Genomic DNA, 222,159 nt, shown 5'->3' with positions numbered 1-222,159 from the left:
ATGGTACTTCGTCTCAAGACGCGGGAGAGTAGGTCGCCGCCAGGTCTGCTAAACACATCAAAATCTTCTTTAAAACAGTCATGCAGAACATAATTTATTCCAATTAAAACGCCGCCCTTCGGGGCGGCGTTTTGCGTTTGGCGCAAGGTGATGAAATTGTCTCATGTTTGAAAAGGCCCGGTAACCAGATGCAGTTACCGGGCTTTTCATGAGGCTGGAGAGAAAAAACCTATAAAACGACGACCTTTGAGCCGGTGCGGACGCGCTGATAGAGGTCGATGACATCTATATTGAGCATCCGAATACAACCAGCAGAAACCGCCTTGCCAATACTGCCTGGCTGGTTTGTGCCGTGAATGCGGTAATAGGTGTCTTTGCCATCTTGGAACAGATAAAGAGCACGTGCACCCAGCGGATTTTGAGGACCGCCCTCAACGCCGTTTTCAAATTTCTTATATTGTTCAGGTGAACGCGCAATCATGGAATCTGTGGGGCGCCAACGTGGCCATTCCTGTTTCCAGGCAAGATCGGCTATGCCGCTGAAGCTGCGTCCTGCTGCACCGACCGCAACGCCATAACGCAGCGCCTTGCCATTGGGTTGAACAAGATAAAGGAAGCGGCTGGCCGGATCGACAATGATGGTTCCGGTTGGATATTCGCTTTGATAATTCACCATCTGGCGATGGAATTTTTCCGGTATTTGGGAAATATCCTGATCCGGCAGCGGGAAGCGCTCATTAGGGCGCGGGCCATGGCGCGGTGGTGTCACCAGTGCTTGTGACTGATTTTGGGCAGCCGCGGCGGGTTCAACAGGTGACAAGCCCGGTGGTGTTGGGGTCGTCTTAGTTGTCGAACAGGCAGTTAATCCTGCACAGGCAAGCAGTGCGAGTGCGCTGAATGCGCCTTGCAAAGAGCGGCGTTTTGCATTGCAGGTGATGTCGGTCATCAGCCATGAAGTCCTTTTGTCGATATGCCACCGCGCATGTTCGCAATCGGACTGGCAGAATTTTCTCTTTAAGGCAGCTTCGGAGATGAAAGAAAAGCCCACCACGCCTTAATAATTCGACTGTTGCAGATCGGCACAGCATTTTGCAGGTAAATGTGCAATCGGTTTGCATGAAAAAAGCCCGGCGTCATGACCGGGCTTTGAGTTTTTCATATAAGTGATTTTTTAGGCTTTAAGCCTTTATTTTTTACGCATGTCTTTATCTCGAAACTGGTCTCCAGTTCGAGAGACAGGTTTTAATGTGCGGAATGGTCTTTGTGATCATGAGCAGGGTCGTCGCCCATTGCATTGACCACAAACTCAACCTCGATCTCGCCAGACTTTTCAAAACTGAGCGTTGCAGCAAAGGGCTCGCCCTGCTTTGGCTGTGTTTTCAGGTCCATAAACATGAGGTGGTAGGAGCCGGGTTTCAGTTCCACCTTTTCACCCGGAGCAATTTCCAGACCGTTTGCCAGTTGGCGCATGGTCATCACGTCATTAGTGACAGCCATTTCATGGATTTCGCCTTTTTCTGAAATGTCTGATGAAACAGCAATCAGCCTGTCGGCTTCAGTTCCGTGATTGGTGATGGTGAGATAGCCGCCTGCCACCTTTGCACCGGCAGGTGTTTCACGCGACCATGGATGGCCGATTTCAAGTTCACCAAGCTTATAGCCATGGGCGCTGGCAGTTGAGGTTAACAGGCTGAAAGGCAACATGGCGGCAAGGGTAAAAGCGGCAAAGCCACGGCGGGTTAAAAGAATGGACATGAATTGTCTCCAGAAAAATTACGTAAAGAGCGTGGAAAGGGCTGACTGATCGTCAGCCCTCTTTCAGGCCATTACGGGTGGCGCGCGTGGAATGGCAGGCGAACGCTCACGCATGAAAGACAGATGATCTGGAGCGGAAGCTTTAAAACTCTGGTTTATGAAGCTGAGTGGGGCTTGCAGCGGAACAGGCGAGGGCAGGCCAGCAGGCAAGGGCGTTGCCGGAGTGCAGCCAAGCACACAGCAATGGTGCTGCATAGCGGGTGTGTGCCCCTCAGAAGGTTCGCTGATGCCTTGATGGGTGCAAATGACATTGCCAAAGGCATCGAGCTGCATGGTTTGTGGCCAGGCAGCAAGTGCGAAAGCGCCAGATACAGACTGCAGAATCAGGAACCATGCAGCGGCCAGGGCCACGGCGTTATTCCAGAGTCTTTTGCGTTTTGCCTGCATCAGGGTCAGGACCTGTTGATTTGTTTGAAAAAGCCCAGCTTTGGCCAGTCCGGGTCAAACTAACATATTGAGAGAGGCCGACAAGCAACCACTTTGTCACTGGCAGGACAGTTTTGTTGCTTTCAAACCCTCGTTTGGCTGCGGGTGCGGCCTCAGATAATTCCATCTGAGGACAAAATGCCTTAAGAGGAAGCATGACCCATATTCCTGCTCCCGACCGTTATGAAAAAATGGCCTATAACAGGTGCGGACATTCCGGCCTGAAACTGCCCGTGATTTCACTGGGCCTATGGCAGAATTTTGGTGAGACAACACCACATGCGATACGCCGGGCGCTGGTGTGTCAGGCTTTTGATCTTGGCATTACCCATTTTGATCTGGCCAATAATTACGGGCCACCCAAGGGGCAAGCTGAAACGGTTTTTGGCGAAATATTACGCACCGACCTTGCCCATCATCGTGATGAGCTCATCATCTCGACCAAGGCAGGCTACAATATGTGGCCGGGGCCTTATGGCGAATGGGGCAGCCGCAAATATCTGCTGTCCAGCCTTGACCAGAGCCTGAAACGGCTGGGGCTGGATTATGTCGATATTTTTTATTCACATCGCTTTGATCCTGAAACACCTTTGGAAGAAACCTGTGCAGCACTTGACCATGCGGTGCGCTCAGGCAAGGCGCTTTATGCGGCTATTTCCTCTTATAATGCGCAGCGCACCCGTGAAGCTGCTGCAATCCTGAAGCGCTTGGGCACACCCTGCCTGATCCATCAGCCCAGCTATTCGATGCTCAATCGCTGGGTGGAAGAGGACGGGCTTCTTGATGTGCTGGATGAACTGGGGATTGGCTCCATCGTGTTTTCCCCGTTGGCGCAGGGCATGTTGACAAGCAAATATCTGTCTGGTGTTCCTGATGACAGCCGGGTCAAAAAAGGCGGACCGCTGCGTGAATCCTTTATCACGCAAGAGACACAGGCCAATATCCGCGCCCTGAACGCCATTGCCAAGCGGCGCGGACAGACGCTGGCGCAGATGGCGCTGGCATGGGTGTTGCGGGGCGGGCGCGTCACCTCTGCCCTGATTGGGGCAAGCCGGGTTGAGCAGATCAAGGATTGTGTCGGTGCGCTTGAAAACTCGGCTTTTTCAGATGAAGAGCTGACTGAGATCGACCTTTATGCGCAAGATGCCAATATCAATTTATGGGCCGCATCTGCTGAACGGGACGGGCCGTCGCGTCAATAGGCCGTGGTGGTGAATATGTCTCATCGTCACTACATAAGAAGCAGCGCCAAGCTGTGTTCTTGGCGGGAAGATAGGGCAGGGCCATGACGACAAGAAGCAATCTGACCAAAAATCAGCGCTGGGTCTTTGAAAAGCTGGAGGCTGCCAGCGGGCCGCTCAGCGCCTATACGCTGCTGGATCAGTTGCGCGAAAAAGGGTTTCGTGCACCCTTACAGGTCTATCGGGCGCTTGATATGCTGATGAAGGAGGGGCTTGTCCACCGGCTGGAAAGCCTCAATGCCTTCGTTGCCTGTGCCGGTTCCCATGACCACAGCCATTCCATGACTGCTTTTGCCATTTGCGACACCTGCGGACAGGTGGCCGAATTATGCGATGATGCTGTCGGTCACCGGCTGGAGGAATGGGTGCAATCGACAGGCTTTGCACCCAAACATGCGGTGATTGAATTTCGTGGCCTGTGCGAAGGCTGCCGGACAAATGCAGCATGAGCCGACAGCCTGCAAGCTTTTGTTTTAACCGCATTTGTGCGACGCCAGATGGTGCCATCTGACAGCAAAATGCTTTAATGCGCCTCATCCCAATTGTGGGCAGCGCGAGCATCCACTTTCAGCGGCACAGATAAAGTGCGTGCCGGCATCGGTGCATTTTCCATCACGTTGCAAATCACCGGAATGGTGGCCTCGACCTCGTCTTCGGCCACTTCAAAGATCAGTTCGTCATGCACTTGCAAAAGCATCCGGGCAGAAAGTCCAGCTTTTTCCAGTGCCGGTTCGATGCGCACCATGGCGCGGCGGATGATGTCGGCAGCCGTGCCTTGCAGGCGCGCATTGATTGAGGCGCGTTCGTTGAAGGCGCGCACGGCAGCATTGGGAGCACGGATTTCCGGGTAGTGAATGCGCCGTCCAAAGACGGTTTCGACATAGCCGAGTTCACGCGCGGTGGCTTTGGTTTCTTCGATATAATCGCGAATACCGGGGAAGCGCTCAAAATATTTCTTGATATAGGCTCCGGCTTCTTCCCGTGAAATGGAAAGCTGGTTGGCCAGGCCAAAGGCCGAAATGCCATAGATGATGCCGAAATTGATGGCCTTGGCGCGGCGGCGTGTCTCTGAAGGCATGTTTTCTACCGGCACGCCGAACATTTCAGAAGCGGTAATGGCGTGAATATCTGCGCCTTCAGCAAAAGCCTGTTTAAGCTGGGCAATATCGGCCACATGGGCCAGCACCCGCAATTCGATCTGGCTATAGTCCGCCGAAATCAGCTTGTGGCCCTTGTCGGCGATGAAGGCGGTTCTGATCTTGCGCCCTTCAGCATTGCGCACCGGGATGTTTTGCAGATTGGGATCGGAAGAGGAAAGCCGCCCGGTGGTGGTTGCGGCCATGGCAAAATTGGTGTGAACGCGCCCGGTTTCAGGGTGAATAAAACCGGGCAAGGCATCGGTATAGGTTGATTTCAGCTTGGCAAGCTGGCGCCAGTCAACGATCTTGCGGGGCAGTTCATGGCCTTCTGCGGCCAGATCTTCGAGTAACTGGGCAGAGGTTGACCATTGGCCGGTCTTGGTCTTGCTGCCGCCGGGCAGGCCCATGCGGCCAAATAAAATGTCGCCAAGCTGCTTGGGCGAGCCGATATTGATACGCTCGCCGATCAGGGCGTAAATCTCTTCCTCGATTGCTGCTGCATTCTGGGCCAGTTCGCCTGAAAGGCGCGACAGGATTTGCCGGTCAACCAGAATGCCGCGCTGTTCCATCCTGGCCAGCACCGGAGCCAGCGGGCGTTCAAGCCGCTCATAAACAGAAACCAGCCCAGTGGCGGCCAGGCGGGGTTTTAAAACCTGCCACAGGCGCAAGGTTACATCTGCATCTTCGCCCGCATAATGCGTGGCCTTGTCGATGGCGACATTTTCAAAGCCGATGAATTTTTTGCCGGTGCCTGCCACGTCACCAAAGGCAATGGGTTTGTGACCAAGCCATTTTTCAGACAGAAAATCCATGCCATGGCCGCGCGCCGCACCACCATCGAGCACATAAGAAAGCAGCATCGTGTCGTCATAGGGCGCAATGTCGATGCCATGGCGGTTCATCACCACCAGATCATATTTCAGATTTTGCGCCACCTTGAGCACCGAGGGCGCTTCCATCAGCCGCTTTAATTGCGCCAGCACCTCGCGCATGGGCAATTGCCCTTCAACCAGCCCGCCACCCAGCAGGTCGCCTGCACCTTGCCTGTGACCAAGCGGCACATAGGCAGCCCGCCCCGGCCGTGTGGCCAGCGAAAAGCCGACCAGTTCGGCCTGCATCGGGTCCAGTGAGGTGGTTTCGGTATCGAAGGCGACAATGCCTGTTTCAAATGCCTCATCAATCCAGTCTTTCAGGGTCTGGAGATCGGTAATGGTAATGTAGGCTTCGACATCGATTTTTTCTGTGGCTGCGGCCCTGGCTCTTTGTGCCGCCAGCCGGGCAGGGGTGTCACCCTCATCCTTTTCATCTGTGTCTTGCTTTTCTGGCGTGTCTTGAACCTTGTCATCTGTTTGAGAAGAGACAATTTCCATATCCGGGCCATGCGCACTGGCACCATGTTCAACGGGAATAAAAGCAGCTTCAACTTGTGCTGCATCCGTGCCGGTTGCCTCGGCAACGCGGCGGGTCAAAGTGGTAAATTCCATGGCCTTCAAAAAGGCGACCAGTTTTGGACCATTGGAAGGTTCAAGCAAAAAATCATCCGGTGTTTCGGTAATGGGCACATCGCGCTTGAGCGTCACCAACTGACGCGAAAGACGAACCTTGTCGGTGTTTTCAAGGATCGATTGACGCCGCTTGGGCTGTTTGATTTCACCGGCGCGGGCAAGCAGCGTATCCAGATCGCCGAACTGCTCTAAAAGCAGGGCTGCTGTTTTGGGCCCGATACCGGGAACGCCGGGAATATTATCGACAGAATCGCCGGTCAGCGCCTGAAGATCGATCATTTTTTCAGGCGGCACACCCCATCTTTCAACCACCTCGGGCACGCCGATCTGGTGGTCTTTCATCGGGTCATACATGGACACAGAAGGGCTGACGAGTTGCATCAGATCCTTGTCGGAGGAAATGATGGTGGCGTCCGCACCTGCTTCTTCAGCCATATGGCAATAGGTGGCGATCAGATCGTCAGCCTCATAGCCTTCCATTTCCACGCAGGGCAGGTTGAAGGCGTGGGTGGCGTGGCGGATCAGCCCGAATTGGGGAACCAGATCTTCGGGCGGGGCCGAGCGATTGGCCTTGTATTCAGGGTAGAGATCGTTGCGGAAGGTTTTTGAGGAATAGTCGAAAATGACGGCAAAATGGGTTGCGGGATGGCCGACATCCGTGTTGCGCGCATCGCGCATCAGTTTCCACACCATATTGCAAAAACCCAGCACTGCATTGGTGGGCAGCCCGTCCGACTTGCGGGCCAGTGGTGGCAATGCGTGATAGGCGCGGAAAATATAGCCCGAGCCGTCGACAAGAAAGAGATGATCACCTTTTTTCATGGCAAAGGGATAGCGTGACTGCCCGCCGGGGTCCATCACAAAGGCATTTTATTCCGGTGGTTTTGAAAATGAGAGGCGCATCACATCTATGTTACAAAGATGTAATCCTGGTGCCCTTGAATCGCCATGTTCCAGGTTACAGATATCAGTCATCGGCAGCATTGGCCGAGATCCGGAACAGCAAGGCCCGTCCCCCGCCTTTTTCCGGATAAACGCGGCAGCCTCTCCCCCCTCTCCGGGCTGCCGCGCCGTTTGAAGCAAAGCCGCCGTGGTTCTTCCCCTCCGCCACGGCGGCGCTTCTTTATGGTTTTTCCCTTTTTTCAGGTGTGGCTGCGTCAACATTGGCCTTCCGGTTTTTGCCTGACCGCCTTAAGCTTGTGGCCTGAATCAAAAGGTCAAAATTTCATGTCCAGACTCTCTTCCGTTCTCGATCAAATCGACCAGTCACTTGATGACAGTCTTGAGCGGCTGTTTTCGCTGCTGCGTATCCGCTCGATCTCGACCGATCCTGAATTTGCCGCTGAATGCCGCAAGGGGGCGCAATGGCTGGTCGAAGACCTCAAGACAATCGGTTTTGAGGCTTCTATGCGTGACACGCCCGGCCATCCGATGGTCGTTGCCCATCATGAAGGGCCGGAAAACAGCCCGCATGTGCTGTTTTACGGTCATTATGATGTGCAGCCGGTGGACCCGCTGGACTTATGGGAGGATGATCCTTTTGCTCCGGCGCTGAAAGAAGTTGAGCCGGGCCGCAAGATCATTACCGGGCGCGGCACAGCCGATGACAAGGGGCAGTTGATGACCTTTGTGGAAGCCTGCCGTTCATGGAAGGCGGTTCATGGGGCTTTGCCCTGCCGCATCACCTTGCTGTTTGAAGGGGAGGAAGAAAGCGGCTCACCCTCGCTCAAGCCGTTTCTTGAAGCCAATGCGCAAGAGTTGAAAGCCGATTTTGCGCTGGTTTGTGACACGGGCATGTGGGACCGCGACACACCGGCCATTTCCACGGCGCTGCGTGGGCTGGTGGGAGAGGAAATAACCATTCACGCTGCGGACCGTGATCTGCATTCGGGTGAATTTGGCGGTGCGGCCGCCAATCCGATCCGCATTCTGGCGCGTATACTTGCCGATATTCATGATGAAAATGGCCGCGTGACCATTCCTGATTTTTATGAAGGTGTTGAAGAAACACCCTCTCAAGTGCTGAAATCATGGGAAACACTGGGCCAGACAGCCGAAAATTTTCTTGGGGCTGTCGGCCTTTCCATTCCCTCAGGCGAAAAGGGGCGCTCGGTTCTGGAACTGGTGTGGGCGCGCCCGACAGCCGAGTTCAATGGCATTATCGGCGGCTATACCGGCAAGGGCTTCAAGACGGTGATTGCATCGCAAGCCTCGGCCAAGGTGTCGTTTCGTCTGGTGCACAAGCAGGACCCGGCAAAAATTCGCGCCGCTTTCCGCAAATTTGTTGAAGAGCGCATTCCCGCAGATTGTTCTGTCGAGTTTCATGAACATGGTGGCTCGCCCGGTATTCAATTGTCGTATGATTCACCGTTTCTGACCAAGGCCAAGGAGGCGCTGTCGGATGAATGGCCAAAGCCTGCCGTGATGATCGCCATGGGTGGCTCCATTCCCATCGTTGGCGACTTCCAGACCTATCTGGGCATGGAATCGCTGCTGGTCGGCTTTGGCCTTTCCGATGACCGCATCCATTCACCCAATGAAAAATATGAGCTGTCTTCCTTCCACAAGGGCCAGCGCTCCTGGGCGCGTATTCTCGATGCGCTGACGAAGTGAGACCTGTATCCATGAGCACAATTCGTTTTCACAAGGGCGATCTGCCTGATCTGGCCCATTATAATGTCGATGCCGTGGCCATCGACACCGAAACGCTCGGCCTTAATCCGCATCGCGACCGGCTTTGCGTGGTGCAGATTTCACCCGGTGACGGCAGTGCCGACGTGATTCAGATTGCAGCCGGTCAGAAAGAAGCGCCAAACCTTGTTGCGCTGTTGCGCAATGAGGCGATCACAAAGCTGTTTCATTTTGCGCGTTTTGATCTGGCGGTTCTCTACAAGTCCTTTGGTGTCATGGCCGGGCCCGCATTCTGCACCAAGATCGCTTCGCGGCTGACCCGTACCTATACCGACCGGCATGGATTGAAGGATATTTGCAATGAGTTGCTGGGGGTCAGCATCTCCAAGCAACAGCAATCTTCAGACTGGGCCGCAGAAAATCTGACGCCGGAGCAGCTCGAATATGCGGCGTCCGATGTTTTATATCTGCACCAGTTGCACGATGTGCTGGCAGGCCGCCTTGCACGTGAAAACCGGGTTGATGAGGCAAACGCCTGTTTTCGCTTTTTGCCGACACGGGCAAAGCTTGACCTGATGGGCTGGGATGAAACAGATATTTTTGCCCATAGCTGAGATAACAGTCAGGTGTAGCCGATTGGTTGAATGAAAAAGGGGAAAAACATGGCTGAGCGTGAACCGATTTCCACTGCCCCCAAAGATGGCTCGCGCGTGACCGTTTACTGGACGGACAGTGACGGGGTGATGAATGAATCTCTGGCCCGCTGGGATGCAGATGATCAGGCATGGTGGGCTTATACGGATTCACGGACCCAGAAAAAGATCGAGCCTGCCACATGGCGTCCGCAAGCCGATGAGGATGAGTTTGAGGCGGGTGAGGATAGATAGTTTGCCAGCCTTTGAGGCTCTGCCTGTTTGTTTTATCCGCTTTTGTGCTTGCGTTAGATGGTTTTGTCTGTATCCACAAAATGCTCTCATGTAACGTCTGGCGGGGCCGGGCATATTCCCATACGTTGCTTGTGTTGAAACCCGCGGTTGATTCGGGACGAACGCACGTCTGTGTACCCGCATATGTGTGCAGATTTTTCTGGGTCAGCCCTTTCTCACGGAGGAAATGACGTGGCTGCTTCAGGACTTATCATCTTTTTGATTGTTGGCGCCATTGCAGGCTGGCTCGCCGGTCTGATCGTCAAGGGCTATGGCTTTGGCCTGCTTGGAAATATCGTTGTCGGTATTGTTGGTGCGTTTATTGCAGGCTGGTTATTGCCGCGTGTCGGGATTTATATTGGCGGGGATATTATCGCCAGCATCATCAATGCGGTGATTGGCGCGGTGATCCTGTTGCTTTTGATCCGGCTTGTGAAATCAGCCTGAGCAGGAACTGTCATGAACAGAAACATGCTCTATATACTCATCGGTGCGCTGATCGTCATTGTGATCGGTCTTGGCACCTATGTGGTCAGGCAAGAAACCAAGCCCAGCGGTATTGAATTAAAGATCGATGAAGGTGGCGTTTCCATCGAGCAGAACTGATATTGATGTCGTCCGCCAGAGCGGACGACATTTTTCTGGTGCCGGTCAGCCTGCTGGCGGGCGTAATGGCCAATGTCGGCCTGGCATCCGCGGCGAGGGTCCTTGATCGACCAGCAGCCGGGTGATGCGGGCAAAACCGATAAAGGATTTGCGCGCTTCTTCCGCATTCATCTGATCAGCCAGTGCCGCCATGCAGCAATTCAGGGCGCAATGATAGACGGGGCCGCGCCGAACAACCGGCCATTGATGCAGGAAGGCCAGCGCCTCGGTGACATTTTCAATATCGTGCACTGGCTGCCCCTTTCCAAGCGAGACGCGGACAGGCGAAAAGAACTGTAGACGATCCATCGCAACCTCCCTCTTGAAAGACGGATTTACAGATAATTAACTATAATGCACGAAGTCCCGTCTGGTTCCCTGTTGCGAGCTTTTGGTGTAAATATTTGCGGGAAAGTAAAGTGATTGACCTGTATCAAGGCCGTGCCAGCCCTGACCCTGGGCAAAACAGTTTTTCAGGGATACTTGCAGGTCTTGTGCAGTTCTGGTTTCTTGCTCAGGCATAATGAGAGGTTCAGCCATGTATACCCATATTCTGATTGCGACTGACGGATCGGAACTTGCCCAAAAAGGTGTTGATCACGGCCTCTCGCTGGCCAAGGCGCTTGGCGCCAAAGTGACTTTCGTGACTGTGACGGAGCCTTTTCCCATGACGGCAGGTGCTTCGGCGGCGGGCTGGGTGGCTGGCACAAATGATATTGCCCGCTATGAGCAGGGGCAGGAAGAATTTGCGACCGGCCTTCTGGCAAAAGCGCGGGCTGTTGCGGAAGGCATGGGCATTGAGACCGAAACTGTCCATGTGCCGGATCGCTGGCCTGCCGATGCGCTGGTCGAGATTGCAAATGAACGCAGCGCAAATCTGGTCGTCATGGCCTCGCATGGTCGGCGCGGTTTTCGCCGCCTGCTGCTGGGAAGCCAGACGGTTGAAGTGCTGACCCACTCAAATGTACCGGTTCTGGTTGTTCGTTAAAGCATTTTGTGAGCACAGACGATTACGTCTGACCTGATGCTCGCAGCGGGTTGTTTTGCGAGGTTAACCAGCCTTTAAATTGCCCTGACTAAACTCCACCACATCGCCATTGGTTGGGGCAGTTACGGCATCACGCATGGTGAACCGCAAAAACAGACGTATAGAACCGAGCTTTGACGAACCTGCGCGCAACAGCTCGATCGGGGGCTTTTCGCTGCGTGAGGAAGATCGTGTCGTTCCCGCACAGCGCAAGCGCAAGGCAAGTCCAAAATCCTCTTCCCGACGTCCGCCCAGAGCACGATCCGGCTCAAGGACCAGAAAAAGCAAAGCGCGCAGGCGGGGCGGCCTGTTCAGCCTTTTGGGGCGGCTGGTCTATTGGGGTTTTGTGCTGGCGATCTGGGGTGGCATCGCGGCTGCGGGACTGGTGGTTTATTATGGGGCCAGAATGCCTGCGGCCACCACATGGTCAATTCCTGACCGGGCGCCCAATATCAAGATTGTTTCGGTGGATGGGCGCCTGATTGCCAATCGTGGCATGAGCGGCGGCGAGGCTGTGCATCTGTCGGATATGTCGGCCTATATTCCAAAGGCGGTGATTGCTATTGAGGATCGCCGTTTTTATTCGCATTTTGGCATCGATCCAGTCGGGCTTGCCCGCGCCATGGCGACCAATCTCATGCAGGGCCGCTTCTCGCAAGGCGGGTCAACGATTACCCAGCAGCTTGCCAAAAATCTGTTCTTGACCCCCGACCGCACGCTGGAACGCAAGGTGCAGGAGGTGTTGCTAGCGCTGTGGCTGGAGCACAAGCACACCAAGAACGAAATTCTGGCCATGTATCTGAACCGGGTTTATTTCGGCTCGGGCGCTTATGGGGTGGAGGCTGCCTCGCGGCGCTATTTTGCCAAGAGTGCACGCGATGTGAACCTGTCTGAGGCGGCCCTTCTGGCCGGTCTGCTCAAGGCGCCTTCACGGCTGTCGCCTGCGCGCGACCCCAGGGCGGCTGAAGAGCGCTCGCAACTGGTTCTGGCGGCCATGCAGGAGGAAGGGCTGGTCAGTTCGCGCGAGATGACGCAGGCCATGAGTGCGCCAGCAGCGCGCGTGCCTTCCTATTGGACCGGTTCGGAAAATTATGTCGCCGATACAATCATGGAAGAATTGCCAACCCTGATCGGCGAGGTTCAGGGTGATATTGTGGTTGATACCACCATCGACCTTGACCTTCAAAAACAGGCTGAAAAATCAATCCGTCGACTGATTGGCGAAAATGGCAAGACGCTTGATGTCAGTCAGGGTGCGCTGGTGTCGATCGACAATTCCGGTGCGGTGCGGGCCATGGTGGGCGGCTATGACTATTCCACCAGCCAGTTTGACCGGGCCTCCGAAGCGCGCCGCCAGCCGGGTTCTGCCTTCAAGCCGTTTGTGTATGTGGCGGCATTGGAAGCAGGCCGCACACCTGACAGCGTGCGCAATGATGCGCCAATCCAGATCGGCAAATGGAAGCCGGTCAATTATGGCGGCAAATATTATGGCAAGGTTACGCTGGCGACAGCGCTTGCCCGGTCGCTGAATTCGGTTGCTGCTCAACTGACCATGGAAGTGGGGCCGGAAGCGGTGATTGAGGTTGCCAACCGTCTTGGTGTGCGCTCGCAATTGCAAAAAAATGTGTCGATTGCGCTTGGCACTTCGGAAGTGACCCCGCTGGAACTGACGGCTGCTTTTGTGCCCTTTGCCAATGGAGGGTATCGGCCACAGGTGCATTTTGTGCGCCGGGTGGCAACCGCCAAAGGCAAGGTCTTGTATGATTATGCCGGTGGTGGCGCACCGCGTGTGCTCAAGCCGGAAATTGTGGGCATGATGAATTCGATGATGGCGGGAACGGTGGAAAGTGGCACAGCGCGCAAGGCGGCCTTTGCCTGGCCATCCGCGGGCAAGACCGGTACCAGCCAGAATTCGCGTGATGCGTGGTTTGTGGGCTATACGGCCAACCTGACCACCGGTGTGTGGTTTGGCAATGATGATGCAAGGCCGATGAAGAATGTGACGGGTGGCGCGCTGCCTGCACAAGCCTGGCATGAATTTATGGTGGCGGCCCATGAAGGGGTGCCTGTTGCGCGACTGCCGGGTGAGCGGTGGATGCCGGGCGCAGTCCCACAACAGCCGTCTGTAGCAATCGGCAACCCGGAAAAGCCGAAAAATCCGGTCAATTCGACGGGGCCGTCATCGGTCGTATCGCCCCGGCCTTCTGCGCCTGTGGCCAGTGGCGGACAACAAAATGCTGCACGCCCTGTCATGCCCTCGGATCGGGGGACAACGGCTTCGGTCAGACGCCCCGTACCGCCCGGTGATGTTGGGGGGCCGATGAAGAAGGGGCCCGCCTCCATTCTGGACATATTGACTGGAGGGTGAGATAGCTACCTATTGCAGGTTCCAGAACTTGCAGTGTATTTCCTTTGAACGGACCGGATTTTTCATGACCGAGATCGATACCAGAAAAATCATTGTTTTAACGGGCGCCAGCCGCGGTATCGGCCATGCAACGGTAAAACGCTTTTCTTCGGAGGGCTGGCGCGTCATCACCTGTTCGCGGCAGGATTTTTCCGACAATTGCCCCTGGCCTGCCGGGCCTGAAGATCACATCAAGGTTGATCTGGCGGACCCCGAAGATGTTGGCATTGCGGTTGCTGAAATTCGGCATCGGCTGGAAAAACATGACGGCAAGCTGCATGCGCTGGTCAATAATGCCGGTATTTCGCCCAAATTGCCCGGAGCCAAACGCATGAACTCGCTTGAGACGCCGATGCATGTGTGGCGAGATGTTTTTCAGGTGAATTTTTTTGCCCCCATCATGCTGGCGCGTGGCCTGTTCAAGGAACTGGTGGCAGCGCAAGGCTCGGTGGTCAATGTTTCGTCCATTGCCGGGACACGGGTGCATCCTTTTGCCGGAACCGCCTATGCTACCTCAAAGGCTGCCCTTGGCTCCCTGACACGTGAGATGGCCCATGATTTTGGGCCGCATGGCATTCGTGTCAATGCCATTGCGCCGGGTGAAATCGACACATCGATCCTGTCTCCGGGCACGGAAAAGCTGATTGAGACCATTCCGTTGCGACGGCTTGGGACAATGGAGGAAGTGGCCGATATTATCTACTTCCTGTGCTCGACCCAATCTTCTTATGTGACCGGTTCTGAAATCCACATCAATGGCGGCCAGCACGTCTGACGTCGCGCATGCGGCTAAAGCATTTTGCAGCCAGATGGAATCATCTGGCGTCGCATAAATGCGGCTAAAACAAGAGATTACTGCATTTCACGCTTTTCCAGCCTGTCCAGAAGCTTTTGCAGATGTTGCGGGATCTCTTTTGTCACCTTGAAAGAGGGCATGGAAAGCAAAAGGCCATGTGTTGCAGGGCTGCGTATCTGCTTTTGGATTGTTGTTGCCAGCTTTTGGCGTGCTGCTATTTCGCCTTTTCGGGTCATCGTTCTAAAATCCTGTTGGTTTGAGAACTCCCTGCAAGCGGCTCTGGTTCCTTGTTGAAATCCTGCCTGTGCTCAAGTTCAGGTCAACAAGGTAAAGTTTGCGTTAAATGAAGCTGGCAACATGCCTGTTGCAGGGTTGCCAGCCCTTGATTTTTGGTTGTCGAAGCTCGATATCGGGCGCAACCATGCTGTTTGAAGAAATGGAAACTTGACCATGAATGACCAGGCCGAAGATGCACACGTGCCCGAAGAGCTTGAAAATGTCGAAGCCCATGAAGAAGGTCCTGCTGAAGTTGCGGCAGATGATTATGAAGCGCTCATGCGGCTGATGCAGGAAAATGAAGAACTGAAGGACAAGGCGCTTCGCGCGGCTGCCGAGGTGGAAAACATGCGCCGCCGTGCCGCGCGCGATGTGCAGGATGCGCGTGCTTATTCCATCGCCAATTTTGCCCGCGATATGCTCACTGTCGCCGATGATCTTCAAAGGGCGCTGGACGCCATTCCTGAAGAGGCGAAGGCTTCGGGTGATGCCGGCTTCAAGGCCCTGATCGACGGCGTTGACATCACCGCGCGTGGCTTGCTGACAACTCTGGAGCGTCACGGTGTCAAAAAGCTGGCGCCGGAAGGCGAGAAATTTGATCCGAACTTCCATGAAGCCCTGTTTGAGATTCCTGATCCGCAAGTTGTGGCCGGGACGGTGTTGCAGGTTGTCCAGACTGGCTATTCGATAGGCGATCGTGTTCTTCGTCCGGCCAAGGTCGGTGTTTCCAAGGATGGGCCCAAGGCCGTCAAGCCGGACAATGAAGACACGCAAGGCTGAGGGTGCTTATCAGAGCGCCCTGCATTCTGCTGGACGCATAAAGGGCGCTCTCAACTATTTGTTTTAACCGTATTTGTGCTTGCGTCAGGCGTAACCGCCTGACGCAAAATACTAAAGAAAGATGTGTTTACACCCTGTTTGCTGGAGCAGATAGAGGCAATGGATCCCGTTCTTTTTCTTGATTATTGCGGTGTTGCCGTGTTTGCGGCAGCCGGCGCGCTGGCGGCCTCACGCAAGCAGATGGATATTATCGGTTTCCTTTTCCTTGCGGGCGCAACCGGGGTGGGCGGCGGTACATTTCGCGATCTTATTATGGGCGTACCGGTTTTCTGGATGGTCAATCATGACTATGTGCTGATCTGGACTGCCACGGCCATTCTGGTTTTCTTTACCGCCCACCGGGTTGAATCCCGTTACAAGCTTTTATTGTGGCTGGATGCTCTGGGACTTGCCGCTTTTGCAGTGATGGGGGCGGCAAAGGGCCTGTCTGTGACCGGCTCGCCGATCATTGCCATTATCATGGGCGTGCTGACCGCTACTTTTGGCGGCATATTGCGCGATCTTCTGGCCGGAGAACCTTCTGTGCTCTTGCGCCCGGAAGTCTATATAACGGCGGCAGTGGGCGGAGCCAGTGTCTATACGCTGGGTGAACTGGCTGGCATGCCGTTGTTGTTTTGCCAGCTTGGCGGCTTTTTGGTTGCTTTTGTGATCAGGGGAGGGGCGATCCGCTTTGGCTGGCGCATTCCCCGCTATAAAAGCCGTCCCGGCCGTCGCCCTGAAGATATTCCTTAAAGCCTGATCTTATCCGAAAAGTCTGCAACTTTTCTAAGATGATGTTCTAATTTCATGCGGTGGCGCAAGGCTGGTTGGTGCCGCCATAATAGCTGATATAGCGGGCGGCAATTTCCTTCACCGGCATGACAATAAAAATATCCACGGTTGCGAAATCATGATCAATGACGCAGCCATTGCCCACCCGTGCACCAACGCGCAGATAGGCCTTCACCAATGGCGGCATGGCGGCAATTGCCGTTTTTGCAGTCACAGCCTCGATGGGGATCAACTTCATGGGCTGGTAGCGTCCGGCGACAGCGCGCACATCCCATTCATGCGAGGCGCGGCAATGATGCGCCAGATAGGTCAGCGCCTCGGCATGGGCGGAAGGATCGGTGCCCGAAAAGGACGCACACCCTACCATCACATCAATATTATAGTGGTTGAGATAGGCCCAGATGCCTTGCCATAAGGCCTCGATGCTGCGCCGGGAGCGATATTCGGGCAGGACGCAGGAACGGCCAAGTTCGAGAAAACGCTGCTGTGGATGGCGGGCGGTAAGGCGGTTCAACTCAAACTCGCCTTCTGAATAAAAGCCACCGGCAGCTTGCGCCATATCCTGGCGCAGCAGGCGGTATGTGGCGACGATGCGCTGATGGTCGGGGCCGCCCAGTTCATGGTCAAGCACCAGAAGATGATCGCAAAGCGGATCAAAGCGGTCGCTGTCATAGCGGTTGATATGCTGCAAGCCCGGCCGTGCGCCAAGTTCATCATAAAAGATACGATACCGGATTTTTTGCGCGGCTCTGATCTCGGCTGGATTACGGGCCAGCCGTACTTCAAGCGAACCGATCCGGCCTAAAGTGCCGGTCAGGGCGGAGATTTTACATCCGATTGCGGGGCCGGAAACATGGTCAAGGCCAGTGTGACCTTGTGATAGCCTGACTGTCTGCACGGGCTTTCTCCTACGTGCCATCCCTTATGGCGCGGGATACGATGATGGTGCAACAAGATTGTGACAGAAGTGTCATTTGGCAAAAGCCTGCTTGTGCACAAGCGTGGCAAGTTCTTCAGGATCAAGCGGTTTGGTCAGAAAGCCGGTCGCGCCATGGGCAAGCACGGCATGGCGTGTTGTTTCCTGATTGTCGGCCGACAGCACCAGAATCGGTATGTGCGACAGGCCATATTCTGCTTCATGGCGTCTGATATGGGCAATTGCCTCCATCCCATCCATCACCGGCATGTGAAGGTCCATCAGCACCACATCATAAGGCTGCTGGTCCCTTGACGCATGAAATGCCTCGACGGCTTCCGTGCCCGAGCGCACGAGCCTGATGCTGTGTCCATATCTGGCAAGGCCGGCACGAACCAGCAGGGCGTTGATTTCATTGTCCTCGGCAATCAGGATGTTCAGGTGTTTCTCCCCTTCACCGGGGCGGGTGACATATTCGCGGGGATCGGGTTTTGATGTGGTGGCGGGGTCACTGGTCAGCAGCACCCGCAAAAGAGTTTCACTCCGCACCGGGCGGGCAAGGAAATTTTCGTAACCGCGGCTGCGATAGTTGACAAGCCGGCCGCGATCATCGGGAGCAATCAGCGTGATGGCCCGGCTTGTGGCCAGACCGTTTTTGCGCAGCCTGTGCAGCAAGCCGCTGTCTTGTTTTTCAAGCCCGGCATCGATCAGCAGCGTATCACAGCCTTGCGCCAGGGCTGTTGCTTTTGCCCATGTGTCAGCAATTTCGACTTGCCCTGCCTGCATCTGAATGAAGCGGGCGATAAGTTCTGCCTCAACCTTGTGGGGGGAGAGGATCAAGATCTTGCGTTGTGCAAGCATGTCGGTGCTGCTGTGCAAAGGAGGACCGGCATTGGCAATGGGAAGCTCAAAGGTAAATGTGCTGCCTTTGCCTTGTGTGCTGGAGACGCGCAATGTGCCGCCCATGGCCTGAGCAAGACGGCGCGAAATGGCCAGCCCCAGTCCTGTGCTGTCATATTTGTGGGTTGGGGTGCTGTTGCTCCGTTCAAAATCGTCGAAGATGCGTTCCAGATCGCTGTGCGGTATGCCCGGTCCGGTGTCACAGACGGTAAAGCAGATGCGGTCGTCAGCCTCATGTTGCTGACGGGTGATGACCAGTGCAACACCGCCCTTTTCGGTAAATTTGATCGCATTGCCAAGCAGATTGAGCAAAATCTGGCGTACACGGCCCGGGTCGGCAATGATTGTTTCGGGCATATCGGCCGCAACAAGGCAGCCAATGCCGATATTGCGCGCATAGGCGCGCGGCGCCAGCAGTTCCACGATCGTGTCGGCCAGTTCGCGCAGCAAGACGGGCTGTGGTTCAGGATCAAACCGTCCGGCTTCGATTTTGGTATAGTCGAGCAGATCGTCAATCAGGGCCAGCAGGGCCGCCGCCGAGGTTGAAACGGCATTGACATAGGTTTGTTGCTCCGGCGACAGTCTGGTGTCGGAAAGCAATCTGGCCATGCCCATAATGCCATTCATGGGCGTACGAATTTCATGGCTTACGGTTGCCAGAAAACGGGATTTGGCCTGATTGGCCAATTCGGCCTGCTCACGGGCAAAAACCAGTGCGGCTTTTGCTTTGGTTTTCTGGTGAAGCCAAATAATGCCAAGCCCCACCACAGCTATGCTCAGGCCAAGATAGCCCGGTGCGCCCGCCAGATAGACCAGTCCGGCAGAGAGAAGAATGATGAGGCTGGCTGCAAGGGGCAGGCCATTGACCGGCCATGAGGAGGGGGTGCCGGTAAATCTGTATGCCCGTGATGCTGCGCTTGCGCACGCGCGGCTTAAGGTGGCGGGCTTTTTTGCCTTTTTTGTTTCTTCGGCTTGTTTTTCAGCAGGCTCCGCCATCATGCGCTTCAATGGTACTTGCTAAAATGTCGGAGGGGGTGGCTGGCGTCGCCAGGTGATGAATTCTTCAAGCACGACCATTGCCGCACCCACACTGATAAAGGCATCAGCCAGATTAAACACCGCAAATGACCAGCTTTGTGTGTGAAACAGAATGTAATCGACAACATGGCCATAGAGGACACGGTCAATCACATTGCCTATTGCGCCGCCAAGAATGAGCGCAAAGCCAAGGCGGGCAAAAATCTGGTGAGGTTCGCTGCGAATGGCCATATAGACGATGAAGGCGCTGACGGCGAGGGAGAGGACAATCAGACCGGTGTCGCCAAAGGATGACAGCATGGAAAAGGCAATGCCGGTATTAAAAGTGCGAAACAGCGCCAGAAACGGCAAGATGTCGATCTTTTCCTGAAAGGGAAGGCTGGTTTCCACCCCATATTTGATCCACTGGTCGAGCACGATGGCAAGAAGGGCCAGCACGGCATAAAAAGCCAGTGATTTTCCTGCACCCGGGTTTTTTGATGCTGCATTTTTATTCACTGTGCAGCCTCCTCCAAAGCCAGCGCATGGCGGCGGATTTCAAACAGCATCACCCCGGTGGCAACGGCCAGATTGAGCGAATCGGCGCGGCCTGCCTGTGGAATGCGCAGCAGTCTGTCGCAGCTTTGCGTCAGATTGCCAGGCAGGCCCTGTTGTTCATTGCCCATCATGAGCAGGACCGGCTTGCCTGAAAAATCGACTGAACGATAATCAACCGCCCCTTTCAGATGGGTGCCTGCGACAAGGCCGGAAAAACTCTTGCGCCAGCCAAGAAAAGCCTCGACGCTGGTTTTGGCAATTGGCACGGCAAAGATTGAGCCCATGGTGGCGCGCACCGTTTCCAGTGAAAAGGGATCGGTGGTGTCGCCAACAAGGATGACGCCTTTTGCGCCAACAGCATCGATTGTGCGGATAATTGTGCCCAGATTGCCGGGATCGCGTACCCGGTCCAGCGCTACCCACACATCGCCATTGGCAGGGAAAATGTCTTTGAGCGGCACAAGGCGCTGGGTAAATACCCCCACCACCATCTGCGGATTGTCGCGTCGGGTGATGGAGGCGAGGATTTTTTCTGAAACCTCCAGAATATCGCCACCGGCGGCAACGGTGCGCGCCGCTATTGTTTCGATGGCCGTATTGCCGCGTCCTGTTTTGGCAAAGATCAGCGTGCGGATTTCCCAGCCAAGATCGAGTGCGTCGATGACCAGCTTGAGCCCTTCGGCCATGAAGGCGTTGTTTTGATCGCGGAATTTTTTCTGCGCCAGTGCCTTGATGTCTTTTACCAGCGGATTGGAAAGGCTGGTGACTTGCTTGACCCGGCCAACCGGGCGGCGTTTTTCATATTCGCTCATTTGGCGACCCATCTGGAAAAGAGCGAGGTGGAAAGCGCCCGATCTGCCGATTTTTCGCGGATGATCAACTCGCCGGATTCTACAGTCCCGCCCTTGCCTGCAAAAGTATCGCGCATGAGGGTGTGAATGGCAAAAAAGGAGGCGCGGATCGAGTAGGCCGTCAGCACGACGGCCAGTGGCTTCGGTGTCAGGATCGAGCGGCAGATATCGGCAAGCGCGGGCAAATGCTCAAAGAGTTGCCAGACCTCGCCCTTGGGGCCACGGCCATAGGCGGGCGGGTCAAACAGGATGATGTCATAGCGGCTGCCGCGCCGCTCTTCGCGCTCGGCAAATTTCATGGCGTCTTCGACAATCCAGCGGATCGGCTTGTCGGCAAGGCGGGCGACTTCCTGATTTTCGCGAGCCCAGCCAATGGCTTTTTTCGAGGCATCGACATGGGTGACTTCAGCCCCTGCACGTGCTGCAACCAGAGAGGCCAGTCCCGTATAGCCAAACAGATTGAGCACTTTAACGGGTCGCCGGGCATTTTCGATCAGGCCCGCCATATGGTCCCAGTGCGACCCTTGCTCGGGAAACACGCCAACATGGCGAAACGAGGTGAAGCGGCCAAGATAATCGATGCCGTCATGTTTCATGGGCCATGTTTCGCCCAGTAGATTGCGTGGAAAGTGCCAGCGCCCCATGCCTTCTTCGTCCGTATTGCCGGTGAAAACGGCATCAGCGCACTGCCATTCCCTGTCGGGCAGGGCCGGGCGCCAGATTGCCTGCCCTTCAGGGCGCACGATGCGGTAGGGACCATATTGTTCCAGCTTGCGGCCATCACCACTGTCAAGAAGCGCATAGTCGGCACCGGGTGTGACCTCTAAAATGACCGGCAGATTTTCCGCAGGCAGCAAGCCTTCCCGGCGCTTGGGCTGACGCCTGGGCGTAGCAGAGCTGTCGCGCTCCCGCTCCCGCTCCATGCGCGGTCCTGCCTCTTTGCTTTTGTTGCGGGTGGCTTTCAAGCGGATGCTCCGGTCAAATATGTTGCGCTTTTGCCGCTGCCCGCAACATGCTGAGCCTGGTGTTCGGAGCTTTGCAGGCTCAGTTCGACCGATGCGGAAGGGCTGTGGTGTTTATGGCAGAAGCGGGGCTTTTGGCAGCCTGTTTCAGGCTTTCGGCCTCGATGGTGCGCTGGCGGGCCAGTTTACGATAGCGGCCCTGTTTCCACCAAGTTGCAAGACTGCCGATCACCATGCCAAGGGCGATTGCGATAAACAGATAGACAAAAAACGGCAGCGTATAGGTCAGCGCCGGATTGCCGGGATTGAATGGATCAACCGTAAAGGCGACCGGCGCACGATTGGCGACAGCCAGTGCAATCAGTACAATGGCTAGCGGCACAAAAACAAGGACAAGAGTGATGCGATTGAACATCTTCTATGCCTGTTCATTAAGCCTTTCACGCAATTCCTTGCCGGTCTTGAAGAATGGGACCCATTTTTCCTCAACCTCGACAGTCTCGCCGGTGCGTGGATTGCGTCCGGTGCGGGCAGGTCGGTTCTTCACCGAAAAGGCACCAAATCCACGCAGTTCCACACGGTTGCCCTCGGCGAGCGCATCGGTGATTTCGTCAAAAACGGCGCTGACGATATTTTCGACATCGCGTAAGAACAGATGCGGGTTGCGTGAAGCGATGATTTGCACGAGTTCGGATTTGATCATGCGGCTGGTTCCCTTGAAAGTATCCGGTCAAATATGCAAATGATTTTATTTGGTTTTTTCATTCAGCACTCAAACTGTCAAGGGTGCCATTGCGACACCAGCCCGTCAAGGAATAGTCGTTCCATCCCCGTTTCGCGGCCTATTTCGTGAATGAGATCGCTGTTTTGTTCCGGCAGGCCAAGAAAACGCGCCACCATGCGGCCCAGCGCCTTGGACCATAACAGGCTTCTGGCGCCTTCCGGAGGCTTCCATTCAATGACCTTCAGATCAGCGGCGATGCCCTGGTTTTCCAGCCAGGCTACGGCTTCCTCTTCGCCGCCCAGCGCATCGACCAGATGGTTTTCAAGCCCTTGCCTGCCGGTGAAAATGGAGCCGTCCGCCAGTGCCAGCACCTGTTGCCGCGGCATGGCGCGGCGCTCGGTCACCAGATCGACAAACCAGTCATAGCTGTCCATGATAAGAGCGCGGATCATGGCGCGCTCGCTCTCATTGGTAGGCTTGAAAGGCGAGGGCGCGGCCTTGAGAGGTGAGGATTTGATCTCTTCGAGCTTGATGCCGATCTTGTCCATCAGGCCGCTCATATCCGGATATTGCATCAAGACACCGATCGAGCCGACAATCGAGGACTGGCGTGCAACAATATGATCGGCAGCGGCGGCAATCATATAGCCGGCTGATGCCGCCAATGTGTCTACTTGCGCCACCACCGGCTTTTTGGCGGCAATTTTGCGGATGGCCTCATAGATTGATTCGCCCCCGGTCGTGGTGCCGCCCGGGGAATTGATCTGGACAATGAGAGCTGCCACGCGTGGGGATTGGCGAATATCATTGAGCCGCTCCAGCAGCTTGTCGTCCACAGTAATGGTGCCTTCGATCTTGACCTTGGCGATATGAGGGCCGGTCCCTGGCCCGTCATTGCGCAGCCACAGGCCAAGAGCGGTAAACCCCAGCGCAATGGCGATGACAAAAAGTGCGCGCCAGAAGGTCAGCTTTCGCCGCAATCTGCGCCGGTCGATCAAGTCATCGGCTCTATATGCCATGCTGGTGTCCAGTTCTGTAAGAAATATGGTTCCTGTTTAGAGCATTTTTCTGTCAGATGGAATTATCTGGCGTCGCACAAATGCGCTCTTGGGCTCTTGCCGTGCGTTTGTGTCATCATGTATCCTTACGCTGGCCATATTTCTGAAGTTTTGGTCCCCTTGGACTTGTTTGTGAAGCTTTGCATCCCGAATTACGGGGTATTGGAAGCTGGCCTGTTTGTGGAAAGCCGTGAATTTGTCATATGGGACCAAACTGATGGGCATGGATGACATGCCGCCAAGACCTGCTGTCGATGCTGAAACGGGTGCGGGCATTCATAGCGGCGCTTTTGGTCGGGAAGCAGCCTTTGGCCGCGCCCGCCAGCATTCGCGCCGGGTGCGCAGGCTGAAATTCATTGTTCCTGCCCTTGCCATTGCCCTGGCTGTCGCCTTTCCGCTTTATTCTTATATCGCCTCGCCAGAAATTGTTAAGGTTGAGACGCAAAGCAGTGCATTTTCCGATGGCAAGCTGGTGATGTCCAATCCCAAGCTGGAAGGTTTTACCAAATCCTTGCTGCCTTATGCGATGACGGCGGTGCGTGCGATTCAGGAAGCTGGTGCTGAAGGGGTTATCGAACTGGAAGGCATTGATGCCCGCTTGCCGGTCAGCGCCGACAATACGGTTCGGGTGGATGCCGCAAAAGGCACATATGACCGCACTGCCAATACACTTACAATCGACAGCGAGATCACTCTCACCACAAGCGATGGAATGACTGCAAAGTTGAAATCAGCCTTTCTCGATATTGATAAAGGCAATATGAAGACAGTTGAGCCAGTTGACATCAGTCGGCCGGGCACCCGCATTACGTCTGACAGGCTGTCGGTGGAGGACCATGGCAAGGTCATGATTTTTGAGCATCGGGTGCGCATGAATATCGATCCTGCCGCTGGCCGGGGGGAGCAGCAGAGGGACGAAGATAACAATGCGACACAATAATTTGGCGAGGCTTAAAACCCTTGTATCGGCCTTTTTCCTTGTCATGGCCGGACAGGTCATGGCCGGGCAAGTCATGGTGGGTCAGGCCCTTGCCCAGACCGGCGGAGCAAGCTCCATGCCCGGCCTGAAACTGTCCGGTGACCAGCCGATCCAGATCGAGAGTGACAAGCTGGAAGTGCGTGAAAACGAAAGCCTGGCGATTTTCACCGGCAATGTGCAGGTGGTTCAGGGGGCAACCCTTTTGAAAGCAGGCGCCATGAAGGTTTATTATGCCAGGGATCAGGCCGATCAGGCGTCCGGGTCTGCAACCACGGGCACTGCCAATATCGACCGGCTGGAAGTGTCGGACAAAATCTACATCAAGTCTGACACGCAGATTGCAACTGGCGATCGCGGGACTTTCGATATGGCAAGCGAAGTTCTGGTGCTGTCGGGTGACAAGGTCGTACTGTCGGATGGTGACAATGTGCTGACCGGCTGCAAGCTGACAGTGCAGATGAAGACCGGCCTTGCGCAGGTCGATTCCTGTGGCAAGCGTGTTCAGATGTCGATCACGCCGGGTTCGCAAAAGAAACCATAGGAACCTTATGCGTTCATTTTCCATCCCGGGTCTGTCGAAAGACAAGACCGGTCCACAAACCAATGACAGCAAGGTGACAGCGGGCCTCAAAGGCACGCTGATTGCGCGCGGCCTGACCAAAAGCTACAAGGGCCGCCGGGTCGTCAATGGCGTGTCGCTGGGCGTGCGTGCCGGTGAGGCCGTGGGGCTGCTTGGGCCCAATGGTGCAGGCAAGACCACCTGTTTTTACATGGTGACCGGCCTTGTCCCGGTCGATGAGGGCACCATCGAGATCGATGGCTATGATGTTACTTCCATGCCCATGTATCGTCGCGCCCGGCTTGGCATCGGCTATCTGCCACAGGAAACCTCGATCTTTCGCGGCCTGAGCGTTGAGCAGAATATTCGGGCCGTGCTGGAAGTGGTCGAAAAAAGCCGCAAGCAGCGCGACAAGGATCTTGATGAACTGCTTGAGGAATTTCATATCAGCCATTTGCGTCATGCGCCTTCCATGGCGCTGTCGGGGGGCGAGCGGCGGCGTCTTGAAATTGCGCGCGCTCTCGCCAGCAGGCCCGCCTATATGCTGCTCGATGAGCCGTTTGCGGGTATCGACCCGATTGCTGTGGCCGATATTCAACAATTGGTCCGCCATTTGACCCGGCGTGGCATCGGTGTTTTGATCACCGACCATAATGTGCGTGAAACGCTGGGCCTGATCGACCGCGCCTATATTATTCATGCAGGTGAAGTGCTGACCCATGGCCGGGCCGAGGAGGTGGTAGCCAATCCTGATGTGCGCCGCCTCTATCTGGGTGAAGGTTTTACCCTGTAATGCCCGTCTGTCTGGTGAAAGACATATGCCAGTCTGATTTTCGGGCTTTAGAGCGCCGTGCGTCCAATCGGACGCACAAAGGACGCTCTAACACTTTGAATAAGCATCGGAATAATCCGAAAACCGATTCCACTTTTCGGTCCGATGCTTTAAAGCGTGTCGTGATCTTTCAGATTCACGAGCTTGCTTTAAATTTTTGTTTTTACGCATGTCTTTATCCCGAAACTGGTTCCTGGTTCGGGAGACAGGCTTTGGTGTTGCAAATGGAGCCGGAGGGTCTGGTGTCGAATCACCCGGTTGCGTGGTTTCGTTGACAAGCTGTGCCGAAGTGTCTAGAAGCCCGCCCGCATATGGACACTACAGGTGCTGATGTCAGGCTGTCGGGTGTTTGACCGCAAAGTTCAGAACAAATTAGGCAGATAGGTCGCTGTGCGGCTTGTACGAACAAACTACGGGTATAAACTCGAAACTGGTTCGAAGCAGTACAGGAAAGGTCACTAGTCAAATGACATTACGGATTGCGGGAAAGCATATGGATGTCGGCGATGCGCTTCGTGAGCGCATTACAGACAAGGTCACCGACATTATCCAGAAATATTTTGATCGTGGGTTTTCCGGTCAGATCACGATGATCAAGTCGGGTGCGCGCTTTACTTCGGATTGCATCGTTCGCCTCGATTCAGGCGCTTCCTTGCAGGCAGCCGGGGAATCTCACGATCCGATCCAGGCATTCGAGGCTGCGGCTGAACGGCTGGAAAAGCGCCTGCGCCGCTACAAGCGCCGTCTCAAATCGCATTATCCGGTCAATGCCAGCACGGATGGCGTCAACATCGCCTATGCGGTGGTTGAGGGGCTGGATGAAGATGACGAGGACGACATTCCAGAAGATTTTGCGCCCACCATCGTGGCCGAATCAACTCTGGCATTGAAAACCATGTCGGTGGCTTCCGCCGTCATTGAACTGGACACGATGGGTAGCCCGGTTCTGGTGTTCCGCAATGGTGGCACTGAACAACTTAACATCGTTTACCGTCGGCCTGATGGGAATATCGGCTGGATAGACCCGGCCACGGTTAAAACCGCGTAAGGGTTGGTATAAGGCGAGGTCCGTGACAGCGGACCCGCCACGGCAGGCGAAGCAGAGGAATTTCAAAAATGGCTCTGAAGGATCTTGTCGACGTTCCGGCAATCATGCCGGCGTTGAAGGCGACCTCAAAAAAACAGGTTCTCCAGCTTCTGGCGGAGCGGGCTTCTGCTTTGTCGGGAATTGCTGAGCGCGACATTTTTGAAACGATCATGCAGCGCGAAAAATTGGGTTCAACCGGTGTTGGCAATGGCATTGCCATTCCGCATGGCAAGCTGGCTGGTGTGAAGGGAATTACCGGCGTGTTTGCGCGGCTGGAAACGCCTGTTGATTTTGAAGCGCTCGACGATCAGCCTGTCGATCTGGTCTTTCTGCTGCTGGCTCCGGAAGCGGCAGGGGCCGATCATCTCAAAGCCCTGTCGCGGATTGCGCGCATGTTGCGTGACACAGAGACTGTGGCCAAAATCCGCGGTGCAGGTGACGCGCAAGCCATCCATGCGCTGCTGTCAGAAACACCGGCATCTTATGCTGCCTAAATCTTGCCTCCCGAAACTGGTTCTTAAGTTCGGGAGACAGGCTTTAGAGCATTTCTTGTTTTCACGAAAACGGATGAAATGCTCTAAGCTCTTGTTTTAGCCGCATTTGTGCGACGTCAGATGATTCCATCTGACTGCAAAATGCTCTAGGAAAACAACCAAGGGCCGCCTTCATGTGCGGCCCTTTTTGTATGGTGGGAAAATCAGTGGGTTGCCACTGTGGTCAGGTCGTTTTCCATGGCGCCAGCCAAAGCACGGTCGCGCTCATCGGCAAGCAGTATGGGCTGGCCATTGGCGGCAAACAGCGCCCAAAGCTCTAAACCTGGCGTGATCTGGGCAAGGCCGGGAAAGCGGCCCCGCAAATCGTCGCTCGACATTTTGCGCAAATAAGCGACGCTGCCTTCGCCAAGATGGGCCAGTTCGCTCGTGCTCATCACCGGATTTTCGACAGTGGTGGTATCAACGGTTCTGGTCATGTTTCCAGGCCTCCTGTTATCGGCACAGATCAGTCTTTCACCGATATGTTTATTTTTCGCACCAGCCGCTCGGCTTCAGGTCGGTCAAGATCAATCGACAGCAGCCCGTTTTTCAACTCGGCGCCGATCACGCGCATTCCTTCCGCCAGCACAAAGAAGCGCTGGAATTGCCGGGCGGCAATGCCCCGATGAAGAAATTCGCGCTCGCAATCGTCGGTTTGGCGGCCACGCACCACAAGCTGGTTTTCTTCCGTGCTCACCTCCAGATCGCTTTCGGCAAAACCTGCGACCGCCAGCGTGATGCGCAGTTTTTCGGTTGTGCCGTCCGCACCGCGAAGCCGTTCGATATTATAGGGGGGATAGCCGTCGCCTGACTTGGCCAGACGTTCCAGTGTCTTTTCCATGGCGTCAAAGCCAAGCAGGAGCGGGCTGGAAAAAGGCGTCATTCTGCTCATTGCGTCTTGTCCTCTTGAGAGCGACATCAGATGAAGGAACCCGAACGGCATTCCTTCTGTCACAGATATGGTTGTGCCGGGCATCAAGTTCAAGATTTTTGGTTATCGCCGCACACGAAAGACTCTAAGCCGCCAAAACCTGCCCTTGTTCCCAGCCCAGCATGGCGCGCTTGCGGGTCAGCCCCCAATGATAGCCGGTCAGCGCACCGGATTTGGCCAGCGCCCTGTGGCAGGGCACGACAAAAGAAACCGGATTGGCGCCACAGGCGGCCCCCACGGCGCGTGAGGCTTTGGGCTGTCCGATCTGTCCGGCAAGCGCAGAATAGGTGCGGGCCTGTCCCATGGGGATGGATAAAAGTGCCTCCCACACCCTGATCTGAAAATCAGAGCCGATCATGACGACGCGCAATGGCTGGTCTGCCCGCCATTGCAAGGGGTCAAATATGCGAGCGGCATAGGCAGATGTGGCGGCATGATCCTCGACATAACTGGCATTTGGCCAGCGGCTGGACATATCGCAAAATGCAGCCTGTTCCTCACCCGGATCGTTGAAGGAAAGACCGGCCAGCCCCCTGTCGGTGATCATGATGAGCGCCATGCCAAAGGGGGAGGCGTGATAGCCGTAGAAAATGGTCAGCCCTTCGCCCCGGTTTTTATAAGCTCCCGGTGACATGGCTTCATGCGTAACAAACAGATCATGCAGGCGGCCGGGACCGGACATGCCAACCTCCAGCGATGTTTCCAGAAGCGGCAAGCCACCCTCCAGCAGCCGACGGGCATGATCAAGGGTTACCGCCTGCAAAAAGGCTTTTGGCGACAGCCCGGCCCAGCGCAGAAACAGTTTTTGTAAAGCAGTGGGGGTTTCGCCAACCGCTTTGGCCAATTCATCCAGCGAGGGCTGGTCGCGATAGTCGAGGCTGATTTTTTCAATCACCCGGCGCACAATTTGATAATCGCTGCCTTGTGGTGTGATGTCTTTTTCAAGGATGGGAACGGGGCTTGTCGGGCTGCGGGCATTCATGGGATTTCTCGCAAATTTTTATCAGTACAGAAAACCATCGCCTGAATGGCGTGTCTTGCCCACCCGTTTCCTGCCACCTGTGCTGCTTAGAGTATTTCTTGTTTTCATGAAAACATGGCGAAATACTCTAAGCTCTTGTTTTAGCCGCATTTGTGCGACGTCAGATGATTCCATCTGTACTCACAAAATGCTCTAGCCTCTTTTGGCGGTTGCCAAAGCCCGGGAAAAGGCGGTGGCAAAACTTTCCCGATCGTCTGGATTGAGAAAACTGCCGATCGGGATGATCTTTTCGCTGGTTTCAATGGCCATGCGGGTGATACCGATTTCCGTGTGACGGGCGATGGAAAACCGCGTCCAGAACGGGTTGACGCGATAGTTTTCCGATTTTCCTGAAGGCGAAATCTTGCGGATGCACAATTGGGTGCGTGATAGCGACACTTCCTCGCGGGCGCGGGCGGCGCGATAATTGATACGAAATGCGATATAGAGCGCAATCACATCCAGTCCGAAAAAACCGAAAACCGGCCATGCGCCATGGCTTAGAAAAATGGCGCCAATTATCATCCATGTAAACAGCAATGCACCGAACAGAATGGTAAATCCGGTTCGGCCTAACGATCGGTGCGGTTTCAGCAGCGCCTCAAAGAAAGGCTCATCCGCAGCAAACTCGGCATTTGTCTCGCTCATTTGTTGATACTATAGGGTGATCATGACCAGCCCCAAGCAAAAAAAATCAAACCTGCCCGAAAACAAGGCCCAAAAGACACAAATGCCGCAGCCCGCCAAACGTGTGGCCACTGTCAGGCGCATCCAGCGCTCCCGCTACAAGCCAGATGAAGTGCATGAGATTTTTCGGCGTTTTTCGGTGCAGCGGCCGGAGCCCAAAGGCGAACTGGAACATGTCAACGCCTTCACGCTTCTGGTGGCGGTGGTATTGTCGGCACAGGCAACCGATATTGGCGTCAACAAGGCAACGCGCGCCTTGTTTGAAAGGGCCGATACGCCTGAAAAAATGCTGGCTCTGGGCGAAGACCAGGTTGGCGAATATATTCGCACTATTGGCCTGTGGCGCAGCAAAGCCAAAAACGTGATTGCGCTTTCACTGATGCTGATTGAGGATTATGGCAGCGAAGTGCCGGGCGAGCGCGATGAGCTGATTAAATTACCGGGGGTCGGTCGCAAGACGGCCAATGTCGTGCTCAATATGGCTTTCGGGCAACATACCATGGCGGTCGATACCCATATCATGCGCATTGGCAATCGCATCGGTCTGGCGCCGGGCAAGACACCAGAACAGGTTGAGGCTGAACTGGTGCGCATTATCCCTGACGAGTTCATGCGTCATGCCCATCACTGGCTGATCTTGCATGGGCGTTATGTGTGCAAGGCGCGCAAACCTGAATGTGAGGCCTGCGTGATTGCCGATATTTGCAAATCGCCGGAAAAGACCACCTCCATTCCTGCCCCGCTGGTGGAACTGGAGCCACAGGATATTGCGCAATCCTTATAAGCGGGCCTTATAAAAAAAAGAAAAAGAGCGATTATGTGCTTTCTTGCAAGGCAGAGACTTCAAGATTGCGCACCAGCGTGGCCAGTTCCGGCTCGTCGATCAAAGTTGCGGCCTGTTGTGGGCGCAACCAGGCGCGTTTGCGGCTTTTGGCTTCCGGCCAATGGTTCAGTTGCCGGGTAACGTTCAGGAGATAGACGGTGACATTGACCCGCACAAAGGCTGAAGGCAGGCGCTTCCAGTAGGAATAGGCGCCGGCAGGAACAGGCAGGGTTTTGCCCTCGACCCCGGCTTCTTCCAATGCCTCAATGGCTGCGGTCTTGCGCCCGCTCTTGCCTTTCATCGGCCAGCCCTTGGGTAGAATAAAACGCTGTGTTTCGCGTGAGGTGACAAGCATCACCTCCAATTCTCCCGCTGCTGTGATGCGAAAGGGAATTGCCGCCACCTGGCGAATTTTCTCGCCTCTTCTGGCTTTGCGCAGTGCCTGTTTTTTTGGTTTCGCCATTCTGTGCCGATTCGATCTGTGCAAACACAGTAGTCGGCCCCTGAAGTCAGGCAAGCAGTGATCCGTGACAATACAAAAAAAGGCTGCCCGAAGACAGCCTTTCCGTATGATGAAACAAGCGGATGTTTTAAGAATCAGGGGTGACAGCACCCTCATTTGCTGCATCCAGCTTACCAGACACCGTAGTAAAAGTCGCGCTGATGCTTGTGCCAAGTGCGGTGGCGGCAACAATAATGCCGACAGCGATCAAAGCTGCAATCAGGCCATATTCAATGGCGGTGGCGCCGGACTCGTCTTTAACGAAACGTGCAAAAATCTTGGTCATGACAGTATTCCTTGTTGCCCAGGTTGTAATTTCTTCTTGGCGGTTTCTTGCTGAACCGTGATTGCACTATCGCCGACGCCACTTTCAGTTGTGTTAAATACAATGGTAAATGAAGTATGTCGAATAAATGTGCTTAACAAAGACAGAATAATTTGCGTTGCTTTGTCGAGAAGGTTGGGCCTCTATGGGAACAAAAGGCCTGAACCGCTTGTTTGGATTTGTGAGCCTAGAATATCTGGTCAATGAGACTCAGCAATTATTCTAATGTCGGGTGCCAGTTCTTGCTGGTGGTCAGGCTCAAGAACCTTACGGGTGCATGCAAGAGCCACGACAAGCAGAGCGATACCGCCTGGAATGTCGACCAGATGATGGCCACCATGCACGAGAACACCAGGTATGACTGCAAGGTTGATAAGTATATAGGCGGGAAACAGCCAGCGAATGCTGCGAGAATGGAGAGTCGCGGTGCCGGCCAGAACGATATGCATGGACGGGAACGCAATCATTCCGCGAAATTCGTCCGGGCTTAGAAGAGAAATACCATTGTTGAGATGGGACAATATTTCAGCGCCGTAGGTAGAGGACACGACCGGTCGACTGCGTTGCAAGACGTCAGCCGACAACTCGAAATAGGCGCTTGGCCCGAGACTTGGGAGAAAGGTCCAGAAAATAACGGCCATGAGGCTTGCGATCGCTACACTTACCATGAGCGAGTGAAGTTCCCTTATTCGATTACTCAAAGCCAGGATGATGACCAGAAGGACAATTTGTGGAAGCGTTGAGATATAAGCGAAACGCATGACCTGATTGAACCAGGGATATTGCCCCGCCCAGGCTACGATTGTCGGCCAGTCATAGCCAAGCATCGTGTCGAGGCGCATCAGCCAGTAATCAATGGTCGGACGTGGGTTTGGGGTGAGTAAATAGTTAAGTAGGGACAGTAAGCCGGTAAACAGTATGAATATCCCGGCTGCTGTTGTTACGCTGCCCAATTCTGCACTGCGGCCGGACTGGCGGTAAAAAAAACCCAGTGACAGTAGAATAAGGACCAGGCCGCTTAGGATTGAATAGGCAGGCCAGTCTATTGCGGCTTGGTGAAAAGTGATCAGAAATGCGTCAACTGCAAGTAAGGCAAGTGTGACCCTGAAAAGGAATTTCTCCGCGACTTCATAACAAGCAGGTGTTTTGATCATGAATGGATTGTGTCACAACATAGCTTACAAATTGCTAAAATGATCCGCGCAGATTGCATGACAGGCCCGCAAATCATATTTATTGACCTGGAAAGGTGCATGAATGTTCCGTTTTCTATTTCGACTTGCGGCAATGGTCTCATTATCGGTGGCCGTCATCATGGCGGTTTTGGATGCCACGCGCATGGTGGCCGTATCCGCGCTGGTCATGACGCCGTTAAAAACGAGCTGGAACAGGGTGTCGCCCGAGACTTTGGGCGCTGCGGAAATGTTTGTGCGTGAAAAATTCAATCCGCTTGTATGGGATGTGGCGGTTAACTGGGTTCTGGCGCTGCCCGGATTTGTGGTGTTTTTAGTGCTTGCGTTTTTACTTTATGCTATCGGCTACAGGCGTGCGCGCCCTCAAGCCCGGCATGTGGCAGGTTAGGCCGCAAAAAAGTCGAGGAAAACAACATGTTGTTCCAAAGCACTATTTTACATCAGAAGATTACCATGCCTGCTGCAGAAAATGCGCTGCCGGGGCGGGTGTTGCCCATTCCCACTGCGGCCACGCATTTTGTCACTGGCCATGATTTGAAGGGGCCTTACCCTGAAGGGTTTGAAAAAGCCTTGTTTGGCATGGGCTGTTTCTGGGGTGTGGAGCGGCTTTTCTGGCAGGTGCCGGGGGTGTGGCTCACCGCATCCGGCTATGCGGGCGGGGTCACGCCCAATCCGACCTATCCCGAGACCTGCACCGGCCTGACCGGCCATGCCGAGGTGGTTCTGATCGTTTATGATCCCAAAATTGTTTCCTATGCCGATCTCCTGAAACTGTTTTGGGAAAACCATGACCCGACGCAAGGGATGCGTCAGGGCAATGATATTGGCACCACCTATCGCTCCGTAATCTACAGTTTTTCTGAAGAGCAGCAAAAGCAGGCGCAAGCCTCATCTGCAGCCTATGAAGCCCGGTTGCAGGCAGCAGGGCGAGGCCGGATCACCACCGAAATCAAGTCTGCGCCTCAATTTTATTTTGCCGAGGCCGAGCATCAGCAATATCTGGCAAAAAACCCGAATGGCTATTGTGGCTTGCGGGGCACGGGCGTGTCCTGCCCCATCCCCACGGGTGTTTTGACCTAAAGCCTGTCGCCCGAACTTAAAGCCTGTCTCTCGAGACTTGAGAACCAGTTTCGAGATAAAGACATGCGTAAAATAAAAATTTAAAGCAGGTTGCGTGAATCTGAAAGAAAAGCGACCCGCTTTAAAAGGGCAGCGACGGCTTACCAATGTGGCGGCTTGGTTATGCCGATTTCAGGTGCAGCCTGCTCTTCCAGTTCCAGAAAGCGCTCCGTCAGCACATCGAGCTTCTTTTGCAGCCGGTCGATGATCTTCCACTGTTCGGCAATCTGGCCGGACAGTTCCTCAATGGTCTTTTCCTGCTCGGCAGCGCGAATTTCCAGCGTAATCAGCCTGTCATCATTGGCCATGATGGTTCATTTCGTTCCATACAGGCGGTCGCCCGCATCGCCGAAGCCGGGCATGATATAGCCTCTTTCATTCAACTGCCGGTCGATGGAAGCTGTATAGACCGGCACATCAGGATGGGCGCTTGTAAAGCGTTCAATGCCTTGAGGTACTGCCAGCAGGCATAAAAAGCGGATATTGGTGGCCCCGCGCGCTTTGAGCAGATCAATTGCAGCAATGGCAGAATTGGCTGTCGCCAGCATCGGGTCAACCACGATCACCAGCCGGTCGGCCAGATCACTGGGAGCCTTGAAGAAATATTCGATGGCCTCCAGCGTATCATGATCGCGATAAAGCCCGATATGGGCGACGCGCGCGGCTGGCACCAGATCAAGCAACCCTTCCAGCAGGCCGTTTCCGGCGCGCAAAATGGAGGCAAAGACCAGTTTCTTGCCTTCCAGAACCGGCGCTTCCGTTTTTTCGATCGGGGTTTGGATCTGTGTGGTGGTCAGTTGCAGGTCGCGCGTCACCTCATAGCCGAGCAGCAGCGAGATTTCCCGCAACAGGCGGCGAAACCCGGCAGTGGACGTGTTTTTATCGCGCATGATGGTCAGCTTGTGCTGCACCAGCGGATGATCAATAATGGTAACGCCCTTCATGATTTTCTCCGGCCAGAACATTTTGCGGCTGGATTGAAAAAACCTCCGGCATCGCACAAATGCGTTTTCAAACAATTTTTCAGGGTCCGTCCGGTTTTGGTGGAAACAAACCTTTGACCCTCTAAATCTTATTGTGAAGGCTGGCGGGCAAATAGAAAAGACCTGTGCAACGGACAAATTGCAAAGTCCACAGGGCCTGCGACCATTTCTGCGGATAAATGAAAGGCCATGGCGCGGTCAAAACCCTTCCTGTATGGTGCGTCGCATATAAAAGCGGAATACAGGCATGTCAGTTGAAAGAACCACCGCCGATGGCGGCATGGAAACTTCCTATGGTTTCAAACAGGTCGGGACGGGCGAAAAGCAGCCGCTGGTCAACGAGGTGTTTCACAAGGTCGCCAGCCGTTATGATCTGATGAATGATCTGATGTCGGCAGGCCTGCACCGCGTGTGGAAAGACGCCATGATTGCATGGCTCAATCCACCAAAGCGCCCCGGTTTCAAGAGCCTGGATGTGGCTGGCGGCACCGGGGATATTGCTTTTCGTATCGTTGAGGCAAGCGAGCGCAATGCGCATACCACGGTTCTCGACATTAACGGCTCGATGCTGGGCGTTGGCCGCGAGCGGGCGCAAAAGAAGGGGCTGGCGCCTTATCTTGATTTTGTTGAGGCCAATGCGGAAGAACTGCCTTTTTCCGATGGGGTTTTTGACGCCTATACGATTGCTTTTGGCATCCGCAATGTGCCGCGTATTGATGTGGCGCTTGCAGAAGCTTTCCGGGTGCTGAAACCGGGTGGACGCTTTTTGTGCCTTGAATTTTCCGATGTCGATATGCCGTTTCTGGACCGCATCTATGATGCGTGGTCGTTCAACGCCATTCCAAAAATCGGCCGCATGGTGACAGGCGATGGCGAGCCTTATGCCTATCTGGTGGAATCGATCCGTAAATTTCCTGACCAGAATAATTTTGCCCGCATGATTGGCGATGCCGGGTTTGAACGGGTCAGTTTCCGCAATTATTCGGGCGGCATAGCGGCCCTGCATTCCGGCTGGAAGCTGTGATGGTAAAAGCTGTGATGGTCTTGGGCGCATGAGCAGTTTGAGTGCAGGTTTTCGGCTCGTCAGGGCTGGCTGGGTTCTGGTGCGTGAAGGCGTTGTTTCCGCCTTGCCGGGCGATCAGCTTTCGGGCCTGCCAAAATTCGGCTGGCGCATGGCCACCATCTTTGCCCGCCGCCGGGCCTTGAAGCAGGAGCGCAGCGACCGGCTGGCGCATGCGGTGGCCCGTCTTGGTCCTTCTTATGTCAAGCTTGGCCAGTTTCTGGCTACCCGTCCCGATGTGGTGGGCAATGATATTGCCATTGATCTGGCGCTCTTGCAGGACAAGATGCAGACCTTTCCCAAAGCGGAAGCACAAGCCAGTGTGGAAGCCTCACTGGGACGCAAGCTGGATGAGCTTTATTGTGAATTCGGCGATGCGGTGGCCGCAGCCTCTATTGCGCAGGTGCACCCAGCACAGATTGATGACCCGCAAGGGCAGCGCAAGGTCGCGGTCAAGGTCATCCGGCCCGGTGTGCGCCGCCGCTTCCTTCAGGATCTGGAAAGCTATTTTTTAGCAGCCCGTTTGCAGGAGCGCTGGATTCCATCCAGCCGCAGGCTGCGCCCGGTGCAGGTCACCGAAACCCTGGCCCAGACCACCCGCATTGAAATGGATTTGCGGCTGGAAGGGGCTGCCCTTTCCGAACTTGGCGAAAACATCAAGGGTGATCCGGGTTTCCGGGTTCCAGCCGTTGATTGGGAGCGCACGGGGCGTGATGTTTTGACCATGGAATGGGTCGATGGCATCAAGATGAATGATGTGGCAGCCCTTGCTGGCGCGGGTCACGATCTGAAAGCCATTGCGGCCAATCTCATCCAGTCTTTCCTGCGCCACACGCTGCGCGACGGTTTTTTCCATGCCGATATGCATCCGGGCAATCTGTTTGTGGAAGCTGATGGCACGATTGTTGCCGTGGACCTTGGCATTGCCGGTCGGCTGGGCAAGAAGGAGCGGCGTTTTCTGGCTGAAATCCTTTATGGTTTCATCACGCGCGATTATCTGCGGGTGGCGCAAGTGCATTTCGAGGCGGGCTATGTGCCGCAAAAACATGATGTTGCAGCTTTTGCACAGGCCATTCGGGCCATTGGTGAGCCAATTCACGGCCAGCCGGCCGAAACCATTTCCATGGCCAAGCTGCTGACGCTTTTGTTTGAAGTGACAGAGTTGTTCGACATGGAAACGCGGCCGGAACTGATTTTGCTGCAAAAAACCATGGTGGTGGTGGAAGGTGTGGCGCGTACCCTCGATCCGGCATTCAACATGTGGAAATCGGCGGAGCCGGTGGTCGGCGACTGGATTCGCAACAATCTGGGACCACCTGGTCTGCTGGCGGATGCGCGTGACGGATTTCACGCCCTGTCGACATTGGCGCGCCAATTGCCTGAATTTACCCGGCGCACCGAGCATTTGTCGCGCGAGGTGGAGCGTATGGCTGAAACCGGCTTGCGTTTTGATGAAAAAACCGCGCAGGCTATTGGCAAGGCTGAAGCCCGCTATACGCGCTCGGGCAGGCTGGCGCTGTGGGTTATTGCTTTGACCTTGCTGTTTATAGCATGGAAGCTTGTTTGACCCTTGTTCCGGGTCTGATCAGGGTGGGTTTACGTAGGCAATCAATGTCATGATAAAAAGCCTTTCCGAAAAACGCATCCTGCTGATCATCGGCGGTGGAATTGCGGCCTATAAGACGCTTGATCTGATCCGACGCCTGCGTGAGCGCGGGGCTTTGGTTCGCCCGGTGATGACAGAAGCCGCTCAGCAGTTCATTACGCCGCTGGCGGTGGGTGCACTGGCGGCCGATCATGTGTTTACCGATCTGTTTGACCGGCAAGACGAGCAGGATGTGGGTCATATCCGTCTGGCCCGTGAAGCTGATCTGGTGGTGGTGGCGCCTGCCACTGCCGATCTGATGGCAAAACACGCTCATGGTCTTGCCAATGATCTGGCCAGTGCTGTGCTTCTGGCAACTGACGGGCCGGTTTTGTTGGCGCCCGCCATGAACCCCAAAATGTGGGCGCATCCGGCCACGCGCCGTAATCACAAGGTGCTGGTCAATGACGGTATTGCCTTCATCGGGCCGATGCGGGGGGAAATGGCCGAAAGCGGTGAGGCAGGCGAGGGCCGCATGGCTGAGCCGCTGGAGATCGTGGCAGCAATCGAGGCCCTTTTGGCGCCGGTAGAAAAGCCGCTTGCCGGGCGGCGTATTATTGTCACTTCCGGGCCAACGCATGAGCCGATAGATCCGGTGCGCTATATTGCCAATCGCTCATCGGGCAAGCAGGGCCATGCCATTGCTGCTGCCCTTGCCCGGTTGGGCGCAGATGTGCAGCTTGTGTCCGGGCCGGTGGCGATTGCCGATCCGGCAGGGGTTTTGACCACGCATGTGGAAACCGCCCGACAGATGCAGGCGGTGGTAGAAAACTTGCTTCCGGCAGATGCGGCCATTTTTGTGGCGGCCGTTGCCGACTGGCGCATGGCGGATGCCGCAGATAAAAAAATCAAGAAGGTGGCAGGCAAGGGGCCGCCAGCGCTGCAGATGGTTGAAAATCCCGATATATTGGCCGGTATTGGCCACCATGCCCAGCGGCCCTTGCTGGTTATCGGCTTTGCTGCAGAAACGCAGGATTTAATCAAGAATGCGCAAGCCAAGCTGGAAAGGAAAGGTGCCGATCTGATCGTCGCCAATGATGTGTCACATGATAGTGGCATAGGCTCTGGCGGAGTGTTGGGGGGAGTAATGGGAGGCGATCGCAACCGGGTGTGTATCGTTACCAGGCAAGGCGCACAGGAATGGCCGGAGTTAAGTAAGCAGGAGGTTGCGCAGCGACTGGCCGAACTGGTTGCTGAACGGCTGAAGGAGCATCAAAAAAACTGATGCTCCTGCCTTATGCTGGTGGTTGCCAGTCCGGCAAGGCTTTTTACTTCAGTGAATGCACCAGTTCGAGCGATTGCACGGCAACGGCGAGGTTGAGGCCGGTCTGCGCCTGCACACTCAGGGGCTGGAGCGTATAGGAACGCTGAAAACCGCCAAGCAGCAGATTGGCGCCACCGCCGGTGATGATGCTGGCTTCCGCATTCACGCCAAAATAATTTCCAGCCAGCCTGCCGCTGTCATAATTGCGGCTGGCAGCCAGAACAGCCCAGGAAAGATTGCCTTGCTGGGTTTTACCCAGATCAACACCCAGCTTGGAAATCATGCCGCTGTAATATTCCGGGGCGCGCCCGCTGGAGGGTGTGAAGGTGCAGGCCAGCCCCTTGTTTGAGGTGATGAGATAGCCGGTGCCACCGTCGATCTGGCAATTGAGCACGCCAAGTTCGAATTGTCCTGTCGCATTGGCAGCCCCCATGGATAAAAGGCCGAAAGTGGCGGCAGCAACAAGTTTCTTGATCATAGGAAAACTCCTGAATTTGGTCGTATGGCAACACATCGCCATGTCAGATAATGTCTGACATGGCGATGTGTTGCGTCGAAAGACGGCATGAAAATGGCGCAATATTTTATTGTGTGCGTGAAAGCCCGTCTTTTGCCGGCTGATAGGATGGCTTGAGCTGGATTGCCTTGCGATAGGATCTGGAGGCGCGTGCCTTGTCGCCGCGCCGTTCAAAAATCAGCGCCTGATTGGTCCAGGCTTCGGCATTTTTTGCATCCAGCTTGATTGCCATGTTGAAATCGGCGAATGCATTATCTTCCTGGTTAAGAGCCAGATAGGAAAGCCCGCGTCCATTATAAGGCTCGGACGCATCCGGGGCGAGTGAAACAGAGGTTGAGAAATCCTCGATCGCATAGCTGTGCTGACCTTGCCCCTGATAGATCAGGCCGCGATTGTGGTAAGCGCGAGGGTCGGTGGTGTCGAGCTGGATTGCTTTCTCAAAATCGTTGAAGGCTTCTTGTGTGCGGTTGGCTTGCCGGTAGACATTGCCGCGCCCGATATAGGCTACATCATAGTTCGGATTGATCTGGAGGGCGCGGTTGTAATCGATGATGGCCTTGCCATTGTCACCCATGAAGCGATGGATCAAGGCCCGGTTGGAATAGGCCTGATAAAAATTCGGATTGAGCGAGATGGCGGTATCGAAATCCTTCAGCGCCTGCGCATAGCGCCCGCCCCGCCCATAGGCCGAGCCACGCACATTATAGCCTTCGGCATCGCGCGGATTGGCGTTAATGACCTGTGTCAGCGAAGAAATATTCTCGCTGGAGGCTTGTGTCGTGTCGACATTGCTTAAATCCAGCATCGGGCCTGACTGGCAGGCGGCAAGCAATAGACCGCTCAAAAGCACGCCAGCCATGGAAAATGTGTAACGGGCATTATGCCGTTCATGTGCTGTTTCCATGGCTGAATATCCTTGAGTTATTTCACTTTTAGAGCGCCGTGCGTCCTATCGGACGCACAAAGGACGCTCTAATTCTTTGAATGAGCATCGGAATTATCCAAAAACCGATTCCACTTTTTGGTCCGATGCTCTAGCCTACAGCATGTTTTTCAGAAGTGGGAATCGGTTTCCCAAAGACATGTGTAAAAGCTACAAAAAACATGTATTCAAACAAAAATGGCGCGACCGGGGTCGCGCCATTTTTTTTATTCATATGCCTGTCTTTATCCCGAAACGGGTTCCCGGTTTGAGAGACGGGCTTTAAATGAAGGGAATAAAACAGACTGCAATCAGCGGGAAGCGGTCATGGTGCGCGGTGCTGCGCCTGGTAGCAGACCTTCGCGCTGGGCGCGCTTGCGGGCCAGCTTGCGCGCACGACGTACGGCTTCAGCCTTTTCACGAGCCTTCTTTTCCGAAGGCTTTTCAAAATGGCCACGCATTTTCATTTCACGGAAAATGCCTTCGCGCTGCATCTTCTTCTTGAGTGCGCGAAGCGCCTGATCAACATTATTGTCGCGGACGAGTACCTGCACGGGCGTTCCTGTCTGTCGTGTTAGAATCTTGAGGTAACGACCGCAGCCGTCCCCTTTTCGTGACAGATCGCATCACGAATTTGCGGGGGCTAATATCAGAGCTGTCGTTCCTTGTCCAGACAGGAAAACAGCGCTTTGTCCGGGCGGGATCTGTGTGGGCAGGGCAGACGGCTTTTTTATTTGGCCATTGCAGAAAAAGGCGCTGCCTCATCTGCCGCATCGGGATCTCCCGGCGCCGTCTCGCAGCCAAGATCAGGAAAGGCGACAATGCGTTTATTGTGGAAATCGGTACGGATGACGATGAGGTCGCGTTCTTCAAAATAAGTCAAAAGACGCCTTGCACGGCGTGTCGAATGGGTGCCGTAAGCCCGCGCCAATGTTGCGTCAGATGGGCAGGGCGCATGGGTGACAGCAGCTTGTGCCACCATTAAGAACATGCCCTGAACATCATCTGGCAGGCTTTCGGAAAGCTGAAGTGCGAGCGGCCATGTTTCACCATCTGCGGTCTTGTGATCAACGCCTGCGCGGGCAACGGCCAGCCGACGGCGAAACCCTGCCATTTGCAGCGGTTCGCCCGCAACACGGCGGATGCGGCAGCGCACCAGAAAATCCTGATATAAAATGGCGTCGGTGCGAAACCCGGCGTCGGGGTCTTCAAGAATTTCCTTAAGCACCATATCGATTGCGGCTTCGCGTTCGGCCTCATCGATTTCTGGAAACAGCTTCTCCTGCTCTTGCGGCTTGGGTGCAGGCTGTGGGCGACTTAACTGTGCCATCAGGTCAGTGGTGGGAATGGGCTGGGGCGCGGTTTTGCGTACAGCCATGCGGGCCTCATCCGGCCCGGGCGAAAAGACGAGATCGGTCACGTCCTCAGGTGTGTCGGGCAAGGGCATCAGCTTCGGGCTGACCGAGCGGGCCGCAGTTTCCACCGCGCCGATGGTGATGGGTTTGGGACGGCGCGCCATGGCAGGGCCCAGCGCCACAAAACTGCCGCGGGCCAGATCGCGGAACATTTCAGCCTGCCGCCGCTCCATGCCCAAAAGATCGGCAGCACGGGCCATATCAATATCAAGAAATGTGCGGCCCATGAGGAAATTGGAGGCTTCGGCCGCCACATTCTTGGCCAGCTTGGCCAGGCGCTGGGTGGCGATGACTCCGGCCAGCCCGCGCTTGCGGCCCCGGCACATCAGATTGGTCATGGCGGCAAGTGAAATGCGCCTTGCTTCGTCGGAAACCTCTCCGGCAGCGGCGGGCGCAAAAAGCTGCGCCTCATCAACCACGACCAGAACCGGATACCAGTAATCGCGCTCGGCATCGAACATGCCGCCCAGAAAAGCAGCCGCAGCGCGCATCTGCTGATCGACCTCCAACCCTTCCAGATCAAGCACGGTGGACACCCGGTGCTGGCGGATACGCCCGGCAATGCGGGTCAGCTCGGCCTCGGTGCGCCGGGCATCAACCACCACATGGCCGAATTTGTCGGTCAGAGTGACAAAATCGCCTTCCGGGTCGATGATGCATTGCTGCACCCAGGGGGCGCTTTGCTCCAGCAGGCGGCGCAGAAGATGCGACTTTCCCGATCCCGAATTGCCTTGCACAAGCAGTCGGGTGGCCAGTAATTCTTCAAGATCGATCATGGCGGGCTTCCCGGAGGAGGCCGTTCCCATGTCAATTTCGACTTTCATTGCAGATCCTTTTAATCAAGGGTGCTTTTACAGTTGTGTGCATGACTTGCGAAGCGGTGCGCAAGCAATACCCACAGGCGCTTCGCCGCAGACGAGGCGGGCAGTTGAGCTTGCAGTGGCCGGGGGTCTATTGCGGCTTGAGCTGTCGCAAACAGTGCATGGCTAGCGGGACGCTTTGGCTAGTGATACAAGAAAACATCTGCGACAGAAATGTTGCCATTTGCATTTGCGAGGCGCGAGGATTTGAAGAAATATTCATTATTCGCCATTGCGCGCGAAGCCATGCGCGGCCACAGGGGCTGGGAAAAGCAATGGGTCTCACCCGAGCCGAAGGCAGGCTATGATGTCATCATCATCGGGGCAGGCGGGCATGGGCTGGGGGCAGCCTATTATCTGGCCAAGGAACACGGCATCACCAATGTGGCGGTGCTGGAAAAGGGGTGGCTGGGGGGCGGCAATACCGGCCGCAACACCACGATCATCCGCTCCAACTATCTTTATGATGAATCCGCCGGTATTTATGACCATGCGCTGAAATTATGGGACGGGTTGTCGCAAGACCTCAACTATAATGTGATGTTTTCGCCGCGTGGCGTGATGATGCTGGCCCATAATGTGGGCGATATTCAGTCGCTCAAGCGCCATGTTCATGCCAACCGTCTCAATGGTGTGGACAATGAATGGCTGACGCCGGAGCAGGCGAAAGAATTTTGCCCGCCGCTCAATATCTCACGCAATGCGCGCTATCCGGTGATGGGTGCGACCTTGCAGCGGCGTGGCGGCACGGCGCGTCATGATGCGGTGGCGTGGGGCTATGCGCGGGGTGCTTCTGCGCGCGGGGTGGATATTATTCAAAATTGCGAAGTCACCGGCATCCGCCGCGGGCCCGATGGCGCGGTGACAGGTGTGGAGACCTCGCGTGGTTTTATTGGCGCCAAAAAGATTGGCGTGGTGGCTGCCGGCAACACCTCTGTGGTGATGAGCATGGCGGATGTGCGTATGCCGCTGGAAAGCTATCCGTTGCAGGCGCTGGTGTCCGAGCCGATCAAGCCGGTCGTTCCCTGCGTTGTCATGTCGAATACGGTTCACGCCTATATTTCCCAGTCCGACAAGGGTGAACTGGTGATCGGCGCTGGCACGGACCAGTATTACTCCTATTCTCAGGCTGGCGCCTTGCACAATCTGGAGCATACAGTTGATGCGATTTGCGAAATGTTCCCGATCTTCACGCGCATGAAGATGCTGCGTTCCTGGGGCGGTGTGGTTGACGTGACGCCCGACCGCTCGCCCATTCTGGCCAAAACGCCGGTGCCGGGGCTTTATGTCAATTGCGGCTGGGGTACAGGTGGTTTCAAGGCAACGCCGGGTTCTGCGCATGTCTTTGCCCATACCATCGCCCGCGACGAGCCACATCCGATCAATGCCCCTTTCTCGCTGGAACGGTTCCGCACGGGGCGGCTGATCGATGAGGCGGCAGCGGCTGCCGTGGCGCATTAAGGAGCCATCCAGATGCTGTTGATCCATTGTCCATATTGTGAGGAAGAGCGCCCTGAAATCGAGTTTCGCCATGCCGGTGAAGCCCATGTCATGCGTCCGACCGATATTGCCTCCATCAGCGATGAGGAATTTGAAGCGTTTTTCTTCATTCGCTCCAACACACGAGGCACGGTTTATGAGCGCTGGCGGCATGTGCATGGCTGTGCACGCTTTTTCAATGCCGTGCGCGATTCGGTGAGCGACCGATTCCTCATGACCTACAAGGCCGGTGAGCCAAAACCGGCAAAATTGCCAGAGGTGGAATAAATGACGGGAACTTTCCGCCTGCCGGGCAAGGGGCGTCTGGCACAGGCCAAAACCGCGCGCTTTACCTTTGACGGCAAGGGATATACCGGCGTTGCCGGTGACACGCTGGCCTCGGCCCTGCTGGCCAATGGTGTGCACCTTGTGGGCCGCTCATTTAAATATCACCGGCCCCGCGGCATTCTTTCAGCAGGAGCCGAAGAGCCGAATGCGCTGGTAGGCATTCATCGTGACGCCTCACGCAAGACGCCGAATGTGCGTGCAACAGTGCAGGAACTTTATGACGGGTTGAGCGCGGTTTCACAAAACCGCTGGCCCTCGCTTGGCTTTGATATTGGCGCGGTCAATGATCTGGCCTCGCCGTTCTTCTCAGCCGGTTTTTACTACAAGACCTTCATGTGGCCAAAGGCGGCGTGGAAATCGGTCTATGAGCCTTTCATCCGCTCGGCTGCCGGTCTTGGCGTGGCGCCCGACCAGCCGGACCCGGATCATTATGCAGCGCGCTTTGCCCATTGCGAGGTGCTGGTGCTGGGTGGCGGTGCAGCCGGTCTGGCGGCGGCTCTGGCTGCGGCTGAAACGGGTGTGCGGGTTATCATCTGTGATGAACAGGCTGAACTGGGCGGCTCGCTACGCTTTGAATCGGGCGCCAGAATCGACGGGCAAAATGGCTGGGAGTGGGCGCAGGCTGCGGTAGCCAAACTGACTGCGATGGACAATGTAAGGGTGCTTAGCCGCACCACGGCCTTTGGCTATTATCTCCAGAATTTCATCGGCCTGGCCGAGCGGGTCAGCGATCATCTGGCAAACCCTGCTGATCTGGCCCGTGAGCGGTTGTGGCAGGTGCGCGCCCGGCGCGTCATACTGGCGACCGGCTCTATCGAGCGCCATATGGTGTTTGCCGACAATGACCGGCCGGGCATCATGCTGGCGTCGGCGGCGCGCACCTATCTCAACCATTATGGAGTCGCGGTGGGCAAGAATGTCGGCATCTATACGGCCAATGACAGCGCCTATGCGGCTGCCATCGACCTGAAGAAGGCCGGTGTTGAAATTGCCGCCATTGTCGATTTGCGCGACAATCCTGTCGGCCCGCTGATCGACGAGGCGCGCGCCCTTGGCATCGCCATTCATGGCGGGCGTGGCGTTGTGCGTGTGGGCGGACGGCTGCGCATCAATTCCATGACGGTCAAGTCACGCAGCGGGGGTGATGGTGAGCGCACCATTCCTGTTGATGCGCTTTTGATGTCGGCTGGCTGGACCCCTTCGGTTCATCTGTTTTCGCAGTCGCGCGGCAAGGTCGCCTTCAATGAGGAGGTCAAGCGCTTCTTGCCGGGAACCTATGTGCAGGATTGCATCTCGGTTGGCGCCTGCAATGGCACGGATGGTCTTGCCGCCACGCTTGATGAAGCCTATGCGGCAGGTCTCAAATCCGCCAGGGAAGCCGGTGGCAAAGCGGTCAGGGGTGGCAAGCCCAAGGTTGAGGCCAGTGAAAGCTGGTCACGCGGCATGTTGGGGGCCGGCCCCGGCGCGGAAGCTGGAACCACGGTCAAGGCTTTTGTCGATTTCCAGAATGATGTGACGGCAAAAGACATCCGGCAGGCGGTGCATGAGGGCATGCACTCGATCGAGCATGTGAAGCGCTTCACCACCAATGGCATGGCGACCGATCAGGGCAAGACGTCCAACATGCACGGTCTGGCCATTGCCGCTGAGGAGCTTGGACGCCCGATCCCGCAAGTGGGGCTGACCACGTTCCGCGCACCCTATACGCCGGTTACGTTTGGCACAATTGTCGGCCATGCGCGTGGAAAACTGTTTGATCCGACGCGCCGTACCGCCACCCATGGCTGGGCGGAAGAGCATGGCGCGGTGTTTGAAGATGTCGGCCACTGGAAACGGGCCTGGTATTTTCCAAAGGCTGGCGAAGACATGCAGGCGGCCGTCAATCGCGAATGCGCAACCGTTCGCCAGACTGCGGGTCTGTTTGATGCCTCGACGCTCGGCAAGATCGAGGTTGTGGGGCCTGATGCGGCTGCTTTCATGGAATTGCTATATACCAATCCATGGCAAAAGCTCGGGGTAGGCCGGTGCCGTTATGGCGTGATGCTGCGCGAAGACGGCTTCATCTATGATGATGGTGTGGTCGGGCGTCTGGCCGAGGACCGCTTTCATGTGACGACGACGACCGGTGGGGCTGCCAAGGTCATGAACCACATGGAAGATTATCTGCAGACGGAATTTCCGCATCTGAAAGTCTATCTGACCTCGACTTCCGAGCAATGGGCGGTGATCGCCGTGCAGGGACCGAAAAGTCGCGACATTATAGCACCTTTTGTCGAGGGCATCGATTTGTCGGATGAGGCGTTGCCGCATATGTCGGTGCGCGAAGGCAGGATTTGCGGGGTGCCGACGCGGCTGTTTCGCATGTCATTTTCCGGTGAGCGCGGCTTTGAGGTCAATGTGCCTGCCGATTATGGTGCAGCGGTGTGGGAAGCGCTTTGGGCGGAGGGCCAAAAACATGGCGCCTGCGCCTATGGCACCGAGACCATGCACGTCCTGCGCGCCGAAAAAGGCTATATCATCGTCGGTCAGGATACGGATGGCACAGTGACCCCGGATGATGCCGGGCTTGACTGGGCGGTGGGCAAGAAGAAAACCGACTTCGTCGGCATACGCGGGCTGATGCGGCCTGATCTGGTGGCGGAAGGGCGCAAGCAGCTTGTCGGCCTGAAAACCCGTGATCCTTCCATCGTTCTGGAAGAGGGCGCCCAGATTGTCGCCGATCCGGGCCAGCCGGTGCCGATGAAGATGATCGGCCATGTCACCTCCAGCTACTGGTCGCAAAATTGCAGAAGCTCGATTGCGCTGGCGCTGGTTGCGGGCGGGCGCAGCCGTATGGGGGAAACGCTTTACGTTCCCATGGCAGACACCACCATAGAGGTGGAAGTCACAGGCACGGTGTTCTTCGATGAAAAGGGAGAGCGTCTCAATGGCTAGGAATTTGACGGTCGAAAGGCGCCCGGCTCTGGCTGGTCAGGACATATCTGTCGGTGGCGTAAAAGTTCTTGTGCTGCCCCCGGCAGGCAGGGTGTCGTTGCGGGTGCCTGAAGACGCGATTGGCTCGCTGTCGCGGGCGATCAAGGTGACATTGCCGCAAAAACCCAAAACGTCTGCCGTCAAGGATGGGCGTATGGTTTTCTGGCTGGGGCCGGATGAGTGGTTCGTGATTGACGAACAGGGTGGTGAGGCAATCATGGCCGATTGCGCCAAGGCGAAGGGCCTGCATTCAGCCGTTGATGTTTCGCATCGCAATGTGGCTTTTGCGGTCACCGGGCCGCTGGCGGCAGAAATGCTGGCTGCCGGTTGTCCGCAGGATCTTTCTCTATCCGAATTTCCAGTCGGCGCGTGTTCGCGCACTGTCTTTGGCAAGGCTGAAATCATGCTTTACCGGGTGAGCGAGCAGGAATTCAGGGTCGAGTGCTGGCGTTCTTTTTCTGATTATATTTTTGCGCATCTGGCAGCGGCTGCGCGCGATACGGCTGCATGACGCCATTTTTCCCAAACTGGAACCAGTTTGGGGTTGCCTGCGTTTTTTATGGGATTGGCGTAAAGCCGGGAACATCTTGAAGGAGAAACGCAAATGGCAGGCAAGGTCAGGAAAACAGACGAAAACTCGCCCAAGACGGCTGCGGTCAAGTCGCTTGAGCATGAGCAAGAGCTTCATGAGGAGACGGATGAACTGGACGAGGGGCTGGAAGATACGTTTCCTGCCAGCGATCCGGTTTCGGTGGTGACGTCAACCATACCCGGTGCACCGAAGAAAGAAACATCTGGTGCTCCAAAAAAGTCGGGGCGCTGAAACTTCTTGAGCACTTTGCAGCCGGATGGCACCATCTGGCGTCGCACAAATGCGGCTAAACAAGAGCTTGGAGCATTTCATCCGTTTCCATGGAAACAAGAAATGCTCTAAAATAGAGGTTTCAGGCTTCCGGCTCGATAAAAGTCAGGGTCAGCCAGCGTGCGGTCAGGGCAGGCTTTTTTGAACCTTCAATCTCGATCGTGACATCATGTGTCACCTGTATCCAGCCGGATGGTCTGGCCTTCACATCGGCCAGCAGGAAGCGGGCGCGGATGCGTGAGCCGGTCTTGACCGGAGCCAGAAAGCGGATGGTGTCAAAGCCGTGATTGACGCCCATCTGGGCTTTTTCCAGAGATGGCAATGTTTCAAATGTCATGGCTGACAGCAGGGAAAGTAATAAGAAACCATGGGCGATGGTGCCGCCAAAAGGGGTTTCTTGCGCTGCGCGTTCGGGATCGCAATGAATGAACTGGTGGTCATCGGTTGCATCGGCAAACTGGTCGATGATTGTTTGTGTCACTGTGCGCCAGGGGGAGACGCCAACTTCAGTGCCAACACTGGCCAGAAGCTGCTCAAGGCTGATCGGTTGCATGGTGGCCGCTCTCCTGATGCTTGAAACATGACGGGATACCCCGGGCAGCAGCCATACATGCCAAGAACGGCCCTGTCACCCGGGGGTCATGCACGCAAGCCATAAAAGGTCAGCTATTCAGCAGGCTCCACATTGACATAGGCTGCTTCTTCCAACTCGCGGCGCAGCCTGCTTTCCTCTTCCACTTTTGGTGTGACGAAGCGCCCGAGCAGCAGATAGGCAACGGGGGTCAAAAACAGGGTGGAGATTGTGGCAAGGCCCAGGCCTCCGACAATGACCCAGCCCAGCGCAATGCGCGCTTCAGCGCCTGCTCCGCTGGCGAGAACCAGCGGCAGGCCGCCAAGCACAGTGCAGATCATGGTCATTAAAACAGGGCGCAGACGCACATTGGCGGCTTCTTCAATGGCCTGACGCACATCAAGCCCGCGGTCGCGCATCTGATTGGCAAATTCCACGATCAAAATGCCGTTCTTGGCCATGACGCCGACCAAAAGCACAAGCCCGATCTGGCTGTAGGCGTTGAGACTGGTTCCGGTCAGCACCAGTGCAAAGATGGCGCAGGCCAGCCCCAGCGGCACGGTTGCCATGATGATGATGGCTGAGACGAAACTTTCAAATTGTGCGGCCAGAACCAGTAAAATGATGATCAGTGCAAAGCCGAAGACGGTCAACATGCCGGTGTTGGTTTCGCCAAGTGTGGCGGCTTCGGCAAGGGGCAGCAGACGCGCACTGGCGGGCATGAATTCGGCTGCAATCGTCTGCACCCGGGCATAGGCGTCACCCAGTGCAAAGTCGCCGCGCAAGCCGGTGGTGATGGCTACGGAAACCTGCCGCTGTTCGCGCGTCAGGGTCGGTGGCACAGCCTTTTCAGCCAGCGTGGTGATGGTGGACATGGGCACAAAACGGCCATCGCCGGTCTGAAGGAAGATGTTTTCCAGATCGGTCGGATCGTTAATAGGTGTGGTGGTTGACATCAGCTTCACGCCGAAGGCGCGGTCGCCAATATAAACATCGCCAATATCATTGCCGTCGAGCATGGCTTGCAGCGTATTGGCAAGGCCGGTGATGTCGATGCCCAGATCAGAAGCGCGTTCGCGGTCAATGGCCACAGAAAGCTGCGGCTGGGTCGGGTCGATCGACAGGCGTGGCAGCTCAAAGCGCGGGTCCTGCTCCAGAATGGCGATGATGTTGTCGGCAGCTTCGCCAAGTTTTTCCCGGTCATTGCCGACAAGGGCAAATTGCAGGCCGCTGCCGGCACCGCGAATGCCCAGACTGTTTGGTTGCACGGGAAAGATGCGCACGGCTGGCATCTGCCGGGTCTTGGTGTTGAGTTCTTCCCAGATTTCCTGCTGCGAGCGGCTGCGCTGATCCCATGGGGCAAGGGTGATCACCATGAAGCCGCTATTATAATTGCCATTGTTACCGGCAAATTGAAAAGTGCTTTCAACCTCGCCGGAGCGGCGCAGCGGCTCGATCAGATCTTCGATCACGCGCATTTGTGTTGCCGTATAGTCAAGGCTGACACCTTGCGGGGCGCTGACACGCAGCAACACGGTCGAGCGGTCTTCCAAAGGGGTCAGTTCCTGCCGGATGGTGCCAAATAAAATGACGGCCAGCCCGGCAAACAGGACAGCAACGAGAACAACCAGCCATGGGGCGTTGAGACAGGCGTTCAGGCAGCTTTTGTAAAGCCCGCCAAGTTTTGTGCCGACGCGCGAACCAATTCCGCGCGGCTTTTCCAGTTCCTGTGGAGCGGCTGTGAGCATTCGTGAAGCCAGCATTGGACACAGTGTCAGCGCCACCACACCCGATAGCAGCACGGCGATGGCCAGCACGAAGCCGAATTCACGAAACAGTCCGCCGGTCTGACCGGGCATGAAGGAAATGGGTACAAAAACCGCAACCAGCGTGGCGGTTGTCGCCACCACGGCAAAAAACACTTCCTGAGTGCCCAAAACGGCAGCCGCGCGCGGCCCCAACCCTTGATTGCGGCGACGCACAATGTTTTCCAGCACCACAATGGCATCATCCACGACAAGGCCGGTGGCCAGAACCAGCGCCAGAAGCGTGAGAATATTGATGGAAAACCCGACCAGATAAACGGCTGCAATCGTGCCGATCATGGCGACCGGCATAGAAAGGCCCGGAATAAGTGTGGCGCGCCAGTCGAGCAAAAAGACATAGATGACAAGCAGCACGATGGAGACGGCCAGCACCAGCGCGATCTGAACCTCATGAACCGCGCCATTGACGAAAACGGCATCATCGGAGGTGATCTTGATGGTCATGCCTTGCGGCAGGTTTTGCTGGATCGTGTCAACGACGGCTTTCACGCCTTCGGAAATATCAAGCGTGTTGGATTCCGCAGCGCGCACAATGCCGATGCCGATGCCCGCCTTGCCATCGGAGCGCAACATGCTTTGCCCGATGTCCGGCCCAAGGGTCACCGTCGCCACATCACCGATGCGGGTGGTGTCATCAATATAAAGCTGCTCAAAGGCTTCCGGGGTGCTGACATCGGCAGTGGTGCGCACGATCAGGTTCTGGTTGCCGGTGGTGATGGAACCCGCCGGTTTGTCAAAGGCGACAGAGGCAAGCGTGCGGCGCAGATCTGCAACCGTAAAACCCAGACTGGCAAGGCGTGCCTGATTGACATCGATGCGGAAAATCTTTTCGCGGTTGCCATAGACCTGCACATCTGCAACGCCCGATACTGCGGCCAGCGCATCCTCGATCTGGTCTTCGACAATGACGGTCATGTCTTCGACGGTCATATTATCGGAGGTGACGGCCAGCCGCATGACGGCATCGGCATTGGCATCGGCTTTGACGATACGCGGAGCATCTGCCTCATCGGGCAGACGGTTGGCAACACGTGAGACCGCATCGCGCACATCAGAGGCTGCGACATTGAGATCGACGCCATCGTTGAATTCGATGGTGACGCGGCTGGAGCCATAGGACGAGCGTGAGGAAATCGACTTGACGCCCGAGACACGCGCCACCGCACTTTCAATGACATCGGTCATTTCGCGGTCAACGGTTTCGGCCGCAGCCCCGGTAAAAGTGGTGTTGACGGAGATGACGGCACGGTCAACGTCGGGCAATTCGCGCACTTCAACGCCGTAGAAGGCAGCAATACCGGCCACGGCAATCAAGACATTCAAAACAAAAGCCAGAACGGGTCGGCGGATGAAAAGGGCGGTCAGGCTGTTTTGGCCGCTGGTGCTCTTGTCACTCATGGCTAGCCGTCTGCATCAATGGTTGCGACTGAGCCATCGGCAATACGCACACCGCCGCCTTCACGCAGGCTTTGCACGCCTTCCGTGACAATGATGCTGCCGGGGGGAAGCGGTGCGTCAACCAGAACGGATTCGGTATTGCGCTGGACAATGCGCACGCCCACACGTTTGGCCTTGCCATCCTCGACCAGCCAGATGAAGGCCCCGTCAGATCCCCATTGCACGGCCAGCGGGCTGACGGCTGGATAGGACTGGCCGGGAAATTTCATGACAATTTGAAAAGACATGCCGGCGCGCAAGAAATCGGCAGGGTTGGCAATGGTGGCCTGAACCCAGAGGGTGCGGCTTTTTTCATCGATCCGGTTGTCAATGGCGCTGACGGTTCCGACATATTCCTGATTTGGATTGGCCAGCGGGGTGGCGGTGATGGCTGCGCCAATCTCGATCATTGCAGCAAAACGCTCGGGCACATGAAAATCCACCAGAATGGCCGAGCGGTCATCAATGGTGGCAATTGAAGTCTGGCTGGTGACGTAATTGCCAGCCTCGATCGGCAGGATGCCGACAATGCCGGAAATGGGCGAGGTGACCGAGCGGCGCTCCAGCGCAACTTCAGCATCATGCAGACCAAGATCGGCATTGCGCAAACCCAGCTCGGCGTCGGTCAGTTGCACCTGTGTTGCGGCATTGGAGCTGCGAAGCTGGCGCATGCGCTCAACCTTGGCAGCGGCATCGTCACGGGCGGCGCGGGCGCGGTCAACGGCGATTTCTTCTGTGGCCGAATCAAGGCGGGCAATGATTTCGCCTTTTTGCACACGCGCGCCCGACTGGAGAAGCAACTCTTCAAGGCGGCCAGAACCATAAGGCATGACCGAAACCGTTGCTCTGGCGCGACCCGTGCCAATGGCGTTGAGGCGGTCATTGATTGTTGCCGTGCTCACAGGAGCCGTGATGACGGAGGCAATGGGCGCGTCACCGTCTCCCCATCTGCCTGAAGAATCGGAAGCTGCGGCCGGAGTTTCTGCCGACCCGATGCCAAGACGGGCCAGCACGGAGGCAGCACCCGGCACAAACATATAGCCGATAATGGCAGCGGCTGCGAGGATCGCTATTGCGAGGAAAGTCTGCTTCCAGGCTGACATTTGTGCTCCGGTTTTTGCGCCTGCTTGTGTTTTGAAAGCAGACGCAGGGCGTTATAAAATACGCAGTACCGGGCCTTTATGGCAATTCTGCCTGGGTAACGCACATTAAATCTGCGTAAGGTTTTTTAGCGCAGGCTTTCTATTTCACGAATGCGCTTGGCGCTTTCGGTCTCCAGCCGCCTTGTCAGCGCATCGATCAGCGATTCGGCAATGGTGAACTGGGCAACCGAAGAATCCCACGCAGAAGGCATGGCGGTGCGGCCCGCAACCACATGGCGGGCCAGGCGGGCGATGGGTGACAACCATTGATCGGTAATCAGCACGATGGTGACGCCGCGTTGATGGGCTTTTTCAGCCAGTTGCAACAGATTGTCCTGATAGCGCCTGATGTCGAAGATCAGGATGACATCATGCTTGCCCATGTCGATGAGCCGGTCACGCCACATGCTTTCCTGGCCTGCCAGATGAAAGACATTGGGACGGATAATGGCCAGATGGGCGGCCATATAGCGGGCCAGCGGATCGGTAAAACGCCCGCCGATCAGGAACATATGGCCGCGCGGTTCGGCAAGGCAGGCAGCGATATTGTCTATTTGCCGATCAGAAATATGGCGAAAGGTTTCACGCAAATTGTCAAGGGTTGCTTCCAGAACCGGCGAGGCGGCTTCCTTGCCAAGGCTGCCCGGCTCATAGGTGCGCAAGGCCGGTGACTGGAGCTGGGCGGCCAGTTCGTCTTGCAGGGCCGCCTGAAATTCAGCATAATTATGAAAGCTGAGGCGGGCGACAAACCGCAAAATCGTAGGCGAAGATACACCGGCCTGCTGTGAGAATTCGGCAACCGTTTTCAATCCGATCAGCGGATAATTGGCAATCAGCGTTTGTGCAGCCCGCCGCTCTCCTGCGGGCATGGTGTCGAGACGTTCGGCAATCAGTTCAGCGACATTGGACTTCATATTTTCCCCAGTCTGGCCTTGCTGATGCACAGCATATCAAATCGGATTTGACAAAGACAGAAAATATGTATCAAATCATTCATAAGGGCTAAATCAATAACAATAAGTAACATATGATACGCCCTTTGGGAAATGGGCTGGGAAATGGGAGCGACATGGCCAACGAGCCTTCAGCAAGAAAAGCAGTGCGGGTTACGAATCCTGAAGGGACCAGTCCCTATGTGTTCACCTGCGATCATGCCTCGAATTACATGCCGGCTGAACTTGGGCTGCTTGGTCTGTCTGAGGAAGATTTTTTGGGCCACATTGCCTGGGATCCGGGTGCATTGCCGGTTGCCGCCATGCTGGCGCAGGCGCTTGACGCCACATTGATTGAAACCTGTGTGTCGCGGTTGGTCATTGACTGTAACCGGCCGCTGGATGCGCATAATCTGATTACGCAAGTCAGTGAGACGACGACGGTTCCGGGCAATGCAAATCTGACGCCGGAGCAAAAGCAGGCCCGCATCGACCTTGTCTGGCAGCCGTTTCACGATACGATTGCCGCCGTACTGGACGAGCGGCAGGCGCAGGGGCGTGAAACGCGGCTTGTGTCCGTACATTCTTATACGCCGGTTTTTTTCGGCAAGCAGCGCCCCTGGCATATTGGCATCATTCATGATGAGGATGAGCGGTTGGCGGCACCTTTGCTGCGGGCGCTCAATGGTGTTGCCGGGATTAAGGTTGGGGCCAATGAGCCTTATTCACCGGCTGATCTGGTTTATTTCACATTGGAGCGCCATGCGCGTTCACGCGGTCTTGCCTGCGCCATGATAGAGATTCGCAATGATGAGATTGCCAATGATGCAGGTCAGCGCAAATGGGCTGGTTTGCTTGGTCCGCTATTGAGCAATATCCGTGTGGAGGGTGACCGCGGAATGGGTGGAGGAAATCGTCATGCCTGAACCAGTCAGGCTTTACGTGCGCTATGTGGATGCGGTTGGCTATTGGGTCGGCCGCTTTGCCATGTATCTGATTTTTCCGATGGGTGCGATCCTGCTCTATTCGACAGTGATGCGTGTCTTTTTCGGCTATCCGATCAACTGGGTGATGGAGATGTCGCAGTTCATGCTGTCGGCTTATTATCTGCTCGGCGGCGCCTATTCTCTCCAGATCAACGCGCATGTGCGCATGGATTTGTTCTACGGCATGATGTCGCCGCGCCGGCGCGCCATGACGGATGCCTTCACCATTGTGTTTGTTATCTTTTATCTGGCGGTTCTGTTCCGGGCGGGGGTCTCGTCCACTGAATATGCCATCACCTATGCGCAGAAGAATTACACTGCCTGGGCGCCGCCCATGTGGCCGATCAAGATGATCATGACCTTCGGCATCTTCTTGATGCTGCTGCAATCCATTTCCACCTTTTTCAAGAATGTGGCTGAAGCACGCGGGAAGTCGCTGGCATGAGTTCGGAACTTATCACCCTGTTTATGTTTGCCTCGATGCTGTTGCTGATGGCGACGGGGCAGCGCGTATTTGGCGTTATCGGTGCGGTGGGTGCGGGGGCTGCGCTGTGGCTGTGGGGCAATGGCTCGGCGGAAATGCCTTTCAACGCCGCCTTTCAGGTGCTCAACTGGTATCCGCTGATTACCGTGCCGTTTTTCGTTTTCATGGGCTATATGCTCTCCGAATCCGGCATTGCCAATAATCTCTACCGCATGTTCCATGTCTGGTTTGGATCGGTGCGCGGTGGTCTGGCCATGGGCACGATGGGGCTGATGGTCATCATCTCCATGGTCAATGGCCTGTCGGTTGCCGGCATGGCGATTGGCGCAACGGTGGCGCTGCCCGAGCTTTTGCGCCGCGGCTATGACAAGACCATGATTACCGGCGTCATTCAGGGAGGCTCGTCACTGGGCATCATGGGGCCGCCTTCGGTGGTGCTGATCCTTTATGCGATGATTGCCCGCCAGCCGGTGCTGCAATTGTGGCTGGCCGGGATTGGTCCCTTCATCCTGATGGCGATCATTTTTACCGCCTATATCTATATTCGCTGCCGCTTGCAGCCGGAAATGGGCCCGGCGCTCGCTCCGGAGGAACTGGCGCAGATCACGATGCGTGAAAAGCTCGTCCTGCTGCGCGAGGGGCTGCTGCCTTTTGGACTGTTCGCCACCATTATGAGCCTGTTTTTGACCGGCACTACCAGCCTTGTCGAAACCTCGATGGTGGGGGCGCTTCTGGCGCTTCTGGCCGCATTGTTTACCGGGCGGTTGACCAAGAGCGTGCTGGAAGAAACCACACGCAACACGCTGGGTGTGTCGGCGATGTTTTTGTGGATCATCCTTGGTGCGCTGTGTTTCAGTGCCGTCTATGATGGTCTGGGCGCCATCAAGGCGATCGAAAATCTTTTGCTGCATACCTGGGAATTGAGCCCATGGGGCGTGCTGTCGATGATGCTGTTTTCCTTCATCATTCTTGGCATGTTCCTCGATGACACCGCCATGCTGGTCATCGTGGCTCCGCTTTATATTCCGCTGGTGAAGCTGCTTGGCTTTGATCTGATCTGGTTCGGCATTCTTTATACGATCACCTGTCAGATTGCCTATATCGTGCCGCCTTTCGGCTATAATCTGTTCCTGATGCGCGCCATGGCTCCGCCGGAAATCACCATTGTCGACATTTACAAGTCGATCATTCCATTCTTCTTCATGATGGTTCTGACGATGATCATCGTCATGATCTTTCCTGACATCGCGATGTGGCTGCCTGAAGTCTATATGGGCAAGCGGTAAGGGTGATGCTGTAATGCGAGGGAAGGGTTTTTGATATTGGAAATGCGGCAGCTAAAGCCATAGGCTGATGCTTGTCCGTGCAGAAGCATCCCCGTGGGGGAAGCGTTGACAGCTTGGGATAATTCAAAGGGAGAAAAACATGACTGACAGCAAGAAAACCATCAGCAAGCGCGACTTTTTGCGCAAATCGGTTCTGACCGGTGCTGGTGCGGTTGGCGCGACTGCGCTGGCTGCGCCTTATGTCAAGGCACAGGCGCCGATCAGGTGGCGTCTGCAAACCTATGCCGGCCCGGCACTGGCCGAGCATGTGTGCAAGCCTGCCATTGACGCTTTCAACAAGGCGGCCAATGGCGAGATGGTTATTGAAATGTACACGTCTGACCAGCTTGTGCCGCAAGGCGAGCTGTTCCGCGCCGTGCAGAGCGGTACGCTGGATGCAGCCCAGAGTGATGATGACTCGATGGCTTCTCCGGTTGATGTGGCGGTGTTTGGGGCCTATTTCCCCTTCGCTTCACGCTACAGCCTTGACGTTCCGGTGCTGTGGAACTGGTATGGCCTGAAGGAAATCTGGGAAGAGGCTTATAATGAAGTCCCCGGCGTGACCTGGCTGAGTGCCGGCGCCTGGGATCCGTGCAACTTTGCCACCACCAAGCCGATCCGCTCGGTGGAAGATCTGAAGGGTCTGCGCGTTTACACCTTCCCGACCGGTGGCCAGTTCATTTCACGCCTTGGCGTGGTGCCGGTGACACTGCCATGGGAAGACATCGAGGTCGCGCTCCAGACGGGTGAGATCGATGGTATTGCCTGGTGCGGTGCCACCGAAACCTACACGGTGGGTTGGGCTGATGTGACCAAATACTACCTCACCAACAATATCTCGGGTGCATGGTCAGGGTCGTTCTTTGCCAATAGCGACAAGTGGAACGAAGTGCCGGATCATCTCAAGACCCTGTTCCAGCTTGCGATGGATTCCTCGCATTACTATCGCCAGCATTGGTACTGGTGGGGTGAAGCCCACTACCGCACCACCGGCGGCAAGCTGGAACTGACCACTATTCCTGAAGAGGAGTGGCAGCAGGTCGAAAACATGGCGATGGATTTCTGGGATGAAATCGCCGCCAAGAGCGACCGTAACAAGCGCGTTGTCGAAATCCTGAAGAAGTATCAGGAAACGATGCGTGGTGCTGGCGCTCCTTATCGCTACGGCTGATAATTGCCTTTACCCGGCCGCTCCGGCGGCCGGGCCTTTTCAATTGTGACCTCCACTAGAGCATTTCTTGTTTTCACGAAAAACAGATGAAATGCTCTAATCTGTTGTTTAACCGCATTTGTGCGACGTCAGATGTAACCATCTGTACTCACAAAATGCTCTAAAAATCTATTGAGCCTGTGCGCCTTCGGAGAAAAATATGGCCGGAAAACTTTCTTTCGCTCAGTTGAAGAGCGCTGTCGCCGCAGGCGAATTTGATACTGTTCTTGTTGCAGGCGTTGATATGCAGGGACGCCTGATCGGCAAGCGTTTCCTCGCTCAGTTCTTTGTCGATTCCGGCTATGAAGAAACCCATGGCTGCAACTATCTGATGGCTGACGACATCGATATGGAGCCGGTGCCTGGCTATAAGGCGGCAAGCTGGTCGCGCGGCTATGGCGATTTTCTGATGAAGCCGGATCTGGAGACCATCCGCCCCGTGCCATGGCTGGAAAAGACGGCGCTGGTGTTGTGCGACATCAAGGACCCGCGCAATCATGATGATTTGCCGCATTCACCGCGTGGTATCTTGCGCCGACAACTCAAGCGGCTGGAAGAGCGCGGCTATCTTGCCTATTTTGCGTCGGAGCTGGAGTTTTTCCTGCTGTCGGAAACCTATGATTCAGCGCGTGAAAAGAACTGGCGCAATCTGAAAAGCGCCTCACCTTATATTGGCGACTATCTCATCGACATTACCACCAAGGAAGAAGATTTCATGCGCCGTCTGCGCAATGAGATGAATGCATCGGGCATTCCGGTGGAATGTTCCAAGGGTGAATGGGGTCCGGGTCAGGAAGAAATCAATGTGCGCTATGCCGAGGCGCTGGAAATGGCTGACCGGCATGTGTTCTTGAAGAACGGGGCCAAGGAAATTGCCCATCAGCAAGGCAAGGCCATCACCTTCATGGCCAAATATAATTATGATCTGGCTGGCAGTTCCAGCCACGTCCACAATTCCTTGTGGAGCATGGATGGCAAGACGCCTTTGTTCTTCGACAAGGATGCGCCCTGGACCCTTTCTGAACTTGGCCGTCAATGGTGTGCCGGGCAGATCAAATATGCCAAGGATTACACCTATTTCCTGGCCCCCTATATCAACTCCTACAAGCGTTTCCAGGCTGGCACTTTTGCGCCGACCAAGGTCATGTGGTCAGAAGATAATCGCACTGCAGGCTTCCGTCTGTGCGGCGAAGGCACCAAGGCCATCCGCATGGAGTGCCGCATTGGTGGCGCAGATCTTAATCCCTATCTGGCCTTTGCTGCGCTGATTGCTTCAGGTCTTGCCGGGATTGATGAAAAGCTGGAACTGGAAAAGCCGTTTGTTGGCGATGCCTATCAGGCCGCACGCCTGCCCGAAATTCCAAAGACGCTGCGGGATGCAACCGAGACGCTGGCCAAGTCAAAAATGCTAAAAGCCTCTCTTGGTGAAGAGGTGGTCGATCATTATGTGCATACGGCGCGCTGGGAGCAGATGGAATATGACCGGCGCATCACCGATTGGGAACTGCATCGCGGCTTCGAGCGCTATTAGGGCATTTGCAGCCTGACCTTTACAGCCAGGCCATTGTGTCTGGCTGTAAAGGGATGCAATCGAAAAAAACATGGATGAAAAACGGCTTTTTCAGCCGTCCTAACCGACGAAGGACGAACCATCATGGCCGATACGGTCAAGCTCATTTCTCCTATTGACGGCTCGGTCTATGCCGAGCGGTCGATTGCCGAAGATCAGGCGGTTAATGCTGCGGTTGAGCGTGCAAGGGCGGCGCAAGCCGGCTGGGCTGAAACTTCAATTGCTGCCCGTGGCAAATATATGCTTGCCATGCTGGAAGCGCTCGATTCCATGAATGATGAGATCGTGCCGGAAATTGCCTGGCAGATGGGCCGTCCCACGCGCTATGGCGGTGAGGCTGGCGGTGTGCGTGATCGCGCCTCTTACATGGTGGAAATTGCCGAACAGGCGCTTAAAGCGGTGCCTGCCGCCAATCCCAAGGATGGTTTTCGCCGATACGTCAAGAAAGAACCGCTTGGCGTGGTGATGGTCATTGCACCGTGGAATTATCCTTACCTGACCGCCATCAACACCATTGTGCCCGCATTGATGGCGGGGTCCACCGTCATTTTGAAACATGCGGCGCAAACATTGCTGGTTGGTGAGCGTTTTGCAAAAGCCTTTGAAATGGCTGGCCTGCCAAAAGGCGTGTTCCAGAATCTGGTACTGAACCACGGCCAGACGGAAAAGCTGCTGGCGTCGGGCAAGATCGATCATGTCAATTTCACCGGCTCGGTTGGTGGCGGGCGCGCCATCGAGAAGGCGGCTGCGGGCACTTTCATGACGATCGGTCTTGAACTGGGCGGCAAGGACCCGGCCTATGTGTTGCCGGATGTCAAAATGGACCATGCGGTCGCCAGTCTGGTCGATGGCGCTTTCTTCAATACCGGGCAGTGCTGCTGCGGTATTGAGCGCATCTATGTTCATGAAAAGGTCTATGACGAATTTGTCGAAGGCTTTATTGCCGAGACCAAAAATTATGTTGTTGGCAATCCGCTTGATCCGGCCACGACCATGGGGCCGATGGCGCAGGCACGCTTTGCCGATCTGGTTCGCGAACAGAAAGCCGAAGCCCTGCGCAAGGGCGCAACTGCCCATGTCAACATGAAGGTTGAGCGTGACGTTGCCGGGTCGCCTTATATTGGGCCGGAAGTGCTGACCAATGTCGATCACCAGATGAGCGTCATGCGCGAAGAAAATTTTGGGCCTCTGGTTGGCATCATGAAGGTGCGCAATGATGAGGAAGCTATTGCGCTGATGAATGACAGCCCCTTCGGGTTGACCGCCTCGATCTGGACCACCGATACCGACCATGCGGTTGCCATTGGCGACCGGGTTGATACCGGCACCATTTTCATGAACCGCTGCGACTATCTCGATCCGGCGCTGGTGTGGACCGGCGTCAAGGATACCGGCAAGGGGGCTGCCTTGTCCGCCATTGGCTATGACAGCCTGACAAGGCCAAAAAGCTATCATCTGCGTGAAGAAATCTGACACTCAAGAAGAGCCGACATGACCAATCCGATCTCCAAATGGAACTACCCCACAACCGTATTGTTCGGCGTGGGCCGCATCAAGGAACTGCCGGCCTCGCTGGCGGATAATGCTATCAAGAACCCACTTTTCGTCACCGATCCGGGGCTGGCGAAGCTGCCGGTGGTCGATTCGACGCTTGCGATTCTGAAGGATGCCGGAATACCGTATGGCGTGTTTTCAGACGTCAAGCCAAACCCGGTTGAAAGCAATTTGACCGCAGGCATCGAGGTTTTCAACAAGGGCGGCCATGATGGTGTGATCGCCTTTGGTGGTGGCTCGGCGCTGGACCTTGGCAAGCTGATTGCTTTCCAGGCACGGCAAACCCGCCCGGTCTGGGATTTTGAGGATATTGGTGACTGGTGGACCCGCGCCAGTGCCGACAGCATCGTGCCGATCATTGCTGTGCCGACTACGGCCGGTACCGGTTCGGAAGTTGGCCGCGCCGGTGTCATCACCCATGAAGCCACGCGCACCAAAAAGGTCATCTTCCATCCAAAGATGATGCCAGCCATTGTCATTGCCGACCCGGAACTGACATCTGGCATGCCACCCTTCATCACAGCCGGGACCGGCATGGATGCGCTGGCCCATTGCCTGGAAGCCTATTGTGCGCCGGGGTATCACCCGATGGCCGATGGTATCGGGGTTGAAGGGGTGCGCCTTGTTCTGGAAAACCTGCCCAAAGCCTTCCGTGACGGGTCAGACCTGATTGCACGGGCCAATATGATGAGTGCAGCGGCCATGGGCGCTACCGCCTTCCAGAAGGGTCTGGGGGCTATCCACTCGATGTCGCATCCGATCGGCTCGCTTTACGACACGCATCATGGCATGACCAATGCCGTATTCATGCCTTATGTGCTGGCGTTTAACCGTGAAGCCATTGAAGAGCGCATCGAGCGCCTTGCTGCCTATTGCGGCATTGACGGTGGCTTTGATGGTTTTGTCGCCAAAATCGTCAGCCTGCGTGAAGAGCTGAACGTGCCCAACACCTTGCATGGGCTGGTCAAGGATCTTGATATGGATGCAGAGCGCAAGGGGCTGATTGCCGATATGGCAATTGTCGATCCGACCGCTGGCGGCAATCCGATCAAGCTGACCAGGGAAGGTGCGCTGAAACTGCTTGAGAGCGCGCTGACCGGCACTGTCTAAAGCATGATCTAAAGCCTGTCTCCCGAACCGGGAGGCAGGCTTTAAAGTCATGCTTTAACGTATCCTCGGCAGTGAGGAAAACTGGTGGACAGGCGGCGGTGACGACAGCGTCCATTCCAGCGTGGTCGCGCCTTCTCCCCATGGATTGGCGCCGGCCTTACGTTTGCGGGCAAAGGCTTCTGCCACTGCAATGAAAAACACCAGCAACCCCACAGCGGAAATATAAGAGCCGATCGAGGATACGAAATTCCAGCCTGCCATGGCGTCGGGATAATCCGCATAGCGGCGCGGCATGCCCGACAGGCCAAGGAAGTGCTGCGGGAAAAACACCAGATTGACACCAATGAACATCAGCCAGAAATGCAGGCGGCCCAGCGTCTCGCTCATCATATAGCCGCTCATTTTCGGGAACCAGTAATAGAACCCGGCAAAGATGGCGAAGGCTGCGCCCAGTGACAGAACATAGTGGAAATGGGCAACCACATAATAAGTGTCATGCATCAGCCGGTCGACGCCGGGATTGGCGATCTGCACGCCGGTAACGCCGCCAATGGTGAAGAGCAGGACAAAACCTGTTGCCCACAACATCGGTGTCTTGAAGGTGATTGACCCGCCCCACATGGTGGCAAGCCATGAAAAAACCTTGATACCGGTGGGCACGGCAATCACCATTGAGGCAAAGGCGAAATAGCGCTGTGACTGCACCGTAAGGCCGGATGTAAACATATGGTGCGCCCAGACGATGAAGCCGATCAGGCCAATGGCCACCATGGCATAGGCCATGCCGATATAGCCAAAGATCGGCTTTCTGGAGAAGGTCGAGATGACATGGCTGATGATGCCAAAGCCGGGCAGGATCATGATGTAAACTTCCGGGTGTCCGAAGAACCAGAACAGATGCTGGTAAAGCACCGGATCACCGCCCGCAGAAGGCACGAAAAAGGCTGTGTCGAAATTGCGGTCGGTAAGCACCATGGTGATGGCGCCAGCCAGCACCGGCAAGGATAAAAGCAGCATGAAGGCTGTGACCAGCATGGACCAGGCAAAGAGCGGCATTTTATGCATGGTCATGCCGGGGGCGCGCATGTTGAAAATGGTGGTGATGATGTTGATGGCGCCCAAAATGGAAGATGCGCCCGACAGGTGAATGGACAAAATGACCAGATCGACTGCTGGTCCGGGCTGCCCGACATTGCTGGAGTAGGGGGGATACATGGTCCAGCCGCCACCATGGCCGTTCACACCCGGTGCACCGGGTGTGAATAAGGACATGATGAACAGGACCAGTGAGACCACCAGCAGCCAGAACGAGATATTGTTGAGGCGCGGGAATGCCATGTCGGGCGCGCCGATCATGAGCGGAATGAACCAGTTGCCGAAACCGCCAATCAGGGCTGGCATGATGACAAAGAAAATCATCACCAGCCCATGAGCGGTGACAATGACATTATAAACGTTTGGATCGCCAAAAATCTGGAGGCCCGGTTCCTGAAGCTCCATGCGCAGTGCAACCGAAAGCCCGGTGCCCAGAATGCTGCACACCATCGACAGGATCAGATAGAGTGTTCCTATGTCCTTGTGATTGGTGGAGAAAAGCCATCTGGTGACAAAACCCCGCTTGTGGGGGCCTGCATCATGGGTGGTGTCTGTCATGTCTTTTCTCCTTCCTGTCTGCATCCTGCCAGTGGCAAGGAAACTGTCTTGGAAGGGGCGGCGCTTTAGAGCATCGGACCGAAAAGTGGAATCGGTTTTCGGATTATTCCGATGCTCATTCAAAGTGTTAGAGCGTCCTTTGTGCGTCCGATTGAATGCACGGCGCTCTAGCCGTCGCGGTCAAAAACAGGGCTTGCCTGTGCCGGAGATGATCAATCCGTGACGATCACATCCATGGGAATGTCATGTGCTTGCGGGTAGATGGTCTTGATCCTTCCTTGTGTGTAACCAACGCCAATCACCAGCGGCTTGCGGGGCATGGCTGCCAATGTCCGGTCAAAAAATCCACCGCCATAGCCCAGCCGGTATTTTTCCTCATCGACACCGACGATTGGTGAAATGACAATGTCGGGCTGGACGGCTGGTCCGCGGGCAGGCACCAATATGTTCCATACGCCGCGTTCCAGCGGGTCACCCGGCGCCCAGATGCGGTATTCCAGCGGCCAGCCTTTCTGGATGACGACCGGCAAAGCCAGCCGCCCGCCACGCTTGATGATGTCGAGACCCCAATTGCGCAAATCCGGCTCGCCGCGAAACGGCCAGTAAGACCCGATAATGCGCCCGGAAGGCTTTTCAACGATGGCATCGAGCTTGTCGGCAATGCGCAGTGAACCTTGATGGCGATGCTCCTGTTTAAGAGCCATGCGCTCTGCAATCAGCCGCTCACGCTCGGCCTTGCGCCAATGCATGATCTGGCTCCAGCCTTCGGGGTCCTGTGCCTCCGCTTGCCGGGCTTTTAGCTGGATTTCGGGATCACCGCTCATCGATTGCGCTCAAACCTGCTTGCTTAGCCCTAGAGTGCCTGTCTTGAAAAGGGAAGGCAAACGGAATTAACTGCGCTATCAGTGCAAAATAATTGCATCAATAATGTGTATGCAGCACTTTAGACAGAACTTGGGGGAGGCTGCGGACATGGATATCGACCGGGCTTTGACTTTTCTGGAAATCATTCACACCGGCTCTTTCCTGAAAGCGGCTGATCGCCTGCATGTTTCCCAGACGACGGTGAGTGCGCGTATCCGCATGCTGGAAGAGGAACTCGGTCGTCAATTGTTCGTGCGCAACCGCAATGGCGCGACATTGACCCCGGCAGGACGCGAGTTTGAGCGCTTTGCGCAATCCATGGTGCAGATCTGGGAGCGGGCGCGCCAGCAACTGACCGTGCCGCCGGGACGCAGCAGTGTGGTGGCGCTTGGCGGCGAGTTGAGCTTATGGAACCCGCTCTTGCTGAACTGGCTGGTGTGGATGAAGCGCAAGCAGCCCCAAATCGCCATCCATGCGCATGTCGGTGTGCCGGATCAGTTGCTGGAGCAGTTGCGCACCGGCGTGCTTGATATGGCGGTGCTTTATACGCCCAAACTGCTGCCGGGTTTCAAGATTGAACTGATTGAGGAAGAACAGCTTGTTTTAGTGCGCACGCCTGGAAAAAATCAGCCGCTGGATTATGTGCATGTTGACTGGGGCGAGAGCTTTGCGGCCCAGCGCAGCTTTGGGCAGAAATTTGGCGAGCCGGGTCTCATGGTCGGGCTTGGTCCGCTGGGGCTGAGCTATATTTTGCGGGCAGGCGGTGTTGGCTATTTCCGCAAAGGCGTAACCACTCCTTATATTGCAAGCGGCGAACTTGAGCGCGTCGAGGGCGCACCGGAATTTACCTATCCCGCCTATGCCATCTATCCGGAAGCGGCAGAAGCGCGTGACGATGTGCAAGAAGCCCTGCGGGGCCTGAAGGAAGTGGTTGCTGAACCCTGATCAACTTGGTGGCGACAGGTTTTATGGTTTCGTATCGTCGCCTGGTTTGTCGGCGTCATCATCCATCAGCACGCGATAGGCCGCGCCATCAAGATCGTCATACTGGCCACTGCGCAGCGTCCATAAAAAGGTAATAAGGCTGGCTGTGCCAAAAATCAGCGCTGCCGGAATAAGATAAATCAGGACACTCATGCTGTTACCGGTTCTGCGGCGACGGGCAGTTGCGCAGCCTGTGTCGTCTTGCCGGTGCGCATGAGGCGCAGCGCATTGAAAATGACGATGATCGATGAGCCTGACATGGCGATGGCGGCAATCAGCGGTGTTACATAGCCTGCAATGGCGATTGGAATGGCAATGAAATTATAGACAACAGCAATGCCGATATTCTGGCGGATCAACTGGTTGGCACGTTTTGCCACTTCGATTGCCGTGGTGACGGCCGACATGTCTTCACGCAAGAACACGAAATCGGCAGCGTTGCGGCCAATATCGGCAGCAGTGGCGGGCGCGATGGAAACATGGGCAGCACTGAGTGCAGGGGCATCATTGAGCCCGTCTCCCACCATCAGCACCTTGCGGCCCTGATTGCTCAACTCCTCAATGCGCTCCACCTTTTGTGCGGGCAATAATGCGGCGCGCCATGTGTCGATGCCAAGCGTTGCCGCAACACGGCGGCAAGCATTTTCCGTATCGCCAGACAGCATCTCGACCGGGCCGGTTCTGGCCTTGAGGGCGGCAATGGCGGCCCGTGCACCGGGGCGCACCTCATCTTCAAAGGTGAAGCGGGCGACGATTTCACCATCCCGCGAAAGCACTGTGCCGCTTTCTTCCTTTGTATTGGCAGCCCAACTGGCGCGCCCCAGCCGCCAGAGCGTTTTGCCCTCTGTTGCTTCCATGCCAAAGCCGGGATGTTCCTTGACCTCGTCAAAAGCGGGAAGAAGAGTGTGGCTGGCTTGTGCGGCAATGGCCTGTGAAAGCGGGTGGCGGGAATGGGTGGCAAGGGCTGCCGCAATCTCTAACAGTTTCGGCTCTGTCTCATGCACATTGGTCAGGCGCGGCTGGCCAAGGGTCAGCGTGCCGGTCTTGTCGAATATGACGGTGTCAGCCTGTGCCAGTCGTTCCATGGCGGCGCCATCCTTGACCATGATGCCGTTCTCAAACAAACGCCGCGCCGCCACCACCTGCACGATGGGAACGGCAAGGCCGAGCGCACAGGGGCAGGTGATGATGAGCACGGCAATGGCAATGGTGGCGGCCTGATGCCAGTCGGAACCGCTCAACATCCAGACGATGAAGGTGATGAGCGCTGTCAGATGCAGGACTGGTGCGTAGAGCGATGCAACACGGTCGGCAATACGGCGATAAAGGGCGCGTCCACCTTCGGCAGCCTCCATCAGCCGCATCATTTCAGCAAGGAAAGACGAGGTGGCGGGACGCAGCACTTCCAGCGTGAGCGGCCCGGTCAGATTGAGGGTTCCTGCCTGAATCTCATTGCCGGTTGATACCGGAAGAGGCGTACTTTCACCACTGACCAGCGCGCAATCCAGATCGGATGCGCCCTGCAGGATCCTTGCATCGACTGGAATGCGCTCGCCTGCCGCCACCAGGAGCCGCATTCCGGGTCTGACTTCACCGATGGGGCGATAGTCGCGGCTGCCATCGTCAAACAACACCAGAGCGCCACGCGGGCTGAGCCGGGCAAGACCGGTAACAGCGGCGCGCGCCTTGCTGCGCATGACATGATCAAGGGTGCGTCCGATGAGCAGGAAAAACAACAGCGTTACCGACGCATCGAAATAGGCGTGCTGGCCTGAATGCCATGTGTCATAGATGCTGAGCGCATAGGCCATGGTGATGCCAACGGCGATTGGCACATCCATATTCATATAGCCATGGCGCAGCGCGCTCCATGCCGAGCGATAAAAGATGCCACCGCCCATCACCAGAGCCGGAATTGCAATCAGTGCTGAAATCCAGTGGAACAGGTCGCGTGTCGCACCATCAGCCCCCGACCAGACCCCGACGGACAAGAGCATGACATTGCTGGCGGCAAAGCCGCAAACCGCCAGCGCCCGCAGCAATTGCGAAAGCACCGGATCGCGCCCGTCTTGTGTGTCGTCAAACAGATTTGGCGTATAGCCAAGCTCATCAAGCGTCTGCACAAAAGGAGGCGGTTCATCGCCACGCCAGCGCACGCTGACGCGTTTGGTTGACAGGTTGACCCGTGCGCGCTCGACATGGTCGAGTTTGTGAAGCGCACTTTCAACCGTATGGATGCAGGCGCCGCAATGAACGCGGGGCACCGAAAGCTCTATCTGGTGCGTCCCGTCGCCCATATCATGGGCTGCAAAGACCAGTTCCTCGTCAGAGGGCAGGGCACCGCTTATTCTGGCAAGGTCTTCACTTCCAGGTGCGCAACAACTCATTTGATCACCCCGTTTTTGACGGTGATGCGGTGAATTTCATGCCAGGGCACATCGCGCCCGGCATCCGCCTCGATTTCAACATTCCATATACCATCGCCCAGCGCAAATGGGGCATCCAGCGCACCATTGGGGACAGGCGTCAGCGCAATCATCGTGTCTTGCGTATCGCCGATCGGACGGCGAAATATGGCCATGCCGCTTTTCAATTCCACTGGCCTGCCTTCAGCATCTGTCAGCGCAAAGCGGAAGATACCGTCTGCACCCTCCAGAGTGGTTTGCCAGCCCAGCGCAACCTGGTCTTGATGCTCGCGTGACTTCCGGTTGAATTCCAGCCCGGCAATATGTGCATTACGCACCACAAAGCCTGTCCAGCTTGAATAGGCAAAATAGGCCATGGCGAGGTTGACAGTGATGATGACGCTGAAAAACGCAATCATGATCAGCAGAAAATGACGCCCGGTAAATTGCTGGGTCATGGATAAATTACTCCGGTGTCTCAAAGCTGGCCACATAGTCGGCCCTGTCGAGGCTTGACTTGTCCTCGACACGAAAAACGAATGGCTGTGCATCGCCCGGTTTTTTTGCCTCACCGCGTGGCTGGCGCACAAAAACCTTGAGTGAATGGCTCCGGTCCGGCTCCAGCGCCACCGTAATGGTTGTGCCTTCTTCCTGATCAAGGCCAAGGGCATTCATGGTTGCGCCCGGCAGATTGTCAATCGAGATGGTCACGGTGCGCTGTTCAGGAATTTTATTGAGCAGCTTGATCGTATAGCCATTGCGGATCGACCCGTCGGACAGCACGACATATTGCGGATTGCGGTCATGCAGGACATTCATTTCCAGTCGCTCGCGCGACACCAGACCGTAGAGCAGCAACAGGCCGATCAGGACCCAGCCGCCGAAATAGACAAATGTGCGGGGCCGAAACAGTTTGCGGATGTGGAATTTTGATACCGCTTCCGTGAGTTTGCCTGCACTGTCATGTACCAATGAGGGGCGGATTTCATGGCTGCCATCGCCGGTGGCCAGCAGCATATTGGCGTTATAATCGGCCAGCGTTGCATAGGAAATCAGGCCGCGCTCGCGGCCAAGCTTGCCCATCACATCATCGCAGGCGTCAATGCACAGCGCACAGGTGATGCATTCAAGCTGCTGGCCATCGCGAATGTCGATGCCCATCGGGCAGACCACCACACAGGCATTGCAATCGACGCAATCACCTGCCTCCACACCTTGCGCCAGGGCTTTCTTGGTGCCGCGGGTGCGGGGTTCTCCGCGCCAGTCATTATAGGTGACGGTCAGCGAATGCTCGTCCAGCATGGCTGCCTGAATGCGCGGCCAGGGACACATATAGGTGCAGACCTGCTCGCGCATCAGCCCGCCAAATACATAGGTGGTGATGGTCAGGATGGCGACGGTCATATAGGCAATCGGGGCAGCCGTTCCGGTGACAAAATCAACCAGCAGGGTGGGGGCATCGGCAAAGTAGAAAATCCATGCGCCGCCTGTCGCCACGGCAATCGCAATCCAGATGGAATGTTTTAAGGTGCGCAGGCCGATCTTGCGGGCTGTCCATGGTCCCTGATCGAGCCGCATACGGGCATTGCGGTCGCCCTCGACGGCACGCTCCACAACAAGAAACAAATCAACCCAGACGGTTTGCGGGCAGGTATAGCCGCACCAGGCGCGCCCCACCGTGGAGGTGATGAGAAACAGGCCAAGTCCGGCCATGATCAACAGGCCGGCAACGAGAAAAAACTCCTGCGGCCAGATTTCGATGAAAAAGAAATAGAAGCGGCGATTGGCGATATCGACCAGCACGGCCTGATCGGGCGCGTGCGGGCCACGGTCCCAGCGAATCCACGGCGTCAGATAATAGATGCCGAGCGTAACAACCATGACCAGCCATTTGAAATTCCGAAATGAGCCTTTGGCCCGCTTTGGGAAAATCTTTTTACGCGCGGCGTAGAGCGGCTGACGCAGCTTGGCAGAGTTGACCGCCTCAGCATCGTGGCGTTCAAACTCGACAGTGCCAGACATGAGCTTCTTCTCCTGATCAACACGGATCATAAAAGAGACACATGGGGCTTCGCAATGGAAAGTGCTTGATTTAAATCAAGATAAGGGTGCGTCACAGTGACGTTGCGTGGATTGACAGACCAAAAAGGCCGGTGTGAATACCGGCCTTTTTGCTTTGATCAGGCTAGAGCATCGGACCAAAAAGTGGAATCGATTTTGGATAATTCCGATGCTCATTCAAAGAGTTAGAGCGTCCTTTGTGCGTCCGACAGGACGCACGGCGCTCTAAAATCCGTATCATTGGCCGCCGCCCAGAGAATGGACATAGACGGCCAGTTCCTTGACCGTGGTGTCACCAAGGCGGGCCTGCCAGGCTGGCATCACGCCATGGCGTGGCTGGCGTACCTGAGCGGTAATTTCCGCAGGGCTGGAACCATAAAGCCAGATGGCGTCGGTCAGGTCAGGCGCGCCAAACTCAATGTCGCCCTTGCCGGTCTCGCCATGACAGGCGGCGCAATTGTCGGCAAAGATTTCAGCGCCGGGGCCAGACAAATCGCCGCCGCTGGACAAGGCCACCACATGTTGCACCACGTCGTTGATTTCCTCACGGGTGAAAATCTCGCCATAGGCCGGCATTTCAGAAATATGGGTGTCATCATCACCGGCAAAACGAATGCCATGGGCAATGGTGGTATAGATTTCTTCCGGACTTCCCCCCCACAGCCATTCGTCGTCATTGAGGTTTGGATAGCCGGGAGAGCCTGCTGCACCCGAACCATGGCACTGCACGCAATTGACCCTGAAAGCAGCACCCCCTGCGGAAATGGCAAACTGGCGCAGCGTGTCATCGGCAAGGATTTCTTCAACCGTGGCATTGGTGATAGCTGCGGTATAGTCACCCTTGGCAGCTTCAGCCGCTACCATTTCGGCGCGCAGATCGCCGCGGCTAGACCAGTTCAGCAAGCCGGTTGTGGAATTGCTGATCAATGGCCAGGCCGGATAGGCGATGACATAGGCCAGTGACCATACAATGGTGGCGTAATAGGTCCACAGCCACCAGCGTGGCATGGGATTGTCGAGTTCCTTGATGCCATCCCATTCATGACCGGTCGTGGCAACGCCACTGATCTCGTCGATTTCCTTCTGGCTCATGTCAATCATCGTCCTTAAACGGAATGCGAGAAGCGTCCTCGGCTTTTTTGCGGCTGCCGGGGCGGAAGAAGACAAAGAGTATGGCGCCGATGAAAAACAGCACCATGAGCAGCAACACCCATGAATCGGCAAATTGGCGCAGGAAAGTGTAGGTCTCCATCAAGACCTCCTAACGCAGATTTGCCGGCTCGTCATAGCTGGTGAAGTCAACCAGCGTGCCGAGCATCTGGAGATAGGCGACCAATGCGTCCATCTCCGTCAGGCGGTTGGGATTGCCGTCAAAATCACCGAGCTTGACCTTTGGATAGCGTTCCTCAAGGCCGGATGTATCGGCGTCGGGATCAGCCTGAGCCCTCAGGTCGGCGACAGCATTTTCGATCATCTCATCCGTGTAGGGCACGCCCACGCGCCGGTTGGCGATCAGATGGGTCTCGAAATTGCGGATCTGAAGGTCCCTGTCTTTCAGGAAGCCATAGCGCGGCATCACGGATTCAGGCACCACAGAGCGCGGTTCGATCAGATGCTGGACATGCCATTCATTGGAATAGCGGTCGCCGACGCGGGCAAGATCCGGTCCGGTGCGTTTTGAGCCCCACTGGAAGGGGTGATCATACATGGATTCCGCCGCCAGGCTGTAATGGCCATAGCGTTCCACCTCGTCGCGGAAAGGGCGGATCTGCTGCGAGTGGCAGGTGTAGCAGCCCTCGCGGATATAGATGTCGCGCCCTGCCAGTTCCAGCGGTGAGTAAGGTCGCATCCCGTCAACCTTCTCAACCGTGTTCTGAAGATAGAACAGGGGTGCGATTTCAACCAGACCGCCAACCGTCACCACCGCCAGCGAGGCGATCAGCAACAAGGTGGCGTTGCGCTCAAGTTTGGAATGCTTGCTCAAAATGGACATGGATGCACTCCTTATCGGGCAACTTGTGCGGCAGGTGCGCTACCGGCCTTGACGATACCGGTCATCGGCGACTCGTCGCGGAGATGGCCGCGAATGGTCTGGTAAAGATTCCAGGCCATGACGAAGCCGCCAGCCAGATAGAACAGGCCACCGATCACGCGTATCACATAATAGGGATACATGGCTGCGACGGTCTCGACGAAGGAATAGACCAGGAAACCCTGACTGTCATATTCGCGCCACATCAGACCCTGCATGATGCCCGACACCCACATGGCGGAGGCGTACAGCACGATGCCGATGGTGGCCAGCCAGAAGTGCCAGTTGACCATGCGGATCGAGTAGAGCCGTTCGCGGTTCCACAGTTTTGGCGCCAGATAATAGACGGCGGCAAATGAGATCATGCCGTTCCAGCCCAGCGCACCGGCGTGAACATGGGCGATGGTCCAGTCCGTATAGTGCGAAAGCGAGTTGACCGCCTTGATCGACAGCATCGGGCCTTCAAAGGTGGCCATGCCGTAAAAGGCGATAGCTGCCACCATCAGGCGCACGATCGGGTCGGTGCGAATCTTGTCCCATGCGCCCGACAGCGTCATCAACCCGTTGATCATGCCGCCCCATGAGGGCATCCACAGCATGATGGAAAACACCATGCCCAGCGTCTGCGCCCAGTCAGGCACGGATGTGTAGTGCAGATGGTGGGGACCTGCCCAGATATAGAGGAAGATGATCGACCAGAAGTGAACGATGGACAGGCGATAGGAATAGATCGGCCGGTTCACCTGCTTGGGGACGAAATAATACATCATCGCCAGGAAGGGGATGGTCAGGAAGAAGGCCACCGCATTATGGCCATACCACCACTGGGTCACCGCATCTTGCACGCCGGCAAAGGCAGAATAGCTCTTGGAGCCGAAGATGGAGACCGGAATGGCCAGATTGTTGATCACATGCAGCATGGCAATTGTGATGATGAAGGACAGGTAGAACCAGTTGGCCACATAGATATGCGGTTCCTTGCGGCGCAAGATGGTGCCCATGAAGACGATCAGATAGGCGACCCACACAATGGTCAGCAGCAGATCGACATACCATTCCGGTTCGGCATATTCGCGGCTTTGGGTGATGCCGAGCAAATAGCCGGTGGCGGCCATGACGATGAAAAGCTGATAGCCCCAGAACACGAACCAGGCCAGATCACCACCAAAAAGACGGGCGCGGCAGGTGCGCTGCACGACATAAAACGAACTGGCGATCAGGATGTTGCCGCCAAAGGCGAAAACCACGCCGGAGGTATGCAGCGGCCGCAGACGCCCAAAATTCAGCCATGGCTCCAGATTGAGATCGGGAAAGGCCAGTTGGGCTGCGATAATAACACCAACCAGAAAGCCGACGACACCCCAGAATACGGTGGCGATAACGCCGTAGCGAATCGGCTCATCCATATAGGCGCTCGGGTCAGGGGCTTTTACCGGCGCAAATTGCGTGCGGCGTATCAATACGAAAATGGAACCGACAAGTATGAAAAACAGCAGCCACATGTGCTGCGCAAAAGGCTGGTCGACTGCAAAGCCCGCACCGATAAGGGCGATGAATGCAAACAGCCCCAAACCGACAATATATGATCCGTTGGTCATCCAGAGTCCCCGAATGTGTTCTGTCGAGCCTTAAAGCCCGTCATGGTCTCTCATCGCCTGCTTACATCACCGCTGCATTGATCCATGTCAACGCCAGAGGGGAGGGCTGCGGCCATTATGCATAGCACAAAAATTAAATACAGGCTGGAGGGGCGGTTCAGGCAGAATGAAAATCGTGCAGATGAATTCTGGCGCAAAGGGCGCAGAAGAGGTGGCACAACAGTCCTGCCGGACCAGCATATTGGCCATTGTCGAACTGGCGCATACGCAGATATTGCGACTTTGTGACCTGCTTGAAGAGGTGGCCGATTCATTGCCCTATCATGTGGATCGCCATAAGTGCCTGACCATTGCCAGTGAGCTGGAGCCGCTGTTGCGCGGTATTCATCGCTTTGAGGAGGAGGCGTTGCTGCCAGCCTATGGACAGGTTCTGGAGCAGCAGGGCAGGGGAGCCGCCTCAGTGGAGCGGCTGCTTGCCGAACATGTCGAGGATGAATCTTTTGCCGCAGAGCTGACAGAGGCGCTGCTTGTGCTCGGCCGCACCGGTGCGGTTGAAAATCCTGAGGCGCTGGGTTTCATGCTGCGCGGTTTTTTTGAAGCCAAACGCCGCCATGTTGCTTTTGAGCGCGAACATGTCTTGCCTGAAATTGTCAGTCCTGAAACGGGTTCTTGAGTTCACGATAAAGACAGGCAGGAAAAAAGAATGTCAATTGCCAGCCCGTGTCGCCAGCCGTTCCAGATTGGGCACGGTGATGCAGCGATTGTTTTTTATGCTGATGATCTTGTCGGTGCGCAGCCGTGTCAACTGGCGGCTGACCGTTTCAATGGTCAGGCCCAGAAAATCAGCGATGTCGGCGCGGGTCAGCGGCAGGTCAAAGGTGATTGAAGCGCATTCCGCATCGCTGTCGGGGTCAATATTGCGGGCAATCAGCAGCAAGAAGGATGCAACTTTCTCAGAAGCCGTCTTGCGTCCCAGCGTGACCATCCAGTCGCGGGCCTCATCCAGATCGTTGAGGACCTGCCGGTAAAGCTGACGTTCCAGTTCAGGTGTTTCCTGTATCATGCGCTCAAGAGCGGCAGTGGGAAAGGTGCACAAGACAACATCGGTGGCCGCTTCGGCATTGAGGTGACTTTCCTTGCGGAACGGCCGACCGAGAAAATCCGGTGCAAATTGAAGGCCGACAATCTGCTGGCGACCGTCGGACAGGGTCTTGGTCAGTTTGACCACGCCTGAAAGCACATTGGCATAGACATCGGCCTGCTCAGCTTCGGCCAGAAGCTCTGCGCCGCTTTTGGCTTCGCGCTTATGTGCAATTCTTGCCAGAATTGCGAGTTGCTCTACCTGAAGCGCCCCACACATACCCTTATGCCGGGATTCGCAGGCCTCGCACAGCTTGGGGACCTCATCAGGAATGGCACTCATGCTCTTTCCACCTTTCAACCCCCGATAGCATCTTAGTGCAATTGAAGCGCCGTGTCAGTTTGTCTTGGACCCTGTGTAAAAGTGTCCTGTCTGCACATGCGTCAATATATTTCCAGCATGTTTCCAGCCGCCGATAGCCGTCCCAGATTATACAAATTATCCAGCTTATCCAGCGCTGCCACATTTTCATGCAGGGCAGGTAAAGACATGCTCTGTCAATCTCTTGCGGATTTGCACCATCAGGGGATTGTCTTTGCCGTTAAGAACGGTTTTTATCCCTTTAAGACACATGAACAGGAAATTCGCTTATTACGGGAGTGGAGCATGACCATGGGGAAATTCAATTTGCGCTTTCAGCCGCTGCTTGCAGGGGCCGCTTTATCGCTGCTGCTCGTTTCAGGCGGCATGGCGCCTGCCTTTGCCGCAACGCCTGCCGATACGCTGGTTCAGGCCTGGGCCTTTGATGACACGATCACGCTTGATCCGGCTGAATCTTTTGAACTGAGCCCGGCTGAATTTATCGGTAATTCCTATGACATGCTGGTGCGCCTCGATATTGACGACACCACGCAGGTCAAACCGGGGGCTGCCGAAAGCTGGGAAATTTCCGATGACGGCCTCACCTATACCTTCAAGCTGGCGCCCGGCCTCAAATTCGCGTCTGGAAATCCACTGACGGCTGAAGATGTCGCCTGGTCGTTCGAGCGGGCTGTCAAGCTTGATAAAAGCCCGGCCTTCATCCTGACCCAGTTTGGCCTTACCGGTGATAATGTTGCTGAAAAGGCAAAGGCGGTGGATGAGACGACCTTCGTCTTTACCGTTGACAAGCCTTATGCGCCAAGCTTTGTGCTCAACTGTCTGACGGCGACCGTCGGAGCCATTCTCGACAAGAAGCTGGTGATGGAACATGCCGAGGCGCGGACGCCGGATGCTGACAATAAGTATGATACTGATTTCGGCTATGCTTGGATGAAGACCAATTATGCCGGGTCGGGTCCGTTCAAGATTCGTGACTGGCGCGCCAATGAAATTCTGGTGCTGGAGCGCAATGACAATTATCATGGTGAAAAACCGGCCCTGAACCGCGTCATCTACCGTCATGTCAAGGAAAGCGCCACGCAGCGTCTGATGCTTGAGGCAGGCGATGTCGATGTTGCCCGCAATCTGGAGCCGGGTGATCTGGAGGCTGTTCAGAGCAACCCCGATCTGATCTCGACCAGCGCCCCTAAAGGCACGGTCTATTATATCAGCCTCAATCAGAAGAATGAAAACCTTGCCAAGCCCGAGGTTCGCGAGGCTTTCAAATATCTGGTCGATTATGATGCCATTGGCGCCACTTTGCTTAAAGGTATTGGTGAAATTCACCAGACCTATCAGGTCAAGGGCGTGCTGGGGTCACTTGATTCCAACCCCTATACTTTCGACGTGGACAAGGCCAAGGAACTGCTGGAAAAAGCAGGCTTGAAGGATGGGTTTTCCGTTACCTTTGATGTGCGCAATACCCAGCCGGTGACCGGAATTGCCGAATCCTTCCAGCAGACTGCCGGACAGGCGGGCGTGAAGATCGAGATCATTCCCGGCGATGGCAAGCAAACGCTGACCAAGTACCGTGCCCGCAATCATGACCTGTATATCGGCCAGTGGGGCATGGATTATTGGGACCCCAACACCAATGCGGATGCTTTCACCTCCAATCCTGACAATGGCGATGACGCCGCGGTCAAATCGCTGGCCTGGCGCAATGCCTGGGATATTCCGGAACTGACCCAGCAGGTTCAGGACGCACTTCTGGAGCGTGACAATGACAAACGCGCCGGCATGTATCAGGAGCTTCAGCAGGAGGCGCTGGAAACCAGTCCCTTTGTGATGATCTTCCAGCAGATCGAGGTTGCTGGTGTGCGCAACAATGTCAAAGACTACCGGCTTGGGCCAAGCTTTGATTCCAACCCGCTTGCACCTGTCAGCAAGAACTGATCGGGCCGGATAGATTTTGTGAGCACAACTGACACATCCATAAAGCCAAGGCGCACCAACCGGCGCGCCCTGGCCTTCTTCAAATCGGCAGCAGGCTTTGTGGTGATTGTTTTGACCACCTATCTTGGCCTGCTGGCGGTTACCTTTTTTATTGGCCGTGTCGTGCCGATCGACCCGGTGCTGGCTATTGTCGGCGACCGTGCGCCCGCGCATGTGGTGGAGCGTGTGCGGCAGGAAATGGGGCTCAATCTGCCCTATTACCAACAGTTCATTCTTTATGTGAAAGGGGTGCTGCAAGGCGATTTCGGCACCTCGGTGCTGACCACCAATCCGGTCATGACCGATATTCGCCGCGTTTTTCCAGCAACCATGGAACTGGCGACAGTTGGCACGATCATCGGGGCGGTTTTCGGCATTCCGCTGGGGGTATTGGCAGCCGTCAAGCGCGGCAGCCTGACCGACCAGATCGTGCGCGTCATTGGTCTGGTCGGTTATTCGGTGCCGATTTTCTGGCTGGGTTTGCTCGGTCTTCTGGTCTTTTATGCAAAGCTTGGCTGGACGGGCGGGCCGGGGCGCATGGATGTGGTGTTTGAATATACATTCACGCCTGTCACCGGCTTTTACCTGATCGACGCTGTCATCAACCGCGACTGGGCTGCGTTCCGCGATATTTTTTCGCATATTATTTTGCCGGGTGCGCTGCTGGGCTATTTTTCGCTGGCCTATATCAGCCGCATGACACGGTCCTTCATGCTCAATGAGCTCAGTCAGGAATATATTGTGGCGGCGCGCGCCAAGGGCCTGTCGGAAACGCGCATCATCTGGGGGCATGCATTGCGCAATGCGGCGGTGCCGCTGGTTACCGTGATTGCCTTGTCTTATGCTGGTCTTCTGGAAGGTTCGGTGTTGACCGAAACCGTTTTTGCCTGGCCGGGGCTTGGCCTTTACATCACCAATTCGCTCCAGAATGCCGATATGAATGCCGTGCTTGGCGGCACCATCATCATCGGTTCGGTGTTTATCGCCATCAACCTGTTGTCTGACGTGCTGTATCGCATTCTCGACCCCCGCACGAGGAACTGAGGCGCATGAGCAACACCATCATGACCCGCCGCGAATGGCTTTTGACCGATCGGCCGCAATCGCGCCTTCAGGCCCGCCTTGGCCGCGCCTATGTCACATGGCGGCGTTTCAGCGCCAACAAGCTGGCCGTCATCGGCATGTTTTTGATTATCGCCCTGGTGCTGGTGGCGCTTTTTGCGCCTGCTCTGGCGCCATATTCACCCTATACGGGCGATCTTGCCACCAAACGACTTTTGCCGCCGGGAACCGAAGGGCACTGGCTGGGCACCGATGATCAGGGCCGTGATATTCTGTCCCGGCTGATCTATGGCTCGCGGCTGACCTTGCAAGTGGTGGGGCTGGTCGCAATCATTGCCGCCCCGATCGGTCTTTTGGTCGGCACGGTTGCCGGTTATGCTGGCGGTTGGGTGGATGCGGTCTTGATGCGCATCACCGATATTTTCCTTGCCTTTCCCAAGCTGGTGCTGGCGCTGGCCTTTGTGGCGGCGCTTGGCCCCGGCATCGGCAACGCCATTATCGCCATTGCCATCACCTCATGGCCACCTTATGCGCGTATTGCGCGCGCCGAAACACTGACGGTGCGCAATTCCGACTATATATCGGCGGTGCGGCTGATGGGGGCCTCACCCTGGCGCATTGTGCTGCGCCACATTATGCCGCTTTGCATTTCCTCGCTGATTGTGCGGGTCACACTTGATATGGCGGGTATTATTCTGACCGCTGCCGGGCTTGGCTTTCTCGGTCTTGGCGCACAGCCGCCTTTACCCGAATGGGGGGCAATGATTGCTTCGGGCCGCCGTTTTATTCTCGATCAGTGGTGGGTGGCGGCAATGCCGGGCTTTGCCATTTTGATTGTCAGCCTCGGCTTCAATCTGCTGGGTGACGGGCTGCGCGATGCGCTTGACCCGCGGGGCAGCGGCCAATGACAGCATTGCTTGAGGTTGAAAACTTGCGTGTTTCTTTTCCCACCCGCACCGGGGTGGTGGAGGCCGTGCGTGGTGTTTCCTTCACGCTGGGGCGCGAGCGGCTGGGCATTGTCGGCGAATCCGGTTCCGGCAAGTCGCAGACCGGGCGCGCTATTATGGGGCTGACGCCTGAACATGGACAGATCAGCGCCCGGAAGCTGGAATTCAACGGCATTGATTTGTTGAAAAGCTCGCAAGCAGAGCGGCGGGCACTGCGTGGCGGGCGTATCGCCATGGTTTTGCAGGACCCGAAATACTCACTCAATCCGGTGATGACCATCGGCCGCCAGATTGTTGAGACGTTGCGCACACATGAAAAAGTGTCGGGCCGTGAGGCGCGCAAGCGGGCGCTCGACATGCTGGAGGCGGTGCAGATCCGCAATCCTGAGCGCGTATTTGATCTTTATCCGCATGAGGTGTCAGGCGGCATGGGGCAGCGCGCCATGATTGCCATGATGCTGGTGGCAGGGCCTGAACTGCTGATTGCCGATGAGCCGACCTCGGCGCTTGATGTGACTGTGCAGCTTGAAGTGCTGGGTATTTTGGACCAATTGGTGGTGGAGCGCGGCATGGGGCTGATCTTCATCAGCCATGATTTGCGGCTGGTTTCTTCCTTCTGCGACCGCATTATCGTCATGTATGCAGGCCGCATCGTTGAAGAATTGCGGGCGGGGGAACTGGCGAATGCGAAGCATCCCTACACACAAGGGCTGCTTGATTGTATGCCGCGCATTGGCAAGGATCGTCATCCGCTGCCTGTTCTCGACCGTAAGCCGGAGTGGGCGCTATGATTCCGGCGCTGGAAATTGATGGCTTGCGCGTTACTTTTGAAGATTTCGTGGCGCTGAACTCTGTCAGCCTGACTGTCGCGCCAGGTGAATCTTTCGGGCTGGTGGGCGAATCCGGTTCAGGGAAATCCACGCTGCTGCGCGCCGTTGCCGGTCTTGCCCCTGTCAGTGCCGGCAGTATCAAGGTCAATGGCAAGCTGCTTGACCACAGGCGCAGCAAGGAATTTTATCGTCAGGTGCAGATGGTGTTTCAAGACCCGTACGGGTCGCTGCATCCGCGCCAGACGGTTGACCGGCTTTTGCTTGAGCCGCTGGCGATCCATGGTTTTGACGATACGGAAAACCGCATTGTCCGGGCACTGGATGAAGTGGGGCTGGGATCTGGTTTCCGCTTTCGCTATTCGCACCAGCTTTCCGGCGGTCAGCGCCAGCGGGTGGCGATTGCGCGGGCGCTCATTCTTGAGCCGTCCATTCTGCTGCTCGATGAACCCACCTCGGCGCTTGATGCCTCGGTGCAGGCAGAAGTGCTGAACCTTCTGGAAGAGGTGCGCGCGGCGCGCAATCTGACCTTTATCATGGTCAGCCATGACCTTGCCGTCGTCACCCATATGTGTGACCGGCTGATGGTCATGCAAAATGGCGCTGAAGTTGAACTTTTAAGTGCTGCTGATCTTGTCGGCGGAACTGTCAGTCAGGATTATACACGCAATCTTCTGGTGGCCAGTGAAGGGTTCCGGCGTGATTGAGGGTGCTGCAAAACCTGTTTGTAACGTGCTAGACTGACCCTATGAACCAGACCAGTTGGAGTGATCTGACAGAAGAAGAGCGCACGGCTTTGAAGCGCATGAACCGTGGCCCTTATCCGCAATTGACGCCTGAGTTGGCCCAGCGTTTGATTGAGCGTGGATTGGCTGTCCAGCGAGAAAATGGCGTTGGCATCAGCCGCGAGGGGCGCGAACTGGTCATCAATATGCTGCTTGGCCAAAGAGAGCAGTAAGGGTTTTAGCCTGGAGCATTTTGCAGCCAAATGGAAACATTTGGCGTCCGCGACAATTCGTAAAAACAAGAATTTAGAGCATTTTGTGAGTACAGATGGCGACCATCTGGCGTCGCACAGAAAGTGCTGTCGTCAATACCTGAATAAAGTATTCATAAACAATAATAAATTCATGGTTTTGAAGTGGTTGGATGGTGGGCGTACCAAGGATTGAACTTGGGACCCCTTCGATGTCAACGAAGTGCTCTCCCGCTGAGCTATACGCCCATCCAATGGCAGGCTTACACCATTTTTGTTTCAGCCCGTCAATAGCGTGTTGCAGAAAATTTGACCGCTATGCTGCCTGAAGCATTTTTTCCACCTCATTGACGAGGTCGCGCAGATGAAAGGGCTTTGACAGCACTTTGGCATCACGTGGCGTATTGGAATCGGGGTTGAGCGCCACTGCTGCAAAGCCGGTAATGAACATGACTTTCAGGTCGGGGTCGATCTCGGTGGCGCGCCGCGCCAGTTCGATCCCGTCCATTTCCGGCATGACAATATCTGTCAGGAGAAGCGAGAAAGGCTCTTCGCGCAGGCGCTCATAAGCACTTGCGCCATTGTCAAAGTCGCTGACCTGATAGCCAGCCCGTTCCAGCGCCTTGACCAGAAAGCGGCGCATGTCATCATCATCTTCTGCCAGCAGAATGCTTGCCATAATGTCCCGTCCGAATCACTTAATCGGCCAGCTACTGCCAAGCCTGTTCCTGTGATTGTATATGAGTTAGCCATGGTAAAGATCAAGTAAAGACAGCATACAGGCTCTTATGGGGCAGGCTAAATATAGAGCTGTCATCTTGCAGTGCTGGACTTGCAAGGCCATGGGTGGCAGTTTCCGGGAACTGAAAATGGAACCAGAGCATTTTTCTGACTTGCTGAAAACGGGTGAAATGCTCCAGGCTCTTGTTTTAGCCGCATTTTGCTTGTGTTAGACGGTACTGTCTGTGCTCACAAAATGCTGTAGCGGGGAATTGTTGAAAGTGACGAGTGCAGCCGAGGATTTTTCGGTTATTTCCGCTTTTGAGCTGCAATGTGCGGCTGAGCAGCGTGTGCCATTCGTGTTCAGTTCCCCTCATAGCGGGCGCCATTACCCTGAGCGCTTTCTGGCCATGAGCCGGCTGGATGCCCATCAGGTGCGCCGTTCCGAAGATTGCTATGTCGATGAGCTGTTTGGCGGCTGTGTCGGCCTGGGCGCACCGCTTCTGGCGGCCAATTTTCCTCGCGCTTATCTGGATGCCAATCGTGAGCCGTGGGAACTTGATCCACGCATGTTTGTCGAGCGATTGCCGCCTTATTGCAATATCGGCTCGGCCCGTGTTGCTGGCGGTCTTGGCACGGTGCCGAAGCTGGTGGGAGAAGGGCAGAATATCTATTCCGGGCGGCTGCCGCTGGAGGAAGCGGTCCTGCGCATTGAACATGCCTATAAACCCTATCATGACATGTTGCGGCATCTGATTTTTCAGACCTTTGCCAAATTCAATTTTGCCGTGCTGATCGATTGCCATTCCATGCCGGCAGGTGTTCAGTCGGGCGGTGGCGGGCTGCGACCGGATTTCATCATTGGCGATTGTTTTGGAAGATCGGCCATGCCGGAACTGACCAATATTGCCATCACTTTGCTTTCGGCCATGGGCTATACGGTTGCGTATAACAAACCTTATGCGGGTGGTTTTATCACCGAACATTACGGGCAGCCCATGCGCGGGGTTCATGCCTTGCAGATTGAAATCAATCGCAGCCTTTATATGAACGAACACAGTCTGGAAAAGACGGATGGCTTTTGTGCCCTGGCGGCTGACTTGACGCAATTTTGCGCCGATCTCATGGCCCTGAGCGACCATCATTTCCGGGCATTGCCTCTGGCTGCGGAATAGAGCCTGTAATCATCGTGACTTTGGCAGATGTTTTGATATGAGAAAGGCAGTTCAACGGATCTGCCGTTCGGCGCATTGCCCAGGAGAAGAAATTGCACGTTTCATCTGATTTTTTTCGGCAGATCGCCTCGGTTGCTGCCGCTGAGACCCTGCCGCGCTTCCGGACGCGAGGTGCGGTCGATAACAAGGAGGCTGAGGGTTTTGATCCGGTAACGGAAGCTGATCAGCAGGCCGAACTTGCAATTCGCCGCCTGATCAATGCGGAATTTCCCGGCCATGGCATTTTGGGCGAAGAACATGGCAGCGAGAATTTGTCCAGCAGCCATGTCTGGGTGATCGACCCGATCGATGGCACACGCTCCTTTATTTCGGGTCTGCCGGTGTGGGGCACGCTGGTCGGACTGACAATTGATGGTGATGCGGTGGCGGGTATGATGTCGCAGCCCTTTACCGGCGAACTGTTTTATGCCGATGGGGCAGGCGCGCATTATGACGGACCGAGTGGCTCGCGCCAGCTTGAGGTTCGCAAGACGGTCAATCTTGCCGATGCCATTTCCTTTACGACGACGCCGTCCCTGTTCAAGGGAAAGATGCGCCAGCGTTATGATGATTTTGAGAAAAAAATACGTCTCGCCCGCTATGGGACCGATTGCTACGCCTTTGCCATGCTGGCGGCAGGCACGGTTGATATTGTCATGGACCCCGGATTGCAGCCTTATGATATTGTGGCGCTTATCCCGATCATCGAACAGGCCGGCGGGGTTATTACGACTTTTGAAGGCGGGCCTGCCGAAAATGGCGGTGACATATTGGCCGCCACCACCCCGCAATTGCACGAGGCTGCCATGGCGGCATTGCGTGGGTAAAGCATGATCCTGAAAAGTTGCAGACTTTTCAGATAAGATCATGCGTATAAACAAAAGCTTGGAGCATGATGACGTTTCAAGAAAAACATCATGCTCTAAAACAAGTAATGAACGGGTTTGTGCGCTCGACAGGACACATGGGCGCTCTATCGCTCAGGCGGCAAGGTTGTCATGGCATTCCTCGCTGCCCGGCACAAAGGCATCGAATGCGGCCAGAAACTGCTCGCGGTAGAAATCGGCTTCCTGAAGAAGTTCGTGACGGGCGCCATCGATGGTCAGCAGCGATGACAGCCGCAAATGGCGGGAGAAATGGACAATGGCGCGGGTGGAGACAATCTGGTCGGCACCTGCTGCAACAATCAGCGTCGGGATATGCATCCGGGCCATGAAATTCGGGTCGCTGATCTTCAGGATTGCCTTGCAAGCTTGCTTTAGCCAACGCACGGTTGGGCCTTTGAGCCGCAGATGCGGATGGTCATCATGAATTTGGCTGTTGCGGTGAAAGCGGAGCGGATCTGACGTGAGCAGATTTGTTTCAAAGTCTTTTTTGTGGCGGCGTGTGATGCAAATGCGCCCCAGCCCGGCAAGCTGGAGTGCTGTTGCCATCCGCTGGATTGTCTTGATTGAATAGCGTTCATCGGGAATGCCAAGGAAAGGTGTCAGCAGCACCATGCGCTCAATGCGGTTGACCAGTTGTGGTGCAGCCAGCAGGGCGATCAGCGCGCCGGTGGAATGGGCGAGAATATAGTAAGGCCCGCGACAATCGGGCAGCACGATCTGCTTGAAAAACGTTCCAAGATCATCAGCATAATCGTGAAAACTCTTCACATAGCCGTAGTTTTGATTGCGGATCAGCCGATCGGAAGCGCCCTGACCCCGCAAGTCAAAAATGGCCGTGCCTAGGCCGCGTGCTGACAGGTCGGCAATGGTTTCAAAATATTTTTCAATGGTTTCATTGCGGCCTTGCAGCACGATGACCGTGCCTTTGGCCGGTCGCGCGGTTGGCGAAAACCGGGCATAGCGAAGCTGCTTGCCATCACGCGCCGAAAAATAGCCGCCGACGCCATTGTCGGGGAGCGGATTGTCGCTGCTGTGAAAAAAGTGGTCTGTCATACAGCGGCTGGCCTGTGCTGTCTGTTATGCCACGGTGATAGGAATGTGCAGCCCATATTGCAAGAAAATCAGTCAAAATGTCCGTTGCAAAGGCACAAGGTTTGAAAAACCGGAAGCCACCATGGCGGCTTCCGGTCCAGGAGCGGTGCAGGGGAAGGGACGTTGCTCCTGCACCGGCTGTGGATGGCCTTTCGGGGATGAACCGGGTGCCTGTCCATTGCAGATGAAAGGAATAAGGCATCTTGTCTGAACCGGCTTTGAGTGCGCCATTCATCCGGTGTTCATCTGTGCCGCATTCATAGCAGGGGTATAGCCGGGTATGTATGGCGGGGCTTGAAAGGTGACTTCAGCGCTCCCAAATATGGAATGCGGTCGCCGATGTCGGGGCCGCTGGCCCGGAAAGTGCCCTTGAAGGGGTTTTCTTGAAGGTCACAACGCAAACCTTGTTGCTCAACAGGAGAACACATCATGCGTCACGTCGATTTTTCCCCTCTCTATCGCTCTACGGTTGGATTTGACCGCCTGTTCACCATGCTGGATACACTTGGCCAGCCGGAAGTTGGTCAGACCTATCCGCCCTATAATATCGAGAAAACCGGTGAAGATGCCTATCGCATTTCCATGGCTGTTGCCGGATTTTCAGAAGACGAGATTTTTATTGAAGCCCACCGCAATGTGCTGACTATCAAGGGTGAGCGCAAGGATACGGATGAAAACAAGGCTTCCGAATTGCTGTATCGCGGCATTGCCTCGCGCGCTTTTGAGCGTCGTTTCCAGCTTGCCGATCATGTTGATGTTGTGGGGGCAGCCCTTAAAAACGGCCTCCTGCATATCGACCTGCAGCGCAACATTCCAGAAGAGATGAAGCCGCGAAAAATCGCCATCTTATCCAATGGTGCGGATGCAACGACCCAGATCGAGGCCCGGACGGTCAACTGATTTTATTGGGCAAAACAAGGCGGCGCAGGCTCATCCTGTGCCGCCTTTTTTGTTTTTTTAATTATCAGCCAAGCAGGGTTGCAAAACGCTCAATATCGCCCGCTGTCGTGGCAAAGCTGGTGACAAAACGATAAAGCTGCTCGTCCTTGCCCAAGGGCTTTGAAAAATCTTCTGGTACCGGCCAGTCATAGAAGGCAGCACCAGCCTCTTGCAAGGCGTCAGCTTGCTGGCGGGATAAAACAGCAAAAACCTCATTGGCCTGTGGTTCCCAACCCAGCCGGGCATTGGGCGCTGCCTTGATCATGTCCGCCAGGCGCCGGGCCATGGCATTGGAATGGCGCGCATTTTCAAGCCACAGATCATTTTCAAAATAGGCATCGAACTGGGCTGCGATAAAGCGTGACTTGGAAAAAAGCTGTCCGGCGCGCTTGCGCAGGAAACTGAGTTCACGCGCCAGATCAGCATCAAACAGCACAATTGCCTCAGCGCACCAGCAGCCATTCTTGGTCCCGCCGAAAGAGACGATGTCAACGCCGCGTTTCCAGGTCATTTCGGCCGGTGTGGTTTCAAGGGCAACCAGCGCATTGGCAAAACGGGCCCCATCCATATGCAGGGGCAGGCTGTGTTTCTTGGTAATGGTGGAGATTGTGGCAATATCTTCAAGTGAATAGACGGTGCCGATTTCGGTGGATTGGGTGATGGAGACAGTAGTCGGGCGCCCGGCATGAACAAATTCCGGGACATGTTTGTCCAAGGCATGGTCCAGTCTGTCCGGATCAATGCGGCCAAGTGCGCCGCCAAGACCGTGCAGACGCCCGCCACCTGAAAGATATTCGATGGCGCCACATTCATCTTCAATGACATGGGCCTGCTGATGACAGAAGGAAATTCCACCCGGCTTGCCATAAAGGGTCAGCGAAAGCGCATTGGCGGCTGTGCCAGTTGCTACAAAAAAAACGGCCACGTCACGTTCAAAAATTTCGCTGAATTTTTCTTCAACTGCTTTATCCAGATCACCATCGCCATAGGCGACTGAAAAACCTGTGGCCGTATCTGATAGGCGCGCCGCAATGGCAGGATGGGCGCCAGCCCAATTGTCGGAAGCGAAGAACATTTTATGGCTCCGTTCTGGATGTTTTCCGCTGTGGAATTGCCCTTTTCATCGGCTGAATGCAAGGTGCTGAAGGCAGAATGTACAGGCACATATTCATGCTGCGGCAGATGCAGCGGTCTGCCTTGCAAGCTATTTGAGAAAGGTTGGGTATGATGTCTCACGCCCACGCCTACGCGCTCGTGATCTGGGCCTGCCTTTTCCAGGTGTGCCCGGGCCTTTGAATGCAATCACTGACATTCCCGGCCTGACAGTAGGGTTTTGCACATTGACAGACCCTCGCGCAGAAAATGCGCACCGGCGTGACCGCTATCTTGCCACACCCGGAGCGTGAGGCGATGCCTGTCTGGGCGGGTCAGTTTACCCTGATCGACCCGCTTTATCTGGCTGCTGTCGAGGCCGTGGAGGAAGCGGTCGTCAATGCAATAGTTGCCGGTGAGGATGTGGTCAGCGTCAAGCTTGAGGGAAAGATATGTCGTACCATCGACACCAAACGCCTGGCTGAAATATTTGCAGAATGAAATTAGCAGGTCCTGCCCCCAAAGCCTGTTTCGGGATACAGATTTCAGGCACCGATGACTGTTGACCACAGGCGCGCAGCTCGCCCGGCCAGCGTCAACGGTTCGCGAACCAGGCGAATGCCGAGATTGTCCGGCGCCAGACCGGCAGCGCAGCCACCGCTTTTACCGTCGCGGATGAAGTGAGACATGTAGCTGCGATGGCGGCCACCCAGCACCCGTACGCCGCAATTTTCGATGCTGCGTGTGATCTTGTCATTGCCATCCACCGTGGCCCGCAAATAGCAACTTGTCGTCCAGTCCCAGACATTGCCGGCAATATCGGCGATCCCCTTGCTGTTTTCACCAAAGTGGCCACGTGGCTTTGGTTCGGGATCGCGTGGCTCACTGCCGGTTTCGGCGTTATAGCGTGCCAGCCACCGCGTTGCCGGGTTGTCTGTCGCCTCTTCCGGCAGGCCCAGCGCATCATCCTGAAGCCGTTCGGCAGCAGCAAACGCCCATTCCTCATTGGTTGGCAGACGCCAGTTTTCACCGGTCTTTTCTGACAGCCACGCCGCATAGGCGGTGGCGTCACGATAGTTGATGCCGGTGACGGGTCTGTCTGCATTTGTGTTTGCAGCCTCAGGGGCCTGGCAAGCGCCATCCTTAACACAAGCGTCATAGTCGGCAATGCCGACCTGATATTTCATGATCTCAAAGCCACGATTGAAGGTGACTTTCCGCTTTGGCGCATCGACCGGCCAGTCGGCCTTGAGATATTCGCCGGGCAGCCGGAAATCGAAAGAACCGGGCTGCAGGACCACCATTTCCACAGGCGCTGTGGACTTCTTTGGTGCGGTGTCAAGGTTCAAGCCGATGGCCACCAGAGATGTTGTGGCGATAGCTGCGCCCACGAGTATCGGGATCATCAGTCGCATGGCATTTGTTTCCCTTAGAGCATTTTGCAGCCAGATGGAATCATCTGGCGTCGCACAAATGCGGCTAAAACAAGAATTTAGAGCATTTCATGCGTTTCCATGAAAACAAGAAATGCTCTAAAGCACTGTGCAGTCAGATGTTTTTATCCGGTGACAAGATGCTTTCACAAAAAAGCGGCCCGCCGAATTTTTGACGGGCCGCTATTTACGCATTTACAGGTATCAGCCCGTCAGAGGATGGCGATCGGGCCGGGAGGGCTGATCTGCGCCATCAGGTCGTTGTCCCATTCACCTTCCACCATCACATGTGCGGTGGCGCCCAGTTCGGCCGCCTCGATGAGATTGTGGTTGACATAGGCGTAAACGCCCGGCTGCTTGAAAGTATAGAGTGCTGCCCCGGCAGAACCGCCACGGATGAACCAGGTCTCCAGATCTTTGGCAGGCGTATCATTGAACTTGCCAAGCTCCCAGACATAGTCACCATGTCCGCCGATCAGATGCGGACGGGTGTCGCGGTTGGCCTGTGCGTGAACAAACAGCACCGTTTCACCGACATTGGCCTTGAGCGCATTGTCGCCGGTCAAAGCCCCGACCTTGCCGTTGAAGACCACATGGCTGGGGATGAGCCCGCGCATGACCTCCAGCGTCTCGCTATAGCTGTCGCCGAGCGATTCAAAGTTCTTGAACTTCCCGTTTTCATCGCGCGGAATATAGAAATCATTCTCGCCGATATAGAAGATCTTGTCATAGTGCAGCGGCTGGCCGTTCTCGTCCTTCAGCCCCTCACGCGGCAGCACCATGACGGTGCCGCTCATGCCCGTCACGACGTGCCATGGGATCATGCCTTCCGGCGCGCAGTGATAGACGAAGGTTCCGGCTCTGTCTGCCTTGAAACGCAAGGTTGCCTGCTCGCCGGGATTGACATGGGTAAGGGCTGCACCGCCTAAAGCTCCCGTTGCCGCATGGAAGTCAACATTATGCGGCATTTCGTTGCTTTCAGGGTTGATCAGCGTCAGTTCGATATAGTCGCCTTCATGCACCACCATCATCGGGGCTGGGATCGAGCCATTATAGGTCATCGCCTGCATGACGGTTCCTTCATCGTCGATGACCATCGGCTGTTCTTTCACAACCAGTTGGAACTCGACGATTTTGGGGCCGCCGGTTGCAACCTGCTGGTGCGCATGCACGAAGGGCGGCTTGACCAGCTCGACCCGCTCACGTGACAGGGAGTTGACGTCCACTGCCGGGGCGCGGGCCTTGGCCGGCGTTGCGGTGACCGCCGTCATGAGGGCGGCGGTGGCTGCTCCGGTCATCGTGCCAAACAGGGCTTCGCGTCTCGTCAGCATTTTCACTCTCCTTCATGGCTTGTTGTTGACAACAGTCATAAAGGGGTGGCCGGCAAAAACTTTGCTGCGGGGCAAGGTTTTGATCTTTTGTTCAGGTGCGACGGCCTGCCGCGGGAGTAAGTGATAACAAGCGCTAACAAGGGTAATAAGCAGGCAGTTCTTTGTCAGGCTCCAAAACAGCTACGAGGCTTCATTCTCGATCTGCTTCAGGAAATCAGGTTGATGGATGACGATGTAGCGATGTGAACTCGATACGATCCCGTCCTTTTCCCAGGCGCTGAGTGTTCTGCTGACGGTATGGAGCGATGTTCCAGCCAGTTCGGCAAAATCCTGACGTGACAGCGGAAAGCAGATTTCAATTCCCATTGCGGTTCGCCGCCCGGCCTGTTTTGCCAGTCGGGTCAGCGTATGGGCAATGCGTCGCTCCACGGTTTCGGTGGAAAGCTCGCGCAACCGCGTCTGGGTTTCCTGATAGCGTGATCCAAGAACGGCAAGGGCGTTGATGGCAATCTGCGCATATTTGCCCATCAGGTCGCGGATGACTGGAGTGGGCCAGGAAAACAGATGGGTGTCTTCAACAGCACTTACCGTGCCGGGATAGGTGGCCAGTCCGGCCAGCGCGGCATAGCCTGCCATTTCGCCGGGGCCGAGATAGCGCAAGGCCACCTGGCTGCCGTCGGGGGCAATCTGGATGGCGCGCAGACGACCGACAATGACGATATGGAAGCTGTCGGCGCTGTCGCCTTGATGATAGAGCGCTTCTCTTCGGGACAGGCGTTTGCGCACAGCCAGACGCCGTGCCTCATCGATGATCTCCATCGGCAGGGAACGGAAAATTTCGGTACCCGCCAATACGTTCAGGTCCGTATCCCTGTCCGCCATCACCAGTGTTTCCGATCCCCTGTTCACCCCGATGCGGCCGTTATAAGACAGCTTGCCCTGCAAGGGTCGTGCAATTTTGCCAGCATCGCCCGTTTTATTGTAAAACGGGATATGCCCGGATATGCAAGGACCAGATGCTGCTGTTTTTACCGGGCTGCACCTTAACAGAATGTGCAACCGGTTTTGCTATTGGTCTTTGCGCGAAGTTGATCTGCTTATAATATGAAAGATGCCATAGGATGATGCTGTAAGCCATGCTGACCATCGACAAGACAGATCTGTCGCGCCACCATGTACCCCGTTTGCTCGCCGACCGGATTGCTTACCGCCTGGTCGGCATGGTCCAGTTCTGTGCCGGGGCGCTGTTTGGCAGGCGCTACCGCCATCGCACCATCGTTTTAGAAACAATTGCCGCTGTCCCCGGCATGGTTGCGGCAACGCTGCTGCATTTGAGATGCCTGCGGCTGATGATCGATGATCGCGGCTGGATCCGCGTCCTGATGAATGAGGCTGAAACGCAGCGGGTGCACTTGATGGTGTTTGTTGCGGTCGATCGGCCCAGCCTGTTTGAGCGGCTCATCGTTCTGCTGGCGCAAGGGTTTTTTTACAATGCCTATTTTCTGATTTATCTGATTTCGCCGCGCACCGGCCACCGTATCTCCGGCTATTTTGCCGAAAATGCGGTGCGTGGATATGGCCACTATCTCGACAGCATCGGTGAGGGCCAGCAGGAAAATCCGCCAGCGCCTGAATTGGCGATTGCCTACTGGAATCTGGCGCCAGACGCCCGTCTGAGCGATGTCATTGCTGCAATCCGTGAGGACGAGGCCCTGCACCGCGACATCAATCATGGCTTTGCCGATGCGCTGGAAAAAGGCGAGGATTTTCCCGGACCACCCCGTATCGGATTTTAGAGCATTTTGTGAGCACAGATGGTTACATCTGGCGTCGCACAAATGCTCTAAGTCCTTATCTCTACGCATGATCTTATCTGAAAAGTCTGCAACTTTTCTAAGATCATGCTCTAAGTTATTTGGGATTTTTGAAGCGTTTCAGGGCAAAGGCTTCCAGCGCATGTGCCGGTTTTTGCTCTTCGACCAGATCGGCTGTCACCTTGCCCATGCCGGGGCCGATGCCAAAACCGTGCCCGCTCATGCCTGTTGCAATTGTCAAGCCACTGATATGTGCATGATCTACAACCGGCAAAATATCGGGCATGGTGTCGATCATCCCGCCCCAGGAGTTCTGGATTTTGGGGCGGCCAATCTTGGGAAACGCTTTGGAAAAAAGCGCCAAAACCCGCTCCAGCGTCTTCCGGCTGGGTTTCGGATTAAGGATTCTGCAATTTTCAAACGGGGTTTTTTCATCCGCATGCCAGCGCCGTGGGGTTTGCCAGGCATCGGGATAGTTTTGTGGTGCTGCCAGTCTGAAATGGGTGCTGGAAAATTCCTGTCTCAGGGTCGGCAGATAGGCGAAAAAATTGCGGAACGCATCAGGGCCGATGAAAAAGTCATGCTCTTCCCATGGGGAGAGTGTGTAGCCTCCATCCGCCCGGTGGCGAAACGCGAAGCGACCATCGCCTGCTGCGGCATTGAAAAATTCTGCAACAGGTTCGGTCTGCATCACCGAGGATAAAACCGAAAGCTGTGGAAGCTGAATATTGTGGGGCTTGAGAAACAGTGAACTCCACGCACCGGCTGCAACAACCACCCGATCACATTTGACATGGCCTTTTTCGGTTATCACACCCTGCAACCGGCCATTGGTGATTTCAAGCGCTCTTGCGGCGCAATTTTCACGGATCATGACCCCGTCTTGGGAGGCCGCCCTGGCCAGTGCCGGCACCGCCAGGAAGGGTTCCGCCATGGCGTCGGAAGGTGTTGTCATGGCACCCACCCAGCCCCCCGCTGCATTGGGCAGCATGGCTTGTGTTTCACGCATGGAAAGCATGCGTGTATCGACCCCGTAAGCGCGGGCGCCATCAAGCCAGGTTTCATATGCACGCAGTTTTTCAGCATTTCTGGCCAGATAGGTGATGCCCCGCTGGCGAAAACCGATCTCTTCGCGCAGCTTGCTGTTTAAGCCGTTCCAGATCTGCAGGGATTCCATCATGATCGGCAGTTCCGCATAATCGCGGTCCTGTTGACGGATCCATCCCCAGTTGCGGCTGGACTGTTCGGCGGCAACCCGACCTTTTTCGCAGATCAGAACCTTGCGCCCCCGTCGGGCCAGTTCCCATGCGGTCATGACACCAATGATGCCACCGCCAATAATGGTCACGTCAACCATGTCTGGCAGCGGGCCGTCGAATTGACAGGGAGTGCTGAGATTGATTGGAAACATGGTGTTGAAATCTCAAAGGATGGTCTGGTTGGCTTTTTGATAAAGCGGGGCTGCCTGAAGCCTTGCCTAGAGCATTTTGTGAGTACAGATGAAATCATCTGACACAAGCACAATGCGACTAAAACAAGAAACGTTCTGAATGAGCAAAATGTCAATATTGAAGGATTTTGCTCAGAAAATCGCGTGTACGCTCATTTTGTGGATTGTTGAAGAAGCTTTCAGGTTCGCCGCTTTCGATGATCATGCCCTGATCCATAAACACCACACGATCGGCAACCTTGCGGGCAAAGCCCATTTCATGGGTGACGACGATCATGGTCATGCCTTCTTTGGCAAGCCCTACCATGACATCGAGCACCTCATTGATCATCTCAGGATCAAGGGCGGAAGTGGGTTCATCAAACAGCATCACCCTTGGCTGCATGCACAGTGACCGGGCAATGGCGACGCGCTGCTGCTGGCCGCCTGAAAGCTGGCCTGGATAGTTCTGCATACGGTCGGCCAGCCCGACCTTGGTGAGAATTTCTCTGCCGCGCGCATCTGCCTCGGCTTTTGACAGGCCGCGCACATGAATGGGGGCCAGCGTTACGTTTTCCAGGGCCGTCTTGTGCGGATACAGATTGAACTGCTGGAAAACGAAACCGATTTCCATGCGCAGTTTTCGTAAAAGTGATGGCTTGCCGCCAAGGTCGAACCCGTCAACCAGCAGCTTTCCCGACTGGAATGGCTCCAGCCCGTTTACACAGCGGATCAGCGTGCTTTTGCCAGAGCCGGAGGGACCGCATACGACGACGACCTCTCCTTTCTCGACATGCAGATTGATGTCATTGAGCACATGCAGCGCGCTGCCAAACCATTTATTCAGACCTTGAAAATCAATCATTGGACCGCCCGGCTAGAGAATGGGAGATTGTGTGCCGCGTTCCATCCGGCGCGACAGATAGATCATTGGATAACAGACGATCAGATATCCAAGCCCGACCACGCCAAATACCAGCAGGCCGTTTGGAATGTTCTGCACGATCATCCAGCCCGAGCGGGTCAGGTCCATGATGCCGATTGCCGAGACGACCGACGAATCCTTGACCAGCAAAATGAACTGCCCGACCAGTGTGGGGCGCATGATCTGAAGGGCTTGCGGCAGGATGATCAGCCGAAGCTTTTGCCAATGGGTGAAGCCTGAGGCAATGGCGGCTTCATCCTGTCCCTTTGGAACTGCCTCGATACCGGCAGCAACGATCTCGCCAATGAAGCAGGCCGCCATATTGGAAAGGGCAAGCACCCCGGCGCTGAAGGCGGAAAGCTCGATGCCGACAGCCGGCAGGATGAAAAAGCAGATAAAGACCTGCACCAGAAACGGCGTTCCGCGAAACAGGTCGATATAAAGCCCACAAACCCCTGAAAGCCAGCGGTTGCGGCTGGTTCGGGCAAGACCAAACAGCAGCCCGACAATCATGCCTGCCACAAGCGACAGCAGTGACAGCGAGATTGTCATCCCAAGCCCCTTCATCAGAATGGGCCAGTAGTTCCACAGCCGCTCGATTTGAAACCAGAGCATGTCACTCTCCCTTTCTTACGAGCCAGCGCGGTTGAAACGTGCCCAGGAGGCAGCCAGCGCCTTGAGCAGATAATAGATCAGCAGAAAACCGACTGCCGTGGCCACCAGTCCCTCAACCGGCATGAAGCGATCCAGCGCGATCTTCTGGCCGACACGGGTCAGTTCAACCACTGAAATCAGTGACAGGAGTGATGAATCCTTGACCAGCACGATGGCTTGCCCGATCATCGGGGAGATGGTGGGCCGCACCGCCTGCGGCAGGATGATCAGCCGCATGCGTTGCAGATAGGAAAAGCCTGAACTGAGCGCTGCCTCGAATTGTCCGCGCGGAATGGACAATATGCCCGAACGAATGATTTCAGCCATGTAAGCGCCTGAATTCAGCGCCAGTGCAATAATGCCGATGGTAAATTCAGGCAGCAATATCCCCAGACGCGGCAAGCCGAAATAAAGAAAATATAGTTGCACCAAAAGCGGTGTTGAGCGGATCAGATCAATATAGGCAATGCCCACAGCTTGCAGCCAGCGCAGCGGCTGTATGCTGATCGCGCAGGCAATGATTCCGATAATGAAAGCTCCGGTAAAGCCGGCTGCCGAAAGCATCAGCGTGTTGAGAAACCCCACCCAAAGATCGGGCAGATATTCCAGGATTACACGTGTATTCAGATTGCCAAGCATGGTGTGCCAATCATGTCCGGATAAAATGAGCGGGCGCAAGCGCTATGCTGAGACGCTCATATGTGCCTTGAAAGTGCGAGGCCTGACCTTGGAGCACTTTGTGAGCACAGATGGTGCCATCTGACGCAAACGCAATGCAGCTAAAACAAAGCTTAGAGCATCGGACCGAAAAGTGGAATCGGTTTTCGGATTATTCCGATGCTCATTCAAAGTGTTAGAGCGTCCTTTGTGCGTCCGTTTGGACGCACGGCGCTCTAAAAGCGCAGGAAACAAATCCGAAAGATCATGATGCGCTCTAAAACTTTAAAGTGAGCATCGGAACACTCCGATGCTCACAGCTCTTGTTTTCGTCGCCTGTCTTTGCCCTGAAGCTGACTTTCATCTTCAGGAGACAGGTTTAGTGGTCATCCTGCCATTTGCTGGAATTTACCCAGTAATCGAGGTTCTGCTTCAGGCGACCGTCCAGTGCGATCGTGTCGATGAAGAGATTGCTCCAGATGAGCAGGTCCTGCGAGTCATAGCGCACGGCATAGGCCAGCGGTTCGGCGGTCAACATCTCGTCAAAGACCGTGAAGGTGTTTTCGGGATAGTTGAGGATTTGAGCGGCAACAGCGGTGTTGTCATTGACGCCGCACTGAGCCTGACCTGACGATACGGCATCCAGCACAATGGTGCCGCCGCCCTTATAGGCCTTGACCTCGGCTTCCGGGAAAAAGTTGGGAACGCTTTTTTCTGCGGTTGAGCCAAGAAGAACCGCAATCGTCGTCCCCGGCTTCTTGCAGTCCTCAAGGCTTGCAAACTCTCCGCCGGTCTTGGTGAAGGCAACAGCACCGACATGGATCCATGGCTTGGTGAAGGCAACCTTGGTGGCGCGCGCCAGCGTTGCGGTCATATCGGCCGCCAGAATATCTGCCTTGCCCGAAAGCAGGGCAGGGATCAGGCCATCCCAGTCGAAATCAAGATAGGTGATCTTGACCCCCATCTCCTTGGCCATCAATTCAGTCAGTTCAATGGCGCTGCCGGTTCTTGTGCCGTTCTTGTCCATGAACGAGAACGGAGGGCCCTGTGTCTGGACGGCGACACGCAGTTCGCCGCGCGCCACAATGTCATCAAGCGTTCCGGCTTCAGCGCTGACCGGACTTGCCACATAAGCTGCAAGCGCCAGAAACAATGCTGACCCCAAAAGCGCCTTTACCTTGCTCAACATTTTGATTCTCCTCCTTTTGAACAAAATTGTAATATTTTATATTTGAAAGAAACTACTTTGAACTTCTTATCTGTTTTGCGCATGTCTTTATCCCGAAACTGGTTCTTAAGTTCGGGAGACAGGTTTTAGCGATCACTCTCCCATACACCACGGGGCAGGCTGAGCCACTTGTTATGCGCCTTCATGACAACAAAGGTCTCACTTCCCCGGATAACGCCGGGTTCTGCAAGATTGGGCAGCAACTCGCTGGTCACCCGGTAAAGCTCTTCCATGTCTCCTTCAAATAAAACTTCGCAAATCAGGTCGTAGCGTCCGGTAACAATACTGACAGATGTCACAAATGGAAGCTCGGACATTTTTTTGGCAACTTCGTCCAAACGGCCTTGCCCGTTTGCATGAATGCCGAGAATGGCGACGATCAATTCAGGCCGCTCCGTCACATTGACGACGCCGGAGAGCCGAAAAAGCCTGTTGTCAAAAAGTGCTTTCAGACGGGTGCGGACCGTTGGCGGACTCAGATCCAGCCGTTCGGCAATCTGATTGGTTCCTGCCCGTGCATCATCCGACAAAAGCCTGACCAGCTTCCGGTCGACCTTATCCAGCAAGGCGCGCATCGCCAGTTCCCATTGCCCATCCCCATTTTTATATCTGAACAGTATTTTCAGTATGGGTTGATAGTCAACCTAATTTTTTTCTTATGAAAATTTTCAGATTATAATTTATTCTTTATAGAAAAATTCTCCGCACCTCTGAACTTGCGCCATGATTGCGATGGATTTCATGAGGCTTTGTCTGTGTCATGGATATGACCAGCCATCATGCTCCACTCTGAATATGCGCAAGGGAGCACCTGGTTTTGTCGTATCGGCGCGCAGGTAAAATATGGCGCGTTGCTGCTGGCCGAAATTTGTGAAATCGACATTGATGGTGATCATGCCCCGAAACATGGGCTGGTCAGGGTCGGGTGTCGGCTCTCCAATTGCGCCATCGAAATCCTGGGCGCCATAGAGCGGGTGGGCGCCAGCATTTCCTGAGGCAAGCCAGGCAACGATATCGCTGGTAAAGTAGCTGTCTGCCACCGATGGATCAAAGGGGCCAGGGATGTTGCCGCTCTCGGACAGGAACTCACGTTCATAGACTTCGCGCACGAGGTCCTGCGCCTGAGCAACCGGATCAATATTTGCCGCTGGCGCATAAGGTTCGACTTTCGACTGCCCCGATGCGCGGCTTGAGGCCATTTCGGCGCTTGCGTCCCCTTCGTCTTCAGGCGCAATGAACCGTTGTGCAACCCATCCGGCCTTGCTCAACTCGGCGTTGCGCATCAAACACCAGCGCGCCGGCAGGGCAGCAATCTGGGCTTGGGTCATGCGCTCATAATGGGCAGGCGTATAGAATGGCACGCAGGTGACCTGCTGCATGCGGCGCTCATTATGGGCAAATGTCTCGATCACCGGAAAGTTGGTGCCCGGCCCCATGCGCGCATTGAGCCTGTCATCTGGCGAGACGCCGGTCACCCGCCACGCATCGGGACCATGACCGTCGATCTCGGCCCGGCCCGGTGTGGCGGCAATGGCCATGGTGATGGCGACAGTGACTGCCAGCATGGCGGTTTGAGGAGGCATTCGTCTCATGGCTGTACCTCTACGATTGAACGGCCAAGCACCGAGCGGGCATTTATGTCGAGGAACCGCACTTCATATGTGCCGGGTGCATCTGGAAGCGTCATTTCCAGACTGTTGCGGCCGATGGCGCTTTCCGCATGAATCCAGACAAAATCAGCCTGATCGGCGCGCGCAAGCGTGACCCTCTGATCGGCGCTGTCGGCACCGCCGGTCCAGGTCACCGTGATCGTCTCGCCCGGCTTCCCGGTTGCGGGCACCACCAGCCCTGCGCCGTCATCCATGGGCGCATCGGCAGCCAGCACCTCAAGCGGGGCACGAGCCATGACCCGGTTTGAACCCTCCAGATGATAGCGAATCTCATAAAGTCCGGTCTCGGCAGGCGCTTTCATCTTGCCTTCGGTGGCGCTTTCAACGCGGATGTAACCAGCATATTGCCCATCCTCGGCCCCGGCGGGCACGATGGTGATATAGTCACGTGAATAGATGGCCCCGGTCCAGCCAAGCGCCACTTCTGTTCCGGCGCGCACCCGGTTTGGCCCGCTGACGGTGACATTGCCTTCCAGCACCTCGACCGGGGTTGTCGCCAGCACACGGCCGCTTCCCTCCATCTGAAGCCGCACTTCATAAAGACCCGGCTCGGCAGGTGCGCGCAGCTGCCCTTCAGTCTTGCCTTCCATGCGATCATAATTGGTGTAGCTGCCGTCCTTGGCGCCAGCAGGAACGATGGTGACATAGTCGCGGGGATGCAGACCTTCAGCGGCCCACGTTACTGCAAATTGCGAACCGACCAGAACCTCGGCGGGAGCCGATACGGTGACGTCCACATCTGTGACCTCAATCGGGGTTGTCGCCAGCACACGGCCGCTTCCCTCCATCTGAAGCCGCACCTCGTAAAGACCCGGCTCGGCAGGTGCGCGCAGCCGCCCTTCTGTCTTGCCTTCCATGCGATAGTAATTGGTATAGGCGCCGTCCTTGGCGCCAGCGGGAACGATGGTGACATAGTCGCGGGGATGTAGGCCCTCAGCCACCCAACTGACGGGGAAGACTGAGCCCACAACCACCTTGGCAGGGGCGCTGACCGTGACGTCCACATCCACCACCTCTACGGGGGTGATCGCCAGAACCCGGCTATCGCCCTCGGTTTGAAGCCGCACCTCGTAAAGGCCCGGTTCGGCAGGCGCGCGCAAACTGGCCTCGGCCTTGTCTTTTACGCGGTCGTAATTGGTGTAGCTGCCGTCCTTGGCGCCAGCGGGAACAATGGTGACATAGTCGCGGGGATTGAGCCCTTCGGCTTCCCATGTAACTGCAAAAGCGGAGCCGACGACGATCTGTGCGGGAGCACTGACCGTGGCCTGGGCAGGATCTGGCTGCGGGTCATCCAGAACCATGCTGACCGGTGCGGCAACGACCTGTTGCAGCGCCTCAGAAAGTTCCTGAGCGTTGTCGGCGGTGAGAAAGCGCCCGCCGGTTTCTCCGGCAAGACATTGCATCTGCAACAGCGCCTCAGGCTCATCTTGCACATCGAAACCAATAACATGCGCTGTAAAGTCGATGCCTGCCTGCTCCAGTGTGCGGGCCGCGGCGCATGGGTCGGGGTTGCAGGTTTCGATCCCGTCCGAGACCAGAATGACCGTGGCGGGCTGTTCGGTGTGGCGCAGTGCTTGTGCCGCAGCAATGACGGCATCGGTCATCGGCGTCATGCCGCGCGGGGTCAGTTCGTTGACAATCTCGATGATTTCGGACGCGGTGCCGGGAGCAGGCTCGATGATGGTCTGGATGTCTGAACACTGGCCGCGCTCACGATGACCATAGGTAACGAAGCCAAGATTCTGATCTTTTGGAAAATCGGCGAGAATGTCTGCAACCACCTCACGAGCGATGGCAATCTTGTTTACCCCGTCGATCTGGCCCCACATCGAGCCGGAGGCGTCGAGTACGAGGATTGTGCCGGGTTGTGCCTGCGCAATGGCGGGCAGGGCCGTTGCGCCAAGGGTGAGCGCAGCAATGGTTGCTTTCAGAAAGGATTTCATGCTGATGCTCCATCGCGGGCGGTTTGCGGGGCAGCACCGCCGGTAATGCGGGCCTTGAGTTTGCGGAAGTGCGACGACATCTGCTCAAGCCGCGCCTCCCATTCCGGGTTAGGCTGCTGGCCTTCGATGGTCTTGAAATAGACCTGCATCAGGCAGGCAATGGCGAAAGGCTCTAAAAGCGCGGCCTTGATGCTCCACGCAAACAGCAGAGCAAAGACGAAGCCGCCAGCTGCCCATGCGCCGGGCATCAGATAGACGACGAGAGCTGCCGGGGCCAGCATGAGGAGAAAGACGATGAAGCTCAGGAGATAGACGATGATGGCCAGCCAGGCGGCATTCTTGAGCATCACCTTGTAGTTCTGGCCGTAAAGAACCAGCGCGTCGCTGGCCGAGGCCCAGGGGTCGGTGGAGCGGGTGCGGATGGCATGGGCGAGGATGACTTCGTCGATGAAGCCAACCGCAACCCGCAGGAAGGCATGCAGGATACCGGAGATCTGGCGCGCGCCAGGCAGCGGCAGGATCGACAGAATACCGCGCACCAGACCGGTGATTGCGCCGATCACACCCTTGATGAGCTGGTCAACGGCAAACAGCACGCTGGCTTGCGCAAAACGTTCCTTTACCACTGTTGTCGCGTAGGTGACCTGCGATTTGCCCTCCGGTAACGGCTTGCCATCGATCAGTTCGACCAGAACGGCGATGTGTCCAGCCTTGACGATATAGAGGATATATTCGCGAGCCCAGTACATCACCGCGCCAAAGACCCCAAAGCCGATCATTCCGCCCCAGAGGGTCGAATTGGCCTGGAACCCGTCATCGCCGAAACCGCCAACGCCATAGCCGATACCGGCCCCCGTTCCCGTCACAAGAACATAGCCGACGGCAATGCCAAAATAGATTGCCATGCGCAGCACGATAAAGGGCATGGTGCGTCCCATCATGCCGAGCGCATTGCCGATGTTGAAATCCCACATATATCCCTCCGTAATATCCCGGCCTGGCGAGCCTAGCATGGCGAAGGTATTTGCACCCCGTTCGTTTGAATAGGGACATGGTCATAAACAGTGCTTATAAGTAGCTGAACGGTCGCCCGCAGATTAAAGAATGAAAATACCAGCGGTCGACATGGTGCCGGGTCGGGCAAGATTGGGGAGCCAGACTGATTTGCAGGGATGTTTTGCCGTTGTTCTGACGATGATGTCGATATGCTTTTCGATTTCAGCGCAGGCGTATGACCTGACGGTTTTGCCGCCGCCGCAGGGGGAAACCGTGCTGGAAGTCCGGGGCGCGCTTTCAAAACTCAATCGCGACGATGCTGCTCATTTCGATATGGAGATGCTGAAGGCATTGCCTGCCACCCGGCTGGAAACGACAACTGCCGTTACCGACGGGGTGCGCAGCTTCGACGGCTTCCTGATGCGGGATCTGCTCGACCATGTCGGCGCCCAGGGTTCCATGGTTACGGCCAGCGCCCTCAATGACTACGCCATCGATATTGCGATCGACGAATTCGACAGGTTCGATGTGCTCGTTGCCTATGAGATGGATGGCAAGCCGCTTCTGCCCAGCGACAAGGGACCGCTGTGGATTGTCTACCCGCGCGATCAGCATGCCGAGCTTCAGGATATTCGATACGACTATCGCTGGGTCTGGCAGTTGACAGGGCTCGACATCAAATGAGCGGTCAAATGCGTGCATTGCTGGGCGTTGCCCTGCCGATATTGACGATCGCGACCTTTGTCATTCTGCTGGCGTTTTCGCTGACCCGCCTGTCCGAAGTCGAACGGGATATGCGCATTGAAGCAACGCAGAACATGTTGTGGGTAATTTCGCGTGCGCATGTCTCGAGCCTGCAACTGGGCGAAGCCGCCGCAAGACACGCGATTGGCGAGATTGACCAGTCAGAGCTTGAACTGCGCTACAATGTCTTTCTAAGCCGTCTTGCGCTGCTGGATGATGGTCCGCAGCGCCGCCATATGGATGCTCTTGGCTTTGGCGCAGTGCTGGATGATCTGCTGCAAAAACTGCCGGAACTCGGTTCTGTGATTGCCGATCTTGAGCCAGATGACCGCCAGCTTGTGCGGGTGCTGCTTGAACCCTACAGCACCATGCTCAATCAGGCTGCCAACAAGGCCATGGTGGCTGAATGGGACGATCTCGGGGTCAAGCTCGACACGTCGCGCAATCAACTTGGGCAGATCATCGTCTCATTGATCGGCATTTCCCTGGCAGGGGCTGTCCTTTGCGGCCATTTCGTTCTGGCAATCCGCGATGCGCGGCGACGCGCGCGGTTGCTTGACAAAGAAAAAGCGTTTTCCGAACTTCTCATCGGGTCCAGCGGGGAAGGTATCGTCGCTGTCGATCTCCAGCGCCATTGCACTGTGTGGAACGAGGCCGCCGAGCGGCTGTTTGGCCTGCCCGCATCCGGCGCGATCGGCAACATATTGGGTGATGTATCCGGCTTTTTCCAGATTGACAGGATTGCAAACGCAGTCGGCGATGCCTTCGATGGCCGCTCCGTTGCATTGTTTGACCAGCCATTTTTCCCGCCCGGTCAGGTCGAGCCGCTTTATGTCGATCTGCGTTGCTTTTCGTTGCGCGCTGGCGACCATATTGTCGGCGCGATCCTGCTGGTGACGGATGTTACCGAAAGGCGTGCGGCACAACGGGAGATTGCCGATCATCGCGACCATCTCGAACAATTGGTGCAGGCCCGCACACAGGAACTCGACGCCGCCTTGACACGGGAGCGCGCAACGGCCGAACTCTACCGCAATTTTGGCACGATGATCTCACATCAGTTTCGCACACCGCTTGCCATTGTCGATTCTGCCTTGCAGCGCTTGATGCGACGCAGCGACAGACTGGAACCGGCAGAAGTGCTGGAACGTGGCGGCAATGCCCGCCACGCCATTGCACGCCTGACCAGACTGGTTGGAAGCACGCTTGATGCCGCCCGTCTCGATGCCGGGCAGATCGACATCTGCAGCCAGCCTTGTGACCTTGGCTCACTTGCTGCCGATATCTGTGTGGGGCAGAGTAAACAAACGCCGGAGTGGGAAATTACGGTCGATATCCCGAACGGGAGGCCGGTTATGGCCTGTTGCGACCCTGTTCATGCCGAAAATATTCTCGTCAACCTTTTGTCAAATGCCGTGAAATATTCACAGAAGGGGACAGCAATCACTGTTGCGGTTGCGACGGCAGGCGCTCAGGCCGAATGCAGAATCAGCAATTACGGCACCATTGGCTGCCCAACTGAGCGCGACGCCTTGTTTGAACGCTATGTTCGCGGGAGTAACGCGGAGGGACAACCAGGTATCGGCATCGGCCTCTACATGGCCCGGACCCTGGCGCGGATGCAAGGTGGCGATGTGCAACTCGATGCCGATAATGGCGACCGGATCACATTTACGCTCAGCCTCCCATTGGCAAACGCTCCAATGGGGAAAAACGACGCCTTATCCAAACTGTCGGAGACCGCATGACTGACGAGTTCAACGTTGGAAAGGCGCGTCATCTGGTTCTTTGCGTGGAAGATGAACAGACCCTGCGCCGCGATATCGCGGATGAGCTAAGTGAAGCCGGTTATGCGGTGCTTGAGGCAAGCAATGGCAGGCAGGCGCTTGATCTGTTGAGAAACGCGCGCCCTGACCTCATTCTGTGCGACATCTCCATGCCCGATCTCAACGGTTATGACCTGCTGAAGGCCGTCCATGCCAAGGGAGCGGACTATGCCGGCATTCCATTCGTGTTTTTATCAGCACTTGGCGATCCGCGTGAGATCGTTGAGGGTAAACGCCTTGGGGCCGATGATTATCTTGTTAAACCGATTGATTATGATCTGCTCCTGGCCACGGTTCATGCGCGGTTGCGTCAGGTTGCACGTATCCGCTCGGCACAAAGGGCTGAAGGTACAGACACCGATATGGCGACATTGTCTACCTCCTATGGCCTCACTCCAGCCGAAGCCCGCATTGCCGTGGCGCTGCTGGAAGGCAGGCAACTGGCGCAGATCGCCACCGATTTTGAAATATCACGTACCACCGTGGCATTTCATATGCGCAACATTTTTCAGAAGACGCGAACCAGCCGTCAGGCGGAACTGGTCGCGCTGCTGTTGCGTCGATAGGCATAGGCGGCGACGCAATTATCATTGGGTGTTTGATTAATAGCGCATTTGGGGGTGCAAAAAGACAGTGGCGGAGAAGGAGGGATTCGAACCCCCGATGGGCTTGCACCCATGCCGCATTTCGAGTGCGGTGCATTCAACCACTCTGCCACTTCTCCGCAAATAGTCGTTGACCGTTACCGGCGGCGCCTAGATAGCGGCAGTCGCTTCCCGATACAAGGCCAAACATGAGCATTGTGTTGCGAAATTGCATCCCGGTTTTCAAAGAGATGTAGCAGGGGCCCACCAAAGGCATAGAATAGTATTCAGCGCCTGTTTAATTAAGGGCGGCTTTTCTTGACTTTTACACCTTGTCCGGCTAGGAACGGCCCGCAATCGGCGCAAGATGCACTCTTTGTGCCTGTTGCATATTGAACCCGCAGACTGAAAAAAAAGACGGCCGATCCACTTTATCCTGCTCCTAAAATACAGGCGTCGGGAAACTTTGGGATCACAAGGCCGACCGAACAGCGAAAGGCAAAAAATGTTCGCAGTCATCAAAACGGGCGGCAAGCAATATCGCGTGGCCGCCAACGACGTATTGAAAATCGAAAAAATTGCCGGTGAAGCCGGTGATATTGTCCAGATCGCGCAGGTTCTGGCTCATGGCGAAGGCGACAATGTCGTCATTGGTGCGCCCTTCGTGGAAGGGGCAACCGTTGCTGCCGAGATCGTGGAGCAGGGCAAGGCCCGCACCGTCATCGCGTTCAAGAAGCGTCGTCGCCAGAATTCACGTCGCAAGATCGGCCATCGCCAGCTTCTGACCACGGTTCGCATTTCCGAGATTCTGACCGATGGCGCCAAGCCGTCGAAAAAGGCTGCCGCCAAGGCTCCGGCCAAGAAGGCAGAGGACAAGGCTTCAGCGCCCCTGTTCAAGGCCCCCAAGGGCGAGCCGGATGATTTGACCGTCATCAAGGGTATTGGCCCTGTTGCCGCAGAGCAGCTCAAGGAGCAGGGCATCACCACCTTTGCCCAGATCGCCAAGCTCTCCGATGCCGACATTGAAAAGGTCGATGCAGCCATGCCGTTCAGTGCCGAGCAGATCGGTGACTGGCGCGAGCAGGCCAAGGAACTGGCAAAGAAGTAACAGATTTTTTTATCTGTAACGACTTGAAACGGACGCATTGCGCGTCCATAAGGATTGCAGGCGCCTGAAACGGCGCAAAGGAGCATTGAAATGGCACACAAGAAAGCTGGCGGTTCGTCGCGTAACGGTCGCGATTCGGAGTCGAAGCGCCTTGGCGTGAAGAAATTCGGCGGGGAAGCTGTCGTTCCCGGCAACATCATCATTCGTCAACGTGGCACCCAATGGCATCCCGGCACCAATGTCGGCATGGGCAAGGATCACACCCTGTTTGCGCTTGAAGCGGGTGCTGTCACATTTGCTAAAAAAGCCAATGGCCGAACCTATGTATCGGTAAACCCGATGCCTCAAGCTGCGGAGTAGCCGGTTCCGCACCATAACACCGGCCCCCATCTCGGGAACCGGTGTCTGGACAGGCCAGAAAAGGATCAGGGGAGATGGGTTGTCATCTCCCCTTTTTCATTCTGGAGGACCGGCTCATGGTCGCTGCCAAGGAAAATATCAAAGATTATGGTGATGACAGAATCGATTGCCCGATTCTGGTAACCGAGCGTCTGGTGATGCGCCCGCCTCATGAGGTGGATGTCGATGATCTGGTTGATCTGGCCAATAATCGCCGCATCGCCGAGATGCTTGGTCAGGTGCCGCACCCTTATGGGCAGGCAGATGCACGGGCTTTCATCGCCAACAGCAAGGTGATGGCGCGCAGCGGTGTAACCTATGCGTTGACGCTGGCTGACAATGGCGCGCTCTTGGGCTGTGCGGGTCTGACCCGCAATGAGCGCGGGCTGGAACTGGGCTACTGGATTGGCGAACCGCACTGGGGCAAGGGCTATGCGACAGAAGCTGCCCATGCGCTGGTTGATCTTGCTTTCCGGGCAAGTGACATCAACACGCTTCATGCGTCCTGCCGCATCATCAATCCGGCTTCGCGGCGTGTCATCCATAAATGCGGTTTTCAATATGCAGGGCAGGGCGTGCTGGATTCGCTGGTGGTTGGAAAAGTACCGGTTGAGCGCTATCGTCTCGACCGGCGCACATGGTCCAGCCTGCGCTCTTGGGCGCGGGTTTGAGCTATGAATGTGACGATCGACCTGTCTGAAGTATGAGCGCCCTCGCGCTTTGTCGTCTCATGGGGTAGTGAAGACGCTCTCATAAAGCCAACAGCAGCAAAAGCAGCATAATTCGATGAAGTTTCTTGATCAGGCCAAGGTTCATATACGCTCCGGTGCTGGCGGCTCCGGCGCGGTCTCGTTTCGCCGTGAAAAATTCATCGAATTTGGCGGCCCTGACGGGGGCGATGGCGGCCGTGGCGGCGATGTCTGGGTTGAGGTGGTGGATGGCCTCAACACGCTGATTGACTATCGCTATCAGCAGCATTTCAGGGCGCAGACAGGCATCCATGGCATGGGGCGCAATCGCACCGGGGCAAAGGGGGCGGATGTTGTGCTGCGTGTGCCTGCCGGAACGCAAATTTTTGAAGATGACAATGAGACGCTGATTTGTGATCTGACCGAATCCGGCCAGCGCTACCTGCTTGCCAAAGGTGGCAATGGCGGCTTTGGCAATCAGCATTTCAAGACCTCGACCAATCAGGCCCCGCGCCGTGCCAATCCGGGTCTGGAAGGCGTGGAGAAAAGCATCTGGCTGCGGCTGAAGCTGATTGCTGATGCCGGGCTGGTGGGGCTGCCCAATGCTGGCAAATCCACTTTTCTGGCCACGGTTACTGCAGCAAAGCCAAAGATTGCCGATTATCCCTTCACCACGCTGCATCCGGGGCTGGGGGTCGCCCGTATTGATGCGCGTGAATTTGTGATTGCCGATATTCCGGGTCTGATTGAAGGCGCGCATGAGGGGGTGGGGATCGGAGATCGTTTTCTGGGCCATGTGGAGCGCACGCGCGTGCTTTTGCATCTGGTTTCAGCACAGGAAGAAAATCCCGGTGAAGCCTATAAAACGGTGCGCGGCGAGTTGGAAGCCTATGGCAATGGCCTTGCCAGCAAGCCAGAGATTTTGGCCCTTGCGCAAGCTGATACGGTCGATGCAGATGAGCGTAAGGCAAAGCTTGCCGAATTGAAGGAAGCCTCCGGCAAAACACCGCTTTTATTATCAGCGGCAACCGGTGAGGGTGTAGAAACGACGCTGCGTGCGCTTATTGCTGTGGTTGAGGAAGCCCGCAAGGCGGAAGCACCGACAGATGATGATGTTGACGATCGCTGGAAGCTCTGATTGCATGAATGCTTTATCGCTGAAAAACTATCGGCGCATCACGGTCAAGATCGGCTCAGCCTTGCTGGTTGACCGCAAGACAGGATTGAAGCGCGACTGGCTGGCCTCGCTGGCGGATGATATTGGCGCATTGGCGGCAAATGGCGCAGAAATTCTGGTGGTCTCGTCAGGCGCGATTGCACTTGGTCGCACCATGCTGGGGCTGGAGCGCAAGGCCTTGAAGCTGGAGGAAAGTCAGGCTGCCGCCGCCGTTGGCCAGATCGCGCTTGCCGGAGCCTGGGCGCAGGCTCTGGGGCAGCATAGACTGACTTCGGGGCAGATTTTGCTCACCCTTGGCGATACCGAGGAGCGGCGGCGCTATCTGAACGCCCGCGCCACCATCTCGACCTTGCTCAAGATGAAGGCGGTGCCGGTCATCAATGAAAATGATACGGTTGCCACATCTGAAATCCGCTATGGCGATAATGACCGGCTGGCGGCGCGGGTTGCGACCATGATGGGCGCAGATCTTCTGGTGCTGCTGTCTGATATAGACGGGCTTTATACGGCGCCACCGGTACAGGACCCGAAGGCGAAATTCATTCCCGTGGTTGAACGCATTACCCCCGATATTGAAGCCATGGCAGGAGCAGCCGCTTCAGAACTGTCGCGGGGCGGGATGCGCACCAAACTTGATGCAGGTAAAATTGCAACGGGGGCGGGGGCAGCCATGATTATTACGGACGGCACCCGTCAGTCGCCCTTGCTGGCCATTGAGCGCGGCGAGCGCGCCACCTTGTTTTTGCCCGGCAGACATCCGGTCAAGGGTTACAAGACGTGGATTGCCGGGCAGCTTGAGCCTGCGGGGCAGTTGAGCGTTGATGAGGGGGCAGTCAAGGCACTGCTATCGGGAAAATCGCTGCTGCCAGCCGGTGTGCGGCAAGTGACCGGCAATTTTTCACGCGGTGATACGGTAGCCATTCTGGCGCCCGGCAATCGCGAGATTGCGCGTGGTCTGGTTGCTTATGACGCTGCCGATGCCGTAAGAATTGCAGGGCTGAAGACGACAGAGATCGAAGCCGTGCTTGGCTATGAGGCCCGTTCTGCCATGATCCACCGTGATGATCTGGTGGTGAATGGCAATGGTATCGAAATTTAACCGGCTCTGGTGGAGTTGCGGATATGCTGAATGAGAATAAAAACACCGGGCAGGATACGGTTTTGCTGATGAGCGAAATCGGTGGTAAAGCGCGCAAGGCTGCAAGGCCACTGGCTGTTGCCAGTGCTGAGCGCAAACATGCCGCGCTGGTGGCCATGGCTTCTGCCATTACCCGGCGCGAACAGGAAATTCTGATCGCCAATGCGCTTGATATGGTCAATGGCGAGGAGGCAGGCCTGTCTGCGGCCATGCTTGACCGGCTCAAACTTGATACGCAGCGCATCCGTGCCATTGCCGATGGTATCCGTGCCATTGCCGATTTGCGCGATCCGGTGGGCGATGTGATCGCCGAATGGGACCGCCCCAATGGGCTGCATATCGAGCGGGTGCGCACGCCGCTTGGCGTTATCGGCGTCATTTATGAAAGCCGGCCAAATGTAACCGCTGATGCCGGTGCGCTTTGCCTCAAGGCAGGCAATGCGGTAATTTTGCGTGGTGGCTCGGATTCACTTAATTCCTCCCGCGCAATTCATGCCTGCCTGGTGGAGGGGCTGGAGGCGGCAGGCCTGCCGCGTGACGCCATTCAACTGGTTCCGGTCAGTGACCGCGCAGCCGTTGGTGAAATGCTCAAAGGGCTTGGTGGCAATGTTGATGTGATTATTCCGCGTGGTGGCCGCAGTCTGGTTGAGCGCGTGCAAACAGAAGCGCGGGTGCCTGTCTTTGCCCATCTGGAAGGCATTTGTCATCTTTATGTCGATAAATCGGCCAATCTCGACATGGCGGCAAAGCTGGCCGTGAATGCCAAGATGCGCCGTACCGGGATTTGTGGCGCTGCCGAGACCTTGCTGGTTGATCGGGCTGTCGCCGAGACCCATCTTGTGCCGGTTCTGGAAGCCTTGCGCGATGCGGGCTGCGCAATTCGGGCTGATGACGAGGTGCGCAGCATTTTTAATGATGCTGCACCAGCCTCAGAGGAAGACTGGGCCACTGAATATCTTGACGCCATTATTTCGGTTAAGCTGGTGGATGGGGTGGCCGGGGCTGTGGCGCATATCGAGACCTATTCCTCGCATCACACCGAGGCCATTGTGGCTGAGGATGTCGCAGCCGTTGAGATGTTTTTCAACGAGATTGATTCCGCAATTTTGTTGCACAATGCTTCGACCCAGTTTGCCGATGGTGGTGAATTTGGCATGGGGGCCGAGATCGGCATCGCCACCGGCAAGATGCATGCACGCGGACCGGTCGGCGTTGAACAACTGACTTCCTTCAAATACCGGGTGCACGGGGCAGGGCAGATGCGGCCTTGAGCCTTGCAATCGGGCTTTATCCTTGATCCGGTTTTGAAAGGAGGCGCAAAGCATGTTTGAACAGCCGGTTTCGCCTGCTTTTTTGCGTATGCCTCATGTTGAAAAGGGGATGCAGGTGGGGCTGTTTGGCGGCTCGTTCAATCCGCCCCATGCCGGTCATGTTCTGGTTGCAGATATTGCTCTGCGCCGCTTGGCGCTCGATCAGATCTGGTGGATGGTGACGCCGGGCAATCCGCTTAAAAACACGCGCGAACTTGCACCGCTTGGCGTCCGTATTCAGAACTCGCAAGACATCACGCCAGATCCGCGGATCAAGGTCACAGCGTTTGAGGCTGCCTACCGGGTGCGTTATACGGCTGATACGCTTGCGCTGATCCGGGCACGCAATCCCGGTGTTGATTTTGTGTGGATCATGGGGGCCGACAGCCTGCGCGATTTTCATAATTGGGAGCGCTGGCGTGAAATTATGCTGACCTTTCCGGTTGCCATCATTGACCGGCCGGGTGCGACGCTTTCTTTCCTGTCATCGCTTGCGGCCAAAACTTTTGATTATGCGCGCATAGACGAGGCGGATGCTTCACGCCTTGCCCGTATGAAAGCGCCAGCCTGGACCTTTATTCATGGCCCGCGTTCCGCGCTTTCCTCTACTGAAATCCGCAAGCAACAGTCTGTTGCCAGACAAGGCTGATCGTTTGCCAAAGCATTTTGTGCCTAAAGCGTGTCGCAATCTTTCAGATTCACGCAACCCGCTTTAAGCCTTTATTTTTACGCATGTCTTTATCCCGAAACTGGTTCTTAAGTTCGGGAGACAGGCTTTAGAGATGTCTTTATCTGAGGCAAGCACAATGCTCTAAAACCTTTCGGTAAACACGATTGCTCCTGTTGCTTTTTGTGATTTGCCAGCCTATATGGCGAGCCTTGGTTCGCGCCCATCGTCTAGCGGTCAGGACGGCGCCCTCTCACGGCGCAAACAGGGGTTCGATTCCCCTTGGGCGTACCACTCCCGAACAAAAGAGAGAACTGCGGGTGGATTGGTTTTCAATCCTTGAGTTGCAGCTTTTGTCAGCAGCCTGCGTGAGCCTCTGATACGGATTTCCTTATCCTGCACAACGAACCCATGCTGCAGGATCAGGAAGGCTTATATGAGCAAAGGTAATTTCAGCAATGAGTTCAAGCGGGACGCGGGTCTTCATTTTCCCGCGCCACAAGATTGCAACTATAGATCAATCCGTTGTTATGCCGTCTCTTTAAGATAGTCGTAGCAGCAATATGGCTTCAGGCGCTCTGCATCCACTTCTATGCCCAGGCCCGGATCGGTTCCCACCTCCAGGAAACCATTTTTGATACGATCTTCCGGCGGGTTCTTGAGTACCTGCACATAGCCCTGGGATTCGGGAAGGTAGGGATAGATTTCAAGATCCATTGCATTGGCGCAAGCCGCCCATACCTGAAGCGTTGCTGCCGTGCACAGCGACGAGGCGCAGTTGTGAGGTGATATGCGCGCATTATAGGCTTCGGCCATTGCAGCAATCTGCACAAACTCGAACACGCCGCCACAATTGCCGACATCGGGCATGACCACATCAATTGCCCCGGTATCCAGAAGGTTTTTGAACCCGTTACGGGTGTAGACACGCTCGCCAGCGGCAATCGGGAACTTGTAGCGCCCGGCAAGCTTGCGCAGGCCCGCCAGATTGTATGAATCCAGAGGCTCTTCAACCCAGGAAACCTTCAACTCCTCGCAAACATCCAGAATACGCACGAGTTGATCATTGTTCACGCCGCCTGACAGGTCGATAAGCAATTCGGCCTGATTGCCGACAACATCCTTGAGCTGCCGGATACGGTCGATGGCGCGTGCAAACTCTTCTGCAGACAGGCAACGGCGCTGGACATGGGTAAGTGTCCGGCCGGGTTGCTGTGTTGCAAGCGGATAGCATTTCAGCATCCTGTAGCCGTCCTTGAGGGGGCGCTCGGCTGCCTTGGCCCATTCGGTCGCATCATTGCAGTGGTAGTTCCAGCCATTTGCGTAAACTGGTGCGGTGCTGTTGAATGTGGCACCGAAGAAATCATAGACCGGAACACCAGCCGCCTTGCCCTTGATATCCCAAAGGGCTTGATCGATCGCGCTGACGGCTGCAAAGGCGATCGCACCGCCGCCCTTCGTCCAGAATGAATTATCGTAGATTGCATGATAGACATGGCGCGGATAGAGCGGATTTTCGCCCACCACCCTGTCTGCATAGTCGGCAATCATGCCGGCTGCGCCACGTGCGCCAAGACCGTAGGCTACAGCAGCTTCGCCCCAGCCGGAAACGCCTTCGTCGGTAATGACCTCGACGAGAACAGGCCGAACCCCGCCTGTAGGAATGCGATAGGCACGGATATTTGTTACGCGCATGTCAATATGCCTCCTGCCCGAGCCAGAGACCCGGACTTTGTCAATTCCAATCTGATCTTGTGCAACACTTTGCGGGCTTGGCCGCTGCCCTAATGCTATGTGTGTTATGGTGATGTTGGCGCAATCCGCGGCAGATGGCAAAATCGAACTTCTTATACCCGTATCAATTTGGCTTATGGGAATGAAGCGCCTTGCTGAGCGCCTCATAGCATTGATCGGCAACTTTTGAACGTTGCCTGTAGCGCGACCGGATCAGATAATATCGGGCGGGCCGCACATCAGTGATTGGATGATAATCGACGGCAAGAGAGTTGCAGGTCAGGGCCTGCATTGTCGAGCAGGTGATGCTGTCAACCACGGCAACACCCCCATGGAGCGCCGAAAAACAGGCCATTGGGAAATAGGCGGAAAATTCCACCCGGGGCGGGGGCAGTTGCGTACGGATTTCATGGGTTGTCCTGTTCTCCTCATAGAGGATCGAAATATCCATTCCGGTAAGGCTTTTGATTGAGACTTCACCTGCATTGCCAAGCAGGCCCTTGGGGCACACGGCATAGACAGGAATTTCAAAAACCTCGGCCTCAAACAGGGAGGAGCCGGTCAGGACTTCGATCCTGCCCTCATCGGTCAGCGCAATGTCGTGAAGCTGATTTTCCATCTCCGAAATGATTGCGTCCGAGGATGCAATCATCAGTCGCAATTGCTGCCCTTGCGAAGCAATTTTTGCAAGGGCTGCGGGAACAAGATGGTTTCCGGCATTGTTGGAAGAGATTATCGAAATGCGTGGAACTTCGACACGGGCAAGCTGACCGAACTGGTTGCGGATATCATTGATCTGCGACATGAGCGGGTTGATCTGCCCAAACAGAACGTCCGCCTCGGCACGTGGTGTGATCCTGCCTGCATGTCTGTCGAACAAAACAGTGCTTAGCTGATCTTCCAGAGTGGAAATGGTCATGCTTACTGCTGGCTGGGTCCGGCCAAGATTTTTGGCGGCCTTGGAGATGCTGCCGGTCAGCATGACCTGATAAAACGCCTCGATCTGATGATATTTCATGGTTAGCCTCCCTGCACGGCCCGGCTCCTGCGCCCTGTTACCCGCTTTTTCCCCTTCAATCAGTATCCGGCATCCGCATCGACGACATTTCTCAAAGGCTCTCCCCGAAGATCGCGACCTATATTGTCAGCAAAGATCGACAGGCAGCGATCAATATAGCCATCAGCATCGTCGCATGAGATGTGAGGAAAGATCATCAGCCTGGGAACATCCCAAAGCGGGCTGTCAGCCGGTAGTGGTTCCTGATCAAAGACATCCAGTGCCGCACCGCTCAACTGGCCCTCATGCAATGCCTGAACCAGAGCTTCATTGTCGACAACAGGACCCCGGCTGATATTGAAAAGGGAAGTGCCGGGCTTGAGCAGAGACAGGTGTCGTGCTCCGATCAGCCCTCTTGTCGAGGCAGTAAGCGGACAACAGACCACCAGGCAATCGGCGAGCCTGAGCGCCTTGTCGAGATCGGAGATGGCATAGGTTTCATCGGCCAGCTCTGTTGTCTGCCCTGAGCGTGTAACAGCGATAATGGTGGCTCCCAATGGATGAAGCCGCTCTGCAATGGCGCTTCCCAGCGCTCCGAACCCGACAAACACGATTGTTTTGGTCTCGATGCCGGTTGACAGGCGGTTGTCCCAGTGGTGGCGGCGCTGGTTGTGAATATGCCTTGGCACGCCTTCGCAAAGCATCAGCACGGTCATCAAGCCAAAGGCTCCGCCCTTGCGGGCGTGCACACCGCTGCTGTTGGTCAATATGGCGTGCTCCGGCAGCCAGTTCAGCGGCAGGTATTTTTCTACACCCGCGCTGGTGCAGTGAATGATCCTCAGCGAGGCCCCATGCTGCCCAAGACGCGCCGTATCAAAACCGGAACCAATAAAATAACGGGCCTGACCAAGAGCTTTGAGATCGGGAGCATCAGCGCCGTGACAGTGGACATTGGCTGCGCCAGCAAGTGGGCCGAGAGCATCCAGCACCGATTGCTCCGTCACGAAATATGGAGATTCCGGCGGTAAGGCATTTTCCACATATACTGAAAAATTATTCACGTTTTATCTTTCTCGATCGGGTGCTTCTCATCATGTGCAGAAGCAATTTGCATGCCATACGCAATCACCTGAAAGACGGGTAAAGGCCCGTTCATCATGCTTCAGGATTCGTGTCTCAATCCTCATTCTCACCGGTAAATCTCATCCTTGAGACGAAAAGGGTTAAGTGAGACTCCAGGGAGATATATAATAAGTCATTGATAATAAATGATTTTGAAAACTGGCACGCAGATTGCTTTGCAGTTCAGGGAGGATCGGACAGGCCGATCTGCATTCAAGAGGAGACTGCAATGGACCTCGGTCTATTTATGATGCCGCTGCATGATCAGCGACGCAACTTCACCGAACTTCTGAAACAAGACCGGGAAGCTGTCATTCTCGCCGACCGTCTGGGCTTTGCTGAAGTCTGGGTTGGCGAGCATATCAGTTGCTCGTCTGAGCCGATCACCGACCCGTTGCAATTCTTCGGCACCCTGATCCATGCAACGAAGCAGATCAAGTTCGCCACCGGCGTGCTTAACCTGCCGCAGCATCACCCGGCGCGCCTTGCCGGCCAGATCGCTCAGTTCGACCACCTGTCTGAAGGTCGCTATATTATGGGCGTGGGGCCCGGTGGCCTGGTCACTGACATGGAGTTGTTCGGCACGCAGGAGAAAAATCGTGCCGAGATGACCACTGAATCGATCCGGATCATGCACGAAATCTGGTCGCAGGACCCGCCCTACAACATCAAGGGCAAATACTGGGATGTCGTCATCAAGGATACGCTTATTCCCAGCCTCGGTTTTGGTCCGATGCTGAAGCCTTATCAGCAGCCGTTTCCTGAGCTTGCCATCTCGGTCATGAGCCCGAATTCGGGCAGTGCCCGTCAGGCTGGCGAGAATGGCTGGAGCATCGTGTCGACGAATTTCACACCGGCCTCGAACGTGAAAACCCATTGGAACCAGTATGTCATTGGTTGCGAGAAGGCCGGCCGTCAACCGGATCGCAACAAGTGGCGCATCGCGCGCTCGCTGCTGGTTACCGACAGCGATCAGGAAGCAGAGGACTATCTGGCTGAAGAAGGAACATCCTATCGCTGGTATTATGACTATATTGTCGAGGACATGAAGGCTTTCAAGCTGATCGGCGTTCTCAAGCCGTCAATGCATACGCCTGATACGGATGTCACCATCGACAACTGCCTCGACTGGATGGTTATGTCCGGCTCGCCGCAGACCGTTCTCGACAAGCTTGTCGCTTTTGTCGATGAGGTCGGTGGTCCGTTCGGGTCCTTGATGATGACCCAGAAGGACTGGGATCGCCCGGCTCTTCACAAGCGCTCCATGGAACTGCTGGCAACCGATGTCATGCCCAAACTGCGCCAGCATGTGGGCACTCTTGCCGCCGCAGAATAAGCAAAATGTAAAAACCTGTCGCGCGGGATTTGAAGGCGCGCGACAGGAAACAAGAAACAGCATGGGAAACGATACTTCAATCTAGAAACCGGGAGATTTATTATGAAGTCTGAAGACCGCAAGACGCCTGCTCTCCAGCAGGCCCGCACTGCCGATCTCTTCAATGAGCTGATGCTTGGTCGTCGCAATTTTATGCTGGGTACTGCTGCTGTCGCCGCTGGTGCGACGCTTGGCGCCTGGGTTCCATCCGCACGGGCTGCGGTGGGCGGCAATCTGGAAGTGATGGCCTGGGAAGGCTACACGATGGAGCCGGAAACCGCGGAATGGCGCAAGGCAAACAATGTCACCATGCGCGCGGCCATCATGAGCAATCAGGACGACGTGACGGCAAAGATTGTCGGCAGTAATGCCGTGCGTCTCGATGTGGCTGAATATTCCAATGGCTATAATGCCATTTATGACGAATTAGGGGTTTTGACGGAACTCGATATCAGCAAGATCCCCAATTACAACAAGGAGGATATTTACCCTCCCTTTTATGAAGGCGATATGTGGTTCTGGGACGGCAAGACCTGGGCCATGCCGTGGGTCTGGGGCCTCGACACCATTGTCGTCAACCCGGCAATGATCGACTTTGAGGTTACGAGTTATGAGGATCTGCTTCGTCCTGAACTGACCGGAAAGCTCGCTTTTCTGGATAATCCGCTCACCGTATGGCCGCAAATCGCCAAAGTGACCGGATATGGAGAACAATTTCCAAATCTGACGCGGGATGAACTGGCGGACTGTTTTGAAAAGCTCAAGCCCTACCGGGACCAGACCAAGGTTTTTGCCACCTCCAATGGCGATGTGATCTCGCTGTTTGCCTCAGGCGAGATCGCCGCGTGCTTCTGCGTGTGGAGCGCCGTTCCGCTCGAAACCGCCAAGCAGAACGTCGAGACCGTCTCCATCTACCCCAAGGAAGGCGGCGCAGTTTGGGCTGATGCCTGGTTCATTCCCACGACCGTAGAAAATATCGATACGGCCCATGCCTTCATCAATCAGGCTCTGGAGCCTGAACTTCAGGCATCCATCGCCAAGACGGCCGTTGCCGCAGCGGTTTCCCGCAAGGCCCCGCCCTTGATGGATCCGGAGGCCAGGGCGCTGTTCGACTATGATAATTTCGACGAGCAGTTCAAGGCGATGAAGATCTATGGTCAGCCACCACGCACCTCGGATGAGTTTGCAACCTATGATGACTGGCTTCAGGTCTGGGCTGATTTCCGCGCAGGCTTTTGATGCAGGTGGCCGATACAAAGTGATTTTTGTGTCGGCCACAGAGCATTTTGCGAGCACAGACGGCACCGTCTGGCGTTGCATAAATGCGGCTAAACAATGAGATGGAGCCTTTCTTGTTTCGATAAAACACGAAAGGCTCCAGATCAGGTTTTGATGACGATATCAGGGAGGGGATGTGCGCTGATGGCAACGGTTACTGATTGTATAGACAAGAACATCACGGTTACGCCGCGTGCCGACCGGATCAGGCTTCCGGCCGGATTCGGCCTTGCAGCCCTGCCGTTTGTCTTTCTGCTCATCTTCTTCATCGCTCCGGTCATTCTTCTGTTTGTGACGAGTTTTTTTACCGCCCGTTCGTTCGTCATCGAACCGGTGTGGAATCTGGGCAATTATATAAGGATTTTTGAGGCGGCCGGTTTCTGGCGGGCAACCTGGGTCGGTATGCAGAACGGGTTTTTCACCGCCACGCTATCGGTGGTGCTCAGCTTTCCGGTTGCCTATTATCTTGCCTACAGGACCAGGAGCAATCTGATCATGTATCTTGTGCTGCTGTCCTGGTTTTCGAGCTATCTGGTGCGCGTCTATGCGTGGCGCACGATACTTGGCACCAATGGCGTGATCAATTCCCTGCTGATGGGCAGCGGCATCATTAATGAACCGCTTGAAGTCATCCTGTTCAGTCCGTTTGCCTCCGTCCTTACCCTCGTTCACATCATGCTGCCATTTTCCCTGTTGATTCTGGTCGCGTCCTTGCGTGACGTCAAACAGGATTATCTGGATGCGGCACGTGACCTTGGAGCCTCCCAGTTTAATGTCTTCACGAAGGTTATCCTGCCGATGGCCCATAAGGGGATTGTCGGCTCCTTCATGTTCACCTTCATCCTTGCTGCCGGTGACTACATCACGCCGCAGCTTTTAGGGGGGCGTGATGGCGTGACCAGCGGCCTGCTTATCGCCAACCAGTTTCGCAGTGCCGGCAACTGGCCCCTCGGTTCGTCCATGGCCTTCGTACTGCTGGCTGCTTTTGCCTGCGTCTATATTATTTTCACGCTGACGCTCAGGATCCTCAAACTTGCGCCGGGCCGGCGCTATCACGGGTGACTGTCATGCTCCGTGCCTATCTTTATGCCTATCTGTTCTTCCTGTTTGCGCCGATCGCAATCATCATCCTGTTCAGTTTTCACGACACTCCGGCACTAACCTTCCCAATTCAGGGGTTGAGCCTGCGCTGGTACGCAACATTGCTGTCGAAGACGGAGTTCGTAGCCTCGCTGCTGAACAGCCTCAAGGTCGGCTTTTTCGCAGCTATTGCCACGACCATTCTGGGCACGCTGGCGGCTCTGGCGCTGATCCGGATGAAACAAAAGTACAAGACTATTTTTGAGTGGCTTAACTTTGTTCCGATCGGCCTTCCCGGCCTTTTCATTGGTATTGCGCTGGTGACGCTTTATGCGCAGATCGGCCTGCCGCGCTCGCTCCTCACCATCACCATTGCTCATGTGTTGTGCACATTGCCCTTCTTTGTCGAGACAATGCGTTCGCGCATCAACTATTTCGATCCGTCGCTGGAAGAGGCTGCACGTGATCTTGGCGCATCGCAATTCCAGACCTTCCGGCTGGTGACGATCCCGATCCTGGCGCCGACGATTGTTGGTGCAGCCATTCTCGCCTTTGCGCTGTCTTTCGATGAATTCATCGTCACCATTTTCGTCAGCGGCAATGACACGACCTTGCCGCTCTACATCTGGTCAATGATGCGGCGCACGGTCGATCCATCCATCAATGCCGCAAGCGTTATTGCGCTGGCCTTGTCCATTGCCGTGCTGGCAGCGGGTGGCTTCACGCTGTGGCTGCAGAGAAAACGGGCTGTTGCGGCCCGTGACATGAATGAATAGGGGGACGCCATGTCAACGAATATTGTCGAGTTGAACAATATCACGAAATCCTTCGGAGATTTCAGGGCGCTGACCAATATCAATCTCAATGTCAGGCAGGGTGAGATTCTCACACTTCTGGGCCCAAGCGGCTGCGGCAAGTCCACGCTGATGAGGATCGTGGCCGGTTTTGAAAAGGCCACTTCGGGTGATGTGATCATTTCAGGCCAGGATGTTGGCAAGGCTCCGCCGGAAAAGCGGCCGGTGAATATGGTCTTTCAGCGTTACGCGCTGTTTCCGCATCTTGACGTCTTTGACAATGTGGCGTTCGGGCTGCGTTTGAAGGGTCTGCCGAAAGCTCGGATAAGCGAAGAAGTCACGCGCATGCTGGAGCTTGTGCAGCTTCAGGATTTCGCCAGCCGCTGGATCGGCGAGATCAGCGGCGGCCAGGCGCAGCGTGTTGCGCTTGCCCGTGCGCTCGTCAACAAGCCTTCCGTCCTGCTGCTCGACGAGCCATTGGCGGCGCTCGACCTCAAGATCCGTCACCATATGCTTGAGGAATTGAAGCGCATTCATACCGAGACGGGCACGACCTTTATCTATGTCACCCATGATCAGGACGAGGCCATGATCCTTTCCGACCGGGTGGTCCTGATAAATAAGGGTGAAATCGAACAGATCGGGACACCGGACGAGATGTACAGTGCTCCCAAGACATTGTTTTGCGCAAAATTCTTCGGTGATACGAACCTGCTTGATGGTCATGTGCAGAGCGCTGACAGCATCAGTGCCGTTGTAAACCTTCCCGTTGGAGCAACAAAAGTTGCGACCGGCAATCTGCATGAGGGCGCACCTGTCCATGTTTCGATCCGCCCGGAAGCAATCCGCATCGCCAGCGCCAATGGTGAGGCTGCCGACGCCAATCAGGCGATCGGGACCATCGAGGATGTCGTCTTTATCGGCAGCCGCGTGGTCTACAAGGTCCGCCACCAGAGCGGAACGCTCTTGAAATGCCAGGAACATCATGATGCTGCGGGCATCCGCTTCAGCGTTGGCAGCCCTGTCTCCCTAAGTTGGGACCCGGCCTCCGTCGTTGTTCTGGCCAATTGAAATATCGGGCACAAGGATTTCAAATGTACGATTACATTATTGTCGGTGGCGGGTCTGCCGGGTGCACGATTGCGTCACGGCTCAGCGAGAACCCGGACAGCAAGGTGCTGCTTCTGGAGCAGGGCGACCGTGACTGGAGCCCGTATATCCATCTGCCGGTCACCTATTATAAAACCTCGCAAAGCAACATGCTCACCCGCTACAGGCTGGAGCCCCAGCACCATCAGGGCGGGATCACGCCCGAATTCGTGCAGGGCCGCGTTCTGGGCGGCGGCAGTTCCGTCAATGCGATGGTTTATATGCGTGGCATTCCGCAGGACTATGACCAGTGGGAAGTCGATGGCTGTCAGGGGTGGGGCTACAAGGATGTGCTGCCCTATTTTCGAAAGGCGGAAAACAATGAACGCTTCTCTGGTGAGGTGCATGGGGTCGATGGCCCGCTCAGCGTTTCTGATCAGCGACACACGCATTATCTGACCAAGGCGTGGGTGCGGGCAGCCCAGGAACTGGGCATCAATTACAATCCCGATTTCAATTCTGGCGATCAGGCCGGTGTCGGCCTTTATCAGGTCACCATGAAGAACGGCCTGCGTTGCAGTGCGGCGGCGGCCTATCTGCGTCCTGCCCGCAAACGCAAGAACCTGACTGTCCAGACCCGCACAAAGGCGCTGCGCATACTCATCGAAAACAACCGTGCCACGGGAATTGAATATGTCCGCAAGGGGCAGGTGAAGCGCGCCATGGCCGCACAGGAAGTGATTGTCTGCTCAGGTGCAATCGGCTCGCCGCATCTCCTCATGCTTTCGGGCATCGGCCCGGCCGATCACCTTCGCGATGTCGGGGTCGATGTGAAGCACGATCTTCCCGGCGTTGGCCAGAACCTTCAGGACCATTTCGACATGTTCCTGATTTACGAACTGACCGGCGCTCACAGCTACGACAAATACAAGAAGCTGCGCTGGCAGGCTCTGGCTGGCCTTCAATATGCGCTGTTTCGCAACGGGCCGGTGACATCTAATGTCTGTGAGGGTGGCTTGTGCTGGTATGGAACTGAGGACGACAAGCTTCCCACCCTGCAATATCATTTTCTGCCCGGAGCAGGCGTTGAGGAAGGGTCGGATTCGACGCCCAGCGGCAATGGCTGCACGACGAATGTCTACCAGTCGCGCCCCCGTTCGCGTGGCTTCGTCAAGCTGCGCAGCACCGATCCCAATGTCTTTCCGATCGTGGACCCGCGCTATTGCGCGGAAGAATATGATGTTGAATGCCTCGCCGAAGGCGTTCGTATCGGCCAGGAAATCTTGCAGCAGAAATCGCTTTCCAAATATGTCTCTCACCCATACCGGCCCGGCAGCGTGCTCAAGACCAAAGCAGAACGGATGCAGTTTGTCCGCGAAACCGGGCAGGGCGCGCTCCACCCTTCCGGCGCCTGCAAGATGGGGAGCGACGACATGGCCGTGGTCGATACGCAATTAAGGGTTCGTGGCATTGACGGTTTGCGTGTCGCCGACACGTCGATCCTGCCGCGTGTGCCTTCGGGCAATCTCAATGCGCCGGCCATCATGGTGGGGGAGCGGGCGGCCGACTTTATTCGTGGCAATAAGGCATTTGCCTGATCGGGAGACAGACCATGGATCTGTTGGCCGCAGTTCGATCGGATATCGAGCAGGAATTTTCATGGTGGCAAAAAGACGTGCGTGCCACTCTGGGGGCAGACACACAGCCTGCCCTGAGCGGAGTGCTTGATGTTGACGTGGCCATTGTTGGCGGCGGTTTTACAGGGCTTTGGACGGCTCTCATCCTTAAGGAATACCGTCCCGACCTGCGTGTTGCTATTTTGGAAGCCTATCGCTGCGGTGATGGTGCAAGTTCGCGCAATGGTGGCAATGTGCATGGCTATTGGGGAGCGCTGCCAACTCTCTTGCCGCTGTTTGGTCCTGACAAGAGTATTGAAGCTGCGCGTCTGGGCACACTTGCCCAAACGCGCCTGCGCAACTTTGCAACGGCAACGGGACGCGATGTCTGGTGGGTCGAGGAGGGTTATCTTCGCGTTGCCACCTCACCAGCGCAGGTTGCAAAAATCCGGGATTTTCTCAATGTCGCCCGGCAACTTGGTGTTGAACACACCCTAAGGCACTTGCCGCGGGCTGAACTTGAAGGGTTTTGCAATTCGCCTCGCTTCCTTGAAGGGCTGCTTTTCAGCGAGGGCGCGACGGTGCATCCGGCGCGGCTTGCTCATGCTCTTCGTCAGGCTGTGCTCGATGCCGGTATTGCCATCTTTGAAAACACCCCTGTCAGGCATATCCGCAAGGGGGACCCGAACCGGCTGGAAACAGCGCATGGGGCGCTTACGGCCCGGGATGTCGTTTTGGCCACCTATACGGGCACGATGGGACTGGCGCCGGTTGCCCGCTCCACCACGCTTTTTTCAAGTTTTCCGGTCATGTCCGGGGCCGATCCCGACTATCTGGACAGGATCGGCTATGATGTTGCCCACGGTTTTGCCGATCTGCGCATGTTTACGCATTATTTTCGCCGGACAAGAGACGGGCGCATCCTGATGGGTTCGGGGTCGGGTCCGCTGGAACGGGGCAGCGCGCATAATTGTGAAAAACTGCGTTGCGACCGGGCAAGCGTGGAGCGGGCTGCCACGGGACTGCGGCGTTTCTTCCCTGGAATGCAGGGCGGTGTGGTCAGCAGTTGGGGCTATCCAATCGAGGTGACAGCAGATCGCCTCCCCTATTTTGGCACATTGGCAGGCAGCCGTATCCATTATGGCTCCGGCTATTCCGGGCATGGTGTGAACGCAGCCGTGATTGCGGGTGAATGCCTCTCGTCGCTGATCCTTGATCAGAAGGATCAATGGACAAGCTCGCCATTCTGTCTTCGCAAACGCCTGCGTTTTCCAATCGAGCCTTTTCGTTTTATCGGCGGCACGATGGTGCGCAATGCAATTGTTCGCTGTGAGGATGCTGAGGATGCAGGCTTGCACCAGCCGATTGTCGCACAGGCGATTTCAAAGCTGCCGCGCATCATGGGGATGCGTGTTGGAACCCGTTAGAGCGCCGTGCGTCCTGTCGGACGCACAAAGGACGCTCTAACTCTTTGAATGAGCATCGGAATTATCCAAAAATCGATTCCACTTTTTGGTCCGATGCTCTAATAACTGTAAACTGGAGATGTGATATGACGATTGAGCGTTTTGAGCCGAACGGCAAGCGATTGAGCCATGTGCTGGTGCACAATGGAATTGTATATATGACCGGACAGGTGCCGGTTGACCGGTCGCAGGATATTGCCGGACAGACGCAGCAATTGCTTGAGCGTATCGACCATCTTCTGGCTGTTGCCGGAAGCGACAAGTCCAAAATTCTTTTTGCCCAGATCTGGCTGAAGGATATTCAGCGTGATTTTGCAGCGATGAATGCAGCCTGGGAAGCCTGGATTCCGCAAGATAGCCTGCCTGCGCGTGCGACTGTGGAAGCCAATCTTGCCGCGGAAGAAATTCTCATCGAGATTGCGCTTCAGGCAGCGCTGTAATCATTTTTACCACAAAAATGCAGTTAAAACAAAATATTAGAGCATTTCATCCGTTTCTGAAAAAATAAGAAATGCTTTAAGTCTTTGTTTTTACGTATGTATTTATCTCGAAACTGGTTCTTAAGTTCGAGAGACAGGCTTTAACGACTGGCTGACGTCAGGCCGTGTTGCTTCAGCTTGCGATAGAAGGTTGCCCGACTGATCCCCAGCATCTTGATACAGGCAGCTATGTCGCCTCCTGAGGCTTCAAGCGCAGCAAGAAACGCCTCTTTTTCAGCCTGGTTTGTGGCCGATTTGCGCATGCCGGTTCCTGCTCGTGCAGGAGCCGGTACAGGCCGTTCAGGGGCTGGTGCAGGCCCTGATGCAGGCGCAGACTGGGCCTGAAGCGGAGGCTGCGGCGGCAAGACCAGAGGCGGCATCCGCACCGGTGTGAGCATGAGGTCCTTTGGCTCTATCACGCCATTGTCTGCTAATTTTACCGCTCTGGTCAACACGTTGCGCAGTTCGCGGATATTGCCGGGCCAGCTATGAGACAGCAGTGCCTTCATGGCGCGTTCGGAGAATGTGACTTTGTCACCATCGTCGATCTGGGTCATGAGATTGGCAATGATCGTTGAAAGATCCTGCCTTTCCCTCAAGGATGAAAGGGTAACGACCGCGCCTGCCAGACGATAGAACAAATCCTGCCTGAACGTTCCCGCAGCCACCCGCGCATGCAGGTCCTGATGTGTTGCAGCCACCACCTGAACGTCCACGGTGCGCACCTTGCCCGAGCCGAGCGGCGTTACCTCCTGCGTTTCCAGAAAGCGCAGAAGCCGTGTCTGCAACTGGAGCGGCATATCACCGATCTCGTCAAGGAACAGGGTTCCCTTGTCGGCCTCGACGATGCGCCCGGCATTGCCTTCCTTGCTTGCGCCGGTAAAGGCGCCGCCACTATATCCAAACAGTTCGCTATCGATCAGTGTCTCGGGTATGGCCGAGCAATTGAACGCGACGAATGGCCCGGCTGCCCGCTCGCTTTCATAGTGAAGCGCGCGCGTGAGCGTGTCCTTGCCGACACCTGTTTCACCCAGCAAAAGCACATGAAGCCCGCTGCCGAAAACTTTTTGCAGCACCTCGATATTTTGTCCCATTTGCGGGTCGTCGCCAGCGCATTCGGCAAGCGTTGTGACCTTCTTGCCAAATTTTGGCCGGGCGCTTTTCACAGGATTGTTGCTGGTGGCCGCTGATAGGGATGGTGGCATGGATGTCAGCACGGAAATCGGGCGGCGTAAACTGACCTCGACAACATTGCCGCTTCCCAGCGGGCGCAGTTCGCGCAGACTGTCACACAAATAATCCAGAGTGGGATTGCCCCTGATTTTTTCAAAAACGGCCCAAAGCGAGCGCACGCCCATTGCCGGTTCATCAATTCCAAACAGGCTGCGGGCGTTGCGGGTTGCGCCAACGATGCGAAAATCCGGATCGATTGCAAAAATGGCGGGGGAACGCTGCTCGACATTGACGGTGAGCATATATTCCTTGCGGAAGGTGTTGCGAAAATAGATGCTTTCAAGTCGATCGGCGGTAATCTGCGCAACGCCAAAAATAACCCGGTGGGCCAGTTGTGGCACACCTGGATTGTAGGTGGAGAGATTGACAACCCCCAGCACGTCGCCATGCGGGCCGAAAAACGGAGCCGATGCACAGGCCTGACTGGTCAGGTCCGCATAGAAATGGTCGGAAAGATAAACCGAGGTTGGAGTGAGGTTCTTGAGCGCGGTTCCGATGCCGTTGGTGCCGCCGACCTCCTCGCTCCAGACTGCGCCGATCCGATCCGTGCTGCAATAAAAAGCAGAATCCTTGCTCTTCCTCTCGGCGATGATCACACCGTTGCGATTGGCGATATGTGCACTGTAGCCGCCGCCCTCGATCATCATCAATGTTGCTTCGAGTTCGCTGGTTGCAAGTGTGATATCGGCGTCGAAGGCTTCTGCTTCTGTGCGCAACTCCCGCGAGGTGAGATCGACAAGTTCGGCTCGTGAGGGATCAAGCTTGTAATCGTGCAGGCAGCGCGCCCAGGATGCAACGCGCCACTGGGAAGATTTGCAGGAATCGCCCAGCACGGCTTTCTCGACCAGACGGAAGTGATCGTCTGTTGCCAGCATCTTTCATGTTCCCTTTTATGTTTGGCCTAGATACTCCGGTAAAATTCCTGCAAGTCAAGGATACGAAGAGTTCTCAAGCCGGTCTCAATCTTGAGATTGGTGTGAGAATAGCGCCATTCCTCCGGCTGTAACCCATAAAAATCTATATAAATCAATGAAATGAGATTCTGGCATGACAATTGCTTCTCATGTTGCGGGCCTGTTTGCCCTGACCTCAAGGAGATTTTTATGCGTTATTCCGATACCCGGCTGTATATTGGTGGCAACTGGTGCGACGCGACCGGTGCAAAGACGCTCGATGTCTACAATCCGGCCACTGGCGAGGCAATCGGCAAGGTTGCGCATGCCGTCCATGCGGATCTGGAAAAAGCGGTCGAGGCGGTGGTTTCAGGCTTTCATATCTGGAGCGCGACTTCGGCTTTTGAGCGCTACCAGATCATGCGCAGGGCCGCAGCCTTGCTGCGGGACCGGCTTGAAAGCATTGCCCGTCTCCTGACCACTGACGAAGGCAAGCCGCTTGCGGAATCGCGTCTGGAAGTTAATTCCTGTGCTGATCTTCTTGACTGGTTTGCTGAGGAGGGGCGCCGTGCCTATGGTCGCCTCATTCCTGCGCGCTCAACCACGGTTCAGCAATATGGGATCAAGGAGCCGGTTGGTCCGGCGGTTGGCTTTACGCCCTGGAATTTCCCGATGAGCCAGATCGTGCGCAAGCTCGGGCCTGCGCTGGCAGCAGGGTGTTCGATCATTATCAAGGGGCCTGAGGAAGCGCCTGCCGCACCTGCACAGTTATTTCAGTGCCTGCATGATGCCGGTGTTCCAGCCGGTGTCGTCAATCTGGTCTTTGGCACGCCAGCAGAGATTTCTCAATTTCTCATTCCGCATCCGGCAATCCGCAAGGTTTCCTTCACCGGTTCGGTGCCTGTGGGCAAGCAATTGGCGTCGCTTGCCGGTCTTCACATGAAGCGTGTGACGATGGAACTGGGTGGCCATGCGCCGGCAATTGTCATGGATGACGCCAATATCGATGCCGCCACCACAGCACTGGTTGCCGCAAAATTTCGCAATGCCGGACAGGTCTGCATTGCGCCGACGCGCTTCCTCATACAGGCAGGCGTTCATGATCAGTTTGTTAAAAGCCTCATCAAAAAGACCCAGGCGCTCAAGGTGGGTGACGGGCTGGCTGAGGGAACGCAGATGGGGCCGCTGATTGGCGAGCGCCGCCGTGCCGCCATCGAGTCCCTCATTGAAGACGCTGTCTCGAAAGGCGCCCGGATCGCCACCGGTGGCCAGCGCATTGGCAATAGCGGGTTCTTCTTCGAGCCAACCATTTTGACCGGCATAACCACTGATATGCGCGCCATGAATGAAGAGCCTTTCGGCCCGGTCGCACTTGTCAAATCCTTTGATGATCTTGATGAGGCCATTGAAGAGAGCGGCCGCCTTCCATTTGGCCTTGGCTCCTATGCCTGGACGACGAGCGCCTCCAATGCCCGTCGCCTGGTGCAGGGTGTGCAGGCAGGCATGCTGACCATCAATCATGTCGGTCTTGGATTGCCTGAAACCCCTTATGGCGGCATCCGTGATTCCGGCTATGGCTATGAGGGCGGTTCAGAAGCACTCGATGGCTATATGAACACCCGCTTCATCACCCATGATGTAGCCTGAAACCATGACACTGTCTGATTGGGAGAACCGCCCATGATCCGTCCTGATGATTTCCGTGAAGCCATGCAGCGCTTTGCAGGTCCGGTAACGGCCATCACCACCATTGAGAATGGCGTGCCCAGCGGTCTGATGGCGACGGCTGTGTGCAGCCTGTCGGCTGATCCGCCCTCCCTTATCGTGTGTATCAACAAGACGGCGACGGCGCATGACACGATCCTGCGTCAGGGCTTTCTCGGCGTCTCGGTCATGCCGGACACGCTCACCGCCTTTGCCAATCACTTTGCCCGCGCCAAGGGTGTGGACCGATTTGAAGGTGCGCTTTGGAGTTTTCAGGAAACCGGCGCGCCCTTGCTTGCCGGGGCAAGTGTCGCTTTCGACTGCCGGATTGCGACGACGCATGATGGCTATAGCCACACCATCGTTTTGTGTCACATCTGCGACATCATGCTTCCCAATGTTGATGCGGATCGTTGCCTGCTTTGGCATCGGCAAGGTTTTGTGAGTCTTGCCGGGCGGGAGGCGGTTGAAAATGCATAAGGAAAATGCCGCGTCAGCGGCTTTTCTTATTCTGAAGATGTGCCGGGCACGAACTGTCTTGCGCTTGACAAGCAAGATACGTGCCGATTTTCTCAAGCTGAACAAATTTTAGCCAGGATGGTATCCGTGCCTTGACGATCATCGGGAAACATATGGCGCTCTCGGCCAAATTGCAGTTACGCCAGACCCAGTCGCTGGTGTTGACACCGCAACTCATGCAGTCAATCCGCCTGCTGCAGATGACCCATGCCGAGATCCAGGGTTTTATCGATGATGAGATCGAGAAAAATCCGCTGCTGGAATGGCAAGGCAGTGAGGGGGAAGCCTTTGTGGCCGAGCCGGAAAAGGCGGCTTTCGACGCACAGGCTGAAGCCTGGTATGAAAGTGGCAATCTGCCAGATGCTGAAGCTCTCGTTGATCGCCTCGACACGTCCATGGACAATATTTTTCCTGACGAACCGGCCCGGGCTGAACCCTATAATTCCACGCTCACCGGGCAATGGCCCTCATCAAAGGGGGCGGGCAGTGCAGGGGCGGGTGAAAATTTCGACCTTGACGATTTTGTCGCCTCCAGACTTACGCTGCGCGAACATGTCCGGACGCAGATTGCACTGACATTCAAGTCGTCTGCGGAACGCATCATCGCAACCGAACTTGCCGACGAGCTGGATGAGGTGGGCTATATGCGCGGCGATATTGGCGAGATAGCCGCCCGGCTGGGCGCTTCGCGCGACAGCGTGCAAAATGTGCTTGCACGCTGTCAGGATTTCACGCCGACCGGAATTTTTGCGTGCAGCTTGAGTGAATGCCTCAGCCTGCAACTGGCAGAGCGCAATCGGCTCGACCCGGCAATGGCGATGATGCTTGCCCATCTGGAACTGATTGGCCGGCGCGATATTGAAGCACTCAAACGCCTGACTGGTCTGTCTACGGCGGATGTTCTGGACATGATTGATGAAATCCGGCAACTCGATCCGCAGCCGGGAACGGCGTTTACAGCGGCAATTGCCGATACTGTCGTGCCAGACATTATCGTGCGCGCCGCCAGCGATGGAAGCTGGCTCATTGAGCTTAATCCCGAGGCATTGCCGAAGGTTCTCATCGACAATGTCTATTTTTCACAGGTTCAGGAAAAGAATCGCGATCCGGTCGAGCGTGAATTCCTTGCAGATTGCATGCGAAGCGCAAACTGGCTGGTTCGCAGCCTCGATCAGCGCGCCAGAACCGTGCTCAAGGTCGCCACGGAAATCGTCAAGCAGCAGGATGGATTTTTCACACATGGCATTGCGCATCTGCGCCCGCTGAATCTGCGCATGGTGGCAGATGCGATTGGGATGCACGAATCGACCATCAGCCGCGCAACCGCAAACAAATTTATGTCCACGCCACGCGGAACGATCGAGATGCGGTATTTTTTTACTGCTGCGATTGCTTCCTTGAAAGGCGCAGAGGCGCATTCTTCCGAGGCGGTCCGGGTTCGCATCCGCGACCTCATCGATGCGGAAGCGCCTGATGCAATTCTTTCTGACGACGCCATTGTCGATCTGCTCAGGGAAAGCGGAATTGATATTGCCCGGCGCACTGTCGCAAAATACCGCGAAGGGCTGCATATTCCTTCCTCGGTACAACGCCGACGGGAGAAGCAGGCACTGGCCTCGCTTTAGGGTCGAGACTCAATCATGACCACCATATGCAGATAGCGGCCAAGTAGCATGTTGCTGCGAAGTTGACAGCAAGCTTGTCATATCTTGTGGCAATGCGTCTCCAGTCCTTGAGGCGGCAGAATGTGCGCTCGATGATGTTTCTGCGCTTGTATGCCTGGGCATCGAAGGGCTGGATATTCTTTCGGGTTGGATTGTTGGGGATCACCGGCTCGGTGCCTCGCGCGATAAGGAAGGAGCGCAGGGCATTGCTGTCATAAGCGGTATCTGCAGCGCATAGGCGACTGGGTGGCAGGGATGAGAGCAAGGGCATGGCAACAGGCGCGTCCCCCCCCGCTGCCCTGGCGTTATGGTGAAGGCGAGAGGACGGCCTCGGCTATCGACAACAGCATGGATTTTTGTCGATCTGCCGCCGCGCGAGCGACCGATAGCCTGATTATGCGCCCCCCTTTTGCGCCTGCTGCTGATCGATGGGCCTTGGCTGTGGTGCTGTCGATCATGTGGAGATCGCGATCACTCGTTTGCACCAGAGCATCAAACAAGCGCCGCCATATGCCCCGCGCTGACCAGCGGTGGAAACGGTTATAGATTGTTGTTGGGGGGCCATAGCAGGAGGGGCAATCCTGCCACCGACATCCCGAACGCAGCACATGAATGATACCACTGATAACCCGACGGTCATCAGTGCGACGGGCTCCGGGTTGGTTCGTCGGTAAGTGTGGTTCAATCACTGCCCAGGCCTCATCGCTCAACCAGAAAAGTCCACTCATCAGCCTCTCCATCATGTCTGTACATGCACAGAATCTGATTTCAAAAATTTACGCAATACTCTGATTGGGTTTCGACCCTAGAGCATTTCTTGTTTTCATGGAAACGGATGAAATGCTCTAATCTCTTGTTTTAGCCGCATTTCTGCGACGCCAGACGATTCCGTCTGACTGCAAAATGCTCTAAGTATTCACCAGTCCAAGGCCCGACGGTGTGATGTTTTCCCGTTGCTGATCAAGTTCCCTGCCCACCCTCGATAGAAAAATCACCGGCAGCAAGGAGATCAGCACAATGGCCAGCGCTGAAATCGACGCCTCTTCATAAGTGCCACGTGCAGCTTCCCCATAAAGATGAGTTGCCAATGTCTCGACATTAAGGGGCCGCAACAACAAGGTTGCGGGCAGTTCCTTGACACAATCAACGAATATTAGCAGGGCTGCGGCTGCAAGAGAGGTTTTGGACAACGGCAGATGCACGCGCCACAGCGTGCCGGAAGCGGTTTCGCCAAGGCTGCGCGAAGCCTCGTCCAGAGATTGGGGAATGCGGCTTAAGCCTGCCGCCATGCCGCCTGCTGAAATGGCAAGAAAGCGCACCGTATAGGCATAAATCAGCGCCGCGCCAGAGCCGAGAAAAATGAGGCCGGTGGACATTCCAAACCACGAATTTGCCCATGTATTGACTGTGCGGTCAAAGGCGCCAAGCACGATCACCAATCCGATGGCGATGATGGTGGCGGGCGCGGCATAGCCGATTGTGGAGAGCCGGAAGAGGGTGGCGGAAAAACCTCCGGGTCGAATGCGGGCTGCATAGGCTGTGGCTGCGCCCAATGCCAGTGTCAGTATGCTGGCTGTGGCTGAAAGAAAAACCGTACTTGAAACATTCGTTAAAAACCGTGGCGGCACACCGGCATAACCAAGGCGGGCATAGGTTTCGGTTATCAAATAAAGTGCGGGCCCGATAAAGCCGATCAGAATGGGGATAAAGCAGATGGTCATCATGAGCAGACCTGACGCTGTCGATACATGCTGACGACCAAAGTTTTTGCCGCCACGCTGCACACCGGCAGCAAAACGTTGTCGCCGACGCGCATATTGCTCCAGCGCGACAATGGCTACCACAATGAACAAAAGCGACAGGGCGATCTGTGATGCACCGGGCAGATCAGAACGGGTGATCCATGTTGTGTAGATCGATACGGTCAGTGTGCGTACGCCCAGAAATTCGACGGCGCCAATATCATTGAGTGTTTCCATCAGAGCCAGGCTCATGCCTACGGCAACGGCCGGGCGGGCCAGCGGCAGGGCAATCCGCCAGAATATGGCGCGGCGTGAGACGCCCAGCATTCTAGAGGCCTCGATCAGGCTGGCAGGCTGGGTCAGGAACATGGCCCGTGTGGCAATATAAACGTAAGGATAGAGCACGAAAGACAGCAAAATAATGCAGCCTGCCATCGAGCGGACATCGGGCAGGCGAAATTCGCGCGGGCTGGAATAGCCTAAAAGTGTGCGAACCGCCTCCTGAACGACGCCGATTGGATGCAATATATCGAGATAGGCATAGGCAACGATATAGGTCGGTACGGCCAGAGGCAGCAGCAGCGCCCATTCCAATATGCGCCGTCCGGGAAATTCATAGGCCGTGATCAGCCAGGCTGTTCCGGTTCCTAAAAACGCCACCAGCACACCAACCCCGGCAAGCAGGACCAGCGTGTTGCGCAGCGTGACTGGGAAAATGGTCGTTACAAGATGAGACCATAGTCCTTCTGAGCCGCTCATGGCCTCGAAAGCTAGAGCAAGAAACGGCAATATTACAAAAAAGACGGTCAAGCCTGCGATGACAAGCCAGGCGGCGCCTGAGCGCCGCGATCTGTTTTGTCGATCATGTTCCGGTTTTATGGTCATGAAAACAGTATGGCGCCCTGAATGGACGCCATACTCCTGTTTGTCATCTGCCTGTCAATTATCGAAACCGATCTTATCAACCAACTCGCTGGCGACCTTGCGGTTGGCGACAATCTCGGCCAGTGGCTTGGAATCGATCTTCAATTCGCCAAATTCTGCAATAATCGAATTTGCCGCAATACCGGGCTTGACCGGATATTCATAATTTGCCTCGGCATAGACCTTTTGTGCGTCATCTGAAACCAGATATTCCAAAAGCTTGACGGCATTTTCCTGATTTGGAGCATGTTTGGCGACGGCAGCTCCCGAGATATTCACATGGGTGCCGTCATTTTTGAAGGTCGGCAACAAGACCTTGATGGCCTCGCCCCACTGCTTTTGCTCGTCACCACTTTTGCCGGAGCGCATCAGACCCACATAATAGGAGTTTGCAACGGCAATATCGCAAATGCCGCCCAAAATATCCTTGGCGCCCTCACGGTCGCCGCCTGCGGCCTTGCGCGCCAGATTGTTCTTCACGCCGGTCAGCCATTTTTCAGTTTCTTCGGCGCCGTAATGGGCAATATAATCGGCGAACAGGGCCGTATTATAGGGATGCTGGCCGGAACGGAGGCAAAGTTTGCCCGCCCATTTCGGATCCGATAAGTCCTCATATGTAATGGCGTCGATTTCAAGATCCTTGTCCGCATAGACTACGCGGGCGCGCATCGACAGACCAAACCAGTTTCCTTCAGCATCACGAAGCTGGGCGGGAATAGCTGCATTCAATATCTCGGATTCAACCGGCTGGGTTACGCCCTTGTCGACCAGATCAACGAGATTGCCTGCATCGACCGCCATCAGGATGTCGGCAGGTGAACTTTCGCCCTCGGAGGCGACGCGCTCGGCCAGACCGTCCTTGAGGAACACGGTGTTGACCTTGATGCCTGTGGAATCGCTGAACGCATCAAGCAATGGCTGGACCAGACCGGGTTCGCGTGTGGTGTAGATGTTCACTTCTTCCGCGGCTGATGCCGTATTGGCAAGAGCAAGCAAGTATGTGGCGGCCAGAAGGGTCGTCTTGAGGATGAGCTTGCGCATAAAAAATGTCCTGTGGATGTTGTTGGCATCCAAGCAGGAAGCATTTATGAGTATAATAGTCAAGTTAGGGTTGTGGAAGCTCAGGCGGCTTGGCTATTGCTTGCGTCTTGTCCGGCTGCTGGAAAGAAAAGGATGGTTTGCGGATCAATCCTGAAACGCAAAATGCCTTTATGAGGGGTAAGGCGCTGTGTGGTGCGCATGACCAGTGGCTTTTCCAGCCCCTCAACGCCAAGCGAAAACTGCTCTATCTCGCCTCGAAAGCTATGGGCGAGGACCGACCCGCTCAATCCATCAAAAGACAGGCAGGGACACACGGCTTGCGGCCGGATGAAAGCCAGCGCCTGACTGCCTTCGGCCAGATCAAGCTGACAGGGGAAGGCGCCAATGGCTGTATGCAGCTTGCCGTCGCGGTAAGAGCCGGGAACCCGATTGAAACTGCTGAAAAACTCCGCCGAATAGCGATCGACCGGCTGGTCATGCAAATCCCGGCTGCTGCCTTGCTGGATGATCTGGCCTGATTTCATCAAGATGATGCGATCGCCGATAGACAGGGCTTCTTCTGCATCATGAGTGACGATGACGGCTGTGGTGTGTGTCTGCCGCAAAAGTGCAACCGTGTCATGGCGCAAACGCTCACGCAGGTCGCGATCGAGGTTGGAAAAAGGTTCATCCATCAAGACGATGGAGGGTTCGGGGGCCAGAGCGCGCGCCAGTGCGGCACGTTGCTGTTCGCCGCCCGACAGCATATGCGGATAGCGATCGGCCATGGCGGTCAGCGCGGTCAGTTCCAGCAGCATGGCAACACGTGTCTGCGCCTCTTTGCGGGGGCGCTTGCGCAACCCAAACAGGATATTCTGTTCTATCGTCATATGGGGAAACAGCGCATAGTCTTGAAAGACAAAGCCGATATTACGCTTTTCCGGCTCAACGAACCTGTCCGGCCCGGCCAGTATCTTGCCATTGAGCCCGATTGTGCCGCTGCCGGGTCGCTCAATACCGGCAATGAGGCGTAGAAGGGTTGATTTACCACAGCCGGAATGGCCGACCAGGCACACGATCTGTCTGGCCTCGATCGACAAATCGATGGGGCCAAGTGTGAAACCAGGTCCCAGTCGCCGCACTAAGCCGTTGACTGCAAGCATCGACTGCATCTGAACATCACCATTGCGCAATTGAGCACCCACAAACCCTGTTTCAGGCCCTCCCTAGAGCATGATGACGGTTCAAGAAAAAATCATCATACTCTAATCCCAGCTATATACATGATTTGCTCAAATCAAGTCATGGGGTCAAATCGGGAGGCAAGTCACGGGGGCGATGATTGCCGATCTTCGAAACCAGGCGATCAGATATTTTTAGCGCATTTCTCTGTCAGATAGAGGTGTATAAAATCAAATAAACTGTTTTAAAGCAAAAGGTTAGATAATTTCCCTATTTCCAAAAAAAACAAAAAAATCTTTAATAGGGTTGTGTCTGGTGGAGCAAGCCGCCCGGGAGAAAAGCCTCACGAAGATAATTTGCAAAAGCCTGCACCGCAGGGCGTATGGGCTGGCGGCGCAGATGCAGATTGACGACATGCACCGGAGGCAGTGTTTCGCGAATGGGCAATACGGCTATTTTCGAACCGTCATAACCGACGGTCGTGCTGGGTATGGCATTATGGATCGTAAAGCCGTGACCGTGCCCGACAAGCCCGCGTATCAACTCATAAGAGTGCGAGCGGTAGACCACGCGGGGTTCAATTTTGCAGATGAGGAACAGATTGAAGAAATATTCGCGTGAATGCGGCAGGTCGAGCAGGATGAAAGGCTCTGTAGCAAGTTCCTGAAGGCTGACACTGTCTTGCATGGCAAGCGGATGGTCTGCCGCCACAAGCACATATGGCGGCAGTTCGATGAGGCTTTGTTTTGCCACTTCATCGGGCAGGGCATAATCATAAGACAGCGCAAATTCCAGACGACCCGAAAGCAGACCCTCGACAATTTCCTGCTGGTTGCCTTCCTCAAGATTGACTGAAATGCCGGGAACCTGTTGGGCAAAACCGCTGAGGAGGGTTGGCATGAAGCGTGTTGAAAGTGTTGTAAAGCTGCCGATCATGATCTCGCCGACAGTGCTGCTATTGATCGATTGCATGCTGCGTTCAAAGTTATGTGCGTGGCTCAGCAGCAAGCGGGCCTCATTGACCAGTCTGCGACCGGAAGCCGTCAGGGTCATGCCACGGGCATGATGGCGCACAAATAACGGAACACCGAGTTCTGCTTCCATCTGGGAAATAGCGGCGGAAATTGTCGGCTGGGAGACGTTGAGATTTTTGGCGGCAGAAGTGACGCTGCCCATCTGGGCGGTGGTGACAACATAGTTGAGGTTTCGTAGCGATATCTGCATAGGTAGGACCTATCTTGTTACCTAGATAAAAGTATTTTCCTTTGCCCAACATACATGCTCAATTTCTCTTGGGAAGGCGTTCAGGCAAAGCTGAAAGATGGTGACACACTCTGTCAGGCCCTGATCGGCAGGAAATAGAGCGACGGGCGTCCTGTCGAACGCATAAAGCGCTCTATCTGTTTTTTAGCTGCATTCTTGCGACGTCAGATGGCACCATCTGTACTCGCAGATGCTTTGGGTAGGTAATTAATGTCTTTAGATTCATCCCTTTTAGAAGCAGATTCACAAAACGACGAAAAGCTGGGAGCGCTGGTCTTTTACTCCAAGTTTGATGATCCGGACGAATGGACACAGGCGCTCAGGGCTTATCTTCCCGATCTGGATATTCGTGTTTATCCGGATGTGGGCAATCCATCTGATGTTTTGTATGCGCTGGCCTGGCAGCCGCCTGAAGGCTTTTTCAAGTCCTTTGAGAATATGAAGCTGGTGGTGAATCTGGGGGCAGGGGTCGATTCCCTCGTTGGGCGTAATGATTTGCCGGATTTGCCGATTTGCCGCCTCTCGGATGATGGCATGCTTGCCTTGATGCGCAGCTATGTAACCTTTGCCGTTATTCGCTATGCGCGGGATATGCCGGCCTTTGAAGCTGCCAAGCGGCGCAAGGAATGGCATTATATTCATCCGACCCCGCTTGATCAGATCAAGGTTGGTGTTCTTGGGCTGGGAACGCTTGGTTCTGAGGTCGCTCAAGGGTTGGCGCAGACGGGTTTTGACGTGCGCGGCTGGGACCTGTCACCGAAAAATTTGCCCGCAGTGAAGACGGTTTGCGATCCTGAGCAGTGGACCTCGTTTCTCGGCGATCTGGATATTCTGGTCAATATGATGCCGCTGACGCCCAAAACGCGCGGGTTGATTGATGCCAGCGTGTTTGCGGCTCTAAAGCCGGGCACCAACTTCATCAACGCTTCACGTGGCGATGTGGTGGATGAGGCAGCTCTTATCGACGCCCTTCGCTCGGGGCAGGTGGGTGGAGCGACGCTCGATGTGTTCATCAAGGAGCCGCTGGAGCCGGATCATCCATTCTGGGAAATGGAAAATGTCTATATCACGCCCCACTTGGCCAGCATCACAGTGCCGACCAGCGCCGCCAAGAATGTTGCCGAAAATATCCGCAGGGTAAATGCAGGGCTGGAGCCCTTGCATCAGGTCAACCCAAAGGCCGGTTTTTGAAAATGAGCCGGTATAAGTAATAATAAGACAGAGATAAGTATATTTCTGTCTATCGCAAGCACGTCGCCAATAGGTGGCAAGTATTTTTGTGATGGTGTTGTGTATCAAATTGGGCGCACAAAGCCTATTCTGATGCCGCGAGTGAATATCGGGATGGCTTGAAGGGCAATTCCGCTTTTGTATCTGATGCTTCAGATATTTATATTGCGATTTGCATGCATTATGTTGACAATCGTATTCACGGATGCTATGATTGAATACAAAGATGGGATGGGATTCTTAAGGGTAATTTGCGCAAGTATAAGGAATGCGCTGATGTTGCCTTGTTTCGTACAAAGTTCTTTTACTTTTATGCAGTCGTATAAATAATTTTAGATTTGCATAATTTATAAGAACTATAATGGGTGGAGATTATGAGTAAATTACTGCATACCATGATCAGGATTTCTGATCCTGTTCAGTCATTGAAGTTTTATATTGACATTGTTGGAATGGTTCTTGTTGAGAAGCTGGAATTTCCAGATCAGCGGTTCTCTTTATATTTCATCCAATTTGAAGGTGCGGATGCGGGCTCACAGATCGAACTGACGCATAATTGGGATGCTGTCGATCCGTATGATGGCGGGACGGGCTATGGTCACATGGCCATAGGTGTCGATGATCTCGTTGGAACTGTGGAGCATCTGCGCGCTGCTGGTGTGCCCATTCTTCGTGAGCCGGGACCTGTGATCGGTGGTACTGCAAAAATCGCGTTTGTGAGTGATCCTGACGGCTATAAGATAGAGCTGATAGAGAACGAATAGCTGTTCTCTTCTTGGTTGTATTTAAAATACTTTGGTTATTACCAGGATTGACCTGGTAATTTGTGGAGATATTCGATGGCTGTTGTCGAATTCCAAAAGGTCAGCAAGCAATATGTGGCTGGGCAGATGCCTGCGGTCGATAGTTTGGATCTGTCCTGCAATGAGGGCGAGATGCTTGCTTTGCTCGGCCCGTCTGGTTGCGGGAAGAGTTCGACATTGAAAATGGCCGCCGGGTTGGAGGATCTGACTTCAGGTGAGATTTTCTTTGACGGGAGGCCTATTTCGGCCTTGCCTCCGGCGCAACGCAACGTTGCCATGGTGTTTGAGGACTATTGTCTCTATCCGAATTTGAGTGTTGAAGACAATATCGGCTTTCCACTGACTGTGCAGCGCGTGGCGGCGGATGAGTTGGACCGGCGTGTGAGCGAGATCACTGCCATGTTGGGTCTTGAAGCTATCCGAAAGCAGTCGGTCCGGGACCTTTCAGGAGGGGCGCAGCAGCGCGTTTCTATCGGTCGTGCGTTGATCCGGGAGCCTGACCTGGTCCTGTTTGATGAGCCGTTGTCTCATCTTGATGGCGATCAGCGCGTATATCTACGCTCGGAAATCTCGCGTTTGCAAAAGTCGCGGGGGTTGACCTCGATCTTGGTCACGCATGATCAGAACGAAGCCACGGCCATGGCTGACAGAATCGCTATTTTGGACGGTGGGAAACTCCAGCAGGTTGCGACGCCCCGCGAGCTTTATCTGCGCCCTGCCAATATTTTTGTCGCCAACTTCATAGGCGAGCCGCCGATGAATCTGTTGGAAGCCCGTATTGAGGATGGAAAAACCATTGATATCGGGGTTCCGGGTCTGGCGCTGACGCTGTCGTCCCAGCGCAGCAAGGTCGTGGAGAGCCGCAGGTCTGGTGGCTTGGTGGTTGGTGTGCGGCCAGAGCATGTGTCTGTGTTGCCGGCAAATTCACATGACGCCAATGCCTGGCTGTCTTATCGGGAGCCGCGCGGTGATGTGGATGTGCTGACCTTGACGATTGAAGGACCGGTGCCGCTTAAGCTGGTTGCAGAAATAGATGGTCCCTCTTCCTACCGCGTGAATGATCGCCTGCGGGTGGATATTCTTGCCGATCACGTTCATCTCTTTGATCCTGAAAGCCAGGCCAATCTGGAAGCTGCCGGGGGAGTGCAATGACTATACAGGCCCCTGAACAATTGGTTCCGGATTATCAGACGTCATGGCAGGGATTGTCGGTGGCGGCCCTTAGCAAGCGCTTTGGAGATGTCGAGGCCCTAAGAGACGCTGCGCTTTCCGTCAAGCCTGGCGAGGTGCTTGCGCTTGTGGGGCCGTCAGGGGCAGGAAAGACCACCTTGTGTCGTATCATTGCTGGCCTCACAGATGCTGATGCTGGCTCTGTGAGCATTGACGGTGAGGATATTTCTGGACTGCCACCCGGTCTGCGGCGGGTCGCGCTTATGTTTGAATCCTACGCGCTTTATCCGCATCTTACCGTGCGTGAGAACATTCTTTCGCCATTGCGGGCGCGTGGCAGGAATCGTGAGCTTGGGTCTTCATCGATCGGCTTTGACGAATTGCTGTCTGTTCTGGAGATCAGTCATCTTGTTGAGCGTTTGCCTGTGGCCTTGTCCGGTGGCCAGAAACAGCGTGTTGCGCTGGCCCGCGCCTTAATCCAGGATCCCAGGCTGTTGATGCTTGATGAGCCGATCTCGCATCTGGATGCCAAATTGCGCCACAAATTGCGCGGCGAGATACGCCGGATGTTAAGCGTGCGCCAGCATCCTTCAATATGGAGCACACCTGACGGTCTGGAGGCTCTGTCTGTTGGTGATAAAGTTGCCGTTATACATTCTGGCCGTATCGAGCAAATCGGTACGCCGGAGGAAATTTTCCAACATCCAGCCAGCATCAAGGTGGCCAGATTGTTTGGAGACCCGCCAATCAATATCATCCGCGGTGAATTGTCGGGCGAAGCCGGAAAGGCTGCCTTTGTGAGCGCCAGCCTGAAACTGGAATTGTCTCCTTTACTTCAGGAACTGGTACAAGATAGAACCAGAAAGAATATCTATATCGGTGTTAACCCGACGGATATTCATATTAACAGTAATGGAAAGTTTTCCGGTTCTCTTTACTCGGTTGAAGCTTTTGGCAAGAACTATATCGTTACAGTTCAACTTAGTGATGGTGAAATCGTAAAGATAAAAACCAAAGACCCTATGGAAAAAAGTATAGGTAGCGAGATTTTATTTAACATTTCTCCGGCCGGATTGTTCCTGTTTGACGGTGAACACGGTACGGCCCTCGCTCCTAAAAGCCATCTGATATCAGGCGTATTTCATGAGCGAGGCCCGGAACAGCTATGAGCATTGTGATACAAAATGCATCGGCCACAGGTGCTTCTAGCCCCAGGTCGGTGGCAGCCATCCCCAAGAAGACAAACTGGTATCCCTATATCCTGATTGCGCCAACATTCTTGACGTTGATCATAGTCTCGCTGGTTCCCTTTATTTATGCAGTTTACCTAAGCTTGCACGAAGCGCGCTATGGCGTGGTCAAGAACTTTGTCTGGTTCGATAATTATATTCAACTGCTTACGGATCCCACCTTCTGGAACGCGATGTATGTTTCGGGGCTATTCGTTCTGATTGCTGTCCCCGTGCAATTCGTCCTCGGCCTTGGTGGCGCTCTCATCCTTAACCGTGGCGTTGTGGGACGCTCACTGATCGTGCCACTGTTGTTTATTCCAGCAATGATGGCGCCGGTCGTTGTCGGCCTTTTGTGGAAGATCATGCTGGCTGGGTCATGGGGGGTGTTGTCTTATAATGTTATTGAGCGTTTCAATATCGTTACTGACGCGTCGATTTTCGGCTCACCGCATTACGCATTGTATGCGTTGATTTTTATCGATATCTGGCAGTGGACTCCATTTATGATGCTGGCGTTCTTTGCCGGTCTCCAGGCTTTGCCGTCAGGCCCTTACCGGGCTGCCTCGGTAGATGGCGCAGGTCCGTTCAGAACCTTTTTCAAACTGACCCTGCCGCTGTTGGCGCCCTTGCTGTTCATCATCAGTCTGTTGCGCATCATCGACGCCTTCAAGGTATTTGACACTATTTTTATCCTCACACGCGGTGGTCCTGGAACCTCGACTGAGGCGCTCAGTATTCTTGCCTACAAGATGACTTTCGATTTCTGGGATATCGGTCACGCTTCTGCAATGGCTGTTGTTGTCTGGATTATATTCTTTATCTTCTGCAATATATTCTATCAGGTTGCCAAGAAGAAGCTTAATGCATTCTGAGGATTATTGGTCATGAACAAGGTTTCTGCGCGAGAAAAAGCACTCTGGACCATACTGGCTGTCTTTTATGCTTGCATCGTTCTTATTCCGGTCCTCTGGCTGGTGACAATGGTATTCAAGCCGGCTGACGTCATGTTTGCACGGCCGACAGTATTCTTCTTTACGCCAACGCTTGCCAATTTCGATTACATCATTGAGCAGGGCTTTCTGGGCAATATGTTGACATCGCTGTTGCTTGGGCTGATTTCGACCTTGATGGTGGTCCTGATTGGCACGCCTGCAGCCTATGCATTCGCCCGCTTTGAGATGAAAGCAAAGGATGACCTGTTTCTTTTCATTCTTGCGACCCGCATGGCGCCGCCCGTCTGTCTGGTTATCCCTTTCTATCTGATCTACTCAAATCTTGGACTTCTTGATACGTTTTTTGGTCTCACCCTTGCCTATATGACGTTCAACTTGTCCTTCTATGTATGGGTGCTACGCAGCTTCTGCCGTGACTTGCCCGTGGAACTGGAGGAGGCGGCGGCGCTGGAAGGCTGGTCGAAGCTTCAGATTTTCTGGAAGATTATCTTCCCGTTGCTTAGAAACGGTATCGTTGCCACGTCCGTCCTTTGCTTCATCTTTGCATGGAATGAGTTCTTGTTTGCATTCATGCTCGGCGGGAAGTCGGTTCAAACGCTGCCTGTCGCCATTCCAAAGCTGATTACTGCCCAGGGCGTGCGCTGGGGTGAGGTTGCCGTTGTTGCAGTGATCGCCTTGACGCCTGTTCTTGCTGTAGTCGTCTTGTTGCAGCGCCATATTGTTCGCGGTCTGACCATGGGGGCAGTCAAGGGCTGATATATTTTATTATAAAAGTATAAAATATAGATTGTCTTTCTGCTTGGAATAAAGATCGCGAGTAATATTGGATTTATAATATGTAATGTAAGTAATAATAAATTCTGTGTCATAGATAAAAGTGGAGGAAATAATATGCGTTTTCTATCAAAATATCATAGCATGGCCATGGCGACGACCATGTTCTCGGTTTTGTTGGGAACTTCAGGACTAAGTGCTGAGGAATTCAATTACGCCGAGGCAGCCAAGCCTTATGCTGGCGTGACGATCACGGTGCTGGATGAAGTGACGCCGATGCAGGAGGCGCTGGCGAAAGTAGTGCCGGAATTCAGTAAGGAAACAGGCATTATCGTAAACTACGAGTTAATGAGCCATCTCGATGTGATCAACAAGGGCCAGGCGGACATGCTTTCGCGCGGCGGGGCCTATGACGGGGTCATGCTGCACGGCGCACAGATGGGACCGATGCTGGATGCCGAGGCCATCCGTTCGATTGATGATTTTGTGGCCGACCCGAAGCTTTCCAATCCGGATCTTGATCTTGACGACCTCATCCAGAGGCCGTTCCAGACCCTGGCTTTCTTCAAGGACAAGCAATATGGTTTCATCAACTGGAACTATAATCAGGTCTACTGGGCGCGTGCCGATCTTCTTAATCACGCCGGTGAAAAAGCTGCGTTCAAGGAAAAATACGGTTACGATCTCGGGCCTGCCCAGACGCTCGAACAAATGCGTGACATCAGTGAGTTTTTTACCCGCAAGCGTGGCGAGGAACTGATGGGCGAGCCGCTGACTGAAGACTTCTACGGTGTTGTGCTTGATGGGCTAAAAGGGGTAACCAGCCTGTGGCTTTATATCGGCAGTATCCTGCGCAACTTTGGTGGCGATATTGTCGACGCAGAAGGCAAGCCAGCATTCAACACGCAAGAAGTTGTTGATTCTCTGGCATATTGGGCCGAGCTATGGAAGTATTCACCGCCTGGAACGGCAGAGTATTCCATCATCGACGTTCCGACTGTGATGGGCAACGGTATTGCTGCTCAAACATTGGCATTCTCGGATTTTGTTCTTGGTGTTGACAAGCCTGGTGGTTCTTCCTTGCACGGCAGCTTTGTCTATGATGCGCCTCCGGTAAAGGAAGGCATGGATCCAAGCCGCTATTCTGCTGATGGAGAGCCGTCAATGATCGTCATCACGCAAGGCTCCAAAAATCCTGAAGCAACCTTCCTGTTTCTCCAGTGGCTGATCGAGAAGAAACAGCAGTCAGCTCTGTTTGAAGCTGGACAGGGAGGCGTACCGATCCGTGAAAGCTCATGGGCGGAGTTGAAGGATATGGATGGTGTCAATACCTCCTTGCTGGATGCCATGGCGCTTAGCCTGACCCGTGTTGACAGTAAGCCGTTGATACCGAATTACTTTCAGGTGATGGACGTTCTGGCCGAGATTGTTCAGCAAGTCGGTCTTGGCACGGTCTCACCGGAGGAAGGGGCTGCGCAAGGCCAGGCAGCACTTGAACGACTGTGCGGTGATGTTTGCCTGCTGCAATAATGAAAGTCTTTACCCTGAAATCAAGACACTGTTTCGGGGTCGGGACGTCTATTAAAACAACAGGTTAGCTTATTTCATCTGTTTCGTTGAAATAAGAAATGATCTGGGTGGCCACGGAGTGTCTATTCTCCGTGGCCTCTTAGAGCCTGTCTCTCGAACTGGGAACCAGTTTCGAGATAAAGACATGCGTAAAAACAAATACTTAAAGCAGGTTGCGTGAATCTGATAGATCACGACACGCTTTAGCATACCACATTTTCCAGGTTTCCAGAAAAAACCTGTTGGCAGGAGGCACAAATGGCAGAACGCGCTTATGGTGGATGCGCCAAGTATATTCAGCGTGACGGCGAGTTGGATCGTATTGGCCAACATGCTGCAACACTTGGGACATCTGCGCTGTTGATCGTGGATGGTTTTATCCTCGAGCGTTACGGTGAGCGTCTCCACAAAAGCTTTTCTGATGCTGGTGTCGAGGCTGCTGCGGAACGGTTTGGCGGGGAATGCTGGACTGGTGAGGTGGAGCGACTGAGTGAAATCGCCAGGCAGAACACAGTCCAGATGATCGTCGGGGTCGGTGGCGGCAAGACTGTTGATACGGCAAAACTGGTCGCCATGGAATTTGGACTGCGCCTGATAATCGTGCCCACGATTGCGTCCAGCGATGCGCCAACCAGTGCTATCGCCATGCGCTATCATGAAAACGGTTCCACTGACCGCTCGGTCTATTTGCCACGTCATCCCGACTTCGTCATTATTGATCCAAAGGTCGTTATTGAAGCGCCGGTGCGTTTTCTTGTTGCGGGTATGGGAGATGCGCTGACCACATGGTATGAGGCCCGCGCCAACCGGGATGCTGGCACCAAGAATTATATTGCCGGTGGGTATCGTGCGCCGATTGCGGGGCTGGCCATTGCGCGCCAGTGCCATGAGACACTCATGAATGACGGACGTGCGGCCAAGATTGCCGCCGAGAATGGCCGCTTGACGCCCGCCGTCCAGAATATCATCGAAGCCAATACGCTGCTGTCGGGTCTGGGGTTTGAAAACTGCGGCTGCTCGATCGCGCACGGGTTCCATAATGGAATGTCCATCTTGCCGGAAACGCACAGCATGTTGCATGGCGAAAAAGCTGCGTATGGCGTGCTCGTCCTGCTGGTGATGGAAGGGCGTCCGAATGAGGAAATCGAGGAAGCCTTTTCATTCTGCGAAGATATTGGATTGCCCACTACACTTGCAGATCTTGGCTTGGGAAATACCTCTGATGACGACTTGGCACGGGGAGCACGCGCTGCTTTGGGCGACAATGAGCCAACCCATTCCACAACGGCCGAACTGTCTGTCGAGAGCTTGCTTGCCGCTATCTATACAGTCGATGCATTAGGCCGCAAACGCCGTGAAACCGTAATCCGTTGATCGAGAGGGCGAAGACATGAACGAGAAAGCAGAAGCCGTCGAAAAAGAAGCTGATGTCGTCATCGTCGGTGCTGGGCCAAGTGGTGCGGTAGCCGCAAAGCGTCTGGCCGAGGCGGGGTTCTCGGTCATTTGCTTGGAACAGGGTGATTATCCTGACTATACCTTGGCGCGCTATAACGGCCTGGAATTTGAACTGATGAAGGATCGTTATTTCGATTCCAATCCGAACAATCGAGGCGGGGCAGGCGATTATCCCATCGATCTTAGCCAGTCGGAAATGGCGCCGCAGATGTGGAATGGCGTCGGCGGTTCATCTGTGTTGTTTGCTGGCTGCTGGCATCGGTTCCGGCCCAGTGATTTCCGGGTAAGAACTCTGGATGGTGTGGCCGATGACTGGCCAATAAGCTATAATGATCTGGCTCCGTTCTACGACCGCGTCTCCGCAGATTTCTCGGTTTCAGGCATTGAAGGAGATCCGGCCTATCCGCATTATGAAGTTCCACTGCCTCCTTTCGATCTGACCGCGATGGAGTGGAAGATGATCGAAGCCCATGACCGGTTGGGATGGCACTGGTGGCCCGGATCGAACGCCATTGCCACTGTTAAACATAATAATCTTGTGCCTTGCGTGCGTCGTGGCCGTTGTCTGTGGTCCTGCTTTGACGGTGCAAAGGCTACTCCAGATCGGACACATTGGCCGGTCGCGCGTCAACTGGGTGTGAAGCTTGTGACCGGCGCGCGCGTTTTGCGTATCGAAACGGGAGAAAGCGGGCTTGCGACAGGTGTTGTTTATGCGGATCGCAGCAATGGCACGCAACATTTTGTTCGTGGCGGTGTGGTGATCGTTTCGGCCAACTCGCTGGGTACAACGCGCCTGCTGCTCAATTCGGCCAACAATTCTCATCGTGACGGATTGGCAAACAGTTCTGGTCTGGTTGGCAAGCGGCTGATGATGCATCCCTATTCCGTTGTGACCGGACTCTTTGAGGATTTCTTCGAGACCTGGCAAGGGCCGTTCGGTCAAAGGCTCTATTCTCTGGAGTTTGCCGAGACGCGGCCGGAAACTGGTTTTGTGCGCGGGGCCAAATGGCAAATGATGGGAACTGGCGGGCCTCACAATGCTTTCAGCCCATTCCCGTGGGCTGATGATGTCCACTGGGGCAAGGATTTCCACAAGACGCTAAAAAGTCGCTTCGGGCGCTCCATTTCCTGGGGGATCATGGCGGAAGATCTGCCCGAAGAACGTAATATGGTTGTCCTCGACCCGGATCTGAAAGATGCCGATGGAATGCCTTGTCCCAAGGTTATTTATAGTTATTCGGACAACACCCGGAAGCTGGTCGACTTCAACATAAAGATGGCTTCCCAAGGGTTGCGAGAGGCTGGTGCCTATGAGGTCATCGAGGCGCCACTCATGCGGGAATCGGGATGGCACATGCTGGGTGCTTGCGTGATGGGCAATGATGCGTCGAAGTCCGTGGTTAATGCTTATGGCCAGACCCATGATGTGCCCAATCTCTACATCATGGACGGAAGCGTCATGCCGACCTCCAGTTGTGTCAATCCCACAGGTACGGTTGCAGCACTGGCCTTGCGTAATACTGAGGCCATAATCAATAACGCGCGTGAGCAAAAGACTGCTTAAAGCCTTTATCTGAAATTTATAAACCAGATTCAGGACAAATAAATTAGTAAAAACAATAGTTTAAAGTCTTTGTCCTGAGCTGGGAGTGGAGAGGATTATGCAAGAAACCATCAAGGAAGCTTCGACAAACGCGGAAAAGAAGAGGCTTATCGAGGCTAAAATTGAACAATTGCACGCACGTCTTGTCTGGGTTGCGGATGCGCTGATCCCTAGTGATCCGGAAGGTGTCATGCCGTCAGCAAAGGAAGCCGGGGTGGTCGATAAATACCTTGCCCGTGCGCTTCTGCTGCGTGACGATATGGCCGATCAATTCTTTGCCGATATCGAGGGCTTGCCCAATGATGCGCCCGCTGATGGTCTTGCCGAATTGACTGCTTTGGGTGCGGGCTTTGGGCGCATCAGCCGTTTGGTTTCAGGGGCGTATTTTCTTGATGAGGAACTGACGGGCCGATTGCAGTATCGGGGTCAGGAAGAAATTGTGCGGGATCAGGATTATGATCCCATGATTGCCGCCATAGAAACGGTCCTCAATCGCGGCCAGCTTTACGTCGACGCTCCAGACGATTGATTAAAGCGTGTCGCAATCTTTCAGATTCACGCGATTCTCTTTAAGTGCTTGTTTTTACGCATGTCTTTATCTCAAAACTGGATCTTAAGTTCGAGAGACAGGCTTTAGAGCACCGTGCGTCCGACAGGACGCACGGTGCTCTAATCTCTTGTTTTAGCCGCATTTCTGCGACGCAAGACGTTTCCGTCTGTACTCACAAAATGCTCTAGATGATGCCATCTGTATTCATGAAACTCTCTGGAGACGTGCTGTCTATGCCGGTTTGCGTGCCAGCATGGTGGCAAATTGCAATTGTGCGCCATTGTGCATGGTGCCGAGATTTTCATTGTATTTGAGCATTTCCCAGCCCTGATACATCGCTCTGAGCTGGTTTTCCTGCAAAATGAATGGAAAGCCGACCGGGCATGGATGGGCGGCTGTGTCCATGGCGCAAACGATCAGATTATAGCCGCCGGGCAAGGTGCGATCCTGCATATCGGCAAGAACGGCCTCAACCCGGTCCGGGTTCAGAAACATCAGGGTTACAGTGCAGGCAATAAAGCCGTAATCGGCATCCAGCCCGGCCTGATCGATGTCGTAAACGCGCGCGTCGATATTGGCGATGCCTTCCTGCTCAACAATTGATTGCAGCATCTGGATGGCGTTGGCATTTTTGTCCACGGCAGTGACATGAAACCCCAACTGGCTCAAATACAGGGCATTGCGGCCATTGGAACAGCCCATGTCGAGTGCCTTGCAAGGTTGGATATGCTGGCAGGCATTGACCACTTCGCTATGGGGCGGGTTCAGGCCGTAGCGGCTGTTGAGGTCTGTCATGTCTGGCTCCGCAAAATGCGTTCTTAGTTCTTTGTTTTTACGCATGCTTTAAAGCGCGTCGCTTTTTTCACAGGTTCACGACACCCCAATAATATGCATTGATAATGCATGTTATTGGCGGCAGCAATTGGGGCATGATGCCACAATGGCTCTAAAAGGGGTGTTGTGCCTGCAAAAAAGGCTGCTGATCAGTTGAAATGATCGGCTCTGCCGGACACGGATTGATCCGTTCTGCCTTTTTCTTCAGAAAGTTTTGCACGTGCTGTCGTTGCTGTTGCCAAGGGCAGCGAAGCGCCAAGCAGTTCAATGCCGCCATCCAGCGCCGGATCGTTGAGCAGCATGGGCTGTGTGCGATCAATATTGACCGGATGCTCAACACTGTCGGTTGCAGGTGCAAGCAGTTCTGGTTCTGCCGCTGTTGCGTTTGGAGACGCCAGACCAAGCAGCTTCAAGAGGGGTTTTTCGGTATAAAATGCCACCTTGCGCCTGCCAGCGCGTGTCATGTTGATGCCGTCCTCGGTGCGAAGCGCGACCGGCTGGCCGTTAATGTCGGGGCCTCTGGAGATGAAAGCGCCATTTTCATCAACAAAACCTTCCCATATGTCAACGAATTCACCGCCCGTATTTTCAGCGGCATCGCGGTAAATTTCGTTCAAGGCCAGCATGTCGGATGTCATGCTTCCGGGACGAAAAGAGGGCAATCCCACCCATAAGAAAGGCAGTTTTGCATTGGTAAAATGCTGGCCGAAATCGAGGGTGCGCTTTTTGTATTCCTGTTTCCAGCCTTCGGTTTGCGGTGCCTGGCTTGTATCGCCGGTTTTTATCGGCTGGCGGTCATTGGAGCCCATCATGATCAGCACGACGGCGGGTTTTTCTGCTTTGAGTATGGCGCCGATCTGGCCGGGCCAGTCATAATAATCGTCACGCACAAGACCGGAAGATCCGTTGGAGCGGTCAATGACGCGCACAGTGGAATTTTCTGCAAAGATCGTGGTCAGCCCATCGGCAAGACCACTGGCCATGAAATCGCCGACAACCAGCACAATGCGGGCATCTGCATCTTTTGCGATGGTGGGGGCAGGGGGAGCCGCCGGTTTGCTGGGGGTGGTCTTTCTGGTGCGGGGTGTTTTGGCTTTTTGTTTCTTCTGTTGTGGGACTTTGGCAGGAGGTTCGACCCGTTCGGCGCGGCGTGGTGAAAACAATTTGCGCAGCCATGGGCGCAATTGAGTGTCTTGCGCATAGGCAAAAGAGGATGTGTGCACAATTGCGCCTGCGCCAAGAGACAGCACAACAAGGCCCGCCAGCACGGGCCTTGCATATTTTGCGATCCGTTGAGCCAGAGGCCTCGTCAAGCCGTCTCTCCCTGAAACCAAAATGTGTCGCTTTTCTTTCAGATTCACGCGATGCGCTTTAAGCCTTTGTTTTTACGCATGTCTTTACCTCGAAACTGGCTTCCAGTTCGAGAGACAGGCTTTAATTTTTACGTAGCCGTGACAGCACTTCCATGCTTGGGTGGCCATCCTGCTGCATTCCCGCCTGTGCCTGAAAAGCGATAATCGCCGCCCTTGAGCCAGAGCCGATCTTACCATCGAACTTTCCGGTATAGTAGCCATATTGGGACAGGCGCTGTTGCAATTCCTGACGTTCACCAAAGCTGAGCTTGGTGAAGGGGCGGTTCCAGTCCCGCACCAACCCGCCATAACCGGCGATCTGGTCAGCAAGCAGGCCAACGGCCAGCGCATATTTATCGGCATTGTTATAGCGCTTGAGGACCGAGAAATTCTTGATCATCAAGAAGGCTGGTCCCTGACGGCCATCCAGCACCTTCAATTCGGCCTGTTCTGAGCCATTGGGGAAGGCTTTGCCATTGGCACGGGTCACGCCGATTTCTGCCCATTTGTTGAGCGACATGGAACCGGCGGGAAATTTGCGACCAGCAGGCAGCACCACCTCATAGCCCCAGGTGCGCCCGCTTTGCCAACCGTTCTTGGCCAGCAGATTGGCCGCTGTCGCCAGTGCATCAGGCACAGAAGTCCAGATGTCGCGCTTGCCATTGCCGTCCATATCCACCGCATAAGCCTGATAGCTTGTGGGGATGAACTGGGTGTGGCCCATGGCCCCTGCCCAGGAGCCGGAGAGATGGCTGACATCGATGTCGCCAGATTGCAGAATTTTCAAGGCGGCAATGAGCTGGGTCCGGGCAAATTTGGCACGGCGCTTGTCGCCATAGCCAAGCGTGGCCAGTGAACGCACCACCGAGCGCATCACATCCTGCCGCTTGAGGATTTCGCCATAGTTGGATTCCATCGACCAGATGGCCAGCAGCGTATAGCGATCCACACCAAAGCGTTTTTCGATGCGGTCCAGCCATGGCTTCCACTGGCGCGCCATTTCGCGCCCGGTTGCAACCGATTCATCGTGAACACGATTGTCGAAATAATCCCATGTCGGAGCGGTAAATTCGGGCTGGAAGCGGGCTTTTTCAAGCACCACCGGATCAATTTCAGTCACACCGCGAAAGGCGCGGTCATAGGTGGCGCCGGACACGCCGTTTTGGATGGCGGTATTGCGGAAATCCGAGACCCATTTACGAAAACCGGCATCGGCAAAAGCTGCGCCTGCCGGTAACAGCAAGGCACATGACAGGCCAGCCACGGTCAGGGCTCGCAAAAACGGGCGGGCTTTGTGATCGGACATTCAACTCTCCTGAAAATATGCCGGGAAGCCTGACAATATCCAGATTGGGTTAGGATTTGGTTTACCATAGGCTGGATTTGGAACGAAAATATGGATGCAGAATTCAGCATGTGGGCGAGAGAGCAAAGAAGGCTCTGACAGTTTGTTTTTCGTCTTTCCAAAGCCACCATGCTATTGCATGACCCATATGGCGGCAGATTATCGAGAAAGTGAGATGCTTGAACTATGAAGAAAATAAGAAAGGCTGTGTTTCCCGTTGCCGGGTTGGGCACGCGCTTCCTTCCGGCCACCAAAGCCATTCCAAAGGAAATGCTGACGGTGGTGGACCGGCCAGTCATTCAATATGTGGTTGATGAAGCCCGCGAAGCGGGAATTGAGCATTTCATTTTCGTCACCGGACGCAACAAGGCGGTGATTGAAGATCATTTTGATATTCAGTTTGAGCTTTATGACACGCTGGAGCAGCGCGGAAGAACTGAAGTTCTGGAGCGCCTGCAACAGCTTCAGCCTTTGCCGGGCCAGACCAGTTTTACCCGCCAGCAGGTGCCGCTGGGACTGGGGCATGCTGTCTGGTGTGCGCGCGAACTGGTGGGTGATGAGCCTTTTGCCCTGCTCTTGCCCGACATGATCATGCAGTCGCGCAAAGGCTGCCTTGCCTCAATGGTGGAGCTTTATGAAAAGACCGGCTCCAATATCGTTGCGGTTCAGGAATGTGACCCGGCCGAGACCCATAAATACGGTATTGTCGGGCGCGGTGAGACGGCTCATACCGGCTTTCAGATTACGGAAATGGTCGAAAAACCGGAACCGGGCACAGCCCCTTCCAATCTCTACATCAATGGCCGCTATATATTGCAGCCGCAGATTTTCGATATTCTGGCAGGACAGACACAAGGGGCAGGCGGTGAAATCCAGTTGACCGACGCCATGCTGCGTCTGGCCAGAGATCAATCCTTTTATGGCTATCGCTATGAGGGCCACACTTATGATTGCGGCTCGCCGGAAGGCTTTGTCGAGGCCAATGTGGCCTTTGCCCTGTGGCGCAAGGATTTGAACGCGACAATTTCTGCTTCTATCCGCTCGCTGCTGGATGAAATCAAGCCTGCCTGACAAAGCCTGCCAGATAAAACCTGAATGGAGGGGCTGCGCAGATCAGCGCCGCCCCGTTATTCCTAAAAAGAGGCTGTTTGTTCTGGTATCGCGCCCGGCAATGTTGCTGTTGAGCGTTTCATGGCGGGCGCGCATGGTCAGCCCGGCATAGCGGTTCATCCACCAGGTAAGGCCAGCCTGTGCCGTATAGATCAGGTCGCGCTCATTGGAGCCGCTATAATTGCGCCATTCAAAGCCCAGCAACGCATCAGCGATCAGATTGGCGCGAATCTGGCGCTGGCCATTCAGTTGCAAGGTGTACAGCACCGAGCCGCTTTCACCCGGTGCGGTTGCGCCTTCAAAGCTGGTGGAGCCGCGCAAACCAAGATCGGTGCCGCGTTGTGGCGACCATCTGATATTTGCGTCGATCGTGGCGGCAGACAGGGGGTTGAGCCGGTCATCATCAAAACTCTCACGCAACCAGCCTGCTGCAATTTCGCCGCTGAATTTTTCGCCCAGGTTAAATTCGGTGCCGATACTGGCTCCTGTCCGGTCAGAGGAGCGGCGATAGCCGCCGGGATCGGTGGCTTCATCATAAAGGCGTCGGCCGCCTTCAATCTGCATGAAAGGCGTGAGGGCAGGAGAAATTTCATAACCTGTGCGCAGTCGTGCCGTATAAAGTGTGGAATTGCGATGTTTCTGGGAAAGCGTTCCACCGCCAGCCAGCCTGGCATCCTGATAGAGGCTGCGCTCACTTTCGCCTGAAAGGCCAAGCCGCAGTTTGCCCACGGATTTTTCAACGCTGATGCCGCCATTGATCTGATGGCGTGTCGGTTGCGAGGCAATACCGGGAATGGCCAGTGGTGAAGAGGCTGATTGAGGTGCTGCTTCATAGCCAAGTCTGGCGCTGGCTTGCCATTCATGGTCGAGATCGAGATCGAGCACGGCATCAAGGCGGCCGCGTACATCCTTCAGATGCTGACCCGAGAGCGATCTGCGCCATGTGGTGGTGCCGGTCATTTGCGCGGAGTGCCGGCTCCAGTTTGAATCGGCGCCCAGACGCAACGTCGTTTCGGAAATGATTGCGGAATTTCCTGTTGCACTGCCATCGGCATTGGACGTGGCAGTCAGCCCCTGTTCAATCATCGGGCGCAGCAGGAATGTGCCAAGCGCTACGCCCGGTGCTGCAAAATCCTCATCTGCTGACGCGGCGGCGATATGTTCAATCGATCCGGTCGGCGGTTCGCGCAGGTTTTGGCGCGCCTCTTCATCAAGACCAAGGGAAATTTCACGCGCGTTTGCAGGGGCTGTGCTTGGGGCCTCTTCGATTGTGATGCTGGGCTCGGGACGGGGCTGAGGGGGAGGAGCTTCATCCAGCGGTGCATCCACCAGCGGTTCAATGCCTTGTTGTGCATCCCGATTGTCATCAATTGTGTCATTTGCAGCAGCAGTCATTGGCCGGGCTGGCCGTATCGCAGCACGCATATCCTGTGCGCGTAAAATATCAGGCACAAGCGGCTCGCTCATATTCCTGCGCAGTTCCATGTCCTGCGCCTGAACCACAATTGTGGGCACAAAAATGCTGGTGGTGAGCAGAAGCAGCGACAGCTTCTTCACACGCCGGACGATTCCCGATGTGGATTTCAAACGCGGCATCACGACCTCGAAGGCGCAAGCGCGCCATGCTTACCGAACCGTAAACGGGGATGGTTAATGGAGGGTTGAAATGGCGTTTCTGGCTATAAAAAAGCGCAAATTATTGGACAGGAGAAGCCTGACGCGCTAATCGCAGGCTCATGAATACATCTGATCATCAGCGCGCCATTCTAGAATCGGCGCTTAGAACCCTCACAACCGGGCAGGATGGGCTGAATGCTCTGGCCAGCGCTTTACAAAACGGGCTGGCAACGCCGTTTCGTGAAGCGGTGGATATGATTACCGCCATCAAGGGGCGGGTGATTGTCACCGGCGTTGGAAAAAGCGGCCATATCGGCTCCAAGATTGCGGCAACGCTGGCCTCAACCGGAACACCGGCTTTCTTCGTTCATCCTTCAGAAGCCAATCATGGTGATCTGGGCATGATTGCGCCTGATGATGCTATCATTGCGCTTTCATGGTCGGGGGAGACGGCGGAATTGAAGGGCATTATTGCCTATGCCAGCCGTTTTTTGATTCCCTTGATTTCCATTACGTCCGGTGAAAATTCTGCGTTGGCACGGGCCTCGCAAGTGGTTTTATTGTTGCCGCGGGTGCAGGAAGCCTGCCCGCATGGGCTTGCGCCGACCACCTCGACATTGTTGCAGCTTGTCATTGGCGATGCGCTGGCCATTGCTCTTCTGGAAACGCGCGGCTTTACGCCGGAACATTTTCACACCTTCCATCCGGGTGGCCAGCTTGGCGCAAATCTGATGCGCGTAGCCGAAATCATGCGGGTGGGCGACCAGATTCCAATTGTTTGCCCCGGCACCAAAATGCCGGAAGCCGTTGCCATGCTGGCGCGCAAGCGTGTCGGTTGTGTCTGCGTGGTGGGCGATGACGGCAAGCTGCAGGGCATCATCACCGATGGCGATCTTGCCCGCAATCTGCACCGCAATCTTGCCGAAACCGTGGTGGATGACGTGATGTCACGCGCGCCCAAGACAATCGAACCGGATATGTTTGCCGGTGCGGCTGTTGCACTGCTTAATCAGCACGCCATCAGTGCTTTGGTGGTTGCCGAAGAAGGCCGCCCGGTTGGCATTGTGCATTTTCATGATCTGCTGCGGGTGGGGGCGGCTTAATCCAATAGCGCTTCCACCGTCAGTTCCAGAGCGGTGCTGGCAACACCTGTTACCCGGACACGTGTTCCAGCAGGCAGATCGGGGCCGGTGACCCGCCATAGCGTGTCGCCAAGCTGGATGCGCCCGCGCCCGTTCTGGATCGGCTCATTTAATGTTGCGGTGCGGCCAATCATCTGCTCACTGCGCCGGTTGAGCAGCGGCTGGTCGGTGTTTTGCTGTCGCGCCATGGCGATCTTTTTGCCGAAATAGGCGCAAGCCAGTGACAGGAACAGGAAGCAAAGCACCTGGACCTGCCAGACCCAGAAGGCACTTTCCCAAAGCAGCAGTGACAATGCCCCGATGATGAGGGCGGCAATGCCGATCCACAACAGATAAACGCCGGGCATGATGATTTCGAGGCCGAGCAGGATGAGGGCAAATGTTACCCAGCTCCATGGCCCGAATTCAAGAATGAGGCGCGCAATCATGGTTTTTCGCTCAGTTGTCGGTTGAGCGCATCACCGGCGGGCGCGCCGCCGGCTGGCGTGGCACGGTGCTGGCGGCGCTACCGCCACCACCACTGCCATTGCCAAAAAGCTCTTTGCTGATGGCGCCAATACCGCCCAGCGTGCCGATCAGCGAGGACGCCTCCATCGGCATCAGCACCACTTTGGAATTGGTGGCGGAGCCGATTTGCGCCAGTGCCTCGGTGTATTTTTGGGCAACAAAATAATTCAGCGCCTGAAGGTCGCCTTGCGAGATGGCGTCTGAGACCACCTGAGTGGCGCGCGCTTCAGCCTCAGCTGCACGTTCGCGCGCTTCCGCGTCCCGGAAAGCAGCTTCACGCCGCCCTTCAGCCTCCAGAATCTGGGATTGCTTGAGCCCTTCGGCGGTCAGAATCTGGGCGCGCTTGTCGCGCTCGGCCATCATCTGGCGGGCCATGGATTCAACCAGATTGGCAGGCGGATTGATGTCCTTGATCTCGACACGGGTGACCTTGATGCCCCAGGAATGTGCCGCCTCGTCAACGACGCGCAGCAGGCGTTCATTGATCGTATCGCGGTTGGACAAAAGCTCGTCGAGGTCCATGGACCCCATGACGGTGCGGATATTGGTCATGGTCAGGTTTAAAATGGCGTTTTGCAGACCAGAAACCTGATAGGCGGCCTGTGGGGCGCTCAGGATCTGATAGAAGGCAACACCATCGACGGCAACGATGGCGTTGTCGCGGGTGATGATTTCCTGGGTGGGCACATCCAGCACCTGCTCCATCATGTTCATCTTTGCGCCAATGCGGTCGATGAAGGGGATGATCAGGTTAAGGCCGGGAAGCAGGGTGCGCGTATAGCGACCAAAGCGCTCGACAGTGAAATTAAAGCCCTGCGGAACGGTCTTGATGCCGGCAAACAAAACCAGCAGCACAAGAGCTGCCAGCACCAAGATCACAATATCAAATCCTGCAAACATTCAGGTCTTCCTCAATCACATTGCCACGCCCCTTGCTAACCCTTAAGGGTATTTAAGGGTCGTGACAATGTGGAGTGATGGGCTTCAAGCGATTGGCCTGAAGTGGCAGGCGAAGGAAAATTTTCTCAGGCCCAGCCAGCCAGTTCGCGTCGCACCAGTGTTTCGATGATTTTCATGCCGTCAGGACTGTCGTTCAGGCAGGGAATATGGCTGAATTTTTCGCCACCGGCATGGGTGAAATCCTCGCAAACCTCGCGCCCGATCTCATCCAGTGTTTCGATGCAGTCCGAGACAAAGCCCGGATTGAGCACGGCAATGCGCTTGACGCCTTCGCCAGCCAGCTTTTTGACGGTTGCGTCCGTATAGGGCTGCAACCATTCCTGTGCGCCAAAGCGTGACTGGAATGTGGTGATGAGCCTGTCTTCGCTCCAGCCGAGTTTTTCACGCACCAGCCGCGTGGTTTCAAGGCAATGGAGGCGATAGGGGTCGCCCTTGTCGGAAAAGGCTTTGGGAATGCCGTGATAGGAGGCCAGAACGACTTCCGGTTCAAAATCAAGTGTCGCCAGATGATTGCGGATCGAGTTGGCCAGCGCCTCGATATAAAGCGGCTCATCATAATAGGGCGGCACGCTGCGGATGGCCGGTGCACGGCGCATCTTCATCAGGGCGCGAAACAACTGGTCATTGGCGGTTGCCGTGGTGGTTGCCGAATATTGCGGATAAAGCGGAAAGGACAGGATGCGGTCGCAGCCGCGATCAACCAGTTTTTTGGCCACGCTGGCGGTTGAAGGGTTGCCATAGCGCATGGCCCAGTCAACATTGACATTGCCCAGATCGCGCAAGGCCGCGCCCAGTCTGTCACCCTGAGCGCGGGTGAAGGTGCGCAGAGGCGATTCATTGCGTTCGCGATTCCAGATGCGGGCATAGTTTTCGCCAACCTTTTTGGGCCGCAAGGTCAGCACCAGGCCATAAAGGATCGGATACCAGAGAAATCTGCTCATCTCGACAATGCGCGGATCAGACAGAAATTCCTGCAAATAGCGCCACATGGGCTTGTAGCCAGTGCCATCCGGGGTGCCCAGATTGATGAGCATGACGCCCACTTTGGCAGTGCGGGTGGTGGCCGTGGTTTCGGTCTGGTCGCTATGGGTCATGCAGTTCGCCTTCTTTACGAACCGCAGAAACTAGCGTCCTGCAAAAAGGATGCAATGCTGCGTGAAGCCGCACCTGCCTCATATTTTTTCAAAATGGATCAGGCTCTGCGGGTCAGTACGAAATTCTGGCCGGTGACGCTGGTGCAGTTCAACTGGCTGGTGGAGACCATCAGGCAATTGAAGCTGATCGGGGTCTGGCGGATCAGTGAGGTGCCATTGATCTCGACCGAGGTCGGGCCGGTCATATGATAGCTGCCATCGGAGAGCTTTTGCCCGGTATCGGTGGCGACAGTCTGGAATGTGCCGTTGCTGAAGGTGGAAAGGCCGGTGCCTTGTGCGTCAATCCATGCCCCTTCAACGCCGCTGCGCGTAAAGCTGCCGCCACCGGAAGGGGGAGGCGGGCTCGATGTGCAGGCAGCAAGCGCGCCAGATACAGCCACAATAAAGGCTGCTGTCATGATTTTACGGGGATTGTTCATGTCGCACGTCTCCTCGGCTCTCTTGTCAATTGCGCGATTTTTTCACGATTGCAAGACACAGATGAGTATGGTGCATGTATTATCGCAAAGACAAGCAGGCGCGAATAAGGCCGCGCAAAGAATTTCCAACAAAGATTTTTTGCGCCATTTGCAGGCTTTCTGGTGTGACAATGCCTTCCACGGCACGGCCTTGTGCAATCAATTCGCCGCGCAACACACCGGCCAATACCCCGCAGGCTAGCGGCGGCGTGGTTAAAACCGCATTGCCCATATCGACAAACAGGCTGGTAATCGTGCCTTCGCATATCTGGCCGCGTTCATTTTGCAACAGGACTTCATCGGCTTGCGCAGGCGCATATTCGGCGCGGGCGCGTTCATAAAGCGCGCGTTGCGTTGTTTTATGGCGTATCAGGGGATTTTGCGAAGAAAGCTGCGTTTTGGCCAGTTTCAGGGTCCAGATTGTGTTGTGAGCCAGTGGCTGAAAAGGCTGGGCGCTTGCCTCGACCTGCCCGTCAGGGCCAAGCAGCAGCCGCATGCGCTGCGGCGTGTTTTTGTTGACAATTGCTTGTTCCAGAGCCTGTGCGGCCTTGTTGGTGTCACAGGCAAAACCCAGCTCTTTTGCCGAAAGTGCAAGACGTGCCAGATGCCGGTCCAGCCGCAGAAAGCCGCTTTGCGGCTGCCAGCGCAATGTCTCGATTAGCTGGAAGCGGGAAGCGTTCCGGTTGCAAAGCGGGCTTTCAGCAGACATTCGCGATATTCCTCCTCAGCGGTGGAATCAAATACCACGCCGCCGCCGACATTGTAGATGGCCTCACCGCTGGCAAAGAGCGAGAGGGTGCGGATGGCAACGGAAAAGCGCATTTTTCCACTAGGTGCGACCCAGCCAATGGCGCCGCAATAGACATCGCGTGGATGGCCGTCTTCCAGATCGTGCAGGATTTCCATTGCCCTGATCTTGGGGGCGCCGGTAATCGAGCCGCAGGGAAACAGGGCGGCAAAGATGCGGCGCAGCGACAGGTCGGGCAAAAGTTTTGCCCGCACCCGGCTCACCATCTGATGAACCGTGGGGTAGCTTTCGATGCGAAACAGTTCCGGTACATTGAGCGAGCCAACTTCACTGATCAGCGAAATATCATTGCGCAACAGATCGACAATCATCCGGTTTTCAGCCTGATTCTTGGCGTCATTGCGTAAAAACTCTTTCAACTGGGCGTCCTGTTCAGGGGTTTTTCCACGCGGGGTGGTGCCTTTCATCGGGTGGGTTTCAATCCAGCCCTCGTCATCGACTTCAAAAAACAATTCGGGCGAGCGTGACAACACGACAGGGTCAGGACCCAATGCCGCCAATGCGCCATAACGCACCGGCTGGCGGGCGGTGAGCGCATCAAAGGTGGCCTGCTTGTTGCCTGACCCCAGCTTGTCAATTGACCATTGCGCATGGATGGGGAAGGTCAGATTGCCCTGATAGCAATCGCCTTCGCGCAAATGCCGGTGCAGGCGTAAAAAACGTTTTTCATAATCTGCAAATGACCAACTGGCCTGCGCCTCATGGATTGGCTCGTGACTGGCGGCTTGGGGGGAGGCAAAAACATCGCGGTCTTGCGGAGCATCAAAAATGCCGATGCACAGCAAGGGCGCGCGCCGGTTGTGGGCAAGCATTGGCGTCAATTTTGGTTCCAGCAGATAGCCTGCCTCATAAGAGACATAGCCTGCCAGCCATTTGCCGTTTTCATGGGCGGCTTGAAGGCGCTGCCATGCATCTTCAAACCCATCGGCTTCAAAAGGCATGACGATGTCTTCAGGCTGCGCAAACAGCATTTCGCGCCGGGCCAAATCGTCACGAAACAGGATGAAGGGAGCGGAGGTCACGCTAAAAAAACCTGTCTCAATCTGCCTTGTCGAGGGCTTCAAGCTCGTCGATCAGCGAGGCGATGACCCCAAGACCGCCTTGCCAGAAACCGGGATCGGCAGCATCAAGCCCGAATGGTTTGAGCAATTGCGAGTGATGTTTGGTGCCGCCAGCGCGCAACATGTCAAAATATTTTTCCTCAAAGCCGCTCTCTGAATTTTGATAGACGGCATAGAGCGAGTTTACCAGACAGTCGCCGAAGGCATAGGCATAGACATAAAAGGGTGAATGGATGAAATGGGGAATATAGGCCCAGAAGGTTTCATAGCTTTCATGCAGGCGAATGGCTGGCCCAAGACTCTCGGCCTGCACCTCCATCCAGAATTTTCCCAATTGCTCGGCTGTCAACTCGCCATTGCGGCGCTCGGTATGCACCTTGCGTTCAAATTCATAAAAGGCGATCTGGCGGACCACGGTGTTGATCATGTCCTCCACCTTCTGGGCAAGCATGGCCTTGCGCTCACGTTTGTCGGTGGTGCGCTCCAGCAGCGAGCGGAAGGTCAGCATCTCGCCAAAGACGGAAGCGGTTTCAGCCAGTGTCAGCGGCGTGGCGGCCATCAGCGCTCCCTGACCACCAGCCAGAACCTGATGCACGCCATGGCCAAGCTCATGGGCCATGGTCATCACATCGCGCGGCTTGCCCATATAATTGAGCAGTACATAAGGATGGGCCGACGGCACCGTCGGGTGAGCAAAAGCGCCGGGCGACTTGCCGGGGCGGGTTGGCGCATCAATCCAGTTGCGGTCAAAAAACTGGCGGGCAATATCGGCCATTTGCGGTGAAAAGCCGTGATAGGCATCAAGCACCGTGGCTTTGGCCTCGTCCCAGCCAATCACTGCCTGCGGTGTTTCGGGAAGCGGGGCGTTGCGATCCCAGTGGTTCATCACATCCATGCCAAGCCAGCGCGCCTTCATCGCATAATAGCGGTGCGACAGCTGTGGATAGGCTGTTTGCACCGCACTGGCCAGCGCGTTCACCACGTCACGTTCCACCCGGTTGGCCAGATGGCGGGAATCGGCAATATCGTCAAAACCGCGCCAGCGGTCGGAGATTTCCTTGTCCTTGGCCAGCGTATTGGTGATGAGGGTGAAGGTGCGGATATTTTGTGAAAACGTGTCAGCCAGCGCTTCCGCGGCCTTGCGGCGTACCTCACCATCCGCATCCTGCAAGCGGTTGAGGGTCGGCTCCAGCGTAAGCTCCTGCCCGTCCAGCGTAAAGCGCAGGCCGGTCATGGTTTCATCAAACAGGCGGTTCCATGCACCGCGCCCGGTGACAGATTTTTCAAGAAAAAGCTGCTCTATCCGGTCTTCAAGCTGAAACGGTTTTTCCTTGCGCAGATCTTCCACCCATGGCCGGTAGTGGCCAAAGCCGGGATCTTGCGCCAGCGCCTGCTCAATCAGCGCATCATCGATCTGGTTCAGTTCCAGCCCGAAAAACAGCAAATATGCGCCAATATCGGTCAGTTTCTGCTGCACATCGCCATAGAATTTGGCATGCACCGGATTGGAGGTGTCGCCTGCATATAAAAGTCCGGCATAAGAGCCGATGCGCCCGGCCAGTTCGTCAAGCGCTTCATAGCCGCGCATGGCTTCACCCAGCCCGCCAGAGCCTGCCTGTGCAGCTTCGCTTGCCAGTTTTCCTTTCCAGCGCTCTTCAAAGGCAACAGCATCGCTGGCCGCTTTTTCCAGATCATGTTTCAGTTCGGGCGCATCGATACCGCTATAAAGATCGGCAAGGTTCCATTCCGGCAGGTTGCCAAGCCCGGCCTCTCCCTGGCTGGTGGATGCGGGAGTGGTGGCTGCGGGGGTGGTGGAGGCGGCAAACTGTCTGTGCGGAAAACGGGGCATGAGAAACCTTTCAGGAAAAGTCTGCGGGGCAAGGGCCAGCTTGATGCGAAGTAATTCATTCACCGGCTTTTTGAAATCTTATTTAGAAGCCTGCATCATTGTGTACCATAGGAAAAAACAGGGAAGCATCGAGATGGCAGTGCAGGCGATGCGGCTATAGTGCTGGAGGTGACAGGGCCTGACCTTCATCATGCGTTCATCATGTGTTAACCACGTGCCGACCTGCACTTTTCTGGCCCTGTCTTTGCCACGGTGTTACCGTAATTGGACTTCAATAAGTGTTGATTAACCATTAGGATCGATATTTGGATTTGATGAATCCATTCCGTTTGCTCAGATTCGAGAGACAGACGGCAGCCTGCAAGGCGTTTTGATTTGAACAGAAGCGAACGGTATACAAATCCCCGGCGTATGAGCGCTAGCATTGCCAGATGGCTGATGGCAGCAATTTGTGCTTTGGGTTTTTGCGCGGCTTTGGCGCCTGCTGCACAGGCGGAAGTGCGAACGCTCAAGCTTCATAATCTGCATACGAAGGAAAAGGCCGAGATCATCTTCAAGCGCAATGGTCGCTATGATCAGGCGGGTCTGAAAAAACTGAATGTGTTTTTGCGCGACTGGCGTCGCAATGAACCCACCAAGATGGATCCGCGCCTGCTTGATCTGGTGTGGGAAGCACACCGCGCTTCCGGTTCACGCGATTATATCCATGTCGTCAGCGCCTATCGCTCACCGGCGACCAATTCCATGCTGCGGGGCCGCTCTTCCGGCGTGGCCAAGAAAAGCCAGCATATGCTGGGCAAGGCGATGGATTTTTACATTCCAGGCGTGCCGCTGAAGAAGCTGCGCGATATTGGCCTGAAAATGCAGGGCGGTGGTGTCGGTTATTATCCGCGCTCCGGCTCGCCCTTTGTCCATATGGATGTCGGCAATGTGCGCCATTGGCCGAGCATCAGCCGCAAGGAACTGGCTGGCATTTTCCCCAATGGCAAGACATTGCATATTCCAAGCGATGGCAAACCGCTGCCGGGTTATGAACAGGCCATGGCTGCCTATAAATCGCGCAATGCAGCAGGTGCGCCTGCCATTGCGCTTGCAGGCCCGACCACATCTGGTGGTAGATCAGGTAAATCCGGCGGACTGCTGGCTACTTTGTTTGGCGGCGGCGCCGATGAGGAAGAAGATAACAATGTAACCGTGGCCGCGGCCCCGACGCCAAAGAAGGCAACCGCACCGGCGCAAAAACCGGCGGCGCGCCCGCAAGGCAATTTGCCGGGCATTACCGTGTTGTCGCCTGACCAGACCAACCGGGCAGCTATTCCTCAACAAGTGGAAGAGCCGCAAACACCTGAAACGATTATTGCAGCCCTGCCCATACGCAGCATTCCGCTGCCGGGGGCCGCACCGCGCCCGAAGGTGGATTTGGGCATTGCACAGCCTGTAACGCCTGACACGGTTCCATTTGGTGTAGCTGACACCAGTCCGGTTCAGGCGGCAGCGCTTGTCGCTGAGGCTGAAAATACGCCTTTTGCACAGGCGGATGTCTTGGCTGCCATACCTGTGCCAAGCTTGCGTCCGCAGGATGCGGGCGTGTCTGACGAGGCGCCGCAGCTTCTGGCGCTGGCCGAAGTGGAAACGGCTCTGCCGAGTACGCGCCCGAATGATGTGGCCGCAAATGATGAAGTCAATGATGAGGTCAGGGCATTGCTGGAAAAAGCAGCCAATGATGAGGACACTGTGGTTGCAGCCATCCCCACTTTGCGCCCGGCTTTTGACGAGACAGAAAATATATCAACCGCTGCTGTCAAGACGACGGGCAAATCAGCCCGCCCGACGGCCGATGCCGCCAGGCCTGAACCAAAGGCTGTGCTGGTTGCGGCCGAGCCGAAGCTGGCGCGCTGGGCGCTCAATTCAGGCGATTATGTCGTCAGGGCGTCACAGGAAACGACAGCGCCCCGCTATGCCTATAATCTGGTTCGCACCGCCCCAACGCAAGTCTATACGACAGGCTTCCGGGCCGGTAATGAAATGGACAAGGCACATCAGTTTACAGGTGCGGCCGTCAACTTCATTTCCGTTGCCCGCTTCTCCGATCCGGGTTGAGGCCTCACCAGAACAGGCTTTTGATGGCATCCCACCAACGGCTTAAGGCGGGGGCTGTCGCTTTGTTGAGTGCTGCCCGGGTTTGCGGGCCAACAATGCCATCAATTACAAGGCCATGGGTTTTTTGAAAGCTGCGTATGGCTTTTTGCGTTGCTGGACCAAACAGCCCGTCAATTTGCAAGGCAAAGCCTTGTCTGTTTAATTGACGCTGAAGATCCATGACAGCCTCACCTTTGGCGCCGCGCCGCAGTAGTATGGTTGCAGAGGCTGATGGTGGCAGTTGTGTTCCTGAAACATGGCGGGCATAAGCGGCAGCCAATTTGCGATCATATGAATTTTTGGCGAAAGCCGGGCCATTATAGCTGCGGGCAAAGCCTTGCCAGTCATGGGTGTTCAGCAGTTTGACCAGCCCGGCCTTGTTGATATAGCGCACCATCAGCCTGATCTGACCGGCAGCGCCGGAACGGGCTTCGCCAACCAGACCCTGCACATTGGCAAAGCCCAGCCATGACCAATGCGCACCCATCACCTGACCGACGCCCCATGAGGTTGATTCATAGGCGGCATTGGCATCGATCCTGGCGGCCTTTTCCAACAGGTTCCAGCGTTTTGCCTGCGTGGAAGGGTTGGCGATGGCGCCAGCCACTGGCGAGGAAAGCCCTTGCTGACGGGCCTGCATCTGTTTGACCCCAGACAGGCGGCGGTCAAAATAATGGCCCTCAAAGCGGATCAGCGGTTCATTGCGTCCATTGACGACCGCAAAAAGCCGCCCGCCGCTTTCCACCTCCATGACCGCAAGCAATGCGGCAGGCTCAATTCCGGCACGTTTGGCCTCGGCATGTGTCTGCTTTATAATGGCGTCGGAAAACATTGGCCGGTCCCTTTTTGACAAATTCCTGTCCGGGACCAAGTGTCAGTGCAATTTTGCCATCGGGCATAAATCAATGGCCATGATCTTGCGTGTTTTCATGAAGGGGCTGGAAGTGCAGGCTTTTCTTTCTTGCTGCTGTGGCAGTCAGACATCTTGTGTCCACGCTTGAGAGGCGTTACGCCCGCTCTTATGAACACAAACGCCACTCCCTTGCATTTTCACGTTGCCGCCCTTTACCGTTTTTGCCGGCTGGAGCGCTTTGAACAATTGCGTGAGCCTCTGGCCGCCTTTTGTGAAGAGCGCGGCATTAAAGGCACATTGCTTCTAGCGCGCGAGGGCATCAATGGCACGGTTGCCGGAACACAAACAGCGATTGCCGAACTGATTGCCTTCCTTGATTCGCAACCGGAACTGAACGGCCTTGAGGTCAAATATAGTGAGGCGACCGGCATGCCCTTTCACCGTATGAAGGTGCGGCTGAAGCGTGAAATCGTGACCATGGGAGTTGAGGGGATCGATCCTTTGGAAAGTGTCGGCGCCTATGTTGCGCCTTCTGAATGGAATGAACTGCTTGCCGACCCGGATACGATCCTTATCGATACGCGCAATGATTATGAAGTGGCGCTGGGCACCTTCAAGGGCGCGGTTGACCCGCGCACCACAACATTTCGCGAATTTCCACAATGGGTGGAAGACCATAAAAGCGAATTGGAAAATCGCAAGGTGGCCATGTTCTGTACCGGCGGTATCCGCTGTGAGAAGGCGACGGCTTTTGTCAAATCGCTTGGCTTTGAGGATGTTTTTCACCTCAAGGGCGGCATTTTGAAATATCTGGAGGAAGTGCCGCAAGATGACAGCCTGTGGGAAGGTGAGTGTTTCGTCTTTGACGAGCGCGTTTCGGTTACCCACGGGCTGGAAGAGGGGGAGGCGCAATTGTGCCGGGCCTGTCGCCATCCGCTGACGCCACAAGAGCGTGCTTCACCCAAATATATTGCAGGCATTGCCTGTGAATATTGCCATGACAGCCGCAGCGATGAGGACCGTGCCCGCTATGCGGAACGCCAGCGGCAGGTGGAACTGGCGGCAAAACAAGGGCGTGAACATATCGGTAGCTGAATGATTGTTTTCTTTTTGGAGCTATGATCCGGTGTCATTGTAATGACAGGATTGACGTCCTAGTTATTTGAACAGAAAATCGTCAGGCTGGAGACGCCCATGTTCGACCCCAAGAAACTTCTTGATGATCTGCTTGGCTCACAAATTCCCGGAACGACGGGAAGCGTACGCGATAAAGCCGGGCAGGCCGTGCAGATGGCAAAGGATAATCCGCTGGCTGCAGGTGCGATTGCTGCCGTGCTTTTAGGCACAGAACCGGGCCGCAAGGTGGGAGGTACAGCGCTCAAGCTCGGTGGTCTGGCGGCCATTGGCGGGCTTGCCTATAAAGCCTATCAAAATTACCAGAATGGTCAGCAGCCAGATGAAGCCGCACCTGCACAGGAACAGGTGTTGTTGCCTGCGCCGGAAGACACAGGCTTTGCCCCTTCGCAGGCGCCGCAAGGCGAAACCGAATTTGCGCTGACACTGGTGCGCGCCATGATTGCCGCCGCCCATGCCGATGGTGCGATTGATGAGGAAGAAAAGCGTCGTATCAGTGAAAAACTGAGCCTGTCGGGGCTGGATGCCGAGGCTGAAGATTTTTTGAAAGCCGAACTGGCTGCGCCGCTTGGCCTGGAAGAATTGGTAAAAGCGGCAAAAACCGAACCGCAAAAAATAGAGCTTTATACGGCCTCGCGCCTTGCTGTTGATGCCGATACACGCGCAGAACGTGGCTATCTGGACCTGCTGGCCGGTCGTCTTGGTCTTGCCGATCAGCTTATCGACCATATTGAGGCAACGCTTGCCGCAACCTCTGTTGCGCCTGCGCCCGCGCCTGCCTCTCCCTGGTAGGGGTTTTTTTAAGATTTTATTAACCTTGTGGGTGCAGCATTTGTCTATAAACGGACGTGCTTTCCTCCTCCCGGGTATTGTCCGTAAACTGGGGCGGTCGTGAATGACCGCCCTTTTTGTGTCTGATCTTCACGAAAGGGAGCACGGATCATGATGGTTAAAGGAACTGCTGTCGTCACCGGGGCCGGCTCCGGCATTGGCAAATGTGCTGCACAGGCTTTGTTGCGGGCTGGCTGGAACACGGTGTTTTGCGGCCGCCGCAAAGCGCCTCTGGAAGCGGCTGTGCAGGAAGTTACAGATGCGCAGGCAAAAGGTCTGGCCGTGTCTTGCGATGTGAGCGTGGCTGAACAGGTCGATGAACTGTTTAAAACCACGGTTGAAACGTTTGGGCGCATTGATCTCTTGTTCAACAATGCCGGGATGGGGGCAAAAGCTGCTCCCATTGATGAAATTCCGGTTGAAAGCTGGCAGCAAGTGGTGGGCGTCAATCTGACCGGGTCGTTTTTATGCGCGCGCGCGGCCTTTGGCATTATGCGCCGTCAAAGCCCGATGGGTGGGCGCATTATCAATAACGGGTCGATTTCCGCTCATGCGCCGCGTCCCGGTTCCGTGCCGTATACGACGACCAAACATGCCATTACCGGCCTGACAAAAACGCTGGCGCTGGATGGACGCGCCTACAATATTGCCTGCGGGCAGATCGATATTGGTAATGCCTTGACAGAAATGGCTGCGCCCATGGCCTCAGGTATTCAGCAGGCGGATGGACGCATGGCTGTCGAGGCGGTGATGGATGTTGAGCGGGTGGCGGAGGCTGTCGTCTATATGGCCGGTCAGCCGCTTGACGCCAATGTCCTGTTCATGACGGTCATGGCAACAAAAATGCCTTTTGTCGGCCGCGGGTAAAGGTCTATCGTGCTGGTTTCATAAAACGGCAGCGAGGCTGAAAATGACGGGCGGAGTGAAGGGCTGGCTACCAGGAGCGCGGACTCCTGAGCGCAAGAGCATGACAGGCCGGACTGTGCGGCTGGAACCGCTGGAAGCCGACCGCCATGGCGATGAATTGTTTGAGGCGTCTTCGGTGCCGGATGCCGGGACACGCTTTACCTGGCTTGGCGATGACCCGCCACAGTCCCGCGCTGCCTTTCAGACCTGGCTGGAAAAAGCGCAGGCAAGTTCTGACCCGTTGTTTTTTGCCGTCATTGATCAGGCCAGCGGCAAGGTGGCCGGACGCCAGACCTTGATGCGCATTGATGCAAATCATGGTGTGGCCGAGATCGGCAACATTTATTGGGGACCATTGATTTCGCGCAAAGTCGCAGCCACGGAAGCCCAGTTCCTGTTTGCATCCTATATATTCGATGAGCTTGGCTATCGGCGCTATGAATGGAAATGCGACAATGCCAATGAGCCGTCAAAACATGCGGCGAAACGTTTCGGATTCCGGTTTGAGGGGCTTTTCCGCCAGCATATGGTGATCAAGGGAAAAAATCGCGATACGGCGTGGTTTTCGATCATCGATCAGGAATGGCCAGCTTTGAAAATTGCCTATATGAAGTGGCTCGATCCATCCAATTTTGATGTGGCAGGGCAGCAGATAAGGCGGCTGGAGGAGTTCAGAGCTGACAATCAGGCCTGAAAGGTACGGTTTATGGCCCCTTCACATCATCACGGGCATGATCATGGTGCACACAGCCATGGCTCGGGCGACAAGCGCCGGGTGCTGATTGTCGCCTGTCTGACCGGCAGCTTCATGATTGCCGAGGCGCTGGGCGGTCTTTTTACCAATTCCCTGGCGCTGCTTGCCGATGCCGGTCACATGTTGACCGATTCACTGGCGCTCAGCCTTGCCTGGTACGCTTTCCACCTTGCTGAACGACCTGCCACACGGCGTATGTCTTATGGCTTTGCGCGCGTGAAAACGCTGGTGGCCTACACCAATGGCATTGCCATTTTTATTGTGGCGCTGTGGATTATCTATGAGGCATGGCAGCGTTTTTTGCAGCCGCCGCCAATTTTGGGAACACCAATGCTGGTGATTGCAAGTCTTGGGCTGGTGGTCAATATTATCGGTTTCTGGGTTCTGCATGGCGGCGACCGCGACAGTTTGAATATGCGCGGCGCACTCTTGCATGTGATCGGTGATCTGCTTGGCTCGGCGGCGGCAATTGCGGCTGCTTTGATCATTATTTTGACAGGCTGGACGCCGATTGACCCGATCCTTTCGGTTCTTGTGGCGGTGATCATCTTGTCAACGGCGTGGCGTTTGATGCGCGATGCGGCACATTTTCTGCTGGAAGGCGCACCAGAGGAACTGGATGCGGAATCAATTGAAGCGGATCTGAAAGACACGATTGCCGGGGTGCGTGATGTGCACCATGTGCATTTATGGTCGCTGGATGGCACAAAGCATATCGCCACGCTTCATGCCTGCCTGAAGGAAGGAACCGATATGCAGGAAGCGGTTCATGCCATCAAAGCACGGTTAAGGTCGAAACATGGTGTGGAGCATGCCACTGTTGAGACGGAATTTGGTCCCTGTGTTGACAGGCATTGCACTCATGCCGGAGAAGAGCACAGCCATTTCGGCCATGATCTGGCAAAACATGCCCACCAGCATTGAATGTGGGTGATCTGAATTTTTTGTTTTAGCTGCCTTTGTGCTTGCGCCAGATATAAGCATCTGTGCTCACAAAATGCTCTAGGTCTTTGTTTATACGCATGATCTTGTCTGAAAAGTCTGCAACTTTTCAGGATCATGCTCTAGCCTGCTGAGGAATGAGATGAACCGTGAAACCAGACAGACGGCAATTGCCACTTTTCTGATTTTGGCAATTTTCGGCACATTTCTGTATTTCGTGCCGACCATCATGCTGGCTGTGGGCAAAATATCGTCGGCTCTGGGCGTTGTGGTCATTGGTGTGGTGCTGCTGGCGCCCTTTCTTTTCTTCTGGCTGCGGGCCCGCAGCCAGAAGAAGAAAGCTGACTGATTACTGGCTCAGGCTCGCTGACAGCAGCGTCAGGCCAACCAGAAAGATGAATGCAGCAGCACCAATTTCGACTGCCACGTGAATGCGGTTGCCGAGCGATCCGCCACCGGCCAGCAGCACGGCCCAGTTCTTGGCCGTGACCGCCAGCACAGCCAGGGCGGAAACGGTGATGGCGGTGCCGAGCGCCATGGCCAGAACCGACAGCGTGCCCGCCACCCATAAGCCGTTCAGCATGGCGAAAGACAAGACGATCAGCGCCCCTGAACAGGGCCTGAGACCAACGGCTGCAATGGCCGACCAGGCCGAGCGCCAGTCGAAATGTTCAGCACTCAGCAGGGCAGGGTCGGGCGCATGTGAATGGCCGCAGCTTGAGCATGTCGCGCCATCATGGTGATGATGATGGTGGTGATGGGGCTCATGATCGTGGCCATGATTGTGCCCATGATTGTGATTGTGGCTGTTGCCTGCTGCTGAAAGGCTGTGGGCTGGTGTGGGTGTGAGCATTTTTCGTAGCACTGGCCCGGCTTTTTTCCACAAAAGCCATGCCCCCAGTGCGGTGACAAAGACATAGCTTGTCACTTCCAGAAAATATGCGGCATTGGTCATGGAAACGGAGGTTCCGCGCAGCACGAAATAGGCAAGCATCATGACGATGATGGCGGTTTTTGCCTGAATGAAGGCAGAGATGAAGGCCAGCGCCACGCCGCGGCGCAATGCGACTTCATTGGCCAGCATATAAGAAGAAATAACGGCCTTGCCATGGCCCGGTCCTGCGGCGTGGAATATGCCATAGGCAAAAGACAATCCCACCAGCGTCCATGCCTGTCCGCCCTCGTCACGCATTGCTTTCATGGTGGAAGAAAGCGAGCGATAAAAAGCCTGCTGATGCTGATTGATCCACATCATCAACCCGGAAAACAGTCCGCTTGAGGGCACGATGGCATCGTTGGCGCCGATGCCGAGCGAGCTTTGCGCATGGGCGTGGGTGGCAAAATGCGATAGCACATAGGCGATTGTCAGCAGGGCAAAGATTGCACGTATGGCGGTTTTTTTCATGGCGACGGATTTCCTGACCCCGGGCAGTTCAGTTCAAGGCGGGTGGCAAAAATCCGGCTCATATCGGTGCCTGCCGGATCGTTGAAAAAGGCTTCGGTCAGGGTTTGCTGATTTTCAGCCAGGACTGTGTCGGGATCAGGACGCACCACTTGCTGCGAACAGATGGAGGGCAGGCCAGGCGCTGCCATATTGGCGTCCTGCGTGAAGTCGATTGCCGTATAGAAGGTCGGGTCATAGACGCTGATGCGAATGTCTCCGGCAAGTGTGATCGGGGTTTGCGCTTCGGATTCAAACAGGATGATCAGTTGATTGTTCTCGAAGTTGGCCATGATGCTGGCTGGCGGGTTCATTTCCATATCCTGGCCATTAACCGTGATGAACTGAAAGTAGGAAAAATCAGCCAATGAGGCGTGGATTGTATTGGCCACCTCCTGCAATTCACCATCATCCAGTTTCAGATCGGCATTGGCGTCAAATTCCATCAGGACGGTGGCTGAAAACAGATCGTCAAAGCGCCATAGATGGCGCAACGCCTGTATTGCCGGTTGCTTGCTTTCAAACACGACATCAAGCCGGGCTTCGGCAAAGACATGGGGATGTGCCCGGGCAGAAAGGGTTGCTGCAAACAAGGCCGCCAATAGCGCCCCGATTTTCAGCAGCACTGATTTTGGCCGCATTGAAAACTCGTATCCCTGACAGGAGGTCTGGTGAAGGATGCTCATGAAACAGGCAAAATTAAGGGCGCGCCGTCATGATTTTTCTCGGGTTTTGAACCAGTTGGCGAGAAAGTCGACAAGGATGCGGACTTTGGTCGGCAGATAGCGGCGATGTGGATAGACTGCAAAAATCCCCCCATCGCTCAGCGTATGATCTTGTAAAACCGGAACCAGCCGGCCGGCTTTAATTTCGGGGGTGGCAATAAAGTCCGGCAGACCGGCAAAACCCAGGCCCGACAGGGCAGCAGCCCGCGCTGCCATGGGGCTGTTGACCTCGATGGGGCCAGAAACCGTGACGCTGATCATCGTGTCACTTTCGCTCTTGAACGGCCAGTTGGACAGCCAGCGGCCATTGGTGTCGATGATGCAGGGCATAGTGGCCAGATCCTGCGGGTGCAAGGGGGCGCCTTGTGCGGCGATCAGTTCAGGCGTGCCGCAGATACACACATAAAAGGGAGCCAGCTTGCGGGCAATCAGTGATGAGCTTTCCAGCCGTGAAATGCGGATGGCAAGGTCGAACCCTTCCTCGACCATATCGACAAAGCGGTCATCGAGGTGAATTTCGAGGATGATTTCAGGATGCTCCTTGGCAAAGTCGATCAGCGACTGGCCGATGGGCGCATCGGCAAAGGCACGCGGGGCCGAAATTTTGATACGCCCGCGCACATCTCCAGATGATTCGCGCACCGAATCAGCCAGGTTGTCGATTTCCTTCACAATCTCGGAAGCACGTTTGTAATAGCTATGGCCTGCCTCTGTCAGGGAAAACTGGCGTGTCGTGCGGTTGAGCAGCAAGGCGCCCAGATCATCTTCCAGTTCACGCACATATTTGGAAAGCAGCGCTTTGGAGCGGCCAATCTTGCGCGCGGCGGCGGAAAATCCTTCCGCTTCCACGACATTGAGAAAGGCGCGCATGCGGGTGAGAGTGTCCATGAAGGGCTCCTTGTGTCGAACGGCTGCCCGCTTTTTATCTATGCCTTAGAGCGCCGTGCGTCCTGTCGGACGCACAAAGGACGCTCTAACTCTTTGAATGAGCATCGGAATTATCCAAAAACCGATTCCACTTTTTGGTCCGATGCTCTAATCCCGCGACTGGTTTTTTTGAGTTCGCAAGACAGGCTTTGTCGTCTTCAATTCTGAAACGATGGGGAGAGAATTGTTCAGCGCAGATAATTTTACAAGATGGGTGAAAAAAATGATTGATTGTATCAGGCGCTGAACCTATATCCCGGCTGCCCAAAGTCGCACGTGCCTGTGGGCGTCCCCCGATTCCTCGAATGGCGAGAATGATCGGGACGGTACCCGGGAAGTAACACGCCCGGTTGATCAGATGGCCAACCACCTGATCGAGGACGCCTTGAAGCAACGACGGTGCGGGCCTTTCTGGTGTCTGCCGATCGTCCATAGATCGGGGTTACTGAAGAGGCACACCTTCATTGCCGGCAGTGCGGTTGGGATTTTTCCATCCAAGCCAAGGCAGACAAAGCGAGCACAAGTCTTGTTCCAAAACTGGCAAGGCTTTTGCTCACCGCCGCGGAAAGGCGTTTCGAGGTTCTGGTGTCTCCACCGGCCGGTTCCTCGCATATTCCCTTCCCGTTTTGTCCTTTGTGTTCATGCGCGGCTGGCAGCCCGCCTGACGCCGAGCCCTTGTGTGCGCCCTGCGGCGTGATGGAGACTGTTTGATGACAACCCAGCGTATTCTGGACTTCCTTGCCACCCGACGCCCGAACGGCCCATGCCTTGTTGTGGATCTTGAGGTGGTGCAGGACAATTATCACGCCTTTGAAAAAGCATTGCCGCAATCGCGTATTTTTTATGCGGTAAAGGCCAATCCCGCGCCTGAAATTCTGCGTCTTCTTGCCGGTCTGGGCTCATCTTTTGATACGGCGTCCGTGGCCGAGATCGAGATGGCGCTGGAGGCAGGGGCAACGCCTGACCGCATCAGCTATGGCAACACCATCAAGAAGGAGCGCGATATTGCGCGCGCTCATGAGTTTGGTATTCGCCTGTTTGCAGTTGATTGCGTGGAAGAGGTGGAAAAGATTGCCCGTGCCGCCCCCGGTGCGCAGGTGTTTTGCCGGGTGCTGACCGATGGCGAGGGCGCTGAATGGCCCTTGTCACGCAAATTTGGCTGTGTGCCCGCCATGGCTGTCGATGTCTTGCGCCGGGCCGCAGCCCTTGGTCTTGATGCTTATGGTGTCTCATTTCATGTTGGCTCGCAGCAGACCGATCTTGCCGCATGGGACCGTGCATTGACAGATGCCAAAAGCGTTTTTGCCGCACTCGCAGCCGAAGGTATCGTTTTGCGCATGGTCAATATGGGCGGCGGTTTTCCCACCCGCTATCTGAGCGACGTACCGACGGCGCAGGCCTATGGCGAAGCGATTTTTGAAGCCTTATCGAAGCATTTCGGCAATCGCATTCCCGAGACCATCATTGAGCCGGGTCGCGGCATGGTTGGCAATGCCGGTGTCATCAAGTCCGAGGTGGTCCTGATCTCGAAAAAGGCCGATAATGACAATCTGCGCTGGGTCTATCTCGACATTGGCAAATTCGGCGGGCTGGCCGAAACCATGGATGAGGCGATCCGCTATCCGATTGTGACCCCGCGTGACGGGGATGCGGTGGAGCCTTGTGTTCTGGCCGGGCCAACCTGTGATTCGGCCGATGTCATGTATGAGAAAAACCCCTATCCGCTGCCCTTGTCACTGACCATTGGTGATGAGGTGCTGATTGAAGGCACAGGCGCTTACACAACCACTTATTCAGCCATTGCCTTCAATGGTTTTGAGCCTTTGCGGTCTTATGTGATCTGAAGGGCGGCACAAATACCTTGTCTCCTGAAGCTGGTTCCCGGTTTCAGGAGACAGGCTCTAAGTTATTGTTTATACGCATAATCTTATCTGAAAAGTCTGCAACTTTTCCAGGATCATGCTCTAATGCAGATCGATGGGGCCGCGGGGCGACACAAGGGTTCGCTCAAGGCTGGTCTGGCGCTCGATCATGCGCCGCACGCGCGGGCGCTCCTTGCCGCTGTGCAGGGCGCGAATCCGCTGGCTGATTTCAGCATCGGCATGTGTGGCGCGGAAGTTGTGGCGCACATATTCCAGCCATGTGGGCGTGTGGTAGGATTCGATCCAGATTTCAGGATTGCCAAGATCGCGCGCCAATGTCCAGTTGCGGGCGCCGTCACGGCGGCGGATGCGGCGGCGCTCGGCCATCAGGTCAATGAATTCGGGCAGATCCTTCTGCTTGATGACATATTCAATGGTGATCGCAATGGGGCCGCTGCGCGGTTTCAGATCGAGTGAAAGCAGAGGTTCGGTCCAGCGGTTCAAAGGATCGAGATTCATGGTGGCAAGCTGCGGCAGCGGCACGAGAAAACCGATGGCGCCGCCAGCCAGCATGGAAATACCGGCAACAACCAGCGCCGTGTCAACGCCATGTGTTTCAGCAACCGCACCCCAGATCCAGCTTCCCAGCGCAATGCCGCCAAAAGTGGCGGTCTGATAGATGGACAGCGCCCGGCCAACCACCCAGCGCGGTGTCGACATCTGCACCGTAATGTTAAAATGTGACAGCGCCAGAACCCAGCAGGCGCCGCCGATCAGCAAACCGATGGCGGTGAGCCAGGCATTGGAGCTGAATGCGGCGATAAAGGCGCAGATGCTGAAACCGAGAAAGGCGTAGCGCACCATCGTCTCACTGGACAGCAATTGGCGCAACCGGTTGCTGGTCAGTGCGCCGACAACGGCGCCCGCACCGAATGCGCCAAGCAGGATGCCAAAGGTCAGCGGGCCTCCCTTGATGAGATCACGCGCCACCAGCGGCAGCAAAGCCATGATGGCGCCGCTGGTGGCGCCAAAGATGGAGGCGCGCAACAGAACCTTGCCGATATTGGGCGACATGGTGACATAGCGAATGCCTGCCCCCATGGCTGCGCGTAGTGTTTCGCGGGGCAGTCTTCTGGCGGGCAGGTCGGGCTTCCAGCGGGATAAAACCGTAATCAGCGCAATATAGCTGGCGGCGTTGACGGCAAAGGCAGCCGCTGCTCCTGCCGCGGCAACGATGATGCCGCCAATGGCGGGGCCAACGCTACGGGTCAGGTTGAAACCCATCGAGTTCAGCGCCACGGCTGCTGGCAGATCCTCCCGCGGCACCATATCGCCCACCGATGCCTGCCAGGAGGGGCTGTTAAGTGCGGTGCCGCAGCCAAGCAGAAAGGTGAAGGACAATAAAAGCCAGGGGGTGAGAAGGCCGCCATAGGCAAATATGGTCAGCAGCACGGAGACGACAAGCATGAAGCCTTGCGCCACCAGTAGAATTTTGCGCCGGTCGAAACTGTCGGCAATAGCGCCCGAAGCCAGTGAAAACAGCATGACGGGCAGGGCCGTTGAAGCCTGAACAAGGGCCACCATATCTGACGATGTGGCAATGGAGGTCATCAGCCAGGCTGCGCCGACGCTTTGAATGAGGCCGCCGAAATTGGAGGCAAGGCTGGCCAGCCACACAGAACGGAAGATTCCATGCCTGAAGGGGGCGAGCGTCGAACTTTTATGTGCGTCGTGTTCGTCGTCGATCAAGCCTTTTGCCCCATCATGTGCTGTTCTTTTTTACGGACCGGAATTGTCAATTCCAAATCATATATTGACTGTAGATCGTTTCGGAGAAGTTCATTTATGGCAAGTGCGTATTGTTGTCGGGGCAAAGCATATGTGGGGGGTGGCGCAGGTGAGCGGGAACAGTTAGCTTGGGGCAAATCCGGGGCATGATGTGAAAATCCATGTGACGCCCTGAAACAGATAAACTGCTTACTGAGGTGATTTTATGACTTCTATCGCAAAAGAAACATCCGGGCTGCTGGCAAAACTTGGCGTTTCTCCCGGCGCTCTTTCAGGCGGTGATCTGGGGGTAACCAGCCCGGTGACCGGCGAGGAGATTGCGCGGGTGAGCCAGATTTCGGCCAAGGATGCTGGCAAGGCGATTGATGAGGCTCATGCGGCATTTTTAAAGTGGCGTCTGGTGCCCGGTCCGCGCCGGGGTGAACTGGTGCGCCTGCTTGGCGAAGAACTGCGCACCCATAAGGAAGAGCTGGGCCGGCTGGTGTCGATCGAAGTGGGCAAGATCCCGTCTGAAGGACTGGGTGAAGTGCAGGAAATGATCGATATTTGCGATTTTGCCGTTGGCCTGTCGCGCCAGCTTTATGGCTTGACCATCGCCACCGAGCGCCCTGGCCATCGCATGATGGAAACCTGGCAGCCATTGGGGGCTGTGGGGGTTATTTCAGCCTTCAACTTCCCCGTTGCGGTGTGGTCGTGGAATGCAGCGCTGGCGCTGGTTTGTGGCGATTCCGTTGTCTGGAAGCCTTCGGAAAAAACACCGCTGACAGCACTTGCCTGTGAGGCGATCTTTGCCCGTGCGGCTGAGCGCTTTGGTGATGATGCGCCTGAAGGGCTGCTTAAGGTTCTGATTGGCGGAGCCGATGTTGGTGAGGCGCTGGTTGATCATGCAAAAATTCCGCTGGTCTCGGCCACGGGGTCCACACGCATGGGCCGTGCGGTGGGGCCACGTCTGGCTGGCCGTTTTGCCCGCGCCATTCTGGAATTGGGTGGCAATAATGCCGGTATTGTGTGTCCGAGCGCCGATCTTGACATGACGCTGCGCGCTATTGCCTTTGGCGCGATGGGAACTGCCGGGCAGCGCTGCACGACGATGCGCCGTTTGTTTGTGCATGAGAGCGTTTATGACCAGCTCGTGCCACGGCTGAAAAAGGCTTATGAAAGTGTTTCCGTCGGCAATCCGCTGGAAGGCAAGGCGCTGATCGGGCCGCTGATCGACAAGCAGGCATTTGAGGGCATGCAAAAGGCGCTGGATGCTGCCAAAGCGGCGGGCGGTTCGGTCACGGGTGGCGCGCGTGTTGACACTGGTGATGCCGATGCCTGGTATGTGCGTCCGGCCATTGTCGAAATGCCTTCCCAGACCGGGCCGGTACTGGAAGAAACTTTTGCGCCGATCCTTTATGTGATGAAATATTCGGATTTTGACGAGGTGCTTGTTTCACACAATGCGGTGGGCGCTGGCCTGTCATCGTCAATCTTCACACGTGATCTGCAAGAGGCTGAGCGCTTCCTGTCGCCTGAAGGGTCCGACTGCGGCATTGCCAATGTCAATATTGGCACGTCGGGCGCTGAAATCGGCGGCGCATTTGGCGGTGAGAAGGAAACCGGCGGCGGACGCGAAAGCGGCTCCGATGCGTGGAAGGCCTATATGCGCCGAGCCACCAACACCATCAATTATTCAAAGGCGCTGCCGCTGGCGCAAGGTGTTTCCTTCGACATCGACTGAATATGGGTCCGGGGACCGGGGACTGGAGGCCCCGGAACTGAACCAGTTTCGGGGAGGCCGGAATGCGGGCCGGGAGAAAAGCTGATGCGTGATATTCTTGAACAATTGGAAGAACGTCGCGCTCAGGCCCGCCTCGGCGGTGGCCAGAAGCGTATTGATATTCAGCACGCCAAGGGCAAGCTGACCGCGCGTGAACGTCTTGAGGTGCTTCTGGATGAAGGCTCCTTTGAAGAGTTCGACATGTATGTCCTGCACCGCGCCACCGATTTTGGCATGGCCAGCCATAAAATAGCCGGTGATGGTGTCGTCACCGGATGGGGCACCATCAATGGCCGTCTGGTCTATGTGTTTTCGCAGGATTTTACCGTTCTTGGTGGCTCATTGTCGGAAACCCATGCGCAAAAAATCTGCAAGATCATGGATATGGCGGTCAAGAATGGCGCGCCGATAATCGGGCTGAATGATTCTGGCGGCGCGCGCATTCAAGAAGGTGTGGCCTCGCTGGCTGGCTATGCCGAAGTGTTTAAACGCAATGTCGATGCTTCAGGCGTGGTGCCGCAGATTTCACTGATTATGGGGCCGTGCGCAGGCGGTGCGGTCTATTCACCGGCCATGACCGACTTCATCTTCATGGTGCGTGATTCATCTTACATGTTCGTCACTGGCCCGGATGTGGTCAAAACCGTCACCAATGAAATTGTCAGTGCCGAAGAGCTGGGCGGCGCGCGCACCCATACGCAAAAATCTTCCGTTGCAGATGGCGCTTTTGAAAATGATGTCGAGGCGCTGGAGGGTGTGCGCAAACTGTTTGACTATCTGCCGCTCAACAATCGCCAAAAGCCGCCGCTGCGCCCCTTTTATGATGATCCGCAGCGAATTGACAAAAAGCTCGATACGCTGGTTCCTGATTCAGCCACCAAACCTTACGACATGAAGGAACTGATCGTGACGCTTGCCGATGAGGGCGATTTTTTTGAAATTCAGACAGAGTTTGCCAAAAATATCATCATTGGCCTGATACGCATTGAAGGGCAAACAGTGGGGGTGGTCGGCAACCAGCCCATGGTGCTGGCGGGATGTCTTGATATTGATTCCTCGCGCAAGGCGGCGCGTTTCGTGCGCTTTTGCGATGCTTTCAACATTCCTTTGCTGACACTGGTGGATGTACCGGGCTTTTTACCCGGGACCGCTCAGGAATATGGCGGTGTCATCAAGCATGGCGCGAAACTTTTATTTGCCTATGCGCAGGCAAGTGTGCCGATGGTGACGCTGATTACCCGCAAGGCCTATGGCGGGGCCTATGATGTGATGGCCTCCAAACATATCGGTGCTGACATCAATTATGCCTGGCCAACGGCTGAGATTGCCGTCATGGGCGCCAAGGGGGCAACCGAAATTCTTTACCGTTCTGAACTGGGTGATGCTGAAAAGATTGCCGGGCGAACCCGGGACTATGAGATCAATTTCGCCAATCCGTTCAAGGCGGCCGAGCGTGGCTTTATTGATGAGGTGATCATGCCCCATTCTTCGCGCCGCCGCATTGCCCGGGCATTTGCCGCCCTTCGCAGCAAGCGGGTGGAAGGCCCGTGGCGCAAGCACGACACTATGCCGCTTTGAGTTGGGGTGGAGAGCCGGAGCTATCATGATCAAGCCGAAACTGACGCCGGAGGAGGCCCGCAAGGACCATCAACAGATGCTGCGTTTCATGGCGCTGCATGCTCTGGTGGGAGCATTGATCGGCGCATTTGCCGGATTTGCCATCATCTGGTTCGACATTGGCGGCATTGGCAGTTTGATCTGGAAAGCGCGCAACCCGGTGCTTGCCGGGTTGCTGATCGTTGCGCCCTTCGCCTTCATATTCGGTGGCATGGCAACAGCTTCGGCTATCATCACCATGCCATATGATAAAAAATTCAGGGATTGAAATTTGCGGGGCGCGGCCAGTGATGTTTAAAAAAATCCTTGTCGCCAATCGCGGCGAAATCGCCTGCCGGATCATTTACTCGGCAAAAAAGCTCGGTATTGCAACGGTTGCGGTCTATTCCGATGCCGATCGTGGCGCGCTGCATGTGAGCGAAGCTGATGAGGCGGTGCCTATCGGTCCGGCTCCCTCAAACCAGTCTTATCTTGTCATTGACAAGATCCTTGAGGCCATCCGCCAGACCGGGGCTGACGCCGTTCATCCCGGCTATGGGTTCTTGTCGGAAAATGCCGCCTTTGCCGAAGCGCTGGAAAAAGAAGGCGTGGCCTTCATTGGCCCGCCTGCCCATGCCATTTACGCCATGGGTGACAAGATTGCCTCCAAGAAACTGGCGGGGGAAGCCGGTGTCAGCACGGTTCCGGGCCATATGGGGCTGATTGCGGATGCAGATGAAGCTGTGCGCATTGCCGCATCCATCGGCTATCCGGTGATGATCAAGGCTTCAGCCGGTGGTGGTGGCAAGGGGATGCGCATTGCCAAAAATGACGGGGAAGCGCGTGAGGGGTTTTGCGCCTCCCAAAATGAGGCGAAATCCTCTTTCGGGGATGACCGTATTTTTATTGAAAAATTTATTACCCGGCCGCGCCATATCGAGATTCAATTGCTGGGCGACCAGCATGGCAATATTCTTTATCTGGGCGAGCGCGAATGTTCGATCCAGCGCCGCAATCAAAAGGTGATCGAGGAAGCCCCCTCACCATTTCTTGATGAAAAAACACGCAAGGCCATGGGTGAGCAGGCCGTCGCGCTGGCGCGTGCGGTTGGTTATTATTCGGCCGGGACGGTTGAATTCATCGTCGGTCAGGACAAGAAATTCTATTTCCTTGAAATGAATACCCGCCTTCAGGTCGAGCATCCGGTAACGGAGCTGATTACCGGCATTGATCTGGTGGAGGAAATGATCCGTGTGGCGGCAGGTGAAAAACTGCGCATGGGGCAAGGCGATGTGAAGCTGAATGGCTGGGCCATTGAAAGCCGTCTTTATGCTGAAGACCCGTATCGCAATTTTTTACCCTCTATTGGCCGTCTGACCCGCTATCGCCCGCCGGTGGAAGGCAAAACACCCGATGGCAGCATTATCCGTAACGATACCGGCGTGTTTGAGGGTGGTGAAATCTCCATGCATTATGACCCCATGATTGCCAAATTATGCACATGGGCGCCTGATCGTGCTCAGGCAATTGAAGCTATGGGACGCGCCCTTGATGATTTTGAGCTGGAAGGCATTGGCCATAATCTGCCCTTCCTGTCAGCAGTGATGGCGCAGCCGCGCTTTCGTGAAGGCCAGCTAACCACCGCCTATATTGCCGAGGAATTTCCAGATGGCTTTTTGGGCGTGGTGGCAAGTGAGGATCAATTGCGGTCTCTGGCCGCCATTGCCGCCTTCATTCATGTGAGACTTACGCGCCGGGCAGCGCAGATTTCGGGCGCGCTGACCAATCATGCGCGCTTGATCGGTGATAAATGGGTTGTCTTGATTGACAAGCGGGAATTTGCGCTTGTGCTTGTACAGGCTGAGGAGGCTGAACATGTCGCCTTTGAAGATGGGCAAAGCCTGACCGTTAAAAGTGACTGGCTGCCGGGCGCCACCCATGCGGCTTTCTGGATTGATGGTCAGCTTATGGGTGTCAAGACTGAACTCAATGGCTCATCATTACGTCTGCGCTGGTATGGAATTGATGTAAAAGCCTTTATACGCAGCCCGCGCATTGCCGAATTGGCGCGGCTGATGCCGGAAAAACTGCCGCCGGATACGTCAAAAATGCTGCTATGCCCAATGCCGGGTATCGTGACCGCCATTTCTGTTGCTGAAGGTGATGCGGTCGAAGAAGGACAAGTGCTTGCCACTGTCGAGGCGATGAAAATGGAAAATGTGCTGCGCGCCGAAAGGGCAGCCAGGGTTTTGCATATTGCTGTTGAGCCGGGGGTAAGCCTTGCCGTTGATGAACTCATCATGGAGTTTGAATGATGGGGACTCGAAAGACCGGTCCTGATCTTGCCGACTGGCGCGCTCTGGCTGAAAAAGAGGCCAGACGCGACCCCGACAGTCTGGTGTGGGAAACGCCTGAAGGCATTGCAATCAAGCCGCTTTATACGTCTGCTGATCTTGACGGTGCACAGCATCTGGACAGCCTGCCGGGATTTGCGCCTTTCATGCGCGGACCGCGCGCCACCATGTATGCCGGGCGGCCATGGACCATTCGCCAATATGCCGGGTTTTCAACAGCACAAGAAAGCAATGCTTTTTACCGCAAGGCGCTGGCGGCCGGTCAGCAAGGTGTGTCGGTGGCCTTCGATCTTGCCACCCATCGCGGCTATGACAGCGATCATCCGCGCGTTGTCGGAGATGTCGGCAAGGCCGGTGTGGCCATTGATTCCGTTGAGGATATGAAAATCCTGTTTGACGGCATTCCGCTTGAAAAAATTTCAGTGTCGATGACCATGAATGGCGCGGTCATTCCGGTGCTTGCCAGTTTCATCGTGGCTGGCGAAGAGCAGGGCGTGGCAAGAGCGCAATTGTCGGGCACCATTCAAAACGACATTTTAAAAGAGTTCATGGTCCGCAATACCTATATTTATCCGCCTGAACCTTCCATGCGCATTGTTGCCGATATTATCGACTATACAGCGCGTGAAATGCCGAAATTCAACTCCATCTCCATTTCCGGCTATCACATGCAGGAGGCAGGCGCGACCCTGGTTCAGGAACTGGCCTTCACGCTGGCTAATGGACGCGAATATGTACGCGCGGCCCTCAAGAAAGGCCTTGATGTTGATGATTTTGCCGGACGGCTTTCGTTCTTCTTCGCCATTGGCATGAATTTCTTCATGGAGGCCGCCAAGTTGCGCGCCGCGCGCCTGTTGTGGACGCGCATCATGGAAGAATTCGAGCCCAAAAAACCGGGTTCCTTGATGCTGCGCACCCATTGCCAGACATCGGGTGTGTCGCTTCAGGAGCAGGACCCTTACAATAATATTGTGCGCACCGCCTATGAGGCCATGGCCGCAGCCCTTGGCGGTACGCAATCGCTGCATACCAATTCCTTTGATGAGGCCATCGCATTGCCTACCGAGTTTTCGGCCCGCATTGCCCGCAACACCCAATTGATCCTTCAGCATGAAACGGGTGTCACCAAGGTCGTCGATCCGCTGGCCGGTTCTTATTATGTCGAAAGCCTGACTTTGGAACTGGCTGAAAAAGCCTGGGCGTTGATTGAGGAAATCGAGGCCATGGGTGGCATGACCAAAGCCGTCAATGAAGGGTTGCCCAAGCGGCTGATCGAGGAGGCGGCAACCCGCAAACAGGCGGCGATTGATCGCGGTGATGAGGTGATTGTCGGCGTTAACAAATATCGTCTCGAAACCGAAGATGAGATTGATATTCTTGATATTGATAATGCCATGGTGCGTGAAGGCCAGATTGCCCGCATTGCACAGATCCGCCGCCAGCGTGACCCTGAAAAGGTTGAAGAAACACTGGAGCAATTGCGGAAGGTGGCACATTCAGGCAAGGGCAATCTCCTGGCGGCAGCCATTGAAGCAGCACGAGCGCGCGCCACGCTTGGCGAAATTTCAGATGCTATGCGCAAGGTTTTTGGCGACCATTCTTCTGTGTCGCAAGTGGTGCGCAAGGTTTATGGGGCAGCCTATGCGGGCGAGCCGGAATATGAAAATCTTGTTGAGCGGCTGGAGCAATTGGCGGGGGTGCTTGGGGGCTCACCGCGCATCATGGTGGCAAAGCTTGGGCAAGATGGCCATGACCGTGGTGCAAAGATTATTGCTTCGGCCTTTGGTGATCTGGGTTTTGAGGTGATTGCCGGGCCGCTGTTTCAGACGCCGGATGAGGCGGCGCAACTTGCCATACAGGAAAACGTGCAGGTGGTGGGCATGTCGTCGCTGGCGGCGGGCCATAAGACGCTGGCGCCGCAACTGGTCGAGGCGTTGAAGGCAAAAGGTGCTGAAAACATCATTGTCGTCGTCGGTGGCGTGGTGCCGCGTCAGGATTATCAATTCCTGCTTGACCATGGCGTGGCGGCCGTTTTTGGCCCCGGCACCAATGTGCTGGATGCTGCACACGCCGTACTTGATCTGATGGAAGGCAAGCGCCGTAATATGTAAGGCGAGCGGGCAGATGGCAGAAATTTATGTTTCTGTCGTCTGGAAAAGCCTGATTTCCTGTGTGAGCCAGTTGCGAAAACTGACCACGCCGGCATTGGCAGTTTTTTCGTGCGGGGTGATGAAATAATAGGCGCTTTCGCTTTCGATGGGCGGTTTGAGCGCCTTGACCAGTTGCCCGCTTGCCAGTTCGCCTTCAATTAAAAACAGCGGCATCAATGCGACACCAAGACCGGCACGGCAGGCTTGCGAGACATTCAAGAATTGCTCAAAGCGCATCCCTTCGCGATGCGGCTCTGCTATGCCAAAATGTGAAAACCAGAATTTCCAGCCTTGCGGGCGTGAAGCCATTTCCAGAAGCGGCAGTTTCAACAATGCAGCAGGGGATTTTATCGGATTTTGCAATAGAAAATCAGGGCTGCATACCGGCACGACCATTTCTTTTAATAAAAGCTGATGGTTGCAGCCGGGCCAGTCTGCGGTGCCGACATGGATGGCGGCATCAAGCTCTTCGCGCTCGAAATCGATCTGTCCGATCCGGGTTGAAAAACTGAGCGTTGTTTGCGGGTGTTTTTTCACATAATCGGGAATGCGCGGCAGCAGCCAGCGTGTGCCGAAGGTCGGCGGGAAAGCCAGCCGCAGCACATTTGGGGTATCTTGCGCCATGGCTTCCAGCGACAAGATACGCAAGCGTGTGATAATATCGGAAATGCCTTTGGCATAGCGCTGTCCGCGCTCGGTCAGGACCACGCCCTTGTTGTTGCGCAACAGCAGGGTTGCGCCAAGTTGCTCTTCCAGCGCGGCGATCTGGCGGCTGATGGCGCCGGGGGTCAGGTCGAGCGCCTGGGCTGCGGCTGAAAAACTGCCAAGCCTGGAAACGGCATCAAAGGCCGTGAGAGAGGCAGTTGAAGGAATGAGACGGCGTTGCAGCTTCTTGCTCCCGGTTTGAGAAAATCTCAAAGTGGATTGAGTAAATATGACTTGTGCGGGCGCAGGTCAAAGTCCAAAATCGCGTACCAAAATCAAACATGCGGCATGCCGGGAGCCATTCATGAGCAAGACATCCTTCGTATGGAGCGATCCATTCCTTTTCGACGATCAGCTAAGCGAAGAAGAGCGGATGATCCGTGATGCTGCCAAAGCCTTTGCCGATGAGGAACTGCGGCCGATTGTCGAGCATGCCTATATGGCAGAAGAAACCGATCCGGGCCTGTTTGCCAAAATGGGGGCGGCGGGCCTGCTTGGTGTCACGCTGCCGGAAGACTATGGCGCGGCCAATGCCAATTATGTTTCCTACGGGTTGGTGGCGCGTGAGGTTGAGCGCGTCGATTCCGGCTTTCGTTCGATGATGAGTGTGCAATCGTCGCTGGTGATCTATCCGATCTATGCTTATGGCTCGCAAGAACAGCGCCAGAAATATTTGCCGAGGCTCGTTTCGGGCGAATGGATCGGCTGTTTTGGCCTGACCGAGCCGGATGCCGGTTCTGATCCGGCTGGCATGAAGACCCGCGCCGAAAAGATCGATGGCGGCTGGCGGCTTAATGGCACGAAAATGTGGATTTCCAACGCGCCGATTGCCGATGTCTTTGTGGTCTGGGCCAAGGTGAAGGGCGAGGATGGCAAGGATGTCATTCGCGGCTTTGTGTTGGAAAAGGGCACAAAAGGCCTGTCTGCACCGAAAATTGGTGGAAAATTGTCGCTGCGCGCCTCGATCACCGGTGAAATCGTGATGGAGGATGTGGAGGTTGGTGAGGATGCGTTGCTGGCCGGTGTTTCTGGGCTGCGGGGGCCGTTCGGCTGTCTCAACCGGGCTCGTTATGGAATTGGCTGGGGTGTTTTAGGGGCTGCTGAAGAGTGCTGGACGCGGGCGCGCCAATATGGGCTTGATCGCCACCAGTTCAACCGGCCGCTGGCTGCAACCCAGCTTTATCAGAAGAAGCTGGCCGATATGCAGACCGAGATTACGCTTGGCCTGCAGGCGTGTCTGCGTGTGGGGCGGTTGCTGGACGAGGACCGCATGGCCCCGGAAATGATTTCCCTCATCAAGCGCAACAATTGCGGCAAGGCGCTGGATATTGCCCGTCAGGCGCGTGACATGCATGGCGGCAATGGCATCCAGATCGAGTTTGCTGTGATGCGTCATGCGCAGAATCTTGAAACGGTCAACACTTATGAAGGCACGCATGATGTGCACGCTCTGATTTTGGGACGGGCGCAAACCGGCCTTCAGGCGTTCTTCTAAAGCGTGTTGTGATCTTTCAGACTTACACTGACCGCTTTAAGTCTTTGTTTTTATGCATGATCTTATCTGAAAAGTCTGCAACTTTACCAAGATCATGCTCTAAAAGGATAAAAGGATGAAACATCCGCTTGAAGGTCTGCGCGTTGTCGAACTGGCGCGTATTCTGGCTGGTCCCTGGGCTGGCCAGACGCTGGCGGACCTTGGCGCGACGGTTATCAAGGTTGAGGCCCCTGAAGGTGACGATACACGCCGCTGGGGTCCGCCCTTTATCGAGCTTGGTGAAGAAATCTCTGCTGCCTATTTTCATGCCTGCAACCGCGGCAAGAAAAGCGTTACCGCTGATTTTCGCTCCCCCGATGATCTTGCGCGGGTGAAAGCGCTGATTGCACAGGCCGATGTTGTTATTGAAAATTTCAAGGTCGGTGGACTGGAAAAATTCGGGCTGAATTATGAGGCGCTTGCCCAAGCCAATCCGCGTCTGATCTATTGCTCGATCACCGGCTTCGGGCAGGATGGCCCTTATGCACATCGCGCCGGATATGATTTTATCATCCAGGGCATGGCGGGCCTCATGCATCTGACCGGTGAGCCGCAAGGCCAGCCGCAGAAGGTGGGGGTGGCTTTTGCAGATATTTTCACCGGGCTTTACGGGGTGATTGCCATTCAGTCGGCCTTGAGGATGCGTGAGGTGACGGGGCGCGGCCAGCATATTGATATGGCGTTGTTTGACAGCACAGTGAGCGTTCTGGCCAATCAGGCGATGAATTATCTGGCTTCGGGCGTCTCGCCCAAACGCCTTGGCAATGCGCATCCCAATATCGCGCCCTATCAGGTGTTTCCGGTTTCAGATGGTTATTTGATCATTGCCTGCGGTAATGATGGCCAGTTTGCAAAGCTGACTTCTGTGCTCGGGATTGGCGACATTGCCGCCGAGGAGCGCTTTGTCACCAATGAGCAGCGCGTTCGTAACCGTGCGGCGCTGACCGAAATTCTGGAAGCGCAGACCAAAACCATGGCTCGCGATGATTTGCTGGCTGCTTTGGAGCAGGCGGGCGTTCCGGCCGGGCCAATCAACACGCTTGAAGATGTATTTTCTGATCCCCAGATCGTTCAGCGCGCCATGGTGGTGGAAAATGATGGCGTAAAGGGCGTGCGCTCACCCATCAGATTTTCCGAGGCGGAGCTTTCAGTCTCGCACAGATCTCCCAAGCTGGGAGAGCATAACGGGACTGATTTTGAACAGGGCTGAGTCGGCTTGTCTGTGAGAAATCAAAAATAAAATAAATTATTTCAAAGATTTGTGCTGATCTGCGGCAGGACGTCGCAATAAGGATTGACGTACAGCGCATCCCGCGGCAAATTGTCGGCCCTGAGGAGGATGCTGAATGACCTATGCCGGAGAAATTATCGTAGCTACAATTCTGGGCCTGCTGGCGCTGGCGCTTATTTTGCCCTGGGTCTTGTAATTATGATGTAATGGCATGGTTGCTGAAAACTGGTTCGGCAGACCTCAAAATGCGGCTAAAACAAGAGCGTAGAGCATTTCATCCGTTTTTCGCGAAAATAAGAAATACTCTAGCAACAGGTATCAGCCAAAAATCCCCTCGCGGGCATCTGGAATGCACAGGGATATAAAAAAAGAGGCTTTTGGTAGCGGAGGTCCGTAGTGGTCAAGAACCCCAACAAAAGACCCGCCGAAAAAAGTTGGGGGTCTTGATGGTAGCGGAGGAGGGACTTGAACCCCCGACCTAAGGATTATGATTCCTCCGCTCTAACCAACTGAGCTACTCCGCCAAGAGTTGCAAGATTTGCCGCCAGAACGCTGGCGAGCCTTGCGAGGTCGGGCGGATATAAGGGGGCCATGGCTGACCTGTCAAGCGGGCAAGTGACTTGTTTGCCGGGAAAAGTCACCTATTTTTCGGATGTATGAAGAATACGTCTTTTCAGGCCGGGTTGAGTTCGGATAAGCCCGCCATTATGTACCAGCTACGATTTTTTTGAGTTTATCAGTGATGAAACCGCGTATTGCCGTTCTTGGCTGCGGGTATTGGGGCAGTAACCATATCCGAACCCTCAAGGCACTTGGAGCCCTTTATGCGGTCTCCGATGTCGATCATGCCCGTGCTGAAGCTTTTGCCCGTGAACAGGAATGCCGGGCACTGACGATGGATGCGCTTTTTGAGTGCGCCAAGGTCGATGCCATCGTCATGGCGCTGCCGCCGCAATTTCATGCACAAACCGCAATCCGGGCTGTTGAGGCAGGCAAAGATGTGCTGGTAGAAAAGCCGGTGGCGCTGACCGTTGAGGATGCTGAGCGTGCTGTAAGTGCTGCAAAAAAGCATTCGCGCATTTATATGGTCGGCCATGTGCTGCGCTTTCATCCGGCTTTCGAGGCATTGAAAGCCCTTGTCGATGATGGTGAATTGGGTGATATCCGCTATATTCATTCGCATCGGCTTGGCCTTGGCAAATTTCATGCGGAAAATGATGCTCTTTGGGATATTGCGCCGCATGATCTTTCCATGATCCTTGCGCTAACGGGGGCTCCTCCCCTTGATGTGCATGGCGAAGGGGCGGCAACGCTCGATCATTTGAGTGATTTTGTGCATCTCCACATGCGCTTTCCTGGCAATTTGCGCAGCCATTTGTTTGCCTCGCGCCTCAACCCGTATCGGGAACGGCGGCTGACAGTAGTGGGCAGCAAGGCCATGGCGGTGTTTGAGGATGTTGAGCCCTGGGAGCGCAAGCTTGCCTTATATCGCCACCGCGTCGAGCAAGAGAACGGGCACTGGACCTTCACCACGGTTGAACCGGACTATATCCCGATCGAGCAAGGCATGCCGCTGACGCGCGAGCTGGAGCATTTTATTCATTGCATCGAGACGCGGGAAAACCCGCGCACCGATGGTGAGGAAGCTGTTCAAGTGCTTCGGATTTTGACGGCTGGCACCGTGCGTCACCCAAGAGCGGTATAGGCCCAAGAGCGGTATAGGCAGCAAAAGATTTTTTGCAGTCAGATGGTTATATCTGGCGCAAGCACAAATGCGGCTAAAGCAAAAAATGCTCCAGGATTTTTTAACTCGCCATGTGTTCGGGCGCTGCGAGAAGGCAAGCCAGCATGGCTTCTGCTTTTGTGCTGCGCTCTGAACGGCTGATAAAGCCACCGCCCAGCACCCGGGCCTCATTATCATCGCTGGTATAAAGAACACAGGCCTGACCCGGTGCAATACCGGCTTCGCCGTCATTCAGTTCGACCATGACCACCCCTTCATTTTGGCGCAGAATGGCTGAACGGGGCAGGCGGGTTGAGCGCACCTTGGCAAAAAGCTCGATACCGGTGGCTGGAATGTCGTTGAGCGGCATGTCGCCCAGCCAGTTTACATCACGCAAATAGATTTTATGGGTTTCCAGCGCTTCGCGTGGACCGACAATGACGCGGGCATGCCTGGCATCAAGATGCAGGACATAAAGCGGATCACCCGCAGCCACGCCAATGCCCCGGCGCTGGCCGATTGTGTAGTGGACAATGCCTTCGTGCCTGCCAAGTGTACGCCCGTCAATATGCACGATCTCGCCGGGAGTGGCTGCTTCCGGCTTCAATTTGGCGATGATGTCGGAATATTTTCCTTGTGGCACAAAGCAGATGTCCTGACTGTCCTGCTTGGTGGCCACAGACAGCCCCATCTCCTGCGCCATTTCGCGCACGGCTGATTTTGGCAGGTCGCCGAGTGGAAAACGCAGATAGTCCAGTTGTTCTTGCGTGGTGGCAAACAGGAAATAGCTCTGGTCGCGGTCGGCATCGCACGGCCGGTAAAGCGCCCTGTGCGCTCCATTGGCGCGTGAGCGGATATAGTGGCCTGTCGCGAGTGCGTCGGCGCCAAGCTCTTTGGCGGTTGCCAGAAGATCGGCAAATTTTACCGTCTGGTTGCAGGTAATGCAGGGGATTGGCGTTTCGCCATGCACATAGCTTTCGGCAAACGGATTGATCACGGCCTCACGAAAGCGGCGTTCGTAATCGAGAACATAATGGGGAATGCCAAGCGTTTCACAAACCCGGCGGGCGTCGTCAATATCCTGTCCGGCACAGCAGGAGCCTGGCCGGTGCGTGGCCGAGCCATGGTCATAAAGTTGTAGCGTGACGCCGATGACATCATAGCCTTCCCGTTTGAGCAGGCCTGCCACCACGGAAGAATCGACGCCACCTGACATGGCGACGACAATGCGCGTATCCTGCGGGCGTGCGGGGAGATCCAGACTGTTCATCGGTTCATTTCCAAACTGCTGTCGTCATTGCCTTCAATGGGCCTTCACGAGCCGCCGGTTAAAGGCATGTTCGGGCGAATATAAGACAGGCTGTGACAGCTTGCCAGAGCGTTGCTTTTTTACAAAGGCCAGACGCCAAAACCGGCTTTGGGGACAGGTGAACCAGAATTGAAAAATGGTCCGCCTATTTCCTAATGCGACGGTAATGTTCGTTACTTATCTCTTAGGAGCAGCTTAGGCAATTTTTAAAGCTGTGGCGGTAATGTGGCACTGATTGGTTTTTGCGTGTTTTTAGTAGAGAGTATGATGACCGATCTGATTAGACCGCGAGTCAAATACGTAATCGGGCCTGACGGCAGTCCGCTTACAATTGCCGATTTGCCGCCAAGTAATACGAGGCGCTGGGTTATCCGGCGCAAGGCAGAGGTTGTTGCAGCCGTTCGCGGTGGGCTGCTAAGCCTTGATGAGGCGTGTCAGCGCTATGCGTTGACAACAGAGGAGTTTTTATCCTGGCAAGCCTCGATTGACGAATATGGACTGGCTGGTTTGCGCACAACACGCATTCAGCAATACAGGCATTAAATGCTGTAGGTCCGTCGGGCACATCAACAATGTCCTGACTGCAATCATGAAAATGGCCCGGCAGTTTTTCTGCCGGGCCATTTTGTTGTTGCTTTGCATCTAGAGCATTTCTTGTTTTTATGGAAACGGATGAAATGCTCTAATCTCTTGTTTTAGCCGTATTTGTGCGACGCCAGACGATTCCGTCTGACTGCAAAATACTCTAGTCAAAAGGCCGCAACTTTGCAGTTGCGGCCTTTTGGACGGAATAAAATAAAATTTAGCCGATCATGGCGCTGGTTGGTCTGGCTTCGGCTTCGCGGGCCTTGCCGTCACGCAGTTCCAGCAATTCAGCCTTGGCAAGCTCGGCCTCGGCTTCGCTTAATATGGTCTGTGCCGTTTCGCGCTGATTTGCCAGGTCGGCCTGAGAGTCCCGGAGATTATCGCGCCGCTGGCGGGCGGCCTTGGCAAAGGTCGGATAGGCAAAATGATTGATGTCGGTAATTCCGGCCTTTTTTTCCTCGGCCTCGATCTGGAGTTCCAGTTCGTTGGCCATCCGGTCAAATTCGGCAATCATCATATCGAGTTGCGCTAACTGACGCTGTTTCTCGTTGACCTGAAACTGTTTCAGACGAACGAGGCTTTCACGTGACTTCATGACCCTCAACTCCACACCTGCCCCTTAACGCATATTTACAAAAGCGGATTGGCTTGGCCTTCCGCTTTTGTTTTCCACAGGTCCCCACCAATGGAAAACAAAGTCCTAAGATTCTTCACGCCCGGTAACCATTCGTTTACGGGCATTGTTAATCATATGGGGCAGGACTTAAGAGGCGGTAAAAATTTACCTGTGATTTGTACCGTTTTGAAGAGTCTATTGAATCACTTAACCCGGTTTCTTGATGTGGAAAAAGGGTTTGGGTGACGTCTGAATCACCTTTAGATTCAAGAGAGTGTGGAAAGAGGTTAAAAATCCTGATAGCTTTCGAAGCACAAAATTAGGATTTGTTAACCATTCGATGGCAGCTTTGGGTTCAGGCAATCGCTGTCGCTTCGCCGAATTGGCTTTTAAGGGGTCCGGCGGCAGACAAAGGGGAATGAGATGCGCGTTCTGCTGATAGAAGATGACAGTGCAACGGCACAGAGCATTGAGCTGATGCTCAAGTCCGAGAGCTTTAACGTCTACACCACCGATCTGGGTGAGGAAGGCGTCGATCTGGGCAAGCTCTATGACTATGACATTATTCTTCTTGACCTGAATCTTCCCGACATGTCGGGTTATGAAGTTTTGAGAACGCTTCGCCTGTCCAAGGTGAAGACGCCGATTCTCATCCTGTCGGGCATGGCGGGTATTGAGGACAAGGTTCGCGGCCTTGGCTTTGGCGCTGATGATTATATGACCAAGCCCTTCCATAAGGATGAACTGGTTGCGCGCATTCACGCCATTGTGCGCCGCTCCAAGGGTCATGCCCAGTCGGTCATCACAACGGGTGATCTGGTGGTCAATCTGGATGCCAAGACCGTGGAAGTTGGCGGACAGCGTGTGCATCTGACCGGCAAGGAATATCAGATGCTGGAACTGCTCTCATTGCGCAAGGGCACGACGCTGACCAAGGAAATGTTCCTCAACCATCTTTATGGCGGGATGGACGAGCCGGAATTGAAGATCATTGACGTCTTTATCTGCAAGCTGCGCAAGAAGCTGGATGCGTCTTCAGGCGGACAGAGCTATATCGAGACAGTTTGGGGCCGCGGTTATGTGCTGCGGGAACCGGAAGAACTTCGCGAAAGCGCCTGAGTTTCGGTCTGAGCTCTGGTTTGATTGTTGCTTTTGAAAAGCCCGGCATTGCCGGGCTTTTTTATTTATGGGCCATGTTTTTATCCTTGCGGGCCGTTGCCCGGCCCGCAAGGATAAATAAATAAAAAAATCAGGCGGCCGTCAGGATAATCTCGTCTGAAGTTGCATGAATGGAAATGGTCATGCCGGCCTCGCGTGCCATCAGCAGTGTGTAATAGGGCTGCACGGCATGGGCATCGATTGCTTCTTCAGGCTTGTTGCCGGAATGCAGTTCCAGAAATTTGGGTGGAACCCGCAGCATCGGGCCGCTGGATGACAGGATGAAGCGTGGTTCCGTTTCGAGATTTTCCAAAGTCACTGAAATCTTGCCGCCGCGCGGGATGGCTGCATTGGCAATCAAAATGAGGTTGAGCAGCAGCTTGACCTTATTTTTTGGCAAAAGGGCGCGCTCACCTGCCCAGAACAGTTCCGGCTTTTCATTTTTAAGAAAAGCGGTTGCAACAGCTTCTGCATCGCCGGTGTCGATCTGCATTCCGGCTGAACCGGCAGCGCCAAAAGCGATGCGCACAAATTGCAGACGTGCCGACGCATTGCGTGCGCTTTGGCGAATGAGGTTCATGGCGTCCTCGTCGGCGCCGCCCTCATCGAGCAGTTCCAGCCCGTTATTGATGGCTCCCACCGGGGAGATAATGTCATGACAGACACGGCTGCATAAAAGTGCGGCAAGATCTGGCGCGGAAAGCGTGAAGAGGTCGGTCATGATGAGGTCCCTGCAAGAATCAGTCTGTTGTGATGCGTAGGCCAGCTTGCATCATCACTCTATAGGATCGGGGCAATTTTGATGAAAATACCCTGTGATCCTCAAAACCCGTGATGTGTTGCTGACCATTGCCTTCAAGAATAGCGGTTGGCCTTCAAAAATAGCGGTTGCGGCCTTTGAACTGCCATCTTCATCTGAAAGGTTAATGGTTGAAAAAGGATTACAGCATAATTTTATACAAAAGCATCATAAGCGGTCGGCACAGAACCGCAGATGTGAAGAGGCCAGGCAAAGTGCTCCGTTACGGAGAGTGACCATATGTTTTTTCGAATCCTTGAGTCTGGCTTTATCCGGGCTTTGGCTGCGACCATCATGCTTGCGGCTGCGCTTGCCCTTTCGGTGTCAGCTTCGCGCGCTCAGGAATACACGGCTCAGGAGATCGTGGAATCCGGGCATCGCTTTTTTGGCTCCACCTCGGGCGGGCTTGCCAGTGTCGTTGAGAATGTGTTTTCCTCCTACGGTCTGCCCAATGGCTATATTCTGGGCGAGGAAGGTTCCGGTGCGCTGATCGGCGGGCTGACCTATGGTGAAGGCTCGCTTTACACCAAGAATGCGGGCGACCACAAAGTGTTCTGGCAAGGTCCATCACTGGGTTGGGATTTTGGCGGGCAGGGCTCGCGCGTCATGATTCTGGTCTATAATCTGGATGATGTCGGCAATCTTTATACCCGCTTTGGCGGGGTGGCCGGTTCGGCCTATGTGGTTGCCGGAGTAGGCTTTAACGTTCTCAAAAATAACCAGATGCTGCTGGTTCCCATCCGCACTGGCGTTGGCGCCCGGCTTGGTGTCAATATGGGCTATCTGAAGCTGACAAGAGCGGCGACCTGGAATCCGTTCTGATCGGACTTTTGGCTTGTAGCGGCAATCATTTTGCCGCTTTAAAGCCCTTGTTTGTACGCATGATCCTATCTGAAAAGTCTGCAACTTTTCTAGGATCATACTTTAAAAACGGATAGCGTATTGTGCTCCAGTCAGCTCTTTTGATCCTGCTTGGTTTTTTGTCTGCAAGCTTTATCGGTCTCTTGATTGCGCCGCCCATCTGGCGGCGTGCTGAGCGGCTGACGCAGAGACGTCTGGAAGCTTCCCTGCCGCTGACCCGCTCTGAAATCACGGCCGAGAAAGACGGGCTGCGGGCAAAATTTGCCATGCAGGCTCGACGTCTGGAACTGCTGCTTGCCGCCTCACAGGAGAGGGAAGCGCTCCAAAAGGTCAAGATTGCACGGTTGGAACAGATAATTGCTGAGTTAAAGTCACAGACTGATAGTGCAGGTGAGGCTCTTGAGGCAGGAAAAAAGCGCAATGATTCTCTTGATGAGAGGGTTCGCTATCTGTTGTCGATGGTTGCTGATGATGAGGATATTTCTCTGCTCAAGGCCGACAGCAGCCGGTTTGCCCAGCAAGTGATGCGTATTGAGACTGTTGCCGATGAGGCGCGTTTGCGTGAAGATATGGCGGCCTTGGCGGCGCGGGTGATTCATGTCACCGCTGAACGGGAAGGAAAAGCCTCGCCTATTCCGGAACTGCTTGCAGGAGAAAAAAGCCTGCAACCGGGTGTGTTGAGCCTGGCCGAGCGGGTTCTGGCTTTGCAGAAGCATGTTCCAAAGCCTGTCTCCTGAAACTTGGGAACCAGTTTCAGGATAAAGACATGCGTAAAAACAAAGATTTAAAGCAAGCTCGTGAATCTGAAAGATCACGACACGTTTTAAATACACCGGCTAACTGATTTTATTTTATATTTGAGGCAAACTGGTGCAGCGCAATGGCCGAAGCTGCGGCGACATTTAAACTGTCAAAGCCCGGAGCCATGGCAATTCGCGCTGTCTGTATGCGCGCCAAGATCGCTTCGGGCAGGCCTTGGCCCTCAGTGCCCAGATAAAGCGCCAGCGGGCCTTTGCAGTTCATGTTGCGAATGTCCCGTTTGCCGCGTGGCGACAGCGCAAACTGGCTAAAACCCTTGGCATCCAGTTGATCGGCCAGAACTCTTGTGTCACTGAAACTGGCAAAAGGCACTTTGAGTGCTGCCCCCACCGAAACCCGGATGGCCTTGCGATAAAGCGGGTCACAGCTTGTTTGATCAAGCAGTATGGCATCGACCCCGAAGGCTGCGGCATTGCGAAAAATGGAACCGACATTGTCGTGATTGGAAATGCCGACAAGAACAGCTATCAGCGCCTTGTCGGGCAAACTATCGAGAAGGCTGGGGGCATCGGCTATCTGGCCACGGTGGCCAATGGCCAGAATGCCCCGGTGCATATGAAAGCCGGCAATCTGGTCAAGCACTGCACTGCTGGCTGTATAGACAGGGATTTCGGGTGGTAAGCGCGCCAATATGGAGTGCAGACCGGCCAGCCGGTTTTCCAGCACCAGTACGGATTCAATTTCAAAGCGTCCTGTAGCTGTCAGCACGTCCAAAACGACCTTGCCCTCGGCGATAAAACGGCCCTGCCGACCAACAAGGTCGCGTTCGCGGATATTGGTATAGGCAAGAATACGCGCGTCACACGGGTCGTCGATGTGGATTGCCGTCATGTCACATTCGTCCGGCCTTTGCCATTTCAACCAGAGTGCGGCGCAAATCCTGTGCTGATACAAGCGGTTCAGGGAAGAACACACGCAGGTTCTGGTCGCTGCAAACAAGGTCCATGCCCTCGCTATCAAAACCGCTAATGGTCCAGTCGCCATCCTTGGCCTTGCCGAAATGCCGGGCATAAAGGGCGATAGCGTCGCGATGTTCCTCATTCATATGGTCGATCGCGGATTGTTCGCTATCGGCAAGTGCTGCGTTGACGCAATTGTCGGTGATTATGTCATTGGCAGCCAACTGATAGGCCTTGCCAAAGCCGCCATTCATGCTGGCGCGTTCAACTTCAATATGAAAGAAAGCAAAGTCGCCCAGGCTGGCATAGAGTTTTGCCTTCGGATTGTGATTGAGATAGCGGCGTGCAATGCGTTCATGCTTGGTCTCATCGCGCTTGATTTGCTGAGCCCGGCAGATGAGGCTGAGGCGCGGATAGGCCAGCACATCGCCCTTGCCGGGTTCGCCCACAAGCAAAGCACAGCGCGGGTCTGCCTGTAAGGCCTGTGTATGTGCCGACAGGCCTGAAATCAGTGTGATTGGAGACCCGTCCAGATCTGTGGCAAGGCCAATCCGGCTGATCATGGGGGTTAAGCTGCCTGTCTCATGAAAGGCGAGTGCGGCAAATCTGGCATTGCGCAGCAGGGTTTTTGCCAACCTGCGGGTATCATCATCCACTGTCTGGATGACGGTCTTTTTCTGTTCCTTCAAAGCCGCACTCCATGGAAAGCGGGAATGATTTTAACCTGATCCTAAAGTCTGTCTCTCGAACAGGGAACCAGTTCGGGAGACAGGCTTTAGCGTAGCTGTGCAGCGTGAACGATCTCGCCTTTCAGGCCAGTGACTGCACCGGGAGTTATTTCATGAATCAGCAACCGGTCATAATCGACCGGGCGCGGCATGGACAGTTGACCATAAGGCACTTTGGCAAAGCCGAGCGGCCCATAATAAGGGTAATCACCAACCAGAAGAACCGATGCCCATCCAGCCTTTGCTGCTGCCTCCAGCGCCATTGCCACCAGTTTGCGGCCAATGCCGAGATTTTTATAGGCGGGGCGCACCGCCAGTGGTCCCAGCATCAAGGAGCGACCTTTACCGGCCATGACCGGCGTCATGCGCACCGAGGCAACAACTCTTCCCTGACTGAGTGCGACGAAAGAAAGCGCGCGCTCATGTGGTCCCCCTTCGCGGATCTTGTAGGCAGCGCGCGTGAAGCGGCCCGGCCCGAAAGCGTCCTCATTCAGGGAATCGATTTCAGCGTCATGCGCCGGGGTTTCCGGCAGATAAATGATCTCGGCAAGGCTCATGTCTTTGCAAGTCCGGTTAGATACGAAGAAGATGCTGCCATGGGCAGCGGTTTGCCAGGCGCTTAGGCGCCAGCACTCTTTCGTCGTCGGTCAAACCGGATGGCTGCAAAAATATCCAACATGGTGACCCGGCTAGCACCAAACCTGAGCTTCTGCAATCATCCTTTTATGGTTTGGCGTCAGTTGACGCTGTGTTTCGCAAGTCAGGGGCTGCGAAATGAGCCTGAGCATCCTATATCGGGAGCAATGAAAGGATGTGACATGGGATTGCTGGTTGACGGAAAATGGCAGGATCGCTGGTATGACACCAGCAAGAGCGGCGGCAGGTTTGAGCGCTCGCAATCACAATGGCGCGATGTCGTGACGGTTGATGGCGCATCTGCGCCGGGTCGTACACGAGGTTTCAAGGCCGAAGCCGGCCGCTATCATCTTTATGTCTCACTGGCCTGTCCATGGGCGCATCGAACGTTGATTTTTCGGGCCTTGAAGAAGCTGGAAGATGTCATTTCGGTTTCCGTCGTTGACCATTATATGGGCGAAAATGGCTGGACCTTTGCAAAAACCGACGGGGCCACGGGCGATACGCTTTATGGTCTTGAGTTCATGCACCAGATTTATACGCGCGCGGACCCGTCCTATTCGGGACGGGTGACGGTGCCGGTGCTGTGGGACAAGGTGGAGCAGACCATTGTCAACAATGAATCATCGGAAATCATCCGTATGCTTAATTCAGCCTTTGATGAATGGGGCGATGCCAGTGTTGATTTTTACCCCGAAGCGCTGCGCAGTGAAATCGATGCGCTCAATGACGAGATTTATCCGGCGGTCAATAATGGCGTCTATCGGGCGGGGTTTGCCACCACACAAGAGGCTTATGAGGAAGCCTATAATGAGGTGTTTGCCATGCTCGACAGGCTGGAAGAGCGGCTTTCCAAGCAGCGGTTTTTGACCGGCCAGTATATTACCGAGGCCGATTGGCGCCTGTTTACCACATTGGTGCGGTTTGACCCGGTCTATGTCGGGCATTTCAAATGCAACCGCCAGCGCATCATTGATTACCCGAATTTGTGGAATTATCTGCTCGATCTTTATCAGGTGCCGGGCGTGGCGGACACGGTTGATATGAACCATATCAAGGGCCATTATTATGGCAGCCACTCGACCATCAATCCAACCGGCGTGGTGCCGCTTGGGCCGAAGATCAACTATATGGCCAACCATGACCGTGCCCGTTTTTCCCTGTGATTTGCCAATAGGTTGAAGGTGACGTTTGCAAAAGTGCCATGATGCGCGCCTCGCCTGCTTTTTTCCGGCTTTGTATGGCAAGCGGCTTGTGTCTGGCTTATGAAAGCGACCATGTTCAGGCTTGCGCATTTATCCGACGCTCATCTGGGGCCGCTTCCCGATGTCACCTACCGTGAACTCGCTTCCAAGCGGGTGATTGGTTACATCAACTGGCAGAAAAACCGCCGCCGCCATATGCAGGATGCGGTGATTGATACAATCATCGATGACATGAAAGCGCATGCGCCTGATCATATTGCGGTGACAGGCGATCTGGTCAATCTGGCGCTTGATGCTGAAATCAGCCGGGCCCGCCAGTGGCTGGAAGCGCTGGGATCGCCTTCGCATGTGTCTGTGGTTCCGGGCAATCATGATGCTTATGTACCCGGTGCATTTGTCAAAGCCTGCCATGCCTGGGGGCCGTGGATGAGCGGTGACGGCCAGAAAACGCCGGTTGATCAGCACAGTTTTCCTTATTTGCGCGTGCGCGGACAGGTGGCGCTGATTGGTGTATCGACTGCGCGGGCCACGGCTCCCTTCATGGCCAATGGATATTTGTATGAAGCGCAGGGCAGGCGGCTTGCTGACCTTTTGGAGGCCACCAGAGCAAGAGGGCTATGCCGGGTGGTGATGATCCATCATCCGCCGGTGCGCGGTGCGGTCAAACAGCATAAGCGGCTGTTTGGTATCGGGCACTTTGCACGCATCATGGCGCGTCAGGGGGCAGAGCTTGTGCTGCATGGCCATTCGCATCTTCCAACCCTGCACCATATTGCCGGGGTTGACGGCATGGTGCCGGTGGTCGGGGTGGCCGCTGCCGGTCAGGCGCCAGGCACAAAACGCCCGCCTGCCCAATATAATCTCATCGATATTGAGGCTGATGGTTCCAACTGGCGCTTTCGCCTGACGCGGCGCGGGCTGGAAGGTGCGGGCCTGTCACTAGAGCGCCGTGCGTCCTATCGGGCGCACAAAGGACGCTCTAACACTTTGAATGAGCATCGGAATAATCCAAAAACCGATTCCACTTTTTGGTCCGATGCTCTAGTTGATCTTGAAGTTCTGGACCTTTCTGCCGCCAGATGATTTCATCTGGCGACAGAATGTTTTGACATCACTTTCCAGCCACGATCCGGTTGGCGGCCGAAGTGATTGCTTCAAGCGAGGCGCTCACAATATTGGTGTTGATGCCCACACCAAAAAGACGCCCCTTTGGATGTTCCATCTCGACATAGGAAATGGCCGAGGCATTGGAGCCGCTTTGCAGGGAATGTTCCGAATAGTCGAGGACAGACATTGAAACCCCTGTATGGCGCGACAAGGCATCGACAAATCCGTCGATCGGGCCGGTGCCCACACCTTCGATCTTGATCTCCACACCCTTGTCAATGATCGTGGCTTCCAGAATGCGCCGCCCCTTCATGCTGGTGTCGGGATAGGTGTAATGATCAACAAATTTGAAACGACCTTCGGGCTGTTCCACATAGATGCGCTGGAACTCGTCATGGATGCGCTTTGAGGGCAGTTCCTTGCCTTCCTCATCGGTGATTTCCTGAATCACCTCGCGAAACTCCACTTGAAGATTGCGCGGCAGGTTGATGCCATAATCGGTCTGCAGGATATAGGCGATGCCGCCCTTGCCCGATTGTGAGTTGATGCGAATGATGGCCTCGTAAGAGCGGCCCACATCCTGCGGGTCAATTGGCAGATAAGGCACTTCCCAGACAGGCGAATTGGCGGCTTTGAGCGCTTTCATGCCCTTGTTGATGGCATCCTGATGCGAGCCGGAAAAGGCTGTATAGACCAGTTCGCCAACATAAGGATGGCGTTCGGCAATCTTGAGCTGGTTGGAATATTCATAGACATCCTTCATGCGGTTGATGTCGGTGCAATCCAGTTGCGGGTCCACGCCTTGCGTGTACATGTTCAGCGCAAGCGTCACCACATCGACATTGCCGGTGCGCTCGCCATTGCCAAACAAGGTGCCTTCGACGCGATCTGCACCTGCCATCAGCGCCAGTTCTGTGGCGGCAATGCCGGTGCCGCGGTCATTATGGGGATGCAAAGAAATGATCAGGCTGTCGCGGCGGTCGAGATTGCGGCACATCCATTCGATCTGGTCGGCATAGACATTGGGCGTGTTCATCTCAACCGTGGAGGGCAGGTTGAGGATCAGCGGATTTTGCGGGGTCGGATTGATGATTTCGGTCACCGCATTGCAGATTTCGAGCGCGACTTCCAGTTCCGTGCCGGTAAAGCTTTCAGGCGAATACTGGAAGCGGTAGCCGCCGCCAGCCTTTGCGGCCATGTCCATGATCATTTTGGCCGCATCGGTGGCAATCTGCTTGATGCCGGGAACGTCCTTGGCAAAGACCACGCGCCGCTGCAATTCACTGGTGGAATTGTAGAAATGGATAATGGGCGAGTTTGCACCTTCGAGTGCTTCAAATGTGCGGGTGATCAGTTCAGGGCGGCACTGAACCAGAACCTGCAAATCAACATCGTCGGGAACATTGCCTTCCTCGATAGCCCAGCGGCAGAAGTCGAAATCGGTTTGTGAGGCAGACGGAAAGCCGATTTCGATTTCAGGAAAGCCCATATCGAGCAACAGGCCGAACATGCGTGCCTTGCGGTCCTGTCCCATCGGGTCAATCAGCGCCTGATTGCCGTCGCGCAAATCCACCGAGCACCAGATCGGGGCTTTCTCGATGCGTTTTGAGGGCCAGGTGCGGTCGTTTAAAATAGGTGCGGGAAAGGGCTGATATTTTTGGGCCGCATCGGCCATGTTTTTACGGCTTGAACCGGGGACGGCAGCTTGTCTTGTGGTCATTGTCTTCTTCTCCGATCCCTGTCGGGCTGTTTTTTAGCCCTGTTCAGACAAGGATGTCCTGACGAAATAAATAATCTAATCGGATGTGGATTGCCAAGGAGCATATCGCCGGGCGGCTTTGTCGACCGCCAGGCGCTCCTCTAGCGAACCCGGCGATCGCCGATAAGGCCCAGAAGAAGAAGGGTAGAGGCAAGCGCGCGCAAGGTCTGGCCGGAAATCCCGGACGGATGGCTGACAACAGATGCGGGGCGCTTGTTCATGGAGTTCTCTTACAAGAGCTGTCAGGGCGTGGCAAGTTTTTTGAACCGGAGGGTTTGTTTTCTAGAGCGTCCTTTGTGCGTCCGACAGGACGCACGGCGCTCTAATCAGGCAAAGGGAACTGCGACACTGCCTTTGGGCAATTTTGCCTCATTGTCAGGCTCGACATGAATGGTGACGCGCACTGAAGCATCGTCGGTCTTGAGGGCTTCTTCGATGCGGTCGCAAATGACATGGGCCTGACTGACCGGCATGTCGGCATCGACGACCATGTGGAATTCGATAAAGGTGGCGCGTCCGGCAATGCGAGTTTTAAGATCGTGAACTTCCAGCGCACCTTTTGAATTGGCCGAGATGATGTCGCGGATGCGGATCTGCTCTTCAATGTCAACGGCGCGATCCATCAGCCCGTTTAACGATGCGCCTATCATCTTCCAGCCTTGATAGAGGATGTTGAGGGCAACGATCAGCGCCAGCAACGGGTCAAGCAGATGCCAGCCGGTAAAGACGGCACCAACAAGGCCGATAATGACACCGGCTGAGGTGATCACATCCGTCATGATGTGGTGACCATCGGCCTCCAGCGCAGGTGATTTTGCCCTGCGTCCGGCTCGGATCAGCATTGTGGCCCAAAAGAGGTTGATGATGGTTGCAGCCCCATTCACGGCAAGCCCTTCCCATGGTTGCTCCATCGGGTGGGGGCTGCGTATTGTTTCCCATACCTGGGCAATGATGAGCAGAGCCGCAACGACGATCAAAACCCCTTCCAGAACGGCAGAAAAATATTCCGCCTTGTGGTGGCCGAAGGGATGATCGCTGTCGGCTGGCTTGTGGCTGACGCGAATGGCCCAGATGGCGGCGCTGGCAGAAATGACATTGACGATGGATTCGAGCGCATCGGAATAAAGGGCGACCGAGCCTGTGATCTGCCAGGCGAGGAATTTGAGGCCCATGACACCAAGTGCGACAATGATGGACCAGCAGGCAAGGGTTTGCACCCGGCGCTTTGCAGCTTCCTTGTCGTGATATGCAGGCACGGGCTCCATCTCCATCCGGCCTGCTATATGCCAGCCTTGCGCGGAAGCCGGGCAACGATATTTTCAATCATCTGCATGCCGGCATCTCCGCCCAGCGACATGATCGATTCGGGGTGAAACTGCACAGCCGCAACCGGCTCTGAAACATGTTCAAAAGCCATGATGGTGCCGTCTTCGCTGGTGGCCGTTACCTCGAACTCATGTGGTAGGTGGGCGGGATCTGCAAACAGCGAATGATAGCGGCCAACGGTGACTTCCTGTGGTAGACCGGAAAAGATGATGCCCTGTTTTGTGATGTGAATACGCGAAGGCTTGCCATGCATGGGAATGGCAAGCTGCCCCAGTTTTCCTCCATAAGCCTCAGTTAGCGCCTGAAGGCCGAGACACACGCCAAAAATCGGCAATTTGCGCTGGCGCGCCTTGTTGATGGTGGCTGTGCAATCAAAGTCTTTGGGCGTGCCGGGGCCGGGAGACAGGACCACAAGATCGGGTTTCAATTCATCGAAAACACTATCGGCCACCGGGCTGCGCACAGTGGAAACAGTGGCCCCTGTCTGGCGGAAATAATTGGCCAGCGTGTGGACAAAACTGTCTTCGTGATCGACCAGCAGAATTTTTACTTCTGCGCCGACGCGCGCAGCGCTGGGCTCAATGGCTGGGCTGGCGCCGGTTTTGGCGTCACGGATGGCAGCAAGCATGGCAGAGGCCTTCAGTTCGGTTTCAGCTTCCTCGTCCTCAGGAACGGAATCAAACAGCAGCGTTGCGCCTGCTCGCACTTCAGCGATCCCGTCCTTGATGCGTATGGTGCGCAAGGTCAGCCCCGTATTGAGGTCGCCATTGAAATGCACCATGCCGACGGCCCCACCATACCAGGCGCGCGGGCTTTTTTCATTGTTCTCCAAAAACCGCATGGCCCATAATTTGGGCGCGCCGGTGACGGTGACCGCCCAGGCGTGGCTAAGGAAGGCGTCGAAAGCATCCATGCCTTCGCGCAACCGGCCTTCAATATGGTCAACGGTGTGGATAAGGCGCGAATACATCTCGATCTGGCGGCGTCCGATCACACGCACCGACCCCGGTTCGCAAACCCGGCTCTTGTCGTTGCGGTCCACATCCGAACACATGGTCAGTTCGCTCTCGTCTTTTTTCGAGTTGAGCAGGGCAATGATCTGTTCTGCGTCTTCAATGGCATCCTTGCCACGCTTGATGGTGCCGGAGATCGGGCAGGTCTCGACACGGCGGCCATTGACGCGCACGAACATTTCGGGCGAGGCGCCCACCAGATATTCGCCCTCACCCAGATTGATGAAAAAGGAATAGGGGGAAGGGTTGGTGGTCTTGAGGCGACGCGCAATCTGCGATGGGGGCGTTGTGCAGCGCTCATAAAAGGTTTGACCCGGAACCACTTCAAACAGGTCGCCCCGCTTGAAGCTTGCCATGGCGTTGCGCACCAATTGTGCATATTCACCGGGCTGGTGGTCGCCGGGCGGCGGGGTGTGGCCGGACGGCACAAAAGGCGCTTCCGGCGTTTCACGCGGCAGGCCCTGTGTTGAAAAATCCTTGCCCGCATAGTCGTAGCGGTCGGTCCAGGCTTTGGCTGAATGGTGATCGACGACCAGAATCTCATCGGGCAAAAACAGCACCAGATCGCGCTGGCTGTCGGCACGTTTGAGCGTGTAGTCAATGGCGTCGAACTGGAAAGCCAGATCATAGCCGAATGCGCCGTAAAGCCCCAGATTGCTGTCATTTTCCGTGTGGAAAAGGGCGGTGAGGGCACGCAGGACGGTAAAGACGGAAGGCGCGCGGCTGCGTTCTTCCTCGGTCAGGATACGCTCGGGGCTGTTGATTTCAATCAGGATGCGATCATCGAATTTATGCGTGATGCGCACTTCGCCAAGTGTTGCAATGATGGCGTAAAGCGTGGGCAGCATTATTTTGCCGCGCTCATTCAGGGCTTCCACCCGCATGGAGCGGTTGCGGGCGGAAATGACCAATGGCGGGTCAATAATGGCCGTATCCCAGCGCGTATAGCGGCCCGGATATTCATAATTGGAGGAAAAAACGGCGCCACGGTGTGAATCAAGCCTGTCGATATAGGACTGAATGGCCGTGGCATAGGGCTGCTCGTGCCGCTGGCGGGTAATGGCAATGCCGCCTGCGGTTGTGAAGCGCTCTGCCCCGTTATCGAGAGTTTCCATCGTCATAGCCGTCTCCGTCTGTTGTCAGGCAACGGCCCTGGAGGCTGAAACGTAAAATGGCCGCCCGGAAATCCGTTGCGGCCACCCATTATTTTTTGCGCACACGCGCTCAAAAGGCCGCTATCAGCAGGCCCACCACCAGCAAAAGGTTGAGAAATGCATGTTCATGCATTCTCCATAGCGACCTTCAGGAGGACCGGCAAGGAAATTTATTGGTCTTTGACCAAAAGAGACAGGGCGGCATGAGCCGCCCTGTTCTTGATCTGATAAATGAAGGCAAAAGTTTAGCTCAAGCCTTCAATGTCACCATCATCGTTGAGGTGGATATTGTCTGAAGACGGCTTTGAGGGCAGGCCGGGCATGGTCATGATCTCACCGCAGATGGCCACGATGAAACCGGCGCCGGCCGCCAGACGTACCTCACGCACCGAAACTGTGTGGCCGGTTGGCGCACCACGCAGATTGGGGTCGGTGGAGAAGGAATATTGCGTCTTGGCCATGCAGACCGGCAAATTGCCATAGCCCTGTTGTTCCCACTGATGAAGCTGGTCACGTACGCTCTTGTCGGCAATGGCTTCCGAACCGCGATAGATACGCTTGACGATGGTGTCGATCTTGTCGAACAGGCCCAACTCATCTGCGTAAAGCGGAGCAAACTGGGAACGACCGGATTCGGCAAGTTCCACCACCTTGTGCGCCAGTTCCTCGGCACCGGCAGAGCCATGTGCCCAGTGCTTGCACAGCACGGCTTCCTCGCCCATCGATTCGACAAATTCCTTGACCGCTGCAATCTCGGCATCGGTATCGGTGTGGAAATGATTGATGGCAACGACAGCCGGAACGCCGAATTGCTTCACATTTTCGATGTGGCGGCCAAGATTGACACAACCCTTCTTGACGGCTTCGATATTTTCTGGCCCCAGATCTTCCTTCTTGACCCCGCCATTCATTTTTAGGGCGCGCACCGTGGCGACGATGACGACGGCAGCCGGCTTCAACCCTGCCTTGCGGCATTTGATGTCAAAGAATTTTTCTGCACCCAGATCTGCACCAAAACCGGCTTCGGTTATCACATAGTCGCCCAGCTTGAGCGCGGTGGAGGTGGCCATCACGGAATTGCAGCCATGGGCGATATTGGCAAAGGGACCGCCATGGACAAAGGCCGGATTGTTCTCCAGCGTCTGCACCAGATTGGGCTGGATGGCATCCTTGAGCAGAACCGCCATCGGGCGGTGGGCCTTCAGGTCACGGGCAAAGACGGGACTTCTGTCGCGGCGGTAAGCGACGATGATGTCGCCCAGTCGCTTTTCCAGATCTTTCAGATCACGGGCCAGACACAGGATCGCCATGACTTCGGAGGCGACAGTGATGTCAAAACCGGCCTCACGCGGATAGCCATTGGCAACGCCGCCCAAAGACACCACGATCTGGCGCAGCGCCCGGTCGTTCATGTCCATGACGCGACGCCAGGTTACGCGCCTTGTGTCGATATTAAGCTCATTGCCCCAATAGATGTGATTGTCGAGCAGGGCCGATAAAAGATTATGGGCTGAGGTGATGGCATGGAAATCACCCGTAAAATGAAGGTTCATGTCATCCATGGGCACAATTTGCGCATAGCCGCCACCAGCAGCACCGCCCTTCATGCCGAAATTGGGCCCCAGCGAGGCTTCGCGAATGCAGATGACCGCCTTTTTGCCAATCCGGTTCAAGCCGTCGCCAAGCCCCACAGTGGTTGTCGTCTTGCCTTCACCGGCAGGGGTCGGGTTGATGGCCGTGACAAGGATCAGCTTGCCGTTTTCATTGTTCTGGACGGATTTGATGAATTCGGCTGAAACCTTGGCCTTGTCATGGCCGTAGGGCAAGAGATGTTCTGCCGGAATGCCGATCTTGGCGCCAACCTCCTGAATGGGTTTCTTGTTTGCAGCGCGTGCGATCTGGATGTCGGATTTCACTTCGGCCATAGATTATTCCCCATTTTGGATTGCTCTCCGGTGCGGCTTGCCCGGAGCGTCGATAAAAGCCTGCCAGGAATGATTGCCACCATTCCAAAACAGGCGCGAACTAAACAAAAAGCGACACGCTTTCAGTCTGTTGGGCTGCGCGTATCCTATCGGTCTAAAACAGAGCGCAATTCGACAAGATTAGAGCGCACCTGTAGCAGATTAAAGCCCATGGTCGCCAGATGTGACGGGAAGAGCGCACTGGATTCATTGCCGTTGGAAACGATCCAGGGCTGTACATTGAGCGAGGCGCGCAATTGCTGTTCCATCCGCGCCCATAATGTCGTCAGGTTGCGTTCGGCAATCACTGTGGAAAAATCACTGCGGGCGGCAACCAGAAGGCCATAATAGGCGTAAAGCTGGCCATAGGCGAACCAGAAACGATCATCGGCGCGCGTGTCGAAGAGCGCTGCATCCGAGACTTCGATGCGCTGGCGCAATATGTCGGACGTGGAGCCGATATCACTGGTGATACGGTCGAGAAACTGCAACAGATTGTCGGCGCGGGCATCAAAGGTGGCCTGACATTTTTCCAGGGCACTGTTGAAATTGTTGAGATTGGTGATGGCTTCACGATAGAGGCTGGGAGCCGGGCGGGTCGGTCCGCGCCAGCCGATATACCAGGCTGTTTCATTCCAGGCGAGATTGGTGCGCGCGCTTTGAAGGTTCTGATCAATCTGTGAGGTGCCGCGCACACGACCAAGTGTATCAACCAGTTCGGTTGTGGTGCGCCGCAATGCATTGTTGATGCCAAGCTGAAAAGCGGCCTTGTTGTCAAAGAACGACGTGTTTTTCCATTCCATGCCAAACAGGCCGAGCTTCGACAAAAACATGGAGGAAATCCACGCATTCCGGTTGACATTGAAATCAATCAGATCGGCCGCAATGGTGGTGATGGCTGAGGGCTTGCAGGCAGGGGCGGACTGATTTGCGATGGTGGTTGAAGCGCCGCCATTGGAGGTCACAGGGGAGGTCACAGGCTCCCCGGCTGGAATGGCGTCTGTTTGCACCTGTATCAGGGCTGCCGGGTAATCAGGATCAAAGCCGGTCCAGAACTGTGTGACATAGAAAAAATAGCCATAAAGAGCGATGAAAGCCGCCAGAAATATGCCAACACCCATTTTCAGGTAAAGCCCGCGTTTGCGATACCAGTGCCCGGCCTGTTTGAACGGCCACAAGAGGATGCCGATGACAAAGCCGATGCCGCGCCCGATCCAGCGGAATATCTGGCTTGTGAAACTGACATTCGGGTCGAGCATATATGGTTCTTTCGTGGCTCGGCTATTATGCCCCAAGGTTGCACATTAAGCATTCCCTTAGAGCGCCGTACGTCCTGCCGGACGCACAAAGGACGCTCTAACTCTTTGAATGAGCATCAGAATTATCCAAAAACCGATTCCATTTTTTGGTCCGATGCTCTAGCTTATGAAATATGCGGTTTTGGGCCACTTCACAATATGGATATATCTATTGCAACTCACGGATAATCTGAACGCTCAAAAAGAAACCGCCCGCCCGCAGGTAGCGTGACAGGCGGTTCAGGCATGATCTTGTCCGAAAAACTGCAGTTTTTTTCAGACAAGATCATGTGCAAAAAAATCTCAACCATATTTGTGCGACGCCAGACATACCCCGTCTGTACTCACAATATGCTCTGGTTCAATTCATATTCTGTGGCAGAATGCGGGGAGCCTCAGGAGGCAGGTGCTGCTGCCGGGCGAGCCTGTGGACGCGGCTTCTTTGCCGGGCCGGCAATCAGACCTTCGCGAACGGCGAGCTTGCGGGCCGCCTTGCGCGTCCGGCGCACTGCTTCAGCCTTTTCACGGCCACGGCGCTCGGATGGTTTTTCATAGGCGCGGCGCGCCTTCATTTCACGGAAAACGCCTTCGCGTTGTAATTTCTTTTTAAGAACCCGGAGGGCCTGATCAACATTATTATCACGAACGAGTACTTGCAATGAATTTCCTTCTTTCTGTAGGCTCTGAAGATAGCGGGATTTGAAGCGGTTCAGCTCAAAATGCAGCAAAACGTCCCCGCGCATTATCCTTATATAGGACAAGATTACGATTTGTGCACGTTTCCACCGCTTTTTTGTTGGAAAAATTAAAATATGGCGCGGCCCGGCACTGCCAGATTTTCTCCGGATGGCGCGGGAACATGCCGCTGCAGAGCAAAATGCGGCGTTGATGGCATCGTGTTACCGGTTGAAAGAAAATGAGAATAATGTTTGGCTAAAAACAATGATCGACAAATCAGGGCGCGCAATGCGCGCGACAAAACAGGCCCACAAGCCAGAATGGGAGAAAATAATGTCAAATCTGAAATCGCTTGCGCTTGCGCTCGCCTTGTCGGTGGCGGCCAGCGGTGCTGCCTATGCTGCCGAGCCTGACAGTTGCAAAATCGTACGGTTTGCCGATGTCGGCTGGACGGACATTACCGCAACTACTGCCACGGCATCCGTCATTCTTGAGGCTCTGGGCTATCAGCCCGATACGCAGGTGCTTTCGGTGCCGGTCACTTATGCCTCTCTGGCCAGCAATGATATTGATGTTTTCCTCGGCAACTGGATGCCGACCATGGAGGCCGACATCAGGCCCTATCAGGAAAAGGGCACGGTCGAGACGGTGGTGACCAATCTGGAAGGGGCAAAATACACGCTGGCGGTGCCGAGCTATACTTATGATGCCGGTCTGAAAAGTTTTCAGGATATTGCAGCCTTCAAGGACAAGCTCGGCAACAAGATCTATGGCATCGAGGCTGGCAATGACGGCAATCGTGTTGTTTTGGACATGATTGCGGCCAACCAGTTCGACACTGGCGGTTTTGAACTGGTGGAAAGCTCTGAAGCGGGGATGCTGGCTGCGGTGCAAAAGGCTGTCGGCTCCAAGCAGGATATCGTGTTCCTTGGCTGGGAGCCGCATCCGATGAACGCCAATATCGACATGAAATATCTTGAAGGGGGCGATGATGTGTTTGGCCCCGATTACGGCGGCGCGACCGTTTTGACCAATGTGCGTGCCGGCTACACGCAAGACTGCCCGAATATGGGCGCATTTTTGAAAAACCTCACCTTCTCGCTGCAGATGGAAAACGAGATCATGGGGGCTATTCTCAATGACAATGTGCAGCCTGAGGCCGCCGCCATCGCATGGCTGAAAGCCAATCCTGACGCCATTACACCCTGGCTGCAAGGTGTGACGACCTTTGATGGTGGCGATGCTGCTGCTTCGGTAAAGTCGTCGCTCGGCCTTTGAGGGAAAGGCCAGCCTTCGTGTGAGCAATCCGGCAATGGCTGTGTGAGCCGCCATTGCCAGTGCCAGTGCTACAAAAATTCAAGAACAAGGGAATGGCATGGATCCGGTCTCGGCGTTGATCGCCAGCTTCAAGATACCTGTCGGTCAGTGGGGCCGGTCATTTTTTATGTTCCTCACCGAGCATTTTGAATGGTTCTTTGACGCCATCGCCGATGGGGTGGCATGGGGCCTGCAAAATCTGATCGACATGCTCTTGTGGTTGCCGCCCATGGTGGTGGTCTTGCTGATCGCAGCCCTTGCCTGGTGGTTGCAGCGCTCCTGGAAGTTGGCGCTGGCTGTGGCCATCGGCCTTGCCTTCATCATCAATCAGGGCATGTGGAAGGATACGGTTGAGACGCTGGTGCTTGTCGTGGGCGCAACTGCCGCTTCCATGGCAATCGGGGTTCCGATCGGCATCTGGGCGGCGCATAATGAGCGTGGCTATCGCTTTCTCCAGCCGATCCTCGACCTGATGCAGACCATGCCGACCTTTGTCTATCTTATTCCGGTCCTGATCCTGTTTGGTCTTGGCATTGCGCCGGGCCTTATTGTAACCGTCATCTTTGCCTCACCGGCCCCCATTCGCCTGACCTATCTGGGCATTACCTCGGTGCCGAAGCCGATGCTGGAGGCGGGCGAGGCTTTCGGGGCCACGAAACGCCAGCTTCTGTGGAAGGTGGAACTGCCGGCGGCCATGCCCACCATCATGGCGGGCCTGACCCAGTGCATCATGCTGTCATTGTCCATGGTGGTGATTGCGGCCTTGATCGGGGCCAACGGCCTTGGCAAGCCGGTGGTGCGGGCGCTCAATTCGGTCAACATCCCGCTTGGCCTTGAAGCGGGCCTTGCCATCGTCATTATCGCCATCATTCTCGACCGCATGAGCCGGGTTCGCACGGGAGCCACCCGATGAGTGTTGCTGTAGAATTTCGCGATGTCGATATTATTTTCGGCAAGGAAAGGGCGCGCGCCCTTGAAATGCTGGATCAGGGGGCTTCGCGAGAGGAGATTTTAGCCGCGACCGGAGCCGTTCTGGGCTGCGCAGGTGCAAGCCTGACTGTCAGGCAGGGCGATATATCGGTGTTGATGGGGCTTTCCGGCTCTGGAAAATCCACCTTGCTGCGCGCCGTCAACCGGCTCAATGTGGTCAGTCGCGGCAGTGTCATGGTCCATGATGGCGACCAGATGGTCGATGTCGTCAATTGTGATGCGGCCACGCTGCGGCGTCTGCGCCAGAAGCAGGTGGCGATGGTGTTTCAGCAATTTGGTCTGCTGCCCTGGCGCACGGTGGAAGAAAATGTCGGCTTTGGGCTGGAGCTTGCCGGAGTGCCGGAAGCTGAACGGCGTGAGCGTGTTGAAAATCAACTCAAGCTGGTCGGGCTGGACCAATGGGCAACCAAATATGCGCATGAGCTTTCGGGTGGAATGCAGCAAAGGGTCGGGCTGGCGCGCGCCTTTGCCACAGAGGCGCCGATTCTGCTCATGGACGAGCCGTTTTCAGCGCTTGATCCGCTGATCCGCACCAAATTGCAGGATGAACTGCTTCAGCTTCAGGCCAAGCTGAAAAAGACCATTGTTTTTGTTTCCCATGATCTTGAAGAGGCGCTGAAGATCGGCACTTCCATCACCATGATGGAAGGCGGACATATTGTGCAGACCGGCACGCCGGAAGATATCGTGCTGCAACCGGCCAATGATTATGTGCGCGACTTCATCGCCAATGTGAACCCGCTCTCGGTGTTGACGGCGTGGAATGTGATGCGCCTGAAGCATGAGTTGAAACAGGATGCGGATGGCTGGGTGTGGCTGGATCGCCGCGAAACCACGCGCTTCAGGCTGGATCATAATAATCTGGTGATTGCAGCCGAGCGCAATGGCCAGCCAGCCGACTGGGTATCTTGCGTTAATGTGGAAAATCTGCCCGAAGGTGGAGCGCAGGTGTTCTGGGCCACGCCCGAAACCTCGTTGAAAACTGTGATGGTGGCCATGCAACGTTCGCAGACAGCCCCTGTTGCACTGTTTGATGACCAGTCACGTTTTGTCGGCTCGATCGGCATTCGCGATGTGCTCAAGGCCGTATTGAAGAAGTAGCGCTTCCTCCTTTAGCGCCCTTCGCGATACCACATGCCGCCCAGCGTCAGCAGCAACAGGCCAAGGCCGAAAAAACCGCCAAACAGCGGCACATGGTTGACCGATTTTAAAACACTGTCTTGCGTATTGCGCAGCCCGATCCAGTCCTTGCCGGAGGCTTCGGAAGCCCCGGACAAGGCGCGTACTGGCACCACCGAAGGCAGGTTGATTGTGGCTGGATCAGACCCCGACAGACGGTGCACGCTTCCGCCCACCGCCTCTGCGGCAGGTTTGAGTGTATCGGCAGTGGAGACAATACCGGCAAATTCTGCGGCATTGACCGGCCCGACATGGGCAAGTGTTGATAATTTGCCATTGGCAATCTGATAAAGGCCGATCTCATCGGTCTCTGTTGTACCGGTAAAAATACCGGGCCCGGATTGCGCAAGCTGGACCTGCATTACCTTGCCGGAGGGCAGGGTGACTTCAGCCGGGCCAGGATCATCGCTCATGCTCTGGCGGCGTATGTCAAGCGCCATGCCGCGCCCGTCGGCGGTCAGCCGTTCTTCCTCCAGTTCTGGCTCTTTCATCAGCCAATGCGCCAGCCGCCGGTAAAGCTGCACATGCGGGCCGCCGCCCTCATAGCCACGCGCCCACAGCCAGCCCTGATCGGACAACAACATGCCAACGCGGCCTTCGCCCTTGTGCTCAAGCAGCAGCAAGGGCTGTTCATCGGCCCCCTTCATCACCACTTCGCCTTGCGGGTTTTCGACCCTGACAGTGCGAAACCAGCGGCCCCATTGCGGTGGCTCGACTTGAGAACCTTCCAGCGCGCGCGTTACCGGATGACGCTGGCCAAGATCGGTCAGGCGCGGATAAAAGGCCTCCTCAATCACCTCGCCGGTCGGCATGGCTGGCAGGGCGCTCATCAGCGGCGTGTTGGCAATGGTGCTGTAACCGGCATATTCGGGACCGGCTGCAACCAGCAGCGCCCCGCCTTTTTCCACATATTCGGCGATATAATCGTAATAAAGCAGCGGCAGCACATCACGGTGCTGGTAGCGATCAAAGATGATGAGGTCGAATTCATCAATTTTTTCCACGAACAATTCGCGGGTAGGAAAAGCAATCAGCGACAATTCATAAATGGGCGTTTCATCCTGCTTTTCAGGGGGGCGCAAAATGGTGAAGTGGACAAGATCCACCGAAGCGTCGGATTTTAAAAGATTGCGCCAGGTGCGCTCGCCTGAATGCGGTTCGCCCGAGACCAGCAGCACACGCAGATTTTCACGAATGCCATCGACCAGTGCAATGGTGGTGTTGTTGATGTCGGTTAGTTCATCTTCCCCAGCGGGAATGGACAGTTCGACAATGTTGCGCCCGGTATTGGGCACCAGGATGTCAAGCTGCATGTCCTCATCGGTCACGGCGTGTTGTGTGCCGACAGTTTCGCCATTGACCGTGATGGTTACATCAAGCACAGTTTGCGGCTCACCTTTTGCAGTCACCTTGTAGGTCATTTCCAGCGGCTTGCCGACAAGGCCAAAGCGCGGGGCTTTTTCAAAGTGGATGCGGCGGTCCTTTTCGCCTTCATGGCCGGTAATCAGCGCATGAAGGGGCGCATTAAAATCGGGATGTGTGGCGGGTATGTCATGCACCTGTCCGTCGGTGATCATGATTGCCCCGGCAATGCGGGAGTTGGGCACATCACGAAAGGCGCTTTGCAGGGCGGCAAACAGCCGTGTTTCGGTTTTTTCGTCAGTGGCGGCGCCTCGCCCGGCCTCGACCACGCGCACATCGAACTGCTCAAAGCGGGCAAGGCGCTCCTTCATGCCCAAAATAGCGGCGTCAGTCTGTTGTTCACGGGCGCCGATTGACTGGCTCTGGCTGCGGTCAACCACAAGGGCGACAACACTTTGCAAAGGCTCGCGCTCTTCTTTGAGTAAAACGGGATTGAGAAGGGCTCCGGCAAGCGCTGCAAAGGCTGCCAGCCGCAAAACCGCACCGCGCTGGCGCGCCCACAGACCGATCAACGCCAGAAGGCCAGACAGAACCAGCAAGGCCGCCAGAAGGGGCAGGCCAAGCAGCGGTTCAAAGGAAAGGGACCAGTTGTTCATGTTTCTACTGCCCCAGCCGTTCCAGCAGAACCGGCACATGCACTTGGTCGGATTTATAATTGCCGGTCAGCATATACATCATGATGTTGACGCCGCTGCGTAAGGCATAGGTTCGTTGCATTGGATCGGGGGGCACGGTTGGCAATAGTGGCGCACCATTGGCGTCAATGGCCCATGCGCCAGCCAAATCATTGGCGGTAATCAGAATTGGCGAGACGCCATCGCCGGTGCGTACCGGCCGGTCATCGGCATTGGAGGCGTCAAGCGAGGCTTCCACCCATAGCGGGCTGCCGTTAAAGCGACCGGGAAATTCCGGCAGCATATAAAAGGATTTGGTCAGCACATGGTCGGCTGGCACCGGCTCCAGCGGCGGTATGTTGAGATTGTCCAAAATATCGCGCAGGCGCTGGGTGGCGGGACTGGCTGCCCCTTGCCCAAAGCCGCTGGAATATTGGTCGCGCGTGTCAAACAGCACCGTTCCGCCCTGACGCATATAAGCGTCGATACGAGCAATGGCCTCATTGCCGGGCACAGGCGAAGCCGGATCAATCGGCCAATAGATCAGCGGATAAAACGCCAGTTCATCTGTGGCAATATCAATACCTGCCGGTTCGCCCGGTTCGAGCGCCGTTTTATCGAGCAGGAAGCGGTTGAGACCCTGCAAACCGGCGTGGCTGACGGCATCAAGGCTGGAAATGCCGGTAATCACATAGGCAATGCGGGTGGTGGAAACCGCATCAATGGACATGGCGTCATCGGGTTTGCGGTCATCGGCAAAGGCGGTGCTGCCCAGCAGCACAGGCAGGATAAACAGAGCCAGCAGAGTGGCGGTCGTGGCACCATAACGCATGGCGCGCATCCGGCGACTCAGCACAGAATTCATTGCAAACATGATCAGCGTATCAAGCGCAATCAGGATAAGGGCAATCGTAAGAAACGGCCCTTTGAGCAGGCTGGACGGATCAAAATCATAAGCAATATCGCTCATCGGAATCTGTGCTTGCGGGCGCTGGAGGGGGGCAAGCGTGCTGGCGGGCGATAACAGATTATGCGCCAGAACACCGGCTTGCGAGCCGTAAAGGCCGGGCGGATTTTCCAGCGTCACAACATTATCAGCGCCAGGCTCCAGCGGGCGTGCTTCGGGAGAGGGGGGAGCCAGAGAGCCGTCCGCGGCAATCATCCGGTAGGGGGCAAGGGCTGCAAGTGTCGTCTCGTCTGCCATATCCACAGTGCCCTGATTGCGCGAAAGCAGCACAATGCGTTGCAGCATTTCGACAAAACTGCCGGAAATCGGCAGGTTGGACCATGTGGCAGTCGGCGCAATGTGGAACAGGGCAATGGTGCCCTTGCCGCGCTTTTTACCCGTGACCAGCGGGGTGCCATCGGCAAGGCTGGCCCAGCTACGCTCCATGATATCGGGTGAGGGTTCAGCCAGAACCTGCCGGGTGACGGTGATGTCGCGGGGGGTATCAAGTCCGGCAAAGGGACCGGAGGCGGGAAATTCAGCAACGGGCTGTGGCGTTGTCCATGACAAGGCCCCGCCGAAACTGCGCTCACCACTGCGCAGCCGCACCGGCAGCAGATCATCTTCAGTGCCGGAACCGGTTTCTGTACTGGCATTGGCGCTGGCAAGCCTTGGACCGGCAAAGCGCACCAGCGTGCCGCCCCCCTCGACCCATTCGGCAAGTTTCTGGCGGGCCTGTTCGGGAATGGCTGCCACATCGGACATGATGAGCATGGCCGGTTTCTGGTCGAGAATCTGGGGAATGGCTTGTGCCAGATCAGGATTGGAAGGCTCGATCAGATCGGCAAAGGGCGAAAGAGCCCGGTGGATATAGTAAAGCGGTGACAGCAGCGGCTGTGCCTGATCGGCCTCGGCCTGCGAGATCAGCCCGATGCGGCGGCGTTTTGCGCTTTCATCCAGGACCCGCACAGCACCTGCATGATGTTCGCCATCCAGCGCCAGAAAGGCAAAATCATTACGCAGTTCAAAGGGCACTGCCATGGTTGCGTCTGTTTGTGTTTCGCCCGCGTCAAAATTCAGCGTGGCATCTGCAATGCGGCGGCCCTTGTCGTCAAAGGCGCCGGCACTGAGCCGGGCAGGAGCCATATTGCTGCTGGCGCGGATAGCGGTCAGCAAAAAGCCGTCTATTCTGTTTTCTGAAGCGGTCAGGGCAATGGGGGTCATGCGCTCAGGCGCTGCCCAGACAAGATTTGCCGCACCGTTTTTCAGCAATTCCTCAAACGCCTCATCATCGCCCGCTGCTGCCAGCCCGTCGCTTAAAATGGCAAGGCTGGCGTCGGGCATCAAAGCCAATGTTTCACTAACACGCGCATAGATGGCTGGCCGGTCGGTGGGGACCGGGCGTGGTGTGGCAGCGCGCAGCCGGTCAAGGGCTGTGCTGGCGTCAAAGGGGCCCATATCGGCATCGGGTTTTTCTGCGGTGAAGGCAATCACCACCGGCAGGTCGGTGGAATCTGCAATCAGAAGCCGGGCCGTGGCCATGCGTTTGTCCCAGTCGGGGGCAGAGGCCCAGCCATTATCGATGACCAGCACCAGCCCTGTGCCGCTGACGGGTGTTTTTTCGCGTGGGTTCCACACCGGATCGGCCAGCGCCATGATGACAAGTGCGGCAATCAACAAGCGCAGCAATGTCAGCCACCATGGGCTTTGCTGTGGTGTTTCTTCGCGTTTGAGGACACGGGCAAGGATTTTCAGGGGTGGAAATGGTTCTGTGCGTGGTCTGGGCGGGGTCAGCCGCAGCAGCCACCAGATCGCCGGGAGCGCTAAAAGCCCGAGCAGAACCATTGGCGCGCCAAAGGAAAGAGGTAGCCAGCTCATGCCCGCGCCTCCCCAGATCGTGCCTGTACGCCCATTGTGCTTGCAGCGGTTGCCGTCAGCGCTTCATGCAGGCGCACCAGTGCTTCTGAGGCCGGTCTGTCGGTATGGTTGAGCGTAAAACTCCAGCCGCGGCGTCTGGCAAAACTTGCCAGTTCCTCACGCCGCGCCAGATAAAGCTGCCGGTAGTCACGAGCCAGAATTTCAGCACGCCCGGCGGTCAGCCGCTCGCCGGTTTCCGGATCGGTAAATTCGATACGGCCAGAATAGGGAAAACTTTCTTCTGCCGGATCGGCCACTTCAATGAGATGGGCACGGGCGCCCTTGCTGGCGAGTTTTTCAAGCCATGCAAGTGTTTCTTCTGGCGGGTCTAAAAAATCGCCGATCAGCACCACGTCGCTGAAGCGGTGAATGGTGGACAGGTCAAGGCGGGGAGCCGGGTCGGTTACATGCGCCAGGCGTGAGGCGAGGCGCTCGGCGCCATTGCGGTCGCTGAAGGGATCGGTCAGGCCCGGCCAGCCGATACGTTCACCGCTGCGTGATAAAAGCTCGGCTGTGGCCAGCGCCAGAACCAATGCACGGGCCTGCTTGGAGGTGGTGGCAAGGGTTGATTTGTAAAGCATGGAGGCGGACATATCCGCCCATAGCCACACGGTGTGTGCGGCTTCCCATTCCCGGTCACGTATATAGGTGTGATCGTCGCGGGCCGAGCGACGCCAGTCAATGCGGCTGACGGGCTCGCCTTCGGTATAGGGCCTGAACTGCCAGAAATTTTCGCCAATACCGCGTCGGCGGCGGCCATGCCAGCCAGAGATCATGGTGTTGGTGATGCGGCGCGCCTCAACCAGCAGGTCGGGAATGAGGGCGGCATGCTGGCGCGCCCGGGCCAGCGCCTCATGCGTTTTAGCTGCTGTCTGAAGTTCGCCTGTCTGGGCCATCAGACCGCCTTTGCAAGCCTCGCCACGACATCGCGCACGCTCACGCCCTCGGCGCGGGCAGCAAAAGTCAGCGCCATGCGGTGCTGGAGAACGGGTTCGGCCAGCGCTTTGACGTCATCGATGGACGGCGCAAGCCGCCCGTCATAAAGCGCACGGGCACGAGCGCACAACATCAATGCCTGACTGGCGCGCGGACCCGGCCCCCAGGCCACATCACGGTCAGTTTCAGCCACGTCCTGTCCGGGACGAGCCGAGCGCACCAGCTTCAAAATGGCCTCGACCACGCTTTCAGGCACCGGTATGCGGCGAATGAGGGTCTGGATCTCCTTCAGGCGCTCCGGCCCGATGAGGCTGGTGGCATGGGTCTGGCTGGTGCCGGTTGTTTCTAAAAGAATGCGCCGTTCGGCCTCAAGATCGGGATAGAGAATGTCGATCTGCATCAGGAAGCGGTCAAGCTGGGCTTCGGGTAGCGGGTAGGTACCTTCCTGTTCCAGCGGATTTTGTGTGGCCAGCACATGAAAAGGGGTGGGAAGATCATGGCGCTGACCGGCGACCGTGATGTGATATTCCTGCATGGCCTGCAGCAGGGCCGACTGGGTGCGTGGCGAGGCGCGGTTGATTTCATCGGCCATCAGCAATTGTGCAAAGATCGGGCCGGGGATGAAGCGGAAGGAGCGGCGGCCCGTGTCATCCTGCTCCATCACCTCCGAGCCCAATATGTCGGAGGGCATCAGGTCGGGCGTAAACTGGATGCGGCTTGCATCCAGCCCAAGCACGGTGCCCAATGTTTCCACCAGCCGGGTTTTGGCTAGTCCCGGCACGCCGACCAGCAGCGCATGTCCACCGGCCAGAATGGCCACCAATGTGCGTTCAACTACGCTTTCCTGACCGAAGATGACCTTGCCGATGCCTTCGCGTATATGCAAAATATCGGTCAGTGCCTGCTCGGCTTGTCCGATCATGTCTTTTTCGCTGACCGGGCTTTGGGCAGCAACCCCGCTCATGGGGACGCTCATGGGAATGCTCATGGGGTCCTGGTCCTTTATTCCGGCGTGCTGGGCAGTTTTCCGCCATTGGTGCTATGACTTACAGCCATTATACAGACATTCAAGATGTCTAAAATACGTACCCATGCTGACAAGCGTGATAACAGTGACTATTTCGTGACCATGACCCAAAGCAAGACAGATCAACAAAAAAGCCTTGTCACTGCCGCAGATGCCGGCGGGCTTGAGGCGCTGATTGCGCGTGCCGCCAGCGCAGAGAGGGGTTTGCCGCCTGTCGAGCGCTGGAATCCGGAGTTTTGCGGTGATCTGGATATGGAAATCCGGGCCGATGGCACGTGGTTTTATCTTGGCACACCGATTGGCCGACCTGCGCTGGTGCGGCTGTTTTCAACCGTATTGCGCAAGGATGAAGATGGGCGCACCTATCTGGTTACGCCGGTAGAGAAGGTCGGCATCAAGGTTGTCGATGCGCCTTTTGTAGCGGTTGAGGTCGATGTCTCGCAGCGCAACGGACAGCAGATTGTGACTTTTCGCACCAATGTCGGCGATGTGGTGGAGGCAGGCCCCGATCATCCGCTGCGCTTTGTCGAAGAAGACAAAACCGGCGGGCTCAAACCTTATGTGCTGGTGCGTGGACGGCTGGAGGCGCTGGCCTCACGCCCGGTCATGTATCAGCTTGTCGAGCATGGCGAGGAGGTTGAGACCGCGCAAGGCACGATGTTTGCGCTGCGCTCGAAGGGACAAATCTATCCAATCATGCCGACAGCGCAGTTGCGGCAGTTGAGCCTGTGAATGTGAGTGCCGCCATTTCTCCTTTTTCGGCCGAAGCGTTTCGCTTGAGGGCGCAGGGCCAGACGAAGACAGGTGAAAGCGAGGCCGAATATGGTGATTATCGTTTCAATCCCGGCCATCCGCGTCCAAGGGTAAAACAGGAATTTCTGCGTTCGGCTGCTGTGCTGATCCCGGTGGTCGATCATGGGGAGGAGGCCACGGTTTTGCTCACCAAACGGGCTGAAACCTTGCGCAACCATACCGGGCAGGTTGCGTTTCCGGGCGGGCGCATTGATCCGACGGATCCAACGCCCGAATATGCGGCGCTGCGCGAGACTGAGGAAGAAATTGGTCTGCCGGAAGGCCATATCGAGGTGATCGGCCGGATGCCGGATTATGTGTCGGGTTCGGGCTACCGCATTGCGCCGGTGCTTTCGGTGGTCAAACCGGGTTTTCATCTCATGCTCAATCCTGACGAGGTGGATGCAGCTTTTGAGGTGCCATTGCGGTTTTTGATGGACCCGGCCAATCACCACCGCAACAGCCGCATGTGGGGTGAGCTTGAGTGGATGTTTTATGAAATGCCCTATCAAGACCGCTATATCTGGGGCGTGACGGCTGGCATTATCCGTATCCTTTATGAAAGGCTTTATGCGTGAGCGATCAGGTGAGCATTGCCGGTTGCGACTGGCTGGCGCAAGCTGATTTGCAGCGCCTCCTGTCGGTTTTAAGTGAGGGCGGCGAACAGGCGCGCATAGCCGGTGGTGCGGTGCGCAATGCGCTGCTGGGCCAGATGGTTGCCGATATTGATATTGCCACCACCACTGTGCCGCAAGAAACCATGAAACGGGCAATTGCCGCCGGGTTCAAGGTGGCGCCAACCGGCATTGATCATGGAACGGTGACCGTGATTGCCGGGGGTACACCGTTTGAGGTGACGACCCTGCGCGCCGATATCGAGACGGATGGGCGTCATGCAAGCGTCGTCTTCGGGCGGGACTGGAAGGCGGATGCTGAACGGCGCGATTTCACCATCAATGGGCTTTATGCCAAGGCCGACGGAACGGTCATTGATCTGGTGGGCGGGCTTGCTGACATCAAGGCACGGCAATTGCGTTTCATTGGTGATCCGCAAGCGCGTATTCGTGAGGATTATCTGCGTATCTTGCGCTTTTTCCGCTTCTTTGCCTGGTATGGCCATGGGCGGCCAGATGCTGAGGGCCTGAAAGCCTGTGTGCAGTTGAAAGACGGGCTGGACCGTCTTTCAGTCGAGCGGGTCTGGGCGGAATTGAAAAAGCTGTTAAGCGCGCCCGATCCGTCACGCGCCTTGTTATGGATGCGGCAGGCCGGTGTGTTGTCGCATGTGCTGCCCGAAAGCGAGAAATGGGGCATTGATAGCATTCATGGACTGGTGCGGGCGCAAATGGATCTTGACTGGCCCATTGATGCCATGCTCCGGCTTGAAAGCATCCTGCCGCCAGATGCGGCGCGCCTGAAAGATATGGCAAAGCGGTTGCGCCTGTCGCGGGCGCAGACCGAGCGCCTGCAAAACTGGGCGCTGGCCCCATCGGTGCGACCCGATACGAGCGAGCGTGCGCTTTCGCGTCAGCTTTATACTGGCAATGTAGAGGCCATTACAGACCGCTTGCGCCTTGCCTTGTCTGCGGCGCGGGCGCGTGCTGTCGGTGATGACAAGGCCCTGGTTGAGGCGGGCGGCTATTTTCGCCAGCTGCGCTTTGTTCAAGGTTGGGACAGGCCGGACTTTCCCGTAAAAGGTGCCGATCTGAAAGGGCTGGGGCTTGTTGCAGGCCCAAAACTTGGCGCCCTGCTCAAGCAATTGGAGCAGGAATGGATCGACAGCAACTTTATGCTTGGGCGTGAGGCGCTTCTGGCACGTGCCGCAGAGGTGACCGGGCCACAGACCTGATCACATCTGCGAATTGATTGTTTCCTTAGAGCCGCATTGTTGCGACGTCAGATGGTTCCATCTGTACTCACAAAATGCTCCAAGTCTTTGTTTATACGCATAATCTTATCCAAAAAGTCTACAACTTTTTGGGATTATGCTTTACGGCCATTTTGCCTCTGGCGGCAGGCTCGACAGGATGGAA

210 protein-coding genes, 4 tRNA genes and 1 pseudogene (1 of these 215 only partly in view) are annotated in these 222,159 nt (G+C 55.5%); 111 read left to right on the top strand and 104 right to left on the bottom strand.

The window, feature by feature from the left end; all coding sequences use genetic code 11:
• Positions 1–229: 229 nt before the first annotated feature.
• The 4 genes from ACFPLB_RS10045 to ACFPLB_RS10030 form a co-directional block, all read right to left on the bottom strand.
• Positions 230–946, bottom strand: coding sequence for a L,D-transpeptidase (locus tag ACFPLB_RS10045; protein ID WP_378229205.1), 717 nt, complete (start codon positions 944–946; stop codon positions 230–232).
• Between the two features lie 296 nt (positions 947–1,242).
• On the bottom strand, positions 1,243–1,755 hold the full coding sequence (locus tag ACFPLB_RS10040; protein ID WP_378229204.1) for a copper chaperone PCu(A)C: 513 nt from the start codon (positions 1,753–1,755) through the stop codon (positions 1,243–1,245).
• Between the two features lie 63 nt (positions 1,756–1,818).
• Positions 1,819–2,166, bottom strand: coding sequence for a hypothetical protein (locus ACFPLB_RS10035; RefSeq protein WP_378229203.1), 348 nt, complete (start codon positions 2,164–2,166; stop codon positions 1,819–1,821).
• A gap of 4 nt (positions 2,167–2,170) precedes the next feature.
• Positions 2,171–2,398, bottom strand: a complete 228-nt coding sequence (locus ACFPLB_RS10030) for a hypothetical protein (protein WP_378229202.1) — start codon at positions 2,396–2,398, stop codon at positions 2,171–2,173.
• Between ACFPLB_RS10030 and mgrA the strand changes: the two genes are divergently transcribed.
• Positions 2,397–3,443, top strand: a complete 1,047-nt coding sequence (gene mgrA / locus ACFPLB_RS10025) for an L-glyceraldehyde 3-phosphate reductase (protein WP_378229201.1) — start codon at positions 2,397–2,399, stop codon at positions 3,441–3,443. The genes ACFPLB_RS10030 and mgrA overlap by 2 nt on opposite strands.
• Before the next feature lie 83 nt (positions 3,444–3,526).
• On the top strand, positions 3,527–3,931 hold the full coding sequence (locus tag ACFPLB_RS10020; RefSeq protein WP_378229200.1) for a Fur family transcriptional regulator: 405 nt from the start codon (positions 3,527–3,529) through the stop codon (positions 3,929–3,931).
• A 74-nt stretch (positions 3,932–4,005) separates the two neighbouring features.
• On the opposite strand, the gene polA is transcribed toward ACFPLB_RS10020, so the two are convergent.
• On the bottom strand, positions 4,006–6,948 hold the full coding sequence (polA, locus tag ACFPLB_RS10015; protein ID WP_378229228.1) for a DNA polymerase I: 2,943 nt from the start codon (positions 6,946–6,948) through the stop codon (positions 4,006–4,008).
• A gap of 405 nt (positions 6,949–7,353) precedes the next feature.
• On the opposite strand from polA, the gene ACFPLB_RS10010 reads away from it, so the two are divergent.
• The 5 genes from ACFPLB_RS10010 (at position 7,354) to ACFPLB_RS09990 (ending at position 10,289) form a co-directional block, all read left to right on the top strand.
• Positions 7,354–8,739 (top strand): M20/M25/M40 family metallo-hydrolase, encoded by a 1,386-nt coding sequence (locus tag ACFPLB_RS10010; protein WP_378229199.1) that lies wholly within the window; start codon positions 7,354–7,356, stop codon positions 8,737–8,739.
• A gap of 11 nt (positions 8,740–8,750) precedes the next feature.
• On the top strand, positions 8,751–9,371 hold the full coding sequence (locus ACFPLB_RS10005; protein WP_378229198.1) for a ribonuclease D: 621 nt from the start codon (positions 8,751–8,753) through the stop codon (positions 9,369–9,371).
• A gap of 48 nt (positions 9,372–9,419) precedes the next feature.
• A complete protein-coding gene (locus tag ACFPLB_RS10000; protein ID WP_378229197.1) occupies positions 9,420–9,644 on the top strand; it encodes a hypothetical protein in 225 nt (74 codons plus the stop codon).
• Between the two features lie 231 nt (positions 9,645–9,875).
• The gene (locus ACFPLB_RS09995) at positions 9,876–10,130 is read left to right on the top strand and encodes a GlsB/YeaQ/YmgE family stress response membrane protein (protein ID WP_378229196.1); all 255 of its coding nucleotides are present in this window, start codon (positions 9,876–9,878) and stop codon (positions 10,128–10,130) included.
• A gap of 12 nt (positions 10,131–10,142) precedes the next feature.
• Entirely contained in the window at positions 10,143–10,289 is a 147-nt protein-coding gene (locus ACFPLB_RS09990) for a hypothetical protein (RefSeq protein ID WP_378229195.1), read from the top strand.
• Between the two features lie 45 nt (positions 10,290–10,334).
• Here ACFPLB_RS09990 and ACFPLB_RS09985 read toward each other — a convergent pair whose 3' ends face one another.
• A complete protein-coding gene (locus tag ACFPLB_RS09985) occupies positions 10,335–10,637 on the bottom strand; it encodes a DUF982 domain-containing protein (RefSeq protein WP_378229194.1) in 303 nt (100 codons plus the stop codon).
• Positions 10,638–10,866: 229 nt separating this feature from the next.
• Here ACFPLB_RS09985 and ACFPLB_RS09980 point away from each other — a divergent pair, with 229 nt between their 5' ends.
• From ACFPLB_RS09980 to ACFPLB_RS09970, 3 genes are all read left to right on the top strand, one after another.
• Positions 10,867–11,316 (top strand): universal stress protein, encoded by a 450-nt coding sequence (locus ACFPLB_RS09980; protein WP_378229193.1) that lies wholly within the window; start codon positions 10,867–10,869, stop codon positions 11,314–11,316.
• Between the two features lie 136 nt (positions 11,317–11,452).
• Positions 11,453–13,723, top strand: a complete 2,271-nt coding sequence (locus ACFPLB_RS09975) for a transglycosylase domain-containing protein (protein WP_378229192.1) — start codon at positions 11,453–11,455, stop codon at positions 13,721–13,723.
• A 64-nt stretch (positions 13,724–13,787) separates the two neighbouring features.
• Entirely contained in the window at positions 13,788–14,537 is a 750-nt protein-coding gene (locus ACFPLB_RS09970; RefSeq protein WP_378229191.1) for an SDR family NAD(P)-dependent oxidoreductase, read from the top strand.
• A 77-nt stretch (positions 14,538–14,614) separates the two neighbouring features.
• Here the strand turns inward: ACFPLB_RS09970 and ACFPLB_RS09965 are convergent, their stop codons facing one another.
• Positions 14,615–14,794, bottom strand: coding sequence for a hypothetical protein (locus ACFPLB_RS09965; protein WP_378229190.1), 180 nt, complete (start codon positions 14,792–14,794; stop codon positions 14,615–14,617).
• Positions 14,795–15,008: 214 nt separating this feature from the next.
• On the opposite strand from ACFPLB_RS09965, the gene grpE reads away from it, so the two are divergent.
• Together grpE and ACFPLB_RS09955 are read left to right on the top strand one after the other, a co-directional pair.
• Positions 15,009–15,614 carry a nucleotide exchange factor GrpE gene (gene grpE / locus ACFPLB_RS09960; protein ID WP_378229189.1) on the top strand — a complete coding sequence of 202 codons (606 nt, stop codon included), beginning with the start codon at positions 15,009–15,011 and terminating at the stop codon, positions 15,612–15,614.
• 159 nt (positions 15,615–15,773) lie between these two features.
• On the top strand, positions 15,774–16,406 hold the full coding sequence (locus tag ACFPLB_RS09955; RefSeq protein WP_378229188.1) for a trimeric intracellular cation channel family protein: 633 nt from the start codon (positions 15,774–15,776) through the stop codon (positions 16,404–16,406).
• Positions 16,407–16,458: 52 nt separating this feature from the next.
• Here ACFPLB_RS09955 and olsB read toward each other — a convergent pair whose 3' ends face one another.
• From olsB to sppA, 8 genes are all read right to left on the bottom strand, one after another.
• The gene (gene olsB, locus ACFPLB_RS09950) at positions 16,459–17,283 is read right to left on the bottom strand and encodes a l-ornithine N(alpha)-acyltransferase (protein ID WP_378229227.1); all 825 of its coding nucleotides are present in this window, start codon (positions 17,281–17,283) and stop codon (positions 16,459–16,461) included.
• A 132-nt stretch (positions 17,284–17,415) separates the two neighbouring features.
• Positions 17,416–19,260 (bottom strand): ATP-binding protein, encoded by a 1,845-nt coding sequence (locus ACFPLB_RS09945; protein ID WP_378229226.1) that lies wholly within the window; start codon positions 19,258–19,260, stop codon positions 17,416–17,418.
• A gap of 18 nt (positions 19,261–19,278) precedes the next feature.
• The gene (gene lspA, locus ACFPLB_RS09940) at positions 19,279–19,797 is read right to left on the bottom strand and encodes a signal peptidase II (protein WP_378229187.1); all 519 of its coding nucleotides are present in this window, start codon (positions 19,795–19,797) and stop codon (positions 19,279–19,281) included.
• On the bottom strand, positions 19,794–20,648 hold the full coding sequence (locus tag ACFPLB_RS09935; protein WP_378229186.1) for a TrmH family RNA methyltransferase: 855 nt from the start codon (positions 20,646–20,648) through the stop codon (positions 19,794–19,796). The genes lspA and ACFPLB_RS09935 overlap by 4 nt, the downstream gene beginning before the upstream one ends.
• Entirely contained in the window at positions 20,645–21,610 is a 966-nt protein-coding gene (locus tag ACFPLB_RS09930; RefSeq protein WP_378229225.1) for an RsmD family RNA methyltransferase, read from the bottom strand. Before ACFPLB_RS09930 ends, ACFPLB_RS09935 begins: the two co-directional genes overlap by 4 nt.
• 121 nt (positions 21,611–21,731) lie before the next feature.
• Positions 21,732–22,064, bottom strand: a complete 333-nt coding sequence (locus tag ACFPLB_RS09925) for a LapA family protein (RefSeq protein WP_378229185.1) — start codon at positions 22,062–22,064, stop codon at positions 21,732–21,734.
• A 3-nt stretch (positions 22,065–22,067) separates the two neighbouring features.
• Entirely contained in the window at positions 22,068–22,352 is a 285-nt protein-coding gene (locus ACFPLB_RS09920; protein ID WP_378229184.1) for an integration host factor subunit beta, read from the bottom strand.
• A gap of 77 nt (positions 22,353–22,429) precedes the next feature.
• The gene (gene sppA, locus ACFPLB_RS09915; RefSeq protein ID WP_378229183.1) at positions 22,430–23,392 is read right to left on the bottom strand and encodes a signal peptide peptidase SppA; all 963 of its coding nucleotides are present in this window, start codon (positions 23,390–23,392) and stop codon (positions 22,430–22,432) included.
• A 229-nt stretch (positions 23,393–23,621) separates the two neighbouring features.
• Between sppA and lptC the strand changes: the two genes are divergently transcribed.
• The 5 genes from lptC to ptsN all read left to right on the top strand — a co-directional run bounded on the left by lptC (position 23,622) and on the right by ptsN (position 27,382).
• The gene (gene lptC / locus ACFPLB_RS09910) at positions 23,622–24,371 is read left to right on the top strand and encodes an LPS export ABC transporter periplasmic protein LptC (protein WP_378229182.1); all 750 of its coding nucleotides are present in this window, start codon (positions 23,622–23,624) and stop codon (positions 24,369–24,371) included.
• Positions 24,358–24,951 carry an LptA/OstA family protein gene (locus ACFPLB_RS09905; protein ID WP_378229181.1) on the top strand — a complete coding sequence of 198 codons (594 nt, stop codon included), beginning with the start codon at positions 24,358–24,360 and terminating at the stop codon, positions 24,949–24,951. Before lptC ends, ACFPLB_RS09905 begins: the two co-directional genes overlap by 14 nt.
• 7 nt (positions 24,952–24,958) lie before the next feature.
• Positions 24,959–25,762 carry an LPS export ABC transporter ATP-binding protein gene (gene lptB / locus ACFPLB_RS09900; protein WP_378229180.1) on the top strand — a complete coding sequence of 268 codons (804 nt, stop codon included), beginning with the start codon at positions 24,959–24,961 and terminating at the stop codon, positions 25,760–25,762.
• Between the two features lie 505 nt (positions 25,763–26,267).
• A complete protein-coding gene (gene hpf / locus ACFPLB_RS09895) occupies positions 26,268–26,849 on the top strand; it encodes a ribosome hibernation-promoting factor, HPF/YfiA family (protein WP_378229179.1) in 582 nt (193 codons plus the stop codon).
• 68 nt (positions 26,850–26,917) lie between these two features.
• Positions 26,918–27,382 carry a PTS IIA-like nitrogen regulatory protein PtsN gene (gene ptsN / locus ACFPLB_RS09890; protein WP_378229178.1) on the top strand — a complete coding sequence of 155 codons (465 nt, stop codon included), beginning with the start codon at positions 26,918–26,920 and terminating at the stop codon, positions 27,380–27,382.
• 203 nt (positions 27,383–27,585) lie between these two features.
• Here ptsN and ACFPLB_RS09885 read toward each other — a convergent pair whose 3' ends face one another.
• From ACFPLB_RS09885 to ACFPLB_RS09870, 4 genes are all read right to left on the bottom strand, one after another.
• Positions 27,586–27,858 carry a BQ00720 family protein gene (locus ACFPLB_RS09885; RefSeq protein ID WP_378229177.1) on the bottom strand — a complete coding sequence of 91 codons (273 nt, stop codon included), beginning with the start codon at positions 27,856–27,858 and terminating at the stop codon, positions 27,586–27,588.
• Between the two features lie 29 nt (positions 27,859–27,887).
• The gene (locus ACFPLB_RS09880; protein ID WP_378229176.1) at positions 27,888–28,313 is read right to left on the bottom strand and encodes an Hsp20 family protein; all 426 of its coding nucleotides are present in this window, start codon (positions 28,311–28,313) and stop codon (positions 27,888–27,890) included.
• A 124-nt stretch (positions 28,314–28,437) separates the two neighbouring features.
• A complete protein-coding gene (locus tag ACFPLB_RS09875; RefSeq protein WP_378229175.1) occupies positions 28,438–29,334 on the bottom strand; it encodes a methylated-DNA--[protein]-cysteine S-methyltransferase in 897 nt (298 codons plus the stop codon).
• 192 nt (positions 29,335–29,526) lie between these two features.
• The gene (locus tag ACFPLB_RS09870) at positions 29,527–30,021 is read right to left on the bottom strand and encodes a DUF2244 domain-containing protein (RefSeq protein ID WP_378229174.1); all 495 of its coding nucleotides are present in this window, start codon (positions 30,019–30,021) and stop codon (positions 29,527–29,529) included.
• Between the two features lie 82 nt (positions 30,022–30,103).
• Between ACFPLB_RS09870 and nth the strand changes: the two genes are divergently transcribed.
• Positions 30,104–30,844, top strand: a complete 741-nt coding sequence (gene nth, locus ACFPLB_RS09865; RefSeq protein ID WP_378229224.1) for an endonuclease III — start codon at positions 30,104–30,106, stop codon at positions 30,842–30,844.
• 31 nt (positions 30,845–30,875) lie between these two features.
• Here the strand turns inward: nth and ACFPLB_RS09860 are convergent, their stop codons facing one another.
• From ACFPLB_RS09860 to ACFPLB_RS09850, 3 genes are all read right to left on the bottom strand, one after another.
• A complete protein-coding gene (locus ACFPLB_RS09860; protein ID WP_378229173.1) occupies positions 30,876–31,346 on the bottom strand; it encodes an NUDIX hydrolase in 471 nt (156 codons plus the stop codon).
• Positions 31,347–31,473: 127 nt separating this feature from the next.
• A complete protein-coding gene (locus ACFPLB_RS09855; RefSeq protein WP_378229172.1) occupies positions 31,474–31,671 on the bottom strand; it encodes a Flp family type IVb pilin in 198 nt (65 codons plus the stop codon).
• 239 nt (positions 31,672–31,910) lie between these two features.
• Entirely contained in the window at positions 31,911–32,864 is a 954-nt protein-coding gene (locus tag ACFPLB_RS09850) for a phosphatase PAP2 family protein (RefSeq protein WP_378229171.1), read from the bottom strand.
• A 103-nt stretch (positions 32,865–32,967) separates the two neighbouring features.
• On the opposite strand from ACFPLB_RS09850, the gene ACFPLB_RS09845 reads away from it, so the two are divergent.
• Positions 32,968–33,291 carry a hypothetical protein gene (locus ACFPLB_RS09845; RefSeq protein ID WP_378229170.1) on the top strand — a complete coding sequence of 108 codons (324 nt, stop codon included), beginning with the start codon at positions 32,968–32,970 and terminating at the stop codon, positions 33,289–33,291.
• 26 nt (positions 33,292–33,317) lie between these two features.
• Positions 33,318–33,983 (top strand): peptide-methionine (S)-S-oxide reductase MsrA, encoded by a 666-nt coding sequence (msrA, locus tag ACFPLB_RS09840; RefSeq protein ID WP_378229169.1) that lies wholly within the window; start codon positions 33,318–33,320, stop codon positions 33,981–33,983.
• Between the two features lie 140 nt (positions 33,984–34,123).
• Here the strand turns inward: msrA and ACFPLB_RS09835 are convergent, their stop codons facing one another.
• Entirely contained in the window at positions 34,124–34,330 is a 207-nt protein-coding gene (locus ACFPLB_RS09835) for a SlyX family protein (protein WP_378229168.1), read from the bottom strand.
• 6 nt (positions 34,331–34,336) lie between these two features.
• Positions 34,337–34,966: a uracil phosphoribosyltransferase gene (gene upp, locus ACFPLB_RS09830; RefSeq protein ID WP_378229167.1), complete on the bottom strand. Its 630-nt coding sequence runs from the start codon at positions 34,964–34,966 to the stop codon at positions 34,337–34,339.
• A gap of 286 nt (positions 34,967–35,252) precedes the next feature.
• Here upp and ubiE point away from each other — a divergent pair, with 286 nt between their 5' ends.
• Genes ubiE through coaBC form a run of 3 tightly spaced genes read left to right on the top strand, consistent with a single transcriptional unit; the run spans position 35,253 to position 38,935 of the window.
• Positions 35,253–36,029, top strand: coding sequence for a bifunctional demethylmenaquinone methyltransferase/2-methoxy-6-polyprenyl-1,4-benzoquinol methylase UbiE (ubiE, locus tag ACFPLB_RS09825; RefSeq protein WP_378229166.1), 777 nt, complete (start codon positions 35,253–35,255; stop codon positions 36,027–36,029).
• A gap of 28 nt (positions 36,030–36,057) precedes the next feature.
• Positions 36,058–37,632, top strand: a complete 1,575-nt coding sequence (ubiB, locus tag ACFPLB_RS09820) for a 2-polyprenylphenol 6-hydroxylase (RefSeq protein WP_378229165.1) — start codon at positions 36,058–36,060, stop codon at positions 37,630–37,632.
• A gap of 49 nt (positions 37,633–37,681) precedes the next feature.
• The gene (gene coaBC, locus ACFPLB_RS09815; RefSeq protein WP_378229164.1) at positions 37,682–38,935 is read left to right on the top strand and encodes a bifunctional phosphopantothenoylcysteine decarboxylase/phosphopantothenate--cysteine ligase CoaBC; all 1,254 of its coding nucleotides are present in this window, start codon (positions 37,682–37,684) and stop codon (positions 38,933–38,935) included.
• A 43-nt stretch (positions 38,936–38,978) separates the two neighbouring features.
• Here coaBC and ACFPLB_RS09810 read toward each other — a convergent pair whose 3' ends face one another.
• The 4 genes from ACFPLB_RS09810 to ACFPLB_RS09795 form a co-directional block, all read right to left on the bottom strand.
• Positions 38,979–39,452: a DUF992 domain-containing protein gene (locus ACFPLB_RS09810; protein WP_378229163.1), complete on the bottom strand. Its 474-nt coding sequence runs from the start codon at positions 39,450–39,452 to the stop codon at positions 38,979–38,981.
• Positions 39,453–39,558: 106 nt separating this feature from the next.
• On the bottom strand, positions 39,559–40,395 hold the full coding sequence (locus tag ACFPLB_RS09805; RefSeq protein ID WP_378229162.1) for a tetratricopeptide repeat protein: 837 nt from the start codon (positions 40,393–40,395) through the stop codon (positions 39,559–39,561).
• 329 nt (positions 40,396–40,724) lie between these two features.
• Entirely contained in the window at positions 40,725–40,967 is a 243-nt protein-coding gene (gene rpsU / locus ACFPLB_RS09800) for a 30S ribosomal protein S21 (protein ID WP_378229161.1), read from the bottom strand.
• A 176-nt stretch (positions 40,968–41,143) separates the two neighbouring features.
• Positions 41,144–42,652 (bottom strand): helicase HerA domain-containing protein, encoded by a 1,509-nt coding sequence (locus ACFPLB_RS09795; protein WP_378229160.1) that lies wholly within the window; start codon positions 42,650–42,652, stop codon positions 41,144–41,146.
• Positions 42,653–42,895: 243 nt separating this feature from the next.
• Here ACFPLB_RS09795 and ACFPLB_RS09790 point away from each other — a divergent pair, with 243 nt between their 5' ends.
• The 5 genes from ACFPLB_RS09790 to ACFPLB_RS09770 all read left to right on the top strand — a co-directional run bounded on the left by ACFPLB_RS09790 (position 42,896) and on the right by ACFPLB_RS09770 (position 48,311).
• On the top strand, positions 42,896–44,149 hold the full coding sequence (locus ACFPLB_RS09790) for a sarcosine oxidase subunit beta family protein (RefSeq protein ID WP_378229159.1): 1,254 nt from the start codon (positions 42,896–42,898) through the stop codon (positions 44,147–44,149).
• A 12-nt stretch (positions 44,150–44,161) separates the two neighbouring features.
• A complete protein-coding gene (locus tag ACFPLB_RS09785; RefSeq protein ID WP_378229158.1) occupies positions 44,162–44,455 on the top strand; it encodes a sarcosine oxidase subunit delta in 294 nt (97 codons plus the stop codon).
• Positions 44,456–47,449 (top strand): sarcosine oxidase subunit alpha, encoded by a 2,994-nt coding sequence (locus tag ACFPLB_RS09780; RefSeq protein ID WP_378229157.1) that lies wholly within the window; start codon positions 44,456–44,458, stop codon positions 47,447–47,449.
• Entirely contained in the window at positions 47,442–47,999 is a 558-nt protein-coding gene (locus ACFPLB_RS09775; protein WP_378229156.1) for a sarcosine oxidase subunit gamma, read from the top strand. The genes ACFPLB_RS09780 and ACFPLB_RS09775 overlap by 8 nt, the downstream gene beginning before the upstream one ends.
• Before the next feature lie 93 nt (positions 48,000–48,092).
• A complete protein-coding gene (locus tag ACFPLB_RS09770; RefSeq protein ID WP_378229155.1) occupies positions 48,093–48,311 on the top strand; it encodes a hypothetical protein in 219 nt (72 codons plus the stop codon).
• A gap of 121 nt (positions 48,312–48,432) precedes the next feature.
• Here the strand turns inward: ACFPLB_RS09770 and ACFPLB_RS09765 are convergent, their stop codons facing one another.
• From ACFPLB_RS09765 to ACFPLB_RS09750, 4 genes are all read right to left on the bottom strand, one after another.
• Positions 48,433–48,903 (bottom strand): MaoC family dehydratase, encoded by a 471-nt coding sequence (locus ACFPLB_RS09765; protein WP_378229154.1) that lies wholly within the window; start codon positions 48,901–48,903, stop codon positions 48,433–48,435.
• 113 nt (positions 48,904–49,016) lie between these two features.
• The gene (locus ACFPLB_RS09760; RefSeq protein WP_378229153.1) at positions 49,017–52,145 is read right to left on the bottom strand and encodes an efflux RND transporter permease subunit; all 3,129 of its coding nucleotides are present in this window, start codon (positions 52,143–52,145) and stop codon (positions 49,017–49,019) included.
• 2 nt (positions 52,146–52,147) lie between these two features.
• Positions 52,148–53,287: an efflux RND transporter periplasmic adaptor subunit gene (locus ACFPLB_RS09755; protein ID WP_378229152.1), complete on the bottom strand. Its 1,140-nt coding sequence runs from the start codon at positions 53,285–53,287 to the stop codon at positions 52,148–52,150.
• 125 nt (positions 53,288–53,412) lie between these two features.
• Positions 53,413–54,240 carry a MurR/RpiR family transcriptional regulator gene (locus ACFPLB_RS09750; protein ID WP_378229151.1) on the bottom strand — a complete coding sequence of 276 codons (828 nt, stop codon included), beginning with the start codon at positions 54,238–54,240 and terminating at the stop codon, positions 53,413–53,415.
• A gap of 155 nt (positions 54,241–54,395) precedes the next feature.
• Between ACFPLB_RS09750 and ACFPLB_RS09745 the strand changes: the two genes are divergently transcribed.
• The 7 genes from ACFPLB_RS09745 (at position 54,396) to ACFPLB_RS09715 (ending at position 62,497) form a co-directional block, all read left to right on the top strand.
• Positions 54,396–55,184, top strand: coding sequence for an N-formylglutamate amidohydrolase (locus tag ACFPLB_RS09745; RefSeq protein WP_378229150.1), 789 nt, complete (start codon positions 54,396–54,398; stop codon positions 55,182–55,184).
• Complete coding sequence (locus ACFPLB_RS09740; RefSeq protein ID WP_378229149.1) at positions 55,177–55,689, top strand: TRAP transporter small permease subunit; 513 nt, start codon at positions 55,177–55,179, stop codon at positions 55,687–55,689. Before ACFPLB_RS09745 ends, ACFPLB_RS09740 begins: the two co-directional genes overlap by 8 nt.
• Positions 55,686–57,014, top strand: a complete 1,329-nt coding sequence (locus tag ACFPLB_RS09735) for a TRAP transporter large permease (protein WP_378229148.1) — start codon at positions 55,686–55,688, stop codon at positions 57,012–57,014. The genes ACFPLB_RS09740 and ACFPLB_RS09735 overlap by 4 nt, the downstream gene beginning before the upstream one ends.
• 139 nt (positions 57,015–57,153) lie before the next feature.
• Positions 57,154–58,224, top strand: coding sequence for a TRAP transporter substrate-binding protein (locus ACFPLB_RS09730; protein ID WP_378229147.1), 1,071 nt, complete (start codon positions 57,154–57,156; stop codon positions 58,222–58,224).
• A gap of 199 nt (positions 58,225–58,423) precedes the next feature.
• Entirely contained in the window at positions 58,424–59,794 is a 1,371-nt protein-coding gene (locus tag ACFPLB_RS09725) for a glutamine synthetase family protein (RefSeq protein ID WP_378229146.1), read from the top strand.
• A 123-nt stretch (positions 59,795–59,917) separates the two neighbouring features.
• A complete protein-coding gene (locus ACFPLB_RS09720) occupies positions 59,918–61,306 on the top strand; it encodes an aldehyde dehydrogenase family protein (protein WP_378229145.1) in 1,389 nt (462 codons plus the stop codon).
• Between the two features lie 18 nt (positions 61,307–61,324).
• Positions 61,325–62,497, top strand: a complete 1,173-nt coding sequence (locus tag ACFPLB_RS09715; protein ID WP_378229144.1) for an iron-containing alcohol dehydrogenase — start codon at positions 61,325–61,327, stop codon at positions 62,495–62,497.
• A gap of 54 nt (positions 62,498–62,551) precedes the next feature.
• Here ACFPLB_RS09715 and ctaD read toward each other — a convergent pair whose 3' ends face one another.
• Both ctaD and ACFPLB_RS09705 read right to left on the bottom strand, forming a co-directional pair.
• Positions 62,552–64,150: a cytochrome c oxidase subunit I gene (ctaD, locus tag ACFPLB_RS09710; RefSeq protein WP_378229143.1), complete on the bottom strand. Its 1,599-nt coding sequence runs from the start codon at positions 64,148–64,150 to the stop codon at positions 62,552–62,554.
• Between the two features lie 212 nt (positions 64,151–64,362).
• Positions 64,363–64,899: a 5-formyltetrahydrofolate cyclo-ligase gene (locus ACFPLB_RS09705; protein WP_378229223.1), complete on the bottom strand. Its 537-nt coding sequence runs from the start codon at positions 64,897–64,899 to the stop codon at positions 64,363–64,365.
• A gap of 223 nt (positions 64,900–65,122) precedes the next feature.
• Between ACFPLB_RS09705 and ACFPLB_RS09700 the strand changes: the two genes are divergently transcribed.
• Positions 65,123–65,959: a LysR family transcriptional regulator gene (locus ACFPLB_RS09700; protein WP_378229142.1), complete on the top strand. Its 837-nt coding sequence runs from the start codon at positions 65,123–65,125 to the stop codon at positions 65,957–65,959.
• Positions 65,960–65,980: 21 nt separating this feature from the next.
• Here the strand turns inward: ACFPLB_RS09700 and ccoS are convergent, their stop codons facing one another.
• From ccoS to ccoN, 8 genes are all read right to left on the bottom strand, one after another.
• On the bottom strand, positions 65,981–66,151 hold the full coding sequence (gene ccoS, locus ACFPLB_RS09695) for a cbb3-type cytochrome oxidase assembly protein CcoS (protein WP_378229141.1): 171 nt from the start codon (positions 66,149–66,151) through the stop codon (positions 65,981–65,983).
• Positions 66,148–68,385 carry a cation-translocating P-type ATPase gene (locus tag ACFPLB_RS09690; RefSeq protein WP_378229140.1) on the bottom strand — a complete coding sequence of 746 codons (2,238 nt, stop codon included), beginning with the start codon at positions 68,383–68,385 and terminating at the stop codon, positions 66,148–66,150. The genes ccoS and ACFPLB_RS09690 overlap by 4 nt, the downstream gene beginning before the upstream one ends.
• Positions 68,382–68,861 (bottom strand): FixH family protein, encoded by a 480-nt coding sequence (locus ACFPLB_RS09685; protein ID WP_378229139.1) that lies wholly within the window; start codon positions 68,859–68,861, stop codon positions 68,382–68,384. The genes ACFPLB_RS09690 and ACFPLB_RS09685 overlap by 4 nt, the downstream gene beginning before the upstream one ends.
• Before the next feature lie 7 nt (positions 68,862–68,868).
• Positions 68,869–70,425: a cytochrome c oxidase accessory protein CcoG gene (ccoG, locus tag ACFPLB_RS09680; protein ID WP_378229138.1), complete on the bottom strand. Its 1,557-nt coding sequence runs from the start codon at positions 70,423–70,425 to the stop codon at positions 68,869–68,871.
• A gap of 276 nt (positions 70,426–70,701) precedes the next feature.
• Positions 70,702–71,556, bottom strand: a complete 855-nt coding sequence (gene ccoP / locus ACFPLB_RS09675; RefSeq protein ID WP_378229137.1) for a cytochrome-c oxidase, cbb3-type subunit III — start codon at positions 71,554–71,556, stop codon at positions 70,702–70,704.
• 1 nt (position 71,557) lies between these two features.
• Positions 71,558–71,716 carry a cbb3-type cytochrome c oxidase subunit 3 gene (locus tag ACFPLB_RS09670; RefSeq protein WP_378229136.1) on the bottom strand — a complete coding sequence of 53 codons (159 nt, stop codon included), beginning with the start codon at positions 71,714–71,716 and terminating at the stop codon, positions 71,558–71,560.
• 9 nt (positions 71,717–71,725) lie between these two features.
• The gene (gene ccoO, locus ACFPLB_RS09665; protein ID WP_378229135.1) at positions 71,726–72,457 is read right to left on the bottom strand and encodes a cytochrome-c oxidase, cbb3-type subunit II; all 732 of its coding nucleotides are present in this window, start codon (positions 72,455–72,457) and stop codon (positions 71,726–71,728) included.
• A gap of 11 nt (positions 72,458–72,468) precedes the next feature.
• The gene (gene ccoN / locus ACFPLB_RS09660; protein WP_378229134.1) at positions 72,469–74,094 is read right to left on the bottom strand and encodes a cytochrome-c oxidase, cbb3-type subunit I; all 1,626 of its coding nucleotides are present in this window, start codon (positions 74,092–74,094) and stop codon (positions 72,469–72,471) included.
• A 181-nt stretch (positions 74,095–74,275) separates the two neighbouring features.
• Between ccoN and ACFPLB_RS09655 the strand changes: the two genes are divergently transcribed.
• Positions 74,276–74,767: a hemerythrin domain-containing protein gene (locus ACFPLB_RS09655; RefSeq protein ID WP_378229133.1), complete on the top strand. Its 492-nt coding sequence runs from the start codon at positions 74,276–74,278 to the stop codon at positions 74,765–74,767.
• Positions 74,768–74,800: 33 nt separating this feature from the next.
• On the opposite strand, the gene ACFPLB_RS09650 is transcribed toward ACFPLB_RS09655, so the two are convergent.
• Complete coding sequence (locus ACFPLB_RS09650) at positions 74,801–75,517, bottom strand: Crp/Fnr family transcriptional regulator (protein WP_378229132.1); 717 nt, start codon at positions 75,515–75,517, stop codon at positions 74,801–74,803.
• A gap of 324 nt (positions 75,518–75,841) precedes the next feature.
• Here ACFPLB_RS09650 and ACFPLB_RS09645 point away from each other — a divergent pair, with 324 nt between their 5' ends.
• The 6 genes from ACFPLB_RS09645 to ACFPLB_RS09620 are packed head-to-tail and all read left to right on the top strand — an operon-like array spanning position 75,842 to position 81,324.
• Positions 75,842–77,491 carry an ABC transporter substrate-binding protein gene (locus ACFPLB_RS09645; protein WP_378229131.1) on the top strand — a complete coding sequence of 550 codons (1,650 nt, stop codon included), beginning with the start codon at positions 75,842–75,844 and terminating at the stop codon, positions 77,489–77,491.
• A gap of 18 nt (positions 77,492–77,509) precedes the next feature.
• Positions 77,510–78,574, top strand: coding sequence for an ABC transporter permease (locus ACFPLB_RS09640; RefSeq protein WP_378229130.1), 1,065 nt, complete (start codon positions 77,510–77,512; stop codon positions 78,572–78,574).
• A gap of 5 nt (positions 78,575–78,579) precedes the next feature.
• Positions 78,580–79,500, top strand: coding sequence for a nickel transporter permease (gene nikC / locus ACFPLB_RS09635; RefSeq protein WP_378229129.1), 921 nt, complete (start codon positions 78,580–78,582; stop codon positions 79,498–79,500).
• Positions 79,497–80,330: an ABC transporter ATP-binding protein gene (locus tag ACFPLB_RS09630; protein WP_378229128.1), complete on the top strand. Its 834-nt coding sequence runs from the start codon at positions 79,497–79,499 to the stop codon at positions 80,328–80,330. The genes nikC and ACFPLB_RS09630 overlap by 4 nt, the downstream gene beginning before the upstream one ends.
• A complete protein-coding gene (locus tag ACFPLB_RS09625; protein WP_378229127.1) occupies positions 80,327–81,073 on the top strand; it encodes an ABC transporter ATP-binding protein in 747 nt (248 codons plus the stop codon). The genes ACFPLB_RS09630 and ACFPLB_RS09625 overlap by 4 nt, the downstream gene beginning before the upstream one ends.
• Positions 81,074–81,114: 41 nt before the next feature.
• Positions 81,115–81,324, top strand: coding sequence for a hypothetical protein (locus tag ACFPLB_RS09620; RefSeq protein WP_378229126.1), 210 nt, complete (start codon positions 81,115–81,117; stop codon positions 81,322–81,324).
• A 192-nt stretch (positions 81,325–81,516) separates the two neighbouring features.
• Here ACFPLB_RS09620 and ACFPLB_RS09615 read toward each other — a convergent pair.
• Both ACFPLB_RS09615 and cpdR read right to left on the bottom strand, forming a co-directional pair.
• Positions 81,517–81,591: transfer RNA gene (locus ACFPLB_RS09615), tRNA-Val, on the bottom strand.
• Between the two features lie 67 nt (positions 81,592–81,658).
• Complete coding sequence (gene cpdR / locus ACFPLB_RS09610; protein ID WP_378229125.1) at positions 81,659–82,021, bottom strand: cell cycle two-component system response regulator CpdR; 363 nt, start codon at positions 82,019–82,021, stop codon at positions 81,659–81,661.
• A 280-nt stretch (positions 82,022–82,301) separates the two neighbouring features.
• Between cpdR and ACFPLB_RS09605 the strand changes: the two genes are divergently transcribed.
• Positions 82,302–83,237 (top strand): N-formylglutamate amidohydrolase, encoded by a 936-nt coding sequence (locus tag ACFPLB_RS09605; RefSeq protein WP_378229222.1) that lies wholly within the window; start codon positions 82,302–82,304, stop codon positions 83,235–83,237.
• A gap of 92 nt (positions 83,238–83,329) precedes the next feature.
• Entirely contained in the window at positions 83,330–84,103 is a 774-nt protein-coding gene (gene hisN, locus ACFPLB_RS09600; protein WP_378229124.1) for a histidinol-phosphatase, read from the top strand.
• Between the two features lie 153 nt (positions 84,104–84,256).
• Here hisN and ACFPLB_RS09595 read toward each other — a convergent pair whose 3' ends face one another.
• Positions 84,257–85,216, bottom strand: a complete 960-nt coding sequence (locus ACFPLB_RS09595) for an alpha/beta fold hydrolase (protein ID WP_378229123.1) — start codon at positions 85,214–85,216, stop codon at positions 84,257–84,259.
• A 468-nt stretch (positions 85,217–85,684) separates the two neighbouring features.
• On the opposite strand from ACFPLB_RS09595, the gene ACFPLB_RS09590 reads away from it, so the two are divergent.
• Positions 85,685–86,155 (top strand): Hsp20 family protein, encoded by a 471-nt coding sequence (locus ACFPLB_RS09590; RefSeq protein WP_378229122.1) that lies wholly within the window; start codon positions 85,685–85,687, stop codon positions 86,153–86,155.
• A gap of 64 nt (positions 86,156–86,219) precedes the next feature.
• Here the strand turns inward: ACFPLB_RS09590 and ACFPLB_RS09585 are convergent, their stop codons facing one another.
• Entirely contained in the window at positions 86,220–87,269 is a 1,050-nt protein-coding gene (locus ACFPLB_RS09585; protein ID WP_378229121.1) for a threonine aldolase family protein, read from the bottom strand.
• A 299-nt stretch (positions 87,270–87,568) separates the two neighbouring features.
• Here ACFPLB_RS09585 and ACFPLB_RS09580 point away from each other — a divergent pair, with 299 nt between their 5' ends.
• Positions 87,569–87,787: a hypothetical protein gene (locus ACFPLB_RS09580; protein ID WP_378229120.1), complete on the top strand. Its 219-nt coding sequence runs from the start codon at positions 87,569–87,571 to the stop codon at positions 87,785–87,787.
• Positions 87,788–87,831: 44 nt separating this feature from the next.
• Here ACFPLB_RS09580 and ACFPLB_RS09575 read toward each other — a convergent pair whose 3' ends face one another.
• From ACFPLB_RS09575 to ACFPLB_RS09565, 3 genes are all read right to left on the bottom strand, one after another.
• Positions 87,832–88,701: an SUMF1/EgtB/PvdO family nonheme iron enzyme gene (locus tag ACFPLB_RS09575; protein WP_378229119.1), complete on the bottom strand. Its 870-nt coding sequence runs from the start codon at positions 88,699–88,701 to the stop codon at positions 87,832–87,834.
• 230 nt (positions 88,702–88,931) lie between these two features.
• Positions 88,932–90,050 carry a copper-containing nitrite reductase gene (gene nirK / locus ACFPLB_RS09570; protein WP_378229118.1) on the bottom strand — a complete coding sequence of 373 codons (1,119 nt, stop codon included), beginning with the start codon at positions 90,048–90,050 and terminating at the stop codon, positions 88,932–88,934.
• Positions 90,051–90,230: 180 nt separating this feature from the next.
• The gene (locus ACFPLB_RS09565; RefSeq protein WP_378229221.1) at positions 90,231–90,932 is read right to left on the bottom strand and encodes a Crp/Fnr family transcriptional regulator; all 702 of its coding nucleotides are present in this window, start codon (positions 90,930–90,932) and stop codon (positions 90,231–90,233) included.
• 254 nt (positions 90,933–91,186) lie between these two features.
• Between ACFPLB_RS09565 and ACFPLB_RS09560 the strand changes: the two genes are divergently transcribed.
• On the top strand, positions 91,187–91,846 hold the full coding sequence (locus ACFPLB_RS09560; protein ID WP_378229117.1) for an alternative oxidase: 660 nt from the start codon (positions 91,187–91,189) through the stop codon (positions 91,844–91,846).
• 115 nt (positions 91,847–91,961) lie between these two features.
• Here the strand turns inward: ACFPLB_RS09560 and ACFPLB_RS09555 are convergent, their stop codons facing one another.
• The 9 genes from ACFPLB_RS09555 to ACFPLB_RS09515 form a co-directional block, all read right to left on the bottom strand.
• On the bottom strand, positions 91,962–93,221 hold the full coding sequence (locus tag ACFPLB_RS09555) for an NAD(P)/FAD-dependent oxidoreductase (RefSeq protein ID WP_378229116.1): 1,260 nt from the start codon (positions 93,219–93,221) through the stop codon (positions 91,962–91,964).
• A gap of 205 nt (positions 93,222–93,426) precedes the next feature.
• A complete protein-coding gene (locus tag ACFPLB_RS09550; RefSeq protein ID WP_378229115.1) occupies positions 93,427–94,158 on the bottom strand; it encodes an amino acid ABC transporter ATP-binding protein in 732 nt (243 codons plus the stop codon).
• Between the two features lie 12 nt (positions 94,159–94,170).
• On the bottom strand, positions 94,171–94,833 hold the full coding sequence (locus ACFPLB_RS09545; protein ID WP_378229114.1) for an amino acid ABC transporter permease: 663 nt from the start codon (positions 94,831–94,833) through the stop codon (positions 94,171–94,173).
• A gap of 15 nt (positions 94,834–94,848) precedes the next feature.
• Positions 94,849–95,511 (bottom strand): amino acid ABC transporter permease, encoded by a 663-nt coding sequence (locus ACFPLB_RS09540; RefSeq protein WP_378229113.1) that lies wholly within the window; start codon positions 95,509–95,511, stop codon positions 94,849–94,851.
• Positions 95,512–95,908: 397 nt separating this feature from the next.
• Positions 95,909–96,718 carry an ABC transporter substrate-binding protein gene (locus tag ACFPLB_RS09535; protein WP_378229112.1) on the bottom strand — a complete coding sequence of 270 codons (810 nt, stop codon included), beginning with the start codon at positions 96,716–96,718 and terminating at the stop codon, positions 95,909–95,911.
• A gap of 125 nt (positions 96,719–96,843) precedes the next feature.
• On the bottom strand, positions 96,844–97,332 hold the full coding sequence (locus ACFPLB_RS09530; protein WP_378229111.1) for an Lrp/AsnC family transcriptional regulator: 489 nt from the start codon (positions 97,330–97,332) through the stop codon (positions 96,844–96,846).
• Positions 97,333–97,515: 183 nt separating this feature from the next.
• Positions 97,516–98,349 (bottom strand): SH3 domain-containing protein, encoded by an 834-nt coding sequence (locus ACFPLB_RS09525; protein ID WP_378229110.1) that lies wholly within the window; start codon positions 98,347–98,349, stop codon positions 97,516–97,518.
• Positions 98,346–100,370: a vWA domain-containing protein gene (locus ACFPLB_RS09520; protein ID WP_378229109.1), complete on the bottom strand. Its 2,025-nt coding sequence runs from the start codon at positions 100,368–100,370 to the stop codon at positions 98,346–98,348. The genes ACFPLB_RS09525 and ACFPLB_RS09520 overlap by 4 nt, the downstream gene beginning before the upstream one ends.
• A complete protein-coding gene (locus tag ACFPLB_RS09515) occupies positions 100,367–101,344 on the bottom strand; it encodes a hypothetical protein (protein WP_378229108.1) in 978 nt (325 codons plus the stop codon). Before ACFPLB_RS09515 ends, ACFPLB_RS09520 begins: the two co-directional genes overlap by 4 nt.
• Positions 101,345–101,474: 130 nt before the next feature.
• Here ACFPLB_RS09515 and ACFPLB_RS09510 point away from each other — a divergent pair, with 130 nt between their 5' ends.
• The 3 genes from ACFPLB_RS09510 to ACFPLB_RS09500 are packed head-to-tail and all read left to right on the top strand — an operon-like array spanning position 101,475 to position 104,502.
• Entirely contained in the window at positions 101,475–102,050 is a 576-nt protein-coding gene (locus ACFPLB_RS09510) for a putative pterin-binding protein (RefSeq protein WP_378229107.1), read from the top strand.
• A gap of 8 nt (positions 102,051–102,058) precedes the next feature.
• Positions 102,059–103,858, top strand: a complete 1,800-nt coding sequence (locus ACFPLB_RS09505) for a sensor histidine kinase (RefSeq protein WP_378229106.1) — start codon at positions 102,059–102,061, stop codon at positions 103,856–103,858.
• Positions 103,855–104,502, top strand: coding sequence for a response regulator (locus ACFPLB_RS09500; RefSeq protein ID WP_378229105.1), 648 nt, complete (start codon positions 103,855–103,857; stop codon positions 104,500–104,502). The genes ACFPLB_RS09505 and ACFPLB_RS09500 overlap by 4 nt, the downstream gene beginning before the upstream one ends.
• A gap of 68 nt (positions 104,503–104,570) precedes the next feature.
• Here ACFPLB_RS09500 and ACFPLB_RS09495 read toward each other — a convergent pair.
• A tRNA-Ser gene (locus tag ACFPLB_RS09495) sits at positions 104,571–104,660 on the bottom strand.
• Between the two features lie 365 nt (positions 104,661–105,025).
• On the opposite strand from ACFPLB_RS09495, the gene rplU reads away from it, so the two are divergent.
• The 8 genes from rplU (at position 105,026) to ACFPLB_RS09455 (ending at position 111,302) form a co-directional block, all read left to right on the top strand.
• Entirely contained in the window at positions 105,026–105,628 is a 603-nt protein-coding gene (rplU, locus tag ACFPLB_RS09490; protein WP_378229104.1) for a 50S ribosomal protein L21, read from the top strand.
• 90 nt (positions 105,629–105,718) lie between these two features.
• The gene (gene rpmA, locus ACFPLB_RS09485; RefSeq protein WP_378229103.1) at positions 105,719–105,988 is read left to right on the top strand and encodes a 50S ribosomal protein L27; all 270 of its coding nucleotides are present in this window, start codon (positions 105,719–105,721) and stop codon (positions 105,986–105,988) included.
• 116 nt (positions 105,989–106,104) lie between these two features.
• Complete coding sequence (locus ACFPLB_RS09480) at positions 106,105–106,698, top strand: GNAT family N-acetyltransferase (protein WP_378229220.1); 594 nt, start codon at positions 106,105–106,107, stop codon at positions 106,696–106,698.
• Between the two features lie 115 nt (positions 106,699–106,813).
• On the top strand, positions 106,814–107,854 hold the full coding sequence (gene obgE, locus ACFPLB_RS09475; protein WP_378229102.1) for a GTPase ObgE: 1,041 nt from the start codon (positions 106,814–106,816) through the stop codon (positions 107,852–107,854).
• Between the two features lie 4 nt (positions 107,855–107,858).
• On the top strand, positions 107,859–108,992 hold the full coding sequence (gene proB / locus ACFPLB_RS09470; RefSeq protein ID WP_378229101.1) for a glutamate 5-kinase: 1,134 nt from the start codon (positions 107,859–107,861) through the stop codon (positions 108,990–108,992).
• A gap of 23 nt (positions 108,993–109,015) precedes the next feature.
• Positions 109,016–110,302, top strand: coding sequence for a glutamate-5-semialdehyde dehydrogenase (locus ACFPLB_RS09465; protein ID WP_378229100.1), 1,287 nt, complete (start codon positions 109,016–109,018; stop codon positions 110,300–110,302).
• Between the two features lie 88 nt (positions 110,303–110,390).
• A complete protein-coding gene (locus ACFPLB_RS09460; RefSeq protein ID WP_378229219.1) occupies positions 110,391–110,990 on the top strand; it encodes a nicotinate-nucleotide adenylyltransferase in 600 nt (199 codons plus the stop codon).
• A 237-nt stretch (positions 110,991–111,227) separates the two neighbouring features.
• Positions 111,228–111,302: transfer RNA gene (locus tag ACFPLB_RS09455), tRNA-Glu, on the top strand.
• 234 nt (positions 111,303–111,536) lie between these two features.
• Here ACFPLB_RS09455 and ACFPLB_RS09450 read toward each other — a convergent pair.
• From ACFPLB_RS09450 to ACFPLB_RS09440, 3 genes are all read right to left on the bottom strand, one after another.
• Entirely contained in the window at positions 111,537–112,703 is a 1,167-nt protein-coding gene (locus ACFPLB_RS09450; RefSeq protein ID WP_378229099.1) for a mandelate racemase/muconate lactonizing enzyme family protein, read from the bottom strand.
• 163 nt (positions 112,704–112,866) lie between these two features.
• The gene (locus tag ACFPLB_RS09445) at positions 112,867–113,760 is read right to left on the bottom strand and encodes a LysR family transcriptional regulator (RefSeq protein WP_378229098.1); all 894 of its coding nucleotides are present in this window, start codon (positions 113,758–113,760) and stop codon (positions 112,867–112,869) included.
• Between the two features lie 59 nt (positions 113,761–113,819).
• Positions 113,820–114,743: a D-2-hydroxyacid dehydrogenase gene (locus ACFPLB_RS09440; protein ID WP_378229097.1), complete on the bottom strand. Its 924-nt coding sequence runs from the start codon at positions 114,741–114,743 to the stop codon at positions 113,820–113,822.
• Between the two features lie 347 nt (positions 114,744–115,090).
• On the opposite strand from ACFPLB_RS09440, the gene ACFPLB_RS09435 reads away from it, so the two are divergent.
• From ACFPLB_RS09435 to ACFPLB_RS09400, 8 genes are all read left to right on the top strand, one after another.
• A complete protein-coding gene (locus ACFPLB_RS09435; RefSeq protein WP_378229096.1) occupies positions 115,091–116,197 on the top strand; it encodes an LLM class flavin-dependent oxidoreductase in 1,107 nt (368 codons plus the stop codon).
• Between the two features lie 102 nt (positions 116,198–116,299).
• Entirely contained in the window at positions 116,300–117,475 is a 1,176-nt protein-coding gene (locus ACFPLB_RS09430; protein ID WP_378229095.1) for an ABC transporter substrate-binding protein, read from the top strand.
• Positions 117,476–117,658: 183 nt separating this feature from the next.
• Positions 117,659–118,576 (top strand): ABC transporter permease, encoded by a 918-nt coding sequence (locus ACFPLB_RS09425; protein ID WP_378229094.1) that lies wholly within the window; start codon positions 117,659–117,661, stop codon positions 118,574–118,576.
• A 5-nt stretch (positions 118,577–118,581) separates the two neighbouring features.
• On the top strand, positions 118,582–119,370 hold the full coding sequence (locus ACFPLB_RS09420) for an ABC transporter permease (RefSeq protein ID WP_378229093.1): 789 nt from the start codon (positions 118,582–118,584) through the stop codon (positions 119,368–119,370).
• A gap of 9 nt (positions 119,371–119,379) precedes the next feature.
• Positions 119,380–120,459 (top strand): ABC transporter ATP-binding protein, encoded by a 1,080-nt coding sequence (locus tag ACFPLB_RS09415; protein WP_378229092.1) that lies wholly within the window; start codon positions 119,380–119,382, stop codon positions 120,457–120,459.
• A 23-nt stretch (positions 120,460–120,482) separates the two neighbouring features.
• Positions 120,483–122,075 carry a GMC family oxidoreductase gene (locus ACFPLB_RS09410; RefSeq protein WP_378229091.1) on the top strand — a complete coding sequence of 531 codons (1,593 nt, stop codon included), beginning with the start codon at positions 120,483–120,485 and terminating at the stop codon, positions 122,073–122,075.
• A 14-nt stretch (positions 122,076–122,089) separates the two neighbouring features.
• Entirely contained in the window at positions 122,090–123,520 is a 1,431-nt protein-coding gene (locus ACFPLB_RS09405) for an NAD(P)/FAD-dependent oxidoreductase (protein ID WP_378229090.1), read from the top strand.
• A gap of 125 nt (positions 123,521–123,645) precedes the next feature.
• Positions 123,646–123,999 (top strand): RidA family protein, encoded by a 354-nt coding sequence (locus ACFPLB_RS09400; protein WP_378229089.1) that lies wholly within the window; start codon positions 123,646–123,648, stop codon positions 123,997–123,999.
• A 140-nt stretch (positions 124,000–124,139) separates the two neighbouring features.
• On the opposite strand, the gene ACFPLB_RS09395 is transcribed toward ACFPLB_RS09400, so the two are convergent.
• Positions 124,140–126,146: a sigma-54-dependent Fis family transcriptional regulator gene (locus ACFPLB_RS09395; RefSeq protein ID WP_378229088.1), complete on the bottom strand. Its 2,007-nt coding sequence runs from the start codon at positions 126,144–126,146 to the stop codon at positions 124,140–124,142.
• A 228-nt stretch (positions 126,147–126,374) separates the two neighbouring features.
• Here ACFPLB_RS09395 and ACFPLB_RS09390 point away from each other — a divergent pair, with 228 nt between their 5' ends.
• From ACFPLB_RS09390 to rpoN, 3 genes are all read left to right on the top strand, one after another.
• Entirely contained in the window at positions 126,375–127,811 is a 1,437-nt protein-coding gene (locus ACFPLB_RS09390) for an NAD-dependent succinate-semialdehyde dehydrogenase (protein ID WP_378229087.1), read from the top strand.
• 33 nt (positions 127,812–127,844) lie between these two features.
• A complete protein-coding gene (locus ACFPLB_RS09385; protein WP_378229086.1) occupies positions 127,845–128,348 on the top strand; it encodes a flavin reductase family protein in 504 nt (167 codons plus the stop codon).
• A 152-nt stretch (positions 128,349–128,500) separates the two neighbouring features.
• Entirely contained in the window at positions 128,501–130,012 is a 1,512-nt protein-coding gene (rpoN, locus tag ACFPLB_RS09380) for an RNA polymerase factor sigma-54 (protein ID WP_378229085.1), read from the top strand.
• A 13-nt stretch (positions 130,013–130,025) separates the two neighbouring features.
• Here the strand turns inward: rpoN and ACFPLB_RS09375 are convergent.
• From ACFPLB_RS09375 to ACFPLB_RS09355, 5 genes and pseudogenes are all read right to left on the bottom strand, one after another.
• Positions 130,026–130,779 (bottom strand): annotated as a pseudogene (locus ACFPLB_RS09375) (IS5 family transposase).
• A 180-nt stretch (positions 130,780–130,959) separates the two neighbouring features.
• Positions 130,960–132,678 (bottom strand): ABC transporter permease, encoded by a 1,719-nt coding sequence (locus ACFPLB_RS09370; protein ID WP_378229084.1) that lies wholly within the window; start codon positions 132,676–132,678, stop codon positions 130,960–130,962.
• A 54-nt stretch (positions 132,679–132,732) separates the two neighbouring features.
• Positions 132,733–133,758 carry a Fe(3+) ABC transporter substrate-binding protein gene (locus ACFPLB_RS09365; protein WP_378229083.1) on the bottom strand — a complete coding sequence of 342 codons (1,026 nt, stop codon included), beginning with the start codon at positions 133,756–133,758 and terminating at the stop codon, positions 132,733–132,735.
• Between the two features lie 80 nt (positions 133,759–133,838).
• The gene (locus ACFPLB_RS09360) at positions 133,839–134,909 is read right to left on the bottom strand and encodes an ABC transporter ATP-binding protein (RefSeq protein WP_378229082.1); all 1,071 of its coding nucleotides are present in this window, start codon (positions 134,907–134,909) and stop codon (positions 133,839–133,841) included.
• Between the two features lie 307 nt (positions 134,910–135,216).
• Positions 135,217–136,143 (bottom strand): LysR family transcriptional regulator, encoded by a 927-nt coding sequence (locus tag ACFPLB_RS09355; RefSeq protein ID WP_378229081.1) that lies wholly within the window; start codon positions 136,141–136,143, stop codon positions 135,217–135,219.
• 249 nt (positions 136,144–136,392) lie between these two features.
• Between ACFPLB_RS09355 and ACFPLB_RS09350 the strand changes: the two genes are divergently transcribed.
• The 10 genes from ACFPLB_RS09350 to ACFPLB_RS09305 all read left to right on the top strand — a co-directional run bounded on the left by ACFPLB_RS09350 (position 136,393) and on the right by ACFPLB_RS09305 (position 147,500).
• The gene (locus tag ACFPLB_RS09350) at positions 136,393–137,373 is read left to right on the top strand and encodes a 2-hydroxyacid dehydrogenase (protein ID WP_378229080.1); all 981 of its coding nucleotides are present in this window, start codon (positions 136,393–136,395) and stop codon (positions 137,371–137,373) included.
• 413 nt (positions 137,374–137,786) lie between these two features.
• Positions 137,787–138,176 carry a lactoylglutathione lyase gene (gene gloA / locus ACFPLB_RS09345; protein WP_378229079.1) on the top strand — a complete coding sequence of 130 codons (390 nt, stop codon included), beginning with the start codon at positions 137,787–137,789 and terminating at the stop codon, positions 138,174–138,176.
• Between the two features lie 75 nt (positions 138,177–138,251).
• Positions 138,252–139,367, top strand: coding sequence for an ABC transporter ATP-binding protein (locus tag ACFPLB_RS09340; protein ID WP_378229078.1), 1,116 nt, complete (start codon positions 138,252–138,254; stop codon positions 139,365–139,367).
• Positions 139,364–140,554, top strand: coding sequence for an ABC transporter ATP-binding protein (locus tag ACFPLB_RS09335; protein ID WP_378229077.1), 1,191 nt, complete (start codon positions 139,364–139,366; stop codon positions 140,552–140,554). Before ACFPLB_RS09340 ends, ACFPLB_RS09335 begins: the two co-directional genes overlap by 4 nt.
• On the top strand, positions 140,551–141,489 hold the full coding sequence (locus ACFPLB_RS09330; RefSeq protein ID WP_378229076.1) for a carbohydrate ABC transporter permease: 939 nt from the start codon (positions 140,551–140,553) through the stop codon (positions 141,487–141,489). The genes ACFPLB_RS09335 and ACFPLB_RS09330 overlap by 4 nt, the downstream gene beginning before the upstream one ends.
• 12 nt (positions 141,490–141,501) lie before the next feature.
• Entirely contained in the window at positions 141,502–142,326 is an 825-nt protein-coding gene (locus ACFPLB_RS09325) for a carbohydrate ABC transporter permease (RefSeq protein ID WP_378229075.1), read from the top strand.
• Positions 142,327–142,461: 135 nt separating this feature from the next.
• Positions 142,462–143,874 (top strand): ABC transporter substrate-binding protein, encoded by a 1,413-nt coding sequence (locus ACFPLB_RS09320; RefSeq protein ID WP_378229074.1) that lies wholly within the window; start codon positions 142,462–142,464, stop codon positions 143,872–143,874.
• 297 nt (positions 143,875–144,171) lie between these two features.
• Positions 144,172–145,287, top strand: a complete 1,116-nt coding sequence (locus ACFPLB_RS09315; RefSeq protein ID WP_378229073.1) for a glycerol dehydrogenase — start codon at positions 144,172–144,174, stop codon at positions 145,285–145,287.
• Between the two features lie 16 nt (positions 145,288–145,303).
• On the top strand, positions 145,304–146,932 hold the full coding sequence (locus tag ACFPLB_RS09310; protein WP_378229072.1) for a GMC family oxidoreductase: 1,629 nt from the start codon (positions 145,304–145,306) through the stop codon (positions 146,930–146,932).
• Positions 146,933–147,029: 97 nt separating this feature from the next.
• Positions 147,030–147,500 (top strand): hypothetical protein, encoded by a 471-nt coding sequence (locus ACFPLB_RS09305; protein ID WP_378229071.1) that lies wholly within the window; start codon positions 147,030–147,032, stop codon positions 147,498–147,500.
• Positions 147,501–147,752: 252 nt separating this feature from the next.
• Here ACFPLB_RS09305 and tehB read toward each other — a convergent pair whose 3' ends face one another.
• The 3 genes from tehB to ACFPLB_RS09290 form a co-directional block, all read right to left on the bottom strand.
• A complete protein-coding gene (gene tehB, locus ACFPLB_RS09300) occupies positions 147,753–148,316 on the bottom strand; it encodes a tellurite resistance methyltransferase TehB (RefSeq protein WP_378229070.1) in 564 nt (187 codons plus the stop codon).
• A gap of 188 nt (positions 148,317–148,504) precedes the next feature.
• Entirely contained in the window at positions 148,505–149,668 is a 1,164-nt protein-coding gene (locus ACFPLB_RS09295) for an SGNH/GDSL hydrolase family protein (protein ID WP_378229069.1), read from the bottom strand.
• 121 nt (positions 149,669–149,789) lie between these two features.
• Complete coding sequence (locus ACFPLB_RS09290; RefSeq protein WP_378229068.1) at positions 149,790–151,013, bottom strand: lytic murein transglycosylase; 1,224 nt, start codon at positions 151,011–151,013, stop codon at positions 149,790–149,792.
• Between the two features lie 225 nt (positions 151,014–151,238).
• Here ACFPLB_RS09290 and galU point away from each other — a divergent pair, with 225 nt between their 5' ends.
• The gene (gene galU, locus ACFPLB_RS09285; RefSeq protein ID WP_378229067.1) at positions 151,239–152,123 is read left to right on the top strand and encodes a UTP--glucose-1-phosphate uridylyltransferase GalU; all 885 of its coding nucleotides are present in this window, start codon (positions 151,239–151,241) and stop codon (positions 152,121–152,123) included.
• A gap of 42 nt (positions 152,124–152,165) precedes the next feature.
• Here the strand turns inward: galU and ACFPLB_RS09280 are convergent, their stop codons facing one another.
• Positions 152,166–153,758 (bottom strand): outer membrane beta-barrel protein, encoded by a 1,593-nt coding sequence (locus ACFPLB_RS09280; protein WP_378229066.1) that lies wholly within the window; start codon positions 153,756–153,758, stop codon positions 152,166–152,168.
• Positions 153,759–153,898: 140 nt separating this feature from the next.
• On the opposite strand from ACFPLB_RS09280, the gene ACFPLB_RS09275 reads away from it, so the two are divergent.
• Entirely contained in the window at positions 153,899–154,882 is a 984-nt protein-coding gene (locus ACFPLB_RS09275) for a KpsF/GutQ family sugar-phosphate isomerase (protein WP_378229065.1), read from the top strand.
• Here ACFPLB_RS09275 and ACFPLB_RS09270 read toward each other — a convergent pair.
• From ACFPLB_RS09270 to ACFPLB_RS09240, 7 genes are all read right to left on the bottom strand, one after another.
• Complete coding sequence (locus ACFPLB_RS09270; protein WP_378229064.1) at positions 154,879–155,349, bottom strand: NfeD family protein; 471 nt, start codon at positions 155,347–155,349, stop codon at positions 154,879–154,881. The two genes, ACFPLB_RS09275 and ACFPLB_RS09270, sit on opposite strands and share 4 nt — an antisense overlap.
• A gap of 10 nt (positions 155,350–155,359) precedes the next feature.
• Positions 155,360–156,328 carry an SPFH domain-containing protein gene (locus ACFPLB_RS09265; protein WP_378229063.1) on the bottom strand — a complete coding sequence of 323 codons (969 nt, stop codon included), beginning with the start codon at positions 156,326–156,328 and terminating at the stop codon, positions 155,360–155,362.
• 125 nt (positions 156,329–156,453) lie between these two features.
• The gene (gene hemH, locus ACFPLB_RS09260) at positions 156,454–157,482 is read right to left on the bottom strand and encodes a ferrochelatase (RefSeq protein WP_378229062.1); all 1,029 of its coding nucleotides are present in this window, start codon (positions 157,480–157,482) and stop codon (positions 156,454–156,456) included.
• A gap of 98 nt (positions 157,483–157,580) precedes the next feature.
• A complete protein-coding gene (gene omp10, locus ACFPLB_RS09255) occupies positions 157,581–157,961 on the bottom strand; it encodes an outer membrane lipoprotein Omp10 (RefSeq protein ID WP_378229061.1) in 381 nt (126 codons plus the stop codon).
• Between the two features lie 79 nt (positions 157,962–158,040).
• A complete protein-coding gene (locus ACFPLB_RS09250; RefSeq protein ID WP_378229060.1) occupies positions 158,041–158,709 on the bottom strand; it encodes an aminotransferase class IV family protein in 669 nt (222 codons plus the stop codon).
• The gene (locus tag ACFPLB_RS09245; RefSeq protein ID WP_378229218.1) at positions 158,658–159,779 is read right to left on the bottom strand and encodes an aminodeoxychorismate synthase component I; all 1,122 of its coding nucleotides are present in this window, start codon (positions 159,777–159,779) and stop codon (positions 158,658–158,660) included. Before ACFPLB_RS09245 ends, ACFPLB_RS09250 begins: the two co-directional genes overlap by 52 nt.
• Positions 159,780–159,846: 67 nt before the next feature.
• Positions 159,847–161,718, bottom strand: coding sequence for a M3 family oligoendopeptidase (locus tag ACFPLB_RS09240; RefSeq protein ID WP_378229217.1), 1,872 nt, complete (start codon positions 161,716–161,718; stop codon positions 159,847–159,849).
• 411 nt (positions 161,719–162,129) lie between these two features.
• Between ACFPLB_RS09240 and mepK the strand changes: the two genes are divergently transcribed.
• A complete protein-coding gene (mepK, locus tag ACFPLB_RS09235) occupies positions 162,130–163,818 on the top strand; it encodes a peptidoglycan L,D-endopeptidase MepK (protein ID WP_378229059.1) in 1,689 nt (562 codons plus the stop codon).
• A gap of 4 nt (positions 163,819–163,822) precedes the next feature.
• On the opposite strand, the gene ACFPLB_RS09230 is transcribed toward mepK, so the two are convergent.
• Positions 163,823–164,689 carry an N-acetylmuramidase domain-containing protein gene (locus ACFPLB_RS09230; protein WP_378229058.1) on the bottom strand — a complete coding sequence of 289 codons (867 nt, stop codon included), beginning with the start codon at positions 164,687–164,689 and terminating at the stop codon, positions 163,823–163,825.
• A 189-nt stretch (positions 164,690–164,878) separates the two neighbouring features.
• On the opposite strand from ACFPLB_RS09230, the gene trhO reads away from it, so the two are divergent.
• The 6 genes from trhO (at position 164,879) to ACFPLB_RS09200 (ending at position 169,626) form a co-directional block, all read left to right on the top strand.
• On the top strand, positions 164,879–165,805 hold the full coding sequence (gene trhO, locus ACFPLB_RS09225; protein ID WP_378229057.1) for an oxygen-dependent tRNA uridine(34) hydroxylase TrhO: 927 nt from the start codon (positions 164,879–164,881) through the stop codon (positions 165,803–165,805).
• 99 nt (positions 165,806–165,904) lie between these two features.
• Entirely contained in the window at positions 165,905–166,636 is a 732-nt protein-coding gene (locus ACFPLB_RS09220) for a tellurite resistance TerB family protein (RefSeq protein WP_378229056.1), read from the top strand.
• Positions 166,637–166,789: 153 nt separating this feature from the next.
• On the top strand, positions 166,790–167,542 hold the full coding sequence (locus tag ACFPLB_RS09215) for an SDR family oxidoreductase (protein ID WP_378229216.1): 753 nt from the start codon (positions 166,790–166,792) through the stop codon (positions 167,540–167,542).
• Positions 167,543–167,585: 43 nt separating this feature from the next.
• The gene (locus tag ACFPLB_RS09210) at positions 167,586–168,275 is read left to right on the top strand and encodes a GNAT family N-acetyltransferase (protein ID WP_378229055.1); all 690 of its coding nucleotides are present in this window, start codon (positions 167,586–167,588) and stop codon (positions 168,273–168,275) included.
• Between the two features lie 12 nt (positions 168,276–168,287).
• Positions 168,288–169,259 carry a cation diffusion facilitator family transporter gene (locus ACFPLB_RS09205; RefSeq protein ID WP_378229054.1) on the top strand — a complete coding sequence of 324 codons (972 nt, stop codon included), beginning with the start codon at positions 168,288–168,290 and terminating at the stop codon, positions 169,257–169,259.
• Between the two features lie 160 nt (positions 169,260–169,419).
• On the top strand, positions 169,420–169,626 hold the full coding sequence (locus ACFPLB_RS09200; RefSeq protein WP_378229053.1) for a hypothetical protein: 207 nt from the start codon (positions 169,420–169,422) through the stop codon (positions 169,624–169,626).
• On the opposite strand, the gene ACFPLB_RS09195 is transcribed toward ACFPLB_RS09200, so the two are convergent.
• From ACFPLB_RS09195 to ACFPLB_RS09185, 3 genes are all read right to left on the bottom strand, one after another.
• Complete coding sequence (locus tag ACFPLB_RS09195) at positions 169,627–170,682, bottom strand: nickel/cobalt transporter (RefSeq protein ID WP_378229052.1); 1,056 nt, start codon at positions 170,680–170,682, stop codon at positions 169,627–169,629.
• Positions 170,679–171,359, bottom strand: a complete 681-nt coding sequence (locus ACFPLB_RS09190; RefSeq protein WP_378229215.1) for a DUF1007 family protein — start codon at positions 171,357–171,359, stop codon at positions 170,679–170,681. Before ACFPLB_RS09190 ends, ACFPLB_RS09195 begins: the two co-directional genes overlap by 4 nt.
• A 72-nt stretch (positions 171,360–171,431) precedes the next feature.
• Positions 171,432–172,331: a LysR family transcriptional regulator gene (locus ACFPLB_RS09185; protein ID WP_378229051.1), complete on the bottom strand. Its 900-nt coding sequence runs from the start codon at positions 172,329–172,331 to the stop codon at positions 171,432–171,434.
• Positions 172,332–173,080: 749 nt separating this feature from the next.
• Between ACFPLB_RS09185 and odc2 the strand changes: the two genes are divergently transcribed.
• A complete protein-coding gene (gene odc2 / locus ACFPLB_RS09180) occupies positions 173,081–174,214 on the top strand; it encodes an ornithine/lysine decarboxylase (protein WP_378229050.1) in 1,134 nt (377 codons plus the stop codon).
• A gap of 120 nt (positions 174,215–174,334) precedes the next feature.
• Here the strand turns inward: odc2 and ACFPLB_RS09175 are convergent, their stop codons facing one another.
• Positions 174,335–175,981: an MFS transporter gene (locus ACFPLB_RS09175; RefSeq protein WP_378229049.1), complete on the bottom strand. Its 1,647-nt coding sequence runs from the start codon at positions 175,979–175,981 to the stop codon at positions 174,335–174,337.
• Between the two features lie 244 nt (positions 175,982–176,225).
• Between ACFPLB_RS09175 and amaB the strand changes: the two genes are divergently transcribed.
• The 5 genes from amaB (at position 176,226) to scpA (ending at position 183,843) form a co-directional block, all read left to right on the top strand.
• Positions 176,226–177,743 (top strand): L-piperidine-6-carboxylate dehydrogenase, encoded by a 1,518-nt coding sequence (amaB, locus tag ACFPLB_RS09170; RefSeq protein ID WP_378229048.1) that lies wholly within the window; start codon positions 176,226–176,228, stop codon positions 177,741–177,743.
• An 84-nt stretch (positions 177,744–177,827) separates the two neighbouring features.
• A complete protein-coding gene (locus ACFPLB_RS09165; protein ID WP_378229047.1) occupies positions 177,828–179,360 on the top strand; it encodes an acyl-CoA carboxylase subunit beta in 1,533 nt (510 codons plus the stop codon).
• 25 nt (positions 179,361–179,385) lie between these two features.
• Positions 179,386–179,667, top strand: a complete 282-nt coding sequence (locus ACFPLB_RS09160) for a hypothetical protein (protein ID WP_378229046.1) — start codon at positions 179,386–179,388, stop codon at positions 179,665–179,667.
• A gap of 22 nt (positions 179,668–179,689) precedes the next feature.
• Entirely contained in the window at positions 179,690–181,693 is a 2,004-nt protein-coding gene (locus ACFPLB_RS09155) for an acetyl-CoA carboxylase biotin carboxylase subunit (protein WP_378229045.1), read from the top strand.
• The gene (scpA, locus tag ACFPLB_RS09150; protein WP_378229214.1) at positions 181,693–183,843 is read left to right on the top strand and encodes a methylmalonyl-CoA mutase; all 2,151 of its coding nucleotides are present in this window, start codon (positions 181,693–181,695) and stop codon (positions 183,841–183,843) included. Before ACFPLB_RS09155 ends, scpA begins: the two co-directional genes overlap by 1 nt.
• A gap of 24 nt (positions 183,844–183,867) precedes the next feature.
• Here scpA and ACFPLB_RS09145 read toward each other — a convergent pair whose 3' ends face one another.
• Positions 183,868–184,800: a LysR substrate-binding domain-containing protein gene (locus tag ACFPLB_RS09145; RefSeq protein ID WP_378229044.1), complete on the bottom strand. Its 933-nt coding sequence runs from the start codon at positions 184,798–184,800 to the stop codon at positions 183,868–183,870.
• Positions 184,801–184,891: 91 nt separating this feature from the next.
• Between ACFPLB_RS09145 and ACFPLB_RS09140 the strand changes: the two genes are divergently transcribed.
• Both ACFPLB_RS09140 and ACFPLB_RS09135 read left to right on the top strand, forming a co-directional pair.
• Positions 184,892–186,082 carry an acyl-CoA dehydrogenase gene (locus ACFPLB_RS09140; protein ID WP_378229043.1) on the top strand — a complete coding sequence of 397 codons (1,191 nt, stop codon included), beginning with the start codon at positions 184,892–184,894 and terminating at the stop codon, positions 186,080–186,082.
• Between the two features lie 115 nt (positions 186,083–186,197).
• A complete protein-coding gene (locus ACFPLB_RS09135) occupies positions 186,198–187,331 on the top strand; it encodes a CaiB/BaiF CoA transferase family protein (RefSeq protein ID WP_378229042.1) in 1,134 nt (377 codons plus the stop codon).
• Positions 187,332–187,799: 468 nt separating this feature from the next.
• Here ACFPLB_RS09135 and ACFPLB_RS09130 read toward each other — a convergent pair.
• A tRNA-Met gene (locus ACFPLB_RS09130) sits at positions 187,800–187,876 on the bottom strand.
• Between the two features lie 218 nt (positions 187,877–188,094).
• Between ACFPLB_RS09130 and ACFPLB_RS09125 the strand changes: the two genes are divergently transcribed.
• A complete protein-coding gene (locus tag ACFPLB_RS09125; protein WP_378229041.1) occupies positions 188,095–189,057 on the top strand; it encodes a Gfo/Idh/MocA family protein in 963 nt (320 codons plus the stop codon).
• Positions 189,058–189,157: 100 nt separating this feature from the next.
• On the opposite strand, the gene mnmA is transcribed toward ACFPLB_RS09125, so the two are convergent.
• Positions 189,158–190,345, bottom strand: coding sequence for a tRNA 2-thiouridine(34) synthase MnmA (gene mnmA, locus ACFPLB_RS09120; protein WP_378229040.1), 1,188 nt, complete (start codon positions 190,343–190,345; stop codon positions 189,158–189,160).
• Positions 190,346–190,651: 306 nt separating this feature from the next.
• Here mnmA and sciP point away from each other — a divergent pair, with 306 nt between their 5' ends.
• Positions 190,652–190,927, top strand: a complete 276-nt coding sequence (gene sciP, locus ACFPLB_RS09115; protein ID WP_378229039.1) for a CtrA inhibitor SciP — start codon at positions 190,652–190,654, stop codon at positions 190,925–190,927.
• A 259-nt stretch (positions 190,928–191,186) separates the two neighbouring features.
• Here sciP and ACFPLB_RS09110 read toward each other — a convergent pair whose 3' ends face one another.
• A complete protein-coding gene (locus tag ACFPLB_RS09110; RefSeq protein ID WP_378229038.1) occupies positions 191,187–191,564 on the bottom strand; it encodes a flagellar export protein FliJ in 378 nt (125 codons plus the stop codon).
• Between the two features lie 444 nt (positions 191,565–192,008).
• On the opposite strand from ACFPLB_RS09110, the gene ctrA reads away from it, so the two are divergent.
• Entirely contained in the window at positions 192,009–192,704 is a 696-nt protein-coding gene (gene ctrA, locus ACFPLB_RS09105) for a response regulator transcription factor CtrA (protein ID WP_378229037.1), read from the top strand.
• Positions 192,705–192,834: 130 nt separating this feature from the next.
• Here ctrA and chpT read toward each other — a convergent pair whose 3' ends face one another.
• Complete coding sequence (gene chpT, locus ACFPLB_RS09100; RefSeq protein WP_378229036.1) at positions 192,835–193,464, bottom strand: histidine phosphotransferase ChpT; 630 nt, start codon at positions 193,462–193,464, stop codon at positions 192,835–192,837.
• A gap of 372 nt (positions 193,465–193,836) precedes the next feature.
• Between chpT and ACFPLB_RS09095 the strand changes: the two genes are divergently transcribed.
• Both ACFPLB_RS09095 and ACFPLB_RS09090 read left to right on the top strand, forming a co-directional pair.
• Positions 193,837–194,364 carry a DUF1134 domain-containing protein gene (locus ACFPLB_RS09095; protein ID WP_378229213.1) on the top strand — a complete coding sequence of 176 codons (528 nt, stop codon included), beginning with the start codon at positions 193,837–193,839 and terminating at the stop codon, positions 194,362–194,364.
• Positions 194,365–194,486: 122 nt separating this feature from the next.
• Complete coding sequence (locus ACFPLB_RS09090; RefSeq protein WP_378229035.1) at positions 194,487–195,140, top strand: hypothetical protein; 654 nt, start codon at positions 194,487–194,489, stop codon at positions 195,138–195,140.
• Positions 195,141–195,249: 109 nt separating this feature from the next.
• On the opposite strand, the gene ACFPLB_RS09085 is transcribed toward ACFPLB_RS09090, so the two are convergent.
• From ACFPLB_RS09085 to ACFPLB_RS09075, 3 genes are all read right to left on the bottom strand, one after another.
• The gene (locus tag ACFPLB_RS09085) at positions 195,250–196,053 is read right to left on the bottom strand and encodes a TrmH family RNA methyltransferase (protein ID WP_378229034.1); all 804 of its coding nucleotides are present in this window, start codon (positions 196,051–196,053) and stop codon (positions 195,250–195,252) included.
• A 1-nt stretch (position 196,054) separates the two neighbouring features.
• Positions 196,055–196,810 (bottom strand): HugZ family pyridoxamine 5'-phosphate oxidase, encoded by a 756-nt coding sequence (locus ACFPLB_RS09080; protein WP_378229033.1) that lies wholly within the window; start codon positions 196,808–196,810, stop codon positions 196,055–196,057.
• 86 nt (positions 196,811–196,896) lie between these two features.
• Positions 196,897–197,406: a GNAT family N-acetyltransferase gene (locus ACFPLB_RS09075; RefSeq protein WP_378229032.1), complete on the bottom strand. Its 510-nt coding sequence runs from the start codon at positions 197,404–197,406 to the stop codon at positions 196,897–196,899.
• Positions 197,407–197,667: 261 nt separating this feature from the next.
• Between ACFPLB_RS09075 and ACFPLB_RS09070 the strand changes: the two genes are divergently transcribed.
• On the top strand, positions 197,668–198,651 hold the full coding sequence (locus tag ACFPLB_RS09070) for a glutathione S-transferase family protein (RefSeq protein ID WP_378229031.1): 984 nt from the start codon (positions 197,668–197,670) through the stop codon (positions 198,649–198,651).
• A gap of 111 nt (positions 198,652–198,762) precedes the next feature.
• A complete protein-coding gene (locus ACFPLB_RS09065; protein ID WP_378229030.1) occupies positions 198,763–199,773 on the top strand; it encodes a metallophosphoesterase family protein in 1,011 nt (336 codons plus the stop codon).
• A gap of 28 nt (positions 199,774–199,801) precedes the next feature.
• Here the strand turns inward: ACFPLB_RS09065 and leuA are convergent, their stop codons facing one another.
• The 3 genes from leuA to ACFPLB_RS09050 form a co-directional block, all read right to left on the bottom strand.
• Entirely contained in the window at positions 199,802–201,517 is a 1,716-nt protein-coding gene (leuA, locus tag ACFPLB_RS09060; RefSeq protein WP_378229029.1) for a 2-isopropylmalate synthase, read from the bottom strand.
• Between the two features lie 365 nt (positions 201,518–201,882).
• On the bottom strand, positions 201,883–202,773 hold the full coding sequence (locus tag ACFPLB_RS09055) for a cation diffusion facilitator family transporter (protein WP_378229212.1): 891 nt from the start codon (positions 202,771–202,773) through the stop codon (positions 201,883–201,885).
• Positions 202,774–202,835: 62 nt separating this feature from the next.
• A complete protein-coding gene (locus tag ACFPLB_RS09050) occupies positions 202,836–205,016 on the bottom strand; it encodes an anthranilate synthase (RefSeq protein WP_378229028.1) in 2,181 nt (726 codons plus the stop codon).
• Between the two features lie 50 nt (positions 205,017–205,066).
• On the opposite strand from ACFPLB_RS09050, the gene ACFPLB_RS09045 reads away from it, so the two are divergent.
• Positions 205,067–205,345 (top strand): hypothetical protein, encoded by a 279-nt coding sequence (locus ACFPLB_RS09045; RefSeq protein WP_378229027.1) that lies wholly within the window; start codon positions 205,067–205,069, stop codon positions 205,343–205,345.
• Here ACFPLB_RS09045 and ACFPLB_RS09040 read toward each other — a convergent pair.
• The 3 genes from ACFPLB_RS09040 to rpsU (ACFPLB_RS09030) form a co-directional block, all read right to left on the bottom strand.
• Entirely contained in the window at positions 205,295–206,974 is a 1,680-nt protein-coding gene (locus ACFPLB_RS09040; RefSeq protein WP_378229026.1) for a formate--tetrahydrofolate ligase, read from the bottom strand. The two genes, ACFPLB_RS09045 and ACFPLB_RS09040, sit on opposite strands and share 51 nt — an antisense overlap.
• 146 nt (positions 206,975–207,120) lie before the next feature.
• Positions 207,121–208,272: a DUF2333 family protein gene (locus ACFPLB_RS09035; RefSeq protein ID WP_378229025.1), complete on the bottom strand. Its 1,152-nt coding sequence runs from the start codon at positions 208,270–208,272 to the stop codon at positions 207,121–207,123.
• A 434-nt stretch (positions 208,273–208,706) separates the two neighbouring features.
• The gene (gene rpsU / locus ACFPLB_RS09030) at positions 208,707–208,970 is read right to left on the bottom strand and encodes a 30S ribosomal protein S21 (protein WP_378229024.1); all 264 of its coding nucleotides are present in this window, start codon (positions 208,968–208,970) and stop codon (positions 208,707–208,709) included.
• A 352-nt stretch (positions 208,971–209,322) separates the two neighbouring features.
• Here rpsU (ACFPLB_RS09030) and ACFPLB_RS09025 point away from each other — a divergent pair, with 352 nt between their 5' ends.
• From ACFPLB_RS09025 to choV, 3 genes are all read left to right on the top strand, one after another.
• On the top strand, positions 209,323–210,267 hold the full coding sequence (locus tag ACFPLB_RS09025; protein WP_378229023.1) for a choline ABC transporter substrate-binding protein: 945 nt from the start codon (positions 209,323–209,325) through the stop codon (positions 210,265–210,267).
• Positions 210,268–210,364: 97 nt separating this feature from the next.
• Complete coding sequence (choW, locus tag ACFPLB_RS09020) at positions 210,365–211,219, top strand: choline ABC transporter permease subunit (protein ID WP_378229022.1); 855 nt, start codon at positions 210,365–210,367, stop codon at positions 211,217–211,219.
• Positions 211,216–212,397, top strand: coding sequence for a choline ABC transporter ATP-binding protein (gene choV / locus ACFPLB_RS09015; RefSeq protein WP_378229021.1), 1,182 nt, complete (start codon positions 211,216–211,218; stop codon positions 212,395–212,397). The genes choW and choV overlap by 4 nt, the downstream gene beginning before the upstream one ends.
• Positions 212,398–212,408: 11 nt before the next feature.
• Here the strand turns inward: choV and ACFPLB_RS09010 are convergent, their stop codons facing one another.
• Genes ACFPLB_RS09010 through ACFPLB_RS08995 form a run of 4 tightly spaced genes read right to left on the bottom strand, consistent with a single transcriptional unit; the run spans position 212,409 to position 219,286 of the window.
• On the bottom strand, positions 212,409–214,493 hold the full coding sequence (locus ACFPLB_RS09010) for a hypothetical protein (protein WP_378229020.1): 2,085 nt from the start codon (positions 214,491–214,493) through the stop codon (positions 212,409–212,411).
• A 4-nt stretch (positions 214,494–214,497) separates the two neighbouring features.
• Positions 214,498–217,335 carry a DUF4159 domain-containing protein gene (locus ACFPLB_RS09005; protein ID WP_378229019.1) on the bottom strand — a complete coding sequence of 946 codons (2,838 nt, stop codon included), beginning with the start codon at positions 217,333–217,335 and terminating at the stop codon, positions 214,498–214,500.
• A complete protein-coding gene (locus tag ACFPLB_RS09000) occupies positions 217,332–218,270 on the bottom strand; it encodes a DUF58 domain-containing protein (RefSeq protein WP_378229018.1) in 939 nt (312 codons plus the stop codon). The genes ACFPLB_RS09005 and ACFPLB_RS09000 overlap by 4 nt, the downstream gene beginning before the upstream one ends.
• Positions 218,270–219,286 (bottom strand): AAA family ATPase, encoded by a 1,017-nt coding sequence (locus ACFPLB_RS08995; RefSeq protein WP_378229017.1) that lies wholly within the window; start codon positions 219,284–219,286, stop codon positions 218,270–218,272. Before ACFPLB_RS08995 ends, ACFPLB_RS09000 begins: the two co-directional genes overlap by 1 nt.
• Positions 219,287–219,439: 153 nt before the next feature.
• On the opposite strand from ACFPLB_RS08995, the gene ACFPLB_RS08990 reads away from it, so the two are divergent.
• The 3 genes from ACFPLB_RS08990 to ACFPLB_RS08980 are packed head-to-tail and all read left to right on the top strand — an operon-like array spanning position 219,440 to position 221,975.
• Positions 219,440–220,069, top strand: a complete 630-nt coding sequence (locus tag ACFPLB_RS08990; RefSeq protein WP_378229211.1) for a DUF1285 domain-containing protein — start codon at positions 219,440–219,442, stop codon at positions 220,067–220,069.
• Between the two features lie 2 nt (positions 220,070–220,071).
• Entirely contained in the window at positions 220,072–220,707 is a 636-nt protein-coding gene (locus tag ACFPLB_RS08985) for a CoA pyrophosphatase (RefSeq protein WP_378229016.1), read from the top strand.
• The gene (locus ACFPLB_RS08980; protein ID WP_378229015.1) at positions 220,704–221,975 is read left to right on the top strand and encodes a CCA tRNA nucleotidyltransferase; all 1,272 of its coding nucleotides are present in this window, start codon (positions 220,704–220,706) and stop codon (positions 221,973–221,975) included. Before ACFPLB_RS08985 ends, ACFPLB_RS08980 begins: the two co-directional genes overlap by 4 nt.
• Before the next feature lie 141 nt (positions 221,976–222,116).
• Here ACFPLB_RS08980 and hemF read toward each other — a convergent pair whose 3' ends face one another.
• Positions 222,117–222,159: the end of an oxygen-dependent coproporphyrinogen oxidase gene (gene hemF / locus ACFPLB_RS08975; protein WP_378229014.1), read on the bottom strand. It continues 875 nt past the right edge of the window; 43 of the gene's 918 nt are visible here — the last part of the coding sequence; its start codon lies beyond the right edge, outside the window; its stop codon occupies positions 222,117–222,119.

The sequence above is a fragment of the Aquamicrobium segne genome (genome assembly GCF_042656785.1).
Classification (GTDB): domain Bacteria; phylum Pseudomonadota; class Alphaproteobacteria; order Rhizobiales; family Rhizobiaceae; genus Mesorhizobium; species Mesorhizobium segne.
Note: the sequence above shows the minus strand (reverse complement) of the source record. Positions and strands in the feature narration are given on the sequence as shown.

Coding starts and splice junctions, on each gene's coding strand:
- ACFPLB_RS10045 (WP_378229205.1), bottom strand. CDS start 946: ATGACCGACATCACCTGCAATGCAAAACGCCGCTCTTTGCAAGGCGCA.
- ACFPLB_RS10040 (WP_378229204.1), bottom strand. CDS start 1,755: ATGTCCATTCTTTTAACCCGCCGTGGCTTTGCCGCTTTTACCCTTGCC.
- mgrA (WP_378229201.1), top strand. CDS start 2,397: ATGACCCATATTCCTGCTCCCGACCGTTATGAAAAAATGGCCTATAAC.
- ACFPLB_RS10030 (WP_378229202.1), bottom strand. CDS start 2,398: ATGCTTCCTCTTAAGGCATTTTGTCCTCAGATGGAATTATCTGAGGCC.
- ACFPLB_RS10020 (WP_378229200.1), top strand. CDS start 3,527: ATGACGACAAGAAGCAATCTGACCAAAAATCAGCGCTGGGTCTTTGAA.
- polA (WP_378229228.1), bottom strand. CDS start 6,948: ATGAAAAAAGGTGATCATCTCTTTCTTGTCGACGGCTCGGGCTATATT.
- ACFPLB_RS10010 (WP_378229199.1), top strand. CDS start 7,354: ATGTCCAGACTCTCTTCCGTTCTCGATCAAATCGACCAGTCACTTGAT.
- ACFPLB_RS10005 (WP_378229198.1), top strand. CDS start 8,751: ATGAGCACAATTCGTTTTCACAAGGGCGATCTGCCTGATCTGGCCCAT.
- ACFPLB_RS10000 (WP_378229197.1), top strand. CDS start 9,420: ATGGCTGAGCGTGAACCGATTTCCACTGCCCCCAAAGATGGCTCGCGC.
- ACFPLB_RS09990 (WP_378229195.1), top strand. CDS start 10,143: ATGAACAGAAACATGCTCTATATACTCATCGGTGCGCTGATCGTCATT.
- ACFPLB_RS09985 (WP_378229194.1), bottom strand. CDS start 10,637: ATGGATCGTCTACAGTTCTTTTCGCCTGTCCGCGTCTCGCTTGGAAAG.
- ACFPLB_RS09980 (WP_378229193.1), top strand. CDS start 10,867: ATGTATACCCATATTCTGATTGCGACTGACGGATCGGAACTTGCCCAA.
- ACFPLB_RS09975 (WP_378229192.1), top strand. CDS start 11,453: ATGGTGAACCGCAAAAACAGACGTATAGAACCGAGCTTTGACGAACCT.
- ACFPLB_RS09970 (WP_378229191.1), top strand. CDS start 13,788: ATGACCGAGATCGATACCAGAAAAATCATTGTTTTAACGGGCGCCAGC.
- ACFPLB_RS09965 (WP_378229190.1), bottom strand. CDS start 14,794: ATGACCCGAAAAGGCGAAATAGCAGCACGCCAAAAGCTGGCAACAACA.
- grpE (WP_378229189.1), top strand. CDS start 15,009: ATGAATGACCAGGCCGAAGATGCACACGTGCCCGAAGAGCTTGAAAAT.
- ACFPLB_RS09955 (WP_378229188.1), top strand. CDS start 15,774: ATGGATCCCGTTCTTTTTCTTGATTATTGCGGTGTTGCCGTGTTTGCG.
- ACFPLB_RS09945 (WP_378229226.1), bottom strand. CDS start 19,260: ATGATGGCGGAGCCTGCTGAAAAACAAGCCGAAGAAACAAAAAAGGCA.
- ACFPLB_RS09935 (WP_378229186.1), bottom strand. CDS start 20,648: ATGAGCGAATATGAAAAACGCCGCCCGGTTGGCCGGGTCAAGCAAGTC.
- ACFPLB_RS09930 (WP_378229225.1), bottom strand. CDS start 21,610: ATGGAGCGGGAGCGGGAGCGCGACAGCTCTGCTACGCCCAGGCGTCAG.
- ACFPLB_RS09925 (WP_378229185.1), bottom strand. CDS start 22,064: ATGTTCAATCGCATCACTCTTGTCCTTGTTTTTGTGCCGCTAGCCATT.
- ACFPLB_RS09920 (WP_378229184.1), bottom strand. CDS start 22,352: ATGATCAAATCCGAACTCGTGCAAATCATCGCTTCACGCAACCCGCAT.
- sppA (WP_378229183.1), bottom strand. CDS start 23,392: ATGGCATATAGAGCCGATGACTTGATCGACCGGCGCAGATTGCGGCGA.
- ACFPLB_RS09905 (WP_378229181.1), top strand. CDS start 24,358: ATGCGACACAATAATTTGGCGAGGCTTAAAACCCTTGTATCGGCCTTT.
- lptB (WP_378229180.1), top strand. CDS start 24,959: ATGCGTTCATTTTCCATCCCGGGTCTGTCGAAAGACAAGACCGGTCCA.
- hpf (WP_378229179.1), top strand. CDS start 26,268: ATGACATTACGGATTGCGGGAAAGCATATGGATGTCGGCGATGCGCTT.
- ptsN (WP_378229178.1), top strand. CDS start 26,918: ATGGCTCTGAAGGATCTTGTCGACGTTCCGGCAATCATGCCGGCGTTG.
- ACFPLB_RS09885 (WP_378229177.1), bottom strand. CDS start 27,858: ATGACCAGAACCGTTGATACCACCACTGTCGAAAATCCGGTGATGAGC.
- ACFPLB_RS09880 (WP_378229176.1), bottom strand. CDS start 28,313: ATGAGCAGAATGACGCCTTTTTCCAGCCCGCTCCTGCTTGGCTTTGAC.
- ACFPLB_RS09875 (WP_378229175.1), bottom strand. CDS start 29,334: ATGAATGCCCGCAGCCCGACAAGCCCCGTTCCCATCCTTGAAAAAGAC.
- ACFPLB_RS09870 (WP_378229174.1), bottom strand. CDS start 30,021: ATGAGCGAGACAAATGCCGAGTTTGCTGCGGATGAGCCTTTCTTTGAG.
- nth (WP_378229224.1), top strand. CDS start 30,104: ATGCCGCAGCCCGCCAAACGTGTGGCCACTGTCAGGCGCATCCAGCGC.
- ACFPLB_RS09860 (WP_378229173.1), bottom strand. CDS start 31,346: ATGGCGAAACCAAAAAAACAGGCACTGCGCAAAGCCAGAAGAGGCGAG.
- ACFPLB_RS09855 (WP_378229172.1), bottom strand. CDS start 31,671: ATGACCAAGATTTTTGCACGTTTCGTTAAAGACGAGTCCGGCGCCACC.
- ACFPLB_RS09850 (WP_378229171.1), bottom strand. CDS start 32,864: ATGATCAAAACACCTGCTTGTTATGAAGTCGCGGAGAAATTCCTTTTC.
- ACFPLB_RS09845 (WP_378229170.1), top strand. CDS start 32,968: ATGTTCCGTTTTCTATTTCGACTTGCGGCAATGGTCTCATTATCGGTG.
- msrA (WP_378229169.1), top strand. CDS start 33,318: ATGTTGTTCCAAAGCACTATTTTACATCAGAAGATTACCATGCCTGCT.
- ACFPLB_RS09835 (WP_378229168.1), bottom strand. CDS start 34,330: ATGGCCAATGATGACAGGCTGATTACGCTGGAAATTCGCGCTGCCGAG.
- upp (WP_378229167.1), bottom strand. CDS start 34,966: ATGAAGGGCGTTACCATTATTGATCATCCGCTGGTGCAGCACAAGCTG.
- ubiE (WP_378229166.1), top strand. CDS start 35,253: ATGTCAGTTGAAAGAACCACCGCCGATGGCGGCATGGAAACTTCCTAT.
- ubiB (WP_378229165.1), top strand. CDS start 36,058: ATGAGCAGTTTGAGTGCAGGTTTTCGGCTCGTCAGGGCTGGCTGGGTT.
- coaBC (WP_378229164.1), top strand. CDS start 37,682: ATGATAAAAAGCCTTTCCGAAAAACGCATCCTGCTGATCATCGGCGGT.
- ACFPLB_RS09810 (WP_378229163.1), bottom strand. CDS start 39,452: ATGATCAAGAAACTTGTTGCTGCCGCCACTTTCGGCCTTTTATCCATG.
- ACFPLB_RS09805 (WP_378229162.1), bottom strand. CDS start 40,395: ATGGAAACAGCACATGAACGGCATAATGCCCGTTACACATTTTCCATG.
- ACFPLB_RS09795 (WP_378229160.1), bottom strand. CDS start 42,652: ATGAAAGTCGAAATTGACATGGGAACGGCCTCCTCCGGGAAGCCCGCC.
- ACFPLB_RS09785 (WP_378229158.1), top strand. CDS start 44,162: ATGCTGTTGATCCATTGTCCATATTGTGAGGAAGAGCGCCCTGAAATC.
- ACFPLB_RS09780 (WP_378229157.1), top strand. CDS start 44,456: ATGACGGGAACTTTCCGCCTGCCGGGCAAGGGGCGTCTGGCACAGGCC.
- ACFPLB_RS09775 (WP_378229156.1), top strand. CDS start 47,442: ATGGCTAGGAATTTGACGGTCGAAAGGCGCCCGGCTCTGGCTGGTCAG.
- ACFPLB_RS09770 (WP_378229155.1), top strand. CDS start 48,093: ATGGCAGGCAAGGTCAGGAAAACAGACGAAAACTCGCCCAAGACGGCT.
- ACFPLB_RS09765 (WP_378229154.1), bottom strand. CDS start 48,903: ATGCAACCGATCAGCCTTGAGCAGCTTCTGGCCAGTGTTGGCACTGAA.
- ACFPLB_RS09760 (WP_378229153.1), bottom strand. CDS start 52,145: ATGAGTGACAAGAGCACCAGCGGCCAAAACAGCCTGACCGCCCTTTTC.
- ACFPLB_RS09755 (WP_378229152.1), bottom strand. CDS start 53,287: ATGTCAGCCTGGAAGCAGACTTTCCTCGCAATAGCGATCCTCGCAGCC.
- ACFPLB_RS09750 (WP_378229151.1), bottom strand. CDS start 54,240: ATGAAGTCCAATGTCGCTGAACTGATTGCCGAACGTCTCGACACCATG.
- ACFPLB_RS09745 (WP_378229150.1), top strand. CDS start 54,396: ATGGCCAACGAGCCTTCAGCAAGAAAAGCAGTGCGGGTTACGAATCCT.
- ACFPLB_RS09740 (WP_378229149.1), top strand. CDS start 55,177: ATGCCTGAACCAGTCAGGCTTTACGTGCGCTATGTGGATGCGGTTGGC.
- ACFPLB_RS09735 (WP_378229148.1), top strand. CDS start 55,686: ATGAGTTCGGAACTTATCACCCTGTTTATGTTTGCCTCGATGCTGTTG.
- ACFPLB_RS09730 (WP_378229147.1), top strand. CDS start 57,154: ATGACTGACAGCAAGAAAACCATCAGCAAGCGCGACTTTTTGCGCAAA.
- ACFPLB_RS09725 (WP_378229146.1), top strand. CDS start 58,424: ATGGCCGGAAAACTTTCTTTCGCTCAGTTGAAGAGCGCTGTCGCCGCA.
- ACFPLB_RS09720 (WP_378229145.1), top strand. CDS start 59,918: ATGGCCGATACGGTCAAGCTCATTTCTCCTATTGACGGCTCGGTCTAT.
- ACFPLB_RS09715 (WP_378229144.1), top strand. CDS start 61,325: ATGACCAATCCGATCTCCAAATGGAACTACCCCACAACCGTATTGTTC.
- ctaD (WP_378229143.1), bottom strand. CDS start 64,150: ATGACAGACACCACCCATGATGCAGGCCCCCACAAGCGGGGTTTTGTC.
- ACFPLB_RS09705 (WP_378229223.1), bottom strand. CDS start 64,899: ATGCATTGGCGCAAGGCCGAGCGTGAGCGGCTGATTGCAGAGCGCATG.
- ACFPLB_RS09700 (WP_378229142.1), top strand. CDS start 65,123: ATGGATATCGACCGGGCTTTGACTTTTCTGGAAATCATTCACACCGGC.
- ccoS (WP_378229141.1), bottom strand. CDS start 66,151: ATGAGTGTCCTGATTTATCTTATTCCGGCAGCGCTGATTTTTGGCACA.
- ACFPLB_RS09690 (WP_378229140.1), bottom strand. CDS start 68,385: ATGAGTTGTTGCGCACCTGGAAGTGAAGACCTTGCCAGAATAAGCGGT.
- ACFPLB_RS09685 (WP_378229139.1), bottom strand. CDS start 68,861: ATGACCCAGCAATTTACCGGGCGTCATTTTCTGCTGATCATGATTGCG.
- ccoG (WP_378229138.1), bottom strand. CDS start 70,425: ATGTCTGGCACTGTCGAGTTTGAACGCCACGATGCTGAGGCGGTCAAC.
- ccoP (WP_378229137.1), bottom strand. CDS start 71,556: ATGAGCCAGAAGGAAATCGACGAGATCAGTGGCGTTGCCACGACCGGT.
- ACFPLB_RS09670 (WP_378229136.1), bottom strand. CDS start 71,716: ATGGAGACCTACACTTTCCTGCGCCAATTTGCCGATTCATGGGTGTTG.
- ccoO (WP_378229135.1), bottom strand. CDS start 72,457: ATGTCCATTTTGAGCAAGCATTCCAAACTTGAGCGCAACGCCACCTTG.
- ccoN (WP_378229134.1), bottom strand. CDS start 74,094: ATGACCAACGGATCATATATTGTCGGTTTGGGGCTGTTTGCATTCATC.
- ACFPLB_RS09655 (WP_378229133.1), top strand. CDS start 74,276: ATGAATTCTGGCGCAAAGGGCGCAGAAGAGGTGGCACAACAGTCCTGC.
- ACFPLB_RS09650 (WP_378229132.1), bottom strand. CDS start 75,517: ATGAGTGCCATTCCTGATGAGGTCCCCAAGCTGTGCGAGGCCTGCGAA.
- ACFPLB_RS09645 (WP_378229131.1), top strand. CDS start 75,842: ATGACCATGGGGAAATTCAATTTGCGCTTTCAGCCGCTGCTTGCAGGG.
- nikC (WP_378229129.1), top strand. CDS start 78,580: ATGAGCAACACCATCATGACCCGCCGCGAATGGCTTTTGACCGATCGG.
- ACFPLB_RS09630 (WP_378229128.1), top strand. CDS start 79,497: ATGACAGCATTGCTTGAGGTTGAAAACTTGCGTGTTTCTTTTCCCACC.
- ACFPLB_RS09625 (WP_378229127.1), top strand. CDS start 80,327: ATGATTCCGGCGCTGGAAATTGATGGCTTGCGCGTTACTTTTGAAGAT.
- ACFPLB_RS09620 (WP_378229126.1), top strand. CDS start 81,115: ATGAACCAGACCAGTTGGAGTGATCTGACAGAAGAAGAGCGCACGGCT.
- cpdR (WP_378229125.1), bottom strand. CDS start 82,021: ATGGCAAGCATTCTGCTGGCAGAAGATGATGATGACATGCGCCGCTTT.
- ACFPLB_RS09595 (WP_378229123.1), bottom strand. CDS start 85,216: ATGACAGACCACTTTTTTCACAGCAGCGACAATCCGCTCCCCGACAAT.
- ACFPLB_RS09590 (WP_378229122.1), top strand. CDS start 85,685: ATGCGTCACGTCGATTTTTCCCCTCTCTATCGCTCTACGGTTGGATTT.
- ACFPLB_RS09585 (WP_378229121.1), bottom strand. CDS start 87,269: ATGTTCTTCGCTTCCGACAATTGGGCTGGCGCCCATCCTGCCATTGCG.
- ACFPLB_RS09575 (WP_378229119.1), bottom strand. CDS start 88,701: ATGCGACTGATGATCCCGATACTCGTGGGCGCAGCTATCGCCACAACA.
- nirK (WP_378229118.1), bottom strand. CDS start 90,050: ATGCTGACGAGACGCGAAGCCCTGTTTGGCACGATGACCGGAGCAGCC.
- ACFPLB_RS09565 (WP_378229221.1), bottom strand. CDS start 90,932: ATGGCGGACAGGGATACGGACCTGAACGTATTGGCGGGTACCGAAATT.
- ACFPLB_RS09560 (WP_378229117.1), top strand. CDS start 91,187: ATGCTGACCATCGACAAGACAGATCTGTCGCGCCACCATGTACCCCGT.
- ACFPLB_RS09555 (WP_378229116.1), bottom strand. CDS start 93,221: ATGGTTGACGTGACCATTATTGGCGGTGGCATCATTGGTGTCATGACC.
- ACFPLB_RS09550 (WP_378229115.1), bottom strand. CDS start 94,158: ATGATTGATTTTCAAGGTCTGAATAAATGGTTTGGCAGCGCGCTGCAT.
- ACFPLB_RS09545 (WP_378229114.1), bottom strand. CDS start 94,833: ATGCTCTGGTTTCAAATCGAGCGGCTGTGGAACTACTGGCCCATTCTG.
- ACFPLB_RS09540 (WP_378229113.1), bottom strand. CDS start 95,511: ATGCTTGGCAATCTGAATACACGTGTAATCCTGGAATATCTGCCCGAT.
- ACFPLB_RS09535 (WP_378229112.1), bottom strand. CDS start 96,718: ATGTTGAGCAAGGTAAAGGCGCTTTTGGGGTCAGCATTGTTTCTGGCG.
- ACFPLB_RS09530 (WP_378229111.1), bottom strand. CDS start 97,332: ATGCGCGCCTTGCTGGATAAGGTCGACCGGAAGCTGGTCAGGCTTTTG.
- ACFPLB_RS09525 (WP_378229110.1), bottom strand. CDS start 98,349: ATGAGACGAATGCCTCCTCAAACCGCCATGCTGGCAGTCACTGTCGCC.
- ACFPLB_RS09520 (WP_378229109.1), bottom strand. CDS start 100,370: ATGAAATCCTTTCTGAAAGCAACCATTGCTGCGCTCACCCTTGGCGCA.
- ACFPLB_RS09515 (WP_378229108.1), bottom strand. CDS start 101,344: ATGTGGGATTTCAACATCGGCAATGCGCTCGGCATGATGGGACGCACC.
- ACFPLB_RS09510 (WP_378229107.1), top strand. CDS start 101,475: ATGAAAATACCAGCGGTCGACATGGTGCCGGGTCGGGCAAGATTGGGG.
- ACFPLB_RS09505 (WP_378229106.1), top strand. CDS start 102,059: ATGCGTGCATTGCTGGGCGTTGCCCTGCCGATATTGACGATCGCGACC.
- ACFPLB_RS09500 (WP_378229105.1), top strand. CDS start 103,855: ATGACTGACGAGTTCAACGTTGGAAAGGCGCGTCATCTGGTTCTTTGC.
- rplU (WP_378229104.1), top strand. CDS start 105,026: ATGTTCGCAGTCATCAAAACGGGCGGCAAGCAATATCGCGTGGCCGCC.
- rpmA (WP_378229103.1), top strand. CDS start 105,719: ATGGCACACAAGAAAGCTGGCGGTTCGTCGCGTAACGGTCGCGATTCG.
- ACFPLB_RS09480 (WP_378229220.1), top strand. CDS start 106,105: ATGGTCGCTGCCAAGGAAAATATCAAAGATTATGGTGATGACAGAATC.
- obgE (WP_378229102.1), top strand. CDS start 106,814: ATGAAGTTTCTTGATCAGGCCAAGGTTCATATACGCTCCGGTGCTGGC.
- proB (WP_378229101.1), top strand. CDS start 107,859: ATGAATGCTTTATCGCTGAAAAACTATCGGCGCATCACGGTCAAGATC.
- ACFPLB_RS09465 (WP_378229100.1), top strand. CDS start 109,016: ATGCTGAATGAGAATAAAAACACCGGGCAGGATACGGTTTTGCTGATG.
- ACFPLB_RS09460 (WP_378229219.1), top strand. CDS start 110,391: ATGCCTCATGTTGAAAAGGGGATGCAGGTGGGGCTGTTTGGCGGCTCG.
- ACFPLB_RS09450 (WP_378229099.1), bottom strand. CDS start 112,703: ATGCGCGTAACAAATATCCGTGCCTATCGCATTCCTACAGGCGGGGTT.
- ACFPLB_RS09445 (WP_378229098.1), bottom strand. CDS start 113,760: ATGAAATATCATCAGATCGAGGCGTTTTATCAGGTCATGCTGACCGGC.
- ACFPLB_RS09435 (WP_378229096.1), top strand. CDS start 115,091: ATGGACCTCGGTCTATTTATGATGCCGCTGCATGATCAGCGACGCAAC.
- ACFPLB_RS09430 (WP_378229095.1), top strand. CDS start 116,300: ATGAAGTCTGAAGACCGCAAGACGCCTGCTCTCCAGCAGGCCCGCACT.
- ACFPLB_RS09425 (WP_378229094.1), top strand. CDS start 117,659: ATGGCAACGGTTACTGATTGTATAGACAAGAACATCACGGTTACGCCG.
- ACFPLB_RS09420 (WP_378229093.1), top strand. CDS start 118,582: ATGCTCCGTGCCTATCTTTATGCCTATCTGTTCTTCCTGTTTGCGCCG.
- ACFPLB_RS09415 (WP_378229092.1), top strand. CDS start 119,380: ATGTCAACGAATATTGTCGAGTTGAACAATATCACGAAATCCTTCGGA.
- ACFPLB_RS09410 (WP_378229091.1), top strand. CDS start 120,483: ATGTACGATTACATTATTGTCGGTGGCGGGTCTGCCGGGTGCACGATT.
- ACFPLB_RS09405 (WP_378229090.1), top strand. CDS start 122,090: ATGGATCTGTTGGCCGCAGTTCGATCGGATATCGAGCAGGAATTTTCA.
- ACFPLB_RS09400 (WP_378229089.1), top strand. CDS start 123,646: ATGACGATTGAGCGTTTTGAGCCGAACGGCAAGCGATTGAGCCATGTG.
- ACFPLB_RS09395 (WP_378229088.1), bottom strand. CDS start 126,146: ATGCTGGCAACAGACGATCACTTCCGTCTGGTCGAGAAAGCCGTGCTG.
- ACFPLB_RS09390 (WP_378229087.1), top strand. CDS start 126,375: ATGCGTTATTCCGATACCCGGCTGTATATTGGTGGCAACTGGTGCGAC.
- ACFPLB_RS09385 (WP_378229086.1), top strand. CDS start 127,845: ATGATCCGTCCTGATGATTTCCGTGAAGCCATGCAGCGCTTTGCAGGT.
- rpoN (WP_378229085.1), top strand. CDS start 128,501: ATGGCGCTCTCGGCCAAATTGCAGTTACGCCAGACCCAGTCGCTGGTG.
- ACFPLB_RS09370 (WP_378229084.1), bottom strand. CDS start 132,678: ATGACCATAAAACCGGAACATGATCGACAAAACAGATCGCGGCGCTCA.
- ACFPLB_RS09365 (WP_378229083.1), bottom strand. CDS start 133,758: ATGCGCAAGCTCATCCTCAAGACGACCCTTCTGGCCGCCACATACTTG.
- ACFPLB_RS09360 (WP_378229082.1), bottom strand. CDS start 134,909: ATGCAGTCGATGCTTGCAGTCAACGGCTTAGTGCGGCGACTGGGACCT.
- ACFPLB_RS09355 (WP_378229081.1), bottom strand. CDS start 136,143: ATGCAGATATCGCTACGAAACCTCAACTATGTTGTCACCACCGCCCAG.
- ACFPLB_RS09350 (WP_378229080.1), top strand. CDS start 136,393: ATGTCTTTAGATTCATCCCTTTTAGAAGCAGATTCACAAAACGACGAA.
- gloA (WP_378229079.1), top strand. CDS start 137,787: ATGAGTAAATTACTGCATACCATGATCAGGATTTCTGATCCTGTTCAG.
- ACFPLB_RS09340 (WP_378229078.1), top strand. CDS start 138,252: ATGGCTGTTGTCGAATTCCAAAAGGTCAGCAAGCAATATGTGGCTGGG.
- ACFPLB_RS09335 (WP_378229077.1), top strand. CDS start 139,364: ATGACTATACAGGCCCCTGAACAATTGGTTCCGGATTATCAGACGTCA.
- ACFPLB_RS09330 (WP_378229076.1), top strand. CDS start 140,551: ATGAGCATTGTGATACAAAATGCATCGGCCACAGGTGCTTCTAGCCCC.
- ACFPLB_RS09325 (WP_378229075.1), top strand. CDS start 141,502: ATGAACAAGGTTTCTGCGCGAGAAAAAGCACTCTGGACCATACTGGCT.
- ACFPLB_RS09320 (WP_378229074.1), top strand. CDS start 142,462: ATGCGTTTTCTATCAAAATATCATAGCATGGCCATGGCGACGACCATG.
- ACFPLB_RS09315 (WP_378229073.1), top strand. CDS start 144,172: ATGGCAGAACGCGCTTATGGTGGATGCGCCAAGTATATTCAGCGTGAC.
- ACFPLB_RS09310 (WP_378229072.1), top strand. CDS start 145,304: ATGAACGAGAAAGCAGAAGCCGTCGAAAAAGAAGCTGATGTCGTCATC.
- ACFPLB_RS09305 (WP_378229071.1), top strand. CDS start 147,030: ATGCAAGAAACCATCAAGGAAGCTTCGACAAACGCGGAAAAGAAGAGG.
- tehB (WP_378229070.1), bottom strand. CDS start 148,316: ATGACAGACCTCAACAGCCGCTACGGCCTGAACCCGCCCCATAGCGAA.
- ACFPLB_RS09290 (WP_378229068.1), bottom strand. CDS start 151,013: ATGTCCGATCACAAAGCCCGCCCGTTTTTGCGAGCCCTGACCGTGGCT.
- galU (WP_378229067.1), top strand. CDS start 151,239: ATGAAGAAAATAAGAAAGGCTGTGTTTCCCGTTGCCGGGTTGGGCACG.
- ACFPLB_RS09280 (WP_378229066.1), bottom strand. CDS start 153,758: ATGCCGCGTTTGAAATCCACATCGGGAATCGTCCGGCGTGTGAAGAAG.
- ACFPLB_RS09275 (WP_378229065.1), top strand. CDS start 153,899: ATGAATACATCTGATCATCAGCGCGCCATTCTAGAATCGGCGCTTAGA.
- ACFPLB_RS09270 (WP_378229064.1), bottom strand. CDS start 155,349: ATGATTGCGCGCCTCATTCTTGAATTCGGGCCATGGAGCTGGGTAACA.
- ACFPLB_RS09265 (WP_378229063.1), bottom strand. CDS start 156,328: ATGTTTGCAGGATTTGATATTGTGATCTTGGTGCTGGCAGCTCTTGTG.
- hemH (WP_378229062.1), bottom strand. CDS start 157,482: ATGACCCATAGCGACCAGACCGAAACCACGGCCACCACCCGCACTGCC.
- omp10 (WP_378229061.1), bottom strand. CDS start 157,961: ATGAACAATCCCCGTAAAATCATGACAGCAGCCTTTATTGTGGCTGTA.
- ACFPLB_RS09250 (WP_378229060.1), bottom strand. CDS start 158,709: ATGTCTGCTGAAAGCCCGCTTTGCAACCGGAACGCTTCCCGCTTCCAG.
- ACFPLB_RS09245 (WP_378229218.1), bottom strand. CDS start 159,779: ATGCTGTTTGCGCAGCCTGAAGACATCGTCATGCCTTTTGAAGCCGAT.
- ACFPLB_RS09240 (WP_378229217.1), bottom strand. CDS start 161,718: ATGCCCCGTTTTCCGCACAGACAGTTTGCCGCCTCCACCACCCCCGCA.
- mepK (WP_378229059.1), top strand. CDS start 162,130: ATGAGCGCTAGCATTGCCAGATGGCTGATGGCAGCAATTTGTGCTTTG.
- ACFPLB_RS09230 (WP_378229058.1), bottom strand. CDS start 164,689: ATGTTTTCCGACGCCATTATAAAGCAGACACATGCCGAGGCCAAACGT.
- trhO (WP_378229057.1), top strand. CDS start 164,879: ATGAACACAAACGCCACTCCCTTGCATTTTCACGTTGCCGCCCTTTAC.
- ACFPLB_RS09220 (WP_378229056.1), top strand. CDS start 165,905: ATGTTCGACCCCAAGAAACTTCTTGATGATCTGCTTGGCTCACAAATT.
- ACFPLB_RS09215 (WP_378229216.1), top strand. CDS start 166,790: ATGGTTAAAGGAACTGCTGTCGTCACCGGGGCCGGCTCCGGCATTGGC.
- ACFPLB_RS09210 (WP_378229055.1), top strand. CDS start 167,586: ATGACGGGCGGAGTGAAGGGCTGGCTACCAGGAGCGCGGACTCCTGAG.
- ACFPLB_RS09205 (WP_378229054.1), top strand. CDS start 168,288: ATGGCCCCTTCACATCATCACGGGCATGATCATGGTGCACACAGCCAT.
- ACFPLB_RS09200 (WP_378229053.1), top strand. CDS start 169,420: ATGAACCGTGAAACCAGACAGACGGCAATTGCCACTTTTCTGATTTTG.
- ACFPLB_RS09195 (WP_378229052.1), bottom strand. CDS start 170,682: ATGAAAAAAACCGCCATACGTGCAATCTTTGCCCTGCTGACAATCGCC.
- ACFPLB_RS09190 (WP_378229215.1), bottom strand. CDS start 171,359: ATGCGGCCAAAATCAGTGCTGCTGAAAATCGGGGCGCTATTGGCGGCC.
- ACFPLB_RS09185 (WP_378229051.1), bottom strand. CDS start 172,331: ATGGACACTCTCACCCGCATGCGCGCCTTTCTCAATGTCGTGGAAGCG.
- odc2 (WP_378229050.1), top strand. CDS start 173,081: ATGACAACCCAGCGTATTCTGGACTTCCTTGCCACCCGACGCCCGAAC.
- amaB (WP_378229048.1), top strand. CDS start 176,226: ATGACTTCTATCGCAAAAGAAACATCCGGGCTGCTGGCAAAACTTGGC.
- ACFPLB_RS09165 (WP_378229047.1), top strand. CDS start 177,828: ATGCGTGATATTCTTGAACAATTGGAAGAACGTCGCGCTCAGGCCCGC.
- ACFPLB_RS09160 (WP_378229046.1), top strand. CDS start 179,386: ATGATCAAGCCGAAACTGACGCCGGAGGAGGCCCGCAAGGACCATCAA.
- ACFPLB_RS09155 (WP_378229045.1), top strand. CDS start 179,690: ATGTTTAAAAAAATCCTTGTCGCCAATCGCGGCGAAATCGCCTGCCGG.
- scpA (WP_378229214.1), top strand. CDS start 181,693: ATGGGGACTCGAAAGACCGGTCCTGATCTTGCCGACTGGCGCGCTCTG.
- ACFPLB_RS09140 (WP_378229043.1), top strand. CDS start 184,892: ATGAGCAAGACATCCTTCGTATGGAGCGATCCATTCCTTTTCGACGAT.
- ACFPLB_RS09135 (WP_378229042.1), top strand. CDS start 186,198: ATGAAACATCCGCTTGAAGGTCTGCGCGTTGTCGAACTGGCGCGTATT.
- ACFPLB_RS09125 (WP_378229041.1), top strand. CDS start 188,095: ATGAAACCGCGTATTGCCGTTCTTGGCTGCGGGTATTGGGGCAGTAAC.
- mnmA (WP_378229040.1), bottom strand. CDS start 190,345: ATGAACAGTCTGGATCTCCCCGCACGCCCGCAGGATACGCGCATTGTC.
- sciP (WP_378229039.1), top strand. CDS start 190,652: ATGACCGATCTGATTAGACCGCGAGTCAAATACGTAATCGGGCCTGAC.
- ACFPLB_RS09110 (WP_378229038.1), bottom strand. CDS start 191,564: ATGAAGTCACGTGAAAGCCTCGTTCGTCTGAAACAGTTTCAGGTCAAC.
- ctrA (WP_378229037.1), top strand. CDS start 192,009: ATGCGCGTTCTGCTGATAGAAGATGACAGTGCAACGGCACAGAGCATT.
- chpT (WP_378229036.1), bottom strand. CDS start 193,464: ATGACCGACCTCTTCACGCTTTCCGCGCCAGATCTTGCCGCACTTTTA.
- ACFPLB_RS09095 (WP_378229213.1), top strand. CDS start 193,837: ATGCTTGCGGCTGCGCTTGCCCTTTCGGTGTCAGCTTCGCGCGCTCAG.
- ACFPLB_RS09085 (WP_378229034.1), bottom strand. CDS start 196,053: ATGACGGCAATCCACATCGACGACCCGTGTGACGCGCGTATTCTTGCC.
- ACFPLB_RS09075 (WP_378229032.1), bottom strand. CDS start 197,406: ATGAGCCTTGCCGAGATCATTTATCTGCCGGAAACCCCGGCGCATGAC.
- ACFPLB_RS09070 (WP_378229031.1), top strand. CDS start 197,668: ATGGGATTGCTGGTTGACGGAAAATGGCAGGATCGCTGGTATGACACC.
- ACFPLB_RS09065 (WP_378229030.1), top strand. CDS start 198,763: ATGTTCAGGCTTGCGCATTTATCCGACGCTCATCTGGGGCCGCTTCCC.
- leuA (WP_378229029.1), bottom strand. CDS start 201,517: ATGACCACAAGACAAGCTGCCGTCCCCGGTTCAAGCCGTAAAAACATG.
- ACFPLB_RS09050 (WP_378229028.1), bottom strand. CDS start 205,016: ATGACGATGGAAACTCTCGATAACGGGGCAGAGCGCTTCACAACCGCA.
- ACFPLB_RS09045 (WP_378229027.1), top strand. CDS start 205,067: ATGGCCGCCCGGAAATCCGTTGCGGCCACCCATTATTTTTTGCGCACA.
- ACFPLB_RS09040 (WP_378229026.1), bottom strand. CDS start 206,974: ATGGCCGAAGTGAAATCCGACATCCAGATCGCACGCGCTGCAAACAAG.
- ACFPLB_RS09035 (WP_378229025.1), bottom strand. CDS start 208,272: ATGCTCGACCCGAATGTCAGTTTCACAAGCCAGATATTCCGCTGGATC.
- ACFPLB_RS09025 (WP_378229023.1), top strand. CDS start 209,323: ATGTCAAATCTGAAATCGCTTGCGCTTGCGCTCGCCTTGTCGGTGGCG.
- choW (WP_378229022.1), top strand. CDS start 210,365: ATGGATCCGGTCTCGGCGTTGATCGCCAGCTTCAAGATACCTGTCGGT.
- choV (WP_378229021.1), top strand. CDS start 211,216: ATGAGTGTTGCTGTAGAATTTCGCGATGTCGATATTATTTTCGGCAAG.
- ACFPLB_RS09010 (WP_378229020.1), bottom strand. CDS start 214,493: ATGAACAACTGGTCCCTTTCCTTTGAACCGCTGCTTGGCCTGCCCCTT.
- ACFPLB_RS09005 (WP_378229019.1), bottom strand. CDS start 217,335: ATGAGCTGGCTACCTCTTTCCTTTGGCGCGCCAATGGTTCTGCTCGGG.
- ACFPLB_RS09000 (WP_378229018.1), bottom strand. CDS start 218,270: ATGGCCCAGACAGGCGAACTTCAGACAGCAGCTAAAACGCATGAGGCG.
- ACFPLB_RS08995 (WP_378229017.1), bottom strand. CDS start 219,286: ATGAGCGTCCCCATGAGCGGGGTTGCTGCCCAAAGCCCGGTCAGCGAA.
- ACFPLB_RS08990 (WP_378229211.1), top strand. CDS start 219,440: ATGACCCAAAGCAAGACAGATCAACAAAAAAGCCTTGTCACTGCCGCA.